Here is a 230686-nt window from a genome sequence, read left to right on the forward strand (position 1 = left end):
ACCTGAATGATCACAGCGGTGGCCGTCTCACGTTCCACCGGGCTTAAGCGCTAAGGCCATAAGCCCTGGTCAGAGCAAGAAGTGCGGCTGGAGTATTAGATGCTTGGATGACGCCATATGGCATCTACCCGTTCCCGGATGAACGTCTCCTGCCTTGCGGTCGAACCTCGAGACAGGAGACGCAGGCTACTAATCTTCAAGATCTACGCGACAGCGGTCTTTATTAGATCTTCCACGGAAGTTAGGTCACGTCGCCCTGCAAGATACCCAATGCCGCGATGCAAGTGCGTGACGAGCGCCCTCTCGCAAGCTTCTTCGGTCAGTTCGCTACCGTCACGCAGGCATCGGGATCTAATCAACGCCATGTAGATATCCCCGTAAGCTCCAGCGAAGGTTCGCCAAGACATCTCAATGTTTGAATCCGTAACAACATCGCGCACTAGCGGGGGGGTTTCGTCCTGCAAAGACACAGCTAGGGCCCAGCGGCACAGAACGTTCCAGTTCTTTATGCCAGTGACTCGTTTGAGTTTAATCAACTGATCCTTCGCTGGTTGGGACAGTCGGATTGTGTCAAGCGACATACTGAGTTTTCCCCCATCCGTATCCGCGTTCGATCGTGGTTGTGAACGTCGTGTCGTCATGAACCAAGGTGTACGTTTGAGCGATCGACGGAATGAGTCGCTTCAGCAACTCATCGTCAATCTCTTCATCTGTCGACAGCAGAAGCACTTGGTGGCTTGCTTGCGGGAAGTAACGTTCAACAAGATTCTGTCTGTGCCGGCTATCCAGTCGACCCAGCGGAGTATCGATGACGCTCGGGAGCCTGTTGCCCGCTACACGAGCCAGGCCCCATAGAAGGGATACCGCCAGGAGCTGCCGCTCACCGGCGCTTAGACGCGTCGGGTTGAGGTCCTCGCCGTCCGCGTCAATCAAGGTCAAAGTGAACTTACTAGTGTCGATACGTAGGTCCTTGACCAGTGCATTCTTACGCATTAGGCGGTTGAAGCTGTCTAGGACAGCGACTTCCAACCGACTGATATGACGTTGCAGCAGGAGCTCTCCGAACTTGTCCAAAGTGTTACGAGCGCGGTCGGAATATGAAACCACACGGGCGCGGTGCTCGAGCTCGGCAAGTCCCTTAGCTCTTTTAGCATATGCCTTCTCGCGGGCGGTTCGGAGCTGCGCATGTTCACGAACAAGTGCGCCGTGAGCCTCCTCCGTTGTACGTAGTTCCCTCTCGAGGTGTTCCACTCGCTCCCGGACCTTGTCCTGGCGGGCAATCAAGCCAGCGATCGCATCTTCGGCCGGAACGCCGGCCAACTGCCGATCCAGCGCATCGAGCTGTTCTCTAAGCTCACCAGTCTCAGCGAGCAGTTCTTTAGCACGCTGAGACTCCCCGTCAAGAACCTGATTAAGGGAGTTGAGTTGCTGGATGCCCGTCGCGGACATCTGGATCACCCTAGGAACGTCCGCGTCAGCTGCATGCCGAGAACGGTCCTCTTCCAGAAACTGGGTTATCTGCTCAAGTCGATCATTCGGTACTCCGTTGCCCAACAGCGAGAGAAGTTCCTCATCCCGCTTGTGCAAGGCGTCGAGTAGCTGCTCCGCTCGGACCGCATCCTCCTCTCGGACGACCTGTGCACGCAAAGTTTCCAGCTGGTCCTTCAGGAGGACGAGCGGAAGTGGTCCAGCGGCGACGGTGTTGGCAAGACTCGCGCTTACGGCTTCGAGCCGGTCTTTCGCGTGTGCTCTTTTCGCTTCCAGCTCAGCCCGACGGCGGAAGAGATCTCCCCCTTCCTTTGCGAAAGCGGCCTCGACAACTTTCAGCTCTCTCTTCTCGTGGAGCAGACCCGCCTTTGCGGAAGCCACTCGCTGATGCGCGTCGGCCCTGGCCACCTCATTTTCCTCAAGCTGAGCTTCGATGGTAGTAATCAGCTCGAGTGCGGCCTTGTCCTCTCTACTCACTTTCTGGCGCCGCTGAAGGGCTAGGAGATCGGTACGAAGCTGTTCAACCGTGCTGACTCCTAGCAGCGATTGGACCGCCGACTCGATGACTGGTGCGGCGCGCTCAGGATCGGCCAGCGATTCGATCTTCTCGCCATCGAAGAAGAAGAGAGATGCGACTTCCAGCGGAAGTAGATCCTCTACATAGTCTGCCCATGTGTTGCTAACGGCCTTGTCATGTTCGCCATTGACGAAGACCGCCAGCGACTCCTGGAGCGTCTTCCCCTTAACCGACCAGTTTCGTTCAATGCGGTAGTGGCGCTGCTCCCCTTCAACCGGCGTCGAGAACCAAAGCTTCACACCTGCCTGCTTAGGCATCGCCTGACGGTTTACGCTGTCCCGGAGAAAAGTTTCGTAGGGGCGGCTGCCTCTACCACTACATCGGGCGCGAGAGCCGTACAAGGCAAGCTGGATCGCGTCCAACAGCGTCGTCTTGCCGCATCCGTTAAGGCCGCCAATCAAAATGATCGGCTTACCAGGCTTGGGGTTCAGAGAAAGACGCTGCGTGCCAAGGTACGCTCCGAAGTTCTCGAGAGTGATCTCATGCAGGAGCATCGGTGCTCTCTTCGTCCAATCCGATCAGGGTGGGGACCATCTTGTTCTGCTGGTTACGCTTGGCTAGCTCGACCGCGTCCTCCGCATCCGCGTAGTAGCCCCTCTTAATCGCCTTCTCAAGTGCTTCGAAGAGGCCGGAGCGACGAGTCATAGTGCGGAATTTCCGCTCGACCGCAAGTAGCTCACGCATCGTCTCGAAGTGCAGGTCGTCTCCGTCGCAGACCTCACGAAGCAGCTCCACCTCGTCCGCTGCCACTGCGAGGTGCTGGTCGAGCGGACCACCAGGGAACTCCTCACCCGTCTCCTGCTTGTAGATCTGGGGTAGCGAATCCTCGACCTCATGCTTCTCGAAGACCCAGATGCGTCGGATCTCATGCAGCTCTTCCATAGTGATGAGCTCGATGCCCCGCACATGCTCTGGAGCGTTTTTCCGAATCCAGGTCTGAGCGTTAAGGAGTTTACGGAGCCACTCCTCACGGGCCTTCTGGGTGTACGGTCCCGGAACGTTTCGATCGTGGAAGAGCTGAATCGTGCCGTTCATCTTCCGGAAGTCACGCAGGTGGCTGTCGTCGGGAGCATCGAGCTCGTCTCGGAGCTCCAGGAGTGGAAGCATCCACTCCTTCTCCTCATCGTTCTGGATCATCGCCGACATGGACTTGTCCTTGTCGACAAGGGTGCATGTCCAGCAGCCAAAGCGGCTGTCACCACACGAAGGAGTGGTGTTGTCCACCACGAGTGGGCATTCGCCGTCGCTCGAGGCTCCTTGATACATGGTGAGGAGATCCTTGTTCGGATGCCCCCATGGGTTGGACTGCTGCATCAAGAACGTCCATACCTCGTCGTTGCTCCATGCCTCGACGGGGCTGTAGACGAGGGAGTTGGGAAGGTTGCCGTTGGGCGAGAGACGGTCACGGACACGGCGCTTCTCGAGGCGCTCCATCACTCGGGCGCGAGCCTGGCTCTCGGCTTTGCGGATGCCCAAGACCAGGATCGCCTCACCGTGGTCGTGTACGACCCGGCGAATGAACGAGTTAGAGGGCTTGATCTTCAAGCGTTCGGTACACCAGCGGAACTTCGGCTTCGGTGCCGGGTAGCCCTTGCCGATCAAGCCTACCCAAAACGTGTCCTTCACATCAGGCACTAGCCGATTCGGCTGGATGGGCAGCTGCTGCTTCTCTGCCGCCTTCCGCATGGTCTCCAGCGACTGGGTGACCCACGCAGCAACAACCGGATTCTCAACGAGGGTGTCCGTGCTAATGACGTAGACCGGTTTGGTGCGTTGGTCGGGCTCTAGCCCCTGTAGGGCCATCCACACGAGTTGAAGCACCGCAGTAGAATCTTTGCCACCGCTGTAGCCCACGACCCAAGGAACCTGATCGGCCAAGTACAACTCGCGGATTTCTGCTGTCAATTCATTCACCACAGCGGCGAGCCCGCCTTGGCTCTCAAAGGGGGCCATGCGTCGAGTGGGCGTGTTCAGCATGACGGTACTGCGCGTCGGGGCGCTCATCGCTCTCCTCGCTGGTAGGCGTCTTCAGCTCGCTGCTCATCAGCAGTCAGTTCGAGCCCGAGCTGCTTACGTAGGTAATTCACGGTAAGTGCGACGTTTTGGTGATTTTTCGAGACACGGCCACCGATGATCGCTCGTCCCTCCCAGTCAGGATTAGTCCGTGACCAATCCACGCACCCGAGCGGCGCCAACCGCGGCTTCCACTCCTCTGGATCAAGGGAATCGCGAAGCAGTGTGTTTCCAAGCAGGCCCAGCGCATGGAGCGCGATCCCATGCGTGTGTAGGTACTGCTTACGTATTTCAGAGGCGGACAAAGATCGCCTCCGCACCTCTCCCCAGTCCGGGATAAGAGCGTCTATAGCTTCCCAGTAGTTCCACGACAAGCGTTCCCTGTCCTTTCCGCTAGTCAGCTCCAGCCCTTGCAGAAGGGCGCTCATCGCCGAGTACACGGCGCTGAGGGTGAAGAGCTTGCGCGATCGAGCGGAGAGATTGCTGCTCTCCATTTCGACGAAGTTGCGGAACACCGGGCACTTCAGCACAAGCAGCCGTGTCAGCTGCGAGAGCTCATCCCGATGGTCGTAGAGGACGCCTATGGAACGAGCCGGACGCACGGCATGGCGGTTCAGGTCAGCGAACATCTGCTGGCTGCGCTCCAGGCCCGCGTCATGGAAGAAGACGACGGCGATGGTCTCATCACCGAGCGACGGGTTCTCTTTGAGCGCCGCCTCGATAGCTGCACGCCGGTGCTGACCATCATTGATCAAGAAGCGCGAGGCCATCGGGATGTGCAACTGACCGACCCGCAACCCTGGCCCTTGGTCCGCTACTCCCACGAAGCGCATGACGCCATCGACGGAGGCAGTTAGCGCAGAAAAGACGTAATCGTCGGGGTTCTCCAGGATGTACCGCGCAAGCGCTGGAACTCGCCCCTTGTTCAGGACTCGCTGCGCCCGCACCTCCGGCGCTAGCTCATCCTCATCAAACAAGAAGATCTTGGGGATGAGGCGCAGCGGACACATCGAAACGTAGTACTCACGCCCTGCCTGCACGCCACGGATGGCTGGGAAGGTGTACTCGAAGCCTGCAGTTGTGGCGTCTCCGCCCTGCTTAGCCAGCGCCTGTGTTCCCACGCGGTCCACGGTACCGTAAGTACGTGTACGTTTTAACGTACGCACGTGATCGAGGCTAACAATTACGAGAGCTGGTGTGCGCGTGGTCGCCTACCTGGATGCCGCAGCAACGACGAGGGTGCTCCCAGAGGTCGCCGAGGTCGTCCTGCACTGGATGTCCCAAGACTTCGGCAATGCCGGCTCACGCACCCATGAGTATGGAGCTCGCGCCAAGAAGGCGGTAGCCCGTGCTCGTGAAGGCATCGCAGCCCACTTCTCCGCCCGTCCGGATGAGTTGATCTTCACCAGTGGTGCAACCGAGAGCAACAACATCGCCATCCTGGGTCTGGCTCCCTTCGGCGATGAGCGTGAGCGCCGTCACATCATCAGCACCGCAATTGAGCACAAGGCTGTCCTGGAGCCGCTCGAGCACCTGCAGTCACGGGGTTTTGAGGTGGACCTGATCGAGCCGGGCCCTTCTGGTCGGGTGAGTGCGGAGGCCGTACTAGAGCGGCTCCGTCCCGACACGCTGCTCGTCTCTGTCATGCAGGTAAACAACGAGACTGGCATCATCCAGCCTGTCGCTGAACTGGCGGAGCATCTTCGCTTCACTGCCACCTATCTTCATGTTGACGCGGCTCAGGGTTTCGGCAAGTTGCCGGCCGACCTTCGTGTACCGATCGATCTCGTCAGCTTCAGCGGGCACAAGATCGGGGCCCCTATGGGGGTCGGCGGCCTGCTCATCAGACGCAGAGGGCGCGATTCCGTGCCGCTGACCCCGCTGATGTACGGAGGCGGTCAGGAACGAAAGCTCCGCCCGGGCACCCTTCCGGTTCCGCTCATCATGGGCCTGTCCAAGGCTCTCGAGGTGTTCGAAAGCGAGCGCGCAAGGTGGCTGGAAGCGGCCGGCGAGTTCCGCTCCCGGCTATTGGAGGGACTCGGCAAGACCCGGTTCCATCTCCACGGCGACCAAGAGCACGTGGTTCCACACATCCTCAACCTGTCATTCGAGGGTGTGGACACCGAAGCCTTGATCTTGCAACTGAAGAACTATGCCGCGGTGGCCACTGGGTCCGCCTGCACGAGCGCGTCCTATACCCCGAGCCATGTCCTGGCCGCGATGGGCCTACCCGAAGAACAGGCCAGCAATGGCCTGCGCCTCTCATGGTTTCCCGACCAAGCACAGGAGCTGGACGTCGACGAGTTCGTAAGCATCATCGCCGAGTACCAAGCCGGCATCGCGCCTGTTAGTTCCTCTTGATCAGGCGGTGACCACGTAGCTGACGGCCGCAGCGGAGGAGCTCGGCCTCCCAGCCCTGCTCCGTCCCGATGAGATGCGGCTTGGCGTATAGGCCTGCTCGCAGCTCGCTCTCGGTAAGTCGCCGATACTTCGGGACGTCCGGGTCATCTGGGTGGAGGAACTCATGCTTGCGATGGAGCAGAGGCCTGTTCTCCGACTGCTCGTAGGACATGTGCGAGGTCTTGAATGTGGTGAGATCGACCATGTACGACGATCGTAACCGCGGATGCGGATCCGAGTCGAACTCCGGATAGTCCAGCCAACTCACCCCCCTACCCTGATGGCGCAGCTTAGCCAGGGTCCACTCCTGCGGGCGTCCAGCTGCGAGCGAAGCGCAGTGCTCATAAAGGCGCAGCACAACGGGCATATGATCAAGTGCCCGGCGATGCACGTACAGGGCTGTTGGCGTGATTTTGCCGACCTTCGACCCGTTCATCGCACCACGGACATAGGCATCGTCGCGCAGCTTTAGTAGCAAACGGTCGGACCGCATGCATGCTTCCTTGTAGGAGCTGAAGAATGCTTTTACGTCGAGCTGCACGGAGTGCGGCAGGCATCCGAAGGGACCGCGCCCGTTGAACAGCTCCACCCCGAGGAACAGCAGGGTGGTCAAAGTGGATCTCTTCGCACTTTCTGCGACCTTTTCGGGATCGGCCGACATCCGGACGATCCGCTGCAGTTCTGCAGTGTTCAAATAGCCTAGAAGCTCCGCCAACTGCGCCGGCATCTCCTCTACGCGTGGCACTCGTCCGCGTTGCTCTGTGTAGTCGACCACGGAGGCGATCGCCGATGCCGCGTCGTCGGAGCCCAGCCAGACGGCCGCGGGTGCGATCCGACGAGCAAGATAGCCCAGGCGCGCCTCATCACGCCTGAACGCGTAGACGATTCCGGGAGCCGCAGAGACGCACCGGACGCCTGTAGCGTCCTCAACGTAACTTCGAAGCTCGCCAGCGCTGAACAGGTGCTGAAACGTCCGCCGGCTGGTAAGGACTCCATCGCCGAAGCCCGTGCCCTTGACCTTCGACTTCTCCCAGGTGAGTCGAGTGGAGACCACCAAGGTCTCCTTGGCAAGTTCCCATGCCTTGACGAGCGTACGACGCCGCTCCTCCGGAGCCTCGATGATGTTGAGGACGTAAGTCAGCAGCACGACATCCGATGGCTCGATGCTGCCTTCAGGGTGATAATGGGGGTCCCAACCGACCGCCCTCATGGCGATCCCCTGGAGAGCCCGGACATCATCCCCTCGTCCGCACCCATAGTCTAGAACCGACGAGCCACATGCAATCTGCTGATCCACCACAGCCTGACGTGCGGGTACGGAGAGTCCCGTTCTGCCGATCGCGGTCAAGCGGCGCTCGGTTTCCCAAGCACCGCCCGTCTGGTCAGTGAGAGCCACATGCTCATCATGGAGTCCAGGTCTCCGGAGGGCTGGAGGATCAGACCAACTCTTGGGCAACTCTCCTGACCTCTGCTCCCGATCATCTCGTCCTATCATCACCAGCGCCCCTGAAAATGCTCGCGTCGATCTCGCAGTACACAGGTTGAATTCGTAGGGTCGGTCATGTGTTTGCCGGGGTGTCGAGGGTGAGTCCGGTCTGTGCTAGGCAGCCGTTGAGTAGGTGGGGCCGGTACTGGATCTTCTTCAGCTTGCGTTTGAGGATTCGGACGAGTCCGGTCAGGTCGGCGACGGCGAAGTTGGCGGTGGCGCGTTTGATCAGGGACCAGATGCCCTCGGCGGGATTCAGCTCGGGTGCGTAGGTGGGCAGTTGGACGATGCGCAGCCAGTCGGCGTGTTGGGCGGCGAAGTCGGACAGCTGGCCTGCCAGGTGCACGTTGAGGTTGTCCCAGCACCACACTAACGGGGCGCCCAGGTGCTGGTGGGTGGCCACGATCAGATCCCGGTAATCCTGCCAGGAGAAGGCCTTGGGCTCGCCCTTGCGCCCCCGGTAGATGTGCAGGCTGTAGAACAGGTGCGGGCGCTCGCCGACTCGATAGCAGACGACGGCGGCCATGTTGACCCGGCCGGCGCCTTTGCCGCGCACCGCCACCACAGGCCGGGCACCGACCGGCGCCCAGGTACGTCCATTCGGCGGCCTCAGCCCCTGACCCGCCTCGTCTTCGAAGCAGATGTAGGCGCCCAGGTCCGCCGCGGTGGTTTTACCGCCGGCCACACCTCATCTTTCCAGGCGGCGATGGCTTCTTCGTCCCGCTCGACAGCTCGCCGGGCCGGGACCTGGACCGACCAGCCGTGCCGGTGCAGCAGCTTGCCCACGCCCTCGATGGTGTAGCCAACATGGAACAGCCGCCCGATCAGCGTCTTGATCCGGCCCAACGTCCAGCGCTGGTCCTCACCGAACCCCCAGGCCAAAGGCCCACGCCGCAGTTCGGCCTCCAGATGCTCCCACTGCCGCGCCGACAGCTTCTCCTTCGACACCGGCACCTTGGACCGCAGCGCCTGCGCTCCACCCTCACGCCACGCCTTACGCCAGCGGGTCACCGACCGCTCGTGCACCCGTAACCGCGCGGCGATCGTCTTGGTCGATTCCCCGACCTCGAACCACTCGGCCGCCCGCAGCCGTAAACGCTCCCGCCGTTCCTGCTCAGCAGGCGTATACCCACCTCTTTGCCCGTACCGCATACCCCGTCGTACCGCACGAGGAGCAATCCGTCACGACTCGCAGACTCTACGCATTCAACCTGTGTAGATGTCCTTGAGACCGCTCTTTGCATGCATTTTGAACCTTGCGATCCACTCCTTACTCAGGATGGAATCGTGGCCAGAGCACTCCATAAAGAGACGCTCGCTCGCGGCTCGAGCACGAACGACCGCCTAAAGTTTGGCAGGAACCGCCATCGAGGCACTCACCAGTCAAGCTGCGCTATCTGGATCAACTCCGAGACAGTATCCTCTTGCTTCGGCGGAGCGACGAGCGCATCCATCACAAGGTTACTGACTATCGCCGTGAGGTCGCGACTTCCGCTTTCGTTAATCACACCCTGAATATAAAGCAGACCGCCGTTTGCATATTCCTCAAAGATCTTTACTCGCTCACTCAAGCGGTCATCGCCGAGGATTTTCGGGTCATCCCTTACCTCGGACGCTGCGATCATATCAATGAGCACATCGCCATACTGGCGGCCTTCCATCAGTACCAGACGAATGCCCTCACCTGGCTTATCGAACGGTTCCCGTCGGCCTTTCCGGCAGCCAAGTGCCGCCGCGAACATCAAAGCGTCTACCATCGTTCGAAATGGGCCGTCCTTGGTCGTAAGTTCATTCAGTAGCCCTTCGTGCTCGGCGGGCCTTCGAAAGCGCTCTTCACCCGCCATCAGATGGTGACCTCTTCCAGAACTGTGTGTTCGAAATCCCCGTGAGTCACGTATGGGACGGCTCTGTTATTGATCTCGATAGTCTCCTCGGCCGCGTCACGATTCGGCGTGACTGAGCGCAGAACATACAAACGAGTCGCTGTACCTTGGAGATTCTCCATGACCTTGCCGCGCGCCTGTGACTGCGAGAGAAGAGTGACGATCTGCGAGGTCAGCCGCGGCAATGCTTCGGAAACCTCTTCTTGGTAAGTTAGATCAAGGCTGCCAAACGGAGCATCCATCACGACCGGGTAAATGCCGCCTTCGCCCAGAACGTCCCTGCTATTCTTGGCCTTTCGATCGTGAATCTGCTTCGCGATCTCGGAGACTGCACCGACGAATGACAGACCGAGGACCTGGTTCTCTCCCGTGCTACGGATAGCAATGCCAGCGTCCGACTTTAACACTAGCTCAAAAGTGTCGGTGAGCTCCGGCGTAAACGATTTGATGAAAATGCGGGAGAACACCTCCTTGATCTTTCTGTCGAGTTGCTGACGCACCTCTTCAGTCTTGAACTCGAGAATCTTTCGGAACGAGTCCAATACTTCGTGCACGAGACCCACCTGCCGCTGGACGCGTCGTGAGGCCTCGTCCTGAACGCGGGCGGAGTGAAAACGCCGTTTGACAGTTTCGATTTCTTTAGCTACCTCGATGATTTCTTCCTCCTTGCGGCGATGTGCAGACAGAGCATCGACGCGCTTCTCATCGTATTCCCTCCGTCGGCTCTCCAATCGCTGGACGTCCAAGATGTCAACGCCCTGGAGTCTGCGATCGATTTCGCTCTTCTGCTCATCAAGACGGGTGACCTCGGTCTCGATAGCCTGGATTTCCTGAGCTACTTTCTTCAGCTCCTCAAGAAGGTCGCGACGCTCATCACACAGGTGCTTCACCTGCCCGCTCACGTACATCCAGCGACTCTCTACATCAGCGAGACCTGCATTGTAACGCCGCTTCTCCAACTCATCGTACGCCGACGTGCCAATCGTGACAGGAGTACCACATATGCAGAACCCATCGTCCAAGAGCGTGTCGATGAAGTCTCGTTGGATACCAGCTGGCAGCTCTCGGCGGCGGCGCATACCCTCCGCGAGATCGATGATTGCTTCGTCGATTCCTCCTGTAAGAGCGATGAAACCGCTCTTGGAGATGAGATCTCTCTTGCGGGATTGTCTCTCTCTGAGCTCTTCTATCTCGGCTGTGATCTGCTTCTCAAGCTTTTGGCGCTCCCGTTGTAGAGGAGCGGCCTCACTATTCGCACGCAACGCCCTCTCAGCCGCTTCGACCTCGGCCTTGTAGCTACTGATATCACTGGAGAGCTTCAGCGCCTCATCGCGAATTGTCATCTGCCGCTTCTCAAGGCCCTCTTGCTGGTCACGAAGGGCTTTGAGGCGACCGTCGCCCTCCTTGCCGATCTCCCGTGCCAACCTTTTCGCTGCCGCAGGCAAGTGGTCGGAGATGGCGCGCTCAATAGACTCCAAACCTAAGAGAGTTTTGATAGCTTGTTTTACCTCACTATTATTTTCGTCGCCGGTGAACATCTTTTCCATGCGCTCACCGTTGAAGAAGAAGAAGCGACGAAGGCCCTCGGGAAGTATTTTTTCAATCCGGTCTTGACCATTCGCGATCACAATGCTTTCGCCGTGCCTTATCTCAGTCACCACGAGGCGCGGCGTGGCAACACTTTGTTCTGCTGCATACCTCACTACGGCCACCTCACGAGACACGCTGAACACTGTGCCATCGTGCTCAAATTCCAGCTTAACTGATGCGCTTACGGGTACGCCAAACGGAGTGTCTGCCCAAGCATGGTCATGAATGACACGTTCCTGCTGCTCTACATCGTCCGAGTAGAGGCCATAGAGTACCCACGTGAAGGCGTTTAGAAGCGTCGTCTTACCGGCGCCGTTTGTTCCGAAGATGAGTATAGCGGGCTTATTCTCCTCTACTCTCAAGTCGAGGACTTGGCGGCCATAGAAGGCGCGGAAATTGTTTAGAGTAAGCTTGAGAAGCTTCACTTCGTTAGCTCCTTCGCCGTGTCGACGATCTTAGAAACGATCATCGTGGGGTTCTTGATGTGCAGGAACTCGCGCTCAAGCTCTAGAACGCGTTGAGCAAGCTTCATAGCATCTGGTGACAGGGCGTTCAGAATTTCCTCAGCCGTCTTTCGATCATCCAAAACTGTCTCCTAATAGTTAGCGCCCCGGCGCCTGAGGTTGATTAGTCGCTCAGGTCTCGAGCAGTCCGTATCGAATTCGCAGCGGTCGTAGGATATTAAGTGTTTCAGCCTCATTTTCGGCTAGGTGCGCGAATTCTGTCACACGAGTCAGCTCGCGAGCTACCATTCGGCGTTCAGTCCTCTGTTGAATCCCGGCATCCTCAGGCGGTACAACGACAAAATCGATGATATCGGCCAATTCCTTATCTGGCGCCCTCCGGAGGACGCGTCCACGGCGCTGAATGAACTGACGTGGATTGGAGGAGCTGGCGAGTAGATACGCAGTACGAGCAGCCGGAACATCCACGCCCTCATCCAAACAACGCATGGATACCAGTACTTTGAGATCATCTCCTGTCCCGAAGCGGCGCAAGATCTCTTGGCGCTCGGCTCGCTTGGTCTCGGCCACATATCTCGCCGCCGGCAGACGGAGTTGATTGCCTACGAGGTCCATTATCTGTTCCAGTTGGGAAGGCTCCTCTCCGGATGAGAGCGGGTGACGGCCTTCGGCGCAGTAGAGAAGCTGGTGCCAGCTTTCCCGCCGGCTCTCCATCTCCCTTCTTAGCGCTGGAATCTTAGCTCTTGCATGTCCAAGAATATTGGCACGTCTGCGGAGTAGAGCGCCAAGCGGCGTATCCTCATCCGGCTCGTCCGTGAATTTTTGCGAACCGAGAATCTTTGCAATCTTCTCTGTTACCTCGGCGTATAGCTCAGACTCTTCGTCGTCAAGCTCCACAAGAATTGGCGTATACGTGTAGCGGCACAATGCACCTGCTTTGATCGCATCTCCAATTCCCATATCAACAACGGTGCTGCCGAAGTACTCAGTGAGCATGGCAGTACCCACATCATCGAACCAGCGCTCCGGAGTGGCAGACAGACCGAGACGGTAGCTCGCCTGTAGGGGCAACCTGTCTCGGAGGTGTCTGGCTCCAAGGTTATGAACCTCATCAGCAATAATTAGTAATTGCCCACTGTAACGATCCAAGAGACGCTGGAAGTGTGGCTCTCCGAATGTCTTATTCGTTGTGACGATGACGCCTCCTCTTGCCGAGTTCAGAGCAAGAGCGTCAAGAAGGTTAGTGGCACGGGGGTGCCAATATCCCGTCGACTCGTATGCGCGGATTGGAGTTACCCCAAACCACTCGATGTCCTTCGACCATTGATCAACCAGATGCTGATATGGAACTATCACTACAGTAAGTAGCGGCTGGTCGCCTTGCTGTATCACCTTGGCAAGCTGAGCTGCTGCTGCGAGCGCGGTAATCGTCTTACCCGTGCCCGTCGCCATGCGGAGAATCCCTCGCCCTCTCTCGGCAAACCAACTTTCGACAGCCCTCTTCTGATAATCGCGAACATGTAACTCTATAGGAATCCGCAGCAAGCCCACCATTTCCTGCGGCATAATTGAAATGGGCGCACCATCAGGTGGAATCTCGTCTACATTTCCTATCCGGACAGATATCAAAACGGATCGATCAATGACCACCTTGGCAGCATCATTAAAAGAAATAACCCGAAGGAATTGAGTCCTATTCTGCCATAGGTCCTCAAAGTCTCTGCTAATTCGCAGCGCTCGCTCTGCGTCCCGATCGTCCCAGCTGCGAAAGACTTCTATGGATTCGAAGTTGCCAACTAGTCCAGATAGGGTCTCATTAGAACTACCCTTAAAGGCCACGAGATCATGTGCGTCTCTAAAGACACCAATCTTCTCATGATACATTCCGACACGATTCCCGGAGGACACGTATGCCAGCTTTATATCGAGTCTGCCTGCCGCAACCAAACGACCTAGCTTGCCGAGACCTACTGCCGCTCGGCGATCAGTCGTCGCTTTCTCCAAATCACGGACTGCGGCACGCTCCAACACCGCCCGAAGTTCATAACCGGCTTCAATATCGGATATGTCATCTGGCTCTAGGTACGGCGAGGCTACAATTCGCATCATACCGCCGCGGCTAATAAAGTCGTCCATACCCTTACTAAGCACAGCTAGGCTTGAAGCCGTGAAGTATCCAACCGCCCGGTCGTACTGGCGTGCCGCTGCCAAAGCGGGAATGTAAAACTCGCCGACCACGTCACTACGGTCGCTTCGATATTCAGCCCGCAGTTCCGCGCCTCGCAGGTCACCGCTACGCCGCATTACAGATCCATCATTCTGATTAGATCATCAGCAGATGGACCAGCCTCGTGGTCGCTACTGTTGGCGTAACCCATAAGATTTAGATCATCACCTTCTTTTTCTGTCATATCGGCAAGCAGATGCACAATTCCTTTGCGTACTGTGAATGGCGGGGATGACATCACTTGCCGCAAGCTTGATTCCTTGATTGAAAAATCTCGAGTGAGCACCCTGATGGCCGTGTCGGACGAGATGGTTCCACCATTTTTTTCCATTAGGTCGGCTACAAGGTCCTTAATCGATTTATATACTGGCATCCCCCATTCTGCCAAGCCCCACATCTCCACGTCGCTCCGACTGAACCTGGCATCGGACCCGATTTTGCGCTTCAAGGCCGCTGGACTAAGTGCGTTGTCGATCTTCTCTGCTAGCGTTGAAGCTTCCAATGGATGGCCCGCATCAGCAAGTGCACTGAAGACTCGGTTCAAGACTTCTCTTTCCGACTCTGCGGCCCGCGCTGCAGCGTGATGCTTCTGACGCCCTCGCCTCTTTCTTGAACTCTGGGTGTTAGGGGCCGAGAAGCTATCCAACCCCACCCCTTCAGGAAGATGCTGGAAGGATTTTCTTGACTTCGAAATCTCCCCTTCCAGAATGGAGCTTCTAGAGGACCTCAAGTCCCTGTTCTCCGCCAGCACTAGGAGAACATCTCGAATAATTCCGATGGCAGCAGTTCTTGTCCCGATTTGTGCCTGCAACTCTCTGGGTGTCCAGCTCATAACCGTGGTTAGCAGCAATCCGCCTCGATCCCCCAGAGGACCCGAGAACCCTTCCACGATGTAATATGCGCCAATGTCGTGGGCTCCATCGCCAGGCCGCGTCAAGAGCTCCTGAAGAGTTTCGCCAGAGTCTACGGCCGCGACTATGCGTGCCCAGGTTGTCGCGACTTCTCCCCTCCGATGCGGATCGCGCCCGGAGGCTACATCGTCGACTACGTACTGATACTTCAAGGCGGGAGGATCCTCCAGGGCAGAGCCGGTTCCTAGAGCAGTGAGCTTGCGCAGCTCGGCAAACTTAGTTGTACCAGTATGTCTAGCGCTTGTGGTTTGGAATAGTCCCAGGTTCCCGAGTGGGCGTTTAGTCCTGGCCGGTCCCGGTTTCAGGTGCCGCGCCAGGTTGGGGGTGTTCTCGCCGGTTAGGTGGCGGGTCATGCGGTCGATCATGCGAGGTGGATCACGGCTTTGAAGGTCTTGACGCATTGGGCGTCGGTGATTCACACGCGGTGGGGTCGGGGTCGCGTCCTGCCGCTGTGCGCGCGGAGCGGCGCAGCAGGCTGGTGAGCTGGTCGAAGATGCCGTCCTTCTGTCAGCGTGCGAAGTAAGCGTAGGCGGTCTGCCAGGGCGTTATAGGTAGTCGTGCGGCAGGTAGCGGCAGGCGACACCGGCGCGGTTGAGGTAGAGGATGTCGCGCAGTTCGTGCTCGGGAGGCCGGCCGATGTCAAGGGCGAAGGCGCGGCATCGCTTCCGGCACTCACCCCACCAAACGCATCCAGATGATGTGGTCTCTTGAGACCGGGGATATGTGTGGGATGATCTTGCATTGCCTACTCATCACTCAGGCTATTTGGCCAGTTCAGGCCACCTGGACAGATGAAATGGCCTTCGCTCTCCTGATCCGAAAATCGAACATTCGCCGGGCAGGCGGGAGCGAACCTCACGTGGTGATGCGCAGCGGGGTCGTGAAGGCAGTGCTGGTCAGGCAGCTGGTTCGAGGGTGACGCGGTAGCCGAGGGCTTCGAGCTCGCGGACGTGGTTGCGCTTGTTGCGGTCGGGGTTGGTGCGCCGGGTGTAGAAGTCTGCGCCGAGATCGATGAAGTGTGCGTCGGGGTCGGACAGCAGGTGCCAGATGATGACCAGGATGGAGCGGCCGACCGCGACGATGGCGCGTTTCTTGCCCTTGCGCCGGACGATGCGGCGGTAGCGTTCGCCGAGGAAGGTGTCGGTGCGGCCGACGACGACCGCGGCTTCGCCGAGGGTGCGGGCCAGGTAGCGGTTGCCGTTCCCGGTGCTGTTCTTTCCCTTGCGCTTGCCGGCTGACTCCTTAACCGTGGGCGCGAACTTGGCCCAGGAGGTCAGGTGCGCGGCGGTGGGGAAGCGGCTCATGTCCAGGCCGATCTCGGCGAGGATCGCGTGCGCGGCGGTCAGACCGATCCCGGGAACCTCATCCAGGCGCTCGACGGCCGCGGCGAATGGTGCGATCTGCTGGGTGATCTTCTGGTCCAGGGTGGCGATGTCGACGTTGATCGCATCGACGCGGGCCAGCATGGTGGTCAGCAGGAACGCGTGGTGGTCGGAGAAGCGGCCGGTGAATGCCTCCTGCAGTGCGGGAATCTTGCCGCGCAGGCTGGAGCGTGCCAGCTGCGCCAGCGTCTTGGGGCTGCGCTCTCCGCGGATCAAAGCGGCCATCATCGCGCGGCCGGAAACGCCGAAGATGTCGGAGGCCACCACGCTCAGCTTGATCTGTGCGTCCTCCAGCAGCTTCTCCACCCGCTGTTTCTCGGCGGTGCGGGCCTGCACCAGGTCCACCCGGTAGCGGGTCAGGTCGCGTAGCAGCCGAATTGCCGGCGGTGGTACGAAGCTGGGCCGCAGCATCTGGCGTTCGGCGACCTTGGCCAGCCAGACCGCGTCCAGCTTGTCGGTCTTGGGCCGGCCGGGCAGGTGCTTGACATCGCGGGCGTTGACCAGCCAGGTCTCAAATCCGGCCGCTTCGAGGATGTAGAAGACTGGTTCCCAGTAGTCGGAGGTGGCCTCCATCACCACGCGGGTGACGCCCAGGCAGCGCAGCCGATCGGCCATCGACAACAGCGACCGCGTCATGGTCGTGTAGGTCTGCACCTCCTGCAGTCGCCTGCTCGGCTTCTTGTCGTCGGGGACGCGGGCGCAGCACACCAAGGTGGCCTTGCCGATGGACAGCCGGATCTGTGTGGCCGACCCAGGCCGCCACGACACGGGTACCCCGGCCAGAAACAGCGTCGTCGCGTGGATGTGGCGGAGGTCGGGCAGGCGAACGCGGGGGCGCACCTCAAGCGCCCGTGGATCACGGGCCGCAGACCGTCAGGTGGCGATGACCTGACATGTCCACTGTCCGCCAGGTGCAGTCGTAGCGCCGCCGGTCTCTCCTTAACGAAGCTTTGCTCTGCCGACGCAGCCCCCCTGTCGGCAGAAAGAGAGCCCCTCAATGCCAATCAGACGTCGAGCGGCACTACTCAGTGTCTCCCTCGCCGCCACGTTCGTCGTGGCCGGCACCGGAAGCGCGTACGGCGATTCGCCGACCCCTGTCGCCGCGGTCACCGGCGTACCGGCGTCATCGGCCACCACCGCGCGGGTCACCCTCATCACCGGTGACCAGGTCACCGTGACCAGCCGGGCGGGCAAGACCGTCTCAGTCAACGTGACCGCGTACAACCGACCAGCCAGTGACATCCGCACCTTCACGGTCGGCACCGACGCGTACGTGATGCCGAAGGAGGCCGAGTCGCTTGTCGGCTCCGGCCAGGTGGACAAGCGGCTGTTCAATGTGACCCAGTTGATCGCCCAGGGCTACGACGACGCGCGCAGCGAGTCGATCCCGATGATCGTGCGGTACTCGGAGAATGCCGCGAAGAAGGCCGGTGAGCCGAGCACGCCCGACGGTGGCCGGGTCACGCTGAGCCTGCCCGGTGTCCGCGGGGCGGCCATCGCCGCGGACAAGAAGCAGGGCGACACGTTCTGGGAGGCCGTCGACGACGACACCGCCAAGGCGGGAACGCCCAAGGCCAGGCTTTCGGGCGGCATCCAGCGGCTCTGGCTGGATGGCAAGGTGAAGGCGCTGCTCGACAAGAGTGTCCCGCAGATCGGCGCCCCGGAGGCCTGGGCCGCGGGGTATGACGGGACGGGCGTCAAGGTCGCGGTGCTGGACACCGGTGTGGACCTGAAGCATCCCGACCTCGTCGACAGGATCGCGGACAGCCGCAGCTTCGTCCCGGACGAGTCGGTGCAGGACGGTCACGGTCACGGCACGCATGTCGCCTCGACCATCGCGGGGAGCGGGGCCGCGTCCGGCGGCAAGTACAAGGGTGTGGCGCCGGGCGCCAAGGTTCTCGTGGGCAAGGTGCTCTCCGACGAGGGCGCGGGCATGGAGTCGTGGATCCTCGACGGGATGGACTGGGCCGCGCGCTCGGGCGCGAAGGTCGTCTCGATGAGCCTCGGCGGGCAGGAAGGCGCCGACGGCACCGATCCGATGGCGGTGGCGGTCAACCAGTTGACGGCCGAGACGGGGGTACTGTTCACCATCGCGGCGGGGAACAGCGGGCCGGGGGCCACCACGGTGGGTTCGCCGGGGGCCGCCGACGCGGCGCTGACGGTCGGCGCGGTGGATTCCGCCGACGCGGTCACCGATTTCTCCAGCCGCGGGCCGCGCGGCGGTGACGGCGCGCTCAAGCCGGAGATCACCGCCCCGGGCTTCAAGATCGTGGCCGCCCGTGCGAGCGGCACCTCGATGGGTACGCCGGAGGGCGACGCCTACACCAGCGCGAGCGGTACCTCCATGGCCACACCGCATGTGGCCGGCGCCGCCGCGATCCTCGCCCAGCAGCACCCGGACTGGACTGCCACGCGGCTGAAGAGCCAGCTCATCAGTACGGCGAAGACCACGGCCGCTACGCCGGTGCACTCCCAGGGCGCCGGCCGCGTCGACGTGGGCCGCGCCGTCCGGCAGCCGGTCTTCGGGCCGGGCGTGATCGACTTCGGCCTTGCGGACTGGGACTCCAGCAGCCCGGTCACCAAGCAGATCGACTACGTCAACGACGGCGACCAGCCGGTCGCTCTCACACTGTCGGTCAAGGGCGCGGGCGAGGACCTGCCGGCAGGGGCGCTGACCCTCGGCGCCGAAACGGTGACCGTACCGGCTCATGGCACTGCCGCGGTGACCGTCACTGTCAACACGGCCACTGCGGCAGAGGGGGCGCACGGCGCGCACGTCACCGCCACCTCCGCCGACGGCCAGACGGTCGTGACGACGGCGGTCGGTTTTGTCAGGGACGCGGAGCGCTTCGACGTCACCCTCAAGGTGCTCGACCGGGACGGCAAGCCGTCGACTGGCATCGCCGTCGTCTGGGGCTTCAATCTGGAGAAGCTGAGACTGCCGGAACCGTACGTGCCCGGGGAGGACGGCACCGTCGTGGCGCGGCTGCCCCGCGGCGAGCACGCCTTCATGGCGGAGATCTACCACTACAGCGCCGATGGGAATCGCGTCTGGGAGTACACCTACGGTGGAGCGCCGGGCACTCTCATCGATTCCGACCGGACCATCACGTTCGACGGCAGCAAGGCCGGCCCGGTCACCATCGACACTCCGAAGCCGAACCAGACGAACAGGATCCGGCTGGGCCTGGCCATGCGGAACTCGACCGACACGAACGCGTTCGGCATCGAGCAGTGGATGAACGGCGAGACGAAGGTGTACTCCGTCCCGTCGCAGGGCACGAGCAGCCACTTCGAGTCACGCGTCGGGTGGTCGCTCAGCGCGCCGGAACTCCGGGCGCGGGTCGTCGGCTCCGGTGGAGGAGCGATCGAGCCGGCGTACGTCCGGGGCTGGGGTAGCTCGGCCCGCATCGACGGTACGCAGGTACTGCCGGTGGTGAACGCCGGCACCGGCCGGCCGCAGGACTACGCCGGGCAGGCCGCGCGCGCCAGGCTGGCACTGGTGAAGCGCAGCGCCGACCTCACTCCGCAACAGCAGATCGACAACGCCGCGGCGGCCGGCGCCGGCGCGGTCGTCATCTACAACGACAAGCCCGACAACTGGGGCGCCGACATCTGGAACCGGTCGACGGAGACCGCGATCCCGGCGATGACCCTCTCAGGCACGCAGGGTACCCGGCTGGCGGAGCTGGCGACCCGTGGCAAGGTCAAGGTCCAGTTCAGGGGGACGGCGTTGAGCCCGTACTCCTACGAACTGCTCAAGTATCGGCAAGGTGGCATCCCCGCGGACCAGCGGTACCGGGTGCGCTCCGACGAACTCGCCACGATCGAGTCGTCCTTCCACGCCTCGGCGCCCAGCACGGAGGCCGGATACTCCCGGCTGATGGTGTCGCCGATGCAAACTGCGGCGTTCGGCGTCTCCAATCGGGTCGTCATGCCGCGATCCCTTACCGAATTCGTCTCGTCCGACGTGAGGACATGGGAATCGATGCAGGTCGGCCCGGTATGGCGGGCCGGCGAGGCCTGGCAGACCACCGCGCCGACGGTGCTCAAGGCCGGTATGCGGGCGTCCCGTGACTGGAACGAGGCGGTGGTCCGTACGGCGCTGCCGAGTGAGCAGGATGGGGCGGCCGCCCGGGTCGATGATGTCGCCGTGGTGCTCGCGAGCGGGCTGCTCGACACGGCACCCAACCAGTGGGTCACCTATCGTGCCTTCTCCGACAAGGAACTGGCCACGGTGTACCGGAACGGTGAGCTGCTCGGGTCCGCGCAGTCAGCGGCCGTCGCCTTCCCGGTCGTGCCGGAGCGCGCCGAGTACCGCGTGGTGGTCGACGTGCAGCGGGACCAGCCTTGGTGGACCACCTCCACCAAGGTGAACACCGACTGGAGGTTCCGCTCCGAGGCGGCCGAAGCCGGGACACCGCTGCCGGTCCTGTCGGTCGACTACGACCTCGATGTCGACCAGGCCAACAGCGCCTCGGCGAAGTCCGCGACCCATGTCGGGCTCGGCCTGCGATACCCGAAGGGCAAGGCCGGGCCGCGGATCACCGAGGCGAAGCTGTGGGCCTCCTACGATGACGGCACCACCTGGCACCAGGTGAAGCTCGCCGCCGGGGGTGACGCGGCCTTCACCGGCACGATCAGGAATCCCGCGTCCGTGAAGGCCGACGGGTTCGTCTCGCTGCGAGCCCAGGCCACCGACGCCGACGGCAACACCGTCCTGCAGACCGTGACCCGCGCGTACCGGTTGCGGCCGTAACCCAACGAGCCGGGGCGCCCCATCCGCGCGGCGGACGGGACGCCCCGGGGCCATTCGGATCAGCTCACGAGGGGATCATGCCGGACCGGGCGGCGTACCAGGCGAGCTGCATACGGCTGTCGGTTCCGGCCAGCTTCATCAGCCGGCGAATCCTGCGTTGCACGGTGCGTTCGCTGGTGCCGAGCCGACTGGCCACGGTCTTGTCCGGCATGCCGGACAGCAGGTACGTCAGCAGTGCCACGTCGATGTCGTCCCATGCGGGAACCCCCTCGGTGACACTCGTGGCGGTGAGCTGCAACGGCGTCGCCGCCTGCCAGACCCGCTCGAAGAGTGCCACCAGCAGGTGGACCAGGGACTGACCCCGTACCAGGAGGAAACCCGGATGGACGCTTGCCTGGTCGGGCAGCATCGGGAGCAGCACCGCCTCCCGGTCCACGATGATCATTTTGCTGGGCAGCTCGGCGGCGATCCTGATCTCGTACCCGCTCTTGAGGAATCTGCCGACTTCGGCGGGCGCTCGCGGATCGTCGAGAGCGGCGCGTTCGTACACGTAACGGTAGGTGGCCAGCGCGTTGGTGGAGTCGTCGAGGTTCATGTCGAGCACATATGGGGGCCGGAAGAAGGCCAGCACCTCTCGTTTGGCGCCGCGCTCCATGTTGTCGAGCCAGGTGGCGAGTTGTTCCGGCGTGGTGAGCGCCTCTATCTCACCCGCGGGCGAGGCAGCCCCTGTTCGGTAGACCTCCGCCAGTTCCGCCAACCTGCCCTGAACCTGTTGCAACGCGGCCTGCCGTTGCGCGATCAGCGTGCCGAGTCCGACGTCGGGCGGTACGACCATGTGTAACCCGCTGTCGTCGCGGGTGGCCAGGCCGAGCGCGACGAGTCGGGCCACGGCGGCTGTCACGATCGTCTCCGGCATGTCCAACCCTTCGACCATGTCGGAGACCGTCATCCGGTGACATCGCAGGAGTTCGACGTAGACGGTCTCCTCCTGCTCGCTAATCCCCAGCCTATTCAGCATCTTTCATCACTTTCTGACCGCATCGCCGCATTCGTCCCGGGCTACTATGCCTCGTGCCCGGTTGCGGGGAACATCCGGGCGATCAGGGGACGCGAGTTCTCCACCCGTGTCGATGCCGCAGTTGAACGTCAGATCTAGCGGGATCAGCGTGGGAGCCCTTGTCGGCGATCATGTGGACGGGGCGGATGCGTGGCTGTGTCGGCTCGGGGCACCCGGATGGCGTCCATCAGACGTTGCCGCCCGTGATCACGAACGCCAGGTGGCCCGGTTACCGGGCGGCGGCTTCGAGGACTTCGCTCAGGTTTCGTACGTAGGAGATTCCTGGGAGGTCGCCCAGCAGGATCTCGCCGGTGGGGACGAAGCCCGTTCGGGCCAGGACGGCTCGCGAAGCGGCGTTGTCGAGGGTCGTCGCGGCGCGCAGAGTGGTCAGGCCGTGGTCCGCGGCAGCGAGAGCGCATATCTGATGGACGGCGGTCGTGGCCAGGCCTTGGTTGGCGGCCTTCTCGGCGATCCGGTAGCCGAGTTCGGCGGAACCGTCCGCTACGTCGATCAGGTTGACCCGTCCCAGCACCTCGCCGCCGCTTTCCACCAGTACGTGGAAGAAGCTCAGCCCGGCGGTCTGCTCGTCGAGCAGGTTGTTGTGCCGTACATCGAAATGGGTGAAGTAGTCGTCCCCACGGTCGGGGATCGACGCGGCGAAGTAGGCCCGATTCTCCTGCTCGAACGCGAACAGAGCCGGGGCGTGATCGAGGCGCAGGCGCTGAAGCTCGGACATGGGAAAACCCTATGTCACTCTCGACCCGCCACGCCGTACAGCAGCATCGGCCACCATGGGCGCTCAGCGGCAGCTGAATCCCGCCTGACTTGCGCACGCCAACGCGGTCACGCAGTCATGCCCCTCCTGGTCCTCGAGCCACTCGACGAGGCGGGCACCCTCGAACCGGAAGACGTGCGGGGTGCTCGATCAGCACTTCGCCAGGCTGCCTGCGCCTCGCGTGTAGACCTGGCTGGCGTTGATGAACCACTTGCCGCCGGACTTGTTCCAGGCGTACCAGAGGCTGGTGCCGTTCGAGCTGTCGCCGTAGACGTAGCACGTTGCCGGAAGCCACTGGTCCGGTTTGCACTGGGCGACGACTCTGCCCTTGGTCCGGCCTGATGTGTAGGGCGCGTTCCTGATGTTGCCGTCGTACTTGCAGTAGACGCTGTCTGGGGCTGGGCGGGCATTCCAAGGAGCTCGTGCGGCACTACTTCGCAGGCAAGCCCGGCCTGCTGAGCGCGCGTCCTTCGCGAGGAGATCGACCGTCACGTCCGTACGGCGACGCAGGGGTCCCCCGGTCGCTCGACTCTGTCCGTGCCCGTCCGGGTGTAGGGGTCACTTCTTTGGCAGGGTTTTCCTGTAGGCGGCGAGAGCGGTCCGAATAGCACCGGCGGCTCCGTCCGGTGCGAATGAGCTGTAGACCGTGATCTCCAGCTCTTTACGGTCGTCGTAAGGAAATTCTCCGCCTTTGTCGGGGTCCCAGAGGCGTAGTTGCTGGTGTCCCTCGCTACTTCTGAGGAGGTGGTCGCATCCACCTGCGACGAGTTTCATATTGTGCCAGTTTCCGCCGCATGCCGGGCGTTCGGTGAACACCCAGTCGATGATGTAGACCTTTGGCCAGAGGTTGTCGTTGTCCTTCAGCTTGAGAAACTCTTCGTTGTGGTGGAAGAACATGTATTCCGAATGGCTGGTGTTGAGTCTGATCGTCCTGCCATGGATGCCGACCTCCTGCTCGAACCCCACCCCCAGACTCGCCATGGTGATCAACCGGTCGGGGTAGTCGTGCTTCGAGAACCATTCGACGGCATTTCTGTCGTCGTCTATTCCGTATCGCCGTGTCAGGTGGAAGGTAGCGACGTTGTACGAAGGCTTGATTCCCGGGTTGTTGATGCGGTACGTCGCCGCTTGCTTGGTACGGAGATCCAAGCCGTAGTAATCCGGCGAGATGACTTCTCTTTTCATGTGTGCTCCCGTGCCCAGGCGCGTACCGCCACGCACGAACCTACGTCCGGGGGCATAACCTGTCGAGGTTAGATATTTATCAACCAAACGGTTATATCGCTTACCTGGCATGCGGAGTCATGCCAAGGCCCGCTGTGCTGCGGCCATCGGCTGGATGCCGAAAGTAGACGAGACGTATCGTCTTGACGCCAGGAGCAGGTGTCCTCTATATTCACCATCACGAGCCGAGACGGTCCGTCTCGATCAGGGGCGATCGCCCGTATATGTGAGCCCCAAAAGCCCTATCCACCAGGGATCCGGCTCGCCGAGAACAGGGGAACAGTCGTATGCGTACCTCACAACTCACGCTTCACGACGTCACCAAGAGCTACGGTGACCAGATCGTCCTCGACCGGGCGTCGTTGACGATCAAGCCCGGAGAGAAGGTCGGCGTCGTCGGCGACAACGGCTCGGGTAAGTCCACGCTGCTCAGGATCATCGCCGGACAGGAGCGCCTCGACGGCGGTGAGATGACGGTGCACGCGCCCGGCGGCGTCGGCTACCTGGCTCAGACGCTGGACCTGCCCTTCGACGCCACCGTTCAGGACGCCGTCGATCTGGCTCTGACGGACCTGCGTGAGCTCGAAGCGCACATGCGCGAGGCCGAGGCGGTCCTGGAGCGCGGGACGCGAGCGCGGTTCGACACCTCCCGCGAGGCCGAGGACTACGCCTCGCTGGTCGAGCGGTATGAGGCGCGAGGCGGCTACCAGGCCGACGTCCGCGTGGGCGTCGCGCTGCACGGTCTCGGCCTGCCGTACCTGGGGCGGGGCAGGCGGCTCGGCACGCTGTCCGGCGGGGAGCGCGCACGCCTGGCGCTGGCCGCCACCCTGGCGTCACAGCCGGAGCTGCTGCTCCTGGACGAGCCGACGAACGACCTGGACGACCAGGCGATCGGCTGGCTGGAGGGGCACCTGCGCGCACACCGGGGAACGGTGGTCGTGGTCACCCACGACCGGGTGTTCCTGGAGTGGCTCACCGACACGGTGGTCGAGGTCGCGGCCGGCCAGGTGTTCCGGTACGGCGACGGCTACGACGGATACCTCGCCGCGAAGGCCGCCGAGCGGCGGCGACGGATGAGGGAGTACGACGAGTGGCGCGAGGAACTGGCTCGCAACAAGCGCCTGGCCGCGTCCAACGTGGCACGGTTGGACGCCATCCCGCGCAAGGTGCCGCTGAGCGTGTTCGGTCACGGCGGGTTCCGCGCGCGTGGGCGCGGGCACGGCGCGATGGTCCGCATCCGCAACGCCAAGGAGCGGGTCGAACGGCTGACCGCCGCCCCCGTGACGCCCCCGCCCGACCCGCTGGTGCTCACCGCCCGGATCGCCGGCGGATCGGACACCCGAGCCGGAGAGCCCGCCGCCGAGCTCACCGGCGTACGCGTCGGCGACAGGCTGGACGTGCCGTTCCTGCTGATCCCGCCCGGTGAGCGGCTGCTGGTGACCGGCCCCAACGGGGCAGGCAAGAGCACCCTCATCCGGGTCCTCGCCGGGGAACTGCGGTCGGACGCCGGCGTCGTACGCGTCCCCGGCCGGGTGGGGCACCTTCGCCAGGAGGGGACGCCGTGGGCGCCCGAGCTCACCGTCGTCCAGGCGTTCCGTCAGGGAAGGACCGGCGACGCGGACGAACACGCTGAGAAGTTGCTCTCCCTCGGCCTGTTCACTCCCGCCGACCTGCGCCGGCGTGTCGGTGAACTGTCCTACGGACAGCGGCGCCGGATCGAACTGGCCCGGCTGGCGAGCGAACCGGTGGATCTGCTGTTGCTGGACGAGCCCACCAACCACCTTTCCCCGGCGCTCGTCGAGGAACTGGAGGAGGCGCTGACCGGCTACCAGGGCGCGCTGGTGATCGTCACGCACGACCGCCGGACGCGGTCGCGGTTCGCCGGTTCACGCCTCGTGCTGCGCGAAGGCCGGATCGACAGCGCAACCGGTCAAGCTCTACAACTCCGAGAAGCTCGTGGAAATGGGGCTCAGTGATCACTTCCTCTTTGGAAGGGTTCCCTTGTAGGCGGCGAGAGCGGTCCGGGTAGCGCCGCGGGCGTCCCCCTGCCATTCACCGTTCAAGATGCCGTCGACCCGCCTACCAGGCCTGGTGCGGGAGAGGTGGCGCTCAGGTCGGACAATGGTCTGATGGATGCTGAGCGTGCGTGTGCCGTCTTCGCTGGTGAGAGGGTTGCTCGGCTCGCCACGGTGGGCGGGGACGGGGTGCCTCATCTGGTGCCGGTGACGTTCGCGGTGCGGGGCGGCCAGGTGGTGATGGCTGTCGATCACAAGCCGAAGACGACCCACAACCTCCGGCGGCTGCGCAACATTCGCGAGAACCCGCGCGTGGCGCTGCTCGCCGATCGCTATGACGAGGACTGGACGCGCCTGTGGTGGGTGCGGGCCGACGGCACGGCCGTGGTGTACGAGGGAGGGCCTGAGCGGGACGCCTCGGTCCAGGTGCTCTGTGAGAAGTACGCCCAGTACCGAGGGCGTACACCTGAGGGGCCGGTGATCGTGGTGGAGGTCGCCCGCTGGTCCGGATGGGCGTACACGGAATGAGCCGGTCCCGACCGGTGTGCGGTCGGGACCGGCCCTCAAGCGGGTGCGCTAGTCGGCGCAGATGGCGTAGACGCTGATGCCGACGCTGTTGTAGCCGTCCTGGCGGCCGATGCCGATCCAGCCGCGGCCGTCACTGGTGGGGAACGAGCCGACGAGGATCGCGCCGTTGCCCTGGGCTTCGGCGCCGCCGCCGAGGACGCGCTTGGAGCCGGGGCAGTAGAGCGTGCGGCGCTGGAAGTTGGGGACGTTGGCGTTGGGCAGGGTGACGAGCTGGTAGCCCGGGGGAAGGGCGGACGCGTGGGCCGCCGCGTTCGCGGTGGTGGCGGTGGCGCTCGCGGGGGCCGCCGCCACCAGGGACGCGCCCATGACGAGGGCGGCGACCGCAGAGTGGTTCAGCTTCATGCACTGCTCCTTTTGTTGACCCTCACTCCGCTCACGGGCAGCACGAAGAGGAAGGCCGCGCAGCCCGTGATGCATACGTGGTGGGGGTGACGCAGGGGGTTTACACGATGAGTATCGACTCATTCACTCTTCGTGTCGATAGGGAATTGTGTTCGACTCGCAGCGGAGAGTGATATGGGTGATGTCTTACGGAAAGTTCCAGGGAGGGTTATCCGGTTTGACACTGAGCGCGAGCTATACGGCACTAGCGACCGGCTGCTCAGAGATCGTAGGTGCGGGTGACCGCGATCAAGTCGCCGTCCTCACGAGTGGAGGTCACCACCTCCGGCGGCTTCGGAACGAAACCGGGAACCGCGGAGAGCCCAGGAGTCTCGGCAATGGCGGTGACCTGTAGCCGCGCCGTGCCGGAAACGCGAACGGTGACCTGGACACCCCTGGCGGGCAGGTCGCGGAAGCGGATCTCGCTGGGCCAGGTGTTGGCGCGGACACCGGTGATGGGAGTGGTCACCGGCTTGAGCCCGTCGACGGTCGCGCTCGCCTCGGTGATCGCCTGGTTCAGGCGCAGGATCACCGAGCGGGCGCCGCGGCCGGCGCGCACGCGGAGGGTGAGGGTGTCGCCGTTCCTGGCGAGCACGGACACCCGAGGTTCCGCGGCCTTGACCGGCTGGGCCGGGCCGCTCCATCGGTGGCCCCTGGCGTAGCCCGCGGGGAGGTCCCGCACGTCACGGCTGGAGACATAGGTTCGGGTCCAGGCGGGCGGTTCGGCGTCGGCGGTGACCCAGTGGGCCTCGCGGGTGTCGGCGTTCAGGACGTAGGCCAGATGAGTCCGTTCCGGGTGGTTGGTGTCGAATCTGTCGGTTGCGAGTCCGAGGCCGATCAGCGCGCAGACGAGCCCGATCGAGGACATGACCTGAAAAAGGGGCTGACGAGAGGGGAGCAGGAGCTCCGCCAAGGGGAGCAGGGTGAGGCCGAAGAGGGTGAGGATCAGGGCGGCGCCGCCGCCGAGGGCGAGGCCCATGCCATCCAGGGCGTTGCCGGCCAGGGCGGGCAGCAGCGCCGCGGACGCGGCCGTGCCGATGGTCATCGCGACGGCCTGCCACCTGGGCGGGAGCGTCAGCGAGACGAGCCCGCCGACGGCGCAGAGCAGTGCGGGCAGGGTGAAGACGAAGGACGCGCCGGGGGCGTACGGGGCGCAGAGCACGCCGAGGGCGGTCGGCCAGACGAGGGCTCCGATGGCGAGGGCGGCGGCGCCGAGCCGGCGGCGCAGGGACAGGTACCAGCCCAGCAGCGCGACCCCGGACATGGCCGCGATGGCGGCCTGGTACGCCAGCGGCCGGTGCAGCAACCCGCCCATCGCGTCGTAGGCGGGCCGCCAGGCCACCAGCAACTCCCACAGCCCCTGCGCGAGCACCACCGACACGATCAGCGGCACCACCGCGGACACCGCGCCGACGATCACCCGCGGCACACTCGCGACCCGCCGCGCGCACACCGTCAGCCCGGCCAGCGCCAGTACGGCGAGCACGGCCAGCGGCCAGACCAGGTGACCGGGATACGTGATCATGACCCCGAAGGCCCGGAAGTACGTCACGTCGTGCTCCGCGGCCAGTCCGGGCAGGTCGGCCCCGCCCAGCGCGCGGGTCATGGCCAGCATGTTGGAGCCGTGGTGCTGCAGACTCCCACGATCGAGATAGGCGATCGAGTCGTCGGCGGTGTGGTATCGCGACGAACGCTCGATGTAGGCGAAGTTCATGCCCGCGAACCCCGCCTTGGTCAGCGGCGTGAAGTCGGTGTTGTTCGGCAGCAGCCGGTACAACTCGACCATCGAGGAGTCACCCCGGGGATGCGGTACGGCGGAGGCGAACATCTCCACCAGCCGCGCGTTGTCCCTGGACGTCTCGAACATCAACGACGGCCCGGCGACCCCGCGAGCCTCCCAGTTGAGCAGCACCCCGCCCTCCCCGGCCAGGGGATGCTCCCGGACGAAGGCCTCGGCGCCGAGAACGCCGTCCTCCTCGCCGTCGGTCATGAGGAACACCACATCGTTGCGGAGCCCGCCCTCGGTGCGCAGCGCCCGCACGGTCTCCAGCATCGCGGCGACGGCCGCGCCGTCGTCGGAGGCGCCGGGGCCCATGGCCGCCGAGTCGTAGTGGGCGGCCACCAGGACGGTGCCGGTCGGAGCCGTACCCGGCAGGGTGGCCACGATGTTGTCCACCCGGCCGAACGTCGCCAGCCCCGCCGCCGGGCGGACCCCGACCGCGCGCTGGACCTCGACCGTGAGCCCCGCCGAGCGCAACTGCGCGACCAGGTAGTCCCTGGCCCGGTCGCTCGCCGGGCTGCCCAGCGGGCGCGGCTCGGTGGCGAACCGTTCGAGGTGGGCCAGGGCGCGGGCGGAGCTGAACTCCTGGGGGGAGGCGGAGGCCGGAAGGGGCTGCATGGTGCTTTCCCCCATCGCGGTCAGCGTGATCATTCCTAGGAGGGCCAGCAGCCCGGCGATGGCCGCGAGGCGGGAGCCGCCGATCAATCGTCCTGTCATGGCAGGAAACGCTAGGTTCGCCCGCCTATCCGTCGGAATGATGCGCATGCCCGGATAAGACCTGCGGTTTTCCACACCCTGGCCGCCGGAGCCCCCTGCTCCAGCTCCCCGGTGTGGGCCGGGGAGCTGGAGCCCGTTCATTCAGCGGCTAACCGCTCGGCCTCCTCGTGCAGCACCACGACCAGGAGCAGTTCGAGCTGAAGCTCGCCGAGGTCGGGTGCCGCGAGGCCGTCGAGGACGCGCATGGTGGGCCTCCCTGATCATGAGACGCCTCACCCGTCACACTGGTTTACCGGGACGTCGCGTCCGCCTGGAACGCGCCTGTCGACCGGCTATGCGACTCCCTGGTCGATGCTGATCGCCGCCCGGTCGCGCTCGACCTGGGCCCGAATGATCGCCTGCCGCTCCTCGTTGATCGTGCGACAGAGCGTGACGTAGGCCTGGAGGATCTTGCAGTACGCCGCACGTGCCTCGTCGAGCTGCGCGCTGAATGCGAGCACGTGGTCGGGGTTGCCGTGCCGCTGAGCCTCGCCCAGCATCCTGCGCGCCTCGTCCACGATCTCCTCCGCTCTGATCCTGGTACGGCGGAGCAGAGCCGAGCACTCGTACAGCTCTCCGAGTCGTGCGGAGGAGACGATGAACTCGGCAGAGTCCACGGCTGAATCCGTGACCTGCTGCCGACGGAGATCAAATCCCATTTCCTGCCACCTCCTCGGTCAAGATTGCCTGAGTGTAGACGCGCCAGGCTCTCGTCTGGATCACGTGAATCGCCCGTAGGTAGGGCAGTGTCCCCCCTGAGGTGGTTCTCTATGCCCAGGGAGGAAAACCGCCTCCCCACCGGCTGTGATTGCGGCTGATCGATGGCTGTATTTGCAGTTCACGCCATTTGTGACTTTTGCCGTTCTCTTCATTGAGGTGCCCGGTACCAAGACGCCGGATCGGCCACGCGGCGACCTTCGCTGGTCACATACTGAGAGGGGATGCAAGCGAAATGTGACGGCTGAGGGGCACGGCTGTGGCTGGAACGTCAACGGGGTGCGATGGCGACGAGGTGGACGTCACCGTCGTCATCCCTGTGCACAACTGCCGCCCCTACCTCGACCGCTGCCTGACCGCCGCGCTCGTCCAGCGGGTGAACAAGGAGATCGTCGTGGTCGACGACGGCTCCACCGACGGCAGCGCCGAACTGCTCGACCTCTACGCCAACTACCACCGCGGCGTCGTCAGGGTCGTCCACCAGAAACACTCGGGCGGAGCGGGCGGGCCGCGCAACACCGGCATCGAACAGGCCAGGGGACGCTACGTCTTCTTCTGCGACGCCGACGACTTCCTCGGCGCCGAGGCGCTGCAGCGGATGCTGGCGATGGCCGACCGCAACGGCTCCGACATCGTGCTCGGCAAGATCGTGGGCCACGGCCGCAGGGCGCCGGTCACGATGTTCCAGAGCAACGCCGACCGGGTGGAACTGGGCGCCAGCGCCGTCTACAACAGCCTGAGCTGCTTCAAGCTGTACCGCACGCGGATGCTGCGGGACTACGGCATCAGGTTCGGCGAGCGGCAGCTCGTGGGCGAGGACATCATCTTCTCCACCCACGCCTACTGCCACGCCGAGGTGATCTCGGTGGTCGCCGACTACGACTGCTACCACCTGGTCGCCAGGCCCGACGGCAGCAGCATCATGCAGCGGCCCGACAGCCGCGACCCGGTCGACTGGCTGCACATGATCAGGCGCCCGATCGAGCTGATGGCCGCCCACGTCGAGCCCGGCCCGCTCCGCGACCACCTGCTCCGCAGGCACTTCAGGCTGGACGCCTTCGCCCAGCTCGGCGGCCCGTTCCTGGAGGCCGACGACGTGCAGCGCAAGGAGATCGCCCAGGAGGTGGCCGAGCTGTGCGACCAGTGGCTCACCCCCGGGGTGTGCGAGCGGCTCACCCCCACCGACCGGCAACGCCTGGCCGCCCTCGACGACATCGGCAGGCTGGTGCGGCTGGCCGGCATCGAGGCGGCGACGGTCCGCCGCCGGCTCACCGGCGTGCGCTGGGAGGCCCGCGGCCTGCTGGTCACCGGCGAGGCGGCGCTGCACGGGCTCGACCCGGCCGGGGGAGAGATCGCCCTGACGCTGAAGGCCCGGAACGACCCGGCCTGCGAGGTGTCGGTGCCCGCCGAACGGCATGGCGACGGCTTCGTCGCCCACGTCGACGTCGGCGCGCTCTCCTCGGGCGTGTGGGACCTCTACGTGGCGATCGAGTGCGAGGGGGTGGTCCGCCTCGGCCGCCTTGGCGCCGACCGGGACGGCGGCATCACCCGCCCCGCCCCCAGGCTGTGCGGCGACGCCGTCGTCCTGCCGTACTTCACCCGGGCCAACGGCAACCTCAGCCTCGACGTCGGCGGGCACGTGCTGAGCGTGCCGGGATGCGTGCGGCTGACCCGGACCCGGTGGGCGCGCGGGCAGCGGCTGCTGCTCGACGGGGAGATCGTCGTGGGCCGCGACGGCGTGCCGCGGACGGGCGCGGTGCGCCGGCTGGTGTGGCGGGAGCGGCACAGCGGGGTGGAGCGCGTCGAGCGGGTCGTGGCGCTGCCCGGCGGCGGGTTCGCGGCCAGGCCCGCGGTCGGCCGGTTCGACGCCGGCACCTGGGACGCCTACCTGGAGCTGGAACTCGGCGGCCCGCCCGCGCGGTTCCGGGTGGAGGTCGACGCCGACATCGTTCCGGCCACCCGTAACTGGTGGCTGTCGTCGGCGCGGCCCTACGCGACCGCGGGGAAGGGGCGGTTGAGCGCGGTGGTGCGGAAAACGACGCCGGGCACGATCATTCGCAGGATGCTGCACTAATTGCCACCTATATGCAGGTGCAAGGCCATGTCCTAAAGTGGGGGCGTAACCCCCCAATTCGGAGGCATGAGTCGTGCACGTACCCGATGGCTTTTTCAATGTCGCCGTGTCCGTTTCCGCCGGGGTCGTCGCCGCCGCGGGTGTCGCGGTCTGCCTGCGCGGCGCGCGGCGAGAGCTCGACGACCGCACCGCGCCGATGGCGGGCCTGGTCGCCGCCTTCATCTTCGCCGTCCAGATGCTCAACTTCCCCGTCGCCGCCGGCACCAGCGGGCACCTGCTCGGCGGCGCGCTGGCGGCGATACTCGTCGGGCCGTACACCGGAGTGCTCTGCATGGCCGTGGTCCTGCTCGTGCAGGGCTTCTTCTTCGCCGACGGCGGGCTGACCGCGCTCGGTGTCAACATCACGCTGATGGGCATCGTCACCGTCCTGGCCGGGTGGGGGATCTTCCGGCTGGTCAGCGGTGCCGTGAAGGGCAAGGGCGCGATCGTCGCCGGGTCCTTCCTGGCCGCGCTGATCTCCGTGCCGGTCTCCGCGCTCGCCTTCACCCTGCTGTTTTGGATCGGCGGCACCGCGCCGATCGAGATCGGCGCGGTCGCCGCGGCCATGGGCGGCGTGCACGTGCTCATCGGCATCGGCGAGGGCCTGATCACGGCCGTGACCGTCGGCACCGTGCTGGCCGTCCGCCCCGACCTGGTGTACGGCGCCCGCGGCCTCACCTCCGCCCTCGTCCTGCGCGGCGCCGACGGCTCGACCACCGAGGTGACCCCCGACACCCCCGCGCCCGCCAAGCCCGGCGGCGGACGCCCGTTCCTGGTCGCGGGCGTGGGCGTGACGCTCGTGCTGGCCGGGATCGTGTCCTTCTTCGCCTCCGCCGACCCCGACGGACTGGAGTCGGTCGGCGAGGACAAGGGCTTCCTGTCCCAGGCAACCGACCACCTGCTCGGCACGTGGGCGCTGGCCGACTACGGCGACGTGGGCGGCATCCCCGTCGGCGTCGCGGGCGTGATCGGCGTCGGCATCACGCTCATCGTGGCCGGCGGCATCGCCTACGCCGCCCGCAACCGCTCCTCGGTCAAGGTCTAGCCGTCTCATGGGCGCGGGACATCACCACCAGCTCCACCGGCCGGGAACCTCGGCCGTCCACCGGCTGCCGCCGCAGTGCAAGCTGCTGGCGGTGCTCGGCTTCGCGATCGTGGTGGTGGCCACGCCGAGGGAGGCGTTCTGGGCCTTCGGGCTGTACGCGCTGCTGCTCGGCGCGGTGGCCGTCGCGGCCGGGGTGCCGCTGACCTTCGTGCTGCGGCGGATGGTGATCGAGGTGCCGTTCGTGCTGTTCGCGCTGGCCATCCCGGTCATCGGGATGGGGGAGCGCACCGAGGTGCTCGGGCTCTCGCTCAGCGTCCCCGGGCTGTGGGCGGCATGGAACATCCTGGCCAAGGCCTCGCTCGGGGTGATCGCCTCGATCCTGCTGGCCGCCACCACCGAACCGCGCATGATCCTGCTCGGCGCGCAGCGGCTGCGGCTGCCCCCGCTGCTGGTGCAGATCGCGATGTTCATGCTGCGCTACATGGACGTGGTCATGGACGAGATGCGGCGGATGCGGGTGGCCAGGGAGTCCCGGGGGTTCGAGGCGCGTAACCTCCGGCACGTGCCGGTGATCGCCCGCTCGGCGGGCGCGCTGTTCATCCGCTCTTATGAGCGCGGCGAGCGGGTGCACCTGGCGATGCTGAGCCGGGGCTACACCGGCTCCATGCCGATCACCCTGGACCTCGCGGCGTCCCGCACGCAGTGGGCACTGGCCCTCGCCCTGCCCGCCGTCGCGCTGGCCGTGCTAGGAGTGTCGTGGTGAACTCCCTCGAAGTGAGCCGCCTGGCCTACGCCTACCCCGACGGCACGCAGGCGCTGTACGGCGTCGACCTGACCATCGCCAAGGGCGAGCGGGTGGCCCTGCTCGGCCCCAACGGCGCCGGGAAGACGACGCTCGTCATGCACCTCAACGGCATCCTCTCCGCCGGACACGGCACGGTGAGCGTGGCCGGGACGCCGGTGCGCAAGGACACCCTGAAGGAGATCAGGCAGCGCGTCGGGCTGGTCTTCCAGGACCCCGACGACCAGCTCTTCATGCCGACCGTCCGCGACGACGTCGCCTTCGGCCCGGCCAACTCGGGCGTGACCGGCGAGGAACTGGAGCGGCGGGTCAAGAACGCCCTCGACCGGGTCGGCATGCTGGAGGCCCTCGACCGGCCGCCGCACCACCTGTCCTTCGGCCAGCGCCGCCGGGTCGCGGTGGCCACCGTGCTCGTCATGGAGCCGGAGATCCTCGTCCTCGACGAGCCCTCCTCCAACCTGGACCCGGCCGCGCGCCGGGAACTGGCCGAGATCCTGCGCTCGCTCGACGTCACGGTGCTCATGGTGACCCACGACCTGCCGTACGCGCTGGAGCTGTGCGAGCGCTCGCTGATCCTGTCCGACGGGGTGATCGCCGCCGACGGGCCCACCCGGGAGCTGCTGGCCGACGAGGAGCTCCTCCGCCGCAACCGGCTGGAGCTGCCGTACGGCTTCGCTATACCCGCATCTGGGGCACGTGGATGACCACCAGGTGATCGCCGAGTCGGAGGGTTCCGGCCCTGGGGTCGGCGTAGGTCATCACGGTGCGGTCCCGCACCACGGCGATCACCATCTCGGCGCACTCGGCGGGGCTCTTGCCCACCTCCGACGGCTCGACGGGGCGCTCGTAGAGGTCGAGGCCCTTGCCGTACACCAGGAAGTCCTCGATCAGGGCGCTGACGGCGGGGCTCTGGGTGGCCACGCCGAGCATCCGGCCGGCCGCGTCGGAGGAGGTGATGACCACGTCCGCGCCGCTCTGCCGGACCAGGGGGTCGTTCTCCGCCTCGCGGACCGCGGCCACGATGGTGGCGTCGGGGTTGAGCTGGCGGGCGGTCAGCGTCACCAGAGCGGTGGTGTCGTCGCGCTGGGTGGCGATGATGACCTCCTTGGCCGCGCGCGTCCCGGCCCTGGTCAGCACGTCGCTGCGGGTGCCGTCGCCGATCACGCCGACGAAGCCGCCGGCGGTGGCCTCCTCGATCGCGGCGGCCTGCGGGTCGACGACCACGATGCTGTCCTTGGTGCGGTCGTTCTCCAGCAGGGTGCGGATCGCGGCCCGGCCCTTGGTGCCGTAGCCGACGATCACGGTGTGCTCCCGCAATCTGGACCTCCAGCGTCTGATCAGGATGTGGTCGCGGGTGCGCTGGGTGAGGACCTCCAGCGTGGTGCCCACGAGGATGACGAGAAAGACGACGCGCAACGGGGTGATCGCCAGGATGTTGATCAGCCGGGCGGTCGGGCTGACCGGGGTGATGTCACCGTAGCCGGTCGTCGAGACGGACACAGTCGCGTAGTAGAGGGCGTCCAGCAGCGACACCTTGCCGTCGTAGGTGTCCCGGTATCCGCCGAGATCCACCGCCACCAGCAGGAATACCATGAGCAGGGCCAGCAGTGCCCAGGCCACCCGGCGCAGGACGGCTCTGAGCGGGCTCAGCGAGAGGTGCGGAAGCCGTACACCGGTCTCGTCCATAGCGGTGATCGTAGTTTGCGCATGCCCGGCTTTCGGGGATGTCGAAGTACAGTGGCTCATCGAGGAGGGGCCGAATGAAGCTGCGGCTTGCGCGACATGCGATGGGTGACGCCGTCGTGGTGGCCGTGGAGGGGGAGCTGGATCTCTTCACCGCGCCCTTCCTCCGCGACGAGGTGCGTGACGCGATCAAACAGGACGGCGCCCGGCTGGTGCTCGACCTGCAGGCGCTGTCGTTCATGGACTCCAGCGGGCTCTCGGTGCTGATCGAGGCCTGGCGGCTGGCCACGGGCGAGGGCGGCGGGGTGTCGCTGGCCGGACCCCAGGCGCCGGTGGCGCGCATCCTGCGCACGACGGGGCTGGACCGCCGGATCAAGGTCTACGCCGACGTGGACAGCGCGGTAGGGGAGATTTAACCCACCCCCAGTAGAACTTCATTCGGTTGGCGCGTTAGGGTCCGGGATATGGACGTCAACGGAGCAGCAGCAATCATCTCTGGCGGTGCCAGCGGCCTCGGTGAGGCCACGGCCCGTGAACTCGCGCGGGTGGGCGCGACCGCGGTCATCGCCGACCTCAACGAGGAGCGCGGCAAGGCCCTCGCCGACGAACTCGGCGGCGTCTTCGTCAAGACGGACGTCTCGGACGAGGAGCAGGTGCAGGCGGCCGTCGACGCCGCGGTGGGCACCGGCAAGCCGCTGCGCGTCGTGGTCAACAGCGCGGGCATCGGCTGGGCCACCCGTACCGTCAACCGTGACGGATCCCCGCACGACCTGGCCTCCTACCGCAAGGTCATCGAGGTCAACCTGATCGGCACGTTCAACCTCATGCGCATCGGCGCGGCGGCCATCGCCAAGACCGAGCCGATCGACGACGACGGCCAGCGCGGCGTGGTCGTCAACACCGCCTCGGTGGCGGCGCTGGAGGGCCAGACCGGCCAGGTCGCCTACTCCGCCTCCAAGGGCGGCATCGTCGGCATGAACCTGCCCGCGGCCCGCGACCTGGCCGCCATCGGCGTCCGGGTCAACACCATCTGCCCCGGCATCATCGACACCCCGATCTACGGCTTCTCCGGCAACGCCGAGGAGTTCAAGGCCAAGCTCGTCGCCCCCGTGGTCTTCCCCAAGCGCATGGGCCGCGCCGACGAGTTCGCCCACCTGGTGCGCTCGCTGGTGGAGAACGACTACATGAACGCCGAGGTCATCCGCTTCGACGGCGGCATCCGCTTCCAGCCCAAGTGAGGTCACTTGTCCGCCGATGAAGTACTAGTCGAGGTGGACGGCGCCGTCGCCGTCCTGACCATCAACCGCCCGAAGGCCCGCAACGCCGTCAACGGCGCCGTCGCGCGCGGGATCGCCGCCGCGCTCGACGAGCTGGAGGAGCGCTCCGACGTCGCCGCCTACGTGCTCACCGGCGCGGGCGGGACGTTCTGCGCGGGCATGGACCTCAAGGGGTTCCTGACCGGAGACTTCCCGGTCGTCGAGGGCCGCGGGTTCGGCGGCATCACCGAGGCCCCGCCGCGCAAGCCGCTGGTCGCGGCCGTCGAGGGGTACGCCCTGGCCGGTGGCTTCGAGCTGGCGCTGTCCTGCGATGTGATCGTGGCGTCGGCGGAGTCCACGTTCGGTCTGCCCGAGCCCAGGCGGGGTCTGGTCGCGGGCGCGGGCGGCATCATGCGGCTGCCGCGGCGCATCCCGTACCACGTCGCCATGGAGATCGCGCTGACCGGCGCCCACTACCCGGCTGCGCGCCTGTACGAGCTGGGCCTGGTCAACCGGATCACCCCGGCGGGCGAGGCGCTGACAGGCGCGCTGGAGCTGGCCCGCACCATCGCAGCCAACGCCCCGCTGGCGTTGCTGGCGACCAAGCGGGTCATCGTCGAGTCGCAGGACTGGGCGGTCGGGGAGATGTTCGAGAAGCAGCGCGACATCATCAACCCGGTGTTCGGTTCCAAGGACGCGATGGAGGGCGCGGCGGCCTTCGCCGAGAAGCACGCCCCCCAGTGGAAGGGCGAGTAACAACGCTCAGGAAGCCCCCTCCTTCCGGAGCGGGGCTTCTTAGCGCGTGCATATGTTTTCCTGCGTACGGTAAAGACATAGACGTGTCCATCTCCGGGAGTGCGCATGAGTGACTACTCGACGGGTCGATCCGCCTACGAATCGGCCAAGCGCGGCGCGGGCAACCTGCTCGCGGGTGCCCTGGGAAGCTTGATCATCATGGTCTGCCTGGTCGGCGCCATGTGGGCGATCGAGGTCTTCGACTACGTCATGCCCGGCGACCTGGACCAGGAGCTCGGCATCGTCGCCTGGGAGCCCTCCCGGCTGACCGGCATCCTGTTCGCGCCGTTCCTGCACGCCGGTTTCGGTCACCTCATGGCCAACTCGCTGCCGCTGCTCGTGCTCGGCTTCCTGGCCGCCTTCCGGGGCGTGGGCAAGTTCCTGGCGGCCAGCGCCCTCATCATCGTGATCGGCGGCCTGGGCACGTGGGCGACCAGCCCGATGAACTCCGTCACCGTGGGCGCCAGCGGACTGGTCTTCGGCTACTTCGGGTACGTGCTCGCGCGCGGCCTGTTCGACCGGCGGCTGCTCGACATCGTGATCGGCATCGGCGTGGCGGCGGCCTACTACTCGATCCTGTGGGGGGTGCTGCCGAACCAGCCGGGCATCTCCTGGCAGGGTCACCTGTTCGGGCTGATCGGCGGCGTGATCGCGGCCTGGCTCCTGCGCCGCAAGAGCCCCGCCGTCACGCCGGGTCCCAGCTGGTGACCCGGAGATCGCCCCTAGCAGTACCAGATGATTTAGGCAAGAATGTTCCGGACCTGACGGTGAATGTGCGCGGCGGAGCCGGAGAGGTGGTCAGTGACGAATCTGGGATCCTTAGAGCGTTCGATCATGGACGTGCTCTGGGATTCCGGCGGTCCGATGCTGATCCGCGAGCTGCTCGTCGAGCTCAACGGCCAGGACGGCCGGGCACTGGCCTACACCACCGTGCAGACGGTCGCCGAGCGGCTGCTGAAGAAGGGCCTGCTGAGCCGCAGACCCTACCGCAACGCCTTCAAGTACACCGCGGCGAGGACCAGGGCCGAACACCTCGCCGAGCTCATGCTGGAGGCCCTGGGGGCCGGTGACGACCGGACGCCGGTGCTGACCCGCTTCGCCCGCAGCGTCGACCGGGCCGACGCGCTCGCCCTCTACGACGAGCTCGCGCGCCGGCTGAAGGACGAGGACTAGAGCCGCTCGACCACGTAGTCAACGCACACCGTCAGCGCCTCGACGTCGGCCGGCTCGATCGCCGGGAACATCGCCACGCGCAGCTGGTTGCGGCCCAGCTTGCGGTACGGCTCGGTGTCCACGATGCCGTTGGCGCGCAGCACCTTGGCCACCTGGGCGGCGTCCACCTCGGCGGCGAAGTCGATCGTGCCGACCACGTCGGAACGGAACTCCGGCGCGGCGAACGGGGTGGTGTAGGACGTCTTGTCGGCCCAGGAGTACAGCCGCTGGGCGGAGTCGGCGGTGCGCGAGGTGGTCCACGCCAGGCCGCCGTTGGCGTTCATCCAGTCGACCTGCTCGGCCAGCAGGAACAGCGTCGCCACCGCCGGGGTGTTGTAGGTCTGGTCCTTGCCCGAGTTGTCGATCGCGATCGGCAGGCTGAAGAACTCCGGCACGTAACGGCCCGAGGCGGCGATCTCCTCGACCCTGGCCAGCGCCCGCGGCGACATGATGGCGATCCACAGGCCGCCGTCGGCGGCGAAGCTCTTCTGCGGCGCGAAGTAGTAGACGTCGGTCTCGCTGATGTCGACGGGCAGGCCGCCGGCGCCGGAGGTGGCGTCGACCAGGACGAGCGAGTCGTCGGAGCCGACCCGGGTGATCGGCATGGCCACGCCGGTCGAGGTCTCGTTGTGGGTGAGCGCGTAGACGTCCACGCCGCCCTCGGCGACCGCGGCGGGGTGGGTGCCGGGCTCGGACTTGATGACCGACGGGTCGTCGAGCCAGGGCGCCTTGGTCACGACCGCGCCGAACTTCGAGGAGAACTCGCCGAAGTGCAGGTGCTGCGACTTCTGGCGGATCAGCCCGAAGGCGGCGATGTCCCAGAACGCGGTGGTGCCACCGTTGCCCAGCACGACCTGGTAGCCCTCGGGAAGCGAGAAGAGGTCGGCGAGACCGGAGCGTACGCGGCCGACCAGGTTCTTGACCGGCTTCTGCCGGTGGGAGGTGCCCATCACGGCGGCGCCGGCGCCGGCGAGCGCGGAGAGCTGCTCGGGTCGAACCTTCGAGGGCCCGCAGCCGAAACGGCCGTCGGCGGGCTTGATGTCAGCGGGAATCACGATGTCAGCCACCTGCCCAAGCCTACTGAGCCGCCCAGGATGGCTCGCCCCGGGTCCGGGATATGAGATTCGGCGGAGATTGTCCTGGGAACGAGAAACGGCCCGCTGCGATCAGCGGGCCGTTACCGAAGGAACCTCAGATCCTGCCGACGACCTCGTCGGCACCAGGAACGTCGCTGAGCGGACGCGTGGCCGGACCGGTGTACCTGGCGCTGGGGCGGACCAGCCTGCCCGTGCGCTTCTGCTCCAGGATGTGCGCGGCCCAACCGGCCGTGCGGGCGCAGGTGAACATCGAGGTGAACATGTGCGAGGGAACCTCGGCGAAGTCCAGGATCACAGCGGCCCAGTACTCCACATTGGTGGCCAGCACCCGGTCGGGCTTGCGGGCGTGCAACTCCTCCAGCGCCGCCGTCTCCAGCGCCGCCGCCACCTCGTAACGAGGCGCGTCGAGCTCCTTGGCGGTACGGCGGAGCACCCGGGCCCGCGGATCCTCGGCCCGGTAGACCCGGTGACCGAAGCCCATCAGCCGCTGCCCCTTGTCCAGCTCACTCTGGACGTACTTCTTGGCGTCGCCCATCTGCTCGACGCCCTCGATCATGTGCAGCACGCGGGCGGGGGCGCCACCGTGCAGCGGACCGGACATCGCGCCCACCGCACCCGACAGCGCGGCGGCCACGTCGGCGCCGGTGGAGGCGATGACGCGGGCGGTGAACGTGGAGGCGTTCATGCCGTGCTCGGCGGCCGAGGCCCAGTAGGCGTCGATGGCCTTGACATGCTTGGGGTCGGGCTCGCCGCGCCAGCGGACCATGAACCGCTCGGTGATGGTCTTGGCCTCGTCGATCCTGCTCTCCGGCACCATCGGCAGGCCGAGGCCGCGCGCCGACTGCGCCACGAAGGACAGGGCCATCACCGACGCGCGCGCGAGGTCGTCGCGCGCCTGTGCGTCGTCGATGTCGAGCAGGGGCTTGAAGCCATAGGCGGGAGCCAGCATGGCCAGCGCGCTCTGCACATCGACGCGGATGTCACCAGAATGGACAGGAATGGGGTACGGCTCCGCCGGGGGCAGGCCCGGCTGGAACGTGTTGTCGACCAGCAGGCCCCAGACATGCCCGAACGGGACACGGCCGACCAGCTCTTCGATGTCGACGCCCCGATACCGAAGAGCGCCCCCTTCTTTGTCCGGTTCCGCGATCTCGGTCTCGAAAGCGACTACACCTTCGAGGCCGGGTTTGAAGTCGGACATGTTCGGCCGCCTCCCTTTCTCGCCGTATGGATGGTCCGGCAATGCCTTGATGTCGAGATACCGGCGGGTCAATTTAACCCCCTGCCCGCGAGTGCTCTGTCTTCGGGCACGCCGAAACGTCATCACCCCTGGTGGGGGCGCTGCGTGAGATCGCGACCAAGCGCGCAAGAATACCGTCTCGTGGATGCCACCTCACGCCCGCCGTCACTGGCCGGGCTGCGCCGTACCTATGAGAACGGGCCGTTGCTCGAGGCCGATCTCGCCGACGACCCCGTCTCCCAGTTCGCCCTCTGGTTCGCGGAGGCGGCCGAGGCGGGCCTGCCCGAGCCCAACGCGATGGTGGTGGCCACCGCCTCCGCGGGCGGGCGCCCGAGCGCGCGCACGGTGTTGCTGAAGGGCTTCGACGAGCACGGCTTCGACTTCTACACCAACTTCGAGTCCCGCAAGGGGCGCGACCTGGCCGAGAACCCGCGCGCGTCGCTGCTGTTCCCCTGGCACCAGATGGGCCGCCAGGTCAGGATCGAGGGTTCGGTGCTGCGGGTGCCACCCGCCGAGTCCGCCGACTATTTCAGGAGCCGGCCGTACGGCTCCCGCATCGGGGCCTGGGCCTCGCGCCAGTCCGCGGTCGTGCGGTCGAGGGAGGAGCTGGACGCCCGCTACCGGGAGCTGGCGGAGCGCTGGCCGGAGGAGCCGCCGGTGCCCGACTTCTGGGGCGGCTTCCGGGTGTTCCCCGTGGAGGTGGAGTTCTGGCAGGGCAGGCTCGACCGGATGCACGACCGGCTGCGTTACCGGCGGGTACCCTCCGGCTGGATCGTGGAGCGACTCGCCCCCTAAGGTGCCTTGAGTGGCATTCGGGGATTTTGTTAAGCGTCATCTGGTGGACACCCGGCCACTCGCCGTACCCGCCTACCGCAGGCTGTGGATCGGCCAGGGCGTCTCCTTCATCGGTCTCCAGGTCACCGTCGTCGCGGTCAGCCAGCAGGTCTACGAGCTCACCCGGTCCTCGCTCTGGGTCGGCCTGCTGAGCCTGGCCAACCTCATCCCGCTGGTGGTCTTCGGCCTGTGGGGCGGGGCCATCGCGGACGCGGTGGACCGGCGCAGACTGCTGGTGACCGGCTCGGTGGTGGCCTGGGCCGCCACCCTCTTCATCCTGGTGCAGTCCCTGCTCGGGGCCGCCAACGTCTACCTGCTGTTCGCCGCGGTCGCCCTGGGCGCCACCGGCTTCGCGGTCAGCTCGCCGACCCGCGGCGCGATCATCCCACGCCTGCTGCCCGCCGAACTGGTCCCCTCGGCCAACGCGCTCAACTCCCTGGTCGGCAGCGCGGGCGCGGTGGTCGGCCCGATGGTCGGCGGCGTGGTGCTGGCCACCGGCGGCTTCACCGCCGCCTACGCGGTCGACGCGCTGCTGTTCGGCGCCAGCGTCTACGCCGCGGTACGGCTCCCGCCGCTCAAGCCGATCGGCGAGATCACCCGCCCCGGCCTGCGCTCGGTCTTCGACGGCCTGCGCTACATCGCCACCAGCCGGGTCCTGCTGATGTCGTTCGTGGTGGACATCATCGCGATGGTGTTCGCCATGCCCAGGGCGCTGTTCCCGGAACTCGTCGCCGAGCGGTTCGGCGGCTCGCTGATCGCGCTCGGCTGGATCAACGCCGCCATCCCCATCGGCTCGGTGGTGGGCGGGCTGCTGTCCGGCTGGGTCGGCCGGGTGCGGCGGCAGGGCATGGCCCTCACCCTCACCATCGCCGTCTGGGGGCTCACCGTCGCCGCGGCCGGCCTGGCGAACGAACTCTGGCTGATGGTCGTGCTGCTCGCCGTCGGCGGCGCCGCCGACCTGACCTCGTCGGTGTGGCGGCAGTCCATCCTGCAACTGCACGCGCCCGACGACATGCGCGGGCGCATGCAGGGGGTGTTCATGGTGGTGGTGGCCGGCGGGCCGAGGCTGGGCGACCTGCGGGCGGGCGCGATGGCCACCGGGTTCGGCCTGTCGGCGGCCTGGATCGGCGGCGGGCTCGCCTGCACGGCCGTGGTGCTGATGGTGGGCCTGTCGGTGCGCGCCTTCCGCCGGTACGAGCCGCCGCGGTGAGGCGGGGAAGCAACCGGGCGGCACGATTGTTACGGACCTTTACCAGCGTTGGTCGTTCTCCCCATAGGGTTGTCAGACTTCTGTGCCCGTAGCGGACGGGCTCAGTCCCTGCCATGACCGGCGTAGCATTCAGATGGGAGGAGCCTTGACCGCACACGGCCTGATCGACACGACGGAGATGTACCTCCGTACGATCTACGAACTCGAGGAAGAGGGCATCGTCCCTCTCCGTGCGCGCATCGCCGAGCGGCTCCAGCAGAGCGGCCCGACCGTGAGCCAGACCGTCGCCCGGATGGAGCGTGACGGGCTGGTCCGGGTGGAGGGCGACCGCCACCTTTCCATGACCGACCTCGGCCGCACCCTCGCGACCCGCGTGATGCGCAAGCACCGGCTCGCCGAGTGCCTGCTGACGCAGGTCATCGGGCTGCCGTGGGAGGAGGTGCACATCGAGGCGTGCCGTTGGGAGCACGTCATGTCGGAATCGGTGGAGTCGCGGCTGGTCACGCTGCTCGACAACCCCACCGTCTGCCCGCACGGCAACCCCATTCCGGGCCTCGGCGAACTGGGCGCGGAGCACGAGGCGGAGATCGACGACAAGGCCCTGCCGTCCATGTCCGACCTGGCAGGACCCAGAGATATACCCGTCGTCGTACGGCGAATTAGCGAACAAGTGCAAAGCGATCCCGCTGTGATGCTTAAACTCAAGCAAGTTGGGATACAACCCGGACGCGAGGTGACGCTCGCGGCGAGCGACGACGGTGTGCGGGTGACAGGTGACGACGAGGCGAACAACACTCCCGCGGAGCTTCCGCGTGATGTCGCCGCGCACGTTTTCGTCTCCAAGCGCTGACCTTCGCGCTTCTGCTTGGTTGAATCCCACGAGGGAGTCCCTCCACTCCCCGGTCACGACTGTTGCAGGAGCGCCCGTGGTTCGCTTTGCGCACATGCCTCCCCGAGGAGTGGTCTTCGGATGAAGCGATGGGGGGATCTGTCTCAGGACGCGGCCGATCACCTTTCGGCCGGGTCCGTGCTGGATCACGCGGAGATGGCCGTCGTCGTGACGGACCGGTTCAGCAACCTTCTCTACTGGAACCCGTTCGCGGAGAAGCTGTTCGGCCGTCCCGGCAAGCCGTCGTCGGCGCGCGACACGACCGTGCTCTCGCTCGGCATCATGGAGAAGGACCACCCGCTGGCCGTCGAACTGGCCAAGCACGTGCTCAAGGGCGGCGTGTGGGAGGGCACGTTCGACGTCAAGCGCGGCGACGGCACCATGATCTACGTCCGGGCGCAGGCCGTACCGCTGCGTCACCCCTCGGGCTCGGTGACGGGCATCGTGATCACCGCTCGTGAGGCGATGCGCAGCAACGAGCGCGAGAAGGACCGCTTCGGCCTGCTGGAGCGCATCGGCGAGCGGCTGGCGGGCTCGCTGTACGTCGAGGAGACGCTCAAGCGCGTCGCCGAGATGCTCGTGCCGCAGTTCGCCGACCACTGCTTCATCGAGCTGATGGAGGGCGAGCGGTTGGTCCGCCGGGTCTCCCAGCACGTGCAGGGCTGGACGCCGCCGCCCAACACCTGGCGCCCGGTCGGCGCCGACATCCGCTACCCGGCCGGCCACTACGCCGACACCGCGCTGCGCCGCCAGGAGACGATCCTGGTCGAGGACTTCGCCGCCAACCGCTACCCCGCCCCGCACGAGAGCAGCACCAAGCTGTGCGGTGAGATCGGCATGACCTCGGCCATCGTCGCCCCGCTGTGCGTGCGCGGCGAGACGCTCGGGCTGATGTACCTCGGCCTGTCCAACCTCACCGACCGGCGCAGCCCGCACTACGACGCCTTCGACCGCGACTTCGTCGGCGCCATCGCCACCCGCGTCGCCCTCGCCGTCGACAACGCGCTGCTGTTCGAGGAGGAGCGGCACACCGCCGAGTCCTTCCAGAAGCACCTGCTGCCCCGGGCGCTGCCCCAGCTCGACGGGCTCGACATCGCGGTCCGCTACTACCCGGCCGCCCCCCTCGCCTCGCACGGCCAGGGCATCCAGACCCAGGTGGGCGGCGACTGGTACGACGTGATCCCGCTGTCGGCGGGCCGGGTCGGCATCGTGATCGGCGACGTGGAGGGGCGCGGCGCCAAGGCGGCGGCCATCATGGGCCAACTGCGCGCCGCGCTGCGCGCCTTCGCCCAGGACGACAAGCCCCCGGCCGACATCCTGGCCAGGCTCGACGAGTGGACGCGCATCATCGCCACCCCCGAGCAGGACGAGACCGGCGCCGACATCAGCATCCCGCCGATCGTCACCTGCCAGTACCTCGTCTACGACGCCTGGTCGCGCCAGCTCTCCTTCGCCAACGCCGGTCACGCCCCGCCGCTGCTGCTGGTCGACGGCACCTGCGTGGAGCTGGACATCGAGGAGGTGGGCCAGCCGCTCGGAGTGCGCGCCAAGGGCATGCACGCCGACCTGGTCTACAAGGAGGAGACGCGCACGCTGCCGCCCGGCGCGGCGCTGCTGCTCTACACCGACGGCCTGGTCGACCGGCGGCCCACCCGCGAGTCGGGCGGCCGGATGCCGAGCGACGAGGAGACGCTCGGCGTGCTGCTGGAGAAGCTCGCCAAGATGGCCGACGCCTCCGTCGAGCGGATCGCCGACGCGGCCACCGTCGCGGTGCCCGGCGAGATCGACGACGACATGGCGATCCTCGTGGTCCGCTCCACCGACGCCGACCTCGACGTCGAGGAGCGCACCTTCCCCGCCCAGCCCATCATGGTGGGCGAGGCCAGGCGGATGGCCGCCGAGGCGTTCACCGGGTGGAACGTCCCCGACGAGCGCGCCGAGCTGGCCTGCCTGCTGGTCTCCGAGGTCGTCACCAACGTCGTGCTGCACGCCGCCAGTGCCAGCGTCCCGCGCCGGGAGCTGGTCGTGGAGGGGCCGCCGCTGCCGTTCGAGGAGTCCTGGGACGTGCCGGGCTTCGAGGAGGAGATCGCCGGCGACAAGGAGTTCGTCCTGCGGCTGCGCCGGGGCGAGGAGTCGGTCTGGGTCGAGGTGTTCGACCAGGACCTGAGGCTGCCGCGCATCCGCAGCGCCGGGGAGAACGACGAGGGCGGCCGGGGTCTTTACCTGGTCGACCAGCTGGCCAAGCGCTGGGGCTCGCGACCCACCAGGGAAGGCAAAGCGGTCTGGTTCGAGATTCCCACCCGTAGCCGCTGAGTGGTTCACTCGTCCCCATGGAGCTGGCCTTTGAACGCCGCGGCACGGGCGCGCCGCTGATCCTGGTCCACGGCATCGGTCACCACTGGCAGGCGTGGCTGCCGGTGATCGACCGCCTGGCGGCCTCCCGTGACGTGATCGCCGTCGATCTGCCGGGGTTCGGGCGGTCGCCGGGGCTGCCGGAGGGCACGCCGTACACGGCGGAGTCGCTGGCCGACGCGGTCGAGGAGTTCTGCGAGCGGCTCGGGGTGCGTGAGCCGCATGTGGCGGGTAACTCGCTGGGCGGGTACATCGCGCTGGAGCTGGCCTCGCGTGGGGCCGTGCGGTCCGCCACCGTGCTGTCGCCCGCCGGGTTCTGGTCGCGGGCCGAGCTGCTGTGGTGTCAGGCGGTGCTGCGCGGGCTGCGCGCCTCGGCCATGGCGCTGCCACCCGAGCAGGCGGCCCGTTCCGCGCGGAGCCCGCTGGGCCGGGCGCTGTCCGCCGGGCTGCTGGTCGCCCGGCCCGGCCGGCTCGATCCGGCCGCGCTGATGGCCTCCGCCGAGGCGCTGGTGGGCTCCGCCGGGTTCGACGAGACGCTGGCGTCGTTCTCCGGGCTGATGCCGCCCGCGCCGCCCAAGGTGCCGATCACGATCGCGTGGGGCGAGCACGACCGGCTGCTGCCGTGCCGCCAGGCGGTGCGCGCGGCCAAGTGGTCGGGGCAGCGGGTGAAGCTCCTCAAGGGGTGCGGGCACGTCCCGATGAGCGACGACCCTGATCTGGTGGCCGAGCTCGTCCTGGCGGCCACCGCGCGCCCGTGAGGCCGCTCAGCGCATGGTCTGGCCCCAGATCACCAGCATGACGATGACGAAGACCACCATCACCCCGACATAGCCGATCGGGCCCAGCCGTATCGCTCGGCGCACGCGGTTGAGCAGCCAGGCGAACAGGAGCGCCAGGAACACCAGAAGGATCAGGCCGCCGTCCATGATGACCAGTATGCGCTGAATTTCGGGGCCGGTCGGCGGGTTCGGCCGAGCGAGCGACCGGCGGGCGCGCGGGGTAGGCGCGTCCACCGGTGCTCGAAGCCGGGATCAGTTGGAGTTTCCGCTGCTGGCCGGGAAGTCGGTGGTCTCGGTCCGGTCCAGGCGGCGGATGACGATCCTGGTGTTCGGCTCCGGCTCGTCCGCGGAAACCTCGAGCTGGGTGATCTCTTCAGGACTCATGGAGGGGTTGGCCCTTTCGTGAGTGGACGACTGCCTGAGTCTGAGCCGTTACATCGAGTCGGTCAACGTCGTGGCCTGGCCGCATACGGCGCAGTCGGCTCTGGAGGGGAAGCGGGTGAAGACGCGGTCGTCGGGGGAGACCAGGTTGAGGCCGACGACGTAGCCGGGCGGGATGTCGGGGATGCCGGTGAGCAGCGAGACGACCCCCTGGGCGGTGAGCAGGCCGGACAGCCCGGCCGAGGTGGAGATCACTCCGGGGAAGCCGAAGTCGGTCCGCTGGCCTCGGCGTTCGCCCTCGGCCCGCAGGCACTCCCAGCAGGGGTGGCCGGGGGCGAACACGCCCACCGACACCCGCGGTCCCGCGTACCCTCCGCCCACCCACGGCAGTCCGGCCCGGTTGGCCCAGGCTCGGATGCCGTCGCCGCCGCGCGGCTCGTCGGCGCAGAGAGCCAGGACGTCGAAGCCTGCGGCCAGTTCGGTGAGCTCCTGCCGACTGGTGATGCGGCGGTTCTCGCCGGTGACGGTGATGTCGGTGTTCGTCTCGCGTAATCGGGCGACCGCCACGGCGGCCTTGTGGCGGCCGAGGTCGGCTCCGCCGTACAGCATCTGGCGGTTGAGGTTGGAGAGTTCCACGCGGTCGGCGTCGACGCAGTGCAGGTGGCCGACGCCCGCTGCGGCGAGGGCCCAGGCGGCGTGGGTGCCTGTGCCGCCGAGGCCGAGGACGAGGACGCGGGCCTGCTTCAGGCGGAGCTGTGGCTCCCAGCCGTGTTCGCGGGGGGCGAGGTCGGTCCAGCGGAAGTAGTCGGCGTTCCTGGTGTAGCGGTCGAGTTCGCGGGTGCTCAGCTCGGCTGGGGGCACGGCGGCGGCGTCCTCGACGTGCCCGGCCGCGAGCAGCGTCTCGACCACGTCCTCCTGGCCGGGGAAGCGCGCCCCGACCAGGTCGGCGATCTCCTGTACGGACCGGGTGCCGTCCATGAGCCGCAGGGCGTACCAGGCGCAGCCCTGCGGGTCGTGGATCTCCGTGGCGAGCCCGTAGACGTCCCCGCCGATCCGCACGGTACGGCTGTCGCGGCGGTAGGGCTGGTGCTCGGGTTTCACTCGCGGGAGCTTCATGCGGCTACTCTCGCCCGGGATATCTCGGGCGAGAGTAGCCGCTTCGCTCAGAAACCGAAGGAGCGGCCGATGATCTCCTTCATGATCTCGGTGGTGCCGCCGTAGATGGTCTGCACGCGGCTGTCGATCCACGCCTTGGCGACCGGGTACTCCATCATGTAGCCGTAGCCGCCGTGCAGTTGCAGGCAGCGGTCGATGACCTTGTTCTGCAGCTCGGTCGTCCACCACTTGGCCTTGGCCGCGTCGACCGCGGTGAGCTGCTCAGCGTTGAGCGCCAGGACGCACTTGTCGACGTAGTGGCGGGCGATCTCGACCTCGGTGGCCAGCTCGGCCAGCACAAACTTGGTGTTCTGGAACGTGCCGATGCTACGGCCGAAGGCTTGGCGGGTCCTGCAGTACTCGATGGTCTGCTCCAGGATCGTCTCGGCCGCCGCGACCGCGCCGACCGCGATGGACATGCGTTCCTGGGGGAGGTTGTTCATGAGCTGGTAGAAGCCCTGGCCGTCGGCGGGGCCGAGGCGGTTGGCGACGGGGACGCGGACGTTGTCGAAGAACAGTTCGGCGGTGTCCTGCGCTTTCATACCGATCTTGTCGAGGTTGCGGCCGCGGCTGAAGCCCTCCATGCCACGTTCCACGACCAGCAGCGTCGTGCCGCGCGCCCCCGCCGTGGGGTCGGTCTTGGCGACGACGACGACGAGGTCGGCGTTGATGCCGTTGGTGATGAACGTCTTCTGCCCGTTGACGACGTAGTGGTCCTCGTTGAGGACGGCGGTGGTCCTGACGCCCTGCAGGTCGCTGCCCGCGCCCGGCTCGGTCATCGCGATCGCGGTGATCAGTTCGCCGGAGACGAAGCCGGGCAGCCAGCGCTGCTTCTGCTCGTCGTCGCTGAGCTCCACGATGTACGGCGACATGACGTCGTTGTGCAGCGCGAAGCCGAGTCCGGAGGCGCCGATCCTGATGATCTCCTCACCGATCACGGTGTTGTAGCGGAAATCCTTGACGCCCGCGCCCCCGTACTCCTCGGGCACCCCGAAGCCGAACATCCCGATTTCGCCGGCCTTCTTCCACACCTCGCGGGGGACGATGCCGTCCTTTTCCCACTGCGCGTGGTGTGGAACGATCTCGCGGGCCAGGAACTCGCGCACGGTCTCGCGGAAGAGCAGGTGCTCCTCCTCGAAGAGGTCTCTGTGCATCTGTTGCCTCCAGGCTGAGGTACTCGGCCACAGAATACGATTCTGGTGCATTGTTTGATGTACGCCGGGCTGGACACGGGTTCATCACAAGTGTCTGAAGTGAGGCGCTTTCGCCTGTGGCGCGGAGGGTGCGAACCCTAAGATCTACCTTCGGTTTACTGTGCTTGATCGGAGTGTCCCGTGGCTCGGTGGCGCAAGGCATTGATCGCCTCTTCGTTAGGTCTGGCCGCCTCGGCCACGTTCGTAGCGCAGCCCGCGTCGGCCAACACGGCCAAACTCGTGGTCGACTACGAGTGCACTAGTGGCATTGCGGGCTCGGCTCCCGTCCAACTGCGCGCCAAGGTGAGCATCCCCACTGTGCTCAAGGTGGGCAGCACGCTCAATCTGGGCTGGTCGCTGGAGTACGTCAACGAACGCACCTTCGTCTCGCCCGGCTACTACGCCTCGGGCGGTCGGGTCGAGCTGACCGGGAACGTGAAACTGTCGGGCGCCTGGAACGGGGTGCTTGAGCCGCGCGGCAACAAGGAGCAGGGGGAACTGCAGCCCGACCTGCCGATGACGCTGCCGGAGGGGTTGTCCGACTTCGCGCACCTGAACCGCGAGGGTGTCGTCAAGATCGAACCCAAGGGCCTCGTGGTGGACTTCGTGCCGCCGTCGGGCGAGGTCGTGGTCAACGACGACGAGCCCGCGGTGAAGTACCTCGCAGGGACGTGGGTGCACGACCAGTCCACCCAGCCCGAGTTCCGCGACCACCTGCGTGACATCCACACCTCCGGCGACCAGTGGGCGAGTGCCGAACTCTCCTTCGTCGGGACCGGCATCGAGTACATCGGCCGCCGCATGCGCGACGTCAGCAGGGTGAAGGTCACCGTAGGCAGCGCCGAGGCGGAGGTCGACCCGACGAAGAACCCCAACGGGTCCGACACGATCAGCACCGAGGGCAACATCACGCTGTGGAGCCGCAAGGACCTCGCCTACGGCCCGCACAAGATCAAGATTGAGAACCTCGACGACCGGCCGATCAACCTGGACGGCTTCCGGGTGATCACGAGGGAGATGGTCAACCCGCCGACGCACCACCGGTCGACGTGTGTGATCACCAACAACCCCGGCGCGGTCGAGGTGACCGTCCAGGGGGACACCACGCCTCCGACGTCGCCGCCGCCCACCACCCCGCCGCCCACGACGCCGCCCCCCACCAACACGCCGACCAACGGGCCGACGACGGGCAATCCCACCAACCAGGCGCCGCACCCCAACGACACCCGGACGTGGGGCAACAGGGTGGTCACCGTCGCGCCCGGGGTGACCGCGACGACGACGGCGACGCCGACCGGTACGGCCGCGCCGAAGCCGGTCACGACCAAGTACGTCAAGGGGCAGGTGAAGAAGATCCCCACCGGTGGGGTCGATACCGGGGAGGCGCCTGAGCGGCGGGAGCCGTACGGGCTGATGGCCGGGGGGACGGTGTTGCTGGCCGGGAGTGCGGCCGGTGGGCTGGTTCTCCGGCGGCGGCGGATCGCGGCGGCCGGTAAGGGAGGAGCGCGCGCATGAGCGAGCAGAAGACGCTGCTGAACAAGGCCCTTCCGGGGCTGTTGATCGCCGGATCGCTGGGCGGGGTGGCCGCCATCACGGTGGGGCTGCTGGCGTACCTGTCGCCGGTGGACGACGGGTCGCGGCCGACGCCGCTGGCCCAGCCGGGGCGGGAGGGCACCGTCGAGGTGAACAACGTGGCCGGGCAGTTCGAGCTGCCGCCGACCGTCGGGCCCGGTGGGGCGGGCGTGCCGCTGCTGCCGGCCGCGCTCAGCGCGCCGCCGCCGGTCGCGGCGGGGCCGGTGGCCGCGCCGATCGCCAAGAGCGCCAAGGCCAGGCCGCTGCGGATCCGGATCCCGAAGATCAAGGTCAACGCGCCCGTGGGGTCGGTGACCGTGGACATCAAGGGCAAGCTGCAGGCACCGCCGCTGGCCAAGCCGAACCTGACCGGGTGGTACAAGTTCAGCCCCGTGCCCGGGGAGATCGGGCCGTCGGTGATCAACGGGCACGTGAGCACGAAGAAGGGCGCGGCCGTCTTCAAGCGGCTGAAGGAGATCGCCAAGGGTGACGCGATCTACGTGTACCGGACGGACGGGAAGGTCACCAAGTTCGTGGTGAGCGGGATCGAGCAGGTGAGCAAGTCCTCGTTCCCGACCGGCCGGGTGTACGGAAACGTGAAGAACGCCCAGCTCAGGCTGATCACGTGTGGTGGCGTGTACAACGCCAAGGACCACAGCTACACCGACAACATCATCGTTTACGCCACCATGTCCAAGAAGAAGGGGTGACAGGGGCGTCAGGGAAATTTGTAAGTGTTTTTGTGGTTTCCAGGTGATTCACAGGGACAGTTCGTAAGATCTCTACCTAACCGTGACCAAGGGCTGGAATCCTGGGTCGCCAGTTGAACCGCCTGTGCTGAAACGGAGACAAGCCAGTGCTGAAGTCCAAGGCGCGGCGCCGCCTCGCCCTCAAGACCTCCGCCCTGACCTTCGCCGGCACACTCGGCTTGCTCGCGGGCTCGATCTTGGGACTGACGTCCCCGGTCTCGGCGGACACGAGGATGGCCGCCCCGGCGCTGACCTACAACTGCACGGCGGGTGGGTTCAATCAGAATCCCGCAGTCCCGGTAACGGTGACTTCGCCGGCTTCCATGGAGCCCGGCAAGACCGGCCAGGTCACCTGGAGTGTGCCGACAGGTCTGACTGCGGGCCGGGCGTTGGCGGTGGGCACGAAGGTGGAGATCAAGAACACCCTCACTCTGACGGGGGGCGCCACGCCGGCGACGCTAGTGGGTTCGTACTCGCAGACCTTGACCACCGATTTGGCCATCGGAGGCCAGTTCGTCCCCACCTCGCAGACTGTGGCAGCGACTGTTACCGCACCAAGCACCGCCGGCACGGTGACTCTGTCCCCGGGCACAGTTCAGACGGCGAAGACGCTCCAGATCATCGTCACCCCTCCCAACGCGACGGCGATCACGACAGACTGCACCTTGACCGCGGCGAATCCTGCGACCGCGTCGATCACTGTCCAGGCCGGCACCGGCACCGGCAACGGCACGAACACCGACATCGTCGACTACCAGTGCAAGCTGGGGACCTCGGCGGCCGAGGATCAGGACATCCAGATCAAGGTCGAGCTCACCATGCCCACCACGGCCAAGGTGGGCGAGCAGTTCACCATCGGCTGGAAGGGCACTTACCAGTCGGGCCAGGAGCTCTACGCTCCCGCCACCGGCACCATGCCCGCGGCCAAGATCTTCGCCTACGCGGCGCTCACCGGCATCACCAACCTGACCTCCGCCACGGGTGAGGGCGCGACCGGCGCCGTCACGGCCGACGCGATCATCGCCTTGCCCACGGCCGCCTTCAACCTGAAGTCGACGGCCAACGCCGCGGGCACCGTCACCGTGAAGCCCGGCAAGATCAACTTTGGGTCGGACGCGGCGACCGGCAACTCGCCGTCCTACCAGTGCACGGTCCAGAACGAGGCGGCGCTCAAGACATACACCTTCACGGTCGCCGCCGGGAACGGGACCGGCACCCCCACCCCCACGCCGACCCCCACCAACACCACCCCCAAGCCCACCCGTACCGTCACCGCCGTCGTCACCAAGACGCCCGTGGGTGGGAACGGCAAGGTGACCAAGACTCCCAAGGGTGGGGCGGAGACCGGAGGAGGCGGTGACATGGGGCCGGACGGGAGGATGTTCGTGCTGACCGGGTCCGCGTTGGTGCTCGTCGCCGGTGTGGGCGGGCTGTACATGCGCCGCCGTACCATCCCCTGGGGCTGAGCGTGGCGCACTACCCCTACCCGGGCGCTCCTGAGGACCCGTACGAGCGCAGGAGCAAGATCCTGCGCTCGACGCTGATCTTCGCGGCGGTCGCCGGTGTGGTGACCGTGGTGGTGGGGCTGCTGTTCATGGTGGCGTCGCCGGGCGAGTACGGCCTGGACGACGGCCGTGAGTCGTTGTCGCTGGCCAACCAGCCCAACGGTCAGGTGCCCGCCAACCCTGAGACGGAGAAGGTGCGGTTCGAGGCCCCGCCGGAGGAGCCGCCGCCGCTGCCGCCCGTGGTGCCCGCGCCGCCGATGCAGCCCTCGACGCCCATGTCGCTGTCCATCAAGCGGCTGGGCATCAAGGCCCCGATCAAACCGCTCGGCGTGGACCGGCAGAACCGCATCGAGACCCCGCCGATCGAGAACAGGAACCTGGTCGGCTGGTACCGGCACAGCTCCACCGCCGGTGAGGTCGGGCCTTCGGTGCTGGTCGGGCACAAGGACACGCGGACGACGAGCGCGGTCTTCAGCCGGGTCGGCGAGATCGTCTACGGCGACAAGATCGAGGTTCAGCGCCGTGACGGCACGACCGCGGTGTTCACCGTGGCGGGCGTGGAACAGATCAGCAAGACGACGTTCCCGACCGACCGCGTGTACGGCGACCGCGACACCGCCCAGCTCCACGTCATCACCTGCGGCGGCGTCTACAACCGCAACACCGGCCACTACACCGACAACATCATCGTCTACGCGACCCTGACGAGCTCGCACCGCACCGGCTAGGCATCCGGGAAACCTATTCCAAACTCTTTCGACGGCCAGGGCCGCCGCGGATGCAACCAGGGCGGGGTCCGCGGTCGAATAACTCTGTGATGGACACCGTGATTGTGCTCTTCACCAGAGACCTGCGGGTGCACGACCACCCGGCGCTGGCGACCGCCTGCGCGCAGGCCCGGCACGTGGTGCCGCTGTTCGTGCTCGACCCGGCCGTGCCGGCGGGCCCGCGCACCCCCTTCCTGCTTGACTGCCTGGCCGACCTGCGCGAGCACCTGCGCGCACGCGCCGGCGATCTGGTGGTACGGCACGGCGACACCGTCACCGAGACGATGAAACTGGCCGGCGAGGTGTCGGCCGAGGCGGTCCATACCAGTGCCGACGTGAGCGCGCTGGCCCGGCGCAGGGAGGACCGCCTGGCCGCCGGACGCATCCCGTTGCGCCGCTTCCCCGGGCTGACGGTGGTCCCGCCAGGCGCGCTGCTGCCGTCCGGGGGCGGAGACCATTACCGGGTCTTCACCCCCTACTGGCGAGCCTGGTCGCAGTACCCGCGGCGGGCGGTGCTCGACCCGCCCGAGCGGGTGCCCATACCTGCCGGGATCGAGGCGGGACGGCTGCCGGGGCGCGAGCCGTACACGGGGATGCGGGGTGGGGAGAAGGCGGCCCGGGCTCGCGCCGAGCGGTGGTTGCGGCTGAGCCTGGACGAGTACGCCGAGGGGCGCGATGACCTGGCCGGAGACCGGACCTCCCGGTTGAGCCCCTACCTGCGTTTCGGCTGCCTGTCGCCGCTGGAGCTGGTCACCAAGGCGGCGGGGGCCTTCGTGCGGCAACTCTGCTGGCGCGACTTCCACCATCAGGTGACGTTCGCCTTCCCAGAGATCGACCGGCGGGATTACCGGCCGCGAGAGGTGAACTGGCGGGACGACCAGGACGCGGTGCAGGCCTGGAAGGAGGGCATGACGGGGATGCCCATCGTGGACGCGGGGATGCGTCAGCTCGCGGCCGAGGGCTGGATGCACAACCGGGCTCGGCTGATCACCGCGACGTACCTGGTCAAGTACCTGCGGGTGGACTGGCGGATCGGCGCGCGGCACTTCTGGGAGCTGCTGCTCGACGGGGATGTGGCCAACAACTACGGCAACTGGCAGTGGGTGGCCGGGACCGGCAACGACACCAGGCCGAACCGGGCCTTCAACCCGCTGCGGCAGGCCAGGCGGTTCGACCCGGAAGGCGAGTACGTCCGCCGCCATGTCCCAGAGCTGGCAGGTCTGCCCGCCGACCGCGTGCACGAGCCTGGGCGGCAGGCCGGATACCCGTCTCCACTCCATCCATCAGATCCTCCCGGGGGGCGTCGTCTTTAGGCGACGGGGGAATCGGGGGCGGGAGGGCCGCCAAGGCCCGAGCGTGCATTGACCTGTCAGGTTGGCGCATCGCAGATTTCTTCCGGGTTTTGTCGGTGCCGGCCGATACCGTGATGTTCTCGTTACCGAGCGTGGGAGGTGGGTGTGCGCAGGTCGTTCAAGTTCCTGCTGCGCCCCACCGTCAAGCAGGCCGCCGCGCTCGCGCAATGCCTGGAAGACCACCGGCAGCTGTACAACGCCGCTCTTGAGCACCGCCGCACCGCCTACCGCAAGGCCGGGGTGACGGTCAGGTACGGCGACCAGTCCGGCGAGTTGAAGCACATCCGTGCCGACGACCCGGACGGGCAGGCGCGTTGGTCGTTCTCCTCCCAGCAGGCCACGCTGCGCCGCCTGGACAAGGCGTTCGCCGCGTTCTTCGAGCGCATCCGCCAGGGCCGTACGCCCGGCTTTCCCCGCTTCAAAGGGCGCGGCTGGTTCGACACGGTGGAGTGGCCCAAGGACGGTGACGGCTGCCGGTGGGACTCCCAGCCCGAACATCCGACCGCCACGTTCGTGCGGCTTCAGGGCGTCGGGCATGTCCGCGTGCACCAGCACCGCCGCGTCCTGGGCACGGTGAAGACGATCAGCGTGAAACGGGAAGGTTCCCGCTGGTTCGTGGTGCTGTCGTGCGATGAGGTGCCCGCCGAGCCGCTCCCGGCCACCGGCGCGGTGGTCGGTGTGGACATGGGCGTCGCCTCGCTCGTCACCACCTCCGATGGTGTGCACGTCGCCAATCCGCGTCACCTGCGAGCGTTCGCTGACCGTCTCACCGTCGCACAGCGGGATCTGGCTCGCAGGAAGCGCGGATCGAAGCGGCGGCGCAAGGCGATCGCCCGCGTTGCCGCGCTGCATGCCAAGGTCCGCCGTCAGCGCCTCGATGGCGCGCACAAGGCGGCGCTGGCGCTGGTTCGCGACTACGACGTGATCGTGCCCGAGGACCTGAAGATCGGGAACATGACCCGGTCGGCGTCCGGCACGATCGAGGCGCCGGGCCGGAACGTCGCACCGAAGTCGGGCCTGAACCGTTCGATTCTCGACGCGGGTTGGGGGGTGTTCCTGACGATCCTGTCACACAAGGCTGAAAGCGCCGGTCGAGAGCTGATCGCGGTGAATCCCGCCAACACCTCCCGCACCTGTGCCCGGTGCGGGCATTGCGCACGGGAGAACCGTCTCACCCAAGCCGAGTTCCGATGTACGGCATGCGGGCATACCGCGCACGCCGACGTCAACGCGGCCAAGAACATTCTCAGGGCAGGGCTTGCCCTTCGCCAGGCTACGGAAGCGGCCTAGCGAGAAGCCGCTCCCTTCAGGGAGCGGAGGAGTCACAGACGAAGGTTCTGTTGTAATCTGCCACTAACCGAATCTTGCTCGGTTTTGTATGGGAGGCACTGTGGCAGAGGCGTACATCGTCGGGGCGGTCCGGACCCCGGTCGGTAAGAAGAAGGGCGGGCTCTCCACCGTTCACCCCACTGACCTGGCGGCTCACACGCTGAAGGCGCTCATCGAGCGCACCGGCGTCGATCCCGCGGCGGTGGAGGACGTCATCATGGGCTGCGTCATGCAGTTCGGCCCGCAGAGCATGGACATCGCGCGCAACGCCTGGCTGAGCGCAGGCCTGCCGGAGACCACCGCCGGCGTCACCATCGACCGGCAGTGCGGCTCCTCGCAGCAGTCGATCCACTTCGCCGCCCAGGGCGTCCTCTCCGGTACCCAGGACCTGGTCGTCGCGGCCGGCGTCGAGTCGATGAGCATCGTGCCGATGGGCTCCTCGATCACCACCGCGCTGGAGAAGGGCATGCCCTTCCCGTTCGGCGAGATGTGGGTGGAGCGGTACGGCAAGCAGGAGATCTCCCAGTTCCGCGGCGCGGAGCTGATGTGCGAGAAGTGGGGCCTCAAGCGGTCCGAGCTGGAGGAGTTCGCCTTCGAGTCGCACCAGCGCGCGGCCAAGGCCATCGCCAACGGCTACTTCAGGGACCAGATCGCCCCGATCAACGGCGTCTCCGACGACGAGGGCCCGCGGCCCGACACGACGCTGGAGAAGATGGCCGGGCTGAAGACTCTGAAGGAGGGCGGCCAGATCACCGCGGCCACCTCGTCGCAGATCTCCGACGGCTCGGGCGCCCTGCTGATCGCCTCCGAGCAGGCCGTACGCGACCATGGGCTGACCCCGCGCGCCCGCATCCACCAGCTCGCCCTCGTCGGCGACGACCCGGTGTACATGCTGACCGCGCCGATCCCCGCGACGCGGAAGGCGCTGACGAAGGCCGGGCTGTCGATCGAGGACATCGACGTCACAGAGATCAACGAGGCCTTCGCCCCCGTACCGCTGGCCTGGATCAAGGAGCTGGGCGCCGACCCGGCCAAGGTCAACCCCAACGGCGGCGCCATCGCCCTGGGCCACCCGCTGGGCGGCACCGGCGCGATCCTGATGACCAAGCTGCTGCACGAACTGGAGCGCACCGGCGGACGCTACGGCCTGCAGACCATGTGTGAGGGCGGCGGCCAGGCCAACGTCACCATCATCGAGCGGCTCTAACCGGGCAGGAGTTCGCGGAGCATCGCCTCGAACTCCCGCACCGTCGGCGGGCGCTCGACGAGCAGCGACTGCAGGCACAGCCCGTCGAGCGCGCCGACGAACAGCCTGACCCGCATCGGATCGTCGGTGTGCCTGCGGGCGAACGCGGCCACCGCCTCCAGCCAGCGCCTGACCGGCTCACGCAGCTCGGGGCGGCGGGCGGCCAGCAGGTAGAGCTCGTTGTCGGCGAGCCGGTCGGCGGGGTCGGCGGCGCTGTCGGCCATCATCTCCGCGAGGCCCCGCAGCCCTTCCTCCAGCGTCTCGGTCTCGGCCGTCAGCCGCTGGACCCGGGCGGCGTCCTTGTCCATGACGCTGGTCAGCGCCGCGCACAGCAGGTCGTCGATGCCCGCGAAGTAGTAGGTGGACGCGGTGGTGGGCAACCCCGCCTCGCGGGCGACCGTACGGTGCGTCACTCCGGAGGCCCCGTCCCTGGCGACCACCCGCAGAGTCGCCTCGATCAGCTCCTGGCGGCGGCGCTCGCCCTTCAGGCGGCGCCCGTCCGTGGTCGGCTCGCTCAGCGCGCACCTCCTGTGCTCGTCACCCCGTGAGGCAGAGTACTCCGCGCTCCAGCGTGGCACGCAGCGCTCGGCGGCCGAGCACGGCGATCCCCAGCGCCAGGAACGCCGCCGTGATCGACACCCAGAACCCCGTCGTGCTCCCGGCCGCGTCCACGACCCAGCCGCCGACCGAGGATCCGGCCGCCAGGCCGACGGTCATACCGGTGAGCACCCAGGTCAGGCCCTCGGTGAGCCGTTCCTCGGGTACGATCCGCGCCACCATGGCCATCACCGTGATCATCGTGGGCGCCCACAGCGCCGCGGACAGGAAGGCCACCGCCGCCAGCGACCACATCCCGTCCACCAGCAGCAGCGGCAGCGTCGCGACGGCCATCCCGCCCATCGTCACCACGAACACCCGCTCCGGCGGCGCGGAGATCTTGAGCGTCCCGAACACCAGCCCCGCCAGGCACGAGCCGACCGCGTAGGCAGCCAGCACCGCTCCCGTCGCGCCGGACTGCCCGCGCTCGCCCGCGAACGCCACGATGACCACCTCCAGCGCGCCGACGCTGGTGGCCAGTGCGGCGAGGGCGACCGCCAGCAGGCGCAGGGCGCCCACCCGCAGGATCGACCCGGTGACCGCGCCGGTCCGTGGGACGACCGGCGGTTCGGTTCGCCTCTGCATCACGAACAGGGTCACCCCGACCGCCAGGAAGAGCGCCGCCGCCAGCGGGCCCGCCTCGGGGAAGACCGCGGTGGACAGCCCCACCGACAGGGCGGGGCCGATGATGTAGGTCATCTCGTCGAGCACCGACTCGAGAGAGAAGGCGGTGTGCAGCCTGGGGGAGTTCCGGTACAGCTCGCTCCATCTGGCTCTGGTCATCGCCCCCATGTTCGGCATGAATCCGGCGGGGAGCGCGAAGACGAACAGCGTCCAGGTGGGGGCGCCGAGGTGGGCGCAGAGCAGCAGCGCGGCGAGGGAGAGCACGCTGAGCGCGGTGGCGGGCGGCAGCACCCGGCTCTGGCCGTACCGGTCGGTGAGGCGGGAGATCTGCGGTGCGGCCAGGGCGGTGGACAGCGTGAAGGTGGCCGCGACCGCGCCCGCGAGTCCGAAGCCGCCGCCGAGCCGGGCCAGCATGGTGACGATGCCGATGGCGGCCATGGACTGCGGCATCCGGGCCAGGAACCCGGCCGAGGCGAACGCTTTCGTGCCGGGGATGGTGAAGACCTCGCGATAGGACACGGCGAGCCTCTCGCTAGAAAGTGGGACGTTCGTTCAGCTTTCTATCACGAGGGAGGCCGCGAACGCGAAGGTGCCCCGCCTCCCTGAGGGAGACGGGGCACTCGACGGGGCCTTAACGGCCCTTGGGCGGGATGCGGCGCGGCGGTGCGATGGGCCGCTGCGGCATCTTGGGCATCTGCCGCGGCATCGGCGGCAGATTCCGCCCCGGATGGTCGGGCGGGGTGTTACCAAGCTTCTTGGCGGAACGAACACGCATGAGAAGGCTCCTTCACGTGACGGACGACGCGGCCAGGGCCGGTCGGACAAGCTCAGCTGCCGCGTCTGGAACGGACGGGGGAACGAGCTGAGGCCGGGCTGATCAGGTCAGCCCCGGCGCATCACAGGTAAAGGCGCATGTCCACGACAGTAGGCGGCCCCGGTACGGCGGCGCAACGCAATTAGTGAGGCCGCCCGCGGAGGAGGAAACGCGGGCGGCCTCGCGAGGAAGGTCTACTTGATCGAACCGGCGGTCAGACCGCCGACCACCTTCCGCTCGATGAGCGCGAACAGGATGATCACCGGGATGGTGGCGATCACCGAACCGGCGAACAGGTTCTGCCAGTCCACCTGGTACTGCCCGATGAAGGAGTTCAGCGCCACCGTCAGCGGCTGCTTCTCCGGCGTCGTGGTCAGCGTCAGGGCGACCACGAACTCGTTCCAGGCCGCGATGAAGGTGAAGATCAGCGCGGTGATGACGCCCGGCATGGCCAGCGGCAGCGTGATCCGGAACAGCGCGCCGAAGCGCCCGTTGCCGTCGATGAACGCCGCCTCCTCCAACTCGCGCGGGATGGAGGAGAAGTAGGCGTTCAGGATCCAGACCGCGAAGGCCAGGTTGAAGCCGCCGTTCACCAGGATCAGCGACCAGATGCTGTCGACCAGGCCGAACTGGAAGAACTCCCGGTAGATGCCGACGAGCATCGCGGTCGGCTGGAACATCTGGGTGATCAGCACCAGGATCAGGAACGCGGTACGCCCCCTGAAGTTGTGCCGGGCGGTGTAGTAGGCCGCCGGCAGCGCCACCAGCAGGACCAGGATCGTCGACCCCGCCGCCACCTTCAGCGTGACCCACAGGTTGTCGGCCAGGCCGCCGGTCCAGAAGTTGGTCAGGTTCGACCAGTCGTAGCTGGTGGGGAAGTACGTGGCCTCGCGCAGCGACGTCTGCGGACGCAGCGCGGTGAGCAGCATGACCAGGTACGGGAAGAGGAAGATGAAGGAGACCACGTAGGCGACGGCCGCGATGACCACCGTCTTGACGGACGGCAGTTTCCGGGTGCCGCGCGGCATGGCGCGGGCGTGCGACGGCCGGGTGTGCGAGGCGGTCTTGACGGCCATCACTGGACCTCCGTCTTCCAGCGCGAGACCTTCAGGAAGATGGCGGTCAGCACGATCACCATGCCGAAGTTGATGACCGACATCGCAGCCGATTCCCCGATATTTGAGTTCTTGAGGATGAACATGAAGATCGTCGAGGTCGCCGTCGAGTAGCCCGGCTGCCCGTGGGTCATCGCCCAGATGATCGGGAAGCTGTTGAAGACGTTCATGATGTTGATCAGCGCCGCGACCGTGAGCGCGGGCCGCAGCAGCGGCAGCGTGATCGACCAGTACGTGCGCAGCTTCGACGCGCCGTCCATCCGGGCCGCCTCGTAGACGTCGGCGGGGATGGTGGCCAGACCGGCCAGCAGCGCGTAGGTGGTGAACGGCACCGACACGAACACCGCGACGAAGATCAGCCACGGCATCGCGGTCGAGGCGTCGCCGAGCTGGTCGGCCGCCGCGCCGCCCATGGCGTCGATCCATCCGAGATCCCGCCGGATCATGTTGATCAGGCCGACCTCGGGGTCGAGCATCCACTTGAAGATGATCGCCGTCATCAGCACCGAGGCCGCCCACGGCGCGATCAGCGCCCAGCGCGCGACCTTGCGGCCGGGGAAGCGCTGGTTGAACAGTTGCGCGAGGGCCAGCGAGATCAGCACGGTGAGCACCACCACCGCCACGACCCAGATCAGGCTCCGGAACATCACGCCGCCGAAGTCGTCCTCGGCGAAGAGCTTGGTGTAGTTGGCGGTGCCGTTGGAGCCCTGGACCACGCCGAACCGGCTGATCTTCAGGAACGACGACCTGATCATCTCGACCACCGGCCAGAGCACGACCAGGGCGATCAGCACGATCGCGGGCCCGACCCAGGCCAGGGGCTCGAGGGCGCGCCACCCCCTCGATTTCTGCTGCATAACTCCCGCTTTCTGGTTAGCGGAGGTACGGCCGGCGCCGCTGCGCCGGCCGTACCTCCCGCCGATCTGTCAGGCCGGGGATCAGCCGGCGTCGGCGACCTTCTGCAGGCCCTCCAGGACCTTCGCCGGGTCGTCCTTGACGGCCCCGCCGATGGTCTGCTTGATCTGGGTGTTCACCTCGGACCACTTCGGGTCCTGGAACGGGTAGAACGTGGCGTTCGGCAGGCCGTCGAGGAACGGCTTGAGCTTCTCGTCACCCGACAGCTTCTCGATGCCGCCCTTGGTGACCGGCAGCAGCTTGTAGAGATCGACGATCTTCTGGGTGGCGGAGCCGGTGTAGAAGAAGTCCATGAACTTCTTGATCTCGGCGGGGTGGTTGTTCTTGTTGAACGCCATGATCCAGTCCATGACGCCGAGCGTGGTGTCCAGCGGGCCGGCCTTGCCGGGGATCGCGACGACGCCGTACTTGTCCTTCACCGTGCCCTTGTCGAAGATCGGAATCGACATGGGGCCGCCGTTGACCATGCCGACCTTGCCGGCCGCGAAGTCCTCCCAGACCGTCTTGCGGTCCTTGGTGCCCGGGTTCGGGGTGGTCAGGCCGGCGTCGACCAGGCCCTTGATGTAGCCGAAGGTCTCGACGTTCTGCGGGGAGTTGATCGCCCACTTGCCGGAGGCGTCCTTGTAGCCGCCGCCGTTGCCCATCATCCACAGGAACGACTCGCCCTGGGCCTCCTCGGCACCGAGCGGCAGGCCGAACGGCTGGGTCACGCCCGCGCCCTTCAGCTTCTCGGCCGCGGCCTTGAGCTCGTCCCAGGTCTTGGGCGGCTCGGTGATGCCGGCCTTGGTGAACAGCTCCTTGTTGTAGAACATGGCGCGCGCGGAGGAGACGAACGGCAGGCCGTACGCGGTGCCCTCGACCTTGCCGTACTCGGCGAACTTCTCCAGCAGGTCGGTCTGCACGTTCGGGGAGACGATCTCCTCGACCTTGTGCAGCATCTGCTCCTTGACGAAGCCGGAGTAGTCACCGGTCTGCAGGATGTCCGGCACCTGGCCGTTCTGCACCATGGTGGCGACCTGCTTGTCGATGTCGTTCCAGTTGATCACCTGGACATCGATCTTGATGTTCGGGTTGGCCGCCTCGAACTCCGTCTTCAGGCTCTCCCAGAACTTCTGGCCGCTGTTCTCGGCCGTGGGGCCGTCGCCGTAGTCGGCCGCGACCAGCTTCAACGTGACGGCGCCACCGGCGCCTTCGGCCTTCTTGTCGCCGCCGCCCGGCGCGGGGTCGCTGGAGCCGCAGCTGGTGAGGACCAGCATGGTGGCGAGGCCGAGCGTGGCCGCGCCCACAAGCTTCTTGTTCACCGTAGATACCGCCTTCTCGTCGGACGGGTGACGCTGGTCCGTACCAGCCACCGGACCCCGCCCAGGGGAATGGGGGTGCGCAGAGCAGCAGCTCGACGCGTTTGCGTCAGAGTAAGCCTGTGTTCAGCGGCCGGTCTATACCGGTTGGTATCGGTTTGAAAACATCCGCCCCTTTGCGGTCTAGACCGCGCTCCATCGCGACCGAATACCGCGCGATATATGCTCTTTTGATCACAATCGTGCATGGACCCTCTCAGGGGATGGGTCGGTGCACGTTCTCTCCGCCCGAGGGCGCGCCGATCCACGGGCCCTCGATCGACGGGTCGAGGATGCCCTCCTCCAGGAAGGTGTAGCGGCCGTCCAGCAGGTAGCGGGCCAGCCGTGCGTCCTGGCTGTCGGTGTTGTCCCACAGCCGCGCGAACAGCGCGTCCACCCGCAGACGCGACTGCCCGCAGAACGTGTCGGCCAGCTCGAGCGGACGCCGGCCCAGGTCGCGCGAGTCCTCCTCGGCCCGCACGCAGGTGGCCGTCATCGCGAACAGTTCCGCGCCGATGTCGACGATCCTGCCCAGGAAGCCCTGCTTGTGTTCAAGCCCGGCCTGCCAGCGCGACATCCCGTAGAACGTGCAGCGCGCCAGCTTGCGGCTGGTCCGCTCCACGTACCGCAGGTGGCGGGCCAGCGGGCCGAACGCGCCGTAGGAGGCGGGCAGGTTGCCGGTGCCCGCGACCAGCGTCGGCAGCCAGCGGGCGTAGAAGCGGCTCGCCCGCTTCAGCGCCCGCGCCCGCTCCTGGCGGGAGGCGTCCGGGGAGACCAGCTCACCGGCGACCGACAGGTGCGCGTCGACCGCCTCGCGGGCGATCAGCAGGTGCATGATCTCCGTGGAGCCCTCGAAGATGCGGTTGATGCGCAGATCGCGCAGGATCTGCTCGGCGGGCACCCCGCGCTCACCCCTGGCCGCCAGTGACTCGGCCGTCTCGTAGCCCCGGCCGCCCCTGATCTGGACCAGTTCGTCGCCGACCTGCCAGGCCATCTCCGAGGCGAACAGCTTGGCCAGCGCGGCCTCGATCCTGATGTCGTACGACTCGTCGTCGGCCATCCGGCTGGACAGGTCCACCACGGCTTCGAGCGCGTACGCGGTCGCCGCGACGAAGGCCAGCTTGCGCGCCACCGCCTCGTGCTCGCCGACCCTGCGCCCCCACTGCACCCGGGCGTTGCACCACTCCCTGGCGATCTTCACCGCCCACTTCGCGCCGCCCGCGCAGGTGGCGGGAAGCGACAGCCGCCCGGTGTTCAGCGTGGTGAGCGCGATCTTCAGCCCTTGCCCCTCGCGCCCGATCAGGTTCCTGGCGGGCACCCTGACCCCGGAGAACTCCGTCACGCCGTTCTCGATGCCGCGCAGCCCCATGAACGCGTTGCGCCGCCTGACCGTGACGCCCTCCGCGCGCGCGTCCACCACGAACGCGCTGATCTTCCCGCCCGTCCTGGCCATCACCACCAGCAGGTCGGCGACCACGCCGTTCGTCGTCCACAGCTTGACGCCGTCCAGCACGTAGTCGTCGCCGTCGCGGGTCGCGGTCGTCGCCAGCCGCGCCGGGTCGGAGCCGACGTCCGGCTCGGTGAGCAGGAACGCGGAGATCTCGCCGCGGGCGCATCTGGGCAGGAACTCGCGCTTCTGCTCCGGCGTGCCGAACAGCTTCAGCGGCTGCGGGACGCCGATCGACTGGTGCGCGGACAGCATCGCGGCGAGCGCGGGGGAGTAGGAGCCGACCAGGATGAGGGCGCGGCTGTAGTACAGGTGCGGCAGGCCGAGGCCGCCGTACTCCTCCTCGATCGTGATCCCGAACGCGCCCAGCGCGGCCAGGCCCTTCACCACCTCGTCGGGGATGCGCGCGGTCCGCTCGATCAGCGCGGGGTCGACCCGGTGGTCGAGGAACCTGCGCAGGGCGCGGACGAACTCCTCGCCGCGCTTGGTCTGCGCCTCGTCGAGGGCGGGCGCAGGATGCACCAACTCAAGCCGGAAATTTCCGAGGAAGAGCTGCTTTGCGAAGCTCGGCCGTGCCCACTCCGTCTCCCGGGCCTGCTCGGCGAGCTCTCGTGCCTTCACGTATTCGCTCATCCCGACCTCCTCTCCGTCGCTACCCGGATAGGTGTCAGCTCAAAGGTGCCCATTCCGCCTGTATGGGCATGTGCCCCCAGACGGGCACCACCGCTACGGCGACGGGATGAAGCTGTACGCGACGACCTGCGGAAGGTGGCGAACGCCCCGGGCGCCTGGGTGCCGCAAGGCGTAGGAGAGCAGCGCGGGCGGGTCGAAGTGGTTGACCCGGCGGCGCGAGCGGGACAGGGCGTTGACGATCACGGCCGCCGCGGCCGGGTCAGGCTCACTGCGGGCCAGGTCGAACGCCACCCGTAACGGTGTCAGCACCGGCACCCCGCGCACCTCGACGAGATCGTCCGGCGCGATCGTCGCCTGCCTGACCAGCAGGCCGTCCCGCTGCCTGATCATCGTCCCCACCGGGACGACCAGCTCCGCCGGATCACCGTCGCGCAACAGGTTCACCCCATGCAGGCAGGCGGCCAGCCGCCCGCCGACCGCCGCGTTCGCGGGCGCGATCAGCATCGCGGCCTGGGCCTTGCGCCGGGGCGTCAGCCGCAGGTCCCGGTGAAGGTAGACATCGCGGAACACCCTCACCCAGCGCGCGCTGCGCAACTGCCCGGCGGTGACCAGCCCCGCCTCGACGGCCGCACTTCCCAGAAAGGGCCCGCCGAGCAACTCGGAGGGCCCTCTTGATCGCTGAACCATCGCCAAAGTCTCGCACGCGGGGATTTGCCGCGTGCCGCCTCAGGAGGGGACGCGGGCGACGCAGAAGACGGTCTGGCCGAAGGGAGGACGGATGAACCGCTCGAGGAGGCGGGTGGCGGGGACGACGGTACGGTCGTAGATCTTGACCAGGCGGGGGTCCGGGTAGCCGACGCCGCCGCGGCGGACCGCCGCCCACCAGGCGATGCCGCCCAGGAAGTTGATCGGCTTGAGCACCTCGATGTCCAGCCCCGCCTTGGCGACCGTGGCGCGCAGCGTCTTGGGTGTGTACCGCTGCACATGCCCGACCTTGCGGTCGAAGTCTCCATAGAGCTGCATGTAACCGGGCACCCAGATGACGATCCGCCCACCGGGCAGCGTGACCCGGGCCAGCGAACGCAGCGCCTCGGCGTCCTCCTCGATGTGCTCCAGGACGTTCATCAGGACGACGGTGTCGACCTTGTCCTCCAGCGGGATCTCCGTCGGCAGCCCGAACTGCAGCACGTCGATCTCGTCCCGCCCGGCGAACCGCTTGCGGAGCTGATCGACGCAGTAGGGATCGAAGTCACTCACGACCAGCCGGTCCACCCGCGGCAGGAACTGCTCCGCGAAGTGCCCGAGCCCGGACCCGATCTCCAGAAGCGACCGCCCCACATGTGGCGCGACCATGTCGAACTCGTATCGCCGGTAGTTCTTGCCCTCGTCGCCACCCAGGTGGTTCTCGAGAGCCTCGTCGCCGGCCGCCGGTTGAACTACACGGTCATACCCAGACATAAAGTCCCGTTCCTCCATGGAAAAACCGCAGCAGTCGCCACGGTCACGGATCTGGAGAGTCTAGTGCCCAATTCTTGAACACACGCCGCCCTTCCCAGGACCCCTGCCCATGCGGTGGAATCTCACTCGTCCATGGACGACGACGAAGCGATCACCCGCTCCCTCGCCGGCGACCTGGCCGCCTACGAGGCGCTGGTCGCGCGCTACAGCACGCTCGCGCACCGCACCGCCGCGATGCTCGGCGCCGGCGACGAGGCCGAGGACGTCGTCCAGGAGGCGTTCGTGAAAGCCTTCCGGCACCTGTCCACCTTCCGGCGCGACGCCCCCTTCAAACCGTGGCTGCTGCGCATCGTCGCCAACGAGACACACAACCTGACCAGGGGACGCGGACGCAGGACCGACCTGACCGCGCGCCTCGGCGCGACCGCCGAACAGGCCGCGCCGGACGACCCCGAGGGTACGGCGATCGCCACCGACCGCAGGACCCGCCTGCTCGCGGCGGTACGCCTGCTCCCTGACCGGGAACGCGAAGCGGTCGTCTGCAGGTACTTCTTACAGCTCTCGGAAGCGGAGACTGCGCACGTGCTCGGCTGGAAGGTCGGAACGGTCAAGTCGCGGACACACCGCGGCCTGGCCAGGTTGAGGGAGGAGGTGGGTCGTGACCTCGGATGATCCGCGCGATCTCGAAGCCGAGCTCATCGCCCTCGGCGACTCCCTCGACGCGCCCGACCCGGCGGGCGTGGCGGCGGCCGTACGAGCACGCCTGGAACGACCCGAGCCCGAGCGCAGGCGGGCGCCGCGCCGGATCAGGCGCTGGCAGCTCGTCGCCGCCATCGTGCTCGCCGTCACCGCGGCCACCGCCGCCACCCCGCAGGGCAGGGCGGCGGTCGTGCAGATCCTCCGCTACGCGGGCATCGAGCTGCGCGTCGGCGACCCGGCGCCCGCCCCCGGCGAACGGCAGCCGATCCCGGGCGAGCGCGTCGTCACCCTGGACGAGGCCAGACGGGCCGCCAAGTTCCCGATCAAGCTGCCCGCCGAGCTCGGCGACCCCGAGCGGGTGACCGTCGGCGACGGCGGCAGAGTCGTCTCGCTCACCTGGCCCGGCGGCGTACGCCTGGACCAGTACGACGGCCGCCTCGAACTCGTCTTCCGCAAGGACCTCGGCCCGCCATGGCCCGAAGAGACCCGCGTCGGCGCCACCCAGGGCTGGTGGATCTCCACGCACCACACGCTGACCTACCTGCCCGGCGGCGGCGGCACACCCGTCCCGCTGCGCCTGGCCGGTCCCACCCTCGCCTGGCAGGACGGCGGCCAGGGCCTGCGCCTCGAAGGCGTCGCCTCACTCACCAGAGCCGTGCGGATCGCCCGCTCAGTCCGCTGACAGCCACGCGTCCACACCCTTCAGCAGGTCCTTCTTCACCGACTCGGGAGCCGCCGACGACCGCACCGACTGCCGCGCCAGCTCGGCCACCTCCGCGTCGTCGAAGCCGTACTCCTCCCGGGCGAGCCGGTACTGCGGCAGCAGCCGCGAGCCGAACAGCAGCGGGTCGTCGGCCCCCAGCGCGATCGGCACCCCCGCGTCGAACAGCCGGCGCAGCGGCACGTCCGACGCGTCCTCGACCACCCCGAGCCCCACGTTGGACGTCGGGCACACCTCGCAGCAGATCTGCCGGTCGGCCAGCCGGTGCATCAGCCGCTCCGACTCCGCCGCCCGCACCCCGTGCCCCACCCGGTCGGCGTCCAGATCGTCGACGCACTCGGCCACACTGCGCGGCCCCAGCAGCTCACCCCCGTGCGGTACGGCCAGCAACCCCGCCTTCTTCGCGATCCGGAACGCCCGGTCGAAGTCCCGCGCCTGCCCCCGCCGCTCGTCGTTGGACAGCCCGAACCCCACCACACCCCTGTCGATGTACTGCCCGGCCAGCCTGGCCAGCGTGTTGGCGTCCAGCGGATGCCGGGTGCGGTTCGCCGCCACGATCATCGCGATGCCGATCCCCGCGTGCTCGGCCGCCCGCGCGGCCGCGTCCAGCATCAGCTCCAGCGTCCTGGTCAGCCCCCCGAACCGCGGCGCGAACCCCGACGGGTCCACCTGGATCTCCAGCCACCGCGAACCCTCGGCCGCCTCGTCCTCGGCCGCCTCCCGCAGCAGCCGGTACACGTGCTCGTCGCGCCGCAGCACCGACCTGGCGATGTCGTAGAGCCGCTGGAACCTGAACCAGCCCCGCTCGTCGGTCGCGCGCAACTTGGGCGGCCAGTCCTCCTCCAGCGCGTCGGGCAGGTGCAGACCCTGATCGCGAGCCAGCTCGATCAGCGTCGTGTGCCGCATCGAGCCGGTGAAGTGCAGGTGCAGGTGAGCCTTGGGGAGCTGGTCAAGGGGACGTGCCATTTCCATATCCTGCCGCAACCGGACTCAACCCGGCACCCGGCTCGCGCGTTGGGGAGGGCGAAAGGGGGTCCCGCCGATGACCGAAGAAGACGAGACGGCTTTCGACGAGTTCCTCGCCGCCAGGAGCACGGCGCTCCTGCGCACCGCGATCCTGGTCTGTGGAGCCACCCGGCACGACGCCGAGGACCTCGTCCAGAACGCGCTGGAGAAGGTCTACCGGCACTGGCCGAGGATCAGGAACGACAACCCCGAGGCCTACGCGCGCAAGGTGGTCGTCAACGCGGCCATCTCCGCGGCCAGACGCCGGAAGATCATCAACGAGATCACGTTCGCCAGGCCGCCCGAGACCGAGGCCGGATCACCCGACCTGGACCTGCGGGACACGCTGATCAACGAACTGCGCAGACTGCCCGCCAGGATGCGGGCCGTCCTGGTCCTCCGCTACTGGGAGGACATGTCCGAGGCCGCCACCGCGACAGTCCTCGGCTGCTCCGCGGGGACCGTGAAGAGCCAGGCGGCGCGGGGGCTCGCCAGGATCCGCGACAACATGACCGAACCCGAAGGAGCGATGCGATGAAGACAGAGGACGCGCTCGCCGAGGCGATGTCCGCACACGTCGCGGACGTCCACGCCTCCCCCTTCCTGGGCGGGGCCGTGCGCCGCCGACGCCGCGCCCACATCCTCAGATTCCGTACGGCCGGCGCCGCCCTCGTCACCGCCACGGTGGCCCTGGGAGTGCCGGTGTACCTGAACCTGATCCCGGGCACCAACACGGCCGCCCCCGCCCAGGCCGTACACGAGACGAAGGTGGTCGTCCCCAACGTCGAGGGCCTGACCCCTTGGCAGGCCGACAACGCCCTGAAGGCCGTCGGGCTGGTCGCGCAGCCAGACGGCAACGCCACGGTCGCCACGCAGAACCCACGCGCGGGCACACAGGTCGATCCCGGCACTGTGATCCAGCTCACCGTCAACCCCATGCTGCCCCAGGAGCTCGGCGACCTCGGCGACGGCCGCAAGTTCGGCGGCATCGAGATCGGCTACCTGCCCGAGGGCCTGAAGTGGAGGGAGTGGTCGGGCAAGGACCGCTTCGGCAAGGACAGCTACACCACCTCCTTCGACGACGGCGTGGACAGCGGCGCCTACTCCATCCAGGTCATAGTCAGGCGCGGCGAAGCGGTGAAGACCATCCAGCACCGCCGCGACGCGGTGGCCGGAAAGGACTGGACCAAGGTCAAGGTCCACGGACAGGAGGGCTACCTGGCCAACTTCGGCGAAGACGGCGAGCCCCACAAGGTCGGCGTGTACAGCGAGCCCGGAGGCGGCACCCACACCATCGGCTGGAACGAGAACGACAACCTCGCCATCGAGGTGATGATGGGCCCCTACCGCGTCGAGAAGCTCAGCAAGGACGAGATCAGCGCGGAGCTGAAGCGGATCGCGGACGAAATCAAGGTGATCACCAACTGAAAGGTGGGCATCTAACGAGGTATGACGCCCGCCGGTGATCAGCGGCGAGGATGGCGCGCCATCCTCGCCTTCACCGCGCTGGCGGTGACGATCGCGGCGATCTACTCCATCTTCTCCTCAGGCTTCGGCCGCCCGACCCGAACCACGGCGGGCCCCGCCGCCCGCCCGCTCCCCACGGTCACGGTCCCGCCCGAACCCGCGCCCACGACTGCCCGGCCGAGAGGGGCCTCCGCCCGCGCCCCCGTCCGCGTGCCCAGGCCCAGCACCACCATCGCGGTGATCGCCGACAACTTCTGGCTCACCTACCTGCCCTCCGACCTCGTCCGCACCGGCGGCGGCGCCATCGAACCCGAAACCGGCGTCGAGGGCGGCTGGGCCCGATTCGGCTCCGGAGAGCGGTACGTTGAAGCCCAGGTCGAACACGGCACCGCCGCCGCCGACTGGACGACCTATCGCCAACGCCTCACCCTGACCAGCCCGCGCGACATCACCGTGCGTGGCAGACCCGCCATGGTCGGCGAACACCCCAGCGGCGGCAAGGCCATCGCCTGGCTCGAACGCGCCGGAACCGGTGCCTGGATCCGGGTCAGCGACGCCCTCAGCAAGGAACTCATCCCGATCGCGGCGTCGGTGACGGCTCCTGTAGGAGAGTGACCAGGTGAGGCGAGCCCGATCCACGGCGACCCTGCTCGCCGTGCTCTGGCTCGGCGGCTGCGGTGGCTGCGGCGCGAGCGAGCCGGCCACCCCCACCGCGCCGCCGTCGCCCGCCCCCCAGCAGGCGGTCAGGCCCAAGGCGGCGGCCGTGTCCATGTCCTGCGGCCCGAAGGCCCGCCTGCGGACCGGCTACCTGCCGAGGGGCCTGAAAGCCAGAACCTCGCTCAGGGCCGTGCGCCCGCTCGGCAAGGTGCGCGGCTACCGCTGGAAGACCGCCGACGGCCAGTGGCTCGCCGTCGGCGTCGTGTGCGGGGTCCGCGGCGCGGGCCACCTCGTCTCCCTGGTCGCCACAGCCAGCCTCGACATGCACAAGGGCAGACCCGCCATCCGCTGGACCAGGGGCCGCTCCTCCTACGTCCTCTGGCTCGACCGCCCCGGCACCGCCGTCCTCGTCGCCGCCAGCTCCGCCCTCACCCTCGAGATCCCCCGCGTGATGACCGGGATCAAGGGCAACCCTTCACCCCGCTGAGGCGTACATAGGGGCATGAAGACCCAGCCGCCCGCCAGAGCGGCCGAGTTCGCTGACTTCGTGGCCGCGCGGGGCACGAGTCTGCTGCGCCTGGCCCATCTCGCCTGCGGTTCGCGCGACGACGCCGAGGACGTCCTGCAGACGGCCCTCGAACGCGCCTACCGCCACTGGCCGAGACTGCGCCCGGACACCGACCCCGAACCGTACGTGCGCCGCATCGTCGTCAACACCGCCATCAGCCGGGCCCGCCGCCGCGCCATCCTGCGCATCACCCCCTACGGCACGCTCCCCGAACCCGCCGCCCCCAGCGAGACCAGGGGCGTGGAGTTGCGCCAGGTCCTGACCGCCGGCCTGCGCGCCCTGCCACCCAGGCAGCGGGCCGTGCTCGTGCTGCGCTTCTGGGAGGACCTGACCGAGGCCCAGACCGCCGAGACCCTGGGCTGTTCGATCGGCACCGTCAAGAGCCAGGCGTTCAAGGGCCTGGCACGCCTGCGCGCCCTGATCGGCGCCGGCCTCGTGGAGGAAGTGGCCAGCGATGCTTGAGAACGTACTGCGCGAGGCGATGGCCGAGGAGACCGCCCACCTGCTGGCCGCCCCCGACCTGACGGACCAGGTGGTACGGCGCTCGCACCACCGCCGCAGGACCCGCGCGAAGGCCCTGGCGGTCGCGACGGCGCTCGCGATCCTGTGCACCGGCATCGGCGGATACGTCATGACCCGCGACCGCGACCAGGTCGCCGCGACCACCAGGCTGGCCCGGCTCGACGACGTCATGGTCCGCTACCTGCCGCCTGACCTCGGCCGCCCGACCCAAGGCAGCATGGGCGATGCGGGCACTCTGACCTGGGGCTCGGCCGATGACCTCGTCAGAGTCACCCGGTACGGCACCTCGCCCACCCCCGACCCGGCCACGCTCATGCCGGACGGCGCCCCCTTCACGATCAGAGGCAGACCTGGACGAATCTCCCCGGACGGCACCGACCTGCTCTGGCGGGAATGGCCCGGCCTCCTGCTCCGCGTCACCGTGGGCGCGAACCACACCGGCGACCTGGGCCGTATCGCCGAGGGCTTGCGCATGTGGGACCCGACCGACGGCACCCTGGCCGGAATCCGCGTCTCCTACCTGCCGCCCACGGTTCACCTGGCCGCCCCCGCGACGGGCGCGACCAGGAAGTGGACCGGTGCGGACGGAAAACAGATCACCCTCACGGCCGTCCAGGCCTCCTCCCTGGAGGAGGTCATGACCTGGGGGCGCGGCCACCTGAACCTCGAAGGAGGCCAGACGACCAAGGTCAACGGCAAGCCCGGCTACGAGAGCAGGACAGGTGACGCCCGCCTCTGGCTCCAGGAACCCGGCCAAGGCTTCATCCTCACCGTCTCCGGCTCCCTCCTCCCCGAAACGAACCGCATCCTGGCCGGAATCGCCCCCCTCCCACCCACCCCCGGCCTCCCCACCACCTTCGAGGGCATCACCGTCACCCACCTCCCCCCGGGACTCCAACCGGCCGGCACCGGAGCACTTGACGGAATCGGCATGAACTGGGGCGGTGGCGGAGAGGTGCGCATCGAGGTGGTCAGAGGCGACCACGCCAAAACCCTCGACACGCTCAAGAACGTCTCTTGGCCGACCAACGAGAGGTTCGCCGACCTCAGGAGGACCACCGTCAACCGCACCCCGGGCCTCACCGGGCGAATCCAGGGCGGCGACACCCCCAGAGGCCACATGACCCTGTGGGTCGCCCGCCCCGGCTACGGCATCCGCGTCCACGTCAGCGACGCTCTCGCCGGGGAACTCCCCGCCATCGCGGCCGGAGTCACCGTCAACCCACCACCACCGCCCAGAAGCGACGAGGTGGACGGCATCCGGCTCGGTCACCTGCCCGAAGGACTCACCCGCGAGAACACCACCCGCGCCGGAGAGACGTCCACCACCGGCACGTGGCGCGGCGCGGAAGGACGGGAACTACGCGTCGAGGTTCACCGTGGCGGACCGTCCACGCGGTACTGGATCAGGGAAAGCCTCGGCGTGCCCACCGCCGTCACCACCCTCGGCGAAGGCGACCGCGTCAGAGTGGCCGGTCCTGGCTGGACGCGGGAACTCTGGCTGGTCGACGGCGGCCTGGCCATCATGGTGACGACGAACACCGACCTCGACCGCGTCATGAAGGGCCTGCGGATCAAGGAGCGAAGGCCCGAGCCGAAACGCGTGAACCGCAACCAGGGCGTGCCCGTGAACGGCTCCCTCTGCGATGCCCGATCCACCACGCCGCCGCCCCCAGGCAAGGCCCTGCCTGCCAGACGGGCGGTCAGGGGTCTGTGGTTCACGGATCGGCCGAAGACGCTCACCCGTGGGGCGGGCTTCACGACCTTCGACGGGCTCGTCCCGAGTGGCGGCATGCGGATCTACGGCTACACCTGGACCAGGCCGGGAAGCCCGACCCGGCTCAGCGCCGGTGTCGTCTGCGGCGTCCAGACCTCCGGACAACTCGCCGCCCTCGTGCCGGGCGCCCAGCCCGCCGTACTGCGCGGCAAGCCCGCACTTACCTGGGCCCGCCAGGGGGCGCTCTACGCCATGTGGCTGGAGCGCCCCGGGGCGGTGGTCTTCGGCGGCGGCACGGCCGACCTCGCGGAGGGCCTGGAAGCCGTCACAGGAGGGCTGGACGTGACGCCCTGGCCGCAGTAGTCAGCGGGCCTCGGAGAGGAGCTTGGCCAGGCGGCTGACGCCCTCGGCCAGGTCGTCGTCGCCCAGTGCGTACGACAGGCGGAAGTAGCCCGGCGTGCCGAACGCCTCGCCCGGGACCACCGCCACCTCGGCCTCCTCCAGCACCAGCTCGGCCAGCTCGGCGGAGGTCTGCGGGCGATGCCCCCGGATCTCCTTGCCCAGCAGCGCCTTGACCGACGGGTACACGTAGAACGCGCCCAGCGGCTCCGGGCACAACACGCCCGGGATCTCGTTCAGCAGCCGGACCATCGTCCGGCGCCGCCGGTCGAACGCCTCCCGCATCTCCGCCACCGCCGACAGGTCGCCCGAGACGGCGGCCAGCGCGGCCATCTGCGACACGTTCGCGACATTGGAGGTGGCGTGCGACTGCAGGTTGGTCGCGGCCTGGACCACGTCCTTCGGGCCGATCAGCCAGCCCACCCGCCAGCCGGTCATCGCGTACGTCTTGGCCACGCCGTTCAGGATGACGACCCGGTCGGCCAGCTCGGGGACGGCGGTGGCGATGCTGGTGAACTCGGCTTCGCCGTACACGAGGTGCTCGTAGATCTCGTCGGTGACCACCCACAGGCCATGCTCGGCCGCCCAGCGGCCGATCTCCTCGACCTGGGCGCGCGGGTAGACCGCCCCCGTCGGGTTGGACGGCGACACGAACAGCAAAACTTTGGTACGGCCGGTGCGGGCCGCCTCAAGCTGCTCGACGCTCGCCAGATAACCCGTGGTCTCGTCGGTGACGACGTCCACCTGCACGCCGCCGGCCAGCTTGATCGCCTCGGGATAGGTCGTCCAGTACGGCGCGACGACCAGGACCTCGTCACCCGGGTCCAGCAGCGTCGCGAAGGCCTCGTAGACCGCCTGTTTGCCGCCGTTGGTGACCAGCACCTGTGAGGCGTCGACCTCGTAGCCGGAGTCGCGCCGGGTCTTCTCGGCGATCGCCTGCTTGAGCTCCGGCAGACCGCCGGCCGGGGTGTACTTGTGGAAACGCGGGTTACGCGCCGCCTCGATGGCGGCCTCGACGATGTAGCCGGGCGTCGGGAAGTCGGGCTCGCCCGCGCCGAAGCCGATGACGGGGCGGCCGGCCGCCTTCATGGCCTTCGCTTTGGCGTCGACGGCCAGCGTGGCGGACTCGGAGATCGCGGCGATACGCGCGGAGATGCGGCTGGACATGCCCCCATCGTTTCAGACGCCTCACGAAGTTTCCGCTCGGTACCAGGATCCGGGCATGTGGCTTTGACCTGCGCGATCAGTGTCGAGTTCGACGTGGCGGGCATTCTTCAATACACTTTCGCCTGGTCCTGCTGCCGCATGTCGATGCGGCGATCGGTCCGGACAGTGAGTCGGCCGTTGTAGTGTGGTTGACGACATAGGGCACTAGCGCAATTGGTAGCGCACCGGTCTCCAAAACCGGCGGTTGGGGGTTCGAGTCCCTCGTGCCCTGCGAGTGCGGTCCGCGCAGCAAGGCGTGAAAGCGCGCCGCAACTGCGTTGGACACGACGGATCAGGTGAGGACTGTGGCGATCGACACGCGCGGCGAGACCGCAGGCAAGCCGAGCGGTGAGAAGAAGAGTCGGACTTCTCCCGCCCTTTTCTATCGGCAGGTCGTCAATGAGCTGCGCAAGGTCATCTGGCCGACGCGCAAGGATCTCATCACCTACACCACGGTCGTTCTGGTATTCGTTCTGATCATGGTTGGGATCGTGTCCGGGCTCGACGCCCTGTTCACGGAGGGCGTCCTGCGGATCTTCGGCGGGGCCTGAACCTGACGCCGATGGTGTCATCCTGACGGAGTCACCATTCGATTCGACGAAAGAGGAAAAGTCACCGTGTCCGAGTCTTCAGTGTCGGCAGGCGAGCCCCGCGAGGAGTGGGACGCCGAGCCCGAAGAGGCTGTCGACGCCGCAGAGGAGTCCGCCGAGGACGTCGAGGAGACCGAAGAGGTCGCCGGCGACGACGAGGCCGAAACCCCTGCCGCCGAAGCCGAGGTCGACGAAGACGGTGACATCCTGCCGGAAGTCGACCCCGTCGAGGAGTTCAAGGCGTCGCTGCGTGGCCAGCTCGGTGAGTGGTATGTCATTCACTCCTACGCCGGCTACGAGAACCGCGTGAAGTCCAACATCGAGAGCCGGAACGTCTCGCTCAACATGGAGGACTACATCTTCCAGGTCGAGGTGCCGACGCACACGGTGCACGAGCTCAAGAGCGGCAAGAAGGTCCCGGTCAAGGAGCGGGTGCTGCCCGGCTACGTCCTGGTCCGGATGGACCTGACCGACGAGTCCTGGGCCGCGGTGCGCAACACGCCCGGCGTGACCGGTTTCGTCGGCCTGTCCAACAAGCCGAGCCCGCTCAGCCTCGACGAGGTGGCCAAGCTGCTGGCTCCCGAGCCGACGGAGGAGGCCAAGAAGGCCTCGGCCAAGGCCGCGTCCGGCCCCACGGTGGACTTCGAGATCGGCGAGTCGGTCACGGTCATGGACGGCCCGTTCGCCACGCTGCCGGCCTCGGTCAGCGAGATCAGCCCCGAGTCGCAGAAGCTCAAGGTGCTGGTGTCGATCTTCGGTCGTGAGACCCCGGTGGAGCTCTCGTTCAACCAGGTCTCGAAGATCTGAGGATCACGTAAACTAAGACGTTCGGTCGGCCGTCCCTTCGCGAAGGGCGGCCTTCCGACATGTCCGCCCGCATCCGCGGGTGGACGGCATCGCAATCAGGACCCGGAGAAGGACACATGCCTCCGAAGAAGAAGATCGCGGCACTGGTCAAGGTCCAGCTTCCCGCTGGCCAGGCCACGCCCGCCCCGCCGGTCGGTACCGCCCTCGGTCCGCACGGCGTCAACATCATGGACTTCGTCAAGCAGTACAACGCTGCGACGGAGGCTCAGCGGGGCAACATCATCCCCGTCGAGATCACCATTTTCGAAGACCGCAGCTTCACCTTCATCACGAAGACGCCCCCGGCGCCTGAGCTGATCAAGAAGGCTCTGGGCCTGGACAAGGGCTCTGCGGTTCCGCACAAGGAGAAGGTCGGCAAGCTCAGCCGCGAGCAGCTCCGTACCATCGCGGAGACGAAGATGCAGGACCTCAACGCCAACGACATCGAGGCCGCCGAGAAGATCATCGCCGGCACCGCCCGGTCGATGGGCATCACCGTCGCCGAGTAAGACCTTTCCCTGTTCGACCCGTGGGAGGGCCACGCGCTGGCCCACGACCACAGACTCCACTGAGGAGAAGAAGTGAAGCGCAGCAAGGCGCACCGCAACGCGTCGGCCAACGTCGACCGCGACAAGCTGTACTCCCCGGCCGAGGCCGCGAAGCTGGCCAAGTCCACCTCCGTCACCAAGTTCGACGCCACTGTCGAGGTGGCGCTGCGGCTGGGTGTCGACCCTCGCAAGGCCGACCAGATCGTGCGCGGCACGGTCAACCTCCCGCACGGCACCGGTAAGACCGCCCGGGTCCTGGTCTTCGCGACCGGTGACCGTGCCGAGGCTGCCCGCGAGGCCGGTGCCGACATCGTCGGCGCCGACGAGCTGATCGACGAGATCTCCAAGGGCAACAGGCTCAACGAGTTCGACGCCGTCGTCGCCACCCCGGACCTCATGGGCAAGGTCGGCCGCCTGGGCCGGGTGCTCGGTCCGCGTGGCCTCATGCCCAACCCCAAGACCGGCACGGTGACGCCCGACGTCGCCAAGGCCGTGACCGAGATCAAGGGCGGAAAGATCGAGTTCCGCACCGACCGTCAGGCGAACCTGCACTTCATCATCGGCAAGACGTCGTTCGGCGAGCGCCAGCTCATCGAGAACTACGCCGCCGCCCTTGACGAGGTGCTGCGTCTGAAGCCGTCGGCCGCCAAGGGCCGCTACCTCAAGAAGGTCACCTTCTCGACCACGATGGGCCCCGGCGTGCCGGTCGACCCCAACGCGACCCGCGGCCTCACCGCCGAGCTGGACGCCTGAGCCTCCCCCGGAGACTCGTTTCCGAAGGGCCCCGCACCGAAGTTCGGTGCGGGGCCCTTCCGCGTCGGTGGCGGGGCCTCAGGGATAACCCTGGGGTTTCCCCCTAATCGCCGCGGGAAGACGCCAGAACGTGAATCTGCCAAGTAGGGTCGAAATCATGCTGAAGCGCAGGATTACTCTCGCCGTCGCCGCGACGGGCGCCGCCGCGCTGTTCGCGGTGGCCGGCTGCGGATCGAATGCCCAGCCCATCCAGGTCAACCTGGCCGCTGCTGAGGTCCTGGAGCAGGCCGCGCAGAAGACCCAGGAGGTCAGCAGCTACACGGTTGACGCGGTCGTCGATGTGAACCATCCGAAGGAGGGCGCCGGCAAGCTGCAGGGCCGGATGCTCTACCAGAACAAGCCGGAGCTGGCCGCCGATCTGACGGTCGACTCGGCGACGTTCGGCGGGCAGAGCCTGCCGGGCGGTGCGCGGGCCATCCTGCAGGGGCAGACCCTGTACGTGAAGGTAGAGGCGCTCACCAAGGTCGTGGGCGGCACCAAGCCCTGGATCAAGGTCAATCTGGCCGAGGCGGGCGACCAGGGTGAGGCCCAGAAGTACCTCGACCAGGTCAAGCAGTTCGACCTGGCGAACGTCACCAAGATGGTGACCGCCTCCGAGAACGTGAAGTCCGTCGGCACCGAGAACGTCAACGGTGTGGACACCACGCACTACAGCGGCTCCTTCCCGGTGGACGCGGCGGTGCAGCAGCTGCCCGCCGACCAGCAGGACAAGGCGCGGACGAACATGGCGGACCTGAAGGACATCAAGTTCGACATCTGGGTCGACGCCCAGGGCCTGCCGGCCAAGCTCACGATGAGCGGGGCCCAGGAGGGCGCCACGTTCAACGCGTCGCTGTTCTTCAAGGGCTTCAACGAGCCGGTCACCATCGAGGCTCCGCCGGCCGACCAGGTGGGCGAGCTGCCGAAGAACACCACTGGTAACTGAGCCTGTCCGGGGTGGTCCGCCACGGCGGGCCGCCCCGATTTGGCTTCTTGACGTTCTGCCCGTACTCTGGTCATTGCCAAAGACCGCCGGTCGTCGCTGGGTGCCTCATGACCTGGTGACCGAAGGATCCACTTACTGTGGACGGCCCGCGTAGGTGTGATGAGAGTCTTCCGCACGATTTCGTGCGTGAAAGCCCCGTGCGCCTGCGCCGGGGCTTGTTTCATGTCTGGACCTTCGCCGGTGGCACATCTGGAAGGAGGCCCATGGCGAGGGCGGATAAGGCGACAGCGGTTGCCGAGCTCAAGAGTGAGTTCGAGGGCAGCAGCGCCGCCGTTCTGACCGAGTACCGCGGTCTCACCGTCGCACAGCTCAAGGAGCTGCGCGTTTCTCTCGGTGGGAATGCGAAGTTCGCCGTGGCGAAGAACACCCTGACCAAGATCGCGGCCAACGAGGCCGGCGTGACTGGTCTGGACGACCTGCTGGTCGGTCCGACCGCGATCACGTTCGTCAGCGGCGACGTTGTCGAGGCGGCCAAGGGTCTGCGTGACTTCGCCAAGGCCAATCCCCTTCTGGTGATCAAGGGTGGTGTCCTCGACGGCAAGTCGCTGGACGCCGCGGAGATCACCAAGCTCGCCGACCTCGAGTCCCGCGAGGTTCTCCTCGCGAAGTTCGCTGGCGCGCTCAAGGCGAAGCAGAGCCACGCTGCTGCTGTGTTCGCCGCGCTGCCCACCAACATGGCTCAGCTGGCCGAAGCCCTTCGCGCGAAGCGCGAAGAGGCGGGCGAGTAACACCGGGGATTGCCGCAAAACCGCGGTCCCGTTTCTGGTTTTAGTAAGTTTCATACGGAGGAAAACATGGCGAAGCTCAGCACCGACGAGCTGCTCGGCGCGTTCAAGGAGATGACCCTCCTCGAGCTTTCCGAGTTCGTGAAGCAGTTCGAGGAAGTCTTCGACGTCAAGGCCGCCGCCCCCGTCGCGGTTGCCGCCGCCCCGGGTGGCGCTGCCCCGGCCGCTGAGGCCGTTGAGGAGCAGGACGAGTTCGACGTCATCCTCGAGGCTGCCGGCGACAAGAAGATCCAGGTCATCAAGGAGATCCGCGCGCTGACCTCCCTCGGCCTGAAGGAGGCCAAGGACCTGGTCGACGGCGCTCCGAAGGCGGTCTTCGACGGCAAGGTCAACAAGGAGCAGGCGGAGAAGGCCAAGGCTGCCCTCGAGGGCGCCGGCGCCACCGTCACCGTGAAGTAACTTTCGCGACGCGTCATTCAGAAGGGGCGACTCACCCAGGTGCCGGGTGGGGCGCCCCTTTTGCGTACCTGGGGTATTGGGTGGGGTTCCAGCTCACGGTATGGGCGGTACCGGGGGTGGGTGTATTAGTAAAGTACCTGTCACGTTACCCCCTGCGCATGGAAGGTGACCGTGGGCGTCGAAGTCGTGGTCGAGGGGCTGACCAAGTCGTTCGGTCGGCAGGTCATCTGGGAGGACGTCTCGCTGACGCTGCCGCCGGGGGAGATCTCGGTGCTGCTCGGCCCGTCGGGGACCGGCAAGTCGGTGTTCCTGAAGGCACTGGTCGGCCTGCTGCGCCCCGACCGCGGCCATATCTGGATCGACGGCTGCGATCTCGCCACCTGCGGCGAGCGCAAGCTCCACGAACTGCGCCGGTTGTTCGGCGTGCTCTTCCAGGACGGCGCGCTGTACGGCTCACTGAGCCTGTACGACAACATCGCGCACCCGTTGCGCGAGCACACGAAGAAGTCCGAGTCGCAGATTCGCCGGATCGTCATGGCGAAGATGGAGCTGGTGGGCCTGCTCGGCGCCGAGGCCAAGCTGCCGGGGGAGATCTCCGGCGGCATGCGCAAACGGGCGGGCCTGGCCAGGGCGCTGGTGCTCGATCCGGAGATCATCCTGTGCGACGAGCCCCACTCAGGCCTCGACCCGGTACGCACGGCCTACCTGAACCAGCTCATCGTCGATCTCAACGCCGAGATCGAGGCGACCTTCCTGATCGTCACCCACGACATCAACACCGCCCGCACAGTGCCCGACGACATCGGCCTCTTGTTCCGCGGTGAGCTGGTGATGTTCGGGCCCCGCGAGATGCTGCTGTCGAGCCACGAGCCGGTGGTGCGGCACTTCCTCAACGCCCGCTGCCACGGCCCTTTCGGCATGTCGGGGGAGAAGGACGCCGGGTCAGCGGCCGAGGCGCGGCTGCACGACTCCGGCGGCCTGCCGCCGATCCCGCCGCAGCTCATGCCGACCGCCAGCCGCCTGCGCCGGACACAGCGTCCACCCGGCGCGTGGCTGGCGGCCAACGGGGTGACCGCGCCGCCGGGCTCGTTCGTGGACGAGCGCGGCCGAAACTGGCTGGCGGAGTACCCACGCCTGGTCCTCGATGGCGTCCGCTAGCGGTACGGCTGCCGCAGGGTACGCCGCCGGCCTGAGCGAACAGATCGACGGCCTGGTCGCCCGGCAAAGCGAACAGATCGACGGCCTGGTCGTAGGCAATCGGACGGCGCCCACGTGCCGAGGGCGCCGACCATTCCCGACGTTGTGAACCCGCACTCGGGCAGGTGTGCGTGTTCAGCGTGATCTGGGCCTCAACGAGCAGGTCTTCTCGTGCGCTCGGCAGATTCACTTCAACGGACCTGGTTCGACGCTGATCTGATGCCGCTCCCGGCGTCCCTGAACGCCCCGGGCGGGACGCTGTGATGGCTCAGGCCGCGAGAAGAGCGCTCGCCGTCTCGTCAATGCTGACCCAGGCCGGTTGTGGCCCTCTGGAGGGCTTGGAGGGCGTGGAGCCGCGAGCGGACTGTCAGGTAGCCCGAAAGACAAGCCATCCTCCTCGCCGACGACGTGGAGGCGTCGACGAACGGTGAAGGCGCCCGCCTGGCTTGATTGGCGCACGAGATCCATGCGGATCACGTGGCGGAGCGCCTGCGCCGATGCCCGTGGTCGTCGTCCCGGGCCCTGGTGAGCCGTTGTTCGGGCCTCGGGGAATGGCAAAGGACGATCTTCTCATCAGGTTATGATCCGGCGATCGGCTGAGCGAAGGGAGGGCATGTGGCAGGAGATGCCGCTGGAGCCCCTCGGGCGCTGCGGCCGCTCACGCGGCTGTCCGTGGTGTTGGCCGTGCTGCTCCTGGTGCTCGCTGGGGTCGCCTACTGGTTCAGCGGCCAGGTGCGTGAGGAGCAGTTGGCCGTGGTCGATAGGCAGGCGGCGATGGAGGCGGCCGGACGGCACGCCATCGACCTGGTCTCGCTCAACTACAAGACCGCCGAGGCGGACGTCCGGCGCATCCTGGCGACCTCCACGGGCAAGGCGAAGGCCGACTACGAGGGCAGTGCGGCCAAGCTCAGGGAGACGACTGTGGCCAACAAGGTCGTCCAGAACGGTGCGCTCAGGGCCACGGGCCTGGTGTCCATGGAGGGCGGGGTGGCCAAGGTCCTCGTCGTGGCGGATGTGGTGATCAGCTGGGACGGCACCAAGATCCCCGCCCAGGACCGGTTCTACCGGTGGTCGATGGACGTGACCAAGGTCGGCGGCGTGTGGCTGGTGTCGAAGGCGGAGCAGGTCCTGTGAGGTCGTCGATCGCTGTGGCGAAGGTGGGGCAGGTCCTGTGAGGTCGGCGATCGCTGTGGCGACGGCGGCGGTGCTGGCCGTGGGGGTGGTCGTGCTCGGGTTCGTCGCCGTGGGCGCCTACCTCGACCTGGGTGAGCTGCGTGAGCGGCGGGCGGCGGGGGACGCCGCGCTGGTGACCGCCAGGGCGGCGGCGCCCGACCTGCTGTCCTACGACTACCGCACGATCGAGGAAGACCTGGCGCGGGCGGGCCGGCTCACCACGGGCCAGCTGACCGCGCACTACCGCGAGTTGGCCGAGACGCTGGTCGGCAAGGCCAAGGAGCAGCGAACGGTGCAGCAGGCCACGGTCGCGGGGGCGGCCGTGGAGAAGGCGAGCACGGACCGGGTCGAGGTGCTGCTGTTCGTGAACATGGGAACGACCAAGGAAACGCCCGGCACGACCGAGGCGCGCCAGCAGGTCATCCAGAACCGTGTGAGGTTCGTCATGGTCCGCCAAGATTCGGGGTGGCGCGTCGCCGAACTCTCTACCCTTCTCGGGAGCCCCTGATGTCGGGCATGTCCTGACTTTCAATTGTTATCAAAATCTAGGTTTGGCGAAGCCCTGGCGATGGGTATCTCAGTCACAGCAGCACCGGTCGTCGGCATGGGTTCGACCCTCGGTGTGACAGAGCGTTAGCGGCCCCCGTTCGCGGGTATCGTCTTGGGGCCTACGGCTGATGACCGTCACGCGGAGGAGAAAATCCCAGCGTCCGGGCTCTGAGTTGGTCGAAAGTCCGGCTCGCGGGCTTGACGGATCCGTCAGGACGGGCGATGCTGCGACCAACGTGGAGCATGAAGCGAGTGCGAAGTGGACAGGCGTGTGCCGTTCGGCTACACTGCCCCTTTGCGCTGCCCTTTGACGACCCGCTTCCTTTGCTCACGTTGCGAGGTTGTCTGGCGTGCGTGTAGTCAGTCCGCCGCGAGCCCTCGGAAGGACATCTGTTGGCAGCCTCGCGCAACGCCTCCGCCGTACCCGCCGGTCCCCGACGCGTTTCGTTTTCGCGTATCCAGGAGCCCCTCGAAGTTCCTGACCTTCTCGCTCTGCAAACCGAGTCGTTCGACTGGTTGCTCGGCAACGAGAAGTGGAAGGCCCGGGTCGAGGCGGCTCGCCAAGCCGGACGAAGGGACGTTCCGACCCAGTCTGGTCTCGAAGAGATCTTCGAGGAGATCAGTCCCATCGAGGACTTCTCCGGAACCATGTCTCTGTCGTTCCGCGATCACCGGTTCGAGCCGCCCAAGTACTCAGTAGATGAGTGCAAAGACAAGGACATGACCTTCTCCGCCCCGATGTTCGTCACGGCGGAGTTCATCAATAACACCACTGGTGAGATCAAGAGCCAGACGGTGTTCATGGGCGATTTCCCGCTCATGACGCCGAAGGGCACCTTCATCATCAACGGCACCGAGCGTGTCGTGGTCTCCCAGCTCGTCCGGTCCCCGGGCGTCTACTTCGACCGTAGCGTCGACAAGACCTCCGACAAGGACCTCTACGGTTGCAAGGTCATCCCCTCCAGGGGTGCCTGGCTCGAGTTCGAGATCGACAAGCGCGACAGCGTCGGTGTCCGCATCGACCGCAAGCGCAAGCAGGCCGTCACCGTGCTTCTCAAGGCACTGGGATGGACCAACGACCAGATCCTCGAGCGCTTCGGCCAGTACGAGTCGATGCGGGCGACCCTGGAGAAGGACCACACCGCCGGCCAGGACGACGCCCTGCTCGACATCTACCGCAAGCTGCGGCCGGGTGAGCCGCCGACCAAGGAGTCGGCGCAGACCCTGCTGGAGAACCTGTACTTCAACCCCAAGCGCTACGACCTCGCCAAGGTCGGCCGCTACAAGATCAACAAGAAGCTCGGGGTCGACAGCGAGATCACGCAGGGCACGCTGACCGAAGAGGACGTCGTCGCCACCATCGAGTACATCGTCCGGCTGCACGCCGGCGAGGACGCGATGCCCGGCGCCAATGACCGCGAGGTCATCGTCGAGACCGACGACATCGACCACTTCGGCAACCGTCGTCTGCGCAGTGTCGGCGAGCTCATCCAGAACCAGGTCCGCCTGGGCCTGGCCCGTATGGAGCGCGTCGTCCGCGAGCGGATGACCACGCAGGACGTCGAGGCCATCACGCCGCAGACCCTGATCAACATCCGCCCCGTGGTGGCGTCGATCAAGGAGTTCTTCGGCACCTCGCAGCTGTCGCAGTTCATGGACCAGACCAACCCCCTGGCCGGCCTGACGCACAAGCGTCGTCTGTCCGCGCTGGGCCCCGGTGGTCTGTCCCGTGAGCGGGCCGGCTTCGAGGTCCGAGACGTGCACCCGTCCCACTACGGCCGGATGTGCCCGATCGAGACCCCTGAAGGCCCGAACATCGGCCTGATCGGCTCGCTGGCCTCCTACGGCCGGATCAACGCATTCGGCTTCGTCGAGACGCCGTACCGCAAGGTCGTCGACGGCCGGGTGACCGAGCAGATCGACTACCTGACGGCCGACGAGGAGGACCGCTTCGTCAAGGCGCAGGCCAACACCCAGCTGAACGCTGACGGCACCTTCGCCGAGGCCCGCGTCCTGGTCCGCACCAAGGGTGGTGAGACCGAACTCGCGCGTGCGGAGGAGGTCGACTACGTCGACGTGTCGGCGCGCCAGATGGTGTCGGTCGCCACGGCGATGATCCCCTTCCTCGAGCACGACGACGCCAACCGCGCGCTCATGGGCTCCAACATGCAGCGCCAGTCGGTGCCGCTGCTCAAGAGCGAGGCGCCGCTGGTCGGCACCGGCATGGAATACCGTGCCGCGACCGACGCCGGCGACGTCATCAACGCCGAGAAGGCGGGTGTGGTCGAGGAGGTCTCGGCCGACTACGTCACCGTCATGAACGACGACGGCACCCGGACGACCTATCGTGTCGCGAAGTTCAAGCGTTCCAACCAGGGCACCTGCTTCAACCAGAAGCCCATCGTCGCCGAGGGCGACCGGGTCGAGGTCAACCAGGTCATCGCCGACGGCCCCTGCACCGACACCGGTGAGATGGCCCTCGGCAAGAACCTGCTCGTGGCGTTCATGCCATGGGAGGGCCACAACTACGAAGACGCGATCATCCTGTCCCAGCGGCTGGTCCAGGACGACGTCCTCTCCTCGATCCACATCGAGGAGCACGAGGTCGACGCCCGTGACACCAAGCTGGGCCCCGAGGAGATCACCCGGGACATCCCGAACGTCTCCGAGGAGGTCCTGGCCGACCTCGACGAGCGCGGCATCATCCGCATCGGCGCCGAGGTCGTGCCCGGTGACATCCTGGTCGGCAAGGTCACGCCCAAGGGTGAGACCGAGCTGACCCCGGAGGAGCGCCTGCTCCGCGCGATCTTCGGTGAGAAGGCCCGCGAGGTCCGTGACACCTCCCTGAAGGTGCCGCACGGCGAGTCCGGGAAGGTTATAGGAGTTCGCGTCTTCAGCCGCGAAGAGGGCGACGAGCTGCCCCCCGGTGTCAACGAGCTGGTCCGCGTCTACGTGGCCCAGAAGCGTAAGATCACCGACGGTGACAAGCTCGCCGGCCGTCACGGCAACAAGGGCGTCATCTCCAAGATCCTGCCTGTCGAGGACATGCCGTTCCTCGAGGACGGCACGCCGGTCGACATCATCCTCAACCCGCTGGGCGTGCCCGGCCGAATGAACGTCGGCCAGGTTCTGGAGACCCACCTCGGGTGGATCGCCGCCAGGGGCTGGGACATCACCGGCGTCCAGGAGGCCTGGGCGGAGCGGCTGCGCGACAAGGGCTTCGGCCAGGTCGCGCCGCGCACCAACGTGGCCACCCCGGTGTTCGACGGCGCGCACGAAGAGGAGATCGTCGGCCTGCTGAGCAGCACCATGCAGAACCGCGACGGTGACCGCATGGTCCAGGAGACCGGCAAGGCACGGCTGTTCGACGGCCGCTCCGGCGAGCCGTTCCCGTACCCGATCTCGGTCGGCTACATCTACATCCTCAAGCTGCTGCACCTGGTCGACGACAAGATCCACGCGCGTTCGACCGGCCCGTACTCGATGATCACCCAGCAGCCGCTGGGCGGTAAGGCGCAGTTCGGTGGACAGCGTTTCGGCGAGATGGAGGTGTGGGCCCTGGAGGCCTACGGCGCCGCCTACGCCCTGCAGGAGCTGCTGACGATCAAGTCCGACGACGTTCTCGGCCGCGTGAAGGTCTACGAGGCCATAGTCAAGGGCGAGAACATTCCCGAGCCGGGCATCCCCGAGTCGTTCAAGGTCCTCATCAAGGAAATGCAGTCGCTGTGCCTGAACGTCGAGGTGCTCTCCAGCGACGGCATGTCCATCGAGATGCGCGACACCGACGAGGACGTCTTCCGTGCGGCGGAGGAGCTAGGAATCGATCTGTCCCGGCGTGAGCCGAGCAGCGTGGAAGAAGTCTGAGGGGGACATCGCACATGCTTGACGTGAACTTCTTCGACGAGCTCAGGATCGGGCTGGCGACGGCCGACGACATCCGCCAGTGGTCGCACGGCGAGGTGAAGAAGCCCGAGACGATCAACTACCGGACTCTCAAGCCGGAAAAGGACGGACTCTTCTGCGAGAAGATCTTCGGCCCGACCCGCGACTGGGAGTGCTACTGCGGCAAGTACAAGCGCGTCCGCTTCAAGGGCATCATCTGTGAGCGCTGCGGCGTCGAGGTCACTCGCGCCAAGGTGCGTCGTGAGCGGATGGGCCACATCGAGCTGGCCGCGCCCGTCACGCACATCTGGTACTTCAAGGGCGTCCCCTCACGCCTCGGATACCTGCTCGACCTGGCCCCGAAGGACCTCGAGAAGGTCATCTACTTCGCGGCCTACATGATCACGCAGGTCGACGCCGAGATGCGCGACCGTGACCTGCCCTCGCTCGAGGCGAAGATCTCGGTCGAGCGGCAGCACATCGAGCAGCGCCGTGACGCCGACGTCGAGGGCCGGCAGAAGAAGCTCGAGACGGACCTGGCCGAGCTTGAGGCCGCCGGCGCCAAGGGCGACCAGCGCCGCAAGGTCCGTGAGGGCGCCGAGCGCGAGATGCGTCAGCTTCGCGACCGGGCCCAGCGCGAGCTGGACCGGCTCGACGAGGTGTGGAGCCGTTTCAAGAACCTCAAGGTCCAGGACCTCGAGGGCGACGAGATGCTCTACCGCGAGATGCGCGACCGCTTCGGCCGCTACTTCAAGGGCGGCATGGGCGCGCAGGCGATCCAGGAGCGCCTGATCAGCTTCGACCTCGCGGAAGAGGCCGAGAACCTGCGCGAGACGATCCGCAGCGGCAAGGGCCAGAAGAAGGCCCGCGCCCTCAAGCGGCTCAAGGTGGTCTCGGCGTTCCTGAACACCACCAACTCGCCGCGGGGCATGGTCCTCGACTGCATCCCGGTCATCCCGCCGGACCTGCGCCCGATGGTGCAGCTCGACGGTGGCCGGTTCGCGACCTCGGACCTGAACGACCTCTACCGCCGCGTGATCAACCGGAACAACCGCCTCAAGCGGCTTCTCGACCTCGGCGCGCCCGAGATCATCGTGAACAACGAGAAGCGGATGCTCCAGGAGGCCGTCGACGCGCTGTTCGACAACGGCCGTCGTGGTCGCCCGGTCACCGGTCCCGGCAACCGCCCGCTCAAGTCCCTCAGCGACATGCTGAAGGGCAAGCAGGGCCGCTTCCGCCAGAACCTGCTGGGCAAGCGAGTCGACTACTCCGGCCGTTCGGTCATCGTCGTCGGCCCGCAGCTCAAGCTGCACCAGTGCGGTCTGCCCAAGCAGATGGCGCTGGAGCTGTTCAAGCCGTTCGTGATGAAGCGGCTCGTGGACCTCAACCACGCGCAGAACATCAAGTCGGCCAAGCGGATGGTCGAGCGTGCCCGCCCTGTGGTGTGGGACGTCCTCGAAGAGGTCATCACCGAGCACCCGGTGCTGCTCAACCGTGCGCCCACGCTGCACCGTCTGGGCATCCAGGCGTTCGAGCCGCAGCTGGTCGAGGGCAAGGCCATCCAGATCCACCCGCTCGTCTGCACCGCGTTCAACGCGGACTTCGACGGCGACCAGATGGCCGTGCACCTGCCGCTGTCGGCTGAGGCCCAGGCCGAGGCACGCATCCTGATGCTCTCGACCAACAACATCCTCAAGCCGGCCGACGGCAAGCCCGTGACGATGCCCACCCAGGACATGGTCATCGGCCTGTACTGGCTCACCACCCAGAAGGACGGCGCGATCGGCGAGGGCCGGGTCTTCGGCTCGGTCTCCGAGGCGCAGATGGCCTTCGACCGTCGTGAGCTGGACATCCAGGCCAAGATCCAGATCCGCCTGAGCGACGTCCAGCCGCCCCGCGGCTGGGAGGCTCCGGAGGGCTGGGAGGCGGGTGACCCGCTGCGCCTGGAGACGACGTTCGGCCGCTGCCTGTTCAACCAGACGCTGCCCGCGAACTACCCGTTCGTCAACCAGCAGATCGGCAAGAAGCAGCTCTCCCTGATCGTGAACGAGCTGGCCGAGACCTATCCCAAGGTCGAAGTGGCCAACGCGCTCGACGCGCTCAAGGACGCCGGCTTCCGCTGGGCGACCCGTTCCGGCGTCACGATCTCGATCGACGACGTCGTCGCGCCGCCGAACAAGGCCGAGATCATGGAGTCGTACGAGCGCCGGGCCGACAAGGTCCAGCGTGAGTACGAGCGCGGTCTGATCACCGACGAGGAGCGCCGTCAGGAGCTCATCGAGATCTGGACGCACGCCACGGCCGACGTCGAGACCGACATGGTCAACGCCTTCCCGGCGACCAACCCGGTCTGGATGATGGTCAACTCCGGCGCCCGCGGTAACAAGATGCAGGTGCGTCAGATCGCCGGTATCCGTGGTCTGGTGTCCAACACCAAGGGTGAGACGATCCCGCGTCCGATCAAGGCCTCCTTCCGGGAGGGCCTGTCGGTGCTGGAGTACTTCATCTCCACCCACGGACAGCGAAAGGGTCTGGCCGACACCGCGCTGCGAACCGCCGACTCGGGTTACCTGACCCGTCGTCTGGTGGACGTCGCTCAGGACGTCATCGTGCGCGAGATCGACTGCGGCACCGACCGCGCCGTTCCGCTGCACGTCGGCGACCGCGACAGCCAGGGCAACCTGGTCAAGGCCGAGAACGCCGAGTCGAACGTGCACGGCCGCATCCTGGCCGAGGACGTCGAGGTCGACGGCAAGGTCATCGCGTCGGCGGGCGTCGACATCAACGACGACCACGTCACCGCGCTGGTCGAGGCGGGCATCGAGACCGTCCGCACCCGCAGCGCGCTGGTGTGCGAGGCGAAGATCGGTGTCTGCGCGACCTGCTACGGCCGCTCGCTGGCCACCGGCAAGCTCGTGGACGTCGGCGAGGCGGTCGGCATCATCGCCGCCCAGTCGATCGGCGAGCCCGGCACCCAGCTGACGATGCGTACCTTCCACACCGGTGGTGTGGCCGGTGCGGACATCACCCACGGTCTGCCTCGTGTCCAGGAGCTGTTCGAGGCGCGCATCCCCAAGGGTGTCGCCCCGATCTCCGAGGCCGAGGGCCGGGCTCGCATCGACGAGACCGACAAGACCCGGAAGATCGTGATCACCCCGGACGACGGTTCCGAGGAGATCGCCTACCCGGTGTCGATGCGGTCGCGGCTGCAGATCCAGGACGGCCAGCGCGTCACGGTCGGCCAGCAGCTCATCGCCGGTGCGGTCAACCCCAACGAGGTGCTGCGCATCCTCGGCCCGCGGGCCGTGCAGCTGCACCTGGTGGCCGAGGTCCAGCAGGTGTACCGCTCGCAGGGTGTGTCCATCCACGACAAGCACATCGAGATCATCGTGCGGCAGATGCTCAAGCGCGTGAACGTGCTGGAGTCCGGTGACACCGACCTGCTGCCCGGCGAGCTCGTGGAGCGTCCGCGCTTCGAGCTGATGAACCGCGAGTGCGTGGCGGAGGGCGGCGCTCCCGCCGCCGGCCGTCCGGTGCTCATGGGCATCACGAAGGCCTCGCTCGCCACCGAGTCGTGGCTGTCGGCGGCCTCCTTCCAGGAGACGACCAGGGTTCTGACGGACGCGGCGATCCACGCCAAGTCCGACTCCCTGCTCGGCCTGAAGGAGAACGTCATCATCGGCAAGCTCATCCCGGCCGGCACTGGCATGCCCCAGTACCGCAACATCCGGGTGGAGCCGACCGAGGAGGCCAAGGCCGCGATGTACACGGTCGGCGGCTACGACGGTTCGGCGGCCGACTACACCTTCGGCACGGGCAGCGGCGAAGCCGTCCCGCTGGAGGAGTACGACTTCGGTCAGTACAACCGCTGACACAGCGCACGGAGAACGCCCGGGACCATGTCCCGGGCGTTTTCTTTTGTACGGCACGCGCGGCCGTACAGAAGGAAGTGCCCGGGAAGGGCGCGCAGGGGCCGTGTGATGTGACGAGGGCCTGGTTGGGCGCACGAGTGGCGGCGGCCGGAGGGCGCCGGGCACGGGCATGTCTGAGAGCCTTTGGTGGCTTGCCGTACAGATAGGGGTGTCTTCGCCGAGCCGATGGTGCGGTAATGGTCGGAGAACCGGAGGCGGTGCGGGTACACTAGGTCAGGGTCTGATAAGCGGCCGGGGGAGATACCGGTCGCGAGGCCACGACACGAAATTACGGTCGCATCAACAGTGGCCGGGATCGCAGTCGTTTTGACGTGCTGCGCTGGGCTGGGTAGTCTTGCCCTTCGTGCCCGTGGGTTCATGGGCTCTCATGCGTGCGCTCCTTCAGTGGAGTGCGGTATGGCCTCCTCCTTGCGTGCGTCTACGCCGGGTTTGTGCCTCGACAGAGCGCGACACGCCCGACCGCGTGGGTCGGAGCGGGGGAGAAAACAGCAGGTCATGACACCGGCAGCACCTGCGAAATCGCACGACTTGACGTATCACCGGCCAAGGCACGAAACGGAGTGGCAGTGCCCACTATTCAGCAGTTGGTCCGAAAGGGCCGGCAGGACAAGGTCACTAAGACCAAGACTCCTGCCCTCAAGGGGAGCCCGCAGCGCCGCGGCACTTGCCAGCGCGTGTACACCACGACGCCCAAGAAGCCCAACTCGGCCCTGCGCAAGGTGGCCCGTGTGCGGCTCACCAACGGCATCGAGGTCACGGCCTACATCCCCGGTGTGGGACACAACCTGCAGGAGCACTCCATCGTGCTCGTGCGTGGCGGTCGTGTGAAGGACCTGCCCGGCGTGCGCTACAAGATCATTCGCGGTTCGCTGGACACCCAGGGTGTCCGCAACCGCAAGCAGGCCCGCAGCCGCTACGGCACCAAGAAGGAGAAGAGCTAATGCCTCGTAAGGGCTCTCCTGGTCGTCGTCAGCTGATGGCCGACCCGGTTCACAACTCGCCGCTGGTCACCTCCCTGATCAACAAGGTGCTCCTGGACGGCAAGCGCTCCATCGCGCAGTCGATCGTCTACGGCGCCCTCGAGGGCTGCAAGGAGAAGACGGGCAACGACCCGGTCGTCACCTTGAAGCGCGCGCTTGACAACGTCAAGCCCACCCTTGAGGTTCGCAGCCGTCGCGTCGGTGGCGCGACCTACCAGGTCCCGGTCGAGGTGCGCGCCGCGCGCAGCACCACCCTGGCCCTGCGCTGGCTGGTGCAGTACTCCCGCGCCCGCCGTGAGAAGACCATGACCGAGCGCCTCATGAACGAGCTCCTCGACGCCAGCAACGGTCTCGGGGCGAGCGTGAAGAAGCGCGAGGACACCCACAAGATGGCCGAGTCCAACAAGGCCTTCGCCCACTACCGCTGGTAACAGCGGGTACGACGAGACGACGAGGACGCGAGAGAAGTGGCCACCACGACCGCTCTTGACCTTGCCAAGATCCGCAACATCGGGATCATGGCCCACATCGACGCGGGCAAGACCACCACGACCGAGCGCATCCTGTTCTACACCGGCATCAACTACAAGCTCGGTGAAGTCCACGAGGGCGCTGCCACGATGGACTGGATGGAGCAGGAGCAGGAGCGCGGCATCACGATCACGTCGGCCGCGACGACCTGTGAGTGGCTCGGCCACATCATCAACATCATCGACACCCCGGGCCACGTGGACTTCACCATCGAGGTGGAGCGCTCGCTCCGCGTCCTCGACGGCGCCGTCGCCGTGTTCGACGGTGTCGCCGGTGTTGAGCCCCAGTCGGAGACGGTCTGGCGTCAGGCGGACCGCTACGGCGTGCCGCGCATCTGCTTCGTGAACAAGATGGACCGCGTCGGCGCGGAGTTCCACCGCTGCGTCGACATGATGATCAGCCGTCTGGGTGCCACCCCGGCTGTCGTCCAGCTTCCCTGGGGCGTCGAGTCCGGCTTCAAGGGCGTCATCGACCTGGTGAAGATGAAGGGTCTGATCTGGAGCGAGGAGGCGGCCAAGGGCGAGATGTACGACACCGTCGACATCCCGGCCGAGTACGCCGAGGCCGCTCGCGAGTGGCGTGACAAGCTCGTCGAGACCGTCGCCGAGAACGACGACGAACTCATGGAGCTCTACCTCGAGGGCACCGAGCCCACCGAGGAGCAGCTCGTCGCGGCGATCCGCCGCGCGACGCTGGCCAGCGCCATCAACCCGGTCCTCACCGGCACCGCGTTCAAGAACAAGGGCGTGCAGCCCCTGCTCGACGCGATCGTGGCCTACCTGCCCGCGCCGACCGACATCCCCGCCTTCAAGGGACACGCGGTCAACAAGGAGGACGAGGTCGTCGAGCGTCACGCCGACGTCACCGAGCCCTTCTCCGCGCTGGCCTTCAAGATCGCGGCGGACCAGCACCTGGGCCGTCTGACCTACATCCGCATCTACTCGGGCACGCTCGAGACCGGCACCGCGGTTCTCAACGCGGTGAAGGGCAAGAAGGAGCGGATCGGCAAGATCTACCAGATGCACGCGAACAAGCGCGAGGAGCGCCCGTCCGCGCACGCCGGTCAGATCGTCGCCGTCATGGGTCTCAAGGACACCACCACCGGTGACACGCTCTGCGACATCGCCGACCCGGTGGTCCTGGAGTCGATGACGTTCCCGGCCCCGGTCATCAACGTCGCGATCGAGCCCAAGACCAAGGGCGACCAGGAGAAGCTGGGCACCGCCATCCAGCGTCTGGCCGAGGAGGACCCGTCCTTCCAGGTCCGTCGCGACGATGAGACCGGTCAGACGGTCATCTGGGGCATGGGCGAGCTTCACCTGGAGATCCTCGTCGACCGTATGCGTCGCGAGTTCAAGGTCGAGGCCAACGTCGGTCGTCCGCAGGTCGCCTACCGGGAGACCATCCGCCGCAAGGTGGAGAAGGTCGACTACACCCACAAGAAGCAGACCGGTGGTTCCGGTCAGTTCGCGCGGGTCATCATCAACCTCGAGCCGCTGGGCGAAGGCAACGACGGCTACGAGTTCGAGAACAAGGTCTCGGGTGGCCGTGTCCCGAGGGAGTACATCCCCTCGGTCGACGCGGGCGCTCAGGAAGCCGCCGAGTTCGGCGTGCTGGCCGGCTACCCGATGGTGGGCGTGAAGGTGACGCTGACCGACGGTGCCGCGCACGACGTCGACTCCTCGGAAATGGCGTTCAAGATTGCCGGCTCGATGGCCTTCAAGGAGGCCGCGCGCAAGGCTGACGCCGTCATCCTCGAGCCCATGATGGCCGTTGAGGTCACCACGCCCGAGGACTACATGGGTGACGTCATCGGTGACCTCAACGGTCGCCGCGGGCAGATCCAGTCGATGGACGAGCGCGCAGGCGCCCGTGTCATCGCAGCGCTCGTGCCGCTGTCTGAGATGTTCGGCTACGTGGGTGACCTGCGTAGCAAGACGCAGGGGCGCGCGAGCTACAGCATGCAGTTCGACTCCTACGCGGAGGTGCCCCCGGGCATCGCCAAGGAGATCGTCGCGAAGGCCCGGGGCGAATAGTCCAAGGGTCCCCTGAGGCTGGAAGGCCTCAAGGGATCCGGGACGAAGGTCCTGGAGTCCCTCTGGTGGGGCGGCGAGATATCGGCGCCCCACCGCCTAGGGGCTCGGGATGACCTCCCGGGCCCGAGTGTGAAGTAAGTCAGTCAGATTCTCTAAGGAGAGAACCAGTGGCTAAGGCCAAGTTCGAGCGGAACAAGCCGCACGTGAACATCGGCACCATTGGGCACATCGACCACGGCAAGACCACTCTGACCGCGGCGATCACCAAGGTGCTTCACGATCGTTTTCCCGAGCTGAACGACGCGACGCCGTTCGACAAGATCGACAAGGCGCCGGAGGAGAAGGCTCGTGGCATCACGATCTCCATCGCGCACGTCGAGTACCAGACCGAGAAGCGCCACTACGCTCACGTGGACTGCCCCGGTCACGCCGACTACGTGAAGAACATGATCACCGGTGCCGCTCAGATGGACGGCGCGATCCTCGTGGTCGCCGCCACTGACGGCCCGATGCCGCAGACGAAGGAGCACGTCCTCCTGGCCCGCCAGGTCGGCGTCCCCTACATCGTCGTGGCCCTGAACAAGGCCGACATGGTCGACGACGAGGAGATCCTGGAGCTCGTCGAGCTCGAGGTCCGTGAGCTGCTCTCGGCTCAGGAGTTCCCCGGCGACGACCTGCCCGTCGTCCGCGTCTCCGCTCTGAAGGCCCTCGAGGGCGACCAGAAGTGGGGCGACAGCATCATCGAGCTCATGACCGCCGTGGACGAGAACGTCCCCGAGCCGGTTCGTGAGACCGAGAAGCCGTTCCTGATGCCGATCGAGGACGTCTTCTCGATCACCGGTCGCGGCACCGTCGTCACCGGTCGTATCGAGCGCGGCGTGGTCAAGGTCAACGAGACTGTCGACATCATCGGCATCAAGGAGACCAAGACCACCACCACGGTCACCGGTGTCGAGATGTTCCGCAAGCTGCTCGACGAGGGCCAGGCCGGTGACAACGTCGGTCTGCTGCTCCGCGGCATCAAGCGCGAGGACGTCGAGCGCGGCCAGTGCATCATCAAGCCGGGCACGACCACCCCGCACACCGAGTTCGAGGCCCAGGTCTACATCCTGAGCAAGGACGAGGGCGGCCGTCACACGCCGTTCTTCAACAACTACCGTCCTCAGTTCTACTTCCGTACGACTGACGTGACCGGTGTGGTGAACCTCCCCGAGGGCACCGAGATGGTCATGCCGGGCGACAACACCGAGATGCGCGTTGAGCTGATCCAGCCCATCGCCATGGAGGACGGCCTCAAGTTCGCGATCCGTGAGGGTGGCCGCACCGTCGGCGCCGGTCGGGTCACGAAGATCCTCAAGTAGTTCGATCGCTGGGCCGGCGGTCGGCCTCCCGGAAAGGGGCCGACCGCCGAACCACGAAAGGGCGGGAGCCGTACGGCTGCCGCCACCGGCTCCACGGAAGCCGTGATCTCGCAGTGGCTTCGGTTGACAGTGACCGAAGTAACTGCCGGATCACGGAAGAAACGGCAGAGCAGTTTCGTCTGTCACGTGGGGTCACAGGGAGGGACCGCGGCGCCGGGACACGGTGCGGCGGGCTCATCCCGACAACAGCGGCAACAGGCCGCACGATACTTTTTCAGACGACAGCGAAGGACACCGAGGCCACTATGGCGGGACAGAAGATCCGCATCCGGCTTAAGGCCTATGACCACGAGGTCATCGACAGCTCGGCCAAGAAGATCGTCGAGACGGTGACGCGGACTGGCGCGAAGGTCGCGGGCCCGGTGCCGCTGCCGACCGAGAAGAACGTGTACTGCGTCATCCGCTCGCCGCACAAGTACAAAGACAGCCGCGAGCACTTCGAGATGCGCACGCACAAGCGGCTGATTGACATCATCGACCCGACGCCGAAGACCGTCGACTCGCTCATGCGACTCGACCTTCCCGCAGGCGTCGACATTTCGATCAAGCTCTGAGGGAACGCACTGACATGGCTAAGACGATCAAGGGCGTCCTGGGCAAGAAGCTCGGCATGACCCAGGTCTTCGACGCGGACAACCGGATGGTCCCGGTGACCGTGGTCGAGGCCGGTCCGTGCGTGGTGACCCGCGTCCGCACCCCCGAGAAGGACGGCTACAGCGCTGTTCAGCTCGGCTTCGGGCAGGTCGACCCCCGGAAGGTCAACAAGCCGCTCGGCGACTACCTGCGTAAGCACGACATCACCCCGCGTCGCTACTTCGCGGAGATCCGCACCGATGACGCGAACGACTACACCCTGGGCCAGGAGCTCGCGGCCGACACCTTCGAGGCCGGCCAGTTCGTCGATGTGACGGGCAAGAGCAAGGGCAAGGGTTTCGCCGGTGTCATGAAGCGACACGGCTTCAAGGGTCTGTCCGCCTCGCACGGTACGCAGCGCAAGCACCGCTCGCCGGGTTCCATCGGTGGCTGCGCCACCCCGGGCCGCGTATTCAAGGGTCTGCGTATGGCCGGACGGATGGGTAACGTCCGTACGACCGTGCAGAGCCTCAAGGTTCACGCCGTCGACGCCGAGAACGGTCTCATCCTGATCAAGGGTGCGATCCCCGGTGCCAACGGCAGCCTGGTCCTCGTCCGTACCGCTGCCAAGAAGGGGGCTGCCAAGTGAGCACCATTGACGTCCTCGACGCCGGCGGGGCGAAGACCGGCTCCGTCGACCTGCCTGAAGACATCTTCGGCGCCAAGGTCAACATTCCGCTGATCCACCAGGTCGTCGTGGCCCAGCTCGCCGCTCGCCGGCAGGGCACCCACAAGGCCAAGACCCGTGGCGAAGTCCGCGGTGGTGGCAAGAAGCCGTACCGCCAGAAGGGCACGGGCCGCGCCCGCCAGGGCTCGACCCGCGCGCCGCAGTTCGCCGGCGGTGGCGTCGTGCACGGGCCGGTTCCGCGGGACTACTCGCAGAAGACGCCCAAGAAGATGAAGGCCGCCGCCCTGCGTGGCGCCCTCTCCGACCGGGCGACCGGTGGCCGCGTGCACGTGGTCAGCTCCCTCGTCACCGGCGAGACGCCGAAGACGAAGGGCGCCCTCGAGGCCCTGCGTAAGATCACCCAGGCCCGCACCGTTCTCGTCGTGGTTGACGAGAGCGACATGGTCACCTGGATGAGCCTGCGCAACGCGCCTGAGGTCCACCTGCTGGACTCCGGGCAGCTCAACACCTACGACGTGCTCTGCCACGACGACGTGGTCTTCACCCAGGAGGCGTACGACCAGGTCGTGGCGCGGCTGAGCATGAGCGGGAAGGAAGACGCCTGATGGAGAAGAAGGCCGCCAACAACACCCGCGTCGCCGACCCGCGCGACATCATCATCAAGCCCGTCGTCTCTGAGAAGAGCTACGGCCTGATCGATGAGAACAACAAGTACACGTTCCTGGTGAGGCCGACCGCGAACAAGACCCAGGTCAAGATCGCCGTTGAGCAGATCTTCGGGGTCAAGGTCACCAGCGTGAACACGATCAACCGGCAGGGCAAGCGCAAGCGCACCCGGGCCGGCTTCGGCAAGCGTCCCGACACCAAGCGCGCGATCGTGAGCCTGGTCGAGGGCGACCGGATCGATATCTTCGGTCAGATCGGCTAGCTAGCCATAGATGTAAACAGGACCGGGTTCGCCCGGTTCGCATAGGGATGAGACCGCCGAGCCTCGGTTCGGCGGGCTCACCCATGTAACCGACGAGGGATGAACGAAAAAGATGGGCATCCGTAAGTACAAGCCGACGACCCCGGGTCGCCGCGGCTCGAGTGTCTCGGACTTCTCCGAGATCACCCGCAGCACGCCCGAGAAGTCGCTGCTTGCTCCCCTTCACAGCAAGGGCGGCCGGAACGTACACGGCCGGGTTACCGCACGTCACCAGGGCGGCGGTCACAAGCGCGCCTACCGGATCATCGACTTCCGTAGGCATGACAAGGACGGCATCCCGGCCAAGGTCGCTCACATCGAGTACGACCCGAACCGCACCGCCAACATCGCTCTGCTGCACTACGCCGACGGCGAGAAGCGCTACATCATCGCGCCGACCGGCCTCAAGCAGGGCGACCGCATCGAGAACGGCCCTGCGGCCGACATCAAGCCGGGCAACTGCCTGCCGCTGCGCAACATCCCGACGGGTACCTTCATCCACGCGGTGGAGCTCCGTCCGGGGGGCGGCGCCAAGCTCGGCCGCTCCGCGGGCGCGCAGATCCAGCTGCTCGCCAAGGAAGGCCAGTACGCCACGCTGCGTATGCCCTCCGGCGAAATGCGCATGGTCGACGTGCGCTGCCGCGCCTCGGTCGGCCAGGTCGGCAACGCCGAGCAGGCCAACATCAACTGGGGTAAGGCCGGCCGCATGAGGTGGAAGGGCAAGCGCCCGACCGTCCGTGGTGTCGCGATGAACCCTGTGGACCACCCGCATGGTGGTGGTGAGGGCAAGACCTCCGGTGGTCGCCACCCGGTGAACCCGAAGGGCAAGCCCGAGGGCCGCACCCGCCAGGCCAACAAGTCCAGCGACCGGCTGATCATCCGTCGTCGGAGCAAGAGGAAGAAGCGGTAGGAGCAGCCGAAATGCCACGTAGCCTTAAGAAGGGTCCCTTCGTGGACGACCACCTTCAGAAGAAGGTCGACGTCCAGAACGAGAAGGGCACCAAGACCGTCATCAAGACGTGGTCGCGGCGCTCCATGATCGTGCCCGACATGCTCGGTCACACGATCGCCGTTCACGACGGCCGCAAGCACGTCCCGGTGTTCGTCACCGAGTCGATGATCGGCCACAAGCTGGGAGAGTTCGCTCCGACGCGGACCTTCCGGAGCCACGTCAAGGACGACCGCCGCAGCCGGCGATGAACAGCCTTCAGAAGTAAGAGGAGTAAGCGATGGAAGCCAGGGCTCAGGCGCGGTTCGTCCGCGTCACGCCCCAGAAGGCCCGCCGCGTGGTGGACCTCATTCGCGGGCTGCCCGCTTCGGAGGCGCAGGCCGTGCTGCAGTTCGCTCCCCAAGCGGCGAGTGAGCCGATCTTCAAGGTGCTCTCGAGCGCCATGGCGAACGCAGAGCACAACTTCAAGCTCGACCCCGAGACTCTCGTCGTGAGTCGCGCGTGGGTCGACGAGGGCCCGACGCTGAAGCGGTTCCGCCCGCGTGCCCAGGGTCGTGCCTATCGGATCAACAAGCGGACGAGCCACATCACTGTGATCGTGGAGTCCGGCGAGCCGAAGGGAAGGACCCGCTAGTGGGCCAGAAGGTTAACCCGCACGGGTTCCGCCTCGGCATCACGACCGACTTCAAGAGCCGGTGGTACGCCGACAAGCTGTACAAGTCGTATGTCGCCGAGGACGTCGCGATCCGCCGCATGCTCAAGAAGGGCATGGAGCGGGCCGGCATCTCCAAGGTCGAGATCGAGCGCACGACCGACCGCGTTCAGGTCGACATCCACACCGCGCGTCCGGGCATCGTCATCGGCCGCCGCGGCGCCGAGGCCGACCGTATCCGCGGTGACCTGGAGAAGCTGACCAAGAAGCAGGTCCAGCTCAACATTCTCGAGGTCAAGAACCCCGAGATCGACGCGCAGCTCGTCGCGCAGGGCGTGGCCGAGCAGCTCTCCAGCCGTGTCTCGTTCCGTCGTGCCATGCGCAAGGCGATGCAGTCGGCGATGAAGAGCGGCGCCAAGGGCATCCGGGTCCAGTGCTCGGGTCGTCTCGGTGGCGCTGAGATGTCGCGTTCGGAGTTCTACCGCGAGGGCCGTGTGCCGCTGCACACCCTTCGCGCGGACATCGACTACGGCCTCTACGAGGCCCGCACCACCTTCGGCCGCATCGGCGTGAAGGTGTGGATCTACAAGGGTGAGGCTCCGACGAGCCGCGCCGAGCGCGAGGCGGCTGCCGCCGGTGCTCGTGCCGGCCAGCGTCGCGAGCGTGACGACCGTCGTGGTGGTGGCGGCGGCGACCGTCCCCGTCGTGGTGGTGGCGCCGGTGGCGCTCGCCGCGGTGGTGGCGCCGGTGGCCGTGGCGACCGCGCACCCAGGACTGAGGCGGCCTCCCAGGCTGCCCCCGAGACCGGCCCGGCTGCGCAGCCGGGTGCTGAAGGGAGCTGACCATGCTGATCCCGCGCAGGGTCAAGCACCGCAAGCAGCACCGGCCCGACCGCAGTGGCGCCGCCAAGGGTGGCACCAGGGTTGTGTTCGGCGAGTTCGGCATCCAGGCGATTGAGCACTCCTACGTGACCAACCGCCAGATCGAGTCGGCTCGTATCGCCATGACCCGCCACATCAAGCGCGGTGGCAAGGTGTGGATCAACATCTTCCCGGACCGTCCGCTCACGAAGAAGCCCGCCGAGACCCGCATGGGTTCCGGTAAGGGTTCCCCCGAGTGGTGGATCGCGAACGTCAAGCCGGGGCGCGTCATGTTCGAGCTGTCCGGTGTCGCCGAGCCGATCGCCCGTGAGGCGCTCACTCGCGCGATCCACAAGCTCCCCATGAAGTGCAAGATTGTTAAGCGAGAAGTGGGTGAGGCGTGATGGCTAAGGGCCTGACCGCCGGCGAGCTGCGAGTGGAGGACCAGGACACCCTGGTCACGAAGCTCAAGGAAGCCAAGGAGGAACTGTTCAACCTCCGCTTCCAGTCGGCGACCGGACAGTTGGAGAGCCACGGGCGGCTGCGCGCCGTCCGCCGCGAGATCGCCCGTATCTACACCGTGATGCGCGAGCGCGAGCTGGGCATCGTCACGGTCGAGAAGGAGACGAGCGATGGCTGAGACCACCACCGAGACCGAGACGCGTAACTACCGCAAGACCCGTGAGGGCCTGGTGGTCAGCGACAAGATGGACAAGACCGTCGTCGTCGCTGTCGAGGACCGCGTCAAGCACCCCCTGTACGGCAAGGTCATCCGCCGTACGACCAAGTACAAGGCGCACGACGAGTCGAACGCCTGTGGCGTCGGCGACCGTGTCCTGCTGATGGAGACCCGCCCGATGTCGGCCACCAAGCGGTGGCGCGTCGTCGAGGTGCTGGAGAAGGCCAAGTAACACCGGCCTGACATATGCGCGCCTCGTGGGGGGTGGAGACACCCCCCATGACGGTGTCCAAGGACAGGAGGGCCTCCGGCCCTCTCGTCGCCTGCGGTGCGGCCCCCTCGGGGGCTGTGGCCGGAGGAACAAGACCACATGAAGTTCCGCCAGGCTCAGTGATGAGAACCGGCGGAGACCAACAGGAGTTGACGTGATCCAGCAGGAGTCGCGACTCAAGGTCGCCGACAACACGGGTGCCAAGGAGATCCTTTGCATCCGCGTTCTCGGTGGCTCTGGGCGCCGCTACGCGGGCATCGGCGACGTCATCGTCGCCACGGTGAAGGACGCCCTTCCCGGTAGCACGGGTGTGAAGAAGGGTGACGTCGTCAAGGCCGTCATCGTTCGGACGGTCAAGGAGAGGCGTCGTCCCGACGGCTCCTACATCCGCTTCGACGAGAACGCCGCCGTCATCATCAAGGACAGCGGTGACCCTCGTGGCACCCGCATCTTCGGCCCGGTTGGCCGTGAGCTGCGCGAGAAGAAGTTCATGCGCATCATCTCGCTCGCGCCGGAGGTGCTGTAATGCCGAAGCTGCATGTGAAGAAGGGTGACCTGGTCCAGGTCATCGCCGGCAAGGACAAGGGTGCCAAGGGTCGTGTGATCGCCACGAAGCCGCGCGAGGATCGCGTGGTCGTCGAGGGCGTCAACATGATCAAGAAGCACTCGAAGGAGACCAACCAGGGTCCGCGTGGCGCCAAGACCGGCGGCGTGCAGACCATGGAAGCTCCCATCCACGTGAGCAACGTCAAGAAGCTCAAGGATGACGAGAAGCCTGCCAAGAAGGCCGAGAAGGCTGACGAGTCGGGTGAGGACAACTGATGACTGCCACCACCACTGAGACCGAGCGCCCGACGCCGCGCCTCAAGACGAAGTACCGCGAGGAGATCCTCGCCAAGCTTCGCGAGGACTTCGGCATCGAGAACATCATGCAGGTGCCCGGCCTGACCAAGATCAAGGTCAACATGGGTGTCGGCGAGGCGGCTCGCGACTCGAAGCTGATCGAGGGCGCCGTCCGTGACCTCACCACGATCACCGGTCAGAAGCCGGCCGTCGTGCGGGCCCGCAAGTCCATCGCGCAGTTCAAGCTGCGTGAGGGCATGCCGATCGGCGCGCACGTCACGCTGCGCGGCGACCGCATGTGGGAGTTCCTCGACCGGCTGCTGTCGCTGGCGCTGCCGCGCATCAGGGACTTCCGTGGCCTGTCGCCGAAGCAGTTCGACGGCAACGGCAACTACACCTTCGGCCTCACCGAGCAGGTCATGTTCCACGAGATCGACCCGGACAAGGTCGACCGTCCGCGGGGCATGGACATCACGATCGTGACCACCGCGACGAACGACGACCAGGGCCGAGCGCTGCTGAAGCTCCTCGGGTTCCCCTTCAAGGAGGCCTGATCATGGCGAAGAAGTCGCTGATCGCCAAGGCAGAGCGCAAGGCCAAGTTCGAGGTCCGGGCGTACACTCGGTGCTCGCGCTGCGGTCGCCCGCGCGCCGTCTACAAGAAGTTCGGCCTGTGCCGTATCTGCTTCCGTGAGATGGCGCACCGGGGCGAGCTGCCCGGCATCACCAAGTCGAGCTGGTAGTTCTCGGGTGGGGCGGCTGAGACCGCCCCACCTGGCTCCGGCCGTACACAGAAATATCAACCGGGTGCTTCGTAGAAGCGCCCACGACCGCGCCGAAGGTCCACCGGCAGAGCATTGCTTGGCCGACTGGAAACCGCGGCGAGGAAGGCCACTGGCCATGACGATGACCGACCCGATCGCAGACATGCTGACGCGTCTGCGTAACGCGAACTCGGCCTATCACGACAGCGTGACGATGCCCTACTCGAAGATCAAGGCGCACATCGCCGAGATCCTCCAGCAGGAGGGCTACATCCAGGCCTGGACCGTCGAAGACGCCAAGGTCGGCAAGAACCTCGTGGTGGAGCTGAAGTTCGGGCCCACCCGTGAGCGTTCGCTCGCGGGCCTGCGCCGGGTGTCGAAGCCCGGTCTGCGGGTCTATGCAAAGAAGGACAATCTGCCTCGAGTCCTGGGCGGGCTGGGCGTCGCGATCATTTCGACGTCCGCCGGTCTCATGACCGACAAGCAGGCCGGCAAGCGTGGTGTGGGCGGGGAAGTCCTCGCCTACGTTTGGTAACGAGGGGAGGAACACAGCATGTCGCGAATCGGACGGCTGCCCATCCCTGTACCGAGCGGCGTCGACATCACGATCGACGGCCAGGATGTCCAGGTCAAGGGCCCGAAGGGCACGCTTTCACACAAGGTCGCCGAGCCCATCACGGTGGCTCGTGACGAGGACGGCTCCATCGCCGTCGCCCGTCCCAACGACGAGAACAAGGTGCGTGCGCTGCACGGCCTGTCTCGGACGCTGATCGCCAACATGGTGGCCGGTGTCACTCAGGGGTACTCCAAGACCCTTGAGATCGTCGGTGTCGGTTACCGCGTTCAGGCCAAGGGCCCGACGCAGCTGGAGTTCGCACTCGGCTTCAGCCACCCGGTCGTCGTCGACGCCCCCGAGGGCGTCACCTTCCGCGTCGACAAGCCGACGCTGTTCCACGTGGACGGCATCGACAAGCAGAAGGTCGGCGAGGTCGCCGCGAACATCCGCAAGTTGCGCAAGCCCGACCCGTACAAGGGCAAGGGTGTGCGTTACCAGGGCGAAGTAATCCGCCGCAAGGTCGGAAAGGCTGGTAAGTAGGCATGGCTCCCAAGACTGCGTTCAGCAAGCACACGGCTGCCCGCACCGTCTCGCGGGCCCGCCGTCACGGCCGCGTCCGCAAGAAGGTCGTCGGTACGGCTGCGCGCCCGCGCCTGGTCGTCAACCGCTCGACCCGTCACCTCTTCGTGCAGATCGTGGACGACACCGTCGGCCACACCCTGGTGAGCGCGTCCACGATGGACGCGGCGCTGCGCACGCTCGAGGCTGACAAGACCGAGAAGGCCAAGAAGGTCGGCGAGCTTCTCGCTCAGCGGGCCAAGGAAGCCGGGATCTCCGCCGTCGTCTTCGACCGCGGTGGCAACCGCTACGCCGGTCGCATCGCGGCTCTGGCGGACAGCGCTCGCGAAGGCGGGCTCGAGTTCTAATGGCTACTGAGATGAGGAACCACTGATGGCTGCAGCTCCGCGTCGCGGTGGCGGCACCGGTGGCGAGCGGCGTGACCGTCGTGACGATCGCCGCGGTGGCGCCGCCGACAAGGGCGTCTCGTACATCGAGCGCGTAGTGAAGATCAACCGAGTGGCCAAGGTCGTGAAGGGTGGTCGTCGCTTCAGCTTCACCGCCCTGGTTGTCGTCGGTGACGGCAACGGCCTGGTCGGCGTCGGTTACGGCAAGGCCAAGGAAGTCCCCGCGGCCATCGCCAAGGGTGTCGAAGAGGCGAAGAAGCACTTCTTCAAGGTGCCTCGGATCCAGGGCACCATCCCGCACACCGTGCAGGGCGAAGAGGCCGCCGGCGTCGTCTTCCTGCGTCCGGCCTCGGCCGGTACCGGTGTCATCGCGGGTGGCCCGGTGCGCGCCGTTCTGGAGTGCGCCGGCATCCACGACGTCCTGTCCAAGTCGCTCGGCTCGGACAACCCGATCAACATCGTGCACGCCACGGTAGCCGCTCTGAAGGGCCTCTCGCGCCCCGAGGAGATCGCGGCCCGTCGCGGCCTGCCGATCGAGGACGTCGCTCCCAAGGCGATGCTCAAGGCTCGCGCCGAGGGCCTCGCCGAGGCCGCTGCGGCGGCTAAGGCGGTGAGCTAGTCATGGCACGCCTGAAGATCACTCAGGTTCGCTCGAAGATCGGTGGCAAGCAGAACCAGCGTGACTCGCTGCGTTCGCTTGGCCTGAAGCGAATCGGCGATGTCGTCGTCAAGGAGGACCGTCCCGAGATTCGTGGGATGGTCTCCGTGGTGACGCACCTCGTCGAGGTGGAAGAGGTCGACTAGTCATGACTGACAACGCTCCGCTGAAGATCCACGACCTCCGTCCGGCCAAGGGCGCCAACAAGGCCAAGATCCGCAAGGGTCGTGGCGAGGCGTCCAAGGGCAAGACGTCCGGTCGTGGCACCAAGGGCACGACGGCGCGCAACAAGGTGCCCCTCGGTTTCGAGGGTGGCCAGGTTCCGCTCCAGCGTCGCCTGCCGAAGCTCAAGGGCTTCTCCAACGCCATGTTCAAGACGACCTACCAGGTCGTCAACCTGGACAAGCTTGGCGAGCTGTTCCCCGAGGGTGGCCAGGTCACCGTCGAGGCCCTGGTCGCCAAGGGCGCTGCCCGCAAGAACCAGCCGGTCAAGATCCTTGGTACCGGCGACATCTCGGTCGCGGTGAACGTGCAGGCTCACGCCTTCTCGGGCTCCGCGAAGGAGAAGATCGCCGCTGCCGGTGGCTCCGTCACCGAGCTGTAAGTGGCATAACGAGGCGCGGGGGCTGCGACAATGGGCCCCCGCGCCCGTAGTGCGTTAGAGTTCGCGGGACGGCAGGCTTCCTTCTGTCGTCTCGACAACTCGTTTTACAGAGATCTCAGATGGCAGATCCCCGCACCATTGCATACCTACACCGCCTGAAAGGCGCGCAGGAGGGACCGTGCTGACCGCGTTTACCCGGGCGTTCCGGACGCCGGACCTGCGCAATAAGCTGCTCTTTACACTGGGCATTATCGCGCTGTTCCGCCTCGGCTCGGTTCTTCCGACTCCGGGTGTTCACACCGAGAACATCAGGGCCTGTCTGGCTCAGGCCCAAGCCGGCGACGCCGGCAACATCTACGGAATGGTGCAGCTGTTCAGTGGCGGCGCCCTTCTGAAGCTGTCGGTGTTCGCGCTCGGCATCATGCCGTACATCACCGCGAGCATCATTCTGCAGCTGCTCGTCGTCGTGATCCCGCGACTGGAAGCCCTCAAGAAGGAGGGCCAGGCGGGGCAGACGAAGATCACGCAGTACACCCGCTACCTCACGATCGGCCTCGGCGTTCTGCAGTCGACGGCCTTCATCGCGCTGGCCCGTTCCGGCCAGCTCTTCCCCGGTTGCACGCAGCAGGTGCTGCTCGACCCGGACAACGTCTTCTCCGTCGTGACGATGGTGGTCATCATGACCGCGGGCACGTCCGTGATCATGTGGCTGGGTGAGCTCGTCACCGACCGCGGGGTCGGCAACGGCATGTCCATCCTGATCTTCACGCAGGTCGTCGCGGTCTTCCCGTCCGAGCTGATGAACATCTTCCGCCTGAACAAGTTCACCTTCTTCGCCGTCTTGGTGGTCGGTGTGTTCATGATCGCGGCAGTGGTCTTCGTCGAGCAGGCGCAGCGCCGGATCCCGGTGCAGTACGCCAAGCGGATGGTCGGGCGCCGGATGTACGGCGGAACCTCCACCTACATCCCGCTGAAGGTGAACCAGGCCGGCATCATCCCGGTCATCTTCGCCTCCTCGCTGCTCTATCTCCCGCAGCTGCTGACCTCGCTGTTCGCGAACACCGAGAACCCCAACCCGATCGTGACGTGGATCTCCACGAACCTCGCCACCGGCGACACCGCGTGGTACATGGGGACGTTCTTCCTTCTGATCGTCTTCTTCACGTACTTCTACGTGTCCATTACCTTCAACCCCGCTGAAGTCGCCGACAACATGAAGAAGTACGGTGGGTTCATTCCGGGCATCCGTCCGGGCCGGCCGACGGCTGAATACCTGAACTTCGTGCTCACCCGTCTGACCGCGCCAGGTGCGCTGTATCTGGGCCTCATCTCGATGGTGCCGATCATCGCGCTGGCGGTCGCCGGCGCAAGTCAGAACTTCCCGTTCGGAGGGACGAGCATTCTGATCATGGTTGGTGTCGGCCTGGACACGGTGAAGCAGATCGAAAGCCAGCTACAGCAGCGTAACTACGAAGGTTTCCTGCGATAGTGCGCCTCGTTCTGGTCGGGCCCCCCGGAGCGGGCAAGGGGACACAGGCCCAGTACATCGCATCGAACCTGTCCATCCCGAAGATCTCGACAGGTGACATCTTCCGTGCCAACGTCTCGGGCGGCACGGAGCTCGGCAAGCTCGCCAAGACGTACATGGACCGCGGCGACCTCGTGCCCGACGAGGTGACCATCGCCATGGTCCGCGACCGGCTCTCCGAAGAGGACGCGCAGGACGGTTTCCTGCTCGACGGCTTCCCCAGGAACGTGCCCCAGGCCGAGATCCTGAAGAAGATGCTCTCCGACTGGGGCCAGAAGCTCGACCTCGTGCTCGAACTCGTCGTGGACGACGAGGAGGTGGTCCGCCGGCTCGCCGGTCGGCGCACCTGCAGCCAGTGCGGCCGCATCTGGCACGTGGAGTTCGACGACAAGCGGGACGACATCTGCGACGCCTGCGGCGGCACGCTGTTCCAGCGTGACGACGACAAGGAGGAGACGGTACGCCACCGGCTCGAGGTCTACCAGGAGCAGACGGCGCCGCTCATCTCCTTCTACGCCGACGAGGGCATCCTCAAGGGCGTGGACGCGACCGGACCGGTCGAGGAGGTCACCCAGCGGGCGATGGAGGCCGTGCGCCCTTTCGTCGGCTGAAGCACCTGACGTAACGGAGTCCCCCACAGGTACGACACCTGTGGGGGACTTTCGCATGATCGCGGCTATTGTGTGGGAATTGGGCTCGGGTACACACCCGTTGAATCACCCCGGGGGGTGTAGAACTTGTTCAAGAAGAACAGGCATGGAATCCAGATCAAGTCGCCCGAGCAGCTGGAGAAGATGCGCGCGGCCGGCCTGGTGGTGGGCCGGACGCTGGAACTGCTGAAGCGGTCGGTCGAGCCGGGCATGACGCCGCTCGACCTCGACGCCATCGCCGAGAAGGCCATCAGGGACGAGGGCGCGATCCCCTCGTTCAAGGGCTACCAGGGGTTCCCGGCCTCGATCTGCGCGTCGGTCAACGACGAGGTGGTGCACGGCATCCCCAGCGCCGAGCGCAGCCTGCGCGAAGGGGACATCATCGCCATCGACTGCGGCGCCATCCTGGACGGCTGGCACGGCGACTCGGCGGTGACCGTCCCGGTCGGGGAGGTGGCGCCGGAGCTGACCGAGCTGATGCGGGTCACCGAGGAGTCGATGTGGCGCGGCATCGCCGCGCTGACCGTCGGCAGGCACCTGTCGGACGTCGGCTACGAGGTGGAGAAGTACGTACGCTCCCAGGGACGCTACGGCATCCCCCAGGAGTACGGCGGGCACGGCATCGGCACCGAGATGCACATGGACCCCTGGGTGGCCAACCACGGCCGTCCTGGGCGCGGTCCGGTGTTCGAGGCCGGCATGTGCCTGGCCATCGAGCCGATGGTCAACCTGGGCACCCAGCGCACCCGGGTGCTGCCCGACGACTGGACCGTGGTCACGATCGACGGGAAGTCCTCCGCGCACTTCGAGCACAGCGTCGCCGTGACACATAATGGACCTTGGGTGCTAACCGCCCTCGACGGGGGCGAAGAACGCCTGTCGCAGATGGCCAAATAGCGGGAGTGGTGGGGATGGCGCAGAGCCCCGAGATGCGTGCCTCGGACGTCGACCGCGACCGGGTGGCCGCCGTTCTGCGCGAGCACACCGCGCAGGGCAGGCTGACCGTCGAGGAGTTCAACGAACGCCTTGAGGACGTCTACCAGAGCAAGACCTACGGCGAGCTGGCCCGGGTGACCGCCGACCTGCCCGACGTGGACCTGAGGGCGCGGGCCGCCGAACTCCCCGGCCCCGCCTCCCCGGCCCGCAAGGGCATGCACCAGGGGCTGCGGGCCGCCTGGGTGTCGTGGGCCTCGGCCGTCGCGGTCACCAGCGTGATCTGGCTGCTCACCGGCGCCGACTACTTCTGGCCGATGTGGGTGGCCGGTCCCTGGGGCGCCCTGCTGCTGGTCAGCACGCTCTTCGGGTCGGCTCCGCAGCAGCACGGCAAGGACAAGTAGTTCCGACGCTCTGTGTGCAGTAGTGCACGCTCGGCATTCTGTGTGCATTCCTCCGCAGAACGCCGAGCCCAGTCTTCCTAACGTGAGCGATGCCGGACGAAAGAAGGACTGCCCGAGCAGTCCCGTCCGGAGATTCACTCTCAACAGGAGGACCTAGTGAGCAAGATCCGCAACCTTCTCGTCGGTGGCGCCCTCGCCGCTTCGCTGGCCGCCGGTCTGGCCGCCGCCCCCGCCGCCCAGGCGGCCACCGCCGGCTCGGCCGCCGCGCAGGCGCAGGCCCCCGTCAGGCACTTCTTCGGCCCGGTCTATTCCGGGTTCGGCGGCGGGGAGGACTTCGGCCACCGTTCGAACTTCAAGGGCTACTGGTACAAGTCCGACGGGCGCTACTGGTTCTTCGGCGACCTGTTCGACCGCGACCGCGACCGCGAGTACAGCTACGTGTGGTTCCGCTGGCACGACGACCGCGGCTCGCACACCAGCTACTACAAGAGCTTCGGCAGCCGTCACTTCGAGAAGTACGGCGGCTTCAAGCGCAGCTCCGGCTTCGACGACTTCGACATCAGGGTCTGCGAGGGCGGCGACCGCTTCGACGACTGCGGCAGTTGGAAGGACGTCTTCTGACCGACCCCTTCGGGGGCGACTCCCGAAGGCCCGCCGGTGACCCCGTCACCGGCGGGCCTTCGTCTTTCCTCTGTCCTGGTACGGCAGGCAATAGACCTACTCTTTGCCGCTGGTCGTATTTGGCGCTGATCAGACCGGGTAGGTGATCTTTGTCGACGGATACCGGCACATGAGGGGAACCCATGAGCCGGAGGCGGGACGGCGTCGACAGGGTGAGCCGCACTGCGGCCCCAGGAACACGTGCCCGCCCGGCCCCGCGTGTCGGCGGCCGGGGGCGCCGGGCGGGCACGTCATTCGCACCGATGATCTGGGGTACGCTATTGGATGGTTGTGTCAGGACACCTGGCACGCGCTTCGCGTTTTGGGTTCAGGTGTCGTACACTTCTTTGTCGGCTCACTATGGCCATTGCGCGTCGGCGGTCTCGGATCGCCGCTCTCTACGAAGTGCATGGTCGCGGCTGCTTAGTGATCCGATACCTCAGACGACCGATCAGTGAAACGCGAGGGACATGGCCAAGAAAGACGGCGCCATCGAGATCGAGGGCACTGTGGTTGAGTCGCTCCCGAACGCGATGTTCCGGGTGCAACTCGACAACGGCCATAAGGTCCTGGCCCACATCAGCGGGAGGATGCGGATGCACTACATCCGAATCCTTCCTGACGACCGGGTGGTCGTGGAACTGAGCCCCTACGACTTGAGTCGTGGGCGGATCGTCTACCGATACAAGTAAACGTCTGAGGAATCACGAAGGACTATGAAGGTCAAGCCGAGCGTCAAGAAGATCTGCGACAAGTGCAAGGTGATCCGCCGGCACGGTCGCGTCATGGTGATCTGCGACAACCTGCGCCACAAGCAGCGTCAGGGCTAGTCGCCGCCCGGTTTCTCCGAGTCCGCTCTCGTGGCGGGCTCGATTCATGAGGAGCCGGCAGTTCAGTTGAAACGCGTCACACTCGCGCAGGCGGCCTAGGCCGTACCACGTGAGAGACCCCCGGTCGGAGGCCGGGGCCCTCACCCCGGGCATGGGGAGGGGAAGTGAGGCGTAAGACCTCCGCCACAAAGAAGGAGAATGCCCGACCATGGCTCGCCTGGTTGGCGTCGACCTCCCCCGCGACAAGCGGCTGGAGATCGCTCTCACCTACATCTACGGAATCGGCCGCACCCGCGCCCTGGAGATCCTCCAGGCCACCGGGGTCAGCGGAGACCTGCGCGTCCACCAGCTCAGCGACACCGAGCTCGTGCCGATGCGTGACTACATCGAGTCGAACTACAAGATCGAGGGTGACCTCCGTCGCGAAGTTCAGGCCGACATCCGTCGCAAGATCGAAATCGGCTGTTACCAGGGCATCCGGCACCGCAAGGGCCTGCCCGTCCACGGCCAGCGCACGCAGACCAACGCGCGTACCCGTAAGGGCAAGAAGAAGACCGTGGCCGGCAAGAAGAAGCCCGGTAAGAAGTAGTCCGCGCAGCCGCAGGACCGAAGACCTCAGGAGTGAAGGCAAACAATGCCTCCTAAGAGCCGCCAGGGTGCGCCTAAGAAGGTGCGCCGCAAGGAAAAGAAGAACGTCGCTCACGGGCACGCCCACATCAAGAGCACGTTCAACAACACGATCGTCTCGATCACCGACCCGAACGGGAACGTGATCTCCTGGGCCAGCGCCGGCCACGTCGGGTTCAAGGGCTCTCGCAAGTCCACCCCGTTCGCCGCGCAGATGGCCGCCGAGAACGCCGCCCGCCGCGCCATGGAGCACGGCATGCGCAAGGTCGACGTGTTCGTCAAGGGTCCCGGCTCCGGCCGTGAGACCGCGATCCGTTCGCTGCAGGCGACCGGCCTCGAGGTTGGCTCCATTCAGGACGTCACCCCCGTGCCGCACAACGGCTGCCGCCCGCCGAAGCGCCGCCGCGTCTGACACCCAGGAGATAGAGAGAAATGGCTCGTTACACGGGTGCGGACTGCAAGCTCTGCCGTAGGGAGAAGACGAAGCTCTTCCTCAAGGGCAAGAAGTGCGAGTCCGCCAAGTGCCCCATCGAGATCCGTCCTTACCCCCCGGGTGAGCACGGCCGCGGCCGTCCGAAGGAGTCTGAGTACCAGCTCCAGCTTCGTGAGAAGCAGAAGACGCGTCGCATCTACGGCATCCTCGAGAAGCAGTTCCGCAACTACTACGAGGAAGCCAACCGCAAGGAAGGCAAGACCGGCGAGAACCTCCTCCAGATCCTGGAGAGCCGTCTCGACAACGTGGTCTACCGCGCCGGGTTCGCCGAGTCGCGCGACGCCGCCCGCCAGCAGGTCCGTCACGGGCACGTGCTGGTGAACGGCAAGAAGGTCGACATCCCGTCGTACCTGCTCCGCGAGCACGACATCGTCGAGATCCGCGAGAAGTCGCGCAACCTGCTGCCCTACGAGGTGGCTCGCGCGACCGCCGGTGACAAGATCATTCCGGCTTGGCTGGGCGTCGTCCCGGACAAGCTTCGCGTCCTGGTGCACCAGCTGCCCGTCCGGCAGCAGATCGACACCCAGGTGCAGGAGCAGCTGATCGTCGAGTACTACTCCAAGTAGCGCTCGTCCTAGGTGGAGTACGGCTGTGCCGTGCTCCACCTACACTGTGTTTCGAGAGTGGCGTCAAATAGCGGGCGCCGCCCTAGCAGGGGAGAACCCACATGCTGATCGCTCAGCGTCCGACTCTTCTCGAAGAGTCGATCGAAGAGACCCGGTCCAAGTTCGTCATCGAGCCGCTGGAGCCGGGCTTCGGTTACACCATCGGCAACTCGCTGCGTCGCACGCTGCTGTCGTCCATCCCCGGCGCGGCCGTGACGAGCATCCGCATCGAGGGCGTGCTGCACGAGTTCTCGACCGTTCCCGGGGTCAAGGAAGATGTCACCGACATCATCCTGAACCTCAAGGAGCTGGTCGTCTCCTCCGAGCACGACGAGCCGGTCGTCATGTACCTGCGCAAGCAGGGTCCGGGTGAGGTCACCGCCGCCGACATCGCGCCTCCGGCCGGTGTCGAGGTGCACAACCCCGACCTGCGCATCGCCACGCTGAACGGCAAGGCGAAGCTGGAGATGGAGCTGACCGTCGAGCGCGGTCGCGGCTACGTCTCCGCCGCGCAGAACAAGCAGCCGGGCCAGGAGATCGGCCGTATCCCGATCGACTCGATCTACTCCCCGGTCCTCAAGGTCACGTACAAGGTCGAGGCGACCCGAGTCGAGCAGCGTACCGACTTCGACCGCCTGATCCTCGACGTCGAGACCAAGGCCGCGATGAAGCCCCGCGACGCGGTGGCCTCCGCCGGCAAGACCCTCGTCGAGCTGTTCGGCCTGGCCCGTGAGCTGAACGTCGAGGCCGAGGGCATCGACATCGGCCCGTCGCCCACGGACGCGGCCCTGGCCGCCGACCTGGCGCTGCCGATCGAGGAGCTCAACCTCACGGTCCGCTCCTACAACTGCCTCAAGCGCGAGGGCATCCACACCGTGGGTGAGCTCGTCGCCCGCAGCGAGCAGGACCTGCTCGACATAAGGAACTTCGGGGCCAAGTCCATCGAAGAGGTCAAGCAGAAGCTGCACGAGATGACGCTGGCGCTCAAGGACTCCCCGCCCGGGTTCGACCCGAGCGCGGTGGCCGGCGGCGGCTACGACGACGACGACAGCGCCTACGTCGAGACCGAGCAGTACTGAGCTAGTTCATAACGCGGGCTCGACTTCCGAGCCTGGCGGCCCGACTCCGGTACCTGATACGGCCGGAGCGGGTTCACTCTCAAGGAGAACGCAATGCCCCAGCCCAGCAAGGGTGCACGCCTCGGTGGTAGCCCGGCGCACGAGCGGCTGATCCTGGCCAACCTCGCCACGGACCTGTTCCGCCACGGGAAGATCCGCACCACGGTGACCAAGGCCAAGCGCCTTCGTCCGCTGGCGGAGCGCCTGATCACCAAGGCGAAGAAGGGCGACATGCACAACCGTCGCCAGGTGCTCACCGTCGTCAAGGACAAGGGCATCGTCCACCACCTCTTCACCGAGATCGCGCCGACCTTCGCGGAGCGTCCCGGTGGCTACACCCGGATCACCAAGATCGGTAACCGTAAGGGCGACAACGCGCCCATGGCGGTCATCGAGCTGGTCACCGAGCCGCTGAACCCGGTTCGCGTCTCGCGCACCGAGGCTCCGGCCGCCGCTGCCGCTCCGGCTCCGGCCGCTGAGGCCGAGGCTCCGGCCGTCGACGAGGCCCCGGCCGCCCCCGAGGCCCCCGAGGCTTCGGCTGAGGCGAAGAAGGACGAGGCCTGATCCGTCAGGCTCCCGGGCCCGGTCTCCCCTTCGGGGGTGCCGGGCCCTTTCGGTTTTTTGGAGGATGACTGTGGTACGGCTCCGCCTCGACCTCGGCTACGACGGCACGGACTTCTCCGGCTGGGCCAGGCAGCCCGCGTTGCGGACGGTCCAAGGTGAGATCGAGGACGCGCTCGGCCGCATTCTGCGCCTGCCCGAGCCGCCCGCGCTGACCGTCGCGGGCCGCACCGACGCCGGGGTGCACGCGCGCGGTCAGGTGGCGCACGTGGACCTGCCCGAGGAGTGCCTGTCCGAACTGGACCGCAACCGCCGCGGAAACGATCCGGAGCCCGTCGCGGACCTCGATGAGCGGCTCGCCACGCTCGTCAGGCGGCTCGCCGGGGTCCTTTCCCCGGATGTGCGGGTTCATCGCGTCTCAGTGGCTTCTGAGGGCTTTGACGCACGGTTCTCGGCGCTTTCCAGGCGCTACGCGTACCGGGTGACCGACGCGCCCGGCGGTGGTGATCCGCTGCGGCGGCGGGAGGTGGTCTGGCATGCCAGGCCGCTCGGCCTCGGCCTGCTCAACGCGGGCGCCGCGCACCTGCTGGGGGAGCACGACTTCGCCGCCTTCTGCAAGAAGCGGGAGGGGGCGACCACGATCAGGGAGCTGCAGCGGCTCGACTGGGTACGCGACCCGGACGGCGTGCTGGTGGCCACCGTCGTGGCCGACGCGTTCTGCCATTCGATGGTGCGGGCGCTGGTCGGGTCCCTGCTGTCGGTGGGGGACGGGCGCCGGCCGGTGGGGTGGCCGGGGGGGGTGCTGGCGGCGGCCGTACGGGATTCCGGGGTGCATGTGGCGCCCGCGCATGGGTTGTGCCTCGAAGAGGTGACATATCCGGGCGAGGCGGAGTTGGCGGTGCGGGCGCGCGCCACGCGCCGGGTGCGGACGCTCAGTCGGTGATGCGGCGCTCCAGCACCAGGGAGGTCTGGTCGCGGAAGGCGGCGCTGAGCTTGCTCAGCGACTTCTCCTTCGCGGTCGCCGTGTGGCCGTCGGCGTACGTCGCGTAGCTGAAGACGATGTAGCGGCCCCAGACCAGGCCCGCGGCGTATCCGCCGGCGATGTGGACGCGGTTGGCGCCGCTGGCCGCGGTGTGCGGCAGGCCGCGGAACCACAGGTTGTTGGCCAGGTCCTTCGCCTGGTCGGCCTGCACGGCGGCGTCCTTGGTCGGCAGGACCGCGATGCCCGTGGTGACGGCGTGGTCGCGCTTGCGGTCGACGTAGGTGGCGCGCAGGACGCGGCTGCACTTCTGTTTGGCGAGCGCGGCGGCGAACGGGCCCGAGGCGGCCTTCTCGCAGTCGGAGGCCATGTTGACCTTGACGCGGGTGTAGGTGGTGCCCGCCAGCTTGATCTTCTTGTCGGGGAAGGCCTCGGACAGGGAGAGCTGCTGGGGGTCGGTCTCGGCGGAGTTGAGCACCGAGGAGCTGAGCGTGTCCGGCGGGGAGGTCGAGGGGGGCGTCGAGACGGCCACCGTGGGCTTGGCGCCGGAGGTGGCCTCGGCGGGCTTGTCGGCGTTCATCGCCTTGTAGGCGAAGAAGCCGCCGGTGCCGATTCCCGCCAGGGCGAGCGCGCCGAGGGTGGCGATCAGCGCCTTCTTGCTCTTGCCCGGCTCCTTGGGGGTGTACTGGTCCATCGGGTAGGACGGGGGCGCGTAGGAGGGCGCCGGTGTGGAGGGCCCGAAGAGCGATCCGGACCCGCCGTCGCGGGGTGGCGGGGTGAAGAGCGTGTCGCTTCCGGGCGGGACGGTGGGGGAACCGCTCACGTCACCTCCGAGAGTGCCGGTGTACGGCCCGGCTGCCGGGCCGCCTGGGTCGTTGCCGGGGCCGCCGGCGTGGGGCGTCGTCACGGGACTGCCCGGGGTGTTGGGGGGAGTGCCCGGGATGTTCGCGGGAGTGCTGGCGGGACCGCCTGGGGTGATCGTGTGGCCACCTGGTGGAGTTCCGGGCGTGCTGAAAGGCGTGGTCGCCGGGGCGCTGGGACCGTCTCCCGCTCGCCCGGTGGCCTGAGGGTCGTCCGGCGGTGCGGACTCGCCGTGGGGTTGGCCGGGGTCCTGCGGGGCGAGGCGGTCGCCGGGTGGGAGCACGGTGCCGGATAGGACCTGGACACCGCGCGGCGGGGTGGCCGAGTCGGCCACTCGCCCGTCACCGGCGTGATCCGCCCGCGCCATATCGGCGTGGTCCATCCGCGCGGCTTCTTCACGAACGGCGGCGTGGCCCGCGCGCGCGGGCTCCTCGCGAACCTCGGCGTGATCCGCCCGTGCCACCTCGGTGTGGTCCGTCCGCGCGGCTTCTTCACGAACGGCGGCGTGGTCCACCCGCGCCGCCTCCTCGCGATCGGCGGCGTGGTCCATTCTCGCGGTCTCTTCGCGAACGTCGGCCTGGTCCGCCGTTGCAAGGACGTCGGCCTGGTTCGTCGGCATTTCGTGGAAGCCGGTCGGGTCGAGGTCCAACGCGTCGCCCGGCGGGATGATGTTCCCCCTGCTGTCGAAGGAGCCGGTGGGCGAAGGCGAGTCCGGTGTGCCGTCGGGGTGGGCTTCTTCGGCTGACGGGTGGGGCTTGCGGCCCCAGGCGCTGGTGGCGAAGGGGAGGTCGGGGATGCGTCCGGCGTCCACCGGGCCCGGCTCCTCGGCGGGGCTGGGCTGGGGCGGCCAGACGGGGATGTCGCCGGGCTCGGCGCGGTGGGAGATGAGGGCGGTCCCCTCGTGCTCGTCCTCGTCGGCGTCGTCCTCGATGGGCTCGCCGGTCGCCGCGGGCCAGGGCGGCATCGAGGGGGCGTCGGGCGCGGGCCACACCTGGAGTCCGGCCGCGGCCGCGGTGAACGCGGGCGGCGGCTGCCACGCCGGTGCGCCGGGCACGACCGGCTCGGCCTGCCACTGCTGCCCGATGTCGGTCGAGGGGCCGGGACGGGGGCCGGACTGGTCCGAGGCACCCCATGACGGAGGCGCCTCACCAGGGACGCCCGCCCAGGGAATCTCGGTCCCCGGCGGGGCCCAAGGGCTGGCCGGGGGAGCCCACGGGTTCTCGGCGGGCCGCGCGGTCTCGCCCGGCGGCGTCCAGGTGCCGGGCGGCGGTTGCGCGGCGGCTGGGGGCCGGGGGATTCCCGAGGGGCGGGTCTGGTCGGGGAGGTCGGTGTACCAGTCGTACTGGTCCTCCTCGACGGGGCCGGCGTTGCCCCAGGCGCCGGGCTGGGCGCCGGGGAAGGCGGGCAGGGTGGGGAGGTGCGCCGGAGCGGGCTCCTCGTCGGCCGGGGGTGTGTCCTGGCGCCCTCCGAGAGGGGGCAACGGGCGATCTGCCATGGACTCCCGGCTTTCGGTGGTGTCGGGGGCGGGGGGCGAGGCGGGCTGAGCCGTGGGGAGGTCCGGTGGCGGTCCCTGGAGGACCGGTACCGGCCGCGCCTCCCCGACGGCCCGCATGGGCGTGGTGCCGGGAGGCGTGCTCAGGGGATCGGCAACATACGGATGCTGCGGGTCGGCGGGAGGGACGCTCTCGCCGGGCCGGGGCACCGGCCTGCCGAAACTCGGCGGTGGCGTTGCCGGTGCGGCCGAGCCGTCCGTTTCCCGCTCGTGCTCAGACCCAGATTCCTGGCCACGCATAGGGGGAGCCTAGCGAGAGTCGGGAGATCGTCATGCCTGTATGGGCGTTCTCGGCCGGATCGGCCGTCCGGTTCGTCGTGATAAAGCACTTAAAGACCGCTTTGCGGCCCGGTTGGTGCTGTGCTAGACGCGCGGCCGTCCGGAGAGGCTGCGGGCTTCGAGGGTCGGGTAGACCGTCTTGCCGATGACGTCGTCGCGGGCCTGGGTGAGCTGTTTGCTGCCCTTCTTGTCCGGCTTGTGGCCGTCCTTGAACTGCACCCACGACAGGATCGCGTAGTGGCCGTGCGCGGCGAAGGAGACCCCGGCCTCGCCCGAGCCGAGGAACTTGGTGACGGTGTCCTTGCCGGGCAGCGCCTTGACGTAGTTCTCCGCCTTGCCCTTGCCCTTGGCGGCCACGACCTTCTCGGCGGCCTTGGTGGTCGAGAGGTTGACCACGCCGATGGTGCCGATCACCTCGCCCTTCTTGTCGCGGAAGCTCACCCGCAGCACCTGGGTGCACTTGCCGGACTTCAGCGCCTTCAGCAGCTTGCCGCCCACGGCGCCGTCGGCGCACTTCTTGTCGGACGCCTTGGCCGTCAGCTCGTACGTCCGCCCGCCCACGGCGACCTTCTTGCCGGGGAACAGCTCCTTGAGGGTGAGCCGGTCAGGGTCGGTGCCGCGCTCGGCCGCGTACCCGAACTTCCCGCCCGGCGCCTCGGGCAGGACCGCGCTGGTGGGGCGGTCGGTGGGGGCGGCCGTCGGGTCGGGGCCTTTGGTGTTCCACATGACCACGAGGCCGGCGACCAGCGCACCGAGCACTCCCAGGCCGCCCAGGGTGAACCAGAGCGGCCCGCGCGAACGCGGCCCCTCGTCGTAGGGGCTCCACGTGCCGCGCCTGGCGGGGGCCTCTTTGGCGGGCGTCTCCTCCGTGGCGGGAGGGGTGTCTGTGTCGGTATCGCGTTTCTTGGGAAAACCCATGCGCCGAGATTAGCCAAGCTTGACTCGCGGTCAGGTCACGAATATCCGAAGTCCTGTGTCCAGTACGGTCCCCCGCTGCCGTCCGCGACGCCCACGCCGATGGCCTGATAGCCGCAGTGCAGGATGTTGCGCCGATGGTCCTTGCTGGCCAGCCAGCCCTTCACGGCCTCCCTGGCGCTGGTGTAACCGCGCCCGATGTTCTCGGCGGCGCCCGACCGGTAGCCCGCCCGCTCCATCCGCCGCCAGGGCGAGGAGCCGTCGGGGGACTCGTGGGTGAACATCCCCGAGGTGGCCATCTCGCGGGAGTGGATCAGCGCGGAGCGGGTCAGCCTGGCGTCCGTGCGCAGCGGGGCGCAGCCGCGCCTGGCGCGGGCGGCGTTGGTGAGCCTGATGACCTGCGCGGCCATGGTCCGCGCCGAGGAGCCCGTGCGCCCGTGCGTCTGGGTGGGGTCGTCGGTCGTCTCGCCGTCGACCAGCCCTTGGGGGGATCGGGTGGGGGTGGCGGCCGCGGCCTTGGTGCCCTTGGGCCTGGGCACGGGCGTGTGCTTGCCCGTCCGGCTCTCCGACTGGGCGCGCGAGCGTTTGACCGGCGCGCTCGCGCGGGCGGCCACCGGCGGCGCGCTGTTGTTCAGGAACACCTGGTCGGCGACGGGCCGGTCGTCGGTCAGCCGGCCGATGAGCACACCGGCGAACAGGGCCGCCAGGAGGCAGGCGAGCAGACCCAGGTGGCTACGGCGCCGGGCGCTCCGCTGGGTGAGCCGGGTGTGAGGGGTCTGCCACATACCGCAGTCAACGATAGGGAGGCGGGGTCTTGAGATAGAAGGGATTGCCGGGAAACGAAATGGAACTGTTCTGTCCGCGCCTAAAGCCCAGGTAGACTGGCCGAGGAAACCGGAGAAGATGCTCTAGCGAGCACCTTCTTTTGACCCATGTCCGTGGGTAGCGGTAACCTAAGCGTTCGTTGTATGCGAGTCGGTCCGATGTGACCGATGCGCGGCGCGTCCGGCGTCATCTCCCATTCTGTTGGAGACGGAAGGTCCGGGCCGTCGTGTGCCCGCACCGACCGACCATAGAGCTGTCGTATCCGACAGCGCCGAAGACGCGAGCAAAAGAAGGCTACGACAGTGCCCACGTACTCACCGAAGCCCGCCGACGTACAGCGTCAGTGGTACGTCATCGACGCGACCGATGTCGTGCTGGGCCGGCTGGCCAGCCACGTCGCGACCCTGCTCCGCGGTAAGCACAAGCCGATCTTCGCCAACCACGTCGACACCGGTGACTTCGTCATCGTCATCAACGCCGACAAGGTGCACCTGAGCGGCAACAAGCTTGAGCAGAAGAAGGCCTACCGCCACTCGGGCTACCCGGGCGGTCTGCGCGCCGTCAGCTACGGCGAGCTCATGGAGAAGCGGCCCGACCGGGCCGTCGAGAAGGCCGTCAAGGGCATGCTGCCGAAGAACGCCCTCGGCCGGAAGATGGCCAAGAAGCTGAAGGTCTACGCCGGATCGGATCACCCGCACCAGGCTCAGCAGCCCGTGCCGTTCGAGATCACCCAGATCGCCCAGTAGCAGTTCGCGAAAGAGTTAGAGGAGTACCGTGGCTGAGCCCACCGGTGTCGAGACGGTCGTAGAGGCCGAGCAGGAGGCGTTCTCCAGCGAGGAGTTCCCTTCCGAGTACACCACTGAGTCCGCTGCCAGCGCCGACGCCCCCGTGCGTAAGCCCGTCACCACGGGCAACTCGTACGGCACCGGCCGCCGCAAGGAGGCGATCGCCCGCGTGCGCATCGTCCCCGGCACCGGCAAGTGGACGATCAACGGCCGTTCGCTTGAGGCCTATTTCCCGAACAAGGTCCACCAGCAGATCGTCAACGAGCCCTTCGTGGTGCTCGGCGCCGAAGAGGCGTTCGACGTCATCGCGCGCATCGACGGTGGCGGCGTGACCGGCCAGGCCGGTGCGCTGCGCATGGGCCTGTCCCGCGCGCTGGCGGTCCTCGACGTCGAGACCAACCGCCCGCCGCTGAAGAAGGCCGGCTTCCTCACCCGTGACGCGCGCGCCACGGAGCGGAAGAAGTACGGCCTCAAGAAGGCCCGCAAGGCTCCGCAGTACAGCAAGCGCTAAATTGGGGCGCCTTTTCGGCACCGACGGGGTACGTGGGGTCGCGGGTCGCGACCTCACGGCCGAGCTCGCCATGGACCTCTCGGTCGCGGCGGCGCACGTCCTCGGCGATGCAGGCGCGTTCTCCGCTACCGGGCTCAAGCGCCCGGTAGCGGTCGTAGGCCGGGACCCGCGGGCTTCAGGTGAATTCCTGGAGGCCGCCGTGGTCGCCGGCCTCGCGTCGTCCGGGGTGGATGTGCTGCGCCTCGGCGTACTGCCCACTCCGGCCGTCGCCCATCTCACGGCCGCGCTTGGCGCCGATCTGGGCGTCATGCTGTCGGCTTCCCACAATCCGGCGCCGGACAACGGCATCAAGTTCATCGCCCGCGGCGGCTACAAGCTGTCCGACGCGGTCGAGGACGAGATCGAGCGTCGTCTCGGCGAGCGCTGGGAGCGCCCGGTCGGCTCCTCCGTGGGCCGGGTCCGGGAGGCGTACGGCGAGGCCGACCGCTACATCTCGCATGTGCTGTCCGCGCTCAGCGGCCGGCTCGACGGGCTCAATGTGGTGGTCGACTGCGCTCACGGCGCCGCGCACATGGTGGCGCCCGAGGCGCTGGTGCGGGCGGGCGCCCAGGTCGAGGCCATCGGCGCCAGGCCCGACGGCCTGAACATCAACTCCGGCGTCGGCTCCACCCACCTGGACAAGCTCCAGCAGGTGGTCGTCTCGCGCGGCGCCGACCTCGGCATCGCCTACGACGGCGACGCCGACCGCTGCCTGGCGGTCGACCACACCGGCGCGATCATCGACGGCGACCAGATCATGGCGATCCTGGCCGTGGCGATGCACGGCGAGGGCCGCCTGGCGAAGGACACCGTGGTCGCCACCGTGATGTCCAACCTGGGCTTCAAGCTGGCGATGCGCGACGCGGGCGTCAACGTGGTGGAGACCGCGGTGGGCGACCGTTACGTGCTGGAGCGGATGAAGGCCGACGGCTACAACCTCGGCGGCGAGCAGTCCGGGCATGTGATCATGCTCGACCACGCCACCACGGGGGACGGGCTGCTCACCTCGCTGCACCTGCTGTCGGTGGTGGCCAGGACGGGTCGTTCGCTCAGGGAACTGGCCTCGGTGATGACCGTGATGCCGCAGATCCTGATCAACGTCAAGGACGTCGACAAGGGCAAGGCGGCGGTGCCCGAATTGGCCGCGGCCGTGCTCGCGGCCGAGGCGGAGCTGGGCGAGTCGGGGCGGGTGCTGATCAGGCCGAGCGGCACCGAGCCGATGATCCGCGTGATGGTCGAGGCCTCCTCGGCGGACCAGGCCACCCAGGTCGCCGGCCGGCTGGCCGACGTGGTCCGGACCAACTGCGTGTGACGCGATTCGGGTACGGCGCGGGCGCCGTACCCGAATCGCGTTGACGGGTGACGGGCGATTCGCAATAGTGTGCGAATGATTTCTTCCCGTCCCCTCGCGGGCGTGATCCTCGCCTCCGCCCTCCTGACCGGTGCCGCCGCCGCTCCCGCGGCCGCCTCCACCGCCCAGCCGCAGGCCGTGGTCGAGGCAGCGGCGGCCCGCCCGGCCAACGGCAAGGTCCTGTACGCCGGTCTCAGCGGCGGCAGGGGCAAGCTCAAGGTGAAGAACGGCCTGTCCAGCGACGCGGTCTTCACTCTGGTTCGCGGCAAGAAGAAGGCGGTGACCTTCTACGTGCGGGCGAAGTCGAGCGCGACCTTCAGCGGCGTGGTCGACGGCACCTACCGGGTCTTCTATACCACGGGTGCGGGGTTCAACGCCGCCAAGAAGCGTTTCAGCAGGAACGCCGACTACCGCCGCTTCGACGACTCGCTGCGGTTCAGGACCACGGCGACCACCTCGTCGATCTGGACGGTAAGCATCAAGCGGGTCGTGGGCGGTAACGCCAGGTCCACCGGCATCAACCCCGGCGACTTCCCCGCCTAGAACGTCCTGTCCCGCCTCGCCAGGAGATTCAGCATGCAGATCGACCTGGTGGCCGAGGTGCTGGCGACCTGTGCGCGGACCCCGCGCGGTACCGCGATCGTGGATCCGCGCGGGGCGGAGCTGAGCTTCGGCGACCTGCGCGAGCGGGTGCTGCGCATCCGCGACCGCCTGTCCGCCGCGGGCCTGTCGCGGGGCGACGGCGTGCTGTACGCGGTGCGCCCCTCTCCTGAAGCCGTCGCCATCGCCCTGGGGGTGGTGGCGGCGGGCGGCGTGCTCGTCCTGGCCGATCCCGGTCTGGCCCCCGGAGTCCTGGAGTCCAGGCTGCGGCTGGCCAGGCCGCGCTGGGTGGTCGCCGAGTCGGCTCTGTACGCGCTCACCGCCATGCCGCCCCTGCGCGCGCTGGCCAGGCGTCGCGGCGTGCTGCTGCCCGACCTGCGCGACCCGCTGCCGGGCCTGGCGTTCAGACACGCCTACACCGGCCGCTGGGCGCCCGGCGTGCCCCGCGATGCCGTACGGCTGAGCGGGACGGGCGCGCGCCCGGGCGGGACGGTCGTCGAGTTGGACAGGGCGGCTCGGCGGGCGAACGGGGAGGGGGAGCCGGACGTCCTGGACGACCCGGCAGCGGTGATCTTCACCTCGGGCACGACCGCGCACCCCAGGGCCGTCGTGCACACCCGCGGATCGCTGGCCGCGGGGCTGGAGATGTTCAGGGACCGCTTCCCCGTCGGCCCCGGCGACGTGGTGCACAGCGACGGGCTCATGCTCGGCCTGCCCGCACTCACCGGCGGCGCCACCTGGTCGATGCCCGGCAAGCCCGAGGCGATCTCCCAGCGCGACGTCACTCACCTGTTCTGCGTCCCCGTGGACGTCACCCGGCTGGGCCCGCTGCCGCGCAGCCTGCGCCACCTGCTGCTCGGCTCGGCCCCGGCCCCGCCCGCCGTCCTGCGCGCGGCGCTGGCCGCCGCCCCGGGCGCCGAGGTGCTCAGCGTCTACGCGATGACCGAGGCCCTGCCCATCGCTCTGGCCACCGCCCAGGAGAAGCTCGACCACCTGGAAGGCGACCTGCTCGGCGCGCCGCTGCCCGGGGTGGGCGTGCGCGTGGCTGGCGACGGCGAGCTGCTGGTGAGCGGTCCGCACCTGGCCCGCGGCTACCTCGGCGAACCGCCCTTCACCGAGGTGGCCACCGGCGACCTGGCCAGACTCGACAGCGGGGGCAGGCTGGTGCTGCTCGGCCGCAAGAAGGACATGATCCTGCGGGCGGGCTACAACATCTACCCGAGCCTCTACGAACCTGGGATAGCCGCCCTGCCCGGAGTCGCCGACGCCGCCCTCGTGGGCCTCACCGATCCGGAGTCCGGTGACGAGGAGGTCGTGCTCGCCCTGGTGCCCGGCGACGGCTTCCAGGAGAAGGAGGTTCGCCTGCGGCTCCCGGAACTGGTCGACGCGGGCGCCCTCCCGCAGCGGGTCGAGGTGCTCGCCGAGTTCCCGCGCTCGGGCCGGGCGCGCAAGCTGGACCGGGCCGCGCTGCGGGCGGTCCTTACTCGTCGCCGGTGAGTGAGAAGACGCGTAGGCGGCGGCCCGCCCAGAAGACGGCGCCGATCGTCACGATGATCAGGGCGGGGACGGCGAAGCCGAGGGTGACGTTCGCGGTCAGGTAGGGCGAGGAGGAGAACTGGTCGGCGATCGTGCGCGCCCACTGCTGGATGGAGAACTTCTGCGCGCCGGGGACCAGGCTGCCGACCAGGCCCTCCCAGACCAGGGCGTAGATGATGCCGATCGTCACCGCGTGCCGGGTGATCACCCCGAACAGCAGGAACACGGCCGCGTAGGCGATGCCGCCGACCAGCGCGCCGAGCGCGAAGCCGGGGGCGATGCCGGACTGGTCGCGGACCAGGATCCAGCCGGCCAGGTAGGTGGGGACCGCGGCGAACAGCACCAGCATCGAGGCGGCGACGAGGAACTTGGTCAGCATGATGGTGGGCCGGGAGATCGGCTTGGACAGCAGGTGGATGATGGTGCCGTCGTCGATCTCCGGCGCGATCACGCCGGTGCCCGCGATGAGGCCGAGCAGCGGCAGCATGGTACCGATGGCGAAGGTCTGCACGAGCAGGACGGCTGTGCGCTCGTCGGCGCTGCCCATCACCCGCAGCAGGACGGCCAGGCCGATCAGCGCCAGTGGCAGCAGGATGAGCAGGATGATCCGCCGCCGGCCGAGGACGGCGCGGTAGGTGATCCCCGCAACGACGGTGTTCACTAGGAGCTCCTGGTGATCAGGTAGGAGAAGACGCTTTCCAGGTCCTCGTCGGCGGGGGAGACCTGGTGCAGGTGCACGCCCTCGGCGCGGGCCACCCGGGGCAGCAGCCAGGCGAAGCGCCGGAACTCGACCGCCTGCACCTCCAGGCCGTCGGCGGTGAGCGAGACGCCGCCCGCGGACCGGTCGACGATGAGGGCGGCGGCGAGCTTCCTGTCGTCGCTGGAGCGGATCCGGAACAGGTGCGGCCGGTCGGTCATCAGGCGGCGGATCTCGCGGAAGTCGCCGGAGGCGGCGTGTCGTCCGGCGACGAGCACCTCGATGTGCTGGGCGACCCGCTCGACCTCTTCGAGGATGTGCGAGCTGAACAGGATCGTCTTGCCGGCGGTGCCCATGTCGCGGATCAGGTCCATGAGGTGCATGCGCTGGCGCGGGTCCATGCCGTTGAACGGCTCGTCGAGCAGCAGCACCTGCGGGTCGTGGACGAGCGCGGCGGCGACCTTGACCCGCTGGCGCATGCCCTTGGAGTAGCTCTCGACCCGGCGGTCCTTGGCGGGTTCCATCTCCACGGTGGCGAGCGCCTTCTGTGCGGCTCCCACGGGGTCGGGCAGGCCGTGCAGCCTGGCCGCCGACAGCACGAACTGCCAGCCGGTGAGGAAGCCGTAGACGCCTTCCCGTTCGGGGACGAGGCCGATGGAGCGGTAGATCTGGTGGTTCTTCCAGACCGTCTGGCCGTCGAGGGTGACCGTTCCGCCGGAGGGGGCGAGGAAGCCGGCCATCATGTGCAGGAGCGTCGACTTGCCCGCTCCGTTGGGGCCGAGCAGTCCGGTGACGCCGGGGGCGATCGTCATGGTGACGTCGTTGACGGCGACGACGTTGCCGTACCAGCGGGAGACCTGTGCGAGCTCGATCTTCACCTCGAGGCCGCCTTCCGGTAGCGGAGGATGAGGGCGGTCAGCGCCAGGGCGATCAGCGCGAGTACGGCGAGACCGGCCGCCGGACCGCCGAGGCCGCCGGGGTAGCTCTCACCGTTGGCGGGCGTGGTGCCGAACAACCAGACCTGTACGGCGTCGACCAGGAAGAAGGGGTTGATCAGCCAGGCCCACGCGGACGCCGTGTCGTGGTCCATGGCCTGGAACGTGGTGGCGAGGAGGGTGGAGACGGCCGAGGCGAGCAGGTAGACGGCGATGACGGAGGCGACGCCGAGCCCGCGCCGGGGCGTGAAGGAGGCCAGGGCGAGGCCCACCGCGGCGAGCAGCAGGGCCAGCACCAGCCCCATCACCAGAGCGGCGAGGTAGTCGGCGGTCCGCGGCGGCCCTTCCAGGTCCACCAGAAGCTCGCCGACGTACATCACCGTCAGCGGTAGCGCGAGCAGCAGGAACAGCGCCGCGGTCATGGCGGCCAGCTTGGCGCCGACGTACTCGGTGACGGTGATCGGCCGCGACAGGTAGAGCGGCAGGACGCGGAAGCGCAGGTCGGGGGCGACGACCGTGGGCGACTGCGAGGCCAGGAAGATCGCCAGCACGGGCTGCATGGTGACGGCGAAGGCGGAGTAGCTCATGCCGCGCTGCTTCATCAGCGCCATCATCGCGATCGACACGACGATCGGCAGGAACATGACCGCGGTCAGCGCGAACGGAATGATCTTGGCGCGGACGGTACGGCCGAGGCCGAAGACGCCGCGCAGGCTGTGCAGGGTGAGCGCGCGGACCGCGTGCCCCCGGCCCAGCCTGGGCCCCTCGTAGTGGCGGTAGCCGATGTCGTGGATGACGCCGGTGGCCTGGTCAGACATGCGCCTCCTCCCTGAAGACGTCCTCGATGCGCTGGCGGCCCTCTTCGAGCCTGATCAGGCAGAGGTCGAGATCGCAGACGGCGTCGCGGATCGCGTCGAAGGTCTCCGGGCCGGTGACGCGGACCAGGAGCAGCCTGCCGTGCGGGGTGACGGTGTGGCCCAGTTCGCCGAGGCGGGTGGCCAGCGGGTGGGCGCCCTCCTCGACCTCGACGGTGACGATCTGGGTCGACTGGGTGAAGTCGGCGATCGCCGAGGAGCGCAGCAGCCGGCCGCCGTCGATGACGATGACGTGGTCGCAGATGCGTTCGAGCTCGCCGAGCAGGTGCGAGGTGACCAGCACGCTGATGCCGAACTCGGCGCCGATGCGCCTGATCAGCGCGAGCATCTCGTCGCGGCCCTGCGGGTCGAGGCCGTTCGTCGGCTCGTCGAGGAAGATCAGTTTGGGGTCGTGGACGAGGGCCTGGGCCAGCTTGACGCGCTGCTTCATGCCGGTGGAGTAGCCGCCGATGGCGCGGTAGCGCTCTTCGTACAGGCCCACGTGGCGCAGCACGTCGGCGGCGCGTTCGCGGGCCGCGGTGCGCGGCAGGCCGGACATCTGGGCGAGGTGGACGACCAGTTCGGTGGCGGAGACGTCGGGTGGCAGGCACTCGTGCTCGGGCATGTAGCCGACGACCTTGCGGATCTGTGCGCCGTGCGTGGTCACGTCGAGGTCGAGGACCCGGGCGCCGCCCGCGCTCGGCGGCAGCAGTCCCAGCAGGATCTTGATCAGCGTGGACTTGCCCGCTCCGTTGGCGCCGACCAGACCGGTCACGCCCGTTCCGACGGTGACGGTGAGCTGGTCGAGTGCCGTGACCGTCGGGAAGCGTTTGGTCAGCCCCTCGGTGGCGAGGATGTGCATGATCCGGACACTACCCGCACCCTTGTCATGCCAGCTTCGTCCGCGCGGAGGAAATGCGCCTCATCCCCGCTGACTACTCTGCGGCCAGAATCTCCGCTGGACGAAGAGCGTCGTGGTGCCGGCGATGACCATGCCGGCGATGTTGAGCGCCAGTTGCGCGACCGAGCCGGCCACTTCGGCGCCGTCGCCGAGGGCGAGCGCCACGGCGATGTAGCCGGCGGCGGGCACCGTGGTCACCGAGATGAAGACGCCGACCAGCGCCGAGGACTTGGCCGCGGTGACCGACAGCACGCCCGCCGCCCCGGCGAGCAGCGCCACGATGAACGACCAGCGGTCGGGCTTGACGATGAACTGCACCTCGGAGTTGATCTGGAGCATCGTGGGCGTCACCCAGCCGAGCCAGGTGGAGACGAGCGCGCAGGCGAACGTCACCGCGATCGCCACCGTGAACCCGATGACCAGGGTTCTGAGCGAGTAGGTGATCAGGTGCCAGCGGGCGTGCAGCAGGCCGAAGCAGATGGCCGCCACCGCGCCGAACTCGGGGCCGAGGACCATCGCGCCGACGATCAGGATCGGCGAGTTCTGCAGGATGCCGATGGCGGCGATCTGCGTGGCGATGGCGAGGAAGGCGAAGTACGCCCAGGTCATCCGGGAGTCGTTGTGCACCTTCTGGGCGAGGTCGGCCCAGACGACGGCGTCGTCGCCCTCGCCGGGCGCCTCCTCCTCGGCGGCCTTGGCCGCCGTGGAGATGGACAGGTCGACCTGCTCGACCGCGATGGATCCCTCGGTCTCCAGCCAGCCGAGCCGGTCGATGACCTCGTTGGCGCCCTCACGCGCCAGGTCGCACATGATCAGGTCGCCGCGCGGCGTCCTGGCCGCGCCCGCGACCAGGACGATGTTGGTGACGCCCGGACAGTCCTCCAGCACCGCGACGACCTCGTCCGTGCGCGGCATGGGGCTGATCAATCGCATGTGCAGCACGCGCTTCATTGTGCTGCACATGCCTCACGTGCGGCGTAGCCGTACCCTCCGGACCGAGTGGTCGCGGCCCTTGTACAGGATCAGGCCGGCGCGGCCGCGGGTGGGGGCGATGTTCTCCACCAGGTTGCGCTCGTTGATGTCGCGCCAGACGTTCACGGCGAACTCGGTGGCCTCCTCGTCGGCGAGGTCGGCGATGTACTTGAAGTAGGACTTGGGGTCCTCGAAGGCGGTGCGGCGCAGTTTGTGAAAGCGGTCGACGTACCAGCTCCGGATGTCCTCGACCTTGGCGTCGACGTAGATGGAGAAGTCGAAGTAGTCGTTGACGGCCAGCGAGCTCGGCGGGGCGGGCTGCAGGACGTTCAGCCCTTCGATGACCAGGATGTCGGGCTTCTTGATGACCTGGGTGGCGCCGGGCACGATGTCGTACTCGAGGTGGCTGTAGACCGGCGCCCGCACCTCGGGGGCGCCCGCCTTGACCTCGGCCACGAACCTGACCAGCGCCCTGCGGTCGTAGCTCTCGGGGAAGCCCTTGCGGTGCATGATGCCCCGGGCCTCCAGCACCTTGTTGGGGTAGAGGAAGCTGTCGGTGGTCAGCAGCCCGACGTTGGGGTGTTCCGGCCACCGGGCCAGCAGGGTGTGCAGCAGGCGCGCGGTGGTCGACTTGCCGACCGCGACGCTGCCGGCGATGCCCAGGATGTACGGCACGCGCCGCTCCGCGTCCCCGAGGAACGCGCTCAGCACGCTACTGCGCTGCTTGGACCCGGTGAAGTGCAGATTCAGCAACCGGGTCAGTGGGAGGTAGATGTCGGTGACCTCGGCGAGGTCGATGGGGTCGTCGACGCCGCGGAGTTCCTCCAGCTCGTCTGCGGTGAGAGTCAAGGGCGTGTTCTTGCGGAGTTCGCTCCACTGCTCCCTGCTCAGTTCCACGTAGCCGTTGTTCACCCACGCAGACTACTGACCGCCTTCGGGTGGATCGGCGGCGGGAGGCCGCCTTCGTCCACAGGGTGTGGACAAAGTTCCGGCGGCCAGGTGAATCATGGTCGACTCGTTGTCTATTTCTGCCCTAGGGCCATTCACCGACGTGAGATTAACGTGACGTGAACATCGCCAGGAAGGGTCATTCCGATGGATCGTCGCCGCTTTCTCGCCGGAGCCGTCTCCCTCACCGCCGCCGCGGGCGTCGCGGGCCCGTTCGCCGGAGTCGCCCAGGCGGGCGCGGCCGGCGGCACCCGTCCGGGGGCGGGCTACGGGCCGCTGAGCCCGGTGCCCGACCTGCGGGACGGGCAGGTCAGGCTGAACCTGCCGGAAGGGTTCAAGTACCGCTCGTTCAACGCCGCCGGGGAGACCTTCAGCGACGGCTCCGCCGTACCCGGCAGGCACGACGGCATGGCCGCCTTCCGCGGCCCGCGTGGCAGCACGGTCCTGATCCGCAACCACGAGGTCAACGGGCCGGTCGGCGCGTTCGGTGACCCGGACGCCGCCTACGACCCCGCCGCGGGCGGCGGCACCGCGACGCTCACCGTCACCCGCTACGGCGAGGTCCTGCACAGCGGCCCCTCGCTGAACGGGACCCAGATGAACTGCTCGGGCGGCCCGATGCCCTGGGGCGCCTGGGTGACCTGCGAGGAGACCGTCAACGGCCCCGACGTGGGCAACGACTTCACCGGGGCGGACAACACCAAGCTCACCCAGAAGCACGGCTACCTGTTCGAGGTGCCCGTGGGCGGCCGGGCCTCGGCCGAGCCGATCAGGTCGGCCGGGCGCTTCGCCCACGAGTCGGCGGCGTTCGACCCGCTGACCGGGGCCGTGTACCTGACCGAGGACAACTTCGGCTTCGCCTCCGGCTTCTACCGCTACCTGCCGCCGCGCAACCCGCTGGCCGCGCGGCGCATCCTCGACGGGGGGCGGCTGCAGATGCTGGCCGTACGCGGGCAGCCCGGCAAGGACCTGTCCACGGGTCAGCCCGCGGGCGCCTCGTTCCGGGCGTCCTGGGTGGACATCGACGACCCCGACCCGGCCTTCACCGGTACCCCGGCCAACGACGTCGCCATCCAGGCGGTCGGCAAGCAGGGCCGCGACAAGGGCGCGGCGCTGTTCTCCAGGCTCGAAGGGGCCGTCTACCACCACGGCACCGTCTACTTCGTCTCCACCCAGGGCGGCGCCACGGCCACCGGCGACACCCCGCCCTCGGGGTTCGGCAAGGGACGCGGGCAGGTGTGGGGGTACGAGACGTGGAGCGGCCGGCTCAAGCTGGTCTACGAGTCGCCGGGCTCGACGGTGCTCGACCTGCCCGACAACGTCACCGTGAGCAACCGGGGCACGCTCGTGCTGTGCGAGGACGGCGGCGCCGACAACTACCTGCGCGGGCTGACCAGGCGCGGCGAGATCTTCGACTTCTCCCGCCTGGAGCCGGTGGCGGGCGACTCCGGCGCCGAGTTCGCCGGCTCCACCTTCGGCCCCGGCGGCCACACGCTGTACGTCAACGTCCAGTCCAGCAAGGGCCTGACGTTCGCCATCTGGGGCCCGTGGCACAAGGGAGGATTCTGACCGTCCTGGCTAGTCTGGGCAGATGATCCTTGGCATCGGCGTGGACGTGGTGGACGTGGCCAGGCTCATGGCCGCCCTGGAACGCACGCCGGAGCTGCGCACGCGGCTGTTCACCGACGCCGAGCGCCCGCTGCCGCCCGCCTCCCTCGCGGCCAGGTTCGCCGCGAAGGAGGCCGTGGCCAAGGCGCTCGGCGCGCCGCCCGGACTCGGGCACCTGGAGGCCGAGGTGCTGTCCGCCGAGGGCGGCCGACCCGAGCTGCGGATCACCGGCAAGGCCGCCGATGTGGCCTACGGCCTGGGCGTCAAGCGCTGGCACCTGTCCCTGAGCCACGACGCGGGCATCGCGCTGGCCTACGTGATCGCGGAGGGCTGACCGTGCGCACCGCCTACACCGCCGACCAGATCCGGACCGCCGAACTGGCCCTGATGGCCCGCCTGCCCGAGGGCACCCTCATGCGGCGCGCCGCCGCGGGCCTGGCCACCGTCTGCGCGGCCCTGCTCGGCCGGGTGTACGGCTCGCGCGTGCTCCTGCTCGTCGGCAGCGGCGACAACGGCGGCGACGCCCTCTACGCCGGGATGCTGCTGGCCCGCCGCGGCGCCCGGGTGGAGGCGCTGCTCGCCGGGTCGCGGACGCACGCCGAAGGGCTCGCCGCGTTCCGGCGGGCGGGCGGGCGGATCGCCGGGGAGGACGCGGTCGAGGCGGCCGAGTTGATCGTGGACGGGCTCGTCGGGATCGGCGCCGCGGGCGCGCTGCGGGAGCCGTACGCGTCGGTGGCCGTACGGGCCTGCGGTCAGCGGGCGGTCGTGGTGGCGGTGGACGTGCCGAGCGGGGTGGACGCGTCCAGCGGCGTGGTGGCCGGGGCGGCGGTGCGTGCCCACGTGACGGTCACGATGGGGGCGTGCAAGACGGGGCTGCTCGTCGATCCCGGGGCCTCGTACGTGGGGTCGCTGGAGGTGGTGGACATCGGGCTGGGGCCGTACCTGCCCGATCCGGACGTGGCCGCGCTGACCGACGCCGACGTGGCGGAACTGCTGCCGAGGCCGGGCGCGGAGTCGGACAAGTACCGCAGGGGCGTGGTCGGGATCGCGGCGGGCAGCGACTCTTACACCGGCGCGGCCGTGCTCGCCGTCGGCGGCGCGCTGCGCGCGGGCGCGGGCATGGTGCGGTACGCGGGCACCGCGCCGCCGGTGGCGCAGGTGCGGGCGCGCTGGCCGGAAGCAGTGATCACCGAGCTGGACCGGCCCTCCGTCGACGGGGTCGGGCGGGTGCAGGCGTGGGTGCTCGGGCCGGGGCTCGGCACCGGGGAGTGGGCGCGCGAGCTGGCCGCCTCGGTGCTGGCGGGTGACCTGCCCGTGCTGGTCGACGCCGACGCGCTGACGCTGGTGTCGCGGGAGCCGGCGCTGCTGCGCCGTACCGCGCCGGTGTTGATCACCCCGCACGCGGGCGAGCTGGCGCGGCTGCTGGGCGTGCCGCGGGAGCGGATCGAGGCGGGCAGGCTGGAGTACGCGCGGCGGGCGGCGGCCGAGCTCGGGGTGACGGTGCTGCTGAAGGGGTCCACGACGCTGGTGGCCGAGCAGGACCGGCCGGTACGGGTCAACCCGACGGGCACCCCGTGGCTGGCCACGGCGGGCACCGGCGACGTGCTCTCGGGGGTGGCCGGGGCGTTGCTGGCCGGTGGACTCAGCGGGTACGACGCCGGGTCGGTCGCGGCCTATCTGCACGGGCTGGCGGGACGGATCGCGGCCGACGGCGCCCCACCGGCGTCGGCGGATGTGGCGGAGGCGATCCCCTCGGCGATCCGGGCGGTGGACGGGATTCGCGCTCGGGCACACCCGGGGAGCTGACAAACTGGTGGGATGAGTTTCCCGATGGCAACGCCCGCCGAGGCGAGGGTCGACCTGTCCGCGATCAGGCACAATGTCGCGCTGCTGCAGGAGCGGGCGGAAGGCGCGACGCTGATGGGTGCGGTCAAGGCCGACGCCTACGGGCACGGGCTCGTCCGCACCGCCGAGGCGGTCGTGGCGAGCGGCGCGAGCAGGCTCGGCACCGCCTACGTCAGGGAGGCGCTCGCGCTGCGCGAGGCCGGGGTCACGGCGCCGGTGCTGTCGTGGATCCTCACCCCGGGCGAGCCGCTCGACGAGGCGCTGCTCGCCGACGTCGAGCTGTCGGCGGCCGACGAGGGGCTGCTGGCCGAGATCGCCGCCGCCGCCCGGCGCACGGGCCGCACCGTCGGGCTCCACCTGGAGGCTGACACGGGCATGAGCAGAGGCGGCGCGCCGCTGGCCGCCTGGCCGGGCCTGCTGTCGGCCGCGCTGGCGCTGGAAGCCGAGGGGGTCGTGCGGATCACCGGCCTGTGGTCGCACTTCGCCTGCGCGGACATCCTCGACCACCCTTCGGTCGACGCGCAGGTGGACGCGTTCGAGGCGGCCCTGAAACTGGCCGAGCAGGCGGGCGCGGGCGGCTCGCACGTCATCCGGCACATGGCCAACTCGGCGGCCCTCCTCACCCTGCCGCGCGCCCGCTTCGACATGGTCCGCACCGGCATCGCGATGTACGGCCTGAGCCCGATCCCCGAGCTGGGGGATTTCGGCCTGCGCCCGGCGATGACGCTGGTGGCGCGGATCGCGCTGGCCAAGCGAGTGCCCGACGAATCCGGCGTGTCGTACGGACACCTTTATGTCACGGATCGCGAGACCACGCTTGGCCTGGTGCCCCTCGGGTACGCCGACGGCATCCTCAGGCACGCGACGGGGCGGGCCGAGGTCCTGGCCGGGGGACGCCGCAGGGCGATCGCCGGACGGGTGTGCATGGACCAGTTCATGATCGACGTTGGCGACGACCCGCTGGCCGCAGGGGACGAGGTGGTCCTGTTCGGGCCTGGGACCCGGGGAGAGCCCACCGCGCAGGAATGGGCGGATAACCTCGGCACGATCACTCATGAGATCGTGACCAGGATCGGTTCACGGGTGCCACGGGTGTACGAAGGATCGGGGACATGACGACGACGGCACGGCAGAAGGTCGGCATCGCGGGCGCGATCGTCGGTGTCGCCTCCGCGGGAGTGGCGGCGGCCGCCCTGGCCAAGCGCTACGCGGTGGGCCGCATCAGGCTCCGTCCCGACCTGGAGGCGAACGAGCCGTTCGGCGAGCTGCACGGCCGCGAGCACACGCTGACCACCTCCGACGGCGTGGCCCTGCACATCGAGGTCGACGGCCCGGAGGACGCGCCGCTGACCGTCGTGCTCTGCCACGGCTACACGCTCAACCTGGAGTCCTGGCACTACCAGCGCCGCGACCTGCGCGAGGACCACCGCATCGTGGCCTGGGACCAGCGCTCGCACGGCCTGTCGCAGCGCACCACCGCCGAGGACAGCACGATCGACCGGCTGGGCGAGGACCTGGCCGAGGTGATCGAGACCTACGTCCCGGGGCCGTGCGTGCTGGTGGGCCACTCGATGGGCGGCATGACCATCATGGCACTGGCCGACCGGCACCCCGAGCTGTTCGGCGACCGGATCCGCGGCGTCGCGCTGATCTCGACCTCGGCGGGCAAGCTGGCCGAGATCACGCTGGGGCTGCCCGCGCTGCTGTCCAGGGTCGTGCACAAGGTCACCCCCGGCACGGTGTCGCTGCTCGGCAAGAAGGGCGCGCTGGTCGACAAGACCCGTCACGTGGGCAACGACATCGCCTTCCTGATGCTGCGCCACCTCGGTTTCGGCGACTCCAAGCACGTCAGCCCGACGCTGGTGGACTTCGTCGAGTCGATGATCCGCTCGACGCCGACCGAGGTGATCGCCGACTTCTACCCGGCCCTGATGAACCATGACAAGCTCTCCGCGCTCGACGTCCTCGATCCGGTGCCGACCGCGATCCTGGTCGGTGACAAGGACTGGCTGACCCCGCCGGAGCACAGCAGGGCCATCGCCGCCGCGCTGCCCAACGCCCGGTTGACCGAGCTGCCCGACACCTCGCACCTGATCCAGCTCGAACGCCCCGGCGCGGTCAACGAGGCCCTGCGCGACCTGATCAAGCAGACGGAGGTGTAAGTGGAGACACTGGCGACCGCCGAGGACATGCGAGCCTTCGGCGTACGGCTGGCCGCCCGGCTCCGAGCCGGTGACCTGCTGATCCTGTCCGGGCCGCTGGGCGCGGGCAAGACCACCCTGGCGCAGGGCATCGCCGAGGGGCTCAAGGTGCGCGGCCCGATCACCTCCCCGACCTTCGTGATCGCCCGCGTGCACCCGTCACTGTGCGGCGGCCCGCCGCTGGTGCACGCCGACGCCTACCGCCTCGGCGGCGACCTCGAAGTGGACGCCCTCGACCTCGACGCCTCGCTGGAGGAGTCGGTGACGATCGTCGAGTGGGGCGAGGGCCTGGTGGAGGGTCTGGCCGAGGACCGGCTGGAAGTCCACATCGACCGCGAATCCGGCGCCGACGCGCGCACCGTGGAACTGCGCGGCGTGGGCGCGCGATGGGCCGACACGCCGTCTGATCCGGCATAAAGGTAATTGCACCACCATCCCTTGGTAAGCCTGGCACCCTTGACGTACATCGCCATTGGTATAGATCATCGGAAATGAAGATCGTTGCTAATGGATTTGCCTAGATTTTCTGGGTATCAGGTGGGGTGTGGCACCCAAGTCGGGTGGATGCTGGATTAAACGGTGAAGTGGGGTGCGGCGGTGCTCAGGGTCAGGCGAGTCGCGTGCGCGGGAGCCATCGTCATGTGCGGGCTGGTCGGGTGCACGGCCGAGGCCGCTTCGCCGACCGGAGGCCCGACGACGACCGGGACCGGCACGGCCACCGGCACCGCGGTGCCCACCGCGACCCGGCAGAACATCGACGTGCGGCTCAACCCCGAACGGGTGACCGTGGGCTCCACCTCCACCGTGTGGATCCTGGCCAACTGCCCCGTGCCCAGTAGCGGCGCCGCGCACACCGCCACCGCCACCTCGCGCGCCTTCGTCTCCGCCGTGACCCTCGACCCCGTGCCGCCGCCCACCTCCACCGCGGCGCCCACCTCCACCACTGCCGCCGCCGTGCCATGGGTACGCGGCGACGCCCAGGTGGCCGGCACCGTCAAGCGCGGCACCTATGACGTCAGCGTCAAGTGCGAGGGCACCAACGACGCCGGAACCGCCAAGCTCAGAGTCGTCGCCGAGGCCACCTCCGAGCCCGAGCCGGAGCCGACCCGCACCACCGTGCCCACCAAGCCGCCGAAGGCCGGTGGCGGCGGCACCTTCGCCAAGGACGCCGAACAGGAGCAGAGCCTGCCGCTCGGCCCCGCCGGCGTACTGATCGCGATCGCCCTCGCCGGAGGCGCGGGGCTGGCGCTCAGGCGCCGCAGCCGCTCCTAGACATGGCCCGCTTCACGCGGGTGATCCTCGCAGGGGCCGCGACCGGCCTCGTGATGGTCGCCTTCGGCAAGAGCCTCGACATGGCGCAGGAGAAGAAGCCGGCCGCCGTCGTGCCGCAGAGCATCGACATTCCGGCGATCGACCTGGAAGCCCCGTTGATGAAGCTCGGCATGACCGAGGACGGCGGGGTCGAACTGCCGCCGTACGAGAAGCCCAAGATGGCCGGCTGGTACAAGCACAGTGCCGTGCCCGGCGACAAGGGCGCCTCGGTGATCATCGGGCATGTGGACACCAAGACCGCGCCCGCCGTCTTCTACAAGCTCAAGCAGTTACGCAAGGGCCAGGTCGTCAAGGTCGAGCGCAGCGACGGGAAGACCGCCGAGTACAAGGTCGACTCCGTCGAGCAGGTGCACAAGGACAGCTTCCCGACCACCCGCGTCTACATCGAGGACGGGCTCAAGCTGGTGACCTGCGGCGGGAGGTTCGACTACGCCAAACACGAGTACGTCGACAACGTCATCGTCTACGCCTCGAAAGCCTGACCCCGGCCTGATAGCGAGGCCGAGGACGTACGCCCGCTCCGCGGACGGGCTACGCTTGACATTTGTGCTGGTCCTGGCCTTTGATACCGCAACCCCCGCCGTCACCGCCGCGCTGCACGACGGCGAACGGGTGCTCGCCGAGTCGACGACGATCGACGCCCGGCGCCACGGTGAGCTGCTCGTTCCCACCATCGAGACCGTCCTGCGCGAGGCGGGCGCCGCGCTGCGCGACGTGACCGCGATCGTCGCCGGGTCCGGGCCCGGCCCCTACACCGGGCTGCGGGTCGGGCTGATGACCGCGCAGGCGCTGTCCACCGCGCTGGACATCCCGGCGTACGGCCTCTGCACCCTCGACGCCGTCGCCTACGGCAGCGGATCCACCGGACCGTTCCTGGCCGCCACCGACGCCAGGCGCAAGGAGGTCTTCTGGGCCCGCTACGCCGACTTCCGCACCCGTTCGGACGGCCCCCATGTGGACCGGCCCGCGGACGTGCCGGGCGAGCTGCCGCTGGTCGGGGCGGGCGCCGGGATGTACGCGGAGGTCTTCGGAGCCGAGCGGGTGCTTGAGGCTGCGCCGTACCCCTATGCGGGGTTCATGGCCGCGCTGGCGGCCGAGAGGCTGGCAGCCGGAGTGGAGCTCGACCCGCCGCGGCCCATCTACCTGCGGCGGCCTGACGCGGTGGTGCCGAAGGCGCCGAAAAAGGTGACCGCGTGAAACTGCGGCAGATGACCGAGGCCGACCTGCCGGCGGTCATGGAGATCGAGCGGGCGACGTTCCCGCTCGACGCCTGGAGTGAGGGCATGATCCGCGGCGAGCTGGACGACCAGCCGCGTACCCGGCACTACATCGTGGCCGTCGTCGAGGATCAGGTCGTCGGGTACGCGGGCCTGGCTGCCGCGGCCGACCAGGCCGACGTGCAGACGATCGCGGTGCTCGCCGCCTGGCAGGGGCGCGGCATCGGCAGCGCCATGCTGACCGAGCTGCTCGCCGAGGCGCGCAGGCGGCGGACCGCGGAGATCTTCCTGGAGGTCCGCGCGGACAACCCGCGGGCCAGGGCGGTCTACATGAGGTTCGGGTTCGAGGAGTTCGGGCTGCGCCGCCGCTACTACGACGACGGCACCGACGCGATCATGATGAAGAGGAAGCTGGATGGCTGACGCACCGCTGGTCCTGGGCATCGAGACCTCCTGCGACGAGACCGGCATCGGGATCGTCCGCGGGCACACGCTGCTGGCCAACACCATCGCCTCCAGCATGGACCAGCACGCCCGCTTCGGCGGCGTCGTCCCCGAGGTGGCCTCTCGGGCCCACCTGGAGGCGATGACGCCGACCGTGCAGGACGCGCTGGCGCAGGCGGGGCTGAAGTTCTCCGACATCGACGCCATCGCCGTCACCGCCGGGCCGGGGCTCGCCGGGGCGCTGCTGGTGGGGGTCGCCGCGGCCAAGGCGTACTCGCTGGGGCTCGGCGTGCCGCTGTACGGCGTCAACCACCTCGCCGCTCACGTCGCCGTCGACCAGCTCGAACACGGGCCACTGCCCAAGCCGTGCATCGCCCTGCTGGTCTCCGGCGGTCACTCCTCGCTGCTGCTCGTCCCCGACGTCGCCCAGGACGTCATCTCCCTCGGCTCCACGGTGGACGACGCGGCCGGGGAGGCGTTCGACAAGGTCGCCCGGGTGCTCGGCCTGCCGTTCCCCGGTGGCCCGCACATCGACCGGGCGGCCCGCTCCGGCTCGGGGACGGCGGTGTCCTTCCCGCGCGGCAAGGTCGACGACGGCACGCTCGACTTCTCCTTCTCCGGCCTGAAGACCGCCGTCGCCCGCTGGGTGGAGGCCCGCGAGTCGGCCGGGGAACGCATCCACGTACCCGACGTCGCCGCGTCCTTCCAGGAGGCGGTCGTGGACGTGCTGACCCGCAAGGCGCTGCAGGCCTGCAAGAAGTACGACGTTCACGACCTGCTGATCGGCGGCGGAGTGGCGGCCAACTCGCGACTGCGCGCCCTGGCGGAGGAACGGTGCGAGAAGGCGGGCGTACGGCTGCGCGTCCCGCGTCCCGGATTGTGCACCGACAACGGGGCGATGGTCGCGGCGCTGGGATCGGACCTGGTGGCGGCGGGCGTGACGCCGTCACTGCTGGACATCCCCGCCGATTCCTCCCTGCCCATCACCACGGTTCACGTGTGAGCTGCCCTGTGCGCGTACGAGGTGCACGCACAGGGCACCACCCCGGCTAGTCCTTGCTGTTGCGGGTGGGGCGGAGGAGGGCTTCGGCGAGGGCGAGCATCGTCTCCTCAAGGGCGCCGAGGCGGCGGGTGAGGTCGGAGGTGGCGGGCTCGACGATCCCGGTGACGCTCTCCTCGATCTCGGTGCGGTCGGGGCGGGCGCGCACCGCCTCGGTGAGGGCGGCGGAGGCGGCGGTCAGGCGCTCGTCGATGGCGTCGAGGCGCTTGACGTGCTCGATCGTCTGGCAGTCGAGGAGCGCGCCGACGCGCTCGCTGATGTTCAGGGTGGCGGGGAGCTGGCCGACGCGCTGGTTGACGGCTTCCACGTGGTCGTCGACGGACTCGAGTTGCTCGGTGGACTTCTCCGCGTGGCTGGTCAGGCTGAACAGGCCGGTGTCGATGACGTCGAAGCGGGTGGTGAGGCGCTCCTCCACCTCGCCGAGCCGCTCGTCGAGGGTGTCCAGGTGGGTGCCCAGGTCGTTGAAGCGGCCTTCGGTGCGGGTGGCGGTGTCGGTGATGTGGGTGTCGGCCCCGGTCAGGCGCTCGTCGAGCGCCGTGAAGCGGCCGTCCACCCGCCCGTCGAGGGCGTCGAAGCGGTCGTCGTGGCGGCCCAGGTGGGTGTCGATGAAGGCGAGGCGCTTGTCGACGACGCCGACCCGGCCGTCCAGCCCGGCCAGCCTGCCGTCGACGCCGCCGAGCCGCCCGTCGATGCCGTCGAGCCTGGTGTCGATGTCGGCCAGGCACGCGTCGGCGGTCTCGATGCGGCCGTCGACGCTGGCCAGGCGGGAGTCGACGGCGATCAGGCGGCCGTCGACCCGGTCGACCCTGCCGTCGAGGTCGTCGAGGTGGCTGGTCAGGCGCTCCTCGGTGCCGTCGATCTTGACGCTGACCTGCTCGATCGCGGCCGACAGCAGCTCGGTGGCCGTGTTGACGCTCTCGTCGAGTTGCGCGGAGACGGTGCTCAGCTTCTCGTCGAGCTGCGCGGAGGAGGTGGCCTGCCGCTCGTCCAGCCGGGCGGTCGAGGCGGACAGCTTCTCGTCCAGCCGGGCCATGGAGGAGGCCAGCTTCTCCTCGATCTTCTCGCCCAGCGCGGTGGCCGCGGCGGCCAGCTTGTCGTCGAGGCCCTCCGACAGGGTGAGGACCACGGTTTCGACGCGGTCGGTACGGGTGGTGAGCTCGGCGAGCGCCTTGTCGAGTCTGGTGAAGCGGCCCGCCGCCGCCTCCATGCTCTGGTTGAGCTGACTCAGCTTGGCGGTGAAGTCCCCCATGCGCTCGGCGATGCCGTCGGTGATGTCGACGACCGCCTTCAGCCGCTTGAGCGCCTCGTCGACGCTCTCCCCGACGGCGCCGATGTCCGCCCACAGGCTCGGCAGCTCGGCGATGGGGGCGACGCGGTCGGTCACGGACACGATGTGCGCGTCCACAGTGCCCACCTGCGCGCCCACGGCGTCGACGTGGTCGCGGACCGCCTCGACGTGCTGAGCGAGCCCCTCCGCCCAACTGGGCGGCCTGTTGGTGATCTCGTCGAGCCGCCCGCTCACGGTCTCCAGCGCGCCGCTGAGGCCGCCCAGCTCCCGCTCGCGCACCTCGCGCAGCAGCCACTCCATCCCTTCCAGGCGCTGCCGGATCTCGTCGAGGACGGCGCCCTGGGTCCGCTGCTCGTAGACGTGGTCCTGGGCCGCCCGCGCGAGCAGTTCGCGCATCCGGTCGGAGATGGCGGTCTGGCTGCCCGCCTGGAGAAGGGTGTGGTTGGAATGATCCACCGAGAGCTCCTTCACTCGCCGACGGTGGTGGTCCGCACAGCGGTGGGATTGGTTTCGGTTTTGCTGACGAATGTAGGTGAACGCGGATAGCCGCTGCAGGGGGAGAACTCCCGCGCGCCCACCTTAGCCTTTGGATCAAGGTCTTTTACCGGCGACTTTAAAAGATCGTGTTTCCCGGGCGTATCGCCTGATTTGTCGTCTATGCAGGTCGGATGGGTGCGCAGATGAGCACGGATGGCTTATCCATGATGCGAGTCAGAATAACGACCGCGGAATTTCTCCCGGAAAGTCGCAAGTCGGTACGGAGTCGCTCGATGTCGACGGCGGAGCCGCGCTTCTTGATAGTGATATTTCCGACCTGGCGCGCGCGGAGGGCGGTGCGCAGGCGCTTCAGCGAGAACGGCATGACCTCTTCGACCTCGTACCGCGCCGCCCACACCGTGTCCACCTGCTCGTCGCCGGTGATGTAGGCGATCATCGGGTCTGCCAGGCGGCCGCCGACCATGGCGGCGACCTCGGCGACCAGGTGCGCCCGGACCGCGGCGCCGTCGGGCTCGTAGACGTACCGTCCGATTGGGCCCACCGGCGCCCGCTCGGTGCCCGACGAGGTCAGCGTGGCCCCCGAGGGCAGCAGGGTGGCCCGCCGGACCAGCCGCTCCCCGCCGGCCAGCGCGCCGGTCCACAGGGCGACCTCCTTGACCTCGCCCTTGTAGGACACCCACTCGGCCTCGGCGCCCTCCGGGATGTACTCGTACGGAATCCCCGGCGCCACCTTCAGGCACGCCGCCGCCGACCTGGCGACCAGATCGAGCACCACGGGCCACGGCGGCGAGTAGGCCCCCGGGTCGAAGGTCCGGCCCCTGGCGGTACGGCGGGCGGGATCGGCGAACAGCACGTCGTAGCCGGAGGGGTCCACACCGGCGGCGTCGGCCGTACGGACGTCGGCTCTGTCGCCGACTCCGAGCGCGTCGGCGTTGGCCCTGGCGACCGCGACGGTCAGCGGGTCGGTGTCCACGGCGTCCACGACGCAGCCGGCGCGGGCCAGCGCGACGAGGTCCCCGCCGACGCCGCAGCAGGCGTCCACGACGCGCGTCCCCTGCGCGGCGAGGCGGTGGGCGCGGTGGTCGGCGACCTCGCGGCGGGTGGACTGTTCGAGACCGTGCGGGGTGAAGTACATCACGGCGGCGTCGTCGCCGAACTTGGCTCTGGCGCGCTCCCTGAGCATCGCCTGGGCGAGCGCGGCCGAGGTGAGCCCCGCGTCGTACGTCTTACGCAGCGTGGTCGCCGCCACCACCGGATCGCCGCCCACCAGCTCGGCGGCCTCGGCGAGGGCTCGCCGGCCGCGAGGCGTCAGAAGCTCCAGGAAGGCGTCGAGGTCCACGCCTGACGACGCTAGTGCACGCTCACTGGAGCAGGTCCGCGAGGTCGATGTTGACGGGGAACGGCTCTTCGATCTTGAGCTGGCCGCGGTAGGCGCCGGTGCTGCCGTACTCGCCCGCGGACGGGTCCAGCTGGAAGGTGTGGATGACGGGCTTGCCGCGCTCCTCTTCCACCAGCCAGAAGTGCTCCACGCCCGCGTTCGCGTAGATCTTCGGCTTCACGTGCCGGTCTCTGTGCTCCGATTCGGGGGAGACGACCTCGATGACCAGGCGAACCTCGGACGAGACGTACGCCGTCCGGCTCAGGTCGGCCGCGGCGGACGCGTTGATGACAACCGCGTCAGGGCAGGGGCGTTGCCGTGGGCCGAGTCTGAGGTCCATCTGCGTCGCCGTGGTCAGGTCGTCCGGGGACTGCCTGTCGAGGACATCGGCGAGCCGGCGGATGACGAGGTCATGGAAACGGCGCTGGGGGGACATGAAGATCAGGGCTCCATCGACGAGTTCGACGCGCTTGAAGAAGTCCGGCTCGCCGTGGGGTCCGTCCTGCGGCAGCAGGTCGAGGTCGTCGGCCGTCCAGCCGCCGTCTGGCGGATAGGGCCAGTTCGCGAGGACGTCTCTGACGCGTTCCATCGTGGCGGTCACATCACTCACAGTAGCGTTGGTCTCGTCGCCGTTCGTAGTCATCGAACCACATTCCGGTGGGGTTCTTCATGTCCCTCGCCCAGATGTGCGTCCCCCGGGGGAGAAGAATCGTGGTGTATCGCTCTCAGCGGAGAGGGCATCGAAGCGGTTCGTGTTGACTGTCAAGGCCCACTTGCATACTGTTTCGTTTTGGCACTCTCCCCTTGAGAGTGCCAACGTGCGACGAGGCAGGTCTGACACCCGCGACGGCAGGCCCAGCTGGTCGCCTCTTCTAGATCATTCAAATCTGAAGGGGAGGTCCGATCGTGACGACCGCCACCAAGGTTCCCGTTAAGCCGCTCGGCGACCGCATTGTGGTTCAGCCGCTTGAGGCCGAGCAGACCACCGCTTCCGGCCTGGTCATCCCGGACACCGCAAAGGAGAAGCCGCAGGAGGGCAAGGTCCTCGCTGTGGGTCCTGGTAACTGGGACGACGAGGGCGACAAGCGGATTCCGCTCGACGTCGCTGAGGGCGACATCGTCCTCTACAGCAAGTACGGCGGCACCGAGGTCAAGTACGGCGGCGAGGAGTACCTCGTGCTCTCCGCCCGCGACGTTCTCGCGATCATCGAGAAGTAGAGCCGTGTCGAGCCCCGGGTGCCTACCGCACCCGGGGCTTTCGACGCCTGAGAGGACTTTGAATGGCGAAGATCCTGGAGTTCGAAGAGGACGCGCGGCGCGCACTCGAGCGTGGCGTGAACGCCCTCGCGGACGCAGTGAAGGTGACCCTCGGCCCGCGTGGCCGCAACGTGGTCATCGACAAGAAGTTCGGCGCGCCGACGATCACCAACGACGGTGTCACCATCGCTCGCGAGGTCGAGCTGGAGGCTCCGTACGAGAACCTCGGCGCGCAGCTGGCCAAGGAAGTGGCCACCAAGACCAACGACATCGCCGGTGACGGCACGACCACCGCGACCGTCCTGGCCCAGGCCATGGTCCGCGAGGGTCTGCGCAACGTGGCCGCCGGCGCGTCCCCGCTGTCGCTCAAGCGGGGCATCGACCAGGCCGCCAAGGCCGTCAGCGACATGCTGCTCGCCTCGGCCCGCCCGGTCGAGGACAAGAAGGAGATCGCCAATGTGGCGACGATCTCCGCGCAGGACGCCAAGATCGGCGAGCTGATCGCCGAGGCGTTCGACAAGGTGGGCAAGGACGGTGTCATCACCGTCGAAGAGTCCAACGCCATGGGCATGGAGCTGGAGTTCACCGAGGGCCTGCAGTTCGACAAGGGTTACCTGTCGGCCTACATGGTCACCGACCCCGAGCGCATGGAGTCGGTTCTCGAGGACCCGTACATCCTGATCCACCAGGGCAAGATCGCCTCCATCGCGGACTTCCTGCCGCTGCTGGAGAAGGTCGCGCAGACCAAGAAGCAGCTCCTGGTCATCGCCGAGGACGTCGAGGGCGAGGCCCTGGCCGTCCTGGTGACGAACAAGATCCGCGGCACCTTCACCTCCGTGGCCGTCAAGGCTCCGGGCTTCGGCGACCGCCGCAAGGCCATGCTGCAGGACATCGCGATCCTGACCAACGGCCAGGTCGTCAGCGAGGAGATCGGCCTCAAGCTGGACCAGGTCGGCCTTGAGGTGCTCGGCACCGCTCGCCGCGTCGTGGTCACCAAGGACGCCACCACCGTCGTCGACGGCGCCGGCGAAGCCTCGGCGATCGCGGACCGCGTCAAGGAGATCAAGATCGCGATCGAGCAGTCGGACTCCGACTGGGACCGCGAGAAGCTGCAGGAGCGCCTGGCGAAGCTGTCCGGCGGCGTCTGCGTGCTGCGCGTCGGCGCGGCCACCGAGGTGGAGCTCAAGGAGAAGAAGCACCGCCTTGAGGACGCCATCTCCGCGACCCGCGCGGCTATCGAGGAGGGCATCGTCTCCGGCGGTGGCTCCGCGCTGATCCACGTCTCGAAGGAGCTCGGCGACCTCGGTCTGTCCGGCGACGAGGCCACCGGTGTCGGCGTCGTGCGCCGCGCGCTGGTCGAGCCGGCCCGCTGGATCGCCGAGAACGCCGGCCTGGAGGGCTACGTGGTGACCCACAAGGTCGCCGAGCTGTCCGTCGGCCACGGCCTCAACGCCGCGACCGGCGAGTACGGCGACCTGGTCGCCCAGGGCGTCATCGACCCGGTCAAGGTCACCCGCTCGGCCGTGCAGAACGCCGCCTCCATCGCCGGCATGCTGCTCACGACCGAGGTCCTCGTGGTGGACAAGCCCGAGGAGGAGGCTCCGGCCGCCGGTGGTCACGGCCACGGACACGGCCACGGCCACTGAGCTCGCCCGTGGCCCGCGCGTCCCGAGGGCGCGGGCATGAGCGGCTGATCTCGGGTACGGCCCTCGGGCCGCACTCGAACAACAGGTACGGCTCGCACCTCTGACGAGGTGCGAGCCGTTCGCATTTCACCGGTAAACCGAACGCGTTCGTAAAGCGTCTGCCCTGTCTAACAATTGTCCCGCATATGAGCCAATCTGCTGAAATATTCGGTGCACGAGAAACCCTAAGTGTGGTCGCTTGATTACGGCCCGTTATCGTCTCTTCAATGTGACCAATCCGTAGCCGTTCGCTATGACGACAGGCAGGATCAGTGCGGGCATCATGCCTAACGTGAGCGAGGGAAGCGTCGCCGACGCCAAAATTGGGGTAAGGCTTGCGTCGAGACTTCCGGCACGATCGGATGGGTCCGACCTAAGGGAACTGACGAGCCTCGCCGTACAGGGGGATCGCCGCGCGATCGAATCTCTGCTCGGGGAGCTGCGCCCGATGGTGGTGCGCTATTGCCGGGCCAGGCTGGGGCGCGTTTCAGGGCAATATCACATTGCCGATGACGTGGCGCAGGAAGTGTGCATCGCGGTGCTGTCCGCCCTGCCGCGGTACCGGGACATGGGCAGGCCGTTCGCCTCGTTCGTGTTCGGCATCGCCTCGCACAAGGTGGCCGACGCGCTGCGGAGTTCGGTGCGCTGTGCCGTACCGACGCAGGACCTGCCGGACGGGCCTGACGAGCGTCCTGGGCCCGAGGAGACCGTGGTGCGGTACATCGAGGTCGAGCAGGCGCGCAGGCTGCTGTCCAGGCTGCCCGACAATCAGCGGGAGTTGCTGCTTCTGCGTGTGGTGTCGGGGTTGTCTGCCGAGGAGACAGGTAATGTACTCGGCATGTCACCAGGTGCGGTTCGCGTCGCCCAGCATCGGGCGCTGGCGCGGTTGAGACAGATGGCCGAGCTGGAGTCGATCGCTTGACGGAGGAGCAATCAGGCGGGGTCCATCCCGTCCGGCGCTTCCGGGCGGACGACCCCGCGGAGCTGGCGGCCACGGATGCCCTGCTCGACGCGCTCTCGCGGGGTGAGCCGCCCGGTTCAGGAGACCCGGCGGCGGTGCTGCTGGCCGCGCTGGCCGAGGACGTCGATCAGCGGCGCTCTTCGGTGTCGATGACCCCGTCGACGTAGCCTCTGGCGTACTCCCAGCTGACGTAGTCGGCGGGGTCGGGGTGGAAGGCCGGCTCGTGCACCTGGGGCTGGCCTTTGTCGATCATCTGGCGCAGGTTGCCGCGCAGCAGATCCCAGTCGAAGAAGTGCTGTTCGCCGCATTCGGGGCAGTCGAGCACGAGCCCGAGCACGCCCTGGGGCTCCAGCAGAGAGCGGAAGACCTCCACGTCGGCGAGGTCGGTGATGGCCTCGTCGCGTTCGGCAGCGCTGAGCGGCTCGGCGTCGTCGAGTTCCCCCAGCGCCGAGGTGGGATCGTTCGGGTCGTCCGCGAACGGGTCGCGGGGAACGTCTTCCAGCACCTTCCCACCATATGACTGTTGAGGCGGGTGCGGTGCGCATTGGCCCTGTTGGCCTACGTCAGCCATCCGCGCCGGGCCGCCTCGACCCCGGCGTGGAACCGCGACTGGGCGCCCAGTTCGCCCATGGCGTCGGCGAATCTGGCCCGCACCGTGCGCACCGAGACGCCGAGCTGCCGGGCGATCGAATCGTCGCACATCCCCTGCGCCGCCAGCCGCAACACCTGCACCATGCCGTCCCCCCGCCTCCCCCACGGCAGCGGTACGGCCCTGCCCCACAGCTCGTCGAAGAGCGTGCGCAGCACGCCGACCACGATCGGGGCGCGGACGAGGTAGAAGTTGTAGGCGTGGTCGGGCAGGTTGCCACCCCACAGCGCGGGCAGTCCGGCGGCGGCCGGTCCCGCCGTCATGAACCAGCTCGGCACCCGGTCGAGGGTGCGCACCCCGCCGCCGGTCTCGATCAGCCGGGAGAGCTGGTCGCGCACGCCCGGCAGCGGCAGCGTCGAGACGGGCACGATCGCGCGCAGGGTGAGCAGCTTGCGGCGCTGGGCGTCGATCCACGGATCGGCGAACTTCCGTACGAAGTCGACCATGGTGCGCTCGTCGGGGATCGCGGTCAGCAGCTCCACCGGCGGTGACTGCACGGCGATGCCGACCACGCTCTCGTAGAGCACGTCGGCGCCGCTGACCAGCTCGACCGGGAAGGGGCCGCTCTGGTAGTCGCGGCCGGCGTCGTAGTCGCGGATCAGGCCCCGGATGGAGCCCACGGCGGAGTCGATCCTGCGGCTCTCCTCGGCCAGCCGGTCGAGGCGTTCGGCGATGAGCCGGCCGAGCGCGGCGGCGGGGTGCCTGGCCAGGTACTGGCCCGACTGCTCGTCCACCACGCCGAGCCTGACGAGGTCGTCGAGCTGCCTGCCGACCTTCTCCGTCGGGCCGTCCATCGCCTCCGCGAGCTCGGTGAGCGTGGCCCGGTGCAGGCGCAGCACCGCGGTGTAGAGCGCGGTCTGCGCGGGGTCCAGGCCCAGCGTTTCCAGGGGGTCGAGCATCGTGGGGTAGTCGTTGCGCATGTGCGGAGCTCCGTTGAGGGGACACGGGCGTGCCGCGAGGATAACCCGGCATTCCGGCCCTGTCCGCTCGTTGCGCCGACTCCCCCTCGTCCCGTGCAACTTCGTGCAATTGCACGTTTTCACATTGCGATGTGCCAGCCGGTAACGCAGTCTTAACCAAGCGTCGGCATCACAGCAGGCAAGCGCCGCCATCAGGACGCGGAGGGGGGTTCGGTGGCATCCCGCGCTCCTGCTGTGCTGTCGGTGGCCTGGGGGATCGGGCGGATCACCGACCGCCCGATCCCCCGGCTCTTCTGACGCGGGCCGGACGACGGACCGTGGGGGTCATCGTCCGCCCGTCCACCTCGCGTTTGTGTTCAGGCCCTAAACTTGCCTCCGGGGGGTAAACCCGCCACGCGCCACAGCCGGAGGGGTTCGCAGCATGTCCAAGTTCACCGAGACGGGTCTCACGTTCGACGACGTGCTGCTCGTTCCCGCCTATTCGGATCTGCAGCCCGGGGACGCCGACACGACGACGAAGCTCTCGCGGGGCATCAGTCTGTCCATCCCGCTGGTCTCGGCCGCGATGGACACCGTGACCGAGGCGCGCATGGCGGTGGCGATGGCCCGCCAGGGCGGCATCGGCATCCTGCACCGCAACCTCTCCGTGGAGGAGCAGGCGCAGCAGGCCGACCTGGTCAAGCGTTCCGAGGCCGGCATGGTCACCAACCCGGTGACGTGCGGCCCCGACGCCACCCTCGCCGACGTCGAGCGGCTGTGCGCGACGTACCGGATCTCCGGTGTGCCGGTCACCGACCCGTCCGGTGTCCTGGTCGGCATCGTGACCAACCGCGACATGCGCTTCGAGAGCGACCAGTCGCGTCCGGTGCGTGAGGTCATGACGCCGATGCCGCTGGTCACCGCGCCGGTCGGGGTCTCGCGGGACGACGCGTTCACCCTGCTCAGGCAGAACAAGATCGAGAAGCTGCCCCTGGTGGACGTCGACGGGCGGCTGCGCGGGTTGATCACCGTTAAAGACTTCACCAAGAGCGAGCAATATCCGCTGGCCACCAAGGACTCCGACGGCCGCCTGATCGTCGGCGCGGCGATCGGCGTGGCCGGTGACGCCGCGCAGCGGGCCGCCGCGCTGATCGAGGCGGGCGTCGACGTGATCATCGTGGACACCGCGCACGGCCATTCGCAGGGCGTCTGCGAGATGATCGCCAAGATCAAGTCCAACTCCTCGGTCGACGTCATCGGCGGCAACGTCGCCACTCGCGCGGGCGCCCAGGCGCTGGTCGACGCCGGCGCCGATGCGGTCAAGGTGGGCGTGGGCCCCGGCTCCATCTGCACCACCCGGGTGGTCGCGGGCGTCGGAGCGCCCCAGGTCACCGCCATCTACGAGGCGTCCCTCGCCTGTGCCCCGGCCGGTGTGCCGGTGATCGGCGACGGCGGCCTGCAGTACTCCGGGGACATCGCCAAGGCCCTCGCGGCCGGTGCCGACACCGTGATGCTCGGCTCGCTGCTGGCCGGTTGCGAGGAGTCGCCCGGCGAGCTGATCTTCATCAACGGCAAGCAGTTCAAGTCCTACCGGGGCATGGGCTCGCTCGGCGCGGTGCGCAACCGCGAGCGCGGCGGCGTCTCCTTCAGCAAGGACCGCTACGCCCAGGCCGAGGTCGGCGGTGAGGACAAGTACATCCCCGAGGGCATCGAGGGTCAGGTGCCCTACCGCGGCCCGGTCGCGGCCGTCGCCCACCAGCTCGTCGGCGGTCTGCGCCAGGGCATGTGGTACACCGGCTCGCGCACCATCACCGAGCTGCACGACAAGGGCCAGCTCATGCCGATCACGGCAGCAGGTCTCACCGAGAGCCACCCGCACGACATCCAGATGACGGTGGAAGCCCCCAACTACCACCGTCGCTAGAAAGAAACGAGAACATGACCCAGGTGGAGATCGGCCGCGGCAAGACTGGCCGCCGCGCCTACGCGCTCGACGAGATCGGCCTCGTCCCCTCGCGGCGTACGCGGGACACGGAGGAGGTCTCGATCGCCTGGCAGATCGACGCCTACCGGTTCGAGCTGCCCATGGTGGTCGCGCCCATGGACAGCGTCGTCTCACCGGCGACGGCGATCGAGATCGGCCGCCTCGGCGGCCTGGCGCCGCTCGACCTCGAAGGACTCTGGACCCGCTACGAGGACCCCTCCCCGCTGCTGCAGGAGTGCGCCTCGCTCGACCAGGCGGCGGCCACCCGGCGGCTGCAGGAGATCTACGACGAGCCGATCAAGGAGGAGCTGATCGGCCGGCGGATCGAGGAGATCCGCGCCGCCGGTGTCACCACCGCGGTCAGGCTCTCGCCGCAGCGCACCGTGCAGTACCACAAGACGGTCATCGAGGCGGGTGTCGACATCTTCGTCATCCGCGGTACGACCGTCTCGGCCGAGCACGTCTCGGGCCGGGCCGAGCCGCTGAACCTCAAGCAGTTCATCTACGAGTTGGACGTTCCCGTGATCGTCGGGGGGTGCGCGACCTACACCGCGGCGCTGCACCTGATGCGTACCGGCGCCGCGGGTGTGCTCGTCGGCTTCGGCGGCGGCGCCTCGCACACCACCCGCACGGTGCTGGGCGTGGCGGTGCCGATGGCGACGGCGATCTCGGATGTCGCGGCGGCCCGGCGTGACTACATGGACGAGTCCGGCGGCCGTTACGTGCACGTCATCGCGGACGGCGGCATGGGCACCTCCGGCGACATCGCCAAGGCCATCGCCTGCGGCGCCGACGCCGTCATGGTCGGCTCCCCGCTGGCCCGCGCCGCCGAGGCGCCCGGGCACGGTTTCCACTGGGGCTCCGAGGCGCACCACCCGGACCTGCCGCGCGGCCGGCGGGTGGAGTTCGGCACGGTCGGCACGCTGGAGCAGATCCTGCACGGGCCGTCCAGCGTCGCCGACGGCTCGATGAACCTGATGGGCGCGCTGAAGCGCACCATGGCGTCCACCGGCTACTCCGACATCAAGGAGTTCCAGCGCGTCGAGGTGGTCGTCGCCCCCGTCCAGCGCTGACCCGCTGTCTCAGGCCCGCACCCGTCGGTGCGGGCCTTTTTCGGTCGCGCGCCTGTACGGCACGCCCGCCGAAGCGATCAGACGGTCGGAGCCCCGGCCGCCCCCGCCCATCATGCGGCGGCTGAAGCGCGGGTGTACCAGGTGACGAGGGCGCCGTTGTCGAAGGACTCACGCTGGGTCGGGGTGAACTGCGTCGGCTGAAATTCTCCGGCGATGGCCGGCACGCCCGTCCCGGCCACCACCGGGTAGCTCTTGATGACCATCTCGTCGATCTCCGACAGCAGGGCGCCCGCGAGCTTGCCGCCGCCGGCGAGCCAGATGTTCTTCCCCTCCTCCGCCTTGAGCTTGCGGACCAGCCCGACCGGGTCGCCGGTCACCACCTCCACCGACGGGTCGGCGATCTCCCCGAGCGTGCTGGAGACCACGTACTGTCGCAGGTGGGCGTAGGGGCTGGTGATGCCGACGGTCAGGGCGGGTTCGTAGGTGCCGCGCCCCATCACGACGGTGTCGATGGTCTGGTTGGCGGCCGTTTCGAGTCCGGCGGCCGGGCGCATGTGGGTGGGGACGGCCTCCGGGTAGCGTTCGTTGATCCAGGCGGACATCTGGTCGGACACAGGGTAGAAGTCCCACTCGCCGCCGGGGCCGGCGATGTAGCCGTCGAGGGAGATGCCGACGTAGTAGACAAGCTTTCGCATACTGGTGAACTCCGTGTGTAGTACTCTGCTTGAAGTGGTTTGACCGTAGTACTACAGATGGAGTGGTGTCAAGTGCGGCGGAATCCGGAGAGGCGGGCGGCGCTGGTCGACGCCTCGATCGAGGTCCTGGCCAGGGAAGGGGCCCGCGGGCTCACCTTCAGGGCGGTCGACGCGCAGGCCGAGGTGCCGCCCGGCACGGCCTCCAACTACTTCGCCAGCCGAGACGACCTGCTCACCCAGGCGGGCGGGCGGATCTACGAGCGGCTGATGCCCGACGACACGTCCATTGAAGGCCCGCGTGACCGGGAACGGCTGGTCGAGCTGATGCGTGACGTGGTCGCCCGGATCACCGCCTTCCACACGGGCTTCCTCGCCCTGCTGGAGCTGCGGCTGGAGGCGACCAGGCGGCCCGACCTGCGCGCCGTGCTGACCGAACGGATTCGCGCGGACCTCGACTTCAACCTCGCCAACCACCAGGAGGGGGGTATGCCAGGGGACGCCACCACGGTCAAACTGCTCTACATGTCACTGAACTGGCTGATCGTCGACCGCCTCACCCTGCCCGACCTCTTCACCGAAGAGGAGACCGACGCGCTCGTGGCCGCCGCCGTCGAGCGGGCGCTCCCCCCGGCGGCCGGCTGACCGTGGGAGACCTCCAGTGGACACACCTGATCGACATCTGCGGAGACGTGGTCACCAAGCGGTACATCGACGGGAAGGAGGGTGGCGCCGAGCGGGAGTGGCGGGCGCTGACCCTGCTCGCCGAGCACGCTCCCGGGCTGGCGCCCGCGCCCATCGCGTTCGACGGGGGCGTGGTGATGTCGAGGGTCGACGGGGTGCCGTTGCGTGGGATGGCGGCGGCTGCCGTACACGCGGGTGCGCTGGTCGAGGCCGTCTCGACGATGCACGCCGCGGTGCCGCGCGCGGTGCTCGACCAGGTCCCGGTACGGCCCTGGCAGGTCGGCATGCTGGGGCGGCAGGTGCGGCAGTGGTGCGAGTCGTGGCTCGCCACCCGGGCGGATCGGGAGGGCGGGGCGGTGGCGGGCGACCAGGGGGATCGGGCGGCGGTGAGCGCTCAGGCGGATCGGGCCGTCGGTGAGGGGCTCAGGTGGCTCGACTCGTGGCGGCCGGGCGAGGTGGGGGTGACGCCCGCGTTCGGGGCGGGGGACGGGAACCTGGCCAACTTCCTGTGGGACGGGACGCGGGTGCGGATCCTCGACTTCGAGGACTCGGGGCGCAGCGACCGGGCGTTCGAGCTGGCCGAGCTGGCCGAGCACGTGTCGATGTGGGTGGACGGCGAGGTGAACGTGCTGCGGCACGCCGAGCTGTCTTCGGCCGAGGCGGCGCGCCTGCGGGAGTGCCGGAGACTGCAGGCGCTGACCTGGCTGTTCCTGCTGTCGGGGGAAGGTCCGCGCAACCCACCGGGAACCTTCGCCCGGCAGGTCGAGCGGGTGCTGGCACGTTTGGAAGGCTGACCAGGACTGACGAGAAAGGGCCGCCGGAAGGCTGATCGGGACCGACCGGCGTGGCCACGGGTGCTCACGCGACCTCGCTGGGACCGGAAGGTCAGCCGGTAAGGACGCCCAAGAGGTGGGTGACCTCGCGGGTGATCGCGTCGCGGCCCGCTCTGAGGTACTTGCGGGAGTCGACCACCTTCTCGTCGTGGGCCAGGTAGTCGCGGACCGCGCCGGTGAACGCCTTGTTCAGGTGGGTGGCGATGTTGATCTTCTTCATGCCGTGCCGTACGGCTTCGCGCAGGGTGTCGTCGGGTACGCCCGAGGAGCCGTGCAGGACCAGCGGCACCGGCACCGCGGCGCGCAGGCTCGCGATCAGCTCCAGGTCCAGGACCGCGTCCTTGGTGGTCATCGCGTGCGAGGTACCCACTGCCACGGCCAGCGCGTCGACGCCGGTGCGGGCCACGTAGTCGACCGCCTCGTGCGGCTTGGTGCGCGCCCCGGGCGCGTGCACGCCGTCCTTGCCGCCCACCTCGCCCAGCTCGGCCTCCACCCAGACGCCGCGCGCGTGACACCACGCGGCCACCTCGGCGGTCAGGGCGACGTTCTCCTCGTCGGGCAGCGCCGAGGCGTCGAACATGACCGAGCCGAGGCCCAGCTCGACGGCCTCCTCGACGAGCGCGCGGTCGGTGGCGTGGTCCAGGTGCACGGCGACGGGGGTGCGGGCGGCCCGCGCGACGGCCAGGGTGGCCAGCGCGATCGGCGCCAGCGCGCCGTGGTAGCGCACCGCGTTCTCGCTGATCTGCAGGACGACGGGCGCGCCCGCCGCCTCGGCGCCCGCCACGATGCCGGTGGCGTGCTCCAACTGGATCACGTTGAACGCGCCGACACCGGCACTGGAGTCGCGGACGATGTCGCCGATACCGACGAGGGGCATGTACAGCTCCTTAGGTGATCACGATCTGGGGATGGATGCCGGCGTACACGTCCGGGTCGAAGTCCCCGGCGACCGGCGCGGCGACGGCAGCGCCGCCCAGCGCCGCCGCCCGCCGCAGCCGCTCGGGCCACGGCGTCCGTCCGACCAGCCCGAGCGCCAGCCCCGCGACCAGCGCGTCCCCGGCCCCGGTCGGATTGCCCTCGACCGGGTACGGCATGCGCGCCCGGAACTCGCCCTCCTCGGTGACGGCGAGCAACCCACCGGCCCCCATCGAGACGACCACCGCCTCGGCCCCCCTGGCGCGCAGCGCGCGGGCGCCCTCGGCCGGGGAGCCGCCGGGCACGGCCCGCGCCAGCTCCTCGGCGTTGGGCTTGACGATCGCGGGCCGCCCTTCGGGGGCGTGCCGCAGCGGCTCCCCGTCGGCGTCGACGATCGCCGGGACACCCTGCTTCCGGGCGAGCGCGGCCAGCGAGGCGTAGACGTCGGCCGGGACGCCCCGGGGCAGGCTGCCGGAGATGACGACCGCGTCGGCCTGGGCGATCCTGGCGGTGAAGTCGTCGAGGAAGCGCTGAAGCTCGGCGGCGGTGACCTCGGGACCGGGCTCGTTGAAGAGTGCGGCCCTGACGCCGGGCGGGTTCGCCGCGCGGGTGTCGGAGACGACGAGTGTGGTGCGGGAGTCGGCGGCGATGGGGGTGAGGGCGGCGGGCAGATCGGCCGCCCGCAGGTCGGCGCGGATCGCCTCGCCTGTCGTGCCGCCTGCCAGACCGGTGACCAGCACGTCCTGCCCGCAGGCGGCGAGCACGCGGGCGACGTTGATCCCCTTGCCCCCCGCGCGCCGGTGTACGGCCCGCACCCGGTTCACGCCGTCCCAGTCCGCGTCGTCCACCTGGTAGGTGACGTCGAGGGCGGCGTTCAGCGTGACGGTGAGGATCATCAGGGCTCCGTGATCCAGGCGCCGCGCCGCATGACGCCGGCGACCTCCAGCGAGTCGTTCAGCACGACCAGGTCGGCGACCTTGCCGACGTCGATCGAGCCGACGGTGTCGGACAGGCCGAGTACGCGGGCGGGGGTCCGCGAGGTGATCTCGACCGCCTCGGGCAGCGACAGGCCGACCACCTGGACGGCCCGCCTGAACGCCACGTCCATGGTGAGCGTGCTGCCCGCGATCGAGCCGCCCTCGGCCAGCCTGGCCACGCCGTCGGCGACGTCGACCCGCATGCTGCCGAGGATGTACGTGCCGTCGCCCATGCCGGTGGCGGCCATGGCGTCGGTGACGAGCGCGGTACGGCCGGGCCCGGCGACCTCGTAGGCGAGGCGCAGCATCGCCGGATGCACGTGCGTGCCGTCGTTGATCAGCTCGACGGTGACCCGCTCGTCCTCCAGGAGGGCGGCGATCGGCCCGGGGGCACGGTGGCCGAGCTGCGGCATCGCGTTGTACAGGTGGGTGGCGACCGTGGCCCCGGCCTCGATGCCGCCCAGGGTCTGCTCGAAGCTGGCGTCGCTGTGCCCGAGCGCGGCGATCACGCCCTGGGACACCGCCGCGCGGATGGTGTCGAGCGCGTTCGGCAGCTCGGTCGCGATGGTGAGCATGCGCACCTGCCCGCGCCCGGCCTTCACCAGACCGGTGAACTCCTCGACGCTCGGCTCACGCAGCAGCGCCGGGTTGTGCGCGCCGCAGCGGGCCTTGGAGATGTACGGCCCCTCGAAGTGGATGCCCGCGAGCAGGCCCTCCTCGCACAGGTCGGCCAGCGACGAGGTGGCCCGCGCCAGGTCGGGCACGGCCCCGGTCACCAGGCTGGCCACCATCGTGGTCGTCCCGTGCGCGTTGTGCAGGGCGATGGCGTCGCGTGCCGTGTCCTGGTCGCCGGTCGGGAACGACCCGCCCGCCCCGCCGTGGTTGTGGATGTCGACGAAGCCGGGCACGACGCTCCGCCCCGCCAGGCTGTATCCGGCTCGGGGGGCGGGTCCACGGCCCACATGCGTGATGTGGCCGTCTTCGATCGTCAGCCACCCGTCGTTCACGCCGAAGGGGGTGACGATCCGGGCGTCGGTGAGAGTAAGGCTCATGAAGAAAGGATCACAGATCGGGTGAGGTGCATCGGCTCGTCGGGGTCGAGTCCGCGGGCGAAGGCGCGGGCGACCGCGACGCGCTGGGCCCGGATGAGCTCGGCCATCGGGTCGAGCGGGCTCTCGGCGAACGTGCCGCCAGTGGCCTCGACCTGCTCGCGCAGGCCCTCGGGGGCTGCGCCGAGCATCCAGGTGACCCGGCCGGGACCGGCGATGCTGATCGGGCCGTGCCGGTACTCCATCGCGGGGTAGGCCTCGGTCCAGGAGCGGGACGCCTCGCGCATCTTCAGCGCGGCCTCCTGGGCCAGGCCGACCGACCAGCCGGAGCCGAGGAAGCTGAACTGCTCGGCGGCGACGAGCTCGTCGGGCAGCGGGGCGGCGACGGCGTGCTCGGCGTCGGCGATGGCGGCGGTGAGGTCCTCGCCGAGGCTGGCGCGCAGCAGGGCGAGCTGGGTGGTGGCGAAGCGGGTCTGCACGACGGACCGCTCGTCGGCGTAGTCGAGCACGACGACCTGGTCGGCCAGGGTCATGACCGGCGTGTCCGGGTCTGCGGTGATGGCCGTGGTCCTGGTGTTCACCTTGCCGAGCAGGTCGAGGACCTCGGTGGTGGTGCCGGAGCGGGTCAGCGCGAGCACGCGGTCGTAGGAGCGGCCGAGGGGCGCCTCGGAGGCGGCGAAGGCGTCGGTCTCGCCGAGTCCGGCCCGCTCGCGCAGCGTCGCGTACGCCATGGCGATGAACCACGAGGTTCCGCAGCCGATGACGGCCACCCGCTCGCCCTTCTGCGGCAGGGCGTCGGCCGGGATGTTCTCGACGGCGCGTCGCCAGCAGGCGGGCTGTGAGGCGATCTCTGCCTCGGTGTGGGTGGTCACCAGTTACCTCCCGAAGTGTGATTATTTCTGCTCATTTTATACTTCAAAGCGGCATGTTTGTTCAATCGACTGTTCGCCGGCGTCGCTGTGTCACGCTTGTCTCTGGATCTCTCTTGGAGGAATCGGTGAGTCGTTACGACCGGTGGAACGCGATTCTCGAGCTGCTCGCGCAGCAGGGGCGGCTGTCGGTCGAGGAGGCCGCCGAGTCGCTGGAAGTCTCCACCGCGACCATCCGCCGGGACTTCGACCAGCTCGCCCAGCAGCAGATGCTCACCCGTACCCGCGGCGGCGCCGTGGTGCAGAGCGTCAGCTACGACCTGCCGCTGCGCTACAAGACCGCCAGGCACGCCGACGAGAAGCACCGCATCGCCGCCGCGGCCGCCGATCTGGTCGAGCCGGGCGCGGTCGTCGGCATGAACGGCGGCACCACCACCTCCGAACTGGCCCGCACGCTGGCCACCCGCGCGACGCTGGAGAGCGGCTTCACGATCGTCACCAACGCGCTCAACATCGCCGCCGAGCTGACCGTCCGGCAGCACGTGAAGATCGTGGTGACCGGCGGGGTGGCCAGGCAGCAGTCCTACGAGCTGATCGGGCCGCTCGCCTCAGGCGTGCTGGAGCAGGTCACGCTCGACGTGGCCTTCCTCGGCGTGGACGCGTTCGACGTGGAGATGGGCGCCTCGGCCCACCACGAGGGCGAGGCCAGCGTGAACAACCTGCTGATCGGCAGGGCCGCCCAGGTCGTGGTGGTGGCCGACTCCTCGAAGGTGGGCCGCCGGGCCTTCGCCAGGATCTGCCCGGTGGAGCGGGTGGACACGCTGGTGACCGACGAGCGGGTGAGCGACGAGGTGGTGGCGTGCTTCATCGAGGCGGGGGTCAAGGTCATCCGCGCTTGACGGACACGGGCGGCGTGCTGCCCGTAGGGTGCCATCTGAGGATGTGACTTACCGGACAGTGCTACTCATCGGTAGATGAGCGGCGAACGAGCGGGTACGTACGCATCGCAAGGCGACAGCCGTACCGCAGGGGGAGTTATGACGGCGCGAATGGGCGCGGCTCGGCTCGGACCCGCCGAGCGTTCGGCCGCGCTGGCCCGGATGGCCGAGCACGAACTCGACGTGGTCGTCGTGGGCGGCGGGGTGGTCGGCGCGGGAGTCGCGCTCGACGCCACCACCAGAGGGCTGTCGGTGGGGCTCGTGGAGGCGCGCGACTTCGCCTCGGGCACCTCCTCCCGGTCCTCCAAGCTGATCCACGGCGGGCTGCGCTACCTGGAGCAGCTCAACTTCGAGCTGGTCAGGGAGGCGCTGCAGGAGCGCGCGCTGCTGCTGCAGCGGATCGCCCCGCACCTGGTACGGCCGGTGCCCTTTCTGTTCCCGCTGACGCACTTCGCCTGGGAACGCCCCTACGTGGGGGCCGGACTGGCCCTGTACGACACGCTCGGTCTGGCCTCGGGCCTCAGCCGCGGCATGCCGGGACACCGGCACCTGTCGCGCGGCCGGGCGCTGCGGCTGGCGCCCGCACTCAAGCGCAGCTCCTTCACCGGCGCCCTGCAGTACTGGGACGCCCAGGTCGACGACGCCCGCTATGTGATGACCATGCTGCGCACCGCCGCGACCTACGGCGCGGCCGTCGCGCCGCGCGCCCAGGTGGTCGGGTTCCTGCGCGAGGGGGAGCGGGTCACCGGGGTGCGGGTGCGCGACCTGGAGACCGACGCCGAGCTCGACATCCGCGCCCAGCAGGTGGTCAACGCGACCGGCGTGTGGACCGACGACATCCAGCAACTGGTCGGCGGGCGCGGCCAGATCCACGTGAAGGCGTCCAAGGGCATCCACCTGCTGGTGCCGAGGGACCGCATCCACTCGCTGACCGGCATCATCCTGCGCACCGAGAAGTCGGTGCTGTTCGTGATCCCGTGGGGCCGCCACTGGATCATCGGCACCACCGACACCGAGTGGACTCTCGACAAGGCGCACCCGGCCGCCTCCCGGATCGACATCGACTACGTGCTCGACCACGTCAACGCGGTGCTGTCGGTGCCGCTGACCCGCGACGACGTCGAGGGCGTCTACGCCGGGCTGCGTCCGCTGCTGTCCGGCGAGTCCGACCAGACCTCGAAGCTGTCGCGCGAGCACGTCGTCGCGCACCCGGTCCCGGGGCTGGTGATGATCGCGGGCGGGAAGTACACGACCTACCGGGTGATGGCCAAGGACGCGGTCGACGCGGTCGCGCACGGGCTCGACCACCGCGTGCCGCCCTCCTGCACCGACCGCATCCCGCTGGTCGGCGCCGAGGGCTACCAGGCGCTGTGGAACTCCCGCCACCGCCTGGCCCAGTCCGCCGGCCTGCACGTGGCCAGGATCGAACACCTGCTGCAGCGGTACGGCTCGCTCATCGACGAGATCCTGCAGCTCATCGAGCAGGACCGCTCGCTCGGCCGCCCGCTCAGCGGCGCCGACGACTACCTGCGCGCCGAGATCGTCTACGCGGCCACCCACGAGGGCGCGCGGCACCTGAACGACGTGCTGACCCGCCGTACGCACATCTCGATCGAGACCTTCCACCGCGGCCTCGGCGTCGCGCAGGAGGCGGCCGAGCTGCTCGCCGGGCCCCTGGGGTGGGACGGCGAGCAGATCAAGCGCGAGGTGGAGTACTTCTGCAAGCGGGTCGAGGCCGAGCGGCTGTCCCAGGAGCAGGACACCGACCAGGAGGCCGACGCGATCCGCCTCGGCGCTCCGGAGATCGTGCCGGTGGCCGTACCGGACCGGCGCTGAGTCAGCTCAGCGGGATCCAGGCCTGCTCGGCGAGCGTGTTCAGGTCGTTGACCTTGACGCCCTTCTCCGAGATCGTCCACAGCGTCTCGCCGATCACCAGCGAGCGCTGCACGGCCGGCTCGTAGGTGTAGTCGCCCTGCTTCTCCTCGGGGTGCTTGATGGTGCCGACCTTGGAGACGCCCGAGGGGTCGATCTTCAGCACCAGGGCGCCGCTGGAGGCGCCGCCCTTCTCGCTGTAGGAGCTCACCGGGATCACGCTCAGCCCCGTCTTGGGCCAGTAGAGGAAGGCGTGCGGGTTCCACTCGGCCTCGGAACCGGAGTCCTTCTGGAACATCTGCGACAGCCTGCGCGGGTTCGCCGGGTCGCTGACGTCGAACAGCGAGACCTGGGTGCCGAGCGTCCTGCCCTTGTCGCTGGCCTCCTGGCCGACGCCGATCAGCCGTCCCTCGCCCGCCGGGTGCAGGTAGGCGGAGTAGCCGGTGATCTTCAGCTCGCCGGTGACCCGCGGCGCGGCCGGGTTCGCCAGGTCGAGGGTGTAGAGCGGGTCGACCTGCTTGAAGGTGACCACATAGCCGACCGGGCCGATGAAGCGCACCGAGTAGATGCGCTCGCCCTTGCCCAGGCCGCCCACCTCGCCGACCTTGCCCAGCGTGTCGGCCTTGAGCACGTAGACGCTGCTGGAGCTGCTCTTCTCGGTGGCCGAGGTGGTGGCGACGCGCAGGTTGCCGTCGTACTCGGACAGGGAGTACTGGTTGAGCAGGCGGCCCGGCACCCTGCCCGAGGCGACGTACTTGGGCGGGCCTGCGCCGCTGACGTCGAAGCGGTGCACCTCGGTCTCCTCCGGAGGCAGCTTGGGCTCCGGCTGGACGGGGGTGGGCTCGACCGGGGTCGGCTCATCGGCGGGCGGGACGGCGGTGGCCGAATCGGTGGGTGTCGCCTCCGGAGTGTCGGAGGTCACCGTCTCCATCACCGCGGGGTCGATCGGGATCGGGAACCACCAGCGCGGGTTGCTGGCGACGTACAGGCTGGTGCCGGTGCCGTACACGGTGTCGCCGTCGGCGGCGACGCTGATCGGGTCGGTGCCGGTGAGGTTCTGGTTCAGGTCCAGGGTGTGCACGGTCAGCATCGAGGTGCCGGTGTAGTCGGCGGGGTGGCTGACCTTGTCGCAGCTCACCTTCTCGTCCCTGGTGGAGCCCGAGGCGTCGGTGATCTGGAAGGCGGGGAGCCAGGCGTCGATGGGGGCCTGCCGTACCGTGGCCTGGTTGACCTTGGTGCGTTCGGCCTCGGGGACGTCGTCGCGGGGCTGGGGGAAGACGATCTCCGGCTGGCTGCGGACCACGAGGCGCACGGTGGAGCCGACCAGTCGGGCGTCCACGTGCTCGCCCTTCGGCTTGACCGTGCCCAGCACCTTGGGCTCGCCGGCCAGGTCGACCAGGACGTACTGCGGGCCGGTCGGGGCGAAGGCGCGCTTGTCCATCGTGCCGAAGCCGAAGCCGCCGCCGTTGAACAGCACCAGCGCGCGGTCCCCGCTGACCAGCAGGTCGCCGGGCATACCCCGCAGGTTCTCGTCCTTGATCAGGGTGAGCGTGCTGGTGACCTTCTTGGTAGCGGCGTCGATGACGCGAAGCTTGCCCTGGTTGACGGTGATGACCCGGTCGCCGTCGGTCTTCACCAGGTCGGGCTCGTCCACTCCGGCCTCGTGCACGTTGGTCGTGGAGTGCTGGGGCGAGTCCTGTACGATCGACCGCTCGTTCTTGGCCATGGCGGCGTCCCCGCCGTAGGCCATCACGCCGCCGATGCCCCACGGGCCGACGTTCTTGGCCGTGTGCTCGCGCAGCCCGCTCAGCATGTCGTCGCAACCGCTGTAGGAGACCAGACGCACGTCGCTCAGGTCGATCCGGGGCGAGGCGCTCTCGCCCGAGGAGGAGGTGCAGGCGGCACAGGCCGCCGCGAGGACCGCGGTGGACAGCGCCGTACGGATCAACGTCTTCATCAGATACCTCCGAGGAAACCCCCCGCCTTCAGGCGGGGGAGGAATCGGACTCCTGCGGAGCAGGGCAGGAGCAGGCGGTCCGCCGCCGGGCGAAACCGCCGTCCACCGCAGCGGACCTGCGGCAGAATGTGCGGCGTGGCGCAGATGGTGAAGCGGGCCAACAAGTACCGCTTCCACCCGACCCCCGAGCAAGCGCAAGAGCTTGCCCGGACGTTCGGCTGCGTCCGTCTGGTCTACAACAAGGCTCTCGAGGAACGCAGCCGCGCCTACAGCGGCGAAGGCCGTCGTGTCTCCTATGTGGAGTCCTCGGCGGCGCTCACGCGGTGGAAGAAGACGCCCGAGCTGGCCTTCCTGGGCGAGGTGTCGTCGGTGCCGCTGCAGCAGGCACTGCGGCACCTGCAGGCGGCCTTCGCGAACTTCTTCGCCCGCCGGGCCAAGTATCCGGCGTTCAAGTCCCGCAAGAAATCGCGGCTGTCGGCCGAGTACACCCGCTCCGCTTTCACCTACCGCAGTGGTGTGCTGAGGTTGGCGAAGATGGACGGGCCGCTGGACATCGTGTGGTCGCGCCCCTTGCCTGAGGGTGCGCAGCCGTCCACGGTGACGGTGTCGAAGGACGCGGCCGGGCGCTGGTTCGTGTCCCTGCTGGTGGAGGAGAGGATCCGCCCCCTGGACCCCGTCGAGCAGACGGTCGGGATCGACGCGGGGATCACTGCCCTGGCGACGCTGTCGAACGGGGAGAAGGTCGTCAACCCTGGGTTTGAGCGGGCCGACCGGCGCAGGCTGGCCAAGGCTCAGCGGGCGCTGGCCCGCAAGGAGAAGGGGTCGTGCAACTGGGTCAAGGCCCGGTTGAAGGTGGCTCGTGTGTACGCGCGGATCGCCGACCGGCGCCGTGACCACCTGCACAAGCTCACCACTCGTCTCGTCCGTGAGAACCAAACGGTCGTGATCGAGGACCTGACCGTCCGCAACATGGTCAAGAACCGCAGCCTGGCGCGCGCCGTCAGTGACGCCTCCTGGCGGGAGTTGCGCTCGATGCTGGAGTACAAGACGGCCTGGTACGGGCGGGAACTGGTCGTGATCGACCGCTGGTTCCCCTCCTCCAAGCTGTGCTCGGCCTGCGGAGCGCTGCAGGAGAAGATGCCGCTCGGCGTCCGGTTGTGGAAGTGTGCCTGCGGCGCGGTCCACGACCGGGACGTCAACGCGGCCCGTAACATCCTCGCCGCCGGGCTGGCGGAGAGGTGAAACGCCTGTGGAGCCGGTGTAAGACCTCAACGAGAGTCCTCTCGGGCGGGCGACCGGCGGTGAAGCAGGAAGCCTCACGGGCGACCGTGGGAATCCCCCTCGTTTACGAGGGGGAGGATGTCAAGACCCTCTACACGGATCGGTGACGGGAACGGTTCATCGGGAGCGGGTGAACACGGGGCTGAGGCCGAGGCCCTTGGGCGCCGACAGCAGCAGCCGGACCGGCGCTCCGGCCAGGTCGAACACCTGGACCTCGTCCCTGGCGGGGTTCGCGTGGCTCCAGCAGTGCACGTGCCGCTCGTCGTACCAGCCGAGGAACTTCGCGCATCCGGCCGGAAGCCGGCGCAGCCGTTCGCCGGTGCGGGTGTCCCAGAGGCAGTGCCCGCCGGGGCAGGTGGCGGCGACCATCGCGCCCGAGGGGGAGAAGAGGTCGGCCGTGCCCGAGGCGGGCCGGCCGACGCCGGGCAGGGTCCGCACCGCCCGGCCGCCGGTGTCGAAGAAGCGCAGGCCGTCGGGGGCGGTGCCGACCACTCCGGTGCCGGTGCCGTCCCAGCCGAAGGCGGAGCCGCGGACGGCCGGGTCGGCGACCTCGACCACCCTGGCCCGGCGGCTCGCCACGTCCACGACGACGTAGCCGGGGAAGTCCCAGCCGTCGCCCGCCTTGCGCTCGATGGACAGCAGGAGCGCGTGGCCCCGCTTCGACCAGCCCCTGATGCTGCTCAGCAGCGGACGCCTGACCGTCTCGACGGTGGACGCGGCGCCGGTGCGCTGGTCGGTGATGGTGACCGCGTCGTAGCCCGCCGCCGTGTAGCCCCGGCCGCGACCGGCCAGGTAGCGCCCGTCGGGCGAGAGCCTGGTCTCCCAGTTCCCCGGATGCCGGCTGAACGGCCCGCCCGGCGAAGTCCGCGAGTAGTCGGCCCAGTCGCCCCCGCTCCAGACCTCGTAACCGCTCAGCGTGATGGCGTCCTCCGGATGCTCGTAGACGACCGCCCCGCCGGTCAGCGCCACCCCGACCCCGCCCCCCGGCACCGCCTCCGGTACGGCGGGCGGCCCACCCGACGGCATCCCGAACGCCACCACGGCCAGCGCCACCAACGCGGCCACCGGGCTTCGCCGCCTCCGGACCGCCTTCGGGGGCCTTCGCTCCTCTCGCGAGTCTGCTGGAACGCTCGGCTCGGGCCGCAGCAGGCGTAGGACGACCTCCTCGGCCGTCGGTCGCCGGGCCGGGTCCTTGGCCAGGCAGGCCAGCACCACCTCGCGCAGCGGCCCGTCCAGCCCGTCCAGGCCGGGATCGGCGGTGAGCACCCGGTGGATCGTCGCGGGCACCGTCTCCCCGCCGAAGGGCGGCCGTCCCGAGGCGGCGTAGGCTATCGTCGCCGCCCACGAGAACAGGTCGGCCGGGGGTCCGGCGGTCTCGCCGTTGAACTGCTCGGGCGCCATGTAGGCGGGCGTGCCCACGGGCGGCCCGGTGGAGGTGGCGTCGAAGGCCCTGGCCACGCCGAAGTCGATGACCCGGGGGCCGTCCGCGCCGAGGATCACGTTGGCGGGGGTGAGGTCGCGGTGGACGACTCCCGCGTGGTGGATGGCGGCCAGGGCGGTCGCCGTACCGATGGCCAGGCGGTGTAACGCGGCACCGCCGCGTGGCCCGTCGGAGGTGACGACCTGGCGCAGCGAGGCGCCGGGGATGTACTCGCTGACGAGGTAGGGCCGACCGGCGGCGACCCCGGTGGCCAGGACCTGGGCGGTGCAGAAGGGCGCGACCCGCCGGGCGGCCTCGGCCTCGCGCAGGAACCGCCCGGCCTGGCGCACTCCGGGGTGCAGCCACTTGACCGCGACGCGGGCGCCGGACCGGTCGGCGGCCAGATAGACCACGCCCTGGCCACCCTCGCCCAGCCTGCCGAGCAGGCCGTACCCGCCGAGTTCGGCAGGATCGCCCACGCCGAGCGGCAACATAACGGGATTGTCCACCCTCGGGGCAATCATCGTGAACCTACCGTTCAGTAGCGTTACCGAATAGTCTTCTAGGTATGGTCGCCACTGTCGTAGCAAGCACATTCGACCCCGCGAAGCTGACCCGCCACGTCACCTCCAGCGGCAAGACACGGGACGTCCTGGCCCCCTTCACGGGCGAGCCGCTGGCCGAGATGCCCGTCTCGACCGCCGAGGACGTGCGGACCGCCTATGAGAAGGCCCGCGCCGCGCGCGCCGCCTGGGCCGCCCTGCCCGCCCGCGAGCGGGTACGCCCCTTCCTGCTGCTGCACGACGCGATCCTCAAGCGGCGCGACGAGATCCTCGACATCGTCCAGTGGGAGACCGGCAAGGCCCGCAGGCACGCCTTCGAGGAAGTCCTCGACGTGGCCGGCTGCACCCTCTACTACGCCAGGCGCGCCCCCGGCCTGCTGGCCGCCCAGGGCCGCAGGGGCATCTTCCCGATCGCCACCCGGGTGAGCGAGCTGCGCAGGCCCAAGGGCACGGTCGCGGTGATCTCCCCGTGGAACTACCCGCTCTCGCTGGGCGTCACCGACGTGGTGCCCGCGCTGATGGCCGGCAACACGGTGGTGCACAAGCCCGACACGCAGACCGCGCTGTGCACGCTGTGGACGATCGAGCTGCTGGTCGAGCTGGGCATGCCGCGCGACATCTGGCAGATCGTGCTCGGCGAGCCCGACGAGATCGGCGACGCGCTGATGGACGGCGCCGACTACGTCGCCTTCACCGGCTCCACCCGGGGCGGACGCAAGATCGCCGAGGAGGCGGCCAAGCGGCTCGTCGGCTGCTCGCTGGAGCTCGGCGGCAAGAACCCGATGATCGTGCTCGACGACGCCGACCTCGATGTGGCCGCCCAGGGCGCGATCAGGGCCTGCTTCACCAACGCGGGCCAGCTCTGCCTGTCGATCGAGCGGCTGTACGTCCACGACTCGATCTACGACGCCTTCACCGAGAAGTTCGTCAAGCAGGTCAGGAACATGAAGCTCGGCTCCGGCCTCGACTGGTCGGTGCGGATGGGCTCACTCACCTCCCAGCGCCAGCTCGACGGCGTGCTCGCGCACGTCTCCGACGCCGTCGCCAAGGGCGCCACCGTCCTGGCCGGCGGCAAGGCCAGGCCCGACGTGGGACCGCTGTTCTACGAGCCGACCGTGCTCACCGGCGTCACCCCCGACATGGAGCTGTACCGGAACGAGACCTTCGGCCCCGTCGTCGCCCTGTACCGCTTCGGCACCGACGACGAGGCCGTCACCCTGGCCAACGACACCGACTACGGCCTGAACGCCTCCGTGTGGACCCGCGACCTGACCCGCGGCCGCGCGCTCGCGGCCCGCATCGAGGCCGGCACGGTCAACATCAACGAGGGGTACGGCGCCGCCTACGCCTCCTACGACGCCCCCATGGGTGGCATGAAGTCCTCCGGCCTCGGCCACCGGCACGGCGCCGAAGGGCTGTTGAAGTACACCGAGGTGCAGACCGTGGCCTCGCAGGCGACGTGGCTCAGCTTCGACGCGCCGGGCGGCGTGCCGTACGAGAAGTACGCCGACACGCTGGCCGGGCTGCTCAAGACGATGCGGCGGCTGAGATTGAAGTGAGTGGCTCCTGGGATAGTTTCGCCCCATGAGCGATCTCACTCCCAGGACCCGCGCCGTTCTCGACCTCGCCGTGGCCGACGCGCGAGAGACAGGCGGCCGGCACGAGTACGACGGCATCGTCCAGGACCTCTCGCCCGAGGGCGTCTCCGCCGGGTTGAGCCGTCTCGGCGAGGGCCCCGCGCCCGCAGATCCCTACGACGCCGCCCACCTCGCGGCCTTCGAGGACGGCCTGCGCGTCCGGTTCGGTGAGCTGGAGTTGCACCGCCGCAACCCTCTCGACCACCTGGCCAACCTCGACCTGGCCTGCTACGACCGCGACTACGCCCCCGAGGAGGAGCGAGCCGCCGCCAAGCGGGCCCACCTGGCGCGGTGGCCGGAGGCGGTGGGATACGCGATCTCCTCCCTCGACCGGCTCAGCGCGCCCGTCGCCCAGTCGCTGATCGGCGCGGTCCGGGGCCTGGCCGCGGGCGTCACCGACAAGGACGCGCTGGAGGCGCACGCCCTGCTCGTCGCGCACGTCGAACGGGCCGCCGCGGTCGGCGACCCCGACCCGTCGCTGGGCGGCGCGGAGCTGGCCAGGCTGATGGGCTCGGGCGAGGGCACGGTCGTCGACCTGGGCGCGCTGGCCGAGCGGGCCGACGCCGAGCGCGATCGGCTGCACGCCCTGCTCGCCGAGGCGTGCGTGAAGCTCGGCGAGCCGGACCGGCCCCCGCTGGAGGTGGTCCGCGAGCTGGTCAGGCAGCACCCCGACGCCGACGGCGTGCTGGAGGCGGCCAGGATCGGCACCGAGAAGGCCATCGCGTTCACCCGGGAGAAGGACCTGGTCCCCTACCACGACGGCGAGTGCCTGGTCGGGCTCGCGCCGGAGTCGCGGCGCTGGGCGATGGCGATGATGAGCTGGAACGCCCCCGGCGAACCCGAGGGCCCCTCCTGGTACCACATCACCCCGCCCGACCCGTCCTGGCCCGAACAGGACGTCGAGGAGTGGCTGGAGGTCTTCTCGCACACCACGCTGCCCGCGATCAACGTGCACGAGGTGGCGCCGGGCCACTTCTCGCACGGCAGGGCGCTGCGGCGGGCCGGTTCGGAGGTGCGCAGGCTGCTGCAGTCGATGTCGTTCGCCGAAGGGTGGGCGCACTACGCCGAGGAGCTCTGCGTCGAGGAGGGCTTCGAGGCGCAGGACCCGCGCTTCGAGATCGGCGTCTGGGTCGAGGCGCTGATCAGGGTCACCCGCCTGGCCTGCGCGATCGGCGTGCACACCGGGCAGATGACGGTCGAGGAGGCGACCCGGCGGTTCGAGAGCGACACGCACCTGGCCGGTTCCGCCGCGCTGTCGGAGGCGCGCCGGGCCACCTTCGACCCGACCTACGGCCGCTACACCTGGGGCAAGCTGGTCATCCTAGACCTGCGTGAGCGGGCCAGGGCCGAATGGGGCGCGGGCTTCACCCTGCAGCGCTTCCACAAGGCACTGCTCGACCTGGGCTCGCCGCCGCTGGGCCTGGTGGACCGGATCCTCTGACCCTAGCCTCGGGGGTCCTTTCCCGGTGCCGCGGATCCGGCTAACGTCGATATCCGGGCGAGCGCAGGGGAGGGGCGGGCGTGCGGGAACTCTCCGGCAGGGTCGCGGTGGTGACGGGGGCGTCGAGCGGGATCGGCAGGGCGCTGGCCGTACGGCTGGCCCGGGAGGGCATGTCGCTCATGCTCGCCGACGTCGACCGCGGCGGGCTGGCCGAGACGGCTGCGCTCGCCGGGGAGGCCAAGGTGCTCACCCAGATCACCGACGTCTCCGACGCGGTCGCGGTCCGGCACCTGGCCGACCGGGCCTTCGGCGAGCTCGGCGCGGTGCACGTGCTGTGCAACAACGCCGGGGTCTTCCAGGGCGGCTACATGTGGACGCGGACGCCCGAGGACTTCACCTGGATGCTCGGGGTGAACCTGTGGGGCGTGCTGCACGGCATCCAGTCCTTCGTGCCGCGCATGATCGAGCAGGGCACCGAGGGGCACATCGTGAACACGGTCTCGGTGTCGGGGCTGTTCGCGGGGCCGTACGCGGGGGCCTACGCGCTGTCGAAGTACGCCGCGTTCGCCGCCTCGCAGTCGCTGGCGCAGGACCTGGTGACGGCCGGATCCCGGCTGCGCGTCACCGCGCTCTGTCCGGGCGGGGTCAGGACCCAGATCAACCGCTCCGAGCGGGTGCGCCCGGCCGACCTGGCCATGGCCCGCACCCGCGACGACCTGGCCGCGCAGAGCGTCGTCGACGGCCTCGTGGAGAAGGGCATCGACCCCGGAGAGGTGGCCGCGGCGGCCGTCGAGGCCATCAAACAGGAGCGCTTCCTCGTGCTCACCCACCCCGGCTACGAGCAGGGCCTGCGCGACCAGGCGGAGAGCCTGCTGGCCGGAACCCTGCCCGCGACGCCCGTCTACGAGTGACACCGAGGCTCATGTGCGTGACCGATACACTGGTGTCACCGCATACGCCTTTGGGGGGTCTTCTCGGTGTCTGATTTCGACACAGTGCTCGTGGTCGACTTCGGTGCGCAGTACGCGCAGCTCATTGCCAGGCGAGTGCGTGAATGCCACGTCTACTCCGAGATCGTCCCCTCGACGATGCCCGTCGAGGAGATGCTGGCCAAGAAGCCGAAGGCGATCATCCTGTCCGGCGGCCCCTCCTCGGTCTACGCCGAGGACGCGCCCACCGCCCCCGAGGGCCTGTTCACGACCGGGGTGCCGACCTTCGGCATCTGCTACGGCTTCCAGGCGATGGCCCAGGCGCTGGGCGGCGAGGTCGCCCGCACGGGCGTCGCCGAGTACGGCGGCACCGCGCTCGAGGTGACCTGCGAGGGCGTGCTCTTCGCCGGGCTGCCCGCCCGGCAGACCGTCTGGATGTCGCACGGCGACTCCGTCGCCGCCGCCCCCGAGGGCTTCACGGTGACCGCCTCCACCGGCGAGACCCCGGTGGCCGCCTTCGAGCAGCCCGAGCGCGGCCTGTACGGCGTGCAGTTCCACCCCGAGGTCCTGCACTCCGAGCACGGCCAGACCGTCCTGAAGCACTTCCTCGAAGCGGCCGGCTGCCGCCCCTCGTGGACGATGCTCAACATCGTCGAGGACGCGGTGGACGCGGTGAAGGCGCAGATCGGGCCCACCGGCCGGGCGATCTGCGCGCTGTCCGGCGGCGTCGACTCCGCGGTCGCGGCCGCGATCGTCCAGCGGGCCATCGGCGACCGGCTGACCTGTGTCTTCGTCGACCACGGGCTGCTCCGCAAGGGTGAGGCCGAGCAGGTCGAGCGCGACTTCGTCGCCGTCACGGGCGTCAAGCTGCGCGTGGTGAACGCCGCCGACCGCTTCCTCAAGGCGCTCGACGGGGTCACCGACCCCGAGGAGAAGCGCAAGATCATCGGCCGGGAGTTCATCCGGGTCTTCGAGGACGAGCAGCGCGAGATCATCGCCGACGGCCCGGTGGAGTTCCTGGTCCAGGGCACGCTCTACCCCGACGTCGTCGAGTCCGGCGGCGGCACCGGCACCGCCAACATCAAGTCGCACCACAACGTCGGCGGCCTGCCCGAGGACCTGCGGTTCTCGCTGGTGGAGCCGCTGAGGACGCTGTTCAAGGACGAGGTGCGCCGCGCGGGCGAGGAGCTCGGGCTGCCCGCCGCGATGGTGTGGCGCCAGCCGTTCCCCGGTCCTGGTCTCGGTATCCGGATCATCGGCTCGGTCACCCAGGAGCGGCTCGACCTGCTGCGCGAGGCCGACGCGATCGCCCGTGAGGAGCTGTCGCGGGCCGGGCTCGACCGGGAGATCTGGCAGTGCCCCGTGGTGCTGCTGGCCGACGTGCGCTCGGTCGGCGTGCAGGGCGACGGCCGTACCTACGGGCATCCGGTGGTGCTGCGTCCCGTCACCTCGGAGGACGCGATGACGGCCGACTGGGCGCGGGTGCCCTACGACGTGCTGTCCCGCATCTCCACGCGCATCACCAACGAGGTGCGCGACGTGAACCGGGTGGTCGTCGATGTGACCAGCAAGCCCCCGGGCACCATCGAGTGGGAGTAGCCGCGAAGCGGGGGAGCCGGTTCAGACCTCGGCCGGTTGCCGGGCCGGGGTCGGCGGGGCCGGGAGGCGTTTGGCCAGGCGGCGGCCGTACTGCTGCATGGGGAGTTCGACGAAGCGGTAGGTGAGCCAGCTCACGCCGCAGATGGCGGCGATGAGTGCGACCCCGATCCCGGCCTCGATGAGGAGGTGCTGGTCGCCGGGGGTGCCGAAGACGCCGAAGTAGAACCTGGCCACCGGCATGTGCAGCAGGTAGACCGAGTAGCTGATCATGCCGAGCCAGACCAGCAGGCGCGGGAAGCGGCGCTCGCGCAGCGCCATGAACAGCGCGAACGTGCCCCCGGCCAGCGCCATGGTGAGCAGGTTGGCCGGGCCGTTGATGGTGACCGGCTTGAGGAAGGGGATCAGGCAGACCAGGAACGCCACCCCGGCGACCGGCCAGAGCCCGGAACCCTGCCGGTGCTCCCAGCGGTAGACGGCGGTGCCGGTGAACATCACCGCCAGGATCATCGCCCCCTGCCACGGGACGCGGCTGCCGATCGCGACCAGCACCACGGAGCCCACCCCCAGCGTGAGCGCGCCCGCCACGCGCGCGAGCCGCGGCCCGAACAGCACGCAGCCCAGCGCGACCCCGATCACCGCCAGCGCGACGATCGGCACGACCGGCCCGTCGAGCAGCCCCCTGCGGATCGGCAGCGCGAACGCCACGACCACCGACAGCAGACCGAACAGGAGCGCCGACAGCCCGCTGCGCCGGTGCACCCCCGCCACGAACAGCGCGGTGACCAGCAGGTAGAAGACCATCTCGTACGACAGGGTCCACATCGGCTCGGTGGCGCCCGACGAGCCGGTGACCTCCATCAGCATCGTGATGTGCGCGAACACGTCGAGGTCGGCGCGCAGCCGCTGCAGTGGCACCATCGCCACGACGATGACGATGCTCAGCAGGTACAGCGGGTAGAGGCGGAAGAGCCTGCCCAGCCAGAAGGCCCGCACGTCGCCTCTGCGCTCCAGCGAGGCCGGGATGATGTAGCCGCTGACCAGGAAGAACACCAGCACCCCGTAGATGCCCAGATTGATCATCTTGGGCCGGAACTCGGGGAGGAAGGTGTAGTTGAGATGCTCGATGACCACCGCGATGGCCCCCAGCCCGCGTAGCGCGTCGAGCCAGGCGAGCCGTGCGGTCCGGGGAGAGTCAGCGCTCAGCACCTGACGACTCTACCCGTCAGGTAAGTCCCGAAATCAGCCATTCAATGCTTCCGCCGCAGACTGGAGACCAGCAACGGCACCAGCATCATGCCGATGAAGATGGGCGAGGCCATGTAGCGGAAGTCCTGGGCGGAGATGTTGGCCATGACGGCGAGCTGCTGTCCCGCGACGACGGTCGCGATGCCGAGAGCGTACCGGTTGCGCCGGGACCAGGCGGCCAGCGCCGCCGCCAGGTAGGTCAGGTAGCACCAGAACGCGCCACGGTAGAGCAGCCAGTCGACCGCCTCGGAGCCCTTGCCGTAGGTGACCTCCCGCCAGGCGTCGGCGGCATGGTAGAGCGGCTGCGACAACGGCCGCAGGGCGTAGGCGCCCAGTTCGGGGAACTGGTTGACCACCTCCAGGCCGACGTAGGCGGCGGCGTGCCGGCGGAGCGAGAAGTGGTAGGTCCCCCCGGCGCGGCCCTCCGGGTTGGGCAGCGGGTGCCAGGCGATCGAGCCGCGGCACAGCCGGGCCTCCACGACCAGTGCGGGCTCCTCGCGGAGCAGGCGCTGCCAGAGCTCCATGATCTCCCCGGCGCGGGCGTCGGAGACCGGCCAGTTGAAGTCGCCGCGCCAGATCAGCGTGTTGATCGTGTAGCAGGTGCCGCCCTTCCGCCAGCGCTCCAGCGGCGCGATGCTCGCCATGAGCGTGAGGTCGGCCGGGGTGAACAGGTCGGGACGCCGGGCGTAGAGCACGGCGACGTCGCCGTAGGCGGTGTGGTAGACGAACGTGCGCGACGGGGGCTTGATCCCGGCCTGGGGGAGGACCACGCTGGTCAGCGCGAGCGGGACGCCGACGGCGATCAGGCCGGCCAGCGCGAGCCGTACCCGCCGGGTCCTGAACACCACGAGCAGCACGGCGACCGCGATCGCGACCACCAGGAAGCCGTTGGCGCGGAACAGGCCGAGCCCCAGGAAGAGCGCGCCGAGCGCGAGCAGGTCGCCGTTGCGCGGGCCGCGGCGGGCGGCGACGCGGGCGCACACCGCGGTCAGCGCGATCACGCAGATCGTGAACGGCACGTCCTTCCAGAACGTCACGGTGAAGGCGCCGAGCGGCGGCAGGAAGGGCAGCAGCAGCGTGATCGCGGTGGTCCAGCGCCGTGGCGCGCCGAGCGCCTTCAGCGACTCGCAGAGCCAGGTGATCGCCGCCGCCATGGCGGTCGTCTGCAGGAAGGTGACCGCGCTGAGGTCACCGGTCGTCTTGACGCTGACCCACAGCATCGCGTCGTAGAGGACCGAGTGGTCGCTGACCCACGGCCCGACGATGGTGTGGCTCAGGTAGAGCACCGAGTCCCGGCTGAACAGGCCGGGATAGTAGGCGGCCCACCACAGCAGCAGGACGCCCTGCACGCCGAGAAAGATGGCTAGGGGGGCGCGCCAGGCCGGTGCGGAGGGCGTGACCGCGCTCTCCGGGCGCGCTTGAGTGGCGATCGTCGTCTCTCCTGTCTAGGTACGGGTTCAGATCGTGGGGCAGAGGTCTACGGGTAAGACTCACCCGCGCCCAGCCTGCGGCCCTTGAGCAGCGCCGACACCGTGACCAGGTGGTAGCCGCGCTTTTTGAGCTCCCGGAGGATCCCCGGCATCGCGCGGACCGTCTGCGGGACCACGTCGTGCATCAGGATCACGCCGTCGCGCCTGGCCAGCCTCAGCACGGCCGCCTTGATCTTCTTCTCGTCGCGCAGGCTCCAGTCGAGCGTGGTGCCCGTCCACATCACCTGCGCCAGCCCGGAAGCGCCCGCCAGCTCCAGCACCCGGTCGTCGGTGTCACCGTACGGCGGGCGGAACGTGGCCGGCTCCTTGCCCGTGACCTCGGCCACGGCGTCCCGCGCCGACTCCAGCTCGCGGGTGATCTCCTCGTCCGGCAGCGTGGTCAGATACGGGTGCGAGTAGGTGTGCGCACCGATCTCGTGCCCCTCCTTCGCCATCCGCCGAACCACGGCCGGACGCTCCGGCACCCGCTTGCCCATGAGGAAGAACGTGGCCTTGGCCTTCTCCTTCTTCAGGTGCGAGAGCAGCGTGGCCGTGTACCGGCCCGGCCCGTCGTCGAAGGTCAGCGCCAGGCATCTCACCTTCGCGCAGTCGACCTTCGCCGCCGCCTCCGCCGCGTTCACGGGCAGCGCCCCCACGATCAGCAGAGCCGCCACCAGCCCCCGGAACCCCACTCAGCACACCTCCATGACATCAACTAGTGCCCCATCGTGCCCCAAGGCATACCAGACCACCATCAGAAGGGGTGACCCGCCGAACCGCCCGCCCCGGCCCGCCGTCCACGACAGACTCCTGAGCAGCGGATATCCGGCAAGGAGGGGGAGGCTGGCCGATGAGCTACAAGGTGATGCCCACGGCGCAGGTCGACGCGAGCGCGCGGGTCGGCGCCGGGACGACGGTGTGGGAGCTGGCGCAGATCAGGGAGCAGGCCAGGCTCGGTGAGGGCTGCGTGGTCGGGCGCGGCGCGTACATCGGCACGGGCGTCGTGGTCGGCGACCGTGTCAAGATCCAGAACTACGCGCTGGTGTACGAACCGGCCGAGCTGGGCGACGGCGTCTTCGTCGGCCCCGCGGTCGTGCTCACCAACGACCACAACCCCCGCTCGGTGGACCCCGGCGGCCGGGTGAAGCGGGGCGGCGACTGGGCGCCGGTCGGCGTGATCGTCGAGGAGGGTGCCTCGCTCGGGGCCCGCTCGGTCTGCGTCGCGCCCGTGCGGGTCGGCCCGTGGGCGATGGTCGCCGCCGGCGCGGTGGTGACCAGGGACGTGCCCGCCTTCGCGCTCGTCGCGGGCGTGCCGGCCAGGCGGATCGGCTGGGTGGGGCGCGCCGGGGTGCGGCTGGTGGAGCGGGCCGGGCTGTGGGAGTGCCCGCGCACGGGGACGCGTTACGCCGAGTGCGCGGGCGGCACCGCCCTGGAGGAGCTCTAGGCGCCGATCACCACGTGCCGCACGCCGTCCCAGCGGCTCGGGTCGGTGATCCGGCGGCCGTCCACGATCACCCGCACGCCCGGCAGGTCCGTCGCGCCGAGTGCTCCGTACTCGGCGTGATCGGCCTGCACGACGGCGGCGCTGACCGGCTCGCCGCGGTGCGGCGGCAGGCCGAGCTCGGCCAGCTCACCACCGGAGAACATCGGGTCGGAGACGTACGGCCGCGCCCCCCGCGCGCGCAGCGCGTCCACCACGGGATAGACCCCGGAGAAGGCGGTCTCCTTCACCCCGCCCCGGTAGGCCGCCCCGAGCACCAGCACGCCCGCCCCTTCGAGGTCGCCGTAGGCCTGTTCGAGCAGCCCGACCGCGTACCCGGGCATGGCGGTGTTGGCCTCCCGGGCGGCCCGCACGATGGTCGCGTCACCGTCCGCCCACAGGTACATCTGCGGATAGACCGGAATGCAGTGCCCGCCGACGGCGATCCCCGGCGTGTGCAGGTGGCTGTACGGCTGGCTGTTGCACGCCTCGATGACCTGGTGGATGTCCACCCCCACCCGCCCGGCGAACCTGGCGAACTGGTTGGCCAGCCCGATGTTGACGTCCCGGTAGGTCGTCTCGGCCAGCTTGGCCAGCTCGGCCGCCTCCGTCGAGCCGAGGTCCCACACCCCGTTGGGCCTGGCCAGGTCGTCGCGCTCGTCGAAGTCCAGCACCGCCTCGTAGAACTGCGCGCCGCGCAGCGCGGAGGCCGGGTCCAGGCCGCCGACGAGTTTGGGGTAGCGGCGCAGGTCGGCGAAGACCCGGCTGGTGAGCACCCGTTCGGGGCTGAAGACGAGGTGGAAGTCCTGGCCGGCGCGCAGGCCCGAGCCCGCCTCCAGCAGCGGCGCCCACCGGTTGCGGGTGGTGCCGACCGGCAGGGTGGTCTCGTAACTGACCAGGGTGCCCGGGTGCAGCCCCGCCGCGATGGCGCGGGTGGCCGTGTCCATGCCGGAGAAGTCCGGCACGCCCGAGGCGTCCACGTAGAGCGGCACGACCACGACGACCGCGTCGGAGGCGGCGACCGCGCCCGCAGTGTCGAGGGTGGCGGTCAGCAGGCCGCCCGACACCATGTTCTTGAGGTGGACGTCCAGGTCGTGCTCGCCGGGGAAGGGCACCTCACCCTGGTTGACCAGCCTGACGACCCGCTCGTCGATGTCGGCGCCGAGCACCCGGTACCCCCGGGAGGCGAACTGCACGGCCAACGGCAGCCCGATCTTGCCGAGCCCCACGACACAGATGTTCATCACGGTCTCCTTCCGAAACGGCGTGTCGGCCAGAGCAGGACCTGGCGCAGGCCGCAGGGTGCGATCTTGATCTGCAGGTGCCCGCGGTCGTCGGCGTCCGTGCTGACCTCGTAGGGCTTGCCCTGGTGCCAGAGCAGCGCCGACGGTCCGGGCTCGGGCGCGGGCAGGGGGATCTCGTAGGTGTTTCCGGTGATCTCGGCGTACAGCCGTACCGGATGGACGGCCTCCGCGAGCGGGGCGCGCTCGACCAGCTCCGAGACGTTCAGCAGCACGTCCAGGTCGCCGTGCGTGGAGCGGGCGGTCACCGGGCCCAGCGGGCGCGGTGGGCCCTCGGCCACCTTGCGGGTCGTCCCGGCCCACCTCTTGGCCCGCCAGGTGTGGGCGAGCGCGACGGTGAGCGCGGACGGCGAGCCGTACAGCGTGGTTCTGACCTTGAGCGCCAGCAGGCGGCGCTGCCAGCGCGCCTCGCAGCCGGTGGCGGCGATGTGCGGGATGAGGCTTCCGGTCAGGGTGTAGCAGTCGTCGGGGATGGCCAGCCGCTCGTCGCCGTACCCGGGGAGGCAGCAGAGGATCGTGTCACCGTCGATCATGAGCGGCGGGTGTTCGCCGTCCAGGTGGACACGCAGCGTCTCGGCGAGCTCGTCCACGGCCCCCCGGCAGGCCAGGGCGAGGCGCAGGCGCTGCCGGGCCGTCAGTTGCTCGCGTATCCCCTCGGTCAGGTAGCGGTCGCACAGTTTCTCGACGTTCGCGCAGAGCTGGACGCGGGTGTCCTGGTCGCAGTCGAGGAACGTCTTGCGCAGCAGCTTGGCCAGCTCCCAGGCGAAGTGGCGCTTCAGTACGAAGTCGCGCTTCGGCCCCGGCTCCAGCAGGGCGGCCGTGGTCTCGATGATGGTCTCGCCCGCCGCGAGCCGGGTCAGCGGCGGCGAGCTGTAGGTGAGATTGGTGTCGTCGTCCCGGCGCACCGCGTAGTAGTAGGTGTAGTCGGCCAGCACCGAGATGCGGCCGGCGCGCACGCACGCCTCGATGGTGAACGGCTGGTCGCTGCAGACCGGCATGTCCTCGGGGAAGCGCAGCCCGTACGCCTCGATGTGCGAGCGCCTGAACAGCTTGGTGTTCGACAGCGACCACGGCAGCGCCGAGGCGTAGAGGTCCAGGTCGGGCTCGGTCCGCTCGTAGACGTCCTGCAGGATGTTGCGCCCGTTGACCCCTTCGGTCCGCCCGAGCAGCACGTCGGAGCCGTACTCGTCGGCCGCCCGCACCATCCGCTCCAGCGCCTCGGTCCCGAGATAGTCGTCGGCCCCGAGAAAGAACACATAACGCCCCCGCGCCACATCCAGCGCCCTGTTGCTGGGTACGGCAGGCCCTCCCGAATTGGCCTGGTGCATCACCCTGAATACACCCGGATACATCTCCGCGAAGCGGTCGAGCTCCTCGCCCCCGCCGTCGGTGGAGCCGTCGTCCACCGCGACGACCTCCATCCGCCCCGGGCCGATGCTCTGCCCGGCCAGCGAGGTGAGGCACTCGGTGAGGTACGGCATCGTGTTGTAGACGGCGACGATCACGGTGACGTCGGGCACGGTGGTGTCGTTCACTGCAGGAAGCCCTCCAGCGTCTGGGCGGTCCAGGTGCCGTCGTGGTAGGTCCTGGCGAACAGGGCGGACTCGCGGCCGATGCGGCGGGCTTCGGCCCGGTCGTCGAGCAGCCGGGCCATGGCCTCGCCGAGGGTCGCGGGCGTGGCGTTCACGATCGGCGGCGTCACCCCGGCCGCCTCCCCCGCCTCCTCCGACAGGAAGGCGACGACCGGCTTGCCGGCCGCCATGCCCTCGCAGGCGAAGGTGCCGTAGGTGCCGATCACGAACTGGTCGACGATGATGTCGGCGTTCTTGACCAGGTGCGGCATCTGCGACCAGGCGACCTTCTCGGCCAGCTGGAACTCGATCGCGCCGCGCTCGTGCAGGTCGGTCAGCACCGGCAGGATGTGGTCGGTCCCCTTGGTCCAGCGCTTGGACGGCGCGTGCAGCACCACCGGGCGGCGGCGCTCCAGCACCGGCCCGTCGCACGTCCAGGCGTCCACGTCGACGACCAGCGGCGTCCACACCGCCCAGGGCACGTCGGCCAGCAGGTCCGGGGTGGTCACGAAGATCGGCAGGCCGCACTCGCGGGCCACCCGCTGGTTGCGCTCGACGATCGCGGCCAGCCTCGCCGCGTGTCCGGCGGGCGCGTCGTGGAAGAGGGAGTACTCGTAGGCCGCCATGTGCCGGCCCGGGTGCCTGATCTCGCTGCCGTGGGCCAGCAGCGCCACCTTGATGCCCGCGTTGGCCAGGGCGGGCAGGTCGGCGCCGATGTGGTCGCCGTTGAGCTTGCCGAAGAAGGGCAGGAAGGCGTCGGCGATCAGGTGGGTGTAGCGGCCGATGGCCCGCCGTACCTGTTCGACCTGGCCGTCCAGGCGGCCCAGGCGGCTGGGGTCGAGGTGGACGTCGGACGGGTAGTCGAAGGCCGAGCCGGGGCGTTTGCGCATCACCACCTCGATCGAGATGTCGGAGCGGCGCCGGTCGAGGGCCTGGGCGATGGCGGCGAGCTGGCCGGCGTAGTTGGCGGGGCCGAGGCCGAGCCGTACCGGGGTGCCGGTGAGCATCGTCCAGCCGGCGCCCCGGGGCTTGTCCTTCTGGACGCGGCGCTCGCGTACGTCCCAGGGCACCTCCTGCGGTCTCGGCGGCACCAGGCCGGACAGGTCGCGGTAGAGCTGGAGCAGCCCGGCGCACTGCTGCTCCCACGACAGCTCCTTCAGCACGCCCTCGGTGATGTTCGCGGCGAGCTCGCCGCGGCGGTACAGCGCCGCGGTCACCGCTCGGGCGAAGGAGGAGGGATCGCCGGGCAGGTACAGCTCGCCCAGGTCGTGCGCCCTGACATAGCCGCGCAGGGTCCGCACGTCGGCGCCGACCACCGGCAGACCGGCGTGCAGGTACTCGGCCAGCTTGGTCGGCAGGGACAGCTCGTGGTTCGGCACCCGGCGCAGGCAGACGAGCCCCAGGTCGGCCGAGGACAGGTAGTCGGCGACCTCCGCCTGCGGCACGTACGGCACGACGTGCACCCGGTCCTGCACCTCGTGCAGCGCGGCCGTCGCCAGCAGCTCCTCCATGGTCGCGTCGTGCCGGTTCGACACCAGCGCCAGGTGCACGCCCGGGAGCTCGGCCAGGGCCTGCACGGCCGTGTCGACCCCGCGCTGGGCGTCGATCCAGCCCGCGTACACCAGCAGCGGCACCTCCGCCGCCAGCCCGCACCGCTCGCGCACCGACGCGCGGCCGGGCGCGCCGATCGCCTCCCGGATCGGCGTGTTGCGCACCACCAGCGGCAGCGACGGCAGGCCGTGGCTCCTGCGCAGGATCTCGGCGATCTCCGGGGAGACCGTCACGACCGCGTCGGCCCGCCCGATGAACGCCTTCTCGTGGGCGACGTATCCGCTCGACTTGAGCTCCGACCGCCACTCCACGCCCTGGACGTACTCGTGGGCGTCGTAGATCCAGCGGCAGCGGCGGCCCTTGGCCCGCAGGCGGGCCGCGGCGTGCGCGGCGACGCCGATCATCGTGATGTCGTTGGCGTGGATGACGTCGGGCCGCAGCGCCTCCAGCACGGGGCCGAAGGCGAGGTCGAGGTCGAGCAGCTCCGGCATGTCCCGCCGCCAGTCGCCGCTGGGCACCCGCGCCTTCGCCTTGCGGTGCCGGCGGCGTTCCCACTGGAACGTCCGCACCCGCAGCCGGAGCACCTTCCTGGCCACCGCGATCACGGCCCGGCGCCCCGCCCGCGACAGCCGCCCCCGCGGGCCGCCGTGGTCGTAGGTCCAGCCGATGCGCGCGGTCTGCTGCCTGGTCCAGGCCTTGTGGAAGGCCCGCAGGCCGGTCAGCGCCTTCTCGTCGGGCAGCCGCCACTGGGTCACCACGCTGCGCGTGGCGCGCAGGCGACGGCGCGTCAGCTGGTGCTGCCGGGCCTCCCCGCGCACGGGCACCCTGATGACCTTCACCGGGCCGAACGTCGAATACTCGGGCTCGGTTCGGCCCGTGCGGCCCACCAACGTGACGTCCCAGCCGTCGCGGGCCGCCGCGAGCGCGGTCTTCTGCACCCTGGAGTCGCCGGTGATGCCGTTCCCCACGATCACGGCCAGCTTTGGGCGCTGGGCGGATGGCGGCATGGGATTCCTCCGGTCTCTCGATCTCTGGTTCGCGGCGCCTAGCGGCCCGCGAATATCCGGTCCCTCAAAGGCACGGACATGGTGTTTCCGGTCATGGCGGACTCCAGGACGGCGGTGGCCACCTCGACCGTCTCCAGTCCCTGCCGCAGGGTGACGATGTCGCTCGGCAGGCCCAGCACCGCGTCGCGGAAGCGTTCGTGCTCCACGAGCAGCGGCTCCCGCTTGGCGATGGCGTAGCGGACCATGTCGCCCTCGGAGACGCCCCGGAAGGCGCGCAACGCCTCCCATTCGGTGTCGCGGGCGCCGTTGGCGTAGTAGGTCAGGTCGGCGGTGAGGGTGTCGGCGACGAAGCAGCCGCGCTCACCCGTGACGACGGTGGAGCGCTCCTTGAGCGGGCTCAGCCAGTTGACCAGGTGGCTGCACATCACCCCGCCGGTCAGCTGGCCGACGATGGCCACCATGTCCTCGTGCGGGCGTCCGCTCTTGGAGACGGTGCGCGCCGACACCGAGCCGTAGCTCAGGCCGGTCACCCAGCTGGTGAGGTCGATGTCGTGGGTGGCCAGGTCCTTGATGACGCCCACGTCGGCGATCCGGTGCGGGAAGGGCCCCTGGCGGCGGGTCGAGACCTGGAACAGCTCGCCCAGCTCGCCCTCCTCCAGGCGGGCGCGCAGGTTCTGCAGGGCAGGGTTGTAGCGCTCGATGTGGCCGACCCCGGCCACCAGGCCGTTGGCCTCGAAGGCGGCCACCAGCACGCGGGCCGCCTCGGCCGAGTGCGCCAGCGGCTTCTCGATCAGCGCGGACACCCCGGCCGCCGCCAGTTCCAGGCCGACCTCCTCGTGCAGCGCGGTGGGGCAGGCGACCACGGCGTAGTCGACGCCGAGCGCGAGCAGGTCCCGGGTGGCGGCCAGGACGGGCACGCCCTGCGCGGACCTGCCGGGGTCGCCCGCCGGGTCGACGACGCCGACCAGCCTTACGCCGTCCAGCCCGGCCAGCACCCTGGCGTGGTTGCGCCCCATCGCGCCGAGCCCGATCAGCCCGGCCCGCAGCGTCGTCACAGCAGGCATCCCAGGTCGTTGACCGCCTCGGCGATCCTGACCAGTTCCCGCTCGGTCAGCGTCGGATGGATCGGCAGCGACAGCACCTCGGCCGCCGCGCGCTCGGTCTCCGGCAGCTCCCCGGCACAGCTGCCGAGGTACGGCGCCAGCCGGTGGATCGGCGTCGGGTAGTAGACCGCGCTGCCGATCCCCCTGGCCGCCAGCCGCCGGTGGGCCTCGTCCCGCGCGCCGGGAACACGCACCGTGTACTGGTGGTAGACGTGCCAGGCGCCGTCGGCCACGGGCGGCGGGGGCACGGCGGTGAGCAGGCAGCCGAGCGTCTTGGCGTTGGCCTGGCGGCGCTCGGTCGACTCGGGCAGCCGGGCGAGCTGGACCCGGCCGATGGCGGCGGCCACGTCGGTCATCCGCATGTTCGCGCCGACGATCTCGTTGGCGTAGCGCCGCTCCATGCCCTGGTTGCGCAGCAGGCGCAGGGTGCGGGCCATCCCGGAGTCCGCCGTGGTGATCATGCCGCCCTCCAGGGCGTGCATGTTCTTCGTCGGGTAGAAGCTGAAGCAGCCGGCCGCGCCGAAGGAGCCGGCCGGGCGGCCGTGCAGGGCGGCACCGTGCGCCTGGCAGGCGTCCTCCACCAGGGCCAGGCCGTGCCGGGCGGCGATCGGCTCCAGCCGGTCCATCGCGGCCGGGTGGCCGTACAGGTGGACCGGCATGATCGCGGCGGTGCGCGGGCCGATCGCCGCCTCGACGGAGGCGGGGTCCAGGCAGAAGGTACGCGGGTCGATGTCGGCGAACACCGGGGTCGCGCCGACCAGGCGGACCGCGTTCGCGGTGGCGGCGAAGGAGAAGGACGGCACGATGACCTCGTCGCTCGGGCCGAGGCCGAGCGCCATCAGGGTGAGCTGCAGCGCCGAGGTGCCCGAGTTGACCGCGACGCAGTGCCGCCCGTCCACCCAGCCGGAGAACTCGTCCTCGAACGCGGCGACCTCGGGTCCCTGGACGACCTGGCCGCTGCGCAGCACGCGCACCGCGGCCGCGATCTCGGCCTCGCCGATCACCGGCCGCGCCGGTGGGATCGGCCCGTCGTTCCGCTCGCCTTCGTCGGGCTCGTACACGGACAGACTCCATTCGGTCGGGGGCGTCGGTGCCTGCGAGGACCGCGAATCGAAGGCGTCGCAGGTCAGGGTTAGTCACGGACTGTAGGCGCTGGTCGCCGACCGTCATCGCGCCAATCCGCCTCGCTTGGCCGAACGTTTACCCGCCGAGTGCGCTGTCGTCCTGGCGCGGTCAAGAGTCGGTCAAAGACGTCACCGGGAGTGCCCGGCGGGCCGCCGGAGCCGGGACGGGGTCGGCATTCTTGCCGCACCTCGGCCAACACCCTCATAACGGAGGATCACCGGTGGCTCGTTTGAGCGTTGTCGTCCCCATCTACGATGTAGAGCCCTATCTGGCGGCGTGCCTCGAATCGCTGGCGGCCCAGACCTGGCGGGACCTTCAGGTCGTCATGGTGGACGAAGGGTCTCCCGACGGGAGCGCGGCCGTCGCCGCCCGGTTCGCCGCGCGCGATCCGCGGTTCCGGCTGATCCGCCACGACGGCTCCGGGCCGGGCGCGGCGCGCAACGCGGGGGTGGGCGAGGCGTCGGGCGAGTTCCTCGCCTTCGTCGACGGCGACGACCTGGTGCCGCCGCACGCGTTCGAGATCATGGCGCACACCCTCGACCGGACCGGTTCGGACCTGGTGACCGGCGACGTGCTCCGGTTCGGCGCGGGCGGGGTCCGCCGGTCGGCGGCGCACCGCGCGATCTTCGAGGACGCGGAGCTCCGCACGCACGTGACCAGGAAGGAGGTCCTGCTGAGGGACCGCCTGGTGACGAACAAGCTGTGGCGCAGGTCGTTCTGGGAGTGGTACGGCTTCGCCTTTCCCGAGGGCGTGCCGTACGGGGACACGGCGGTCGCGCTGCCCGGCCACTTCCTGGCCCGCTCCGTCGACATGCTGCCCGATCCCGTCTACCTGTGGCGGGAGCGCGAGGGCGACGGCGCGCGGGCCCCCGAGGTCGAGGACCGGATCGCGGCGATCAGGGCGGTGCGCGACTTCCTGTACGACAGCGGCCGTCGCGACCATGCGGTCGCCTGGGACGTCATGGTGCTCGACGGCGACCTGCCGGACGTGGTCCAGGCGTTCCCGCAGGCCGAGGAGGACTTCCGCGAACGTTTCCTGGACCTGGCCACCGCCTACCTCGACGACCTCTCGCCCGGCACGCTGACCAGGCTCCCCGTGCTGCGCAGGCTCATGTGGCACCTGGTCGGGCAGCGGGACGCCGCCAAGCTGGCCGAGGTGCTCGACTGGGAGCGGCGGAGCCGGCCCCAGGCCGTACGCCACGGCCTGCGCTACCACCTGGACGCGCCCCCCGGCCTGCCCGCCGACGTCCTGCGCCTGCGCGCACACGACCTGGACCTTCAGCAACGCCTCGACGACCTGCGCTGGGAGAACGGCAGGCTGGTGGTGGAGGCGCGGGTCACGGTGCGCCACCTCCCCGCCGTCCGGCGGCGGCAGCACCTCTTCGCCTCGCTCGTGCACGAGGGCACCCGCCGGAAGGTCAGGCTCCCCGTCAAGCGGACGCTGAGCGTGCCGCTCGGGCGCAAGGGGAAGGCCGACCGCACGCGGGACTGGAGCGGCCTGCGCTTCACGATCGACCCCGCCGACCTGACCGGCGAGGCGGCGGGCACCTGGCACGTGGAGCTGACGGTGCTGGACCGGGGGATGCTGCGCAGGGCCCGGCTCGCGGGGCCCACCCGGGAGGCGGCCGAGCGGGCGGGCGGCGTGCGGCCGGGGCCCGGCGTCTCGGTGATCCCGCGGCGTACGGGGGCGGGCGCGTTCGCCCTCGACGTCAGGGCCGAGCGGCTGAACGTCACCGGCTGGACGGTCGAGGACGGACGCCTGCTGATCAAGGGGGACCTGGGCATGGAGCCACCGGCCGGCGCCCAGTTGACCGTGGGGGTCGCGGCGGGCGTCCGGCGGGTGCGCGGGGTGTTCGCGCGTGCAGGAGGAGGGTTCACCGCCGAGGTCGAGCTGGCGGAGCTCGTCCTCGACGATCGGCCGCCGCTGGACCCGGTGAGCGCCGAGGCGCTGGAGCAGCCGCGCGAGCTGGTCGTACACCTCGGTCAGGAGCGGCTCTACCTGCCGGAGGACCTGCCGTGGAGCAGGCACCGGGTGGGGGAGCGGGAGATCGTCGTCTGCGCGAGCGGCGGCGTGTTCACCCTGCGCGAGCAGCGGATCGCCGCGTCGGTGCGCGGCGCCCGGTGGAGCGCGGACGGCGTGCTGCGCCTCGACGGGCGGTGCGTGCTGGACCTGGGCGAGGGCGTGCGCGTCGTGGCGACCGGGCAGGACGGCGTGCGGCTCTTCCCCGCGCGTACGGTCGAAGGCGGCTTCGAGGCCGACCTCGCGCCGATGGCCGTCGAGTCCCCGGCGGGATGCCTGCCGCTCCCGGCCGGACCCTACGCGCTGTCGCTGCGCACGGCCGCGGGCGACCTCCCGCTGGAGTACGAACCGGCCGCCCCCGCCGTCGGAGCCCACCACCACCGGGAGCTGACGCTGGCGTCCGGCGAGGACCGCCGTGCCGTCCTCACCGTGGGCGGCGACCTCAAGGGCGACGAGCGCGGCTCCGCCAACCAGCGCAGGCTGCGCGAGGAGCGCTACCCGCTGCTGCGCGACGAGCCGCTCTGGGACGCCGTCTTCTACGACTCCCAGTCCGGCACCCGGTTCTCCGGCAGCCCCAAGGCCGTCCACGACGAACTGGTACGGCGCGGCGCACCCCTGCGCCACCTGTGGAACGTCCGCGACGGCCAGGTACGGCTCCCCGACGGGGTCACCCCGGTCCGCCTGAACGGCAAGGAGTACTACGAGGCGCTGGCCCGCTCCCGCTACGTCGTCACCGACACCCACCTGCCCGCCTGGTTCCGCCGCCGGGAGGGCCAGCGCGTCCTGCAGACCTGGCACGACTCGCCGCCGGAGTGCTCCGAGGGATCGGCTGCGGAGTGGGACTACCTGATCTCGCCGAGCCCGTGGTGCACGCCGATGCTGCGGGACGCGTTCGGGTTCGAGGGGCGGGTGCTGGAGATCGGCCACCCGTGCGGCGACGTGCTCGCCCGCCCCGAACTCGCCGTCGCCGTCAGGGAGCGGCTCGGCCTGCCCGAGGGCAAGAAGGTCGTCCTCTACGCCCCGGCCGCCTGCGATGACGGCCTCGACCTGCGGCGGATGCGGGAGGAGCTGGACGAGGACCACGTCCTGCTGGTGCGCCGCCACCCGGATCTGGCCCGGTCGACCGGCTCCTTCGTCGTCGACGTCTCGGCGCATCCGGATCTCTGGGAGCTTTATCTGGTCGCCGACCTGCTCGTCACGGACTACTCCGCGGCCATGTTCGACTTCGCCGTGACCGGCCGCCCGATGCTGTTCCACACCCGCGGCCCGGAGCATCCCTTCGAGGCCGAGGCGCCCGGCCCCTTGCTGCGCACCACCGAGGAGGTCGCCGAGGCAATCAGAGGTGTCGAGGAGGTCAACCGGAAGTATGAGGACCTCTATGCCGCCTTCACGGCCAGATTCTGCCCGCTGGCCGACGGAGGAGCGGCGGCACGGGCCGTCGAGGAGGTATTCGACCTGCGGGACGTCCCGGAGGTTGGTCAAGAAGCGGCATGGACATCTCCCAGTAGTTCCAGAGAGTAGTCGTAGCGGCACGGTGCGTCGTCATGCTGGAATCCATGAGGCCCTATTCGCTCGAGGACGTCTACGCGACACGTAAGCGGAGAGACTCCTGGTGGACTGTGTACTTCGTGGACCCGGTGGCCTGCCGAGTGGCGCTCGCCGTGGCCAACCACACGAGGATCACACCCAACGGGCTCACGGTGTTCTCGCTGGTCCTCGGCATGTTGTCGGCCGCGAGCCTGGCGACCGGCACGCTCGTCGCCGGGGCGGTCCTGTTCTACCTCAGCTTCATGATCGACTGCGTGGACGGCAAGATCGCGCGGCTGAAGGGCACCGGCACGCCGTTCGGGCTCTGGCTCGACTACGTGGGTGACCGCATCCGCGTGGTGTGCTGCGCGGTGGGGCTCGCCTACGGCCAGTACACCGCCACGGGGGACGTGGACTACATCGTGCTGGGCGCGACGGTCGCCGTACTCGACCTGTTCAGGTACGTCAACGCGCCGCAGATGAAGCGGGTCCGCGAGGTGATCAGGGAGGGGGTGGCCGCCGCGCGGGAGTCGATGTCGCCGATGGCCGCCGTCACCCACCCGAAGCCGGTGGCGAGCCGGTCGCCGCGGAGCTTCACACGGCGGGCGAACCGGTTCCTCGCCAGGCGTCGCGTCCGGACGCACCTGATCAGCGGGATCGAGTTCCACGCCGCGGTGTTCGTGGTCGCGCCGCTCGTGGGGGTGGCCGCGCTGATCCCGGTCGCCGCCGTCGCGAGCGTCCTGCTGCTCGCCAACGAGATCTTCCTTGTCTATCGGATGTGGCTCTTCGTACGGCGGAACAACGTGCCGGTGGAGAAGAGCCGAGAGCACGTGCTTGCCTGAAAATCGGGGGTAAACAATGTCCGACCGGCCAGTATTCGTCATCGGCTGTCCTCGCTCCGGGACCACGATGCTGCAGCTCATGCTGCACTCGCACCCGAGGATCGCGGTGCCGCCGGAGACCCGCTTCCTGGTGCCCGCCTACTACAAGCGCCGCAAGTTCGGCGACATGCGCTCCGGCGAAGCCCGGCGCACGCTGGCCGAGTGGATGGCGGGGGATCGCACCACCAAGTTCCGCGAGCTGGGCATCGACCGCGACGACTTCATCCGGCAGGCCGTCGAGGGGCCGGGCTCGCTCGGCTCGGTGATCGGCATCGCCCTGAAGATGTACGCCGACCGCTTCGGCAAGGCCCGCTGGGGCGACAAGCGTCCCAGCTACGTCAAGCAGGTCGACATGCTGATGCGCCTGTTCCCTGACGCGCAGTTCGTGCACCTGATCAGGGACGGCCGCGACTGCGTCTCCTCGCTGAAGGAGATGCCGTGGTTCACCCTCGACTCCTACCACGCGATGTCCACCTGGGGTGAGGCCATCGACGCCGGACGCCGGCTGCAGAAGACGATGTCCGAGGACAGCTACTACGAGGTGCGCTACGAGGACCTCACCAACGACCCGGTCACCGAGATGAAGAAGCTCTGCCACTTCCTGGAGGAGGACTTCGACCTGGCGATGACCTCGCCCAGGGAGGCGGCCAGCGTCGCGGTGCCGGTGCACAAGGTCTGGCACAGCAACACGCACGGCGAGGTCACCAAGGCGCGGGTCGGCAGCTGGTCCAAGCGGCTCGAAGTGTGGGAGATCGAGCTGTGCGAGCAGGTCCTGGGCGAGCGCCTGGAGGCCAACGGCTACGAGCTGTCGGGCGCGCCCAAGGCGGCCAAGGAGCACGTGCTGGCCTTCCAGCGGGCCCAGCAGAAGCGCAAGGCCGCCAGGATGCGCAGGCGGATGCGCGACCAGTTCAACCGCTTCCGTGAGCCGGGCCCGGTGGCGGCGCTGCTGACCAGCGGCCAGCTCGCGCTGGCCGGAGTCCCGATGCAGCGGGAGCGGATTGACGAGCTGGAGCAGCTCAGCAGGTTCTGATCACCGCCTGAGGTGCGCGAACAGGGACTCCCAGCGGTCCAGCACGCTGTCCAGCCGCAAGGCCTCCACGCGGGAGCGAGCGGCGGCGCCCACACGCCGCCGCTCCTCGTGCGACCGCATGAGCTCGGCCAGCGCCCCCGCGAACCCGTTCACGTCACCGGGCGGCACCAGCGCCCCGGCGATCGACCGCACCCCGCCGGACACGTCGAACGCCACCGACGGCACCCCGTGCGCCGCCGCCTCGGCCAGCACCAGCGGCAGCCCCTCGTGCTCGCTGGACAGCCCGACCACCGACGCGTCCAGGTACTCCGCCGCCATCTCCGCCGACGGCACCCGCCCCCTGAACACCACCTGGCCCTTGATCCCCTCCCGGTAGGCGTGCGCCCGCAGCCGTTCCAGCTCGACGCCGTCGCCGATCAGGTGCAGCTCCCAGCCGGGCACCCCGCTCCTGGCGAAGGCGGTGATCAGCCGGTCGAACCGCTTGACCCCTTCGAGCCGTCCCACCCCGAGCACCCGGGGCTTCGCCAGGGACGAGATCGTGTCCGGCCAGCAGGCCAGCGGGTTCGGCAGCGACCAGGTGTTGGGCAGCAGCGCGTGCTCGGAGAACAGCCAGGCGTCGTCGTCGCTGAGGAAGACCGCCTGGTCGAGGCCGCCGTAGTGGCGGCGGATCGAGCCGAGGTGCCAGGAGCCCCGGGCGTGCTCGTAGGAGCCGTGGTACTGGCCGATCGGGCTGATCCGCTCGGGCAGCAGCCCGGCCAGCCGGGTGACCACGCCGGGGGAGGTCAGCACCGCGTACCCCGGGCCGATCGAGTCGAAGATCGCGCGCAGCCGCCGGTCGGCCAGTTTCCTGGTCAGCCGGTTCTCCGAGCCCATCGGCCCGCGGTTGATCACATGGTGCCGGTAGCGGGGGCGGGCCACGTAGGCGAACGGGTCGGTGGCCCGGTGCAGGCCGATGACGTGCACGTCGTAGCCGCGCTCGGCCAGCCCCTGGGCGAGCGTGTGGGTGACCTGCTGGATACCGCCCAGGGTGTCGGCGTCCAGGCACGCGAAGACCAGCGACGGGCTCATCGGGCCACCTCGAAGAAGTCGTCGACGACCCGGGCGGAGGCGTTTCCCCGCTCTTCGTGACACCACATCCGCCGGAAGCGCGCGTACTTCGCCGCGAACGACCGGTGTACGGCGGGCAGGTCCCGCACCCGTGCGACGAGTTCCGCGGTGGTGGTCACGCACGGCCCCGGCGCGATCTCCCGCAGGTCGTGGTAGACACCGCGCTCGGCCAGCCGGTAGTCGTCCCAGTCGTCGATGAAGAACAGCATCGGCCGCCCGGTCACCGCGTAGTCGCACATCACCGAGGAGTAGTCCGTCAGCAGCGCGTCGGAGATCAGCATCAGGTCGTTGATCTCGGGATACGACCCGGCGGGCCGGACGAAGTGCCGCACCTCCTGCGGCACCCGGAAGCGTTCCACCGGATGGGTGCGCAGGACCAGCACCCACTCCTCGCCCAGTTCCTCGGCCAGCAGCGCCAGGTCCACCCGGACCGACTTGCCGGAGCTCTTGGCCTGGTCGCGGTAGGTGGGGGCGTAGAGCAGCACCTTGCGGTCCTCGGGGATCTCCAGCCGCTCGCGCACCCCCTGCGGGGTCTGGCCGCGGACGAGCGCGTCGCAGCGGGGCGTGCCGTACCGCAGGAGCGGGCCGGTGTAGCCGTTGGAGGGGACGAAGATGCGGGAGAACTCGGTGCTGGGGCAGACCAGCGCGTCCCAGCGGTCGACGGCCGCCCGCCATGTCTCGCGCGGCTTGGCGAAGTCGGCGCGCAGGTCGGGCGCGTCGAAGCCGACCGACTTGATGCCCTGGCCGTGCCAGGTCTGCAGGTAGCGGGTGCCGGGCGGCTTGGGGTAGTCGAGCGGGAAGCCGTGGCTGTCCACCCAGATGCCGGCCCTGGCCATGGTCCAGATGTAGCGCCAGCTGCCGCGCCTGACCAGCCCGGCGTCGGCGGGGAAGTTGGCCCGGCCGCGCGCCACCGACCAGACCGCGGTGAGCGGCAGCCCGCGCCGCCGTACCTCCTCGTAGACGGCGCGCGGGCTGCCGGTGTATCCCTTACCGCAGTCAGCCTCGAAGAGCGCGAGATCCCTGCGCGGAGGCAGTACCCGGATCAGCGCCTTGTAGGCGCGCAACTTCATCGCCGGCGTGCTGACCTGCTTGAGCACCCTCCTGCGCGCCTTGGCGAGCAGCGGCAGGTGCGACCTGAACCCGGTCCACCGGGAGGTCACCCGCAGGAACGCGGCCGGCCCTTCGGCCCTCACGGTCACCTGGCGTCCGTCGCCGCGCACGGTGATCGGCTTCATCGCGGGGTCGACCAGCAGCCGGTCGGTGGTCGTGTGCCCGTCCGGCCGGGTGAACCCGATGCGTGGATCGGCCTTCGGCCCCGCCTTCGCCAGGTCGATCGTGATCTCGCTCAGATAGCCGCCCTCGCCGACCGGCTGCGGATCGATCGCCACCCTGAGCGACCCGCACCGCAGGAACGCGTCGAACGACCCCAGCACCCCGAACGGATCGTAGGTCCGTACGGTCAGCCGTACCCGTGATCCCGCCGCGGTGATCTCGGTGATCTCGGTGATCTCGTGACGCAGGCGGGAGGCGCTGTAGGGCAGTTCGGCCAGGTGTAGGCCGGTGATGTCCAGGCCGGGTGAGACCGTGGTGCCCCAGTAGGTGCGGCCCGCGTGCCGTACGGCCGAGCGTGGCGGCGCCTGGGGGCCGTTCAGCGATCTGGCGGCCACCTGGAGGTCCTCGATCCGGTCGGCGAGGATCAGGTGGCAGCAGACCCTGAGCATCGGGTCGATCCGGTCCAGCACCTCCGGGGCGACCCCTTCCAGGTAGGGCCGCACGATCGAGGCGAACTCCTTCACCCACACCGCGTCGCGCGACGGCATCGGGTTGAGGTACACGCGCAGGTCCTGGAGCAGGAAGCGGTGCTGCCGGTCGGGCACCAGGTCGGCGAACCCGTGCTCGCGCAGGATCCGGTCGCTGATCGCGGCGGCCTCCAGGCGGTGCCGTACGTTGCTCATCTCCTTGATGGACAGCGAGATCGAGTTGGCCCCCGACGCGCGGCGCCAGTGGTAGACCACCCACGGCACGACCGCGAAGCGCTCGGCGGCGCAGTAGACCGCGGTGGTGAAGACGTGGTCCTCGTAGTGCAGGTTCTCCGGGAAGCGCAGCTCGTTGCGGCGCAGGAAGCCCACGTCGAACAGCTTGTTGGTGCTGAAGGAGTCAAGGAAGAGCTCGGGCTCCGCGCGGATGCCCTCGACCACCCGCCGCCTGGCGAACAGCCGGGGGTAGTAGCGCTCCAGCCGTCCGTTCCACTCGTACAGCCGGGAGATCTGCCCGCTGACGAAGTCGGCCCCGGTCCGCTCGATCTCGGTGAGCAGGCTCTTGCACGCGTGCCTGGGCAACTCGTCGTCGCTGTCCAGGAACATCACGTACGGCGCGGCCGCCAGGTCGAGGGCGTCGTTGCGCGGCGCCCCGCACCCGCCGGAGTTGACCTCCCTGCGCAGGTACCGCACCCGCGGGTCGGCCCGCCGCAGCTCCGCGACCACCTCGGACGTCTCGTCGGTGCTCGCGTCGTCGGCGACGATCACTTCGAGGTCGCGCAGCGTCTGGCGGAGCACTGAGCGCACCGCCCTCCGCAGCCGGGCGGCATCGTTGTAGGTGATCACGACAACGGTGCAGTCCGGCATGCCAACCCCCGAGTTTTCGATGTTCGGGTTGAGCTATTCCCCCAGCTCAGGTGATGTGTCCGGACTTGGAGGTGTTTTTACCGCAATAGTCGGCGAATCACCCAGACGAGGAAGAACAGTGCGGCCAGCGCGCCGGCCACCGGCGCGGCGCGCTTCAGCAGCGGCGTGCCCGCGATCTCCAGCAGGTCGAGAGCCTCCTCGTCAGCCGTCCGCGACGTGCGCAGCGTGCCGCCCGGATGTGTCTCAGGCTCGGGCTCGGTGACCTCCTGCCCGGTCGGCACGGCGCTCAGGTGCCGCTCCGCCTGCTCCTCGGCGGGCGACTCCGTCAGCAGCTCGGCCAGGTTCGCGGCGAACCTGTCGATGAGCTTGCCGCCCACCTCCGCCATGACGCCCCTGCCGAACTGCGCGGGCCGCCCGGTCACGTTGAACGACGTCTCGACCACGACCGCGGTCGACTCGCCGGCGGGCGTCAGGCGCGCGGTCACCGTGGCGCTGGCCGTGCCCGCCCCCCTCGACTCCTTGCCCGAAGCCCTGATCGCGAGCGAGTAGGTGTCCTTGTCGACATCCTCGAAGCGGGCGTCGCCCCGGTAGGTGACGGTGATCGGGCCGACCTTCACCTTCATCCGGCCGGTGAACTCCTCGCCCTCCGCGGTGTCGAGCGTCGCCCCCGGAAGGCACGGCGCGACCCGCTCGACGTCGAGCAGCGCGGCCCACGCCCGCTCGATCGGGACAGGGACCGTGAACTCGTGCTCGAACCGCATCGCCATCGATCCGCTCCTCTCCGCTGATTGCGACAGTACGACCCGTTCGGTGGCCGCGCCACCCACCGGAGGCCCGGTGGGCGGCGCCGGCCGTCAGAGGGTCGCGCCCAGCACGGCGCGGTGGGTCAGCACCCTGGCCAGGTGCCGGCGGTAGTCCGGCTGGGCATGCAGGTCGGCGGGAGGTGAAGTGTCGGCGTCCGCCTCCTCGCAGGCCCGCCGTACCTCCTCGCCGAGCTCGGTGTTCCGCAGCGCGGCCTCGGTCGCGCCGGCCCGCACCGGGGTCGGGCCCATGTTCGTCAGCGCGAGCCTCGCCTCCTGGATCGCTCCGTTGGAGCGCTTGACCGCCGCCGCGACGCCGACGATGGCCCAGGACTGCGCCGTCCGGTGGAACTTCTCGTAGTGGTAGCCCCAGCCGGGGCCCAGTTTCGGCACCTGGACGCCGACCAGGATCTCGCCCTGCTCCATCGTCGACTCCAGGTAGTCGGCGAAGAACGCGGAGGCGGGGATGGTCCGCTCGCCGTCCGCCGAGCGGACCACGAACGAGCAGTCCAGGGCGAGCGCCACGGCGGGCAGGTCCCCGGCGGGGTCGGCGTGGGCCAGCGAGCCGCCGAAGGTGCCGCGGTGCCGTACCGCGGGATCGGCGACCGTGGCCGCGGCCAGCGCCACCAGCGGGCACTCGGCGTTGATCAGCGGGGAGCGCAGGACCTCGTCGTGCGTGGCCATGGCGCCCACGAACACGTGGTCGCCGCGGTCGTGGATCCCTTGCAGCTCCGCCAGCCTGCCCACGTCCACCAGCACCGACGGGTACGCCAGCCGCATCCGCAGCAGCGGCAGCAGCGACTGGCCGCCGGCCAGCACCTTCGCCTCGTCGTCGGCGGCCAGCGCCTGGCAGGCCTCCTCCAGCGAACGCGCGCGAACATAGTCGAACGACGCGGGAATCATCGCAGAGCCCTCCAGATCCGCTCAGGGGTGCACGGCATCTGCACGTCGTGCACGCCGTTCGGGCGCAGGGCGTCCACGACGGCGTTCACCACCGCCGGAGTGGAGGCGATGGTCCCCGCCTCGCCGACGCCCTTGACGCCGAGGGGGTTGCTGGTCGCGGGCGTCTCGGTCCGGTCCGTCACGAAGTCCGGCAGGTCCGCGGCCGTCGGCAGCAGGTAGTCGGCCATGGTGGTGGTCAGCAGGTTGCCCTCGGCGTCGTAGACGGCCTCCTCGAACAGCGCCTGCGCGATCCCCTGGGCGAGCCCTCCATGCACCTGGCCTTCGACGATCAGCGGGTTGACCACCTTGCCGACGTCGTCCACCGCCACGTACGAGCGGATCTTCGCCATGCCCGTCTCGGTGTCGACCTCGATCGCGCACAGGTGGGTGCCGTGCGGGTAGGAGAAGTTCTCCGGGTCGAAGGTGGCGTCGGCGTCGAGTCTCGGCTCGACCCCGTCCGGCAGGTCGTGCGCGGCGAACGCGGCCAGCGCCAGCTCCTGGATGGTCTTGGCCGCGTCCGTGCCGCGCACCTGGAAGGAGCCCTGGCTGAACTCGATGTCGTCCGGCGAGCACTCCAGCATGTGCGCGGCCAGCGTCCGCGCCTTCTCCTTCACCTTCTCGCAGGCGGCCAGCACGGCCACGCCGCCGACCACCAGCGAGCGCGAGCCGTAGGTGTCCATGCCCTTGTGCGAGATCGCGGTGTCGCCGTGCAGCACGGAGACGTCCTCGAACGGCACCCCCAGCGCGTCGGCGACGATCTGGCTCCACGCCGTCTCATGGCCCTGGCCGTGCGGCGACGAACCGGTGACCACCTCCACCTTGCCGGTCGGCAGCATCCGCACCGAGCTGTGCTCCCAGCCGCCCGCGCCGTAGGCGAGCGAGCCCAGCACCCGGCTCGGCGCCAGCCCGCACATCTCGGTGTACGTCGAGACCCCGATGCCGAGCTGCACCGGATCACCCCGGTCCCGCCGGTCGGCCTGTTCGGCCCGCAGCTTGTCGTAGCCGAACAGCGACAGCGCCCTGTCGGTGGCCGCCTCGTAGTTGCCCGAGTCGTAGGTCAGCCCCGCGACGGTCGTGTACGGGAACTCCTGATGCGTGATCCAGTTGCGCCGCCGCACCTCGATCGGATCGACGCCCAGCTCCGCGGCCAGCTCGTCCATCACCCGCTCGATCGCGTACGTCGCCTCCGGCCGTCCCGCCCCCCGGTAGGCGTCGGTCGGCATCTTGGTGGTGAACACACCCGTGCAGGAGAAGTCCAGCGCGGCCATCTTGTAGATCGAGTTGTACATGAACGCGCCCAGCAGCGGCACGCCCGGCGTCACCAGCATCAGGTAGGCGCCCATGTCGGCCAGCAGCTCCACCCGCAGCCCGCGGATCCGGCCGTCGGCCTCGCAGGCCAGCGTGATGTGCTGGATCTGGTCGCGGCCGTGGTGCACGGTCAGGTTGCCCTCCGAGCGGGACTCGGTCCACTTGACCGGCTTGCCCAGCCGCCTGGTGAGCAGCAGGCAGAGCACCTCCTCGGCGGTGACCTGCAGCTTCGACCCGAACCCGCCGCCCACATCGGGCGCGATCACCCGCAGCCGGTGCTCGGGGATGCCCGTCGTCAGCGCCAGCATCACCCGCAGCACGTGCGGGATCTGGGTCGCCGACCAGAGCGTGAACGACTCGCCGTCGGTGCTCGCGGTGACCGCCCGCGGCTCCATCGCGCTCGGGATCAGCCGCTGCTGGACATAGGTCCTGTCGATCACCACGGGCGCGTCGCGCAACGCCGCGCCCATGTCGCCCTGCGCGAACTTCCAGGTGAAAGCCTGGTTGCCCGCCTCGTGCACCTTCGCGGCCCCCTCGGCGAGCGCCTCGTTCATGTCGAGTACGGCGGGCAGCGGCTCGTAGTCGACCTCGATGGCCTCCAGGGCGTCGGCCGCCTTGTACCGGTCTGTCGCGACCACGCACGCCACCGCCTCACCGACGTAGCGCACCTCGGTGTGCGCCATCGGCGGATGGTCGGGGATGACGATGTCCTCGCTGACCGGCCACGCGCACGGCAGGCTGCCCTGCTCGTCGGCGAAGTCCCGGCCGCTGAAGACGGCCACCACACCCGGCAGCCCGCGCGCCCCCTGCACATCCACGTTCACGATCCGCGCGTGCGCCATCGGGCTGCGCAGGAACGCCACGTAGAGCATGCCGGGGAGCTGCAGGTTGTCGGTCCACTGGGTGCGCCCGGTGAGCAGCCGGGTGTCCTCCTTGCGCCTGCGGGCCTTGCCGACCTCCGGCTCCGCCTCCACCTGGGCGGTCATGGCGTGCTCACCGCCTGCCCCATGGTCTGCGCGCCTCGCCGTACCGCCCTGACGATGTTGCAGTAGCCCGTGCAGCGGCAGAGGTTGCCCTCAAGTCCTTCCCTGATGGTCTCCTCCGAGGGATCTGGGTCGTCCCTCAGCAGGTCTATCGCGGCCATCACCATCCCCGGCGTGCAGTAGCCGCACTGCAGCGCGTGCTCTTCGTGGAAGGCCTGCTGCATGGGGTGCAAGGTGCCGTTGACCGCCAGGCCCTCGATGGTGACGACGTCGGAGCCGTCGGCCTGGACGGCGAGCACGGAGCAGCTCTTCACGCTCTTGCCGTCGAGCATCACGGTGCAGGCGCCGCAGTTGCTGGTGTCGCACCCGATGGGGGTGCCGGTCTTGCCGAGGCGGTCTCTCAGTAGATGCACGAGGAGGAGCCGCGGCTCCACATCCTCCTCGTACGTGACTCCGTCGACGGTGACGGCGATCCGGGGCATACGTCCTCCCTGTGAACGGGGTTGGAAGGAGGGAGTAATAAATGTGAACGTACGCCGATGGATGTCCCGGTCAACCCCGTCCGGGATACCTACCGCCTGACGACTCTCGCGAGGATCGCGAGGGAGCCGGCTATGGCCAGCCCGCCCACGGCGACTGACACCATGACCAACCAGTTGGTCATGGCCCCGGTCACCACCAGAATACCAAGCACGATGAAGAGCAGGCCGCTGAGCAGGGCCATCCAGTCGGTCCGGTGCGTCAGCCTGCCTGACCTGTCGAGATCACGCCGCACGTCGTACCTCCACGTCGCCGATGCCGCCCTTGATGTTGAGCTCGATCGTGGAGACCTTGCCCTCAGGTGTCACGTCCGGCTCCAGGACCTTCTCGATATCCAGGTCGGTGCCACCGCGGACGGACTGGTCGATCTTGATGTCGCCGACCTTGGCGGTCGCGTGCACCTCGACCCTGACCGTCGGTGGCACGATCACGGTCAGCTCGCCGACCGAGATCGAGGTGTTGAACGTCACCCGGGTGCCCGGCGCCAGGATCAGCTCGCTCAGGTCGAGGGTGCCGTCGCCGATGCCGACCTCGTAGTGCTTGCGCGCCTCCCCGACGGAGGTGGGCTGCCAGGTGGGGCTGCCGATCTTCGTCGGCACGCTGCCGAACATCATGCCGAGACCGATGGTGAGGGCGATGACGGTGCCCGCGGCCACGAGACCGGCGCCGCGGCCCCACCAGGCCGCCACCAGAAGACCCGCGCCGATGGTGATGAGCATGGCCCCGCCGGCGGCTGTGAAGTTCGGCACCGAGCCTGGGGTGGCCTGGACCGCCACGACAATTCCTCCAATGATGATGGCGAGCACCATGGTGATCACGCCGATGAACGACCTGCGCCGCCGCACGCGCGGCGGGCGAACCTGCTCGGGGTACGGACGCAGGTCGTAGGGAGACTGGCCGCCCCGCCTGCGCGGGTCGAGCGGCTGGTAGGGCCCGTGCGGGGCGAACGGCTCACTGTGCGCGTAGGAGGGCATCGCGGACGGGTACTCGCGCCGCGCCGGGTCACCTTGGGGGGCGTCGGCCAACGTCGCATCGATACGAGTCGCGTTGTCCTGATTCGCACTGCTCAGCGTCTCGTGAACCGACGTCTCGGCCGCCGCCCGGTCGTCCGCCGTCGTCTCGGCCGCCGCCCGCTCGTCCGCGGTCGTCTTGTGGATCGCCGTCTCGGCGGACGCGGCGGCAGGGGGCGCCGTGTCGTGAGGCGTCGGACGGGGGGTCTCGCGGGGCGGGTTGGCCCAGGAGGTCGCCTGCCTGGGCGGGGCGGTGGGCGTCGCGCGGGCGGGGTCGGGGCGGGTGGGACCGGTGAAGTCGCGGCCGAACGGGTAGGGCGCGGGCGGCGCGGACAGGTCCGGCGGCGGCGCGCTGGGGCGGCGGTTGAGGCTCTCGGGCAGGGAACGGGCGACCGCCCGCAGGTCCACCCCGCGCGCGTGCGCCGTCAGCAGCGCTAGTGCCAGCAGCGTGCCGACCACCAGCGTCCCGGTGCCCAGCCACACCGTGGCCAGGTTGATCGCCAGACCGAACCCGGCGACACCGGTGAGCAGCGCGAACACCGCCTCGGGGGCGAAGTCGCGGCCGGTCCACTGCTCGACGTACCCGGGGCCGCCGTTGGTCTCCTTCATCAGCAGGAACGCCGCGGCGTACAGGAACAGGCCGATGCCCGAGCCGAACACGAGCACCGCGAAACCGACGCGGAACACCACCGGGTCGATGCCGGTGTACTGGCCGAGCCCGGCGGCCACGCCCGTGATCATCCTGCCGTCGCTGCTGCGCCGCAGGACGCGGGGCGGTCCGGCGGTCGGGGCGGGGCCGGTGTTCGGTGGTGCTTCGGTCATGTCACCATCGTGGCGTGGGTGGCCGGGGAATTCCATCCGGGACACCCCTGACCCGACCCCGATACGTTGAACCAGGGCTTTCCCCTGATGCCGCAGGATGACGCGGCATGTGACGATAACGGTGTTATGGCTGACCAACAGACTCTTCGTGAGACCGACGACACGTCCTTCAAGCGCATGATGCGCCCGATGGACGGCCGGCTGGTGGCCGGCGTCGCCCAGGCCCTCGCCGCCCAGCTGCGGCTGGACCCCGTGGTGATCCGCCTGACCTTCGTGCTGCTCAGTGTCGTGGACGGGATCGGGGTGGTCGCCTACGCGGTCCTGTGGATGGTGACGCCGCGCGAACCGGCCGAAAAGGGCCATCCGCAGTCCCGGGACTGGAGCCAGCTCGCGGCGTTCACCGCGATCGGCGTGGCGCTGTTCGCGTTCGGCTGGCTGACCGGAGCCTCCAAGGGCGGGATCGGCCTGCTGCCGTTCGCCGTGTGCGGCATCGGCGCGATGATCCTGTGGCAGCAGGCCGACCCGGAACGCCGCCACAACTGGATGACCGGCGCCACCAGGGGGATCAGGAAGAACCGGGTACGCACGCTGCTCGGCGTGATCCTCGTCGTGGTCGGCGCGATCGGCTTCCTGGTCCAGGAGGGCGAACTGCTCGACGCCCGGCCTGGGCTGCTGTTCACGCTGGTCGTGGTCGGCGGTCTCGCGGTGATCGCCACTCCGTGGCTGGCCGGTCTGTGGAAGGAGCTGCAGCTTGAGCGCCGTGAGCGGATCAGGCAGGAGGAGCGGGCCGAGGTGGCCGCGCACGTGCACGACTCGGTGCTGCACACGCTCACGCTGATCCAGCGCGCCGCCCACGACCCGCGCGAGGTCACCCGCCTGGCCCGTTCGCAGGAGCGCGAGCTGCGCAACTGGCTCTACCAGCCCAAGCAGGACGCCGACGCGACCCTCGCCGCCGCGGTCCGCAGGATCGCCGCCGAGGAGGAGGACGCGCACGGCGTGCCCATCGAGATCGTCTGCGTGGGCGACACCGAACTCGACGCCGGGGGCAGGCTCGGGGCGATGCTGCACGCCTCCCGGCAGGCGATGGTCAACGCGGCCAAATACTCTGAGAGTCCAGTCATCTCGGTTTACGCAGAGGTAGAGGGCGACGAAGTCACCATTTTCGTGAAGGATCGGGGCAAGGGGTTCGATCTCGATGAGGTGCCGCTCGACCGGATGGGCATCAGGGAGTCCATCATCGGCAGGATGGAGCGCCACGGAGGCGCCGCCAGAGTGCGTACGGAGCCGGGTGAGGGCACGGAAGTGATGTTGACGATGAAGGTGGAGAAGGAATGACACGCGTGCTGATCGTCGACGATCACCGGCTGTTCCGCTCGGGCGTGCGGGCCGAGCTGGGCGACACGATCCAGGTCATCGGCGAGGCCGAGGACGTCGACTCGGCGGTGAAGGCGATCGCCGAGCTGCAGCCCGACGTGGTGCTGCTCGACGTGCACATGCCGGGCGGCGGCGGGCAGGAGGTGCTGCGCCGGGTGCTCGGCGCGGGCTCGCAGGTGCGCTTCCTGGCGCTGTCGGTCTCCGACGCCGCCGAGGACGTGATCGGCGTGATCAGAGGCGGCGCCCGCGGCTACGTCACCAAGAACATCAGCGGCAAGGAGCTGACCGACGCGATCCGCCGGGTCGCCGACGGCGACGCGGTCTTCTCGCCCCGGCTGGCCGGGTTCGTGCTGGACGCGTTCGCCTCGACCGAGGCGCCCTCGATCGACCCCGAGCTCGACTCGCTCACCACGCGCGAGCGGGAGGTGCTGCGGCTGATCGCGAGGGGCTACGCCTACAAGGAGATCGCCAAGGAGCTGTTCATCTCGGTCAAGACGGTGGAGACGCACGTGTCGTCCGTGCTGCGCAAGCTCCAGCTCTCCAACCGGCACGAGCTGTCACGCTGGGCCACCGCCCGCAGGCTCGTCTAGGCCGGACGGCGGCCGGAGGCGGCCCGCCACACGACCAGGGCGGCTGCGACGGCGAGGGCGCCGCCGATCCACATGACGGAGATCGTGGAGATGGCGTCCACCGCGCCGCCGCCGGCCAGCGCGCCGAGCGAGATGGACAGGTTGAAGACGGAGGAGAGCAGCGCCGAACCCGGCTCGGCCACGCCGGGGCCCGACCGGATCACCCAGAGCTGCAAGGAGACGCTGACCCCGCCGTAGGCGAGGCCCCAGAGCACCAGCAGCGGGATCGCGGCGTACCCGCCGATCAGCGCGGTCAGCAGCGTCGCCGAGGCCAGGGAGGTGGCGAGCACCAGCAGGACGGCGCGCGGGCCGTGCCTGCCCGCCATCGAACCGCCCACGAAGTTGCCCACGACGCCGGCGACGCCGTACACCAGCAGCAGGACGCTCATCAGGCTCGGGCCCACGCCGGTGACCTCGTAGAGGACGGGGGTGACGTAGGTGTAGGCGAGGAAGTGGCCGGACACGATCAGCACGGTGACGGTCAGCGCCGTCCTGATCGAGGTGTTGCGGAGCACCTGCGGCAGCCCGCTCGGCCGGAACGTCCCGACGGCGGGCAGGGGCGGCAGCAGGAGGCGCAGCGCCACGAGTACGGCCGCCGCGAGCACGGCCACCACGGCGAACGCCGTACGCCAGTCGGCCACGTCGGCCAGCACCGCGCCCGCGGGCACGCCCAGCACGGAGGCCACCGAGATACCGCCGGAGATGATCGCCGTGCCCCTGGGCACGTCCTGCTCGGCCACCAGGCGAGGGGCGAGCCCGATGGCGAACGCCCAGAAGCCGCCGATGGCCACGCCGACCAGGACGCGGGCGCCGAGCAGGATCGGGAAGTTCGGCGCGAGCGCGGTCGCCGCGTTCGCCGCCGCGAGCAGGCCCATGAGCAGGCAGAGCACCGTCCGGCGGTCGAGTCGTCCGGCGGCCACCGAGATGATCGGGGCGGAGACGGCGGCGACCAGGCCGGGAACGGTCATCGTCAGCCCGGCCATGCCGTCGCTGATCCGCAGATCCGAGCCGATGGGGGTCAGCAGCCCCACGGGCAGCATCTCGCTGGTCACGATCGAGAACGTGCCTGCGGCGACCGGGAGGACGGCGCGCAGGGACGCCGTGGATGTTGTCGTGGGGGTCATGCGCCCAGCCTCGTGACTCCCGGAGCGGGGAACAATCGCGAAGATCGAAAGCTTGGTTTAGCAGGACTAAGCGATTCGCGGAGGTGGCCGGGTGGACTTCAGGGAGGTCGAGTGCTTCATCGTGCTCAGCGAGGAGCTGCACTTCGCCAGGACCGCCGAGCGGCTGCTGCTCTCGCCGGGCCGGGTCAGCCAGTTGCTGCGCTCGCTTGAGGTCCGGATCGGCGCCCGGCTGTTCGACCGGACCAGCAGGAGTGTGCGGCTTACCCCGATCGGCACGAGTTTCCTGGCCGAGCTGCGGCCTGCCTATGACGCGATCCAGGGGGCGGTCGGGCGGGCGCGGGCCGCGGCGCGCAGCGTGGAGGGCATTCTGCGGGTCGGCTTCCTCGGCACGCCCATCCCCGCCATGGTGGCCACCGTCGACATCTTCCAGCGGCGGTATCCCGAGTGCGAGGTCGAGCTGGTCGAGGTGCCGCTCGCCGATCCGTACACCGCCCTGCGGCGCGGCGAGATCGACGTGGTGTTCAGCCTGCTGCCCGCGGAGGAGCCGGACCTGGAGTCGGGACCCGGCCTGAACAAGGAGGAGCTGCGGCTCGGCATGTCCCTGCGGCACCCGCTCGCCACCCGCGCCTCCATCCACGCCGAGGAACTGGCGAGCCTGCCGCTCATCGGCCTGTCAGGACCGGCGCCGAAGCGGTACGGCGAGCTCCTCGCCCCCACGCTCACCCCCGCCGGGCGGCCCATCCCGTCCGCGGGCACCGTGCACACCTCCCAGGAGGGCCTGACGCTGGTCGCGCTGAACCGCGGCACGATGCTGTTCTGCGCGCCGTCGGCGGCCTACCAGGGCCGCAGCGACGTCGTCTTCGTCCCCGTCCACGGCCTGCCCGACTCGGTGCTGGGACTCGTCTGGCGCAAAGGCGGGCAGACCGCGCGGGTACGGGCTTTCAGCCGCGCGGCCACCCGGCACGCCGAGGCAGGTGTACGGCTCCGCCCGGAGGGTAACCTAGGAATTCCCGCCTGATCGTGCGACATTTCCGTTATGGGCAAAGATGTGCCAGCCGTCGCGTTCAGCCGGGAGGACCGCCGGATATATCGGGATAAAGTCCGGCAGTGCCTGGATGTATTCGCGCGGATGCTGCGCGAGTCCCGCTTCGATTTCGACCGCCCGCTCGCCGGACTGGAAATCGAGCTCAACATCGTCGACGAGCGCGGCGAAGCCGCCATGCGCAACGCCGAAGTACTCGCCGCCATCGCCGAACCCGACTGGGCCACCGAACTGGGCCAGTTCAACATCGAGATCAACGTCACTCCCCATGCGATCGACGGCGACGGTGCCGCCCGCCTGGAGGAGGCCGTCCGCGCCCGGCTCAACCACGCCGAGGAACGCGCCCGCTCGGTAGGCGCCCACCTGGTCCTGATCGGCATCCTGCCCACCCTGCGCGAGGAGGACATCGGCGAGGGCACACTGTCCGCCAACGCCCGCTACAAGCTGCTCAACGAGCAGATCTTCGCCGCCAGAGGCGAGGACCTGCACCTGTGCATCGACGGAGTCCAGCGTCTGGACACCCACGCCGACAGCGTCGCCCCCGAAGCCGCCTGCACCAGCGTCCAACTCCACCTCCAGGTCAGCCCCGAGACGTTCGCCGCCCACTGGAACGCGGCCCAGGTGATCGCCGGAGCGCAGGTCGCGGTCGCCGCGAACTCGCCGTACCTGTTCGGCAGAGAACTGCACCGGGAGACCCGGATCGCCCTGTTCGAACAGGCCACCGACACCCGCCCGACCGAACTCAAGGCCCAAGGGGTACGGCCCCGCGTCTGGTTCGGTGAACGCTGGATCACCAGCGTCTTTGACCTGTTCGAGGAGAACGTCCGCTACTACCCCTCCCTGCTGCCGGTGTGCGAAGAGGAAGACCCGCGCGAGGTGCTCGACCGCGGCGAGATCCCCGAACTGGCCGAACTGACCCTGCACAACGGCACCATCTACCGCTGGAACCGGCCCGTGTACGCCGTCGTCGACGGCACCCCGCACCTGCGCGTGGAGAACCGGGTCCTGCCCGCGGGCCCGACGGTCGTGGACGCCGCCGCCAACGCGGCCTTCTACTACGGCCTCATGCGCGTCCTGCCGTACGCCGAGCGCCCGCTCTGGAGCCAGATGTCGTTCGCCGCGGCCGAGGACAACCTCACCAGCGCCGCCAAGTACGGCATCGACGCCCGGCTGTACTGGCCAGGCGTGGGCGAGGTGCCCGCCGCCGAACTGATCCTGCGCCGCCTGCTGCCCGCCGCCCACGAAGGTCTGGCACTGTGGGGCGTCGACCAGGCGGTCGCCGACCGGCTGCTGGGCGTCATCGAGGGCCGCTGCCTCACCGGACGCACGGGTGCGACCTGGCAGGTGGAAAAGGTCCACGCCCTCGGCGGCGACCGCCACGAGGCCCTCCGCCGGATGACCCTCGACTACATCACCCACATGCACACCAACGAGCCCGTCCACACCTGGGACATCTAACGGCTAAAGGGTGCGATTCGGAATTATTGGGATTGTTGGATTTGGCAAGACCAGGTTCTTCAAGGCCTAATGGCGACTTTTGGTCGAATCATGGAACACGGTTAGCCTTATCTTGGTATCAGGAATCTCTAAAGGCCCGCTTTCACTGCCCGGTGCCGTGCTCGGAAGTTCGTCCAGGCCAGGATCGCGCCTGCGACCATGAGGAGCGCCGCAAGGCCCCCTGACAGCCACCGACGAGTCGGGCACCGGGAGTCATTTGCTCCATAGCCATCCCCGAGAAAAGCGCTTCCGCACGTCAGCACACTGTGACCGTCCCAGCCCCATGGGTTCTGGAAGAAGAAGCCGATGGCAGAGCCGCTGACCACCATGAGGACGCCGAGCACCCACCAGGCCCTGACCATAGCCAGCCACGTTAGATCAGCGGACGAGATGTGGCCAGTAGGTGATCCCCGCGGCGTGTGGATGGGCTTGATGCTCCAGTAAGGGGAGGTGCCAGGGTGAGGGCATGGATGGGGACATGCTCTGCTCGATCGGTGATCTGGCCCGGAGGACCGGGCTGACGGTGAAGGCCATTCGGTTCTACTCCGATCGAGGGATCGTGCCGCCGACCGACCGTAGCCCGGCTGGTCATCGCCTGTACGGCATCGACGCCGTCGCACGGCTGGAACTCGTGCGGACGCTGCGCGACCTGGGACTGGACCTTCCCACCATCCGGAAGGTCGTGGACCGGGAGATCTCGCTCTCCGAGGTCGCTGCGGCGCATGCCGAAGCGCTGGCGGTGCAGATCCGCACGCTTCGGCTGCGGCGCGCGGTGCTGACGGCGGTGGCCAAGCGCGGGTCCACCCCTGAGGAGATGGATCTCATGCACAAGCTGGCCAAGCTCTCCGAGGACGAGCGCGGACGTCTGATCGGCGATTTCCTCGACACCGCCTTCGGCGGCCTGGACGACAACGCCGGATTCCTGGGGATCAGGCGCTCGATGACCCCCGAACTGCCCGACAACCCCGAGGCCGAGCAGGTCGAGGCGTGGGTGGAGTTGGCCGAGCTGTCCCAGGACCCGGATTTTCGTGCCGGTATGCGGCGCACGGCTGAGCACCATGCGGCCGAGCGTGCCCAGGGCGACACCACGCGTCTGCGTCGTGACTCTGCCGCGATGGTCCGTGACCAGGTCGGCCCGGCCCTGGCGGCCGGCATCGACCCGGTCTCGCCCCAGGCGGATCCGGTCGTCGCGGCGGTCACGGCTCAGTACGCGGACGTCTTCGGCCGTCCTGACGACGTCGACCTTCGGCGTCGGCTGCTGGCCCGGCTGGAGAGCGCGAACGACCCCCGCAGGGAGCGATACCTCCGGCTGCTCGCGGTGATCAACGGCTGGCTGGCCCCGGAAAGCCTGGCACCGGTGTTCGACTGGTTCACCCAGGCCCTGCGCGCCCGGCTACCGGGGTAGCGGCCTGCCGAAGCGCTAACCCAGGCCCGCGTCGCGGGCGCGGATGATGGCCTGGGCGCGGTCGGCCACGTGCAGTTTCATGAAGATGTTGGACACGTGGTTGCGGATGGTCTTGGCGCTGAGGAACAGGATGCCGGCGATCTCCTGGTTGTTGCGGCCCTGCGCGATCAGCTCCAGGACTTCGCGCTCCCGGTCGGTCAGCTCGGGGAAGGCCGTCTTGGCCGGTTCGTTCATGCCCGCGAAGAAGCTCAGCACCCGCGTGGCGATGCCGGGCCCGTAGATCGCCTCGCCCGCCGCCACCGCCTGCACCGCGCGCGAGATCTCCTCCACGCCCGACTCCTTCAGCAGGTAGCCGCGCGCGCCCGCCCTGATCGCGGCGAACACCGAGTCGTCGTCCTGGAACATGGTCAGCACCAGCACCCCGATCCGCGGGCTCACCCGGGTGATCGTCCTGGTCGCGTCGACGCCGTTGCCGCCCGGCATGTGCAGGTCCATCACCACCACGTCGGGTTGCAGCTCCGCGGCGAGCCGTACCGCCTCGGCTCCGTCGGCGGCCTCGCCGACGACCTCCATGTCCAGGGCGGAGAGCAGCCCGCGCAGCCCGGACCGGAAGACTGGATGGTCGTCGGTGATCAGCACGCGAATCATGAGGTGTCCTCCAGGGGGAGCGTGGCCGTGACGATCGTGCCACCGCCGGGGCGCGGCCGCACCACGCAGGTGCCACCCAGTTCGGCCGCGCGCTCGCGCATCGAGCGCAGCCCGGCCCCGGCGACCGCGCCGGGCGCCATGCCGACGCCGTCGTCGGTCACGCGGAGCACCAGGTCGCCGTCCCGGTCGAGGGTGACGAGCGCGCTGGCCGCGCGGGCGTGGCGGCGCACGTTGAGCAGCGCCTCCTGCGCGATGCGGTACGCGGCCACCTCGACGGCGGCGGGCAGCTCACCCAGGTCCCCGGCGCGCACGTCGGCCCGCGCCCCCGGTTTCCCGGTTTGCCGCCGCGCAGGCCCGGTCGGGTTCCCGGCGCGCGGCTCCCGCTGTTCGGCCAGTGTCCGGATGGCTTCCACCAGGCCGAACTCGTCGAGGGAGGGCGGGCGCAGGCCGTACACCAGTTCCCTGATGTCGCCAATCGCGGTGGACAGGCGTTCGCGGACGTCGGCGAGCAGTGGCGCGACCGCGCCGGGGTTCTTGCGGAGCGTGATGGCCGCCGTGTCGAGCGACATGCCGAGGCCGGCCAGCGTGGGCGCGAGGCCGTCGTGCAGGTCGCGGCGCAGGCGGCGGCGCTCGTCCTCGCGGCCGGTCAGGATGCGCCGACGTGATCGCTGCAGGTCGCCGTTCAGCCGTACGGCCTGCGCCACGTCCGCCACGTGGCACAGCAGCACGCCGACCAGCCTGTCCTCGCCCGGCCGGGGCGGCCCGGCCAGCAGCAGCCGGCCGACCGGTTCGCCGTGCCGGAGCAGCGGCAGCGGGTGTGGCCGCAGGCCCAGCTCGCCGTTGACCACCAGGCGCTCGCCGACCTCGACCGCCGCGCCGCGCTGCCGCAGCGCCTCCTTGACCGCTTCGGCGGCGGTGGCCAGCGCCTCGTCGGGGCAAGCCCGGACCGAGCGGGTGTTTTGCCGGGGGGTGAGCATGCGGTCGACGCGGTGCCGTACCGGCTGGAAGAGGGCGCCCACCGCGAGGGCTCCCGCGAACCCTGAGGCGGGACCGGGCAGCAGCGCGTTCACGGCTGTGACGAGTGTGAAGTAGACGGCGCCGAGCGCGGCGGCGAGCACCGCGTACACGGCGGTGCGGTTGGTCAGCAGGCCGACGTCGAAGGGCCGGTGGCGGCGGATCACCGTGCCGGCCCGCGTAGGACGGCCGACGGGGTGCCGCGCCAGGCCATGTTCACGTACCCGCCGAGCCATCCCCAGGCCGGCAGCGTGACCCGCTCCTGTGGAGCCGGGGCGTCCGTCCACCCGGTGGCGGCCTGTACGAGAGGCAGCACGGGTGTGACGATCAATGAGAGGCCCACGGCCTTCCTGACGAACATGAGTCAAGAGTGCCTTCGTGAACGCCTCCCGTCTTGAGGCGGTTGTCCCGGTTGCCCCGGGACGTTTGCCGGGCAGGATGAAGGTGTGCCCCCGCGAATCCTGGCTCTGCTGCTCGTCCTCCTGCTCGCGGCCTGCGGCGTGACCGAGGAGTCGCCACCGGCTGGGGAGGTTCGCGGCGACACCTTCGACGAGGATGTCCAGCTCGCCCAGACGCATACCGAGGACTACTGGCGGCGGCAGTTCGCCGGGCTTGACCGGGAGTATCGTCCGGTGACCCGGTTCGTGCCGTACTCGGGGGCGGACGGGCCTGCCTGCGGCGGGCAGCCGGCCGTGCCGGACAACGCCTTCTACTGCCCGGCCGGGCACTTCATCGCCTATGACCGGGGCTGGATGGAGGCCCTCTGGAATGAGATGGGCGACGGATCCGTCTATGTGATCATTCCCCATGAGATCGGGCATGCCGTACAGGCTCAGCTCGGCACCGTCTTCGAGCTCAACGTGCAGCAGGAGCTCCAGGCCGACTGCTACGCCGGGGCCGCGCTCGGCGCGATGGTGAAGGCGGGCGAGCTTCAGGCCGAGGCCGACGACGACACCGAACTGCTGCTCAATCTGGCCGCGGCGGGGGACCCGTCCGACGACTGGTTCAACCCGCAGGCGCACGGCACGGCCGGGCAGCGCCAGCAGTCCTTCGCCGCCGGTTACACCAACGGAGCGGGCTCCTGCTGAGACCGTACGCCAGGGAGCGTATGCCGATGTCCGTCGCGAGACGGATGCGGGTGACAGGGCGCGCGGTCTAGCGTATGGGCCATGCCACAGGGGAACGTCCGTGAGATCGGATGGCTCCGGCGGGGGGCCTGCCGGAAGAGCGATCCCGACCTCTTCTTTCCGCCCGCGCCCTCTCCGGCGCAGGAGGCGCAGGCCAAGGCCGTGTGCGCCGGATGCCAGGTGTTGACGGAGTGCCGCGCGTTCGCGGTGCGCAACGGGGAGTCGGAGGGGATCTGGGGCGGTCTGACACCGCTCGAACGCCGCCGCCTGCGCTTCCCCGAGGGCTGGCGCAGACCCGCGGCCTCCTGACCGTTCCCGCCGCGTCCGGCCCGCCGGGGTGGCGGGCCGCCTCGCGTAGTCTGCGGGAGTGCTGGCCAGATCGCTCGCCGTCCTCGTCACGGCCAACGTCCTGAACAACCGCCTCGCCCCCAGGCTGGCGCCGATCACCTCGGCCGTCGCGACCGGCGCGCTCGTCGCCATGGCCCGCAGGTCGGGGCTGACCTGGCAGGAGCTCGGCTTCACCCGCGGCGCGACGGGGGCGAAGGTAGGCGGCGCGCTCGCGCTCGCCGTCGCCGCCGTCTACACCGCCGGGATCGCGCTGCCGCGCACCCGCCCGCTCTTCCACGACGAGCGCGCACTCTCCCTGTCCCGCGTCCGCGCCCTGGAGGAGGCCCTGCTCCAGGTGCCGCTCGGCACGGTCCTGCTGGAGGAGGTCGGCTTCAGGGGCGCGCTGTACGGCATGCTCCGCCGTACCCACGGGACCGCGGCGGCCGTCGCCGTCTCCTCGGGGCTGTTCGGGCTCTGGCACATCCTGCCCGCCGTCGACATGGCCCGCGCCAACCCCGCCCTCGGCGCGCTGACCGCCGGGGAGTCGCCCCGGCGTCTCGACACCGCCCGGGTGATCGCGGGCAGCGTGGTCTCCACGGCCGTCGCGGGCACCTTCTTCTGCGAACTGCGCCGCAGAGGCGGCCTGCTGGCCCCGTCCCTGCTGCACCTGGCCACCAACTCCCTGGGCTACCTGTTCGCCAGAATCGCCCCCGCCGCAGCGGTCACCGCTCCGCCCGGAAGCTCCCCCGGGCGACCAGCTCGACCGTGACCAGGACGGCGACCGCCTCGGCCGCCAGCAGGGCGACCAGCACGACGAGCTGAACGATCCCCGCCTCCAGCGGCTCGGCCCCGCCCAGCAGCATGCCGACGAACGCGCCGGGCAGCGTGACCAGGCCGACCGTCCTGGTCTGGTCGAGGGCGGGAACGAGGGCCTGGGCGGCGGCGGGGCGGCACACCTCCAGGGCCGCGTCCCGGTCGAGGAAGCCGAGCGCCAGCGCCGCCTCCACCTCGCCCTTGCGCACCCGCAGCTCGTCGACCGCCCGCCGCCCGGCCAGCGCGGTCGCGGTCAGGCAGCCGCCGAGCAGGATCCCGGCGATCGGGATGATCACTACCCCCTGGGCGGGGGCGACGCCGCTGCCGAACAGCAGGGCGAGGACCGGGAACGTGCCCGCCGCGACGGGGAGGGCGGCGGGCCACGGGTGGGTGCGGGAGATCCTGCGACCGGCGGTGAAGCTCGCCACGCCGTACATCACCAGCAGGAACGCGCCGACTCCCGCTGGTACGCCGACCACCCAGGCGATCACCAGCGAGACCGCGCCGAGCTGGAGGGCGGCTCGCAGGCACGCCCCGAGGATCGCCCGCGCGTGCCCGAGCCGCCCCGCCCACGCCACCGTGGCACCCGCGGCCACGAGCAGCCCGACGACCACGGCCAGCGCGGGGGTGACCTTGAGAAGTGAACCCATGGGACAGAAGCATGACCGTGCCCGGCGACCTGGAGCGTCTTTGACCCGGAACAGGCGCTCCCCGGTCAGGCCGTGGGGACGACCTGGAAGGCCTCGGCGTAGCGGCCCTCGGGGAGGCCCGCGGCGGTGGCCAGGCCGGTGGAGTGGGCGCGGACCGAGTTCTCGAAGCCCTCGACATGTCCGATCTGGCTGGCGTGGGACTGCAGTGCGGTGATCTTGCGGTCCATGGCTGCGGTGATGTCGACCCAGTGGTCGGGCGTCATGGAGCCGTTCAGCCACACCTCGCGTACGGTCCACGCCTCCAGGCCCTCCTCGCGCAGCAGCTCGGGGAAGGCATAGGGGTTGCGGGCGTCGGGGTAGACGGCGTCCAGGGCGGCGCCGCCGACCGCGCGGTGGTCGGGGTGGCTGGGCGCGATGAACTTGTAGTTGCGCTCCGGCGTGTGGGTGATCACGAGGTCGGGGCGTACCTGGCGGATCACCCGGGCGATGTCGCGGCGCAGCTCCAGGGAGGGGACGACGGTGCCGTCGGTGTACCCGAGGAAGCGCACGTCGGTCACGCCCACGGCCTTGGCCGCGGCGGCCTGCTCGGTCTTGCGCAGCTCGGCCATGCCGGTGTTGTCGAGAGCGCGGTCGTTGCCGCCCGCGTCGCCCGCCGTGGCCAGCAGATACGTCACCTCGACGCCCCGGTCCACGAACAGGGCCACGGTCCCCGCCGAGCCGAAGTCCGCGTCATCCGGGTGCGCGGTCACGACGAGTACCCGGGTGATCTCATCCTCGGCCAGCATGTGTGCTCCCATTTGATCGCGAAAAATCCGAACATTGAGGGCAACCTTGCGGGGTGGTGCCCGCATTCCGCCCGCCGTACCGGAATGACGGCGCGATTGTCGGCGGGCCCCCGTAACCTAGGGACGTGCCCACCCAAGTCTCTGTTGACCACCCTTTGCTCGACGGCCTCAACCCGCAGCAGCGCGAGGCCGTGATCCATCACGGCAGCCCCCTGCTCATCGTCGCGGGAGCGGGGTCCGGCAAGACTCGGGTGCTCACCCATCGCATCGCCTACCTGCTGGCCGAGCGGGAGGTGCATCCGGGGGAGATCCTCGCGATCACCTTCACCAACAAGGCCGCGCGGGAGATGAAGGAGCGCGTCGACAGGCTCATCGGCCCCAGGTCGAAGGCCATGTGGGTGATGACGTTCCACAGCGCGTGCATGCGCATCCTGCGGCGCGAGGCCAAGCGGCTGGGCTTCCCCTCCAGCTTCTCCATCTACGACCAGGCGGACTCCCAGCGGCTGATGGCCATGGTCTGCCGGGAGATGGAGCTCGACCCCAAGCGCTACCCGCCGAGGTCGTTCTCGGCGCAGGTGAGCAACTTCAAGAACGAGCTGATCGACTACGAGACCGCGGTCGAGCGGGCCGGGTCGCACCTGGAGCGCACGCTCGCCGAGGCCTACAAGAGCTACCAGTTGAAGCTCACCCAGGCCGGCGCGATGGACTTCGACGACATCATCATGAACACGGTGACGCTGTTCCAGCTCTTCCCCGACGTCGCCGAGCACTACCGCCTGCGCTTCAGGCACGTCATGGTCGACGAGTACCAGGACACCAACCACGCCCAGTACATCCTGATCAGGGAGCTGGTCGGCCGCCCCGAGCTGCGTACGAGCGACGGCGAGCTGGTGCGGTCGGGCGCCGACCAGTCCGAGCTGTGCGTGGTGGGCGACGCCGACCAGTCGATCTACGCCTTCCGGGGCGCGACGATCCGCAACATCCTGGAGTTCGAGCGCGACTACCCGGACGCCCGGACGATCCTGCTGGAGCAGAACTACCGCTCGACGCAGACGATCCTGACCGCCGCCAACGCGGTCATCGCGCGCAACGAGTCGCGCAAGCCGAAGAACCTCTGGTCCGACCAGGGGGACGGGGCCAAGATCGTCGGTTATGTGGCCGACAACGAGCACGACGAGGCGATGTTCGTCGCGCAGGAGGTCGACCGGCTGACCGACGAGGAGGACGTCAAGCCGGGCGACGTGGCGGTGTTCTACCGGACCAACGCCGCTTCGCGGGTGTTCGAGGAGATCTTCATCCGCACCGGCCTGCCGTACAAGGTCGTCGGCGGGGTGCGCTTCTACGAGCGCAAGGAGGTCCGCGACCTGCTGGCCTACCTGCGGCTGCTGGCCAACCCGGGTGACGTGGTGTCGCTGCGGCGCATCCTGAACGTGCCCAAGCGCGGCATCGGCGATCGGGCCGAGGCGATGGTCGAGGCGCTCGCCTCCCGCGAGCGGATCCCGTTCTGGGAGGCGCTCCGAAGGGCCGACGAGGCGTACGGCATGGCGACGCGCTCGCTGAACTCGATCAAGGAGTTCGTGGCGCTGATCGAGGGGCTGCTGGCCAAGGTCGACGGGGTGCCGCCGTCCGCGCTGGCCGAGGAGGTGCTGGTGGCCACCGGCTACCGCGCCGAGCTGGAGGCGTCGGAGGACCCGCAGGACGAGAGCCGCCTGGAGAACCTCAACGAGCTGATCTCGGTCGCCTCGGAGTTCGAGGAGGCCAACCCCGAGGGCACCCTGGTGGAGTTCCTGGAGCAGGTGTCGCTGGTGGCCGACGCCGACCAGATCCCCGAGGAGGACGGCGGGCAGGGCGTGGTCACGCTGATGACCCTGCACACGGCCAAGGGGCTGGAGTTCCCCGTGGTGTTCCTGACCGCGATGGAGGACGGCGTCTTCCCGCACGTCCGGTCGTTGGGCGAGCCCAAGGAACTGGAGGAGGAGCGCCGCCTGGCCTACGTCGGCATCACCCGCGCCGAGAAGCGCCTCTACCTCACGCGGGCGGCGGTGCGCAGTTCGTGGGGTTCGCCGTCGTTCAACCCGGCCTCCAGGTTCGTCTCCGAGGTGCCCGGCAACCTGGTCGACTGGCGCACCGACCCGGAGAAGTCGGCGTGGAGCGCGGCGACGACCCGCAAGGAGCCGTCGCCGGTCCGCAAGAGCTCGGACAAGCCGATGCCGTCCCTGGCGCCGGGCGACAGGGTCAGCCACGACGCCTTCGGCCTCGGCACGGTGGTGTCGGTGGACGGCGTCGCGGAGAAGACCAAGGTCAAGATCGACTTCGGCAGCGGCGGCGAGAAGACGCTGCTACTGCGCTACGCGCCGGTGGAGAAGCTCTAGGCGCGCCTTGCCCTGGCTGGGCGGCTTCTAGTCGCCCAGGGAGACCTTGCCCTCGTCGGAGATCAGGGCGCTGCTCACCTGGTTCGACGGGGGAGCCTTGACGGAGACGCGGGAGCCCCAGCCGGTGAAGGTGGTCTCGCCGGTCACGGTGAGGCCCTCCCACATCGGGACGAAGCCCTCACCAGGGAAGGACGTGGTCAGCTTGCGGGGCAGGCCATCCTTGCCGAGGCTCAGCCGCCAGGTGATGGCGGTCGAGTCGTCCGCCCTGAAGACCATGTTGTCCTGGAACGTGGGCGAGACCGCCGCCAGCTCCTCGAAAGTGATCGAGCCCCGGTAGCCGTCCTTGTCCCGCTTCGCCTTGGCCATCAGCGCCTTCAGCGTGGGGAGTTCGGCGACGTTCACGGGCTGGCCGAGCATGCCGCCCGCGTCGTCCTGCTTCCCGTCCTTCTTGCGGTACCACGGCTTGCCCTTCGGCAGGTCGTCGGCGTGGAAGGCGTCCTTGACGTAGACGACCGAGCCGATGCGGATCGTCCGCTCGGGCTTGAAGAGCGGCTTCTTCCCCAGGCCCTTGGCGCTGATGTCCGAGCGGACGATCCGGTCCCCGTCGAACCGGAACACGCCCGTACGCTTCTGCAGCGGCTCACTCTTCCCCTTGGCGACCAGCCCGGTACGTTCGGCGAACCGCACCCCCTTGCCCTGGGCGTACTGCTTCTTCAACGCCCTGACCGGATCGGCGGCAGCCGCCTGCGCCGGAACGGCCGCGACGAGCAGCGCGGCGACGCCCGCGATACCCGCGATCATGTGCTTCATTTACGGCATCCTCGTGGTTGTCGAACACTCGGTGGAAGAACAGATCCGCCTCATCGAAGGGGGACGGCGCCACTTCGCCCAGGCGCGCGTCCCACAGGCCCTTCGCCGCGAAGCGGGCGCGCGTGCCGCGGGTACGGCACGCGCGCGGGGTACCGCTAGCCGTCCTGCTTGGTGCTGACCTGGGCGGCGGGCGGGGCCTTGATCGGGGCGGCTGTCACCAGGACGGCCACCCCCACCAGGGCCGTGAGCAGGCGTCTCATCGGCCGGTGCCGCTGAGGAAGGGAACCTCGGGAACGGCGCCGTCCTCGGTGCTGAGCTTGGTCGTCACCTGGTCGGCGGGCGGGGCCTGGATGGCGGCCTTGGCGCCCCAGCCGGTGTAGCGGGTGTCGATGACGACGCTCACGCGGGACTTGCCCACGCCGAGGGCGGTCCCGTCGTAGGAGACCGTCAGGCGCTGGGGAAGGCTGCGGCCGTCGACGCCCAGCTTCCAGGTGATCTTGGCCTTGGCGGTCTTCACCGTCAGCTTGGCCGGCCAGGACGCGCGGAACCAGGGCGAGACCTTGTTCAGCGCGCCGATGGTGATCGTGCCGCTGTAGGCGCCGCGCGACGGCTTGGCCGTGGCGAGCAGCGCCTTGAGCGTGCCCGGCTCGGTGATGTTGACGATCTGGCTGATCGAGCCGGTCATGCCCATGCCCAGACCGTCCGGGCCGCCCGTGGTCTTGAGCCAGGTCTTGCCCTCGGGCAGGAACTCGCCGACGAGGCCGCCGGAGATGTACGAGGTGTTCTTGATCCGGATCACGTGTTCGGGCTTGGCCAGCCCGGACATGCCCTCGGGGGCGTCCTCGGGGATGTCGCTGGCGTTGATGGCCAGCTTGCCGGTGATGTCCGCGGCGACCGGTCCCGAGGGGGCGAGCTGGAGGGTGCCGGTGCGCCTGCCGTACACCAGGCTGTGGCCGCCTTCGTTGATCTTCGTGACGTCGGTGAACGTCACGCCCTTGCCGGCGACGAGCTGCCTCTTCAGGGCCTTGGCCGGGTCGGTGGGGGCCGCCGCGTGGGCGGGGGTGGCGGTGAGCAGCGCGGCGGCCGTGGTGAGGGCCAGACCGGCGAGAGTTCGCTTCACAGGGAGTCCTTCTTCATTGGAGGGGGAAGAAGGATCTTGCCGCACCATGATCACATAGGCGTCTCGGGGAGCCGCGACTCCCGGGGAGAGTGTGTGGACGTTCTGTGCAGACGTCCCCGTACGGCGGGCAGCCGTACGGGGACCGCGGGGGCTCTAGTCCCTGGAGCCGTTCAGGTTGAGCAGGTCGGGCACCTCGGGAGCGTTCTCGCCGAGTTCCTTGGCGTCGATGACCTGGTCCGCGGGGGGAGCCACGACGGAGACCTTGGCGCCCCAGCCGGAGTAGCGGGTGTCGGTGGTCGTCGCCATCGTGCCGAGCAGGCCGAAGTTCAGCGTCAGCTTGCTGACCACGCGGGTGATGAGCTGCTTGCCGTTCACCGTGATCTGGTACTCGACCTTGATCTTGCCGAGCTTGCCCTTGACCGCCGTGCCGCTGGTGGCCTTGGTGAGGTCCTTGACCGAGATGGCGCCCTTGTAGACGCCGCCCTTGCTGCTCTTGGCACCCTTGAGCAGGGTCTTCAGCAGCGGCTTGTTGAAGATGTCGATGACCTGGCTGCTACCCGCGCCGGCCTCGGGGGCGTACTCGACGCTCACCCACTTCTTGCCCTCGGGCAGGTCCTGGGAGAACGCGCCGCCCTTGGCGTACGTCTTGCCCTTGACGGTGATGTAGCGCGTCGGGCTGAAGAGCGCGGCCAGCGACTCCGTGCCCTCCTCGTCGGAGGCCACGATCTTCTTGGTGGCGCCGTCCAGCTTCACCCTGCGGGTGATGTCGGAGGCGACGACCCCGGACTTGCCGAACTGCAGCACGCCGGTCATCCGGCTCACCGCGCCGGTGTCCTGGCCGTCGGAGGTCATCCGGGTGGTCTCGGAGACCTTCACCCCGCGCCCCTCGACGAACTGCTTCTGCAACGCGCCGACCGGGTCGGCGGGTGCGGCATATGCGAAAGCGGGGGTGGCCACGACGACCGCGGAAGCGGTCAGTGTGGCGGCGATCCAGCGCCTCATGTCCTATGTGCCCCTTCGTCAGATGTATCGGGCATCTTGTCAAGTGGAGATCACCAACAGATCACACGTGGCGTCCGGACGAGATCACGAAGAGGACAATCGGGTATTTTGTCGCACATCTATGTGGCTGGCAAGGGATAACCGCGACCCAGTGACCTGGGCAGGTCAAGCTTCGGGCTAGGCTTCACTGGCGGAAATCGCCCGGAACACGGGGTGGCCCGGGCCCGGCCGCCGACAGAAGAAGATCAGCCGGACAAGCAAGGACGGACCCTCGTGGACCTGTTCGAACATCAGGCGAAGGAGCTCTTCGCGGACTACGGCATCCCGGTGCCGCGCGGCATTGTCGCGCACACCGTGGAGGAGGCGCGAGCGGCAGCCGAGCAGCTGACCGGCCGCGTAGTCGTCAAGGCCCAGGTCAAGACCGGAGGTCGCGGCAAGGCCGGTGGCGTGAAGGTGGCCGACGACGCCGCCGACGCCGTCGAGAAGGCCACGGCCATCCTGGGCATGGACATCAAGGGCCACACGGTGCACAAGGTGCTCGTGGAGGAGGCCAGCGCGATCGCGGAGGAGTACTACTTCTCCTTCCTGCTCGACCGCGCCAACCGCACCTTCCTCGCCATCTGCTCCGCCGCGGGCGGCATGGAGATCGAAGAGGTCGCGCACACCTCGCCGGAGAAGGTGGCCAAGGTGCCGGTCTCGGCGCTCACCGGCGTGGACCGCGCCAAGGCCCGGGAGATCGCGCAGGCCGGCGGCCTGCCCGAGGCCGCGCTCGACGGCGCCGCCGAGATCATCGAGAAGGTGTGGTGCGTCTTCGTCGACGAGGACGCCACCCTGGTCGAGGTCAACCCGATGATCCTGACCCAGGACGGTCAGGTCAAGGCGCTCGACGGCAAGGTCACCCTCGACGACAACGCGACCTTCCGCCAGGCGGACCACGCGAAGTTCGAGGACAAGTCCGCCGAGGACCCGCTGGAGGCCGCGGCCAAGGCCAAGGACCTCAACTACGTCAAGCTCGACGGCAACGTCGGCATCATCGGCAACGGCGCGGGCCTGGTCATGTCCACCCTCGACGTGGTCGCCTACGCGGGCGAGGCCTTCCCCGGCAAGCCCAAGCCGGCCAACTTCCTGGACATCGGCGGCGGCGCCTCGGCCGAGGTCATGGCCGCGGGCCTGGAGATCATCATCTCCGACCCGGCCGTGAAGTCGATCTTCGTGAACGTCTTCGGCGGCATCACCGCCTGCGACGCGGTCGCCAACGGCATCGTCTCCGCCTTCAAGCTGCTGGAGCAGCGCGGCGAGGCGGTCACCCGGCCGCTGGTCGTGCGCCTCGACGGCAACAACGCCCTCCTCGGGCGAAAGATCCTGGCCGACGCGGCGCTCAGCGGCGTCGAGCTGGTCGACACAATGGACGACGCGGCCAAGCGCGCCGCCGAGCTCGCTGCGGTAGGTGCGTAATGGCAATCTGGCTGACCGAGAACAGCAGGATCATCGTCCAGGGCATGACCGGCGGTGAGGGCACCAAGCACACCCGCCGCATGCTCGCCTCCGGCGCCCGCGTCGTGGGCGGCGTCAACGCCCGCAAGGCCGGTGCCACGCACGAGGGCCTCCCGGTCTTCGGCACGGTCAAGGAGGCCATGGAGCAGACGCGCGCCGACGTGTCGGTCGTCTTCGTGCCCCCGGCCTTCACCAAGGACGCGGTCAAGGAGGCCATCGACGCCGAGATCCCGCTCTGCGTGGTCATCACCGAGGGCGTCCCGGTCCACGACACCACCGAGTTCTGGGCGTACGCGATCGCCAAGGGCGGCAAGACCCGCGTGATCGGGCCCAACTGCCCCGGCATCGCCTCGCCCGGCGCGTCCAACGCCGGCATCATCCCCGCCGACATCACCACCGCGGGCCGCATCGGCCTGGTGTCGAAGTCGGGCACGCTGACGTACCAGCTCATGTACGAGCTGCGTGACTTCGGCTTCTCCACCGCGGTGGGCATCGGCGGCGACCCGGTCATCGGCACCACGCACATCGACGCGCTGCAGGCCTTCCAGGAGGACCCGGCGACCGACGCGATCGTGATGATCGGCGAGATCGGCGGCGACGCCGAGGAGCGCGCGGCGGCGTACATCGAGGAGCACGTGACCAAGCCGGTCGTGGCCTATGTCGCGGGCTTCACCGCTCCCGAGGGCAAGACGATGGGCCACGCCGGCGCCATCGTGTCCGGCTCCGCGGGCACGGCGCAGGCCAAGAAGGAGGCCCTGGAGAAGGTCGGCGTCCGCGTCGGCAAGACCCCTTCCGAGACGGCCCGCCTGATGCGCGAGATCATGCAGTCCCGCTGAACCCCCGCACGTCCCCGAGAGCCGCCGGATCCGTCCGCGCGGCTCTCGGCGTCTCCACCCTCCGGTACGGCGGTGCGTCTACCGGGCTGCCGTAAAGGATCGAGATAGAGAGACCCCGGCGCGGCTCGGGGATACTTGACTGAAAACTTGAGAACATCGTCCATTGTGACGGCCCTACTCGACCAGCTACGGACGGCTCCCCGCACTGTCCTCAGCAAGATCCCCGGGGTCACGGGCGACGACGACGAGGCCCGCAGGCCGCTTCCCGTGTCCGGGATGCTGGCCGCCGCGCTGACTCTGGGCGTCGGCCTGGCCGTGCTCATCACCCTCACCCTCGTCGGCTGGATCGCCGCCCCCCGCGGCGCGCTGGGGCCCGGACTGCCGGGAGTGTTCCGCACGGCGGCGCAGCTCTGGCTGGCCGCCCACCACGCGGGCTTCGAGATCCCGGCGGGCCGGGTGGGCCTGCTCCCGCTGGGCCTGGTGGTGCTGCCCGCCCTGCTGCTGTACCGCGCGGGCCGCTGGATGGCCCGCGACGCTGACCTGCGGTTGCGCCTGCCCGCGCGGCTGCCGAAGAACAGCCCGAAGGAGCAGGCCAACGCCCGCCGCAAGGCGCAGCTCGTGCTGGTGGCGCAGGCGGGCATCTCGCTGGCCGCGCCGTACGCGCTGCTGGCCGGGCTGATCGCGCTGGTGGCGCGGAACGAGGTGACGCAGCCGTTCATCGGTGAGGCGCTGCTCAGCCACTTCGTGCTGGCGTTCGTGGTGGGCGCGCTGGCGACCGCGCGGACGATCGGGCCGTGGCGGTCGATGCTGCGGCTGCTGCCCGAGCGGGTGCGGGCGGTCGTGGTCGGCACCGCGGTCGCGGTGGCGGTGCTGCTGGCGGCGGGCCTGGCGCTGGTGCTGTTCGCGGTCGTGGTCAACTTCGGGCAGGTGCGCGACCTGACGGGCACGCTGGCCCCCGGGTTCGTCAGCGGCCTGCTCCTGCTGCTGATCCAGGGCCTCTACCTGCTCAACGCCGTCATCTGGGGCATGTCGTACATCGCGGGCCCCGGTTTCGCCGTCGGGACCGGCACGCTGGTCGCCCCGACGGGCGTGCAACTGGGCGCGGTTCCGGCGCTGCCGATCCTCGGCGCGCTGCCGGAGACCGGTCCGGTGCCCGCCTGGATGATGGCGGTGATCGCCCTGCCGTTCGCCGCCGGAGCGGTCGCGGGCGTGTTCGTGGCCCGGATCGCGCCCTCGCCGTCGTACGAGGCGGCCCCGCTGTGGGGTTTCGTCACCGGGGTCAGCACGGGCCTGGTCGCGGGGCTGCTCGCGGCGCTCTCCGGAGGCCCGATCGGCGGCGCGCGGCTGTCCGCGGTCGGCCCCTCGCCGTGGGAGGTGGCGCTGTCGGTCTGCCTGGAGGTGGGCGTGGCGGCGGGCATCTCCGCGGGCCTGGCCAACTGGTGGCTGACCTACCTGGGCGCCCGCGGCCGCGGCCCGGTCGCCAGAAGGCTCGGTACGGCCGCCGCCCCGGTCCGCAAGGCGGGCGCGGCCATCGCCAAGGCCGCCGGACGGGTGGGGCTGGCCGACTCCGACGCCCGTCCACTGCCCGGCCACTGGATGGACGCCACCGAGGCCGACACCCAGCCCATACCGGTGATCCGCGACGACTGGCAGGACGAGCACGCCTCAGCGGCGGCCGAGACGCTGGAGCAGGCCCGCTCCGAGCAGGGCCCGCCGCGGCCCGACGGCCCGAGGCAGCCGCGCCGCGACATCGTCGACGAGTCGGACGACCGCGGCGGTCACGTCATCTACCTCGACCCCTACGCCTGGGACCGCGACGACTAGGGCTGGACCGAGCCGAGGATCCGCACCACGTCGGCGGGCAGCTTCTTCGAAGTGGACTCGCGGAACTGGTCGAAGCACTCGCCCTGGGAGGAGACCGTGCCCGCGCCCTTCATGCACTCGGTGTAGGCGTTGTACTCGTCCATCAGGTAGAGCTGCAACGCCGTGGCCGCGGCCGACAGCAGCAGCGCGAAGGAGGAGACCACCATGGAGCCGATCGTGACCCCGGTCGGCCGCTCCTCGGCGCGCAGCAGCGGCAGCGCGCGGAACCCGGCGGCGAGGGCGAACAGGGCCATCACCAGCCCGGCGAGCGGCAGCATGAACGTCATGGCCAGCGCCGCGATGGACAGCCATATGGCGCGGCGGGCCGCAGACTCCGCCAACTGGCGGCTGGTCGGTGTCTGCACCGGTGTCGTCACCTGACCTCCTCTGCGTCGTCCGGGCGAGCGGGCGGGTACCCTGGCAGCCCACCCCGGCGTTCTGAATGGAGTGCGCCTGTGTCACAGGCAGGTCGGCTAGTCGTTCTCGTCTCCGGTTCTGGAACCAACCTACAGGCCCTGCTCGACGCTGCCGACGACGCCACCTACGGTGCCCGCGTCGTCGCCGTCGGCGCTGACCGCGACGGCATCGAAGGTCTGGCCAGGGCCGAGCGCCACGGCGTGCCGACGTTCGTGGAGAAGCTCTCCGCCCACGCCGACCGCGCCGCCTGGGATCGGGCCATCGCCGACCGCATCGCCGCGTACGAACCGGACCTGGTGGTCTCGGCCGGGTTCATGAAGATCCTCGGCGCCCCCACGCTGGACGCCTTCCCCGTGCTCAACACCCACCCCGCGCTGCTGCCGTCCTTCCCCGGCGCGCACGGGGTCCGCGACGCCCTCGCGCACGGCGTCAAGGTCACCGGCTGTACGGTCATGCTCGCCGACGCGGGCGTCGACACCGGCCCCATCGTCGCCCAGGAGGCGGTGGCCGTACTGCCCGGCGACGACGAGGCCACGCTGCACGAGCGCATCAAGACCGTCGAGCGCCGCCTGCTCGTCGACGTCGTCGGGCGGATGGCCCGCGAGGGCTGGACCGTGACCGGCCGCGGCGTCCGCATCGGAAACTAACCAGGAGGAGCACGAAGTGACCCGCATCGCCATCCGGCGCGCGCTGATCGCTGTGTACGACAAGTCCGGGCTCGAGGAGCTGGCCAGAGCCCTCGACGCGGCCGGCGTGGAGATCGTCTCGACCGGCGGCACCGCCGCGGCCATCGCCTCCTACGGCGTACCGGTCACCAAGGTCGAGCAGCTCACCGGGTTCCCCGAGTGCCTCGACGGCCGGGTCAAGACGCTGCACCCGCGCGTGCACGCGGGCCTGCTGGCCGACCTCACCAAGCCGCACCACGTGGCCCAGCTCGAGGAGCTGGAGATCGACCCGTTCCAGCTCGTGGTGGTCAACCTCTACCCGTTCCAGCAGACGGTGGCCTCCGGCGCCTCCGACGCGGACTGCGTCGAGCAGATCGACATCGGCGGCCCCGCGATGATCCGCGGCGCGGCCAAGAACCACGCCACCTGCGCGGTCGTCGTCGACCCCGCCGGCTACGGCGAGGTGCTGCGCGCGGTCGGCGAGGGCGGCTTCACACTGACCGAGCGCCGCCGCCTGGCCGGCGCCGCCTACGCGCACACCGCCGCCTACGACGTGGCCGTGGCCTCCTGGTTCGCCGAGGTGTACGCCGCCGAGGAGCAGTGGCCCGCCTTCAAGGCCGCGTCCTGGGAGCGCCAGGCGGTCCTGCGGTACGGCGAGAACCCGCACCAGCAGGCCGCCCTCTACACCTCGGGCACCGGCGGCCTGGCCGGGGCCGAGCAGTTGCACGGCAAGGAGATGTCGTACAACAACTACCTCGACGCCGACGCCGCCTGGCGGGCCGCCTGGGACTTCACCGACCCGTGCGTGGCGATCATCAAGCACCAGAACCCGTGCGGCATCGCCGTCGGCGCCGACGTGGCCGAGGCGCACCGCAGGGCGCACGCGTGCGACCCGGTCTCCGCCTACGGCGGGGTGATCGCGGTCAACGGTGAGGTGACCGCCGAGCTGGCCGGGCAGATCGCCGGGGTGTTCACCGAGGTGGTGGTGGCGCCGTCGTTCGCCGACGAGGCGCTCGCCGTACTCAGGGAGAAGAAGAACCTCCGTCTGCTGGTCTGCCCGAGCGGGCCGTCGAACCCCACCGAGTTCCGCCGGATCGACGGCGGGCTGCTGGTCCAGCAGGTGGACCGGGTCGACGCCCCCGGCGACGCGGCCGACGCCTGGGAGCTCAAGGCGGGCGCCGCCGCCTCGCCCGAGGTGCTGGCCGACCTGGAGTTCGCCTGGCGGGCCTGCCGCTCGGTCAAGTCCAACGCGATCCTGCTGGCCGACGGCGGGGCGACCGTCGGCGTCGGCATGGGCCAGGTCAACCGGGTCGACTCGGCCCGCCTGGCCGTCTCGCGGGCGGGCGAGCGGGCCACCGGGGCCGTCGGCGCCTCCGACGCGTTCTTCCCCTTCGCCGACGGGCTGCAGGTGCTCATCGACGCGGGCGTGAAGGCCGTGGTCGAGCCGGGCGGCTCGGTACGCGACGAGGAGGTCATCGCCGCGGCCGAGGCCGCCGGCCTCACCCTCTACTTCACCGGAACCCGCCACTTCTTCCACTGAGCCGGTACGGCGGGCGCCAGAGCATCGGCGCCCGCCGGTTATCGTGTGCGCACTGTTGCCAGGTCCTTCCCCCGGAGTCCCCTCATGACCTTGCTTGACATGATGCTGCACACGTTCGTGACGGTGAACGGGCTCTCCACGAGCCCCTTCGTGCTCATCCTGCTCGCGTTCGCCGGGGCGTACCTGGGGGTGCGGGCGGTGGAGGTCATCCCGTTCACGCGGCGGATCATCGAGCGTCGTGAGGCGCAGGGGCAGCGGCAGTAGTCCAGGCCAGCTGGGCGGCCCCCGCCAGGGCGGCCCGCACGCCGAGCGTGGAGCGGTGCACCCGCACGGCCCTGACGAACCCGAGTCCGGCCAGGTCGTCCAGCGCCTTCCGCAACGGGTCGAAGAGCACCTGTCCCGCTCCCGCGACCCCGCCCCCGATCACGACGTCGCTCACCTCGGCCGCCGCCGCGGTGGATGCGATCATCGCCGCCAGCGCCCTGGCTCCCCGGTCGAACGCGGCCAGCGCCACCGGATCCCCGGCTTCGGCGTCCCGCGCGAGCATCGCGGCGTCGGGAGGCGGGAGCGTGGCGTCGGAGCGCGAGGTTTTCGGGGTCCAGCCGTTGGCGAGGGCCCAGCGGGTGAGGTTGGGGCCGCTGGCGTAGACCTCCGCGCAGCCGTGGCCGCCGCAGGCGCAGGGCTCGCCGTACAGGTCGACGATCATGTGGCCGACGTGCCCGGCGTTGCCCGTGGGGCCGAGTACGGGGGCGCCGTCGATGACCAGGCCGCCGCCGATGCCGGTCGAGACCACGATGCCCAGCAGGGCGGGGCTGTGCTGACCGGCGCCCAGCCAGTGCTCGCCGAGCGCGAAGCACTGGGCGTCGCCCGCCAGCACGGTCGGGAGTCCGGTCAGCGACTCGACCTCCGCGCGCAAGGGGAAGTCGCGCCAGGTGAGGATGTTGACCGGGCTCACCGTCCCGTTGGCCAGGTCCAGCGGCCCCGCGCAGCCGATCCCCACCGCGACCGGCGGCGGGCCGTCGCCGGTCACGTCGAGGACGAGCCCCGCCAGTGCGGTGATCACGTCTGTGCCGGGGGTGGGGCGGGTGGCCGTGCGCAGGATGTGGCCCGCCCGGTCGACCAGGGCCGCGGCGAGTTTGGTGCCGCCGATGTCGATGGAGAGAACGGTGGCCATCAGTGATCGCGGTGGTCGGACAGGAGGCGGACGGGCAAGGCTTGCTCCCTCGGAGAGCGCTGGCTGACGCCGCCACACTAAGGCCCAACCAAGATCAATGACAACGATGTCAGTGGAGGTCCCGGTGTGGCCGCGGTGCCGGTGGAGGGGAGGGGCGTGGAAGGATTGGGAGACATGAGCGCTGTGAAACTCGACGGCAAGGCGACCGCGGCCAGGATCAAGGCCGACCTCACCGCGCGGGTGGCCGCGCTCAAGGAACGGGGCATCGTCCCCGGTCTCGGCACCGTCCTGGTCGGCAGCGACCCCGGTAGCCAGATTTATGTGGCGGGCAAGCACCGCGACTGTGCCGAAGTGGGCATCGCCTCGATCCGGGTGGACCTGCCGGAGACCGCGGTGCAGGCCGATATCGAGGCGGCGATCGACGAGCTCAACGCCTCGCCCTCGTGCACGGGCTACATCGTCCAACTCCCGCTGCCGGGCCACCTCGACACCATGGCGCTCCTCGAGCGCATGGACCCGGCCAAGGACGCCGACGGCCTGCACCCGGTCAACCTCGGCCGCCTCGTGCACATGGTCGACGCCCCGCTGCCGTGCACCCCGCACGGGATCGTGCTGCTCCTCCAGGAGTACGGCGTGCCGCTCAAGGGCGCCGACGTCGTCGTGGTCGGGCGCGGCATCACGGTGGGCCGCTCGCTCGGCCTGCTGCTGACCCGCCGCAGCGAGAACGCCACCGTCACCCTCTGCCACACCGGCACCCAGGACCTGGCCCGTCATGTCCGAAGGGCCGACATCGTGGTGGCCGCCGCCGGAGTGCCCGGCCTGATCACCCCCGACATGGTCAAGCCCGGCGCCGCCGTACTCGACGTGGGCGTCTCCCGCGTCGAGGGCAAGATCGCCGGAGACGTGGCCCCGGGTGTCGAGGCCGTCGCCGGTCACCTCACCCCGAACCCCGGCGGCGTGGGCCCGATGACCCGCGCCCTCCTCCTCACCAACGTGGTCGAGGCGGCCGAGCTCCTCTGACGGCGTCCTCAGCGGACGGCGGACAGGGCCTCGCGGAGGTTGCCGGAGGTGGCGTTCAGGGCGGCGTGGGCCTGGGCGGGGTCCGCGCCGGTCAGGAGCATGATGACCGCGGCGGGTACCGAGCCCTCGGCCGCCCGCAGGGCCGGGCCCACCTCCTCGTCCGCCAGCCCGGTGATGGACGCCACCAGGTCGTGCGCGCGGGCCCACAGCTTCTCGTTCGACGCCACCAGGTGCGTCATCAGGTTCCCGTGCGTACGGCCCAGCCGCACCATCGTCAGCGTCGAGATCATGTTGCACACGAGCTTCTGCGCCGTCCCCGCCTTGAGCCTGGTCGACCCGGTCAGGAACTCGGGGCCGACCACCACCTCGATGGCGATCTCGGCCGCGGCCCCGAGGGCGGAGGACCGGTTGCAGGCCACCCCGACGGTCAGCGCGCCCAGCGAGCGGGCGTGGCGTATCCCGCCGACGGCGAAGGGCGTGCGTCCGCTGGCGGACAGGCCGACGACGGCGTCGGCGGGGGTGAGGCCGATGCGGGTGAGGTCGTCGACGGCCAGGGAGGGGGAGTCCTCGGCGCCTTCGACGGCGACCGCGAACGCCTGCGGCCCGCCCGCGATCAGCCCGAGGACCTCGCCGGTGGTGCCGAAGGTGGGCCCGCACTCGCTGGCGTCGAGCAGGCCGATGCGGCCGGCCGTACCGGCTCCGAGGTAGATGAGGCGGCCGCCGCCGCGCATGCGGGCGGCGATGGCGTCGACGGCGGCGGCGATGGGTACCGCCTGGGCCATGACCGCGCCGGCCACGAGCGCGTCCTGCTCGTTCATGCGCCTGACGAGGTCGAGGGTGGGGAGCTCGTCGAGGTCGTCGAGGCCGGGCAGGCGCTGTTCGGTGACGAGGCGGGCGAGGTTGGCGACATCGGTGTCAGTGGGGTCGGTGGGAACGGCAGGGGTGGCGGGCGCGGTGCCGGGCGTCATGAGTCCTCCGAAAGTGGCGGCCAGGCAACTTCACCCGATGTGATGAAGAAAAGCAAGATGATCTAGATGAATAATGAAAATTTCCTTCATCGATGGCGGAAGGTGTCGGCGGCCTCCTTTGTCGCGCGCAGGGCGGCCTCGGCCGTGTCGAACGTCCGCTGGGCCAGCCCCACGAAGATGCAGTCGACGATGAGGAGCTGGCTGATCCGGCTGGCCAGCGCCCCCGGCCGGAAGGCGGTCTCCCGCCCCGCCGAGATCAGCACATGGTCGGCGGCCTCGGCCAGCGACGAGCGCGGGTTGTTGGTGATCGCCACCAGCAGCGCGCCCGCCTCCTGGGCCGTACAGGCGGGCACCAGCACGTCGGCCGTCTCGCCCGTGCAGCTCACCGCCACCACCACGTCCCCGGGCCGCAGCAGCGCGGCGCTGGTCAGCGCGAGGTGCGCGTCGCTGAACGGGTGGCTGGACAGGCCGATCCTGAGCAGCTTCTGCGACATGTCGGCGGCCACCAGACCGGAGGCGGCCACGCCGTACACGTCGACCCGCCGCGCCGCCGCGATGGCGTCGACCACCTCGGCGACCTCCTCGGGCCGCAGCAGCGCGGCGGTGTCGGCGAGCGCCTGGGACTCGGCCCTGGTCACCTTGGCGATCACGTCGGTGATCGGGTCGTCCGGCCCGAGGTCGCCGGGGATCAGCCGCTCCGGCTCGTCGCGGGCCACGGCGGCGGCCAGCGCGAAGCGGAGCTGGGAGTAGCCGGAGAAGCCGAGCGAGCGGGCGGTGCGCACGATCGTCGCCTCGCTAGTCCCGGACACCGCGCTGAACTCGGTGATCGTGCTCCTGACGACCACCCCCGGATCCTCCAGGATGATCTTCGCGATGGCCTGCGCGGCAGGGGTCAGCGACGGCAGTACGGCACGCACCGCCGCCACCGGATTGGCCGGCTCGCTCACGAGGTGAGCCATTCGGCCGCCGCGGTCGCCGAGGCACGCGACATGCCGTGCGTGGCCAGGTAGACGCCACCCGCCGGGGTGTCGGGGATGCCGGTCTCGACGACGATCACATCGGGCCGCCGCCGCTCCGCCTCGGCCAGCGCCCGCCGTACCCACGGGTGGCGGCCCGCGTCGTGCACGACGAGCACCACGGGCCGGTCGGCGGGCAGGTCGGGCAGCTCGCCGCCGTCGGTCATCCGCACCCGCGCGGTGTCCGGCAGCCGGGCGGTCAGCGCCGAGGTGAGGCCGGACGGGGTGGCCGGGTCCACGGCCTGGCTGAGGCGGGTGTTGACCTCCACCACCAGGGGCGCGGCGCTCAGCGTGACCTCGCCGTGCGGGGTCAGGGCGGCGCGGGCCACTTCGAGGCCGATCGTCTCGTCGACGTCGGCGCGGACCTCCTCGCGCAGCGCGGCCTGCGCGCCGTACCACGCGGCGACCGCGAGGACCCGGGTCGCCGCCTCCGCCAGGCGCTCCTCGGGCAGCTCGCCGGAGCGGACCGCGGCCACGATCGCGTCGCGCAGCTCGGCCAGCCCCGCCTCGTCGGTGATCCCGACGCAGATCGCGTCCACTCCCGCGTTGAGCGCGCGCACCGCGATCTCACCGGGGGAGTACAGGGCCGCCACGGCCTTCATCTCGATCGCGTCGGTGACCAGCATGCCGTCGAAGCCCAGCTCCTCGCGGAGCAGGCCGGTCAGCACCGCCCGGCTCAGCGTCGCGGGCAGCTCCGGGTCCAGCGCGGGCACCAGCAGGTGGCCGCACATGATCGCCTTGACCCCGGCCCGTACGGCGGCGCGGAACGGCGGCAGGTCCCGCTCGTCGAACACCTCCCGCGAGGCGTGCACGGTCGGCAGCGCCAGATGCGAGTCGGTGGCCGTGTCGCCGTGCCCGGGGAAGTGCTTGGCGCACGCGGCGACGCCTGCCCCCTGCAGCCCGGCGATCCACGCGGTGGTGTGCCTGGACACCAGGTCGGCGGTGGGGCCGAACGAGCGGATGCCGATCACCGGGTTGGCCGGGTTGGCGTTGACGTCCACGGCGGGCGCGTAGTCGAGGGTGACGTCGGCGGCGGCGAGCAGGCGGCCGATCTGGCGGCCGGTCCGCTCGGTCAGCTTCAGGTCGTCCGCCACGCCGAGCGCCCGGTTGCCGGGGAAGGAGCTGCCCTCGCGCACCTCGAAACGGGTGACCACGCCGCCCTCCTCGTCGACGGCGACGACCACGGCCGGGTTGGCGGCGCGCATGTCTGCCACCAGCCGGGCGGTCTGCTCGGGCGTGTCGATGTTGCGGGCGAACAACACGGCGCCGCCCAACCCTTCGCTGAGCGCGTCACGCACCCATTCGGGCAGGTTGGTGCCCTCGAAGCCGGGCTGGAGCACGGTCAGCGCGAGTCGGTACAGGTCAACGGGCATGGACGCCTACCTCAAGGGTCTGTGACATTTTTCTTCACTGATATTGATCCGAAGGTAATTTTCTGTCATCGTCGCCCTCGATACAACCACCCCCCAGGAGTCCGTATGAGCTCTCCCTCCAGAAGGACCGTCCTGCGTGGTCTCGCGCTCGCGGCGGCCGCCTCGGTCATCCCGCTGCCGGCGTTCGCGGCGACGGACTATGTGCCGCCGCTGCGACAGATGCGCGGCATGTGGATCGCGTCGGTTCTCAACATCAACTGGCCCTCCAAGCCGGGACTGACCGCCGACGAGCAGAAGGCGGAGTACCTCACCTGGCTCGACCTCGCCCAGCAGCGCCAGCTCAACGCGGTGTTCGTGCAGATCAGGCCGACGGCCGACGCGTTCTGGCCGTCCACGTACGAGCCGTGGTCGCAGTACCTGAGCGGCGTCCAGGGCCAGGATCCCGGATACGACCCGCTCGGCTTCGCCGTCGAGGAGACGCACAAGCGCGGCCTGACCTTCCACGCCTGGTTCAACCCCTACCGCG

General features: G+C 69.0%; 224 protein-coding genes and 1 tRNA gene (1 of these 225 cut by a window edge). 136 read left to right on the forward strand and 89 right to left on the reverse strand.

Features of this window, described 5'->3' with window-relative positions:
- Positions 1-203 precede the first annotated feature (203 nt).
- From dndE to dndB, 4 genes are read right to left on the reverse strand one after another with little or no spacing between them, the layout of a single operon-like run.
- Positions 204-641 (reverse strand): DNA sulfur modification protein DndE, encoded by a 438-nt coding sequence (dndE, locus tag ABZ911_RS00005; RefSeq protein ID WP_358049460.1) that lies wholly within the window; start codon positions 639-641, stop codon positions 204-206.
- Entirely contained in the window at positions 571-2559 is a 1989-nt protein-coding gene (gene dndD, locus ABZ911_RS00010) for a DNA sulfur modification protein DndD (protein ID WP_358049463.1), read from the reverse strand. Before dndD ends, dndE begins: the two co-directional genes overlap by 71 nt.
- Positions 2546-4018, reverse strand: a complete 1473-nt coding sequence (dndC, locus tag ABZ911_RS00015; protein ID WP_358049466.1) for a DNA phosphorothioation system sulfurtransferase DndC — start codon at positions 4016-4018, stop codon at positions 2546-2548. The genes dndD and dndC overlap by 14 nt, the downstream gene beginning before the upstream one ends.
- A gap of 47 nt (positions 4019-4065) precedes the next feature.
- A complete protein-coding gene (gene dndB / locus ABZ911_RS00020) occupies positions 4066-5199 on the reverse strand; it encodes a DNA sulfur modification protein DndB (protein WP_358049469.1) in 1134 nt (377 codons plus the stop codon).
- An 82-nt stretch (positions 5200-5281) separates the two neighbouring features.
- Here dndB and dndA point away from each other — a divergent pair, with 82 nt between their 5' ends.
- Positions 5282-6439: a cysteine desulfurase DndA gene (gene dndA, locus ABZ911_RS00025; RefSeq protein WP_358049472.1), complete on the forward strand. Its 1158-nt coding sequence runs from the start codon at positions 5282-5284 to the stop codon at positions 6437-6439.
- Here dndA and ABZ911_RS00030 read toward each other — a convergent pair.
- From ABZ911_RS00030 to ABZ911_RS00070, 9 genes are all read right to left on the reverse strand, one after another.
- Positions 6426-7874: a DNA phosphorothioation-associated putative methyltransferase gene (locus ABZ911_RS00030; RefSeq protein WP_358049475.1), complete on the reverse strand. Its 1449-nt coding sequence runs from the start codon at positions 7872-7874 to the stop codon at positions 6426-6428. The genes dndA and ABZ911_RS00030 overlap by 14 nt on opposite strands.
- A gap of 163 nt (positions 7875-8037) precedes the next feature.
- Entirely contained in the window at positions 8038-8649 is a 612-nt protein-coding gene (locus ABZ911_RS00035) for a transposase (protein ID WP_358049478.1), read from the reverse strand.
- Entirely contained in the window at positions 8574-9116 is a 543-nt protein-coding gene (locus ABZ911_RS00040; RefSeq protein WP_358049481.1) for a winged helix-turn-helix domain-containing protein, read from the reverse strand. Before ABZ911_RS00040 ends, ABZ911_RS00035 begins: the two co-directional genes overlap by 76 nt.
- Before the next feature lie 224 nt (positions 9117-9340).
- Entirely contained in the window at positions 9341-9808 is a 468-nt protein-coding gene (locus ABZ911_RS00045; RefSeq protein WP_358049484.1) for a DNA phosphorothioation-associated protein 4, read from the reverse strand.
- A complete protein-coding gene (locus ABZ911_RS00050; RefSeq protein ID WP_358049487.1) occupies positions 9808-11862 on the reverse strand; it encodes an AAA family ATPase in 2055 nt (684 codons plus the stop codon). The genes ABZ911_RS00045 and ABZ911_RS00050 overlap by 1 nt, the downstream gene beginning before the upstream one ends.
- Complete coding sequence (locus ABZ911_RS00055; RefSeq protein WP_358049490.1) at positions 11859-12023, reverse strand: hypothetical protein; 165 nt, start codon at positions 12021-12023, stop codon at positions 11859-11861. Before ABZ911_RS00055 ends, ABZ911_RS00050 begins: the two co-directional genes overlap by 4 nt.
- Before the next feature lie 49 nt (positions 12024-12072).
- Positions 12073-14139 carry a DEAD/DEAH box helicase family protein gene (locus ABZ911_RS00060; protein WP_358049493.1) on the reverse strand — a complete coding sequence of 689 codons (2067 nt, stop codon included), beginning with the start codon at positions 14137-14139 and terminating at the stop codon, positions 12073-12075.
- A 65-nt stretch (positions 14140-14204) separates the two neighbouring features.
- On the reverse strand, positions 14205-14672 hold the full coding sequence (locus ABZ911_RS00065; protein ID WP_358049495.1) for a hypothetical protein: 468 nt from the start codon (positions 14670-14672) through the stop codon (positions 14205-14207).
- Positions 14673-15935: 1263 nt separating this feature from the next.
- Positions 15936-17261, reverse strand: coding sequence for an IS110 family transposase (locus tag ABZ911_RS00070; protein WP_358049498.1), 1326 nt, complete (start codon positions 17259-17261; stop codon positions 15936-15938).
- Positions 17262-17418: 157 nt separating this feature from the next.
- Here ABZ911_RS00070 and ABZ911_RS00075 point away from each other — a divergent pair, with 157 nt between their 5' ends.
- Positions 17419-21180, forward strand: coding sequence for a S8 family serine peptidase (locus ABZ911_RS00075; protein ID WP_358049501.1), 3762 nt, complete (start codon positions 17419-17421; stop codon positions 21178-21180).
- A 64-nt stretch (positions 21181-21244) separates the two neighbouring features.
- Here the strand turns inward: ABZ911_RS00075 and ABZ911_RS00080 are convergent, their stop codons facing one another.
- The 4 genes from ABZ911_RS00080 to ABZ911_RS00095 form a co-directional block, all read right to left on the reverse strand.
- On the reverse strand, positions 21245-22198 hold the full coding sequence (locus tag ABZ911_RS00080; RefSeq protein WP_358049504.1) for a helix-turn-helix domain-containing protein: 954 nt from the start codon (positions 22196-22198) through the stop codon (positions 21245-21247).
- Positions 22199-22466: 268 nt separating this feature from the next.
- Positions 22467-22973 (reverse strand): GNAT family N-acetyltransferase, encoded by a 507-nt coding sequence (locus ABZ911_RS00085; protein WP_358049506.1) that lies wholly within the window; start codon positions 22971-22973, stop codon positions 22467-22469.
- Positions 22974-23162: 189 nt separating this feature from the next.
- Positions 23163-23504: a hypothetical protein gene (locus tag ABZ911_RS00090; RefSeq protein WP_358049509.1), complete on the reverse strand. Its 342-nt coding sequence runs from the start codon at positions 23502-23504 to the stop codon at positions 23163-23165.
- Between the two features lie 66 nt (positions 23505-23570).
- Entirely contained in the window at positions 23571-24197 is a 627-nt protein-coding gene (locus ABZ911_RS00095; RefSeq protein WP_358049511.1) for a hypothetical protein, read from the reverse strand.
- Positions 24198-24523: 326 nt separating this feature from the next.
- Between ABZ911_RS00095 and ABZ911_RS00100 the strand changes: the two genes are divergently transcribed.
- Both ABZ911_RS00100 and ABZ911_RS00105 read left to right on the forward strand, forming a co-directional pair.
- Positions 24524-26212, forward strand: a complete 1689-nt coding sequence (locus ABZ911_RS00100; RefSeq protein ID WP_358049514.1) for a TlrC/CarA/OleB/SrmB family ABC-F type ribosomal protection protein — start codon at positions 24524-24526, stop codon at positions 26210-26212.
- 153 nt (positions 26213-26365) lie between these two features.
- Positions 26366-26779, forward strand: coding sequence for a TIGR03668 family PPOX class F420-dependent oxidoreductase (locus tag ABZ911_RS00105; protein ID WP_358049517.1), 414 nt, complete (start codon positions 26366-26368; stop codon positions 26777-26779).
- A 48-nt stretch (positions 26780-26827) separates the two neighbouring features.
- Here ABZ911_RS00105 and ABZ911_RS00110 read toward each other — a convergent pair whose 3' ends face one another.
- The 3 genes from ABZ911_RS00110 to ABZ911_RS00120 all read right to left on the reverse strand — a co-directional run bounded on the left by ABZ911_RS00110 (position 26828) and on the right by ABZ911_RS00120 (position 30373).
- Positions 26828-27181, reverse strand: coding sequence for a hypothetical protein (locus ABZ911_RS00110; protein WP_358049520.1), 354 nt, complete (start codon positions 27179-27181; stop codon positions 26828-26830).
- A 259-nt stretch (positions 27182-27440) separates the two neighbouring features.
- Positions 27441-29717, reverse strand: coding sequence for a M20/M25/M40 family metallo-hydrolase (locus ABZ911_RS00115; RefSeq protein ID WP_358049523.1), 2277 nt, complete (start codon positions 29715-29717; stop codon positions 27441-27443).
- Positions 29718-30049: 332 nt separating this feature from the next.
- The gene (locus ABZ911_RS00120; protein WP_358049526.1) at positions 30050-30373 is read right to left on the reverse strand and encodes a hypothetical protein; all 324 of its coding nucleotides are present in this window, start codon (positions 30371-30373) and stop codon (positions 30050-30052) included.
- Between the two features lie 359 nt (positions 30374-30732).
- Between ABZ911_RS00120 and ABZ911_RS00125 the strand changes: the two genes are divergently transcribed.
- From ABZ911_RS00125 to ABZ911_RS00140, 4 genes are all read left to right on the forward strand, one after another.
- Positions 30733-32547 carry a glycosyltransferase family 2 protein gene (locus ABZ911_RS00125; protein WP_358049529.1) on the forward strand — a complete coding sequence of 605 codons (1815 nt, stop codon included), beginning with the start codon at positions 30733-30735 and terminating at the stop codon, positions 32545-32547.
- Between the two features lie 73 nt (positions 32548-32620).
- The gene (locus tag ABZ911_RS00130; RefSeq protein WP_358049532.1) at positions 32621-33631 is read left to right on the forward strand and encodes an energy-coupling factor ABC transporter permease; all 1011 of its coding nucleotides are present in this window, start codon (positions 32621-32623) and stop codon (positions 33629-33631) included.
- Between the two features lie 7 nt (positions 33632-33638).
- The gene (gene cbiQ / locus ABZ911_RS00135; RefSeq protein WP_358049534.1) at positions 33639-34394 is read left to right on the forward strand and encodes a cobalt ECF transporter T component CbiQ; all 756 of its coding nucleotides are present in this window, start codon (positions 33639-33641) and stop codon (positions 34392-34394) included.
- Entirely contained in the window at positions 34388-35137 is a 750-nt protein-coding gene (locus ABZ911_RS00140; RefSeq protein ID WP_358049537.1) for an ABC transporter ATP-binding protein, read from the forward strand. The genes cbiQ and ABZ911_RS00140 overlap by 7 nt, the downstream gene beginning before the upstream one ends.
- Here ABZ911_RS00140 and ABZ911_RS00145 read toward each other — a convergent pair.
- On the reverse strand, positions 35109-36119 hold the full coding sequence (locus ABZ911_RS00145; protein WP_358049540.1) for a potassium channel family protein: 1011 nt from the start codon (positions 36117-36119) through the stop codon (positions 35109-35111). The genes ABZ911_RS00140 and ABZ911_RS00145 overlap by 29 nt on opposite strands.
- 74 nt (positions 36120-36193) lie before the next feature.
- On the opposite strand from ABZ911_RS00145, the gene ABZ911_RS00150 reads away from it, so the two are divergent.
- From ABZ911_RS00150 to ABZ911_RS00170, 5 genes are all read left to right on the forward strand, one after another.
- Entirely contained in the window at positions 36194-36532 is a 339-nt protein-coding gene (locus ABZ911_RS00150) for an STAS domain-containing protein (RefSeq protein WP_358049543.1), read from the forward strand.
- Between the two features lie 48 nt (positions 36533-36580).
- Positions 36581-37354, forward strand: coding sequence for an SDR family NAD(P)-dependent oxidoreductase (locus ABZ911_RS00155; RefSeq protein ID WP_358049546.1), 774 nt, complete (start codon positions 36581-36583; stop codon positions 37352-37354).
- 6 nt (positions 37355-37360) lie between these two features.
- Positions 37361-38128, forward strand: a complete 768-nt coding sequence (locus tag ABZ911_RS00160) for a crotonase/enoyl-CoA hydratase family protein (RefSeq protein WP_358049549.1) — start codon at positions 37361-37363, stop codon at positions 38126-38128.
- A 105-nt stretch (positions 38129-38233) separates the two neighbouring features.
- Positions 38234-38875, forward strand: a complete 642-nt coding sequence (locus ABZ911_RS00165) for a rhomboid family intramembrane serine protease (protein ID WP_358049552.1) — start codon at positions 38234-38236, stop codon at positions 38873-38875.
- Positions 38876-38938: 63 nt separating this feature from the next.
- Positions 38939-39340, forward strand: a complete 402-nt coding sequence (locus tag ABZ911_RS00170) for a BlaI/MecI/CopY family transcriptional regulator (RefSeq protein ID WP_358049555.1) — start codon at positions 38939-38941, stop codon at positions 39338-39340.
- Here ABZ911_RS00170 and serC read toward each other — a convergent pair.
- Together serC and ABZ911_RS00180 are read right to left on the reverse strand one after the other, a co-directional pair.
- Entirely contained in the window at positions 39337-40446 is a 1110-nt protein-coding gene (gene serC, locus ABZ911_RS00175; RefSeq protein WP_358049558.1) for a phosphoserine transaminase, read from the reverse strand. The genes ABZ911_RS00170 and serC overlap by 4 nt on opposite strands.
- 124 nt (positions 40447-40570) lie before the next feature.
- The gene (locus ABZ911_RS00180; protein ID WP_358049561.1) at positions 40571-41677 is read right to left on the reverse strand and encodes a citrate synthase 2; all 1107 of its coding nucleotides are present in this window, start codon (positions 41675-41677) and stop codon (positions 40571-40573) included.
- Positions 41678-41857: 180 nt separating this feature from the next.
- On the opposite strand from ABZ911_RS00180, the gene pdxH reads away from it, so the two are divergent.
- The 5 genes from pdxH to ABZ911_RS00205 all read left to right on the forward strand — a co-directional run bounded on the left by pdxH (position 41858) and on the right by ABZ911_RS00205 (position 47759).
- The gene (pdxH, locus tag ABZ911_RS00185) at positions 41858-42511 is read left to right on the forward strand and encodes a pyridoxamine 5'-phosphate oxidase (protein ID WP_358049564.1); all 654 of its coding nucleotides are present in this window, start codon (positions 41858-41860) and stop codon (positions 42509-42511) included.
- A gap of 43 nt (positions 42512-42554) precedes the next feature.
- On the forward strand, positions 42555-43760 hold the full coding sequence (locus tag ABZ911_RS00190; RefSeq protein WP_358049567.1) for an MFS transporter: 1206 nt from the start codon (positions 42555-42557) through the stop codon (positions 43758-43760).
- Between the two features lie 145 nt (positions 43761-43905).
- Positions 43906-44610 carry a metal-dependent transcriptional regulator gene (locus ABZ911_RS00195; RefSeq protein ID WP_358049570.1) on the forward strand — a complete coding sequence of 235 codons (705 nt, stop codon included), beginning with the start codon at positions 43906-43908 and terminating at the stop codon, positions 44608-44610.
- A gap of 120 nt (positions 44611-44730) precedes the next feature.
- Positions 44731-46962, forward strand: a complete 2232-nt coding sequence (locus tag ABZ911_RS00200) for a SpoIIE family protein phosphatase (RefSeq protein ID WP_358049573.1) — start codon at positions 44731-44733, stop codon at positions 46960-46962.
- Between the two features lie 17 nt (positions 46963-46979).
- Positions 46980-47759, forward strand: a complete 780-nt coding sequence (locus tag ABZ911_RS00205; RefSeq protein WP_358049576.1) for an alpha/beta fold hydrolase — start codon at positions 46980-46982, stop codon at positions 47757-47759.
- 6 nt (positions 47760-47765) lie between these two features.
- Here the strand turns inward: ABZ911_RS00205 and ABZ911_RS00210 are convergent, their stop codons facing one another.
- The 4 genes from ABZ911_RS00210 to ABZ911_RS00225 form a co-directional block, all read right to left on the reverse strand.
- Positions 47766-47927 (reverse strand): hypothetical protein, encoded by a 162-nt coding sequence (locus ABZ911_RS00210; RefSeq protein ID WP_358049579.1) that lies wholly within the window; start codon positions 47925-47927, stop codon positions 47766-47768.
- 105 nt (positions 47928-48032) lie between these two features.
- Positions 48033-48164: a hypothetical protein gene (locus ABZ911_RS00215; RefSeq protein ID WP_358049582.1), complete on the reverse strand. Its 132-nt coding sequence runs from the start codon at positions 48162-48164 to the stop codon at positions 48033-48035.
- Between the two features lie 48 nt (positions 48165-48212).
- Entirely contained in the window at positions 48213-49277 is a 1065-nt protein-coding gene (locus tag ABZ911_RS00220; RefSeq protein ID WP_358049584.1) for a ThiF family adenylyltransferase, read from the reverse strand.
- 47 nt (positions 49278-49324) lie between these two features.
- Positions 49325-50470 (reverse strand): acyl-CoA dehydrogenase family protein, encoded by a 1146-nt coding sequence (locus ABZ911_RS00225; protein WP_358049587.1) that lies wholly within the window; start codon positions 50468-50470, stop codon positions 49325-49327.
- A gap of 180 nt (positions 50471-50650) precedes the next feature.
- Between ABZ911_RS00225 and ABZ911_RS00230 the strand changes: the two genes are divergently transcribed.
- The 7 genes from ABZ911_RS00230 to ABZ911_RS00260 all read left to right on the forward strand — a co-directional run bounded on the left by ABZ911_RS00230 (position 50651) and on the right by ABZ911_RS00260 (position 58990).
- On the forward strand, positions 50651-52024 hold the full coding sequence (locus tag ABZ911_RS00230; RefSeq protein WP_358049590.1) for a hypothetical protein: 1374 nt from the start codon (positions 50651-50653) through the stop codon (positions 52022-52024).
- Entirely contained in the window at positions 52021-52791 is a 771-nt protein-coding gene (locus tag ABZ911_RS00235; RefSeq protein WP_358049593.1) for a class F sortase, read from the forward strand. The genes ABZ911_RS00230 and ABZ911_RS00235 overlap by 4 nt, the downstream gene beginning before the upstream one ends.
- A 704-nt stretch (positions 52792-53495) precedes the next feature.
- Positions 53496-54296: a hypothetical protein gene (locus tag ABZ911_RS00240; RefSeq protein WP_358049596.1), complete on the forward strand. Its 801-nt coding sequence runs from the start codon at positions 53496-53498 to the stop codon at positions 54294-54296.
- 2 nt (positions 54297-54298) lie between these two features.
- Positions 54299-55063 carry a class F sortase gene (locus ABZ911_RS00245; RefSeq protein WP_358049599.1) on the forward strand — a complete coding sequence of 255 codons (765 nt, stop codon included), beginning with the start codon at positions 54299-54301 and terminating at the stop codon, positions 55061-55063.
- A gap of 89 nt (positions 55064-55152) precedes the next feature.
- Positions 55153-56415, forward strand: coding sequence for a deoxyribodipyrimidine photo-lyase (locus ABZ911_RS00250; RefSeq protein ID WP_358049602.1), 1263 nt, complete (start codon positions 55153-55155; stop codon positions 56413-56415).
- Positions 56416-56559: 144 nt separating this feature from the next.
- Entirely contained in the window at positions 56560-57744 is a 1185-nt protein-coding gene (locus tag ABZ911_RS00255; protein ID WP_358049605.1) for a transposase, read from the forward strand.
- 100 nt (positions 57745-57844) lie between these two features.
- Positions 57845-58990 carry an acetyl-CoA C-acetyltransferase gene (locus tag ABZ911_RS00260; RefSeq protein WP_358049608.1) on the forward strand — a complete coding sequence of 382 codons (1146 nt, stop codon included), beginning with the start codon at positions 57845-57847 and terminating at the stop codon, positions 58988-58990.
- Here ABZ911_RS00260 and ABZ911_RS00265 read toward each other — a convergent pair.
- The 9 genes from ABZ911_RS00265 to ABZ911_RS00305 all read right to left on the reverse strand — a co-directional run bounded on the left by ABZ911_RS00265 (position 58987) and on the right by ABZ911_RS00305 (position 67969).
- Positions 58987-59607 (reverse strand): TetR family transcriptional regulator, encoded by a 621-nt coding sequence (locus ABZ911_RS00265; RefSeq protein WP_358049610.1) that lies wholly within the window; start codon positions 59605-59607, stop codon positions 58987-58989. The two genes, ABZ911_RS00260 and ABZ911_RS00265, sit on opposite strands and share 4 nt — an antisense overlap.
- Positions 59567-60769, reverse strand: coding sequence for an MFS transporter (locus ABZ911_RS00270; RefSeq protein ID WP_358049613.1), 1203 nt, complete (start codon positions 60767-60769; stop codon positions 59567-59569). The genes ABZ911_RS00265 and ABZ911_RS00270 overlap by 41 nt, the downstream gene beginning before the upstream one ends.
- 112 nt (positions 60770-60881) lie before the next feature.
- On the reverse strand, positions 60882-61025 hold the full coding sequence (locus ABZ911_RS00275) for a hypothetical protein (RefSeq protein ID WP_358049616.1): 144 nt from the start codon (positions 61023-61025) through the stop codon (positions 60882-60884).
- Between the two features lie 233 nt (positions 61026-61258).
- On the reverse strand, positions 61259-62140 hold the full coding sequence (locus ABZ911_RS00280) for a carbohydrate ABC transporter permease (RefSeq protein ID WP_358049618.1): 882 nt from the start codon (positions 62138-62140) through the stop codon (positions 61259-61261).
- Positions 62140-63036 (reverse strand): sugar ABC transporter permease, encoded by an 897-nt coding sequence (locus tag ABZ911_RS00285; protein WP_358049621.1) that lies wholly within the window; start codon positions 63034-63036, stop codon positions 62140-62142. The genes ABZ911_RS00280 and ABZ911_RS00285 overlap by 1 nt, the downstream gene beginning before the upstream one ends.
- A gap of 81 nt (positions 63037-63117) precedes the next feature.
- On the reverse strand, positions 63118-64395 hold the full coding sequence (locus tag ABZ911_RS00290; RefSeq protein ID WP_358049624.1) for an extracellular solute-binding protein: 1278 nt from the start codon (positions 64393-64395) through the stop codon (positions 63118-63120).
- 253 nt (positions 64396-64648) lie between these two features.
- Positions 64649-66511 carry an acyl-CoA dehydrogenase family protein gene (locus ABZ911_RS00295; protein WP_358049627.1) on the reverse strand — a complete coding sequence of 621 codons (1863 nt, stop codon included), beginning with the start codon at positions 66509-66511 and terminating at the stop codon, positions 64649-64651.
- A 93-nt stretch (positions 66512-66604) separates the two neighbouring features.
- A complete protein-coding gene (locus ABZ911_RS00300) occupies positions 66605-67198 on the reverse strand; it encodes a hypothetical protein (RefSeq protein WP_358049630.1) in 594 nt (197 codons plus the stop codon).
- A gap of 39 nt (positions 67199-67237) precedes the next feature.
- A complete protein-coding gene (locus ABZ911_RS00305) occupies positions 67238-67969 on the reverse strand; it encodes a methyltransferase domain-containing protein (protein WP_358049632.1) in 732 nt (243 codons plus the stop codon).
- 132 nt (positions 67970-68101) lie between these two features.
- Between ABZ911_RS00305 and ABZ911_RS00310 the strand changes: the two genes are divergently transcribed.
- Positions 68102-68641: a sigma-70 family RNA polymerase sigma factor gene (locus ABZ911_RS00310; RefSeq protein ID WP_358049635.1), complete on the forward strand. Its 540-nt coding sequence runs from the start codon at positions 68102-68104 to the stop codon at positions 68639-68641.
- The gene (locus tag ABZ911_RS00315; RefSeq protein WP_358049638.1) at positions 68628-69350 is read left to right on the forward strand and encodes a hypothetical protein; all 723 of its coding nucleotides are present in this window, start codon (positions 68628-68630) and stop codon (positions 69348-69350) included. Before ABZ911_RS00310 ends, ABZ911_RS00315 begins: the two co-directional genes overlap by 14 nt.
- Here the strand turns inward: ABZ911_RS00315 and ABZ911_RS00320 are convergent.
- Positions 69339-70355 carry an adenosine deaminase gene (locus ABZ911_RS00320; protein WP_358049641.1) on the reverse strand — a complete coding sequence of 339 codons (1017 nt, stop codon included), beginning with the start codon at positions 70353-70355 and terminating at the stop codon, positions 69339-69341. The two genes, ABZ911_RS00315 and ABZ911_RS00320, sit on opposite strands and share 12 nt — an antisense overlap.
- A 76-nt stretch (positions 70356-70431) precedes the next feature.
- Here ABZ911_RS00320 and ABZ911_RS00325 point away from each other — a divergent pair, with 76 nt between their 5' ends.
- From ABZ911_RS00325 to ABZ911_RS00350, 6 genes are read left to right on the forward strand one after another with little or no spacing between them, the layout of a single operon-like run.
- Entirely contained in the window at positions 70432-70932 is a 501-nt protein-coding gene (locus ABZ911_RS00325) for a SigE family RNA polymerase sigma factor (protein WP_358049643.1), read from the forward strand.
- Positions 70929-71822: a PASTA domain-containing protein gene (locus tag ABZ911_RS00330; RefSeq protein WP_358049646.1), complete on the forward strand. Its 894-nt coding sequence runs from the start codon at positions 70929-70931 to the stop codon at positions 71820-71822. The genes ABZ911_RS00325 and ABZ911_RS00330 overlap by 4 nt, the downstream gene beginning before the upstream one ends.
- Positions 71823-71843: 21 nt before the next feature.
- Positions 71844-72476 (forward strand): hypothetical protein, encoded by a 633-nt coding sequence (locus ABZ911_RS00335; RefSeq protein ID WP_358049649.1) that lies wholly within the window; start codon positions 71844-71846, stop codon positions 72474-72476.
- A gap of 4 nt (positions 72477-72480) precedes the next feature.
- Positions 72481-73005: a hypothetical protein gene (locus ABZ911_RS00340; protein ID WP_358049651.1), complete on the forward strand. Its 525-nt coding sequence runs from the start codon at positions 72481-72483 to the stop codon at positions 73003-73005.
- 15 nt (positions 73006-73020) lie between these two features.
- Positions 73021-73548, forward strand: a complete 528-nt coding sequence (locus tag ABZ911_RS00345) for a SigE family RNA polymerase sigma factor (RefSeq protein ID WP_358049654.1) — start codon at positions 73021-73023, stop codon at positions 73546-73548.
- Positions 73541-75688: a hypothetical protein gene (locus ABZ911_RS00350; protein WP_358049657.1), complete on the forward strand. Its 2148-nt coding sequence runs from the start codon at positions 73541-73543 to the stop codon at positions 75686-75688. The genes ABZ911_RS00345 and ABZ911_RS00350 overlap by 8 nt, the downstream gene beginning before the upstream one ends.
- Here ABZ911_RS00350 and ABZ911_RS00355 read toward each other — a convergent pair whose 3' ends face one another.
- Positions 75689-76891, reverse strand: a complete 1203-nt coding sequence (locus ABZ911_RS00355; protein ID WP_358049660.1) for a pyridoxal phosphate-dependent aminotransferase — start codon at positions 76889-76891, stop codon at positions 75689-75691.
- A 198-nt stretch (positions 76892-77089) separates the two neighbouring features.
- Between ABZ911_RS00355 and ABZ911_RS00360 the strand changes: the two genes are divergently transcribed.
- From ABZ911_RS00360 to truA, 51 genes are all read left to right on the forward strand, one after another.
- Positions 77090-77162 (forward strand) — tRNA-Trp (locus ABZ911_RS00360).
- 73 nt (positions 77163-77235) lie between these two features.
- Entirely contained in the window at positions 77236-77481 is a 246-nt protein-coding gene (secE, locus tag ABZ911_RS00365; RefSeq protein ID WP_358049663.1) for a preprotein translocase subunit SecE, read from the forward strand.
- A gap of 66 nt (positions 77482-77547) precedes the next feature.
- On the forward strand, positions 77548-78327 hold the full coding sequence (gene nusG / locus ABZ911_RS00370; RefSeq protein WP_358049666.1) for a transcription termination/antitermination protein NusG: 780 nt from the start codon (positions 77548-77550) through the stop codon (positions 78325-78327).
- A 116-nt stretch (positions 78328-78443) separates the two neighbouring features.
- Positions 78444-78875 (forward strand): 50S ribosomal protein L11, encoded by a 432-nt coding sequence (gene rplK, locus ABZ911_RS00375; RefSeq protein ID WP_358049669.1) that lies wholly within the window; start codon positions 78444-78446, stop codon positions 78873-78875.
- A 72-nt stretch (positions 78876-78947) separates the two neighbouring features.
- A complete protein-coding gene (gene rplA / locus ABZ911_RS00380; protein ID WP_358049672.1) occupies positions 78948-79667 on the forward strand; it encodes a 50S ribosomal protein L1 in 720 nt (239 codons plus the stop codon).
- Between the two features lie 157 nt (positions 79668-79824).
- Positions 79825-80652, forward strand: a complete 828-nt coding sequence (locus ABZ911_RS00385; protein WP_358049675.1) for an LppX_LprAFG lipoprotein — start codon at positions 79825-79827, stop codon at positions 80650-80652.
- A 263-nt stretch (positions 80653-80915) separates the two neighbouring features.
- Positions 80916-81440, forward strand: coding sequence for a 50S ribosomal protein L10 (gene rplJ, locus ABZ911_RS00390; protein ID WP_358049678.1), 525 nt, complete (start codon positions 80916-80918; stop codon positions 81438-81440).
- A gap of 66 nt (positions 81441-81506) precedes the next feature.
- Positions 81507-81896, forward strand: coding sequence for a 50S ribosomal protein L7/L12 (gene rplL, locus ABZ911_RS00395; RefSeq protein WP_358049681.1), 390 nt, complete (start codon positions 81507-81509; stop codon positions 81894-81896).
- A 171-nt stretch (positions 81897-82067) separates the two neighbouring features.
- Positions 82068-83054, forward strand: a complete 987-nt coding sequence (locus ABZ911_RS00400; protein WP_358049685.1) for an ABC transporter ATP-binding protein — start codon at positions 82068-82070, stop codon at positions 83052-83054.
- Positions 83055-83708: 654 nt separating this feature from the next.
- Positions 83709-84227 carry a hypothetical protein gene (locus ABZ911_RS00405; protein ID WP_358049688.1) on the forward strand — a complete coding sequence of 173 codons (519 nt, stop codon included), beginning with the start codon at positions 83709-83711 and terminating at the stop codon, positions 84225-84227.
- Between the two features lie 37 nt (positions 84228-84264).
- Complete coding sequence (locus ABZ911_RS00410) at positions 84265-84774, forward strand: hypothetical protein (protein WP_358049690.1); 510 nt, start codon at positions 84265-84267, stop codon at positions 84772-84774.
- A gap of 434 nt (positions 84775-85208) precedes the next feature.
- Positions 85209-88679: a DNA-directed RNA polymerase subunit beta gene (rpoB, locus tag ABZ911_RS00415; protein WP_358049693.1), complete on the forward strand. Its 3471-nt coding sequence runs from the start codon at positions 85209-85211 to the stop codon at positions 88677-88679.
- Positions 88680-88693: 14 nt separating this feature from the next.
- A complete protein-coding gene (locus ABZ911_RS00420) occupies positions 88694-92569 on the forward strand; it encodes a DNA-directed RNA polymerase subunit beta' (protein ID WP_358049696.1) in 3876 nt (1291 codons plus the stop codon).
- A 626-nt stretch (positions 92570-93195) separates the two neighbouring features.
- Positions 93196-93570 carry a 30S ribosomal protein S12 gene (gene rpsL, locus ABZ911_RS00425; RefSeq protein ID WP_358049699.1) on the forward strand — a complete coding sequence of 125 codons (375 nt, stop codon included), beginning with the start codon at positions 93196-93198 and terminating at the stop codon, positions 93568-93570.
- Positions 93570-94040, forward strand: coding sequence for a 30S ribosomal protein S7 (gene rpsG, locus ABZ911_RS00430; RefSeq protein ID WP_358049702.1), 471 nt, complete (start codon positions 93570-93572; stop codon positions 94038-94040). Before rpsL ends, rpsG begins: the two co-directional genes overlap by 1 nt.
- A 36-nt stretch (positions 94041-94076) precedes the next feature.
- Positions 94077-96176: an elongation factor G gene (gene fusA, locus ABZ911_RS00435; RefSeq protein WP_358049705.1), complete on the forward strand. Its 2100-nt coding sequence runs from the start codon at positions 94077-94079 to the stop codon at positions 96174-96176.
- A 167-nt stretch (positions 96177-96343) separates the two neighbouring features.
- Positions 96344-97537 (forward strand): elongation factor Tu, encoded by a 1194-nt coding sequence (gene tuf / locus ABZ911_RS00440; RefSeq protein WP_358049707.1) that lies wholly within the window; start codon positions 96344-96346, stop codon positions 97535-97537.
- 305 nt (positions 97538-97842) lie between these two features.
- Positions 97843-98151, forward strand: a complete 309-nt coding sequence (rpsJ, locus tag ABZ911_RS00445) for a 30S ribosomal protein S10 (RefSeq protein WP_012887830.1) — start codon at positions 97843-97845, stop codon at positions 98149-98151.
- A 14-nt stretch (positions 98152-98165) separates the two neighbouring features.
- Complete coding sequence (gene rplC / locus ABZ911_RS00450) at positions 98166-98819, forward strand: 50S ribosomal protein L3 (protein WP_358049710.1); 654 nt, start codon at positions 98166-98168, stop codon at positions 98817-98819.
- Positions 98816-99463 (forward strand): 50S ribosomal protein L4, encoded by a 648-nt coding sequence (gene rplD / locus ABZ911_RS00455; RefSeq protein WP_358049713.1) that lies wholly within the window; start codon positions 98816-98818, stop codon positions 99461-99463. The genes rplC and rplD overlap by 4 nt, the downstream gene beginning before the upstream one ends.
- The gene (gene rplW / locus ABZ911_RS00460) at positions 99463-99786 is read left to right on the forward strand and encodes a 50S ribosomal protein L23 (RefSeq protein ID WP_358049716.1); all 324 of its coding nucleotides are present in this window, start codon (positions 99463-99465) and stop codon (positions 99784-99786) included. The genes rplD and rplW overlap by 1 nt, the downstream gene beginning before the upstream one ends.
- Before the next feature lie 112 nt (positions 99787-99898).
- Positions 99899-100735 carry a 50S ribosomal protein L2 gene (gene rplB / locus ABZ911_RS00465; RefSeq protein ID WP_125644676.1) on the forward strand — a complete coding sequence of 279 codons (837 nt, stop codon included), beginning with the start codon at positions 99899-99901 and terminating at the stop codon, positions 100733-100735.
- A gap of 11 nt (positions 100736-100746) precedes the next feature.
- Entirely contained in the window at positions 100747-101025 is a 279-nt protein-coding gene (rpsS, locus tag ABZ911_RS00470; RefSeq protein ID WP_358049719.1) for a 30S ribosomal protein S19, read from the forward strand.
- Between the two features lie 29 nt (positions 101026-101054).
- Positions 101055-101408: a 50S ribosomal protein L22 gene (gene rplV, locus ABZ911_RS00475; protein ID WP_358049722.1), complete on the forward strand. Its 354-nt coding sequence runs from the start codon at positions 101055-101057 to the stop codon at positions 101406-101408.
- On the forward strand, positions 101408-102268 hold the full coding sequence (rpsC, locus tag ABZ911_RS00480; RefSeq protein WP_358049725.1) for a 30S ribosomal protein S3: 861 nt from the start codon (positions 101408-101410) through the stop codon (positions 102266-102268). Before rplV ends, rpsC begins: the two co-directional genes overlap by 1 nt.
- 2 nt (positions 102269-102270) lie before the next feature.
- Positions 102271-102690: a 50S ribosomal protein L16 gene (gene rplP, locus ABZ911_RS00485; RefSeq protein ID WP_358049727.1), complete on the forward strand. Its 420-nt coding sequence runs from the start codon at positions 102271-102273 to the stop codon at positions 102688-102690.
- Positions 102690-102926: a 50S ribosomal protein L29 gene (gene rpmC, locus ABZ911_RS00490; protein WP_358049730.1), complete on the forward strand. Its 237-nt coding sequence runs from the start codon at positions 102690-102692 to the stop codon at positions 102924-102926. The genes rplP and rpmC overlap by 1 nt, the downstream gene beginning before the upstream one ends.
- Positions 102919-103197, forward strand: a complete 279-nt coding sequence (rpsQ, locus tag ABZ911_RS00495) for a 30S ribosomal protein S17 (RefSeq protein WP_358049733.1) — start codon at positions 102919-102921, stop codon at positions 103195-103197. Before rpmC ends, rpsQ begins: the two co-directional genes overlap by 8 nt.
- Before the next feature lie 193 nt (positions 103198-103390).
- Complete coding sequence (gene rplN / locus ABZ911_RS00500; protein WP_358049736.1) at positions 103391-103762, forward strand: 50S ribosomal protein L14; 372 nt, start codon at positions 103391-103393, stop codon at positions 103760-103762.
- Positions 103763-103770: 8 nt separating this feature from the next.
- Positions 103771-104058 (forward strand): 50S ribosomal protein L24, encoded by a 288-nt coding sequence (rplX, locus tag ABZ911_RS00505; RefSeq protein WP_358051409.1) that lies wholly within the window; start codon positions 103771-103773, stop codon positions 104056-104058.
- Positions 104058-104633, forward strand: coding sequence for a 50S ribosomal protein L5 (gene rplE, locus ABZ911_RS00510; protein WP_358049739.1), 576 nt, complete (start codon positions 104058-104060; stop codon positions 104631-104633). The genes rplX and rplE overlap by 1 nt, the downstream gene beginning before the upstream one ends.
- A gap of 2 nt (positions 104634-104635) precedes the next feature.
- On the forward strand, positions 104636-104821 hold the full coding sequence (locus ABZ911_RS00515; protein WP_358049742.1) for a type Z 30S ribosomal protein S14: 186 nt from the start codon (positions 104636-104638) through the stop codon (positions 104819-104821).
- Between the two features lie 157 nt (positions 104822-104978).
- Positions 104979-105377, forward strand: a complete 399-nt coding sequence (gene rpsH, locus ABZ911_RS00520) for a 30S ribosomal protein S8 (protein ID WP_192789898.1) — start codon at positions 104979-104981, stop codon at positions 105375-105377.
- An 18-nt stretch (positions 105378-105395) separates the two neighbouring features.
- Positions 105396-105938: a 50S ribosomal protein L6 gene (rplF, locus tag ABZ911_RS00525; protein ID WP_358049745.1), complete on the forward strand. Its 543-nt coding sequence runs from the start codon at positions 105396-105398 to the stop codon at positions 105936-105938.
- A gap of 2 nt (positions 105939-105940) precedes the next feature.
- Entirely contained in the window at positions 105941-106324 is a 384-nt protein-coding gene (gene rplR / locus ABZ911_RS00530; protein ID WP_358049748.1) for a 50S ribosomal protein L18, read from the forward strand.
- 25 nt (positions 106325-106349) lie between these two features.
- Entirely contained in the window at positions 106350-106982 is a 633-nt protein-coding gene (gene rpsE / locus ABZ911_RS00535; RefSeq protein WP_157252524.1) for a 30S ribosomal protein S5, read from the forward strand.
- A 2-nt stretch (positions 106983-106984) separates the two neighbouring features.
- Positions 106985-107167 carry a 50S ribosomal protein L30 gene (gene rpmD / locus ABZ911_RS00540; RefSeq protein WP_080043226.1) on the forward strand — a complete coding sequence of 61 codons (183 nt, stop codon included), beginning with the start codon at positions 106985-106987 and terminating at the stop codon, positions 107165-107167.
- A 2-nt stretch (positions 107168-107169) separates the two neighbouring features.
- Positions 107170-107625: a 50S ribosomal protein L15 gene (rplO, locus tag ABZ911_RS00545; RefSeq protein WP_358049752.1), complete on the forward strand. Its 456-nt coding sequence runs from the start codon at positions 107170-107172 to the stop codon at positions 107623-107625.
- Positions 107626-107803: 178 nt separating this feature from the next.
- Positions 107804-109114: a preprotein translocase subunit SecY gene (secY, locus tag ABZ911_RS00550; protein WP_358049755.1), complete on the forward strand. Its 1311-nt coding sequence runs from the start codon at positions 107804-107806 to the stop codon at positions 109112-109114.
- A complete protein-coding gene (locus ABZ911_RS00555; RefSeq protein ID WP_358049758.1) occupies positions 109114-109764 on the forward strand; it encodes an adenylate kinase in 651 nt (216 codons plus the stop codon). The genes secY and ABZ911_RS00555 overlap by 1 nt, the downstream gene beginning before the upstream one ends.
- A gap of 126 nt (positions 109765-109890) precedes the next feature.
- Positions 109891-110700, forward strand: a complete 810-nt coding sequence (gene map / locus ABZ911_RS00560) for a type I methionyl aminopeptidase (RefSeq protein ID WP_358049761.1) — start codon at positions 109891-109893, stop codon at positions 110698-110700.
- A 14-nt stretch (positions 110701-110714) separates the two neighbouring features.
- The gene (locus ABZ911_RS00565) at positions 110715-111140 is read left to right on the forward strand and encodes a DUF1707 domain-containing protein (protein ID WP_358049764.1); all 426 of its coding nucleotides are present in this window, start codon (positions 110715-110717) and stop codon (positions 111138-111140) included.
- Between the two features lie 156 nt (positions 111141-111296).
- Positions 111297-111761 (forward strand): hypothetical protein, encoded by a 465-nt coding sequence (locus ABZ911_RS00570; protein ID WP_358049767.1) that lies wholly within the window; start codon positions 111297-111299, stop codon positions 111759-111761.
- A gap of 509 nt (positions 111762-112270) precedes the next feature.
- A complete protein-coding gene (gene infA / locus ABZ911_RS00575; protein ID WP_012887858.1) occupies positions 112271-112492 on the forward strand; it encodes a translation initiation factor IF-1 in 222 nt (73 codons plus the stop codon).
- 24 nt (positions 112493-112516) lie between these two features.
- Complete coding sequence (gene rpmJ / locus ABZ911_RS00580) at positions 112517-112630, forward strand: 50S ribosomal protein L36 (RefSeq protein WP_003956441.1); 114 nt, start codon at positions 112517-112519, stop codon at positions 112628-112630.
- A gap of 208 nt (positions 112631-112838) precedes the next feature.
- Entirely contained in the window at positions 112839-113219 is a 381-nt protein-coding gene (gene rpsM / locus ABZ911_RS00585) for a 30S ribosomal protein S13 (protein ID WP_358049770.1), read from the forward strand.
- 45 nt (positions 113220-113264) lie between these two features.
- Positions 113265-113669, forward strand: a complete 405-nt coding sequence (gene rpsK, locus ABZ911_RS00590; RefSeq protein WP_020542285.1) for a 30S ribosomal protein S11 — start codon at positions 113265-113267, stop codon at positions 113667-113669.
- A 20-nt stretch (positions 113670-113689) separates the two neighbouring features.
- On the forward strand, positions 113690-114316 hold the full coding sequence (gene rpsD / locus ABZ911_RS00595) for a 30S ribosomal protein S4 (protein ID WP_358049773.1): 627 nt from the start codon (positions 113690-113692) through the stop codon (positions 114314-114316).
- 101 nt (positions 114317-114417) lie between these two features.
- Positions 114418-115434, forward strand: coding sequence for a DNA-directed RNA polymerase subunit alpha (locus ABZ911_RS00600; protein ID WP_358049776.1), 1017 nt, complete (start codon positions 114418-114420; stop codon positions 115432-115434).
- A gap of 93 nt (positions 115435-115527) precedes the next feature.
- Positions 115528-116037 (forward strand): 50S ribosomal protein L17, encoded by a 510-nt coding sequence (gene rplQ, locus ABZ911_RS00605; protein WP_358049779.1) that lies wholly within the window; start codon positions 115528-115530, stop codon positions 116035-116037.
- Positions 116038-116101: 64 nt separating this feature from the next.
- Complete coding sequence (gene truA, locus ABZ911_RS00610; RefSeq protein ID WP_358049781.1) at positions 116102-116977, forward strand: tRNA pseudouridine(38-40) synthase TruA; 876 nt, start codon at positions 116102-116104, stop codon at positions 116975-116977.
- Here truA and ABZ911_RS00615 read toward each other — a convergent pair.
- The 3 genes from ABZ911_RS00615 to ABZ911_RS00625 all read right to left on the reverse strand — a co-directional run bounded on the left by ABZ911_RS00615 (position 116967) and on the right by ABZ911_RS00625 (position 121405).
- A complete protein-coding gene (locus ABZ911_RS00615) occupies positions 116967-119369 on the reverse strand; it encodes a hypothetical protein (RefSeq protein WP_358049783.1) in 2403 nt (800 codons plus the stop codon). The genes truA and ABZ911_RS00615 overlap by 11 nt on opposite strands.
- Before the next feature lie 420 nt (positions 119370-119789).
- Positions 119790-120623, reverse strand: a complete 834-nt coding sequence (locus tag ABZ911_RS00620) for a hypothetical protein (RefSeq protein WP_358049786.1) — start codon at positions 120621-120623, stop codon at positions 119790-119792.
- A gap of 35 nt (positions 120624-120658) precedes the next feature.
- Positions 120659-121405 (reverse strand): CAP domain-containing protein, encoded by a 747-nt coding sequence (locus tag ABZ911_RS00625; RefSeq protein ID WP_358049789.1) that lies wholly within the window; start codon positions 121403-121405, stop codon positions 120659-120661.
- Positions 121406-121747: 342 nt separating this feature from the next.
- On the opposite strand from ABZ911_RS00625, the gene rplM reads away from it, so the two are divergent.
- From rplM to ABZ911_RS00650, 5 genes are all read left to right on the forward strand, one after another.
- Positions 121748-122191 (forward strand): 50S ribosomal protein L13, encoded by a 444-nt coding sequence (gene rplM / locus ABZ911_RS00630; protein ID WP_358049792.1) that lies wholly within the window; start codon positions 121748-121750, stop codon positions 122189-122191.
- A gap of 28 nt (positions 122192-122219) precedes the next feature.
- Entirely contained in the window at positions 122220-122741 is a 522-nt protein-coding gene (rpsI, locus tag ABZ911_RS00635) for a 30S ribosomal protein S9 (protein ID WP_358049795.1), read from the forward strand.
- Position 122742: 1 nt separating this feature from the next.
- A complete protein-coding gene (glmM, locus tag ABZ911_RS00640) occupies positions 122743-124092 on the forward strand; it encodes a phosphoglucosamine mutase (protein WP_358049797.1) in 1350 nt (449 codons plus the stop codon).
- A gap of 75 nt (positions 124093-124167) precedes the next feature.
- Entirely contained in the window at positions 124168-124674 is a 507-nt protein-coding gene (locus ABZ911_RS00645; RefSeq protein ID WP_358049800.1) for a hypothetical protein, read from the forward strand.
- A 33-nt stretch (positions 124675-124707) separates the two neighbouring features.
- Positions 124708-126228: a class I adenylate-forming enzyme family protein gene (locus tag ABZ911_RS00650; protein ID WP_358049803.1), complete on the forward strand. Its 1521-nt coding sequence runs from the start codon at positions 124708-124710 to the stop codon at positions 126226-126228.
- Here the strand turns inward: ABZ911_RS00650 and ABZ911_RS00655 are convergent.
- From ABZ911_RS00655 to coaA, 6 genes are read right to left on the reverse strand one after another with little or no spacing between them, the layout of a single operon-like run.
- Positions 126212-126928: an ABC transporter permease subunit gene (locus tag ABZ911_RS00655; protein ID WP_358049806.1), complete on the reverse strand. Its 717-nt coding sequence runs from the start codon at positions 126926-126928 to the stop codon at positions 126212-126214. The two genes, ABZ911_RS00650 and ABZ911_RS00655, sit on opposite strands and share 17 nt — an antisense overlap.
- Positions 126928-127842, reverse strand: a complete 915-nt coding sequence (locus ABZ911_RS00660) for an ABC transporter ATP-binding protein (RefSeq protein WP_358049809.1) — start codon at positions 127840-127842, stop codon at positions 126928-126930. The genes ABZ911_RS00655 and ABZ911_RS00660 overlap by 1 nt, the downstream gene beginning before the upstream one ends.
- Entirely contained in the window at positions 127839-128717 is an 879-nt protein-coding gene (locus ABZ911_RS00665; RefSeq protein WP_358049812.1) for an ABC transporter permease, read from the reverse strand. The genes ABZ911_RS00660 and ABZ911_RS00665 overlap by 4 nt, the downstream gene beginning before the upstream one ends.
- Positions 128710-129615, reverse strand: coding sequence for an ABC transporter ATP-binding protein (locus ABZ911_RS00670; protein ID WP_358049815.1), 906 nt, complete (start codon positions 129613-129615; stop codon positions 128710-128712). The genes ABZ911_RS00665 and ABZ911_RS00670 overlap by 8 nt, the downstream gene beginning before the upstream one ends.
- A 60-nt stretch (positions 129616-129675) precedes the next feature.
- Positions 129676-130587, reverse strand: coding sequence for a DUF389 domain-containing protein (locus tag ABZ911_RS00675; RefSeq protein WP_358051411.1), 912 nt, complete (start codon positions 130585-130587; stop codon positions 129676-129678).
- A gap of 33 nt (positions 130588-130620) precedes the next feature.
- Positions 130621-131523: a type I pantothenate kinase gene (gene coaA, locus ABZ911_RS00680; RefSeq protein WP_358051413.1), complete on the reverse strand. Its 903-nt coding sequence runs from the start codon at positions 131521-131523 to the stop codon at positions 130621-130623.
- Positions 131524-131721: 198 nt separating this feature from the next.
- Between coaA and ABZ911_RS00685 the strand changes: the two genes are divergently transcribed.
- From ABZ911_RS00685 to tsaD, 11 genes are all read left to right on the forward strand, one after another.
- Positions 131722-133143 carry an alkaline phosphatase PhoX gene (locus tag ABZ911_RS00685; protein ID WP_358049817.1) on the forward strand — a complete coding sequence of 474 codons (1422 nt, stop codon included), beginning with the start codon at positions 131722-131724 and terminating at the stop codon, positions 133141-133143.
- A 22-nt stretch (positions 133144-133165) separates the two neighbouring features.
- The gene (locus ABZ911_RS00690) at positions 133166-133516 is read left to right on the forward strand and encodes a holo-ACP synthase (protein ID WP_358049820.1); all 351 of its coding nucleotides are present in this window, start codon (positions 133166-133168) and stop codon (positions 133514-133516) included.
- Positions 133517-133518: 2 nt separating this feature from the next.
- Entirely contained in the window at positions 133519-134988 is a 1470-nt protein-coding gene (locus ABZ911_RS00695) for an NAD(P)H-hydrate dehydratase (protein ID WP_358049823.1), read from the forward strand.
- A gap of 24 nt (positions 134989-135012) precedes the next feature.
- Positions 135013-136143 (forward strand): alanine racemase, encoded by a 1131-nt coding sequence (gene alr, locus ABZ911_RS00700; protein ID WP_358049826.1) that lies wholly within the window; start codon positions 135013-135015, stop codon positions 136141-136143.
- Complete coding sequence (locus tag ABZ911_RS00705) at positions 136140-137189, forward strand: alpha/beta hydrolase (protein WP_358049829.1); 1050 nt, start codon at positions 136140-136142, stop codon at positions 137187-137189. Before alr ends, ABZ911_RS00705 begins: the two co-directional genes overlap by 4 nt.
- A complete protein-coding gene (tsaE, locus tag ABZ911_RS00710; protein WP_358049831.1) occupies positions 137190-137645 on the forward strand; it encodes a tRNA (adenosine(37)-N6)-threonylcarbamoyltransferase complex ATPase subunit type 1 TsaE in 456 nt (151 codons plus the stop codon). It abuts the gene before it with no gap.
- 162 nt (positions 137646-137807) lie between these two features.
- The gene (locus tag ABZ911_RS00715; RefSeq protein ID WP_358049834.1) at positions 137808-138500 is read left to right on the forward strand and encodes a hypothetical protein; all 693 of its coding nucleotides are present in this window, start codon (positions 137808-137810) and stop codon (positions 138498-138500) included.
- Positions 138501-138502: 2 nt separating this feature from the next.
- Positions 138503-139042, forward strand: a complete 540-nt coding sequence (locus ABZ911_RS00720; RefSeq protein ID WP_358049837.1) for a class F sortase — start codon at positions 138503-138505, stop codon at positions 139040-139042.
- Between the two features lie 64 nt (positions 139043-139106).
- On the forward strand, positions 139107-139757 hold the full coding sequence (tsaB, locus tag ABZ911_RS00725) for a tRNA (adenosine(37)-N6)-threonylcarbamoyltransferase complex dimerization subunit type 1 TsaB (protein ID WP_358049840.1): 651 nt from the start codon (positions 139107-139109) through the stop codon (positions 139755-139757).
- Positions 139758-139768: 11 nt separating this feature from the next.
- Positions 139769-140200: a ribosomal protein S18-alanine N-acetyltransferase gene (gene rimI, locus ABZ911_RS00730; RefSeq protein WP_358051415.1), complete on the forward strand. Its 432-nt coding sequence runs from the start codon at positions 139769-139771 to the stop codon at positions 140198-140200.
- Positions 140193-141224, forward strand: a complete 1032-nt coding sequence (tsaD, locus tag ABZ911_RS00735) for a tRNA (adenosine(37)-N6)-threonylcarbamoyltransferase complex transferase subunit TsaD (RefSeq protein WP_358049843.1) — start codon at positions 140193-140195, stop codon at positions 141222-141224. The genes rimI and tsaD overlap by 8 nt, the downstream gene beginning before the upstream one ends.
- A 46-nt stretch (positions 141225-141270) precedes the next feature.
- Here the strand turns inward: tsaD and ABZ911_RS00740 are convergent, their stop codons facing one another.
- The 3 genes from ABZ911_RS00740 to ABZ911_RS00750 all read right to left on the reverse strand — a co-directional run bounded on the left by ABZ911_RS00740 (position 141271) and on the right by ABZ911_RS00750 (position 145046).
- Positions 141271-143025, reverse strand: coding sequence for a hypothetical protein (locus tag ABZ911_RS00740; protein ID WP_358049846.1), 1755 nt, complete (start codon positions 143023-143025; stop codon positions 141271-141273).
- 199 nt (positions 143026-143224) lie between these two features.
- Positions 143225-144406 carry an SAM-dependent methyltransferase gene (locus ABZ911_RS00745; protein ID WP_358049849.1) on the reverse strand — a complete coding sequence of 394 codons (1182 nt, stop codon included), beginning with the start codon at positions 144404-144406 and terminating at the stop codon, positions 143225-143227.
- A 22-nt stretch (positions 144407-144428) separates the two neighbouring features.
- Positions 144429-145046, reverse strand: coding sequence for a Uma2 family endonuclease (locus ABZ911_RS00750; RefSeq protein WP_358049852.1), 618 nt, complete (start codon positions 145044-145046; stop codon positions 144429-144431).
- Between the two features lie 302 nt (positions 145047-145348).
- Here ABZ911_RS00750 and groES point away from each other — a divergent pair, with 302 nt between their 5' ends.
- The 4 genes from groES to ABZ911_RS00770 all read left to right on the forward strand — a co-directional run bounded on the left by groES (position 145349) and on the right by ABZ911_RS00770 (position 148515).
- Entirely contained in the window at positions 145349-145663 is a 315-nt protein-coding gene (gene groES, locus ABZ911_RS00755) for a co-chaperone GroES (RefSeq protein WP_358051417.1), read from the forward strand.
- A gap of 62 nt (positions 145664-145725) precedes the next feature.
- Positions 145726-147348 carry a chaperonin GroEL gene (gene groL, locus ABZ911_RS00760; RefSeq protein WP_358049855.1) on the forward strand — a complete coding sequence of 541 codons (1623 nt, stop codon included), beginning with the start codon at positions 145726-145728 and terminating at the stop codon, positions 147346-147348.
- Between the two features lie 322 nt (positions 147349-147670).
- The gene (locus tag ABZ911_RS00765; RefSeq protein WP_358051419.1) at positions 147671-148309 is read left to right on the forward strand and encodes a sigma-70 family RNA polymerase sigma factor; all 639 of its coding nucleotides are present in this window, start codon (positions 147671-147673) and stop codon (positions 148307-148309) included.
- On the forward strand, positions 148306-148515 hold the full coding sequence (locus ABZ911_RS00770; RefSeq protein ID WP_358049858.1) for a hypothetical protein: 210 nt from the start codon (positions 148306-148308) through the stop codon (positions 148513-148515). The genes ABZ911_RS00765 and ABZ911_RS00770 overlap by 4 nt, the downstream gene beginning before the upstream one ends.
- On the opposite strand, the gene ABZ911_RS00775 is transcribed toward ABZ911_RS00770, so the two are convergent.
- Positions 148476-148853 carry a DUF5319 domain-containing protein gene (locus ABZ911_RS00775; protein ID WP_358049861.1) on the reverse strand — a complete coding sequence of 126 codons (378 nt, stop codon included), beginning with the start codon at positions 148851-148853 and terminating at the stop codon, positions 148476-148478. The genes ABZ911_RS00770 and ABZ911_RS00775 overlap by 40 nt on opposite strands.
- A gap of 53 nt (positions 148854-148906) precedes the next feature.
- Positions 148907-149917: a LuxR C-terminal-related transcriptional regulator gene (locus tag ABZ911_RS00780; RefSeq protein WP_358049864.1), complete on the reverse strand. Its 1011-nt coding sequence runs from the start codon at positions 149915-149917 to the stop codon at positions 148907-148909.
- Positions 149918-150338: 421 nt separating this feature from the next.
- Between ABZ911_RS00780 and guaB the strand changes: the two genes are divergently transcribed.
- Both guaB and ABZ911_RS00790 read left to right on the forward strand, forming a co-directional pair.
- Positions 150339-151820 carry an IMP dehydrogenase gene (guaB, locus tag ABZ911_RS00785; protein ID WP_358049867.1) on the forward strand — a complete coding sequence of 494 codons (1482 nt, stop codon included), beginning with the start codon at positions 150339-150341 and terminating at the stop codon, positions 151818-151820.
- A 14-nt stretch (positions 151821-151834) separates the two neighbouring features.
- A complete protein-coding gene (locus ABZ911_RS00790) occupies positions 151835-152953 on the forward strand; it encodes a GuaB3 family IMP dehydrogenase-related protein (RefSeq protein ID WP_358049870.1) in 1119 nt (372 codons plus the stop codon).
- A 110-nt stretch (positions 152954-153063) separates the two neighbouring features.
- Here the strand turns inward: ABZ911_RS00790 and ABZ911_RS00795 are convergent, their stop codons facing one another.
- A complete protein-coding gene (locus ABZ911_RS00795; RefSeq protein WP_358049872.1) occupies positions 153064-153648 on the reverse strand; it encodes a dihydrofolate reductase family protein in 585 nt (194 codons plus the stop codon).
- 72 nt (positions 153649-153720) lie between these two features.
- Between ABZ911_RS00795 and ABZ911_RS00800 the strand changes: the two genes are divergently transcribed.
- Both ABZ911_RS00800 and ABZ911_RS00805 read left to right on the forward strand, forming a co-directional pair.
- Positions 153721-154290, forward strand: a complete 570-nt coding sequence (locus ABZ911_RS00800; RefSeq protein WP_358049875.1) for a TetR family transcriptional regulator — start codon at positions 153721-153723, stop codon at positions 154288-154290.
- A 47-nt stretch (positions 154291-154337) separates the two neighbouring features.
- Complete coding sequence (locus ABZ911_RS00805; protein WP_358049878.1) at positions 154338-155123, forward strand: phosphotransferase; 786 nt, start codon at positions 154338-154340, stop codon at positions 155121-155123.
- 91 nt (positions 155124-155214) lie between these two features.
- Here ABZ911_RS00805 and ABZ911_RS00810 read toward each other — a convergent pair whose 3' ends face one another.
- Genes ABZ911_RS00810 through ABZ911_RS00825 form a run of 4 tightly spaced genes read right to left on the reverse strand, consistent with a single transcriptional unit; the run spans position 155215 to position 158975 of the window.
- Positions 155215-156039, reverse strand: coding sequence for a class II fructose-bisphosphate aldolase (locus ABZ911_RS00810; protein WP_358049881.1), 825 nt, complete (start codon positions 156037-156039; stop codon positions 155215-155217).
- Positions 156040-156049: 10 nt separating this feature from the next.
- On the reverse strand, positions 156050-156973 hold the full coding sequence (locus ABZ911_RS00815) for a 1-phosphofructokinase family hexose kinase (RefSeq protein ID WP_358049884.1): 924 nt from the start codon (positions 156971-156973) through the stop codon (positions 156050-156052).
- Positions 156973-158106, reverse strand: a complete 1134-nt coding sequence (gene nagA, locus ABZ911_RS00820; protein WP_358049887.1) for an N-acetylglucosamine-6-phosphate deacetylase — start codon at positions 158104-158106, stop codon at positions 156973-156975. Before nagA ends, ABZ911_RS00815 begins: the two co-directional genes overlap by 1 nt.
- Positions 158103-158975: a sugar isomerase gene (locus ABZ911_RS00825; protein WP_358049890.1), complete on the reverse strand. Its 873-nt coding sequence runs from the start codon at positions 158973-158975 to the stop codon at positions 158103-158105. The genes nagA and ABZ911_RS00825 overlap by 4 nt, the downstream gene beginning before the upstream one ends.
- Before the next feature lie 125 nt (positions 158976-159100).
- Here ABZ911_RS00825 and ABZ911_RS00830 point away from each other — a divergent pair, with 125 nt between their 5' ends.
- Both ABZ911_RS00830 and ABZ911_RS00835 read left to right on the forward strand, forming a co-directional pair.
- Positions 159101-159871, forward strand: coding sequence for a DeoR/GlpR family DNA-binding transcription regulator (locus tag ABZ911_RS00830; RefSeq protein ID WP_358049893.1), 771 nt, complete (start codon positions 159101-159103; stop codon positions 159869-159871).
- Positions 159872-160009: 138 nt separating this feature from the next.
- Positions 160010-161746 carry a glycerol-3-phosphate dehydrogenase/oxidase gene (locus ABZ911_RS00835; RefSeq protein ID WP_358049896.1) on the forward strand — a complete coding sequence of 579 codons (1737 nt, stop codon included), beginning with the start codon at positions 160010-160012 and terminating at the stop codon, positions 161744-161746.
- 1 nt (position 161747) lies between these two features.
- Here ABZ911_RS00835 and ABZ911_RS00840 read toward each other — a convergent pair whose 3' ends face one another.
- Positions 161748-163739 carry a beta-propeller domain-containing protein gene (locus tag ABZ911_RS00840; protein ID WP_358049899.1) on the reverse strand — a complete coding sequence of 664 codons (1992 nt, stop codon included), beginning with the start codon at positions 163737-163739 and terminating at the stop codon, positions 161748-161750.
- Positions 163740-163874: 135 nt separating this feature from the next.
- On the opposite strand from ABZ911_RS00840, the gene ABZ911_RS00845 reads away from it, so the two are divergent.
- Positions 163875-164981 (forward strand): RNA-guided endonuclease TnpB family protein, encoded by a 1107-nt coding sequence (locus ABZ911_RS00845; protein ID WP_358049902.1) that lies wholly within the window; start codon positions 163875-163877, stop codon positions 164979-164981.
- A gap of 156 nt (positions 164982-165137) precedes the next feature.
- Here ABZ911_RS00845 and ABZ911_RS00850 read toward each other — a convergent pair whose 3' ends face one another.
- Entirely contained in the window at positions 165138-166934 is a 1797-nt protein-coding gene (locus ABZ911_RS00850) for a serine/threonine-protein kinase (protein WP_358049905.1), read from the reverse strand.
- Between the two features lie 74 nt (positions 166935-167008).
- Here ABZ911_RS00850 and ABZ911_RS00855 point away from each other — a divergent pair, with 74 nt between their 5' ends.
- From ABZ911_RS00855 to guaA, 4 genes are all read left to right on the forward strand, one after another.
- Positions 167009-168562, forward strand: a complete 1554-nt coding sequence (locus ABZ911_RS00855; RefSeq protein ID WP_358049908.1) for a succinic semialdehyde dehydrogenase — start codon at positions 167009-167011, stop codon at positions 168560-168562.
- 25 nt (positions 168563-168587) lie between these two features.
- On the forward strand, positions 168588-170081 hold the full coding sequence (locus ABZ911_RS00860) for a DUF885 family protein (RefSeq protein ID WP_358049911.1): 1494 nt from the start codon (positions 168588-168590) through the stop codon (positions 170079-170081).
- 80 nt (positions 170082-170161) lie between these two features.
- On the forward strand, positions 170162-170992 hold the full coding sequence (locus tag ABZ911_RS00865; protein ID WP_358049914.1) for an SDR family NAD(P)-dependent oxidoreductase: 831 nt from the start codon (positions 170162-170164) through the stop codon (positions 170990-170992).
- A 66-nt stretch (positions 170993-171058) separates the two neighbouring features.
- Positions 171059-172609, forward strand: a complete 1551-nt coding sequence (guaA, locus tag ABZ911_RS00870; protein WP_358049916.1) for a glutamine-hydrolyzing GMP synthase — start codon at positions 171059-171061, stop codon at positions 172607-172609.
- Positions 172610-172630: 21 nt separating this feature from the next.
- Here the strand turns inward: guaA and ABZ911_RS00875 are convergent, their stop codons facing one another.
- From ABZ911_RS00875 to ABZ911_RS00885, 3 genes are all read right to left on the reverse strand, one after another.
- Positions 172631-173815: an acyltransferase gene (locus tag ABZ911_RS00875; RefSeq protein ID WP_358049919.1), complete on the reverse strand. Its 1185-nt coding sequence runs from the start codon at positions 173813-173815 to the stop codon at positions 172631-172633.
- A 41-nt stretch (positions 173816-173856) separates the two neighbouring features.
- Entirely contained in the window at positions 173857-175203 is a 1347-nt protein-coding gene (locus ABZ911_RS00880; protein WP_358049922.1) for a hypothetical protein, read from the reverse strand.
- Between the two features lie 128 nt (positions 175204-175331).
- A complete protein-coding gene (locus ABZ911_RS00885; RefSeq protein WP_358049925.1) occupies positions 175332-176015 on the reverse strand; it encodes a polysaccharide deacetylase family protein in 684 nt (227 codons plus the stop codon).
- A gap of 158 nt (positions 176016-176173) precedes the next feature.
- Here ABZ911_RS00885 and ABZ911_RS00890 point away from each other — a divergent pair, with 158 nt between their 5' ends.
- Positions 176174-176767 carry an acyltransferase gene (locus tag ABZ911_RS00890; protein ID WP_358049928.1) on the forward strand — a complete coding sequence of 198 codons (594 nt, stop codon included), beginning with the start codon at positions 176174-176176 and terminating at the stop codon, positions 176765-176767.
- Here ABZ911_RS00890 and ABZ911_RS00895 read toward each other — a convergent pair.
- Genes ABZ911_RS00895 through ABZ911_RS00915 form a run of 5 tightly spaced genes read right to left on the reverse strand, consistent with a single transcriptional unit; the run spans position 176764 to position 184397 of the window.
- Positions 176764-178047 (reverse strand): nucleotide sugar dehydrogenase, encoded by a 1284-nt coding sequence (locus tag ABZ911_RS00895; protein WP_358049931.1) that lies wholly within the window; start codon positions 178045-178047, stop codon positions 176764-176766. The two genes, ABZ911_RS00890 and ABZ911_RS00895, sit on opposite strands and share 4 nt — an antisense overlap.
- On the reverse strand, positions 178047-179639 hold the full coding sequence (locus ABZ911_RS00900; RefSeq protein WP_358049934.1) for a glycosyltransferase family 2 protein: 1593 nt from the start codon (positions 179637-179639) through the stop codon (positions 178047-178049). Before ABZ911_RS00900 ends, ABZ911_RS00895 begins: the two co-directional genes overlap by 1 nt.
- Positions 179636-182233: a glycosyltransferase gene (locus ABZ911_RS00905; RefSeq protein WP_358049937.1), complete on the reverse strand. Its 2598-nt coding sequence runs from the start codon at positions 182231-182233 to the stop codon at positions 179636-179638. Before ABZ911_RS00905 ends, ABZ911_RS00900 begins: the two co-directional genes overlap by 4 nt.
- Before the next feature lie 38 nt (positions 182234-182271).
- Complete coding sequence (locus ABZ911_RS00910) at positions 182272-183288, reverse strand: Gfo/Idh/MocA family oxidoreductase (RefSeq protein ID WP_358049940.1); 1017 nt, start codon at positions 183286-183288, stop codon at positions 182272-182274.
- Positions 183285-184397 carry a DegT/DnrJ/EryC1/StrS family aminotransferase gene (locus ABZ911_RS00915; protein ID WP_358049943.1) on the reverse strand — a complete coding sequence of 371 codons (1113 nt, stop codon included), beginning with the start codon at positions 184395-184397 and terminating at the stop codon, positions 183285-183287. The genes ABZ911_RS00910 and ABZ911_RS00915 overlap by 4 nt, the downstream gene beginning before the upstream one ends.
- 284 nt (positions 184398-184681) lie before the next feature.
- On the opposite strand from ABZ911_RS00915, the gene ABZ911_RS00920 reads away from it, so the two are divergent.
- Genes ABZ911_RS00920 through ABZ911_RS00930 form a run of 3 tightly spaced genes read left to right on the forward strand, consistent with a single transcriptional unit; the run spans position 184682 to position 189919 of the window.
- The gene (locus ABZ911_RS00920) at positions 184682-188002 is read left to right on the forward strand and encodes a CDP-glycerol glycerophosphotransferase family protein (protein WP_358049946.1); all 3321 of its coding nucleotides are present in this window, start codon (positions 184682-184684) and stop codon (positions 188000-188002) included.
- Positions 188003-188037: 35 nt separating this feature from the next.
- Entirely contained in the window at positions 188038-188850 is an 813-nt protein-coding gene (locus ABZ911_RS00925; protein WP_358049949.1) for a CDP-alcohol phosphatidyltransferase family protein, read from the forward strand.
- 16 nt (positions 188851-188866) lie between these two features.
- The gene (locus ABZ911_RS00930) at positions 188867-189919 is read left to right on the forward strand and encodes a sulfotransferase (protein WP_358049952.1); all 1053 of its coding nucleotides are present in this window, start codon (positions 188867-188869) and stop codon (positions 189917-189919) included.
- Here ABZ911_RS00930 and ABZ911_RS00935 read toward each other — a convergent pair whose 3' ends face one another.
- The 8 genes from ABZ911_RS00935 to ABZ911_RS00970 all read right to left on the reverse strand — a co-directional run bounded on the left by ABZ911_RS00935 (position 189920) and on the right by ABZ911_RS00970 (position 200055).
- The gene (locus ABZ911_RS00935) at positions 189920-190987 is read right to left on the reverse strand and encodes a glycosyltransferase (protein WP_358049955.1); all 1068 of its coding nucleotides are present in this window, start codon (positions 190985-190987) and stop codon (positions 189920-189922) included.
- Complete coding sequence (locus ABZ911_RS00940) at positions 190984-193650, reverse strand: CDP-glycerol glycerophosphotransferase family protein (RefSeq protein WP_358049958.1); 2667 nt, start codon at positions 193648-193650, stop codon at positions 190984-190986. Before ABZ911_RS00940 ends, ABZ911_RS00935 begins: the two co-directional genes overlap by 4 nt.
- A 77-nt stretch (positions 193651-193727) precedes the next feature.
- The gene (locus tag ABZ911_RS00945) at positions 193728-194417 is read right to left on the reverse strand and encodes an SRPBCC family protein (protein WP_358049961.1); all 690 of its coding nucleotides are present in this window, start codon (positions 194415-194417) and stop codon (positions 193728-193730) included.
- An 87-nt stretch (positions 194418-194504) separates the two neighbouring features.
- The gene (locus tag ABZ911_RS00950) at positions 194505-195353 is read right to left on the reverse strand and encodes a xanthine dehydrogenase family protein subunit M (RefSeq protein WP_358049964.1); all 849 of its coding nucleotides are present in this window, start codon (positions 195351-195353) and stop codon (positions 194505-194507) included.
- Complete coding sequence (locus ABZ911_RS00955; RefSeq protein ID WP_358049967.1) at positions 195350-197686, reverse strand: xanthine dehydrogenase family protein molybdopterin-binding subunit; 2337 nt, start codon at positions 197684-197686, stop codon at positions 195350-195352. The genes ABZ911_RS00950 and ABZ911_RS00955 overlap by 4 nt, the downstream gene beginning before the upstream one ends.
- Positions 197683-198165, reverse strand: coding sequence for a (2Fe-2S)-binding protein (locus ABZ911_RS00960; RefSeq protein ID WP_358049969.1), 483 nt, complete (start codon positions 198163-198165; stop codon positions 197683-197685). Before ABZ911_RS00960 ends, ABZ911_RS00955 begins: the two co-directional genes overlap by 4 nt.
- 89 nt (positions 198166-198254) lie before the next feature.
- Positions 198255-198458, reverse strand: a complete 204-nt coding sequence (locus ABZ911_RS00965; protein ID WP_358049972.1) for a hypothetical protein — start codon at positions 198456-198458, stop codon at positions 198255-198257.
- Positions 198448-200055, reverse strand: a complete 1608-nt coding sequence (locus ABZ911_RS00970) for a PspC domain-containing protein (protein WP_358049975.1) — start codon at positions 200053-200055, stop codon at positions 198448-198450. The genes ABZ911_RS00965 and ABZ911_RS00970 overlap by 11 nt, the downstream gene beginning before the upstream one ends.
- A 126-nt stretch (positions 200056-200181) precedes the next feature.
- Between ABZ911_RS00970 and ABZ911_RS00975 the strand changes: the two genes are divergently transcribed.
- The gene (locus ABZ911_RS00975; protein ID WP_358049977.1) at positions 200182-201390 is read left to right on the forward strand and encodes a PspC domain-containing protein; all 1209 of its coding nucleotides are present in this window, start codon (positions 200182-200184) and stop codon (positions 201388-201390) included.
- On the forward strand, positions 201387-202019 hold the full coding sequence (locus ABZ911_RS00980) for a response regulator transcription factor (protein WP_358049980.1): 633 nt from the start codon (positions 201387-201389) through the stop codon (positions 202017-202019). Before ABZ911_RS00975 ends, ABZ911_RS00980 begins: the two co-directional genes overlap by 4 nt.
- Here ABZ911_RS00980 and ABZ911_RS00985 read toward each other — a convergent pair.
- On the reverse strand, positions 202016-203182 hold the full coding sequence (locus ABZ911_RS00985) for an MFS transporter (RefSeq protein WP_358049983.1): 1167 nt from the start codon (positions 203180-203182) through the stop codon (positions 202016-202018). The genes ABZ911_RS00980 and ABZ911_RS00985 overlap by 4 nt on opposite strands.
- Before the next feature lie 91 nt (positions 203183-203273).
- Here ABZ911_RS00985 and ABZ911_RS00990 point away from each other — a divergent pair, with 91 nt between their 5' ends.
- From ABZ911_RS00990 to ABZ911_RS01000, 3 genes are all read left to right on the forward strand, one after another.
- Entirely contained in the window at positions 203274-204200 is a 927-nt protein-coding gene (locus ABZ911_RS00990) for a LysR family transcriptional regulator (protein WP_358049985.1), read from the forward strand.
- 111 nt (positions 204201-204311) lie between these two features.
- On the forward strand, positions 204312-205682 hold the full coding sequence (locus tag ABZ911_RS00995; RefSeq protein ID WP_358049987.1) for a glutamate--cysteine ligase: 1371 nt from the start codon (positions 204312-204314) through the stop codon (positions 205680-205682).
- Positions 205683-206187: 505 nt separating this feature from the next.
- Positions 206188-207126, forward strand: coding sequence for a MerR family transcriptional regulator (locus ABZ911_RS01000; protein WP_358049990.1), 939 nt, complete (start codon positions 206188-206190; stop codon positions 207124-207126).
- Between the two features lie 15 nt (positions 207127-207141).
- Here ABZ911_RS01000 and ABZ911_RS01005 read toward each other — a convergent pair whose 3' ends face one another.
- The 3 genes from ABZ911_RS01005 to ABZ911_RS01015 are packed head-to-tail and all read right to left on the reverse strand — an operon-like array spanning position 207142 to position 209149.
- Positions 207142-207774 carry a response regulator transcription factor gene (locus tag ABZ911_RS01005; protein WP_358049993.1) on the reverse strand — a complete coding sequence of 211 codons (633 nt, stop codon included), beginning with the start codon at positions 207772-207774 and terminating at the stop codon, positions 207142-207144.
- A complete protein-coding gene (locus ABZ911_RS01010) occupies positions 207771-208955 on the reverse strand; it encodes a sensor histidine kinase (RefSeq protein WP_358049996.1) in 1185 nt (394 codons plus the stop codon). Before ABZ911_RS01010 ends, ABZ911_RS01005 begins: the two co-directional genes overlap by 4 nt.
- Positions 208952-209149, reverse strand: a complete 198-nt coding sequence (locus tag ABZ911_RS01015; RefSeq protein WP_358049999.1) for a hypothetical protein — start codon at positions 209147-209149, stop codon at positions 208952-208954. The genes ABZ911_RS01010 and ABZ911_RS01015 overlap by 4 nt, the downstream gene beginning before the upstream one ends.
- 85 nt (positions 209150-209234) lie before the next feature.
- Here ABZ911_RS01015 and ABZ911_RS01020 point away from each other — a divergent pair, with 85 nt between their 5' ends.
- From ABZ911_RS01020 to ABZ911_RS01030, 3 genes are all read left to right on the forward strand, one after another.
- Positions 209235-209876: a neutral zinc metallopeptidase gene (locus tag ABZ911_RS01020; protein WP_358050002.1), complete on the forward strand. Its 642-nt coding sequence runs from the start codon at positions 209235-209237 to the stop codon at positions 209874-209876.
- A gap of 81 nt (positions 209877-209957) precedes the next feature.
- Complete coding sequence (locus ABZ911_RS01025; protein ID WP_358050005.1) at positions 209958-210224, forward strand: WhiB family transcriptional regulator; 267 nt, start codon at positions 209958-209960, stop codon at positions 210222-210224.
- A 58-nt stretch (positions 210225-210282) separates the two neighbouring features.
- Positions 210283-211011, forward strand: coding sequence for a CPBP family intramembrane glutamic endopeptidase (locus tag ABZ911_RS01030; RefSeq protein ID WP_358050008.1), 729 nt, complete (start codon positions 210283-210285; stop codon positions 211009-211011).
- Here ABZ911_RS01030 and ABZ911_RS01035 read toward each other — a convergent pair.
- Together ABZ911_RS01035 and ABZ911_RS01040 are read right to left on the reverse strand one after the other, a co-directional pair.
- Positions 210965-211705, reverse strand: coding sequence for an ABC transporter permease (locus ABZ911_RS01035; RefSeq protein ID WP_358050011.1), 741 nt, complete (start codon positions 211703-211705; stop codon positions 210965-210967). The genes ABZ911_RS01030 and ABZ911_RS01035 overlap by 47 nt on opposite strands.
- A 65-nt stretch (positions 211706-211770) precedes the next feature.
- On the reverse strand, positions 211771-212490 hold the full coding sequence (locus ABZ911_RS01040) for a PIG-L deacetylase family protein (protein WP_358050014.1): 720 nt from the start codon (positions 212488-212490) through the stop codon (positions 211771-211773).
- 155 nt (positions 212491-212645) lie between these two features.
- On the opposite strand from ABZ911_RS01040, the gene pcrA reads away from it, so the two are divergent.
- Positions 212646-214862, forward strand: coding sequence for a DNA helicase PcrA (pcrA, locus tag ABZ911_RS01045; protein ID WP_358051421.1), 2217 nt, complete (start codon positions 212646-212648; stop codon positions 214860-214862).
- 27 nt (positions 214863-214889) lie between these two features.
- On the opposite strand, the gene ABZ911_RS01050 is transcribed toward pcrA, so the two are convergent.
- The 3 genes from ABZ911_RS01050 to ABZ911_RS01060 all read right to left on the reverse strand — a co-directional run bounded on the left by ABZ911_RS01050 (position 214890) and on the right by ABZ911_RS01060 (position 217794).
- A complete protein-coding gene (locus tag ABZ911_RS01050; RefSeq protein ID WP_358050017.1) occupies positions 214890-215672 on the reverse strand; it encodes a hypothetical protein in 783 nt (260 codons plus the stop codon).
- A gap of 256 nt (positions 215673-215928) precedes the next feature.
- Positions 215929-216792: a hypothetical protein gene (locus ABZ911_RS01055; RefSeq protein WP_358050020.1), complete on the reverse strand. Its 864-nt coding sequence runs from the start codon at positions 216790-216792 to the stop codon at positions 215929-215931.
- A gap of 153 nt (positions 216793-216945) precedes the next feature.
- On the reverse strand, positions 216946-217794 hold the full coding sequence (locus ABZ911_RS01060; RefSeq protein ID WP_358050023.1) for a hypothetical protein: 849 nt from the start codon (positions 217792-217794) through the stop codon (positions 216946-216948).
- A 273-nt stretch (positions 217795-218067) separates the two neighbouring features.
- Between ABZ911_RS01060 and sucC the strand changes: the two genes are divergently transcribed.
- The 3 genes from sucC to ABZ911_RS01075 all read left to right on the forward strand — a co-directional run bounded on the left by sucC (position 218068) and on the right by ABZ911_RS01075 (position 221948).
- Positions 218068-219249: an ADP-forming succinate--CoA ligase subunit beta gene (sucC, locus tag ABZ911_RS01065; protein ID WP_358050025.1), complete on the forward strand. Its 1182-nt coding sequence runs from the start codon at positions 218068-218070 to the stop codon at positions 219247-219249.
- Entirely contained in the window at positions 219249-220124 is an 876-nt protein-coding gene (sucD, locus tag ABZ911_RS01070; RefSeq protein ID WP_358050028.1) for a succinate--CoA ligase subunit alpha, read from the forward strand. The genes sucC and sucD overlap by 1 nt, the downstream gene beginning before the upstream one ends.
- Positions 220125-220289: 165 nt before the next feature.
- Positions 220290-221948, forward strand: coding sequence for a DUF6350 family protein (locus ABZ911_RS01075; protein WP_358050031.1), 1659 nt, complete (start codon positions 220290-220292; stop codon positions 221946-221948).
- Here the strand turns inward: ABZ911_RS01075 and ABZ911_RS01080 are convergent.
- A complete protein-coding gene (locus tag ABZ911_RS01080) occupies positions 221945-222364 on the reverse strand; it encodes a hypothetical protein (RefSeq protein ID WP_358050033.1) in 420 nt (139 codons plus the stop codon). The genes ABZ911_RS01075 and ABZ911_RS01080 overlap by 4 nt on opposite strands.
- 78 nt (positions 222365-222442) lie before the next feature.
- On the opposite strand from ABZ911_RS01080, the gene purN reads away from it, so the two are divergent.
- The 3 genes from purN to ABZ911_RS01095 all read left to right on the forward strand — a co-directional run bounded on the left by purN (position 222443) and on the right by ABZ911_RS01095 (position 224873).
- Positions 222443-223051 carry a phosphoribosylglycinamide formyltransferase gene (gene purN / locus ABZ911_RS01085; protein WP_358050036.1) on the forward strand — a complete coding sequence of 203 codons (609 nt, stop codon included), beginning with the start codon at positions 222443-222445 and terminating at the stop codon, positions 223049-223051.
- Positions 223052-223067: 16 nt separating this feature from the next.
- Positions 223068-224609: a bifunctional phosphoribosylaminoimidazolecarboxamide formyltransferase/IMP cyclohydrolase gene (gene purH / locus ABZ911_RS01090; protein ID WP_358050039.1), complete on the forward strand. Its 1542-nt coding sequence runs from the start codon at positions 223068-223070 to the stop codon at positions 224607-224609.
- A gap of 84 nt (positions 224610-224693) precedes the next feature.
- Positions 224694-224873 (forward strand): hypothetical protein, encoded by a 180-nt coding sequence (locus tag ABZ911_RS01095; protein WP_358050042.1) that lies wholly within the window; start codon positions 224694-224696, stop codon positions 224871-224873.
- Here ABZ911_RS01095 and ABZ911_RS01100 read toward each other — a convergent pair.
- Positions 224836-225783 (reverse strand): ROK family protein, encoded by a 948-nt coding sequence (locus ABZ911_RS01100; protein WP_358050045.1) that lies wholly within the window; start codon positions 225781-225783, stop codon positions 224836-224838. The two genes, ABZ911_RS01095 and ABZ911_RS01100, sit on opposite strands and share 38 nt — an antisense overlap.
- Before the next feature lie 174 nt (positions 225784-225957).
- Between ABZ911_RS01100 and ABZ911_RS01105 the strand changes: the two genes are divergently transcribed.
- Positions 225958-226803, forward strand: coding sequence for a bifunctional methylenetetrahydrofolate dehydrogenase/methenyltetrahydrofolate cyclohydrolase (locus ABZ911_RS01105; RefSeq protein ID WP_358050048.1), 846 nt, complete (start codon positions 225958-225960; stop codon positions 226801-226803).
- An 8-nt stretch (positions 226804-226811) separates the two neighbouring features.
- Here the strand turns inward: ABZ911_RS01105 and murQ are convergent, their stop codons facing one another.
- From murQ to ABZ911_RS01120, 3 genes are all read right to left on the reverse strand, one after another.
- A complete protein-coding gene (gene murQ, locus ABZ911_RS01110) occupies positions 226812-227771 on the reverse strand; it encodes an N-acetylmuramic acid 6-phosphate etherase (RefSeq protein ID WP_358050051.1) in 960 nt (319 codons plus the stop codon).
- Positions 227772-227857: 86 nt separating this feature from the next.
- The gene (locus ABZ911_RS01115) at positions 227858-228718 is read right to left on the reverse strand and encodes a MurR/RpiR family transcriptional regulator (protein WP_358050054.1); all 861 of its coding nucleotides are present in this window, start codon (positions 228716-228718) and stop codon (positions 227858-227860) included.
- Positions 228715-230160, reverse strand: coding sequence for a glycoside hydrolase family 3 N-terminal domain-containing protein (locus ABZ911_RS01120; protein ID WP_358050057.1), 1446 nt, complete (start codon positions 230158-230160; stop codon positions 228715-228717). The genes ABZ911_RS01115 and ABZ911_RS01120 overlap by 4 nt, the downstream gene beginning before the upstream one ends.
- A 105-nt stretch (positions 230161-230265) precedes the next feature.
- Here ABZ911_RS01120 and ABZ911_RS01125 point away from each other — a divergent pair, with 105 nt between their 5' ends.
- Positions 230266-230686, forward strand: partial view of a family 10 glycosylhydrolase gene (locus tag ABZ911_RS01125; protein ID WP_358050060.1) — the 5' portion only. The gene runs 1121 nt beyond the window's last position; only the first 421 of its 1542 coding nucleotides appear in the window; it begins with the start codon at positions 230266-230268; its stop codon lies beyond the right edge, outside the window.

The organism is Nonomuraea sp. NPDC046570, assembly GCF_040645915.1.
Classification (GTDB): Bacteria; Actinomycetota; Actinomycetes; order Streptosporangiales; family Streptosporangiaceae; genus Nonomuraea.

Coding starts and splice junctions, on each gene's coding strand:
- dndE (WP_358049460.1), bottom strand. CDS start 641: ATGACGACACGACGTTCACAACCACGATCGAACGCGGATACGGATGGG.
- dndD (WP_358049463.1), bottom strand. CDS start 2,559: ATGCTCCTGCATGAGATCACTCTCGAGAACTTCGGAGCGTACCTTGGC.
- dndC (WP_358049466.1), bottom strand. CDS start 4,018: ATGGCCCCCTTTGAGAGCCAAGGCGGGCTCGCCGCTGTGGTGAATGAA.
- ABZ911_RS00040 (WP_358049481.1), bottom strand. CDS start 9,116: ATGCGGTACGGGCAAAGAGGTGGGTATACGCCTGCTGAGCAGGAACGG.
- ABZ911_RS00045 (WP_358049484.1), bottom strand. CDS start 9,808: ATGGCGGGTGAAGAGCGCTTTCGAAGGCCCGCCGAGCACGAAGGGCTA.
- ABZ911_RS00075 (WP_358049501.1), top strand. CDS start 17,419: ATGCCAATCAGACGTCGAGCGGCACTACTCAGTGTCTCCCTCGCCGCC.
- ABZ911_RS00080 (WP_358049504.1), bottom strand. CDS start 22,198: ATGCTGAATAGGCTGGGGATTAGCGAGCAGGAGGAGACCGTCTACGTC.
- ABZ911_RS00085 (WP_358049506.1), bottom strand. CDS start 22,973: ATGTCCGAGCTTCAGCGCCTGCGCCTCGATCACGCCCCGGCTCTGTTC.
- ABZ911_RS00095 (WP_358049511.1), bottom strand. CDS start 24,197: ATGAAAAGAGAAGTCATCTCGCCGGATTACTACGGCTTGGATCTCCGT.
- ABZ911_RS00100 (WP_358049514.1), top strand. CDS start 24,524: ATGCGTACCTCACAACTCACGCTTCACGACGTCACCAAGAGCTACGGT.
- ABZ911_RS00105 (WP_358049517.1), top strand. CDS start 26,366: ATGGATGCTGAGCGTGCGTGTGCCGTCTTCGCTGGTGAGAGGGTTGCT.
- ABZ911_RS00110 (WP_358049520.1), bottom strand. CDS start 27,181: ATGAAGCTGAACCACTCTGCGGTCGCCGCCCTCGTCATGGGCGCGTCC.
- ABZ911_RS00115 (WP_358049523.1), bottom strand. CDS start 29,717: ATGACAGGACGATTGATCGGCGGCTCCCGCCTCGCGGCCATCGCCGGG.
- cbiQ (WP_358049534.1), top strand. CDS start 33,639: ATGGGCGCGGGACATCACCACCAGCTCCACCGGCCGGGAACCTCGGCC.
- ABZ911_RS00145 (WP_358049540.1), bottom strand. CDS start 36,119: ATGGACGAGACCGGTGTACGGCTTCCGCACCTCTCGCTGAGCCCGCTC.
- ABZ911_RS00150 (WP_358049543.1), top strand. CDS start 36,194: ATGAAGCTGCGGCTTGCGCGACATGCGATGGGTGACGCCGTCGTGGTG.
- ABZ911_RS00155 (WP_358049546.1), top strand. CDS start 36,581: ATGGACGTCAACGGAGCAGCAGCAATCATCTCTGGCGGTGCCAGCGGC.
- ABZ911_RS00165 (WP_358049552.1), top strand. CDS start 38,234: ATGAGTGACTACTCGACGGGTCGATCCGCCTACGAATCGGCCAAGCGC.
- ABZ911_RS00170 (WP_358049555.1), top strand. CDS start 38,939: ATGTGCGCGGCGGAGCCGGAGAGGTGGTCAGTGACGAATCTGGGATCC.
- ABZ911_RS00180 (WP_358049561.1), bottom strand. CDS start 41,677: ATGTCCGACTTCAAACCCGGCCTCGAAGGTGTAGTCGCTTTCGAGACC.
- ABZ911_RS00200 (WP_358049573.1), top strand. CDS start 44,731: ATGAAGCGATGGGGGGATCTGTCTCAGGACGCGGCCGATCACCTTTCG.
- ABZ911_RS00205 (WP_358049576.1), top strand. CDS start 46,980: ATGGAGCTGGCCTTTGAACGCCGCGGCACGGGCGCGCCGCTGATCCTG.
- ABZ911_RS00210 (WP_358049579.1), bottom strand. CDS start 47,927: ATGGACGGCGGCCTGATCCTTCTGGTGTTCCTGGCGCTCCTGTTCGCC.
- ABZ911_RS00215 (WP_358049582.1), bottom strand. CDS start 48,164: ATGAGTCCTGAAGAGATCACCCAGCTCGAGGTTTCCGCGGACGAGCCG.
- ABZ911_RS00220 (WP_358049584.1), bottom strand. CDS start 49,277: ATGAAGCTCCCGCGAGTGAAACCCGAGCACCAGCCCTACCGCCGCGAC.
- ABZ911_RS00225 (WP_358049587.1), bottom strand. CDS start 50,470: ATGCACAGAGACCTCTTCGAGGAGGAGCACCTGCTCTTCCGCGAGACC.
- ABZ911_RS00235 (WP_358049593.1), top strand. CDS start 52,021: ATGAGCGAGCAGAAGACGCTGCTGAACAAGGCCCTTCCGGGGCTGTTG.
- ABZ911_RS00250 (WP_358049602.1), top strand. CDS start 55,153: ATGGACACCGTGATTGTGCTCTTCACCAGAGACCTGCGGGTGCACGAC.
- ABZ911_RS00275 (WP_358049616.1), bottom strand. CDS start 61,025: ATGCGTGTTCGTTCCGCCAAGAAGCTTGGTAACACCCCGCCCGACCAT.
- ABZ911_RS00280 (WP_358049618.1), bottom strand. CDS start 62,140: ATGGCCGTCAAGACCGCCTCGCACACCCGGCCGTCGCACGCCCGCGCC.
- ABZ911_RS00285 (WP_358049621.1), bottom strand. CDS start 63,036: ATGCAGCAGAAATCGAGGGGGTGGCGCGCCCTCGAGCCCCTGGCCTGG.
- ABZ911_RS00295 (WP_358049627.1), bottom strand. CDS start 66,511: ATGAGCGAATACGTGAAGGCACGAGAGCTCGCCGAGCAGGCCCGGGAG.
- ABZ911_RS00300 (WP_358049630.1), bottom strand. CDS start 67,198: ATGGTTCAGCGATCAAGAGGGCCCTCCGAGTTGCTCGGCGGGCCCTTT.
- ABZ911_RS00305 (WP_358049632.1), bottom strand. CDS start 67,969: ATGTCTGGGTATGACCGTGTAGTTCAACCGGCGGCCGGCGACGAGGCT.
- ABZ911_RS00310 (WP_358049635.1), top strand. CDS start 68,102: ATGGACGACGACGAAGCGATCACCCGCTCCCTCGCCGGCGACCTGGCC.
- ABZ911_RS00320 (WP_358049641.1), bottom strand. CDS start 70,355: ATGGCACGTCCCCTTGACCAGCTCCCCAAGGCTCACCTGCACCTGCAC.
- ABZ911_RS00325 (WP_358049643.1), top strand. CDS start 70,432: ATGACCGAAGAAGACGAGACGGCTTTCGACGAGTTCCTCGCCGCCAGG.
- ABZ911_RS00330 (WP_358049646.1), top strand. CDS start 70,929: ATGAAGACAGAGGACGCGCTCGCCGAGGCGATGTCCGCACACGTCGCG.
- ABZ911_RS00335 (WP_358049649.1), top strand. CDS start 71,844: ATGACGCCCGCCGGTGATCAGCGGCGAGGATGGCGCGCCATCCTCGCC.
- ABZ911_RS00345 (WP_358049654.1), top strand. CDS start 73,021: ATGAAGACCCAGCCGCCCGCCAGAGCGGCCGAGTTCGCTGACTTCGTG.
- ABZ911_RS00350 (WP_358049657.1), top strand. CDS start 73,541: ATGCTTGAGAACGTACTGCGCGAGGCGATGGCCGAGGAGACCGCCCAC.
- ABZ911_RS00355 (WP_358049660.1), bottom strand. CDS start 76,891: ATGTCCAGCCGCATCTCCGCGCGTATCGCCGCGATCTCCGAGTCCGCC.
- rplK (WP_358049669.1), top strand. CDS start 78,444: ATGCCTCCGAAGAAGAAGATCGCGGCACTGGTCAAGGTCCAGCTTCCC.
- ABZ911_RS00385 (WP_358049675.1), top strand. CDS start 79,825: ATGCTGAAGCGCAGGATTACTCTCGCCGTCGCCGCGACGGGCGCCGCC.
- rplJ (WP_358049678.1), top strand. CDS start 80,916: ATGGCGAGGGCGGATAAGGCGACAGCGGTTGCCGAGCTCAAGAGTGAG.
- rplL (WP_358049681.1), top strand. CDS start 81,507: ATGGCGAAGCTCAGCACCGACGAGCTGCTCGGCGCGTTCAAGGAGATG.
- ABZ911_RS00420 (WP_358049696.1), top strand. CDS start 88,694: ATGCTTGACGTGAACTTCTTCGACGAGCTCAGGATCGGGCTGGCGACG.
- rpsG (WP_358049702.1), top strand. CDS start 93,570: ATGCCTCGTAAGGGCTCTCCTGGTCGTCGTCAGCTGATGGCCGACCCG.
- rpsJ (WP_012887830.1), top strand. CDS start 97,843: ATGGCGGGACAGAAGATCCGCATCCGGCTTAAGGCCTATGACCACGAG.
- rplC (WP_358049710.1), top strand. CDS start 98,166: ATGGCTAAGACGATCAAGGGCGTCCTGGGCAAGAAGCTCGGCATGACC.
- rplW (WP_358049716.1), top strand. CDS start 99,463: ATGGAGAAGAAGGCCGCCAACAACACCCGCGTCGCCGACCCGCGCGAC.
- rplB (WP_125644676.1), top strand. CDS start 99,899: ATGGGCATCCGTAAGTACAAGCCGACGACCCCGGGTCGCCGCGGCTCG.
- rpsS (WP_358049719.1), top strand. CDS start 100,747: ATGCCACGTAGCCTTAAGAAGGGTCCCTTCGTGGACGACCACCTTCAG.
- rplV (WP_358049722.1), top strand. CDS start 101,055: ATGGAAGCCAGGGCTCAGGCGCGGTTCGTCCGCGTCACGCCCCAGAAG.
- rplP (WP_358049727.1), top strand. CDS start 102,271: ATGCTGATCCCGCGCAGGGTCAAGCACCGCAAGCAGCACCGGCCCGAC.
- rpmC (WP_358049730.1), top strand. CDS start 102,690: ATGGCTAAGGGCCTGACCGCCGGCGAGCTGCGAGTGGAGGACCAGGAC.
- rpsQ (WP_358049733.1), top strand. CDS start 102,919: ATGGCTGAGACCACCACCGAGACCGAGACGCGTAACTACCGCAAGACC.
- rplE (WP_358049739.1), top strand. CDS start 104,058: ATGACTGCCACCACCACTGAGACCGAGCGCCCGACGCCGCGCCTCAAG.
- ABZ911_RS00515 (WP_358049742.1), top strand. CDS start 104,636: ATGGCGAAGAAGTCGCTGATCGCCAAGGCAGAGCGCAAGGCCAAGTTC.
- rpsH (WP_192789898.1), top strand. CDS start 104,979: ATGACGATGACCGACCCGATCGCAGACATGCTGACGCGTCTGCGTAAC.
- rplF (WP_358049745.1), top strand. CDS start 105,396: ATGTCGCGAATCGGACGGCTGCCCATCCCTGTACCGAGCGGCGTCGAC.
- rplR (WP_358049748.1), top strand. CDS start 105,941: ATGGCTCCCAAGACTGCGTTCAGCAAGCACACGGCTGCCCGCACCGTC.
- rpsE (WP_157252524.1), top strand. CDS start 106,350: ATGGCTGCAGCTCCGCGTCGCGGTGGCGGCACCGGTGGCGAGCGGCGT.
- rpmD (WP_080043226.1), top strand. CDS start 106,985: ATGGCACGCCTGAAGATCACTCAGGTTCGCTCGAAGATCGGTGGCAAG.
- rplO (WP_358049752.1), top strand. CDS start 107,170: ATGACTGACAACGCTCCGCTGAAGATCCACGACCTCCGTCCGGCCAAG.
- ABZ911_RS00565 (WP_358049764.1), top strand. CDS start 110,715: ATGGCGCAGAGCCCCGAGATGCGTGCCTCGGACGTCGACCGCGACCGG.
- infA (WP_012887858.1), top strand. CDS start 112,271: ATGGCCAAGAAAGACGGCGCCATCGAGATCGAGGGCACTGTGGTTGAG.
- rpmJ (WP_003956441.1), top strand. CDS start 112,517: ATGAAGGTCAAGCCGAGCGTCAAGAAGATCTGCGACAAGTGCAAGGTG.
- rpsM (WP_358049770.1), top strand. CDS start 112,839: ATGGCTCGCCTGGTTGGCGTCGACCTCCCCCGCGACAAGCGGCTGGAG.
- rpsK (WP_020542285.1), top strand. CDS start 113,265: ATGCCTCCTAAGAGCCGCCAGGGTGCGCCTAAGAAGGTGCGCCGCAAG.
- rpsD (WP_358049773.1), top strand. CDS start 113,690: ATGGCTCGTTACACGGGTGCGGACTGCAAGCTCTGCCGTAGGGAGAAG.
- ABZ911_RS00600 (WP_358049776.1), top strand. CDS start 114,418: ATGCTGATCGCTCAGCGTCCGACTCTTCTCGAAGAGTCGATCGAAGAG.
- rplQ (WP_358049779.1), top strand. CDS start 115,528: ATGCCCCAGCCCAGCAAGGGTGCACGCCTCGGTGGTAGCCCGGCGCAC.
- truA (WP_358049781.1), top strand. CDS start 116,102: ATGACTGTGGTACGGCTCCGCCTCGACCTCGGCTACGACGGCACGGAC.
- ABZ911_RS00615 (WP_358049783.1), bottom strand. CDS start 119,369: ATGGCAGATCGCCCGTTGCCCCCTCTCGGAGGGCGCCAGGACACACCC.
- ABZ911_RS00620 (WP_358049786.1), bottom strand. CDS start 120,623: ATGGGTTTTCCCAAGAAACGCGATACCGACACAGACACCCCTCCCGCC.
- ABZ911_RS00625 (WP_358049789.1), bottom strand. CDS start 121,405: ATGTGGCAGACCCCTCACACCCGGCTCACCCAGCGGAGCGCCCGGCGC.
- ABZ911_RS00645 (WP_358049800.1), top strand. CDS start 124,168: ATGATTTCTTCCCGTCCCCTCGCGGGCGTGATCCTCGCCTCCGCCCTC.
- ABZ911_RS00650 (WP_358049803.1), top strand. CDS start 124,708: ATGCAGATCGACCTGGTGGCCGAGGTGCTGGCGACCTGTGCGCGGACC.
- ABZ911_RS00665 (WP_358049812.1), bottom strand. CDS start 128,717: ATGTCTGACCAGGCCACCGGCGTCATCCACGACATCGGCTACCGCCAC.
- ABZ911_RS00670 (WP_358049815.1), bottom strand. CDS start 129,615: ATGCACATCCTCGCCACCGAGGGGCTGACCAAACGCTTCCCGACGGTC.
- ABZ911_RS00675 (WP_358051411.1), bottom strand. CDS start 130,587: ATGCGATTGATCAGCCCCATGCCGCGCACGGACGAGGTCGTCGCGGTG.
- ABZ911_RS00685 (WP_358049817.1), top strand. CDS start 131,722: ATGGATCGTCGCCGCTTTCTCGCCGGAGCCGTCTCCCTCACCGCCGCC.
- ABZ911_RS00690 (WP_358049820.1), top strand. CDS start 133,166: ATGATCCTTGGCATCGGCGTGGACGTGGTGGACGTGGCCAGGCTCATG.
- alr (WP_358049826.1), top strand. CDS start 135,013: ATGGCAACGCCCGCCGAGGCGAGGGTCGACCTGTCCGCGATCAGGCAC.
- ABZ911_RS00705 (WP_358049829.1), top strand. CDS start 136,140: ATGACGACGACGGCACGGCAGAAGGTCGGCATCGCGGGCGCGATCGTC.
- ABZ911_RS00720 (WP_358049837.1), top strand. CDS start 138,503: ATGGCCCGCTTCACGCGGGTGATCCTCGCAGGGGCCGCGACCGGCCTC.
- rimI (WP_358051415.1), top strand. CDS start 139,769: ATGACCGAGGCCGACCTGCCGGCGGTCATGGAGATCGAGCGGGCGACG.
- tsaD (WP_358049843.1), top strand. CDS start 140,193: ATGGCTGACGCACCGCTGGTCCTGGGCATCGAGACCTCCTGCGACGAG.
- groL (WP_358049855.1), top strand. CDS start 145,726: ATGGCGAAGATCCTGGAGTTCGAAGAGGACGCGCGGCGCGCACTCGAG.
- ABZ911_RS00765 (WP_358051419.1), top strand. CDS start 147,671: ATGCCTAACGTGAGCGAGGGAAGCGTCGCCGACGCCAAAATTGGGGTA.
- ABZ911_RS00780 (WP_358049864.1), bottom strand. CDS start 149,917: ATGCGCAACGACTACCCCACGATGCTCGACCCCCTGGAAACGCTGGGC.
- guaB (WP_358049867.1), top strand. CDS start 150,339: ATGTCCAAGTTCACCGAGACGGGTCTCACGTTCGACGACGTGCTGCTC.
- ABZ911_RS00790 (WP_358049870.1), top strand. CDS start 151,835: ATGACCCAGGTGGAGATCGGCCGCGGCAAGACTGGCCGCCGCGCCTAC.
- ABZ911_RS00795 (WP_358049872.1), bottom strand. CDS start 153,648: ATGCGAAAGCTTGTCTACTACGTCGGCATCTCCCTCGACGGCTACATC.
- ABZ911_RS00810 (WP_358049881.1), bottom strand. CDS start 156,039: ATGCCCCTCGTCGGTATCGGCGACATCGTCCGCGACTCCAGTGCCGGT.
- ABZ911_RS00815 (WP_358049884.1), bottom strand. CDS start 156,973: ATGATCCTCACCGTCACGCTGAACGCCGCCCTCGACGTCACCTACCAG.
- nagA (WP_358049887.1), bottom strand. CDS start 158,106: ATGAGCCTTACTCTCACCGACGCCCGGATCGTCACCCCCTTCGGCGTG.
- ABZ911_RS00835 (WP_358049896.1), top strand. CDS start 160,010: ATGACGGCGCGAATGGGCGCGGCTCGGCTCGGACCCGCCGAGCGTTCG.
- ABZ911_RS00840 (WP_358049899.1), bottom strand. CDS start 163,739: ATGAAGACGTTGATCCGTACGGCGCTGTCCACCGCGGTCCTCGCGGCG.
- ABZ911_RS00850 (WP_358049905.1), bottom strand. CDS start 166,934: ATGTTGCCGCTCGGCGTGGGCGATCCTGCCGAACTCGGCGGGTACGGC.
- ABZ911_RS00855 (WP_358049908.1), top strand. CDS start 167,009: ATGGTCGCCACTGTCGTAGCAAGCACATTCGACCCCGCGAAGCTGACC.
- ABZ911_RS00860 (WP_358049911.1), top strand. CDS start 168,588: ATGAGCGATCTCACTCCCAGGACCCGCGCCGTTCTCGACCTCGCCGTG.
- ABZ911_RS00890 (WP_358049928.1), top strand. CDS start 176,174: ATGAGCTACAAGGTGATGCCCACGGCGCAGGTCGACGCGAGCGCGCGG.
- ABZ911_RS00895 (WP_358049931.1), bottom strand. CDS start 178,047: ATGAACATCTGTGTCGTGGGGCTCGGCAAGATCGGGCTGCCGTTGGCC.
- ABZ911_RS00905 (WP_358049937.1), bottom strand. CDS start 182,233: ATGCCGCCATCCGCCCAGCGCCCAAAGCTGGCCGTGATCGTGGGGAAC.
- ABZ911_RS00925 (WP_358049949.1), top strand. CDS start 188,038: ATGAGGCCCTATTCGCTCGAGGACGTCTACGCGACACGTAAGCGGAGA.
- ABZ911_RS00930 (WP_358049952.1), top strand. CDS start 188,867: ATGTCCGACCGGCCAGTATTCGTCATCGGCTGTCCTCGCTCCGGGACC.
- ABZ911_RS00935 (WP_358049955.1), bottom strand. CDS start 190,987: ATGAGCCCGTCGCTGGTCTTCGCGTGCCTGGACGCCGACACCCTGGGC.
- ABZ911_RS00940 (WP_358049958.1), bottom strand. CDS start 193,650: ATGCCGGACTGCACCGTTGTCGTGATCACCTACAACGATGCCGCCCGG.
- ABZ911_RS00945 (WP_358049961.1), bottom strand. CDS start 194,417: ATGGCGATGCGGTTCGAGCACGAGTTCACGGTCCCTGTCCCGATCGAG.
- ABZ911_RS00950 (WP_358049964.1), bottom strand. CDS start 195,353: ATGATTCCCGCGTCGTTCGACTATGTTCGCGCGCGTTCGCTGGAGGAG.
- ABZ911_RS00955 (WP_358049967.1), bottom strand. CDS start 197,686: ATGACCGCCCAGGTGGAGGCGGAGCCGGAGGTCGGCAAGGCCCGCAGG.
- ABZ911_RS00960 (WP_358049969.1), bottom strand. CDS start 198,165: ATGCCCCGGATCGCCGTCACCGTCGACGGAGTCACGTACGAGGAGGAT.
- ABZ911_RS00970 (WP_358049975.1), bottom strand. CDS start 200,055: ATGACCGAAGCACCACCGAACACCGGCCCCGCCCCGACCGCCGGACCG.
- ABZ911_RS00975 (WP_358049977.1), top strand. CDS start 200,182: ATGGCTGACCAACAGACTCTTCGTGAGACCGACGACACGTCCTTCAAG.
- ABZ911_RS00980 (WP_358049980.1), top strand. CDS start 201,387: ATGACACGCGTGCTGATCGTCGACGATCACCGGCTGTTCCGCTCGGGC.
- ABZ911_RS00985 (WP_358049983.1), bottom strand. CDS start 203,182: ATGACCCCCACGACAACATCCACGGCGTCCCTGCGCGCCGTCCTCCCG.
- ABZ911_RS00995 (WP_358049987.1), top strand. CDS start 204,312: ATGCTGCGCGAGTCCCGCTTCGATTTCGACCGCCCGCTCGCCGGACTG.
- ABZ911_RS01000 (WP_358049990.1), top strand. CDS start 206,188: ATGGATGGGGACATGCTCTGCTCGATCGGTGATCTGGCCCGGAGGACC.
- ABZ911_RS01005 (WP_358049993.1), bottom strand. CDS start 207,774: ATGATTCGCGTGCTGATCACCGACGACCATCCAGTCTTCCGGTCCGGG.
- ABZ911_RS01015 (WP_358049999.1), bottom strand. CDS start 209,149: ATGTTCGTCAGGAAGGCCGTGGGCCTCTCATTGATCGTCACACCCGTG.
- ABZ911_RS01025 (WP_358050005.1), top strand. CDS start 209,958: ATGCCACAGGGGAACGTCCGTGAGATCGGATGGCTCCGGCGGGGGGCC.
- ABZ911_RS01035 (WP_358050011.1), bottom strand. CDS start 211,705: ATGGGTTCACTTCTCAAGGTCACCCCCGCGCTGGCCGTGGTCGTCGGG.
- ABZ911_RS01040 (WP_358050014.1), bottom strand. CDS start 212,490: ATGCTGGCCGAGGATGAGATCACCCGGGTACTCGTCGTGACCGCGCAC.
- ABZ911_RS01050 (WP_358050017.1), bottom strand. CDS start 215,672: ATGAAGCACATGATCGCGGGTATCGCGGGCGTCGCCGCGCTGCTCGTC.
- ABZ911_RS01060 (WP_358050023.1), bottom strand. CDS start 217,794: ATGAGGCGCTGGATCGCCGCCACACTGACCGCTTCCGCGGTCGTCGTG.
- sucD (WP_358050028.1), top strand. CDS start 219,249: ATGGCAATCTGGCTGACCGAGAACAGCAGGATCATCGTCCAGGGCATG.
- ABZ911_RS01095 (WP_358050042.1), top strand. CDS start 224,694: ATGACCTTGCTTGACATGATGCTGCACACGTTCGTGACGGTGAACGGG.
- ABZ911_RS01100 (WP_358050045.1), bottom strand. CDS start 225,783: ATGGCCACCGTTCTCTCCATCGACATCGGCGGCACCAAACTCGCCGCG.
- ABZ911_RS01105 (WP_358050048.1), top strand. CDS start 225,958: ATGAGCGCTGTGAAACTCGACGGCAAGGCGACCGCGGCCAGGATCAAG.
- murQ (WP_358050051.1), bottom strand. CDS start 227,771: ATGACGCCCGGCACCGCGCCCGCCACCCCTGCCGTTCCCACCGACCCC.
- ABZ911_RS01120 (WP_358050057.1), bottom strand. CDS start 230,160: ATGCCCGTTGACCTGTACCGACTCGCGCTGACCGTGCTCCAGCCCGGC.